168 protein-coding genes, 1 tRNA gene, 1 other RNA gene and 2 pseudogenes (1 of these 172 only partly in view) are annotated in these 189,726 nt (G+C 64.0%); 76 read left to right on the top strand and 96 right to left on the bottom strand.

All coding sequences use genetic code 11. From position 1 onward, the window contains the following. A partial coding sequence (locus FJ948_RS17780; RefSeq protein WP_140706573.1) for an ABC transporter substrate-binding protein occupies window positions 1–618 on the bottom strand: 618 nt, incomplete at its 3' end. 255 nt (window positions 619–873) lie between these two features. Next, entirely contained in the window at window positions 874–1,563 is a 690-nt protein-coding gene (locus FJ948_RS17775) for a PIG-L deacetylase family protein (protein WP_140706570.1), read from the bottom strand. 26 nt (window positions 1,564–1,589) lie between these two features. On the opposite strand from FJ948_RS17775, the gene FJ948_RS17770 reads away from it, so the two are divergent. The 5 genes from FJ948_RS17770 to nhaA all read left to right on the top strand — a co-directional run bounded on the left by FJ948_RS17770 (window position 1,590) and on the right by nhaA (window position 8,432). After that, complete coding sequence (locus tag FJ948_RS17770; protein WP_140706568.1) at window positions 1,590–2,480, top strand: DMT family transporter; 891 nt, start codon at window positions 1,590–1,592, stop codon at window positions 2,478–2,480. Window positions 2,481–2,527: 47 nt separating this feature from the next. Then, a complete protein-coding gene (hrpB, locus tag FJ948_RS17765) occupies window positions 2,528–4,990 on the top strand; it encodes an ATP-dependent helicase HrpB (protein ID WP_140706566.1) in 2,463 nt (820 codons plus the stop codon). A gap of 26 nt (window positions 4,991–5,016) precedes the next feature. Next, a complete protein-coding gene (locus tag FJ948_RS17760) occupies window positions 5,017–6,348 on the top strand; it encodes an ActS/PrrB/RegB family redox-sensitive histidine kinase (protein ID WP_140706564.1) in 1,332 nt (443 codons plus the stop codon). A gap of 65 nt (window positions 6,349–6,413) precedes the next feature. Next, entirely contained in the window at window positions 6,414–6,977 is a 564-nt protein-coding gene (locus FJ948_RS17755) for an ActR/PrrA/RegA family redox response regulator transcription factor (protein ID WP_140706562.1), read from the top strand. Between the two features lie 261 nt (window positions 6,978–7,238). Then, window positions 7,239–8,432 carry a Na+/H+ antiporter NhaA gene (gene nhaA / locus FJ948_RS17750; RefSeq protein ID WP_140706560.1) on the top strand — a complete coding sequence of 398 codons (1,194 nt, stop codon included), beginning with the start codon at window positions 7,239–7,241 and terminating at the stop codon, window positions 8,430–8,432. A gap of 248 nt (window positions 8,433–8,680) precedes the next feature. Here nhaA and FJ948_RS17745 read toward each other — a convergent pair whose 3' ends face one another. The 3 genes and pseudogenes from FJ948_RS17745 to cueR form a co-directional block, all read right to left on the bottom strand. Continuing rightward, complete coding sequence (locus FJ948_RS17745; protein ID WP_181173703.1) at window positions 8,681–9,181, bottom strand: MmcB family DNA repair protein; 501 nt, start codon at window positions 9,179–9,181, stop codon at window positions 8,681–8,683. Between the two features lie 264 nt (window positions 9,182–9,445). Next, window positions 9,446–9,841, bottom strand: a pseudogene (locus tag FJ948_RS17735) (OsmC family protein); the annotation flags it as partial. 23 nt (window positions 9,842–9,864) lie between these two features. Then, window positions 9,865–10,275, bottom strand: coding sequence for a Cu(I)-responsive transcriptional regulator (cueR, locus tag FJ948_RS17730; protein WP_140706556.1), 411 nt, complete (start codon window positions 10,273–10,275; stop codon window positions 9,865–9,867). A 227-nt stretch (window positions 10,276–10,502) separates the two neighbouring features. Between cueR and FJ948_RS17725 the strand changes: the two genes are divergently transcribed. Next, window positions 10,503–11,120, top strand: a complete 618-nt coding sequence (locus tag FJ948_RS17725) for a L,D-transpeptidase (protein WP_140706554.1) — start codon at window positions 10,503–10,505, stop codon at window positions 11,118–11,120. Between the two features lie 173 nt (window positions 11,121–11,293). Here FJ948_RS17725 and FJ948_RS17720 read toward each other — a convergent pair whose 3' ends face one another. From FJ948_RS17720 to trpS, 3 genes are all read right to left on the bottom strand, one after another. Next, window positions 11,294–11,863, bottom strand: a complete 570-nt coding sequence (locus tag FJ948_RS17720; RefSeq protein ID WP_027142904.1) for a NifU family protein — start codon at window positions 11,861–11,863, stop codon at window positions 11,294–11,296. A 146-nt stretch (window positions 11,864–12,009) separates the two neighbouring features. Beyond that, window positions 12,010–12,501, bottom strand: coding sequence for a universal stress protein (locus FJ948_RS17715; RefSeq protein WP_140706552.1), 492 nt, complete (start codon window positions 12,499–12,501; stop codon window positions 12,010–12,012). Between the two features lie 115 nt (window positions 12,502–12,616). Continuing rightward, complete coding sequence (trpS, locus tag FJ948_RS17710; RefSeq protein ID WP_140706550.1) at window positions 12,617–13,684, bottom strand: tryptophan--tRNA ligase; 1,068 nt, start codon at window positions 13,682–13,684, stop codon at window positions 12,617–12,619. A 437-nt stretch (window positions 13,685–14,121) separates the two neighbouring features. Between trpS and FJ948_RS30275 the strand changes: the two genes are divergently transcribed. Further along, window positions 14,122–14,289, top strand: a complete 168-nt coding sequence (locus tag FJ948_RS30275) for a hypothetical protein (RefSeq protein WP_181173706.1) — start codon at window positions 14,122–14,124, stop codon at window positions 14,287–14,289. A gap of 30 nt (window positions 14,290–14,319) precedes the next feature. Here the strand turns inward: FJ948_RS30275 and murJ are convergent, their stop codons facing one another. From murJ to FJ948_RS17695, 3 genes are all read right to left on the bottom strand, one after another. Continuing rightward, window positions 14,320–15,918, bottom strand: coding sequence for a murein biosynthesis integral membrane protein MurJ (murJ, locus tag FJ948_RS17705; RefSeq protein ID WP_140706548.1), 1,599 nt, complete (start codon window positions 15,916–15,918; stop codon window positions 14,320–14,322). A 46-nt stretch (window positions 15,919–15,964) separates the two neighbouring features. Further along, a complete protein-coding gene (locus FJ948_RS17700) occupies window positions 15,965–18,766 on the bottom strand; it encodes a [protein-PII] uridylyltransferase (RefSeq protein ID WP_140706546.1) in 2,802 nt (933 codons plus the stop codon). A gap of 88 nt (window positions 18,767–18,854) precedes the next feature. Continuing rightward, entirely contained in the window at window positions 18,855–19,658 is an 804-nt protein-coding gene (locus FJ948_RS17695) for a glycosyltransferase family 25 protein (protein WP_140706544.1), read from the bottom strand. Between the two features lie 204 nt (window positions 19,659–19,862). On the opposite strand from FJ948_RS17695, the gene FJ948_RS17690 reads away from it, so the two are divergent. From FJ948_RS17690 to FJ948_RS17680, 3 genes are all read left to right on the top strand, one after another. Further along, window positions 19,863–22,370, top strand: coding sequence for a heavy metal translocating P-type ATPase (locus tag FJ948_RS17690; RefSeq protein WP_140706542.1), 2,508 nt, complete (start codon window positions 19,863–19,865; stop codon window positions 22,368–22,370). Window positions 22,371–22,412: 42 nt separating this feature from the next. Next, window positions 22,413–22,805: a DUF305 domain-containing protein gene (locus tag FJ948_RS17685; RefSeq protein ID WP_140706540.1), complete on the top strand. Its 393-nt coding sequence runs from the start codon at window positions 22,413–22,415 to the stop codon at window positions 22,803–22,805. Window positions 22,806–22,902: 97 nt separating this feature from the next. Beyond that, window positions 22,903–23,748 carry an aldo/keto reductase gene (locus FJ948_RS17680; RefSeq protein WP_140706538.1) on the top strand — a complete coding sequence of 282 codons (846 nt, stop codon included), beginning with the start codon at window positions 22,903–22,905 and terminating at the stop codon, window positions 23,746–23,748. A gap of 1 nt (window position 23,749) precedes the next feature. Here FJ948_RS17680 and FJ948_RS17675 read toward each other — a convergent pair whose 3' ends face one another. From FJ948_RS17675 to mutS, 3 genes are all read right to left on the bottom strand, one after another. Beyond that, entirely contained in the window at window positions 23,750–24,304 is a 555-nt protein-coding gene (locus FJ948_RS17675) for a TetR/AcrR family transcriptional regulator (RefSeq protein ID WP_140706536.1), read from the bottom strand. Window positions 24,305–24,368: 64 nt separating this feature from the next. Beyond that, the gene (locus FJ948_RS17670) at window positions 24,369–24,833 is read right to left on the bottom strand and encodes a nuclear transport factor 2 family protein (protein ID WP_140706535.1); all 465 of its coding nucleotides are present in this window, start codon (window positions 24,831–24,833) and stop codon (window positions 24,369–24,371) included. Between the two features lie 81 nt (window positions 24,834–24,914). Then, window positions 24,915–27,647 (bottom strand): DNA mismatch repair protein MutS, encoded by a 2,733-nt coding sequence (gene mutS, locus FJ948_RS17665; protein WP_140706533.1) that lies wholly within the window; start codon window positions 27,645–27,647, stop codon window positions 24,915–24,917. Window positions 27,648–27,809: 162 nt separating this feature from the next. Here mutS and FJ948_RS17660 point away from each other — a divergent pair, with 162 nt between their 5' ends. Together FJ948_RS17660 and FJ948_RS17655 are read left to right on the top strand one after the other, a co-directional pair. Then, window positions 27,810–28,991 carry a glycosyltransferase gene (locus FJ948_RS17660; RefSeq protein WP_246677541.1) on the top strand — a complete coding sequence of 394 codons (1,182 nt, stop codon included), beginning with the start codon at window positions 27,810–27,812 and terminating at the stop codon, window positions 28,989–28,991. A gap of 133 nt (window positions 28,992–29,124) precedes the next feature. After that, window positions 29,125–31,404 carry an NADP-dependent malic enzyme gene (locus tag FJ948_RS17655; protein WP_140706531.1) on the top strand — a complete coding sequence of 760 codons (2,280 nt, stop codon included), beginning with the start codon at window positions 29,125–29,127 and terminating at the stop codon, window positions 31,402–31,404. A gap of 21 nt (window positions 31,405–31,425) precedes the next feature. Here the strand turns inward: FJ948_RS17655 and FJ948_RS17650 are convergent, their stop codons facing one another. Next, window positions 31,426–32,352 carry a LysR substrate-binding domain-containing protein gene (locus FJ948_RS17650; RefSeq protein WP_246677540.1) on the bottom strand — a complete coding sequence of 309 codons (927 nt, stop codon included), beginning with the start codon at window positions 32,350–32,352 and terminating at the stop codon, window positions 31,426–31,428. Window positions 32,353–32,452: 100 nt separating this feature from the next. Here FJ948_RS17650 and FJ948_RS17645 point away from each other — a divergent pair, with 100 nt between their 5' ends. Further along, window positions 32,453–33,556, top strand: coding sequence for a polyamine ABC transporter substrate-binding protein (locus FJ948_RS17645; protein WP_140706530.1), 1,104 nt, complete (start codon window positions 32,453–32,455; stop codon window positions 33,554–33,556). A 48-nt stretch (window positions 33,557–33,604) separates the two neighbouring features. After that, entirely contained in the window at window positions 33,605–34,564 is a 960-nt protein-coding gene (gene speB, locus FJ948_RS17640) for an agmatinase (RefSeq protein WP_140706528.1), read from the top strand. Window positions 34,565–34,577: 13 nt separating this feature from the next. On the opposite strand, the gene FJ948_RS17635 is transcribed toward speB, so the two are convergent. Continuing rightward, window positions 34,578–35,276 carry an antitoxin Xre/MbcA/ParS toxin-binding domain-containing protein gene (locus tag FJ948_RS17635; protein WP_140706526.1) on the bottom strand — a complete coding sequence of 233 codons (699 nt, stop codon included), beginning with the start codon at window positions 35,274–35,276 and terminating at the stop codon, window positions 34,578–34,580. A gap of 270 nt (window positions 35,277–35,546) precedes the next feature. Continuing rightward, window positions 35,547–36,539 carry an adenosine kinase gene (locus FJ948_RS17630; RefSeq protein ID WP_140706524.1) on the bottom strand — a complete coding sequence of 331 codons (993 nt, stop codon included), beginning with the start codon at window positions 36,537–36,539 and terminating at the stop codon, window positions 35,547–35,549. Window positions 36,540–36,795: 256 nt separating this feature from the next. On the opposite strand from FJ948_RS17630, the gene FJ948_RS17625 reads away from it, so the two are divergent. Next, a complete protein-coding gene (locus tag FJ948_RS17625; RefSeq protein WP_140706615.1) occupies window positions 36,796–37,698 on the top strand; it encodes an EamA family transporter in 903 nt (300 codons plus the stop codon). A 146-nt stretch (window positions 37,699–37,844) separates the two neighbouring features. After that, window positions 37,845–38,555 (top strand): sulfate transporter family protein, encoded by a 711-nt coding sequence (locus FJ948_RS17620; protein WP_140706522.1) that lies wholly within the window; start codon window positions 37,845–37,847, stop codon window positions 38,553–38,555. A gap of 6 nt (window positions 38,556–38,561) precedes the next feature. On the opposite strand, the gene FJ948_RS17615 is transcribed toward FJ948_RS17620, so the two are convergent. From FJ948_RS17615 to FJ948_RS17595, 5 genes are all read right to left on the bottom strand, one after another. After that, entirely contained in the window at window positions 38,562–39,560 is a 999-nt protein-coding gene (locus tag FJ948_RS17615; protein WP_140706520.1) for a proline racemase family protein, read from the bottom strand. Between the two features lie 15 nt (window positions 39,561–39,575). Further along, window positions 39,576–40,379, bottom strand: coding sequence for an oxaloacetate decarboxylase (locus tag FJ948_RS17610; RefSeq protein WP_140706518.1), 804 nt, complete (start codon window positions 40,377–40,379; stop codon window positions 39,576–39,578). 170 nt (window positions 40,380–40,549) lie between these two features. Continuing rightward, complete coding sequence (locus FJ948_RS17605) at window positions 40,550–41,209, bottom strand: HAD family phosphatase (RefSeq protein ID WP_181173702.1); 660 nt, start codon at window positions 41,207–41,209, stop codon at window positions 40,550–40,552. Further along, on the bottom strand, window positions 41,209–41,694 hold the full coding sequence (dut, locus tag FJ948_RS17600; RefSeq protein ID WP_140706514.1) for a dUTP diphosphatase: 486 nt from the start codon (window positions 41,692–41,694) through the stop codon (window positions 41,209–41,211). Before dut ends, FJ948_RS17605 begins: the two co-directional genes overlap by 1 nt. A gap of 96 nt (window positions 41,695–41,790) precedes the next feature. Further along, a complete protein-coding gene (locus FJ948_RS17595; protein ID WP_140706512.1) occupies window positions 41,791–42,258 on the bottom strand; it encodes an Lrp/AsnC family transcriptional regulator in 468 nt (155 codons plus the stop codon). Window positions 42,259–42,375: 117 nt separating this feature from the next. Between FJ948_RS17595 and FJ948_RS17590 the strand changes: the two genes are divergently transcribed. Together FJ948_RS17590 and FJ948_RS17585 are read left to right on the top strand one after the other, a co-directional pair. Then, window positions 42,376–42,624 carry a DUF6356 family protein gene (locus FJ948_RS17590; protein ID WP_140706510.1) on the top strand — a complete coding sequence of 83 codons (249 nt, stop codon included), beginning with the start codon at window positions 42,376–42,378 and terminating at the stop codon, window positions 42,622–42,624. A gap of 15 nt (window positions 42,625–42,639) precedes the next feature. Further along, window positions 42,640–43,440, top strand: coding sequence for a class II glutamine amidotransferase (locus FJ948_RS17585; protein ID WP_140706508.1), 801 nt, complete (start codon window positions 42,640–42,642; stop codon window positions 43,438–43,440). A 78-nt stretch (window positions 43,441–43,518) separates the two neighbouring features. On the opposite strand, the gene FJ948_RS17580 is transcribed toward FJ948_RS17585, so the two are convergent. Then, window positions 43,519–44,592: an FAD-binding oxidoreductase gene (locus FJ948_RS17580; RefSeq protein WP_140706506.1), complete on the bottom strand. Its 1,074-nt coding sequence runs from the start codon at window positions 44,590–44,592 to the stop codon at window positions 43,519–43,521. Between the two features lie 142 nt (window positions 44,593–44,734). On the opposite strand from FJ948_RS17580, the gene FJ948_RS17575 reads away from it, so the two are divergent. Continuing rightward, complete coding sequence (locus FJ948_RS17575; protein ID WP_140706504.1) at window positions 44,735–46,327, top strand: peptide chain release factor 3; 1,593 nt, start codon at window positions 44,735–44,737, stop codon at window positions 46,325–46,327. Window positions 46,328–46,404: 77 nt separating this feature from the next. Here FJ948_RS17575 and FJ948_RS17570 read toward each other — a convergent pair whose 3' ends face one another. Next, window positions 46,405–46,875 carry a VOC family protein gene (locus FJ948_RS17570; RefSeq protein ID WP_140706502.1) on the bottom strand — a complete coding sequence of 157 codons (471 nt, stop codon included), beginning with the start codon at window positions 46,873–46,875 and terminating at the stop codon, window positions 46,405–46,407. A 265-nt stretch (window positions 46,876–47,140) separates the two neighbouring features. Here FJ948_RS17570 and ilvD point away from each other — a divergent pair, with 265 nt between their 5' ends. Then, entirely contained in the window at window positions 47,141–48,985 is a 1,845-nt protein-coding gene (gene ilvD / locus FJ948_RS17565; RefSeq protein WP_140706500.1) for a dihydroxy-acid dehydratase, read from the top strand. A 163-nt stretch (window positions 48,986–49,148) separates the two neighbouring features. Here the strand turns inward: ilvD and FJ948_RS17560 are convergent, their stop codons facing one another. After that, complete coding sequence (locus FJ948_RS17560; protein WP_140706498.1) at window positions 49,149–50,903, bottom strand: ABC transporter ATP-binding protein; 1,755 nt, start codon at window positions 50,901–50,903, stop codon at window positions 49,149–49,151. Window positions 50,904–51,054: 151 nt separating this feature from the next. Here FJ948_RS17560 and FJ948_RS17555 point away from each other — a divergent pair, with 151 nt between their 5' ends. After that, on the top strand, window positions 51,055–52,335 hold the full coding sequence (locus tag FJ948_RS17555; protein ID WP_140706496.1) for an amidohydrolase family protein: 1,281 nt from the start codon (window positions 51,055–51,057) through the stop codon (window positions 52,333–52,335). A gap of 107 nt (window positions 52,336–52,442) precedes the next feature. Continuing rightward, complete coding sequence (locus FJ948_RS17550) at window positions 52,443–53,366, top strand: DMT family transporter (protein ID WP_140706494.1); 924 nt, start codon at window positions 52,443–52,445, stop codon at window positions 53,364–53,366. Between the two features lie 101 nt (window positions 53,367–53,467). Here FJ948_RS17550 and FJ948_RS17545 read toward each other — a convergent pair whose 3' ends face one another. Beyond that, window positions 53,468–54,370: a phosphotransferase family protein gene (locus tag FJ948_RS17545; protein ID WP_140706492.1), complete on the bottom strand. Its 903-nt coding sequence runs from the start codon at window positions 54,368–54,370 to the stop codon at window positions 53,468–53,470. A gap of 96 nt (window positions 54,371–54,466) precedes the next feature. Between FJ948_RS17545 and FJ948_RS17540 the strand changes: the two genes are divergently transcribed. After that, a complete protein-coding gene (locus tag FJ948_RS17540; protein WP_140706490.1) occupies window positions 54,467–55,099 on the top strand; it encodes a class I SAM-dependent methyltransferase in 633 nt (210 codons plus the stop codon). Between the two features lie 37 nt (window positions 55,100–55,136). Here FJ948_RS17540 and FJ948_RS17535 read toward each other — a convergent pair whose 3' ends face one another. From FJ948_RS17535 to FJ948_RS17525, 3 genes are all read right to left on the bottom strand, one after another. Continuing rightward, a complete protein-coding gene (locus FJ948_RS17535) occupies window positions 55,137–55,634 on the bottom strand; it encodes a hypothetical protein (protein ID WP_181173701.1) in 498 nt (165 codons plus the stop codon). A gap of 167 nt (window positions 55,635–55,801) precedes the next feature. Further along, window positions 55,802–58,243, bottom strand: coding sequence for an FAD-dependent oxidoreductase (locus tag FJ948_RS17530; RefSeq protein WP_140706486.1), 2,442 nt, complete (start codon window positions 58,241–58,243; stop codon window positions 55,802–55,804). After that, on the bottom strand, window positions 58,240–59,127 hold the full coding sequence (locus FJ948_RS17525) for a phosphotransferase family protein (protein ID WP_140706484.1): 888 nt from the start codon (window positions 59,125–59,127) through the stop codon (window positions 58,240–58,242). The genes FJ948_RS17530 and FJ948_RS17525 overlap by 4 nt, the downstream gene beginning before the upstream one ends. A gap of 420 nt (window positions 59,128–59,547) precedes the next feature. On the opposite strand from FJ948_RS17525, the gene FJ948_RS17520 reads away from it, so the two are divergent. Further along, window positions 59,548–60,324, top strand: a complete 777-nt coding sequence (locus FJ948_RS17520) for a DeoR/GlpR family DNA-binding transcription regulator (protein ID WP_140706482.1) — start codon at window positions 59,548–59,550, stop codon at window positions 60,322–60,324. Between the two features lie 12 nt (window positions 60,325–60,336). Here FJ948_RS17520 and FJ948_RS17515 read toward each other — a convergent pair whose 3' ends face one another. The 4 genes from FJ948_RS17515 to FJ948_RS17500 all read right to left on the bottom strand — a co-directional run bounded on the left by FJ948_RS17515 (window position 60,337) and on the right by FJ948_RS17500 (window position 63,787). Further along, window positions 60,337–61,236 carry an NAD(P)/FAD-dependent oxidoreductase gene (locus FJ948_RS17515; RefSeq protein ID WP_140706480.1) on the bottom strand — a complete coding sequence of 300 codons (900 nt, stop codon included), beginning with the start codon at window positions 61,234–61,236 and terminating at the stop codon, window positions 60,337–60,339. After that, window positions 61,226–61,675 carry an Rrf2 family transcriptional regulator gene (locus tag FJ948_RS17510; RefSeq protein WP_140706478.1) on the bottom strand — a complete coding sequence of 150 codons (450 nt, stop codon included), beginning with the start codon at window positions 61,673–61,675 and terminating at the stop codon, window positions 61,226–61,228. The genes FJ948_RS17515 and FJ948_RS17510 overlap by 11 nt, the downstream gene beginning before the upstream one ends. 65 nt (window positions 61,676–61,740) lie before the next feature. Further along, window positions 61,741–63,102, bottom strand: coding sequence for a HAMP domain-containing sensor histidine kinase (locus FJ948_RS17505; protein WP_140706476.1), 1,362 nt, complete (start codon window positions 63,100–63,102; stop codon window positions 61,741–61,743). A 10-nt stretch (window positions 63,103–63,112) separates the two neighbouring features. Continuing rightward, window positions 63,113–63,787, bottom strand: coding sequence for a response regulator transcription factor (locus FJ948_RS17500; RefSeq protein WP_140706474.1), 675 nt, complete (start codon window positions 63,785–63,787; stop codon window positions 63,113–63,115). A gap of 282 nt (window positions 63,788–64,069) precedes the next feature. On the opposite strand from FJ948_RS17500, the gene FJ948_RS17495 reads away from it, so the two are divergent. The 8 genes from FJ948_RS17495 (at window position 64,070) to FJ948_RS17455 (ending at window position 72,395) form a co-directional block, all read left to right on the top strand. Then, the gene (locus tag FJ948_RS17495) at window positions 64,070–64,672 is read left to right on the top strand and encodes an rRNA adenine N-6-methyltransferase family protein (RefSeq protein WP_140706472.1); all 603 of its coding nucleotides are present in this window, start codon (window positions 64,070–64,072) and stop codon (window positions 64,670–64,672) included. Next, window positions 64,669–65,286 carry a DedA family protein gene (locus tag FJ948_RS17490; protein WP_140706470.1) on the top strand — a complete coding sequence of 206 codons (618 nt, stop codon included), beginning with the start codon at window positions 64,669–64,671 and terminating at the stop codon, window positions 65,284–65,286. Before FJ948_RS17495 ends, FJ948_RS17490 begins: the two co-directional genes overlap by 4 nt. A gap of 80 nt (window positions 65,287–65,366) precedes the next feature. After that, the gene (locus FJ948_RS17485) at window positions 65,367–66,281 is read left to right on the top strand and encodes a LysR substrate-binding domain-containing protein (RefSeq protein WP_140706468.1); all 915 of its coding nucleotides are present in this window, start codon (window positions 65,367–65,369) and stop codon (window positions 66,279–66,281) included. A gap of 203 nt (window positions 66,282–66,484) precedes the next feature. Further along, complete coding sequence (locus FJ948_RS17480) at window positions 66,485–67,639, top strand: ABC transporter substrate-binding protein (RefSeq protein ID WP_140706613.1); 1,155 nt, start codon at window positions 66,485–66,487, stop codon at window positions 67,637–67,639. Between the two features lie 233 nt (window positions 67,640–67,872). Then, window positions 67,873–68,871 (top strand): ABC transporter ATP-binding protein, encoded by a 999-nt coding sequence (locus tag FJ948_RS17475; RefSeq protein ID WP_140706466.1) that lies wholly within the window; start codon window positions 67,873–67,875, stop codon window positions 68,869–68,871. Between the two features lie 223 nt (window positions 68,872–69,094). After that, window positions 69,095–70,054 (top strand): ABC transporter permease, encoded by a 960-nt coding sequence (locus FJ948_RS17465; protein WP_140706464.1) that lies wholly within the window; start codon window positions 69,095–69,097, stop codon window positions 70,052–70,054. Continuing rightward, window positions 70,044–70,859 carry an ABC transporter permease gene (locus tag FJ948_RS17460; protein WP_140706462.1) on the top strand — a complete coding sequence of 272 codons (816 nt, stop codon included), beginning with the start codon at window positions 70,044–70,046 and terminating at the stop codon, window positions 70,857–70,859. The genes FJ948_RS17465 and FJ948_RS17460 overlap by 11 nt, the downstream gene beginning before the upstream one ends. A gap of 108 nt (window positions 70,860–70,967) precedes the next feature. Then, window positions 70,968–72,395, top strand: a complete 1,428-nt coding sequence (locus FJ948_RS17455; protein WP_140706460.1) for a gamma-aminobutyraldehyde dehydrogenase — start codon at window positions 70,968–70,970, stop codon at window positions 72,393–72,395. 191 nt (window positions 72,396–72,586) lie between these two features. Here the strand turns inward: FJ948_RS17455 and FJ948_RS17450 are convergent, their stop codons facing one another. From FJ948_RS17450 to FJ948_RS17400, 11 genes are all read right to left on the bottom strand, one after another. Further along, window positions 72,587–72,901 (bottom strand): hypothetical protein, encoded by a 315-nt coding sequence (locus FJ948_RS17450; protein WP_140706458.1) that lies wholly within the window; start codon window positions 72,899–72,901, stop codon window positions 72,587–72,589. A gap of 39 nt (window positions 72,902–72,940) precedes the next feature. Beyond that, window positions 72,941–73,303: a nuclear transport factor 2 family protein gene (locus tag FJ948_RS17445; RefSeq protein WP_140706456.1), complete on the bottom strand. Its 363-nt coding sequence runs from the start codon at window positions 73,301–73,303 to the stop codon at window positions 72,941–72,943. Window positions 73,304–73,394: 91 nt separating this feature from the next. Then, window positions 73,395–73,874 (bottom strand): carboxymuconolactone decarboxylase family protein, encoded by a 480-nt coding sequence (locus FJ948_RS17440; RefSeq protein WP_140706611.1) that lies wholly within the window; start codon window positions 73,872–73,874, stop codon window positions 73,395–73,397. Window positions 73,875–73,982: 108 nt separating this feature from the next. Continuing rightward, window positions 73,983–75,536, bottom strand: coding sequence for an alpha/beta fold hydrolase (locus FJ948_RS17435; RefSeq protein ID WP_140706454.1), 1,554 nt, complete (start codon window positions 75,534–75,536; stop codon window positions 73,983–73,985). A gap of 112 nt (window positions 75,537–75,648) precedes the next feature. Further along, the gene (locus tag FJ948_RS17430; protein WP_140706452.1) at window positions 75,649–75,960 is read right to left on the bottom strand and encodes a formate dehydrogenase subunit delta; all 312 of its coding nucleotides are present in this window, start codon (window positions 75,958–75,960) and stop codon (window positions 75,649–75,651) included. Then, window positions 75,950–76,780, bottom strand: coding sequence for a formate dehydrogenase accessory sulfurtransferase FdhD (gene fdhD / locus FJ948_RS17425; protein ID WP_140706450.1), 831 nt, complete (start codon window positions 76,778–76,780; stop codon window positions 75,950–75,952). Before fdhD ends, FJ948_RS17430 begins: the two co-directional genes overlap by 11 nt. A 2-nt stretch (window positions 76,781–76,782) precedes the next feature. Beyond that, on the bottom strand, window positions 76,783–79,695 hold the full coding sequence (gene fdhF, locus FJ948_RS17420; RefSeq protein ID WP_140706448.1) for a formate dehydrogenase subunit alpha: 2,913 nt from the start codon (window positions 79,693–79,695) through the stop codon (window positions 76,783–76,785). A 10-nt stretch (window positions 79,696–79,705) separates the two neighbouring features. Beyond that, on the bottom strand, window positions 79,706–81,262 hold the full coding sequence (locus FJ948_RS17415; protein WP_140706446.1) for an NADH-quinone oxidoreductase subunit NuoF: 1,557 nt from the start codon (window positions 81,260–81,262) through the stop codon (window positions 79,706–79,708). Further along, a complete protein-coding gene (locus FJ948_RS17410) occupies window positions 81,259–81,738 on the bottom strand; it encodes a formate dehydrogenase subunit gamma (RefSeq protein WP_140706444.1) in 480 nt (159 codons plus the stop codon). The genes FJ948_RS17415 and FJ948_RS17410 overlap by 4 nt, the downstream gene beginning before the upstream one ends. 135 nt (window positions 81,739–81,873) lie before the next feature. Then, window positions 81,874–82,773, bottom strand: a complete 900-nt coding sequence (locus tag FJ948_RS17405; RefSeq protein ID WP_140706442.1) for a LysR family transcriptional regulator — start codon at window positions 82,771–82,773, stop codon at window positions 81,874–81,876. A gap of 91 nt (window positions 82,774–82,864) precedes the next feature. Beyond that, window positions 82,865–83,242: a VOC family protein gene (locus FJ948_RS17400; RefSeq protein ID WP_140706440.1), complete on the bottom strand. Its 378-nt coding sequence runs from the start codon at window positions 83,240–83,242 to the stop codon at window positions 82,865–82,867. Window positions 83,243–83,388: 146 nt separating this feature from the next. Between FJ948_RS17400 and FJ948_RS17395 the strand changes: the two genes are divergently transcribed. Beyond that, the gene (locus FJ948_RS17395; RefSeq protein ID WP_140706438.1) at window positions 83,389–84,558 is read left to right on the top strand and encodes an Mrp/NBP35 family ATP-binding protein; all 1,170 of its coding nucleotides are present in this window, start codon (window positions 83,389–83,391) and stop codon (window positions 84,556–84,558) included. Window positions 84,559–84,574: 16 nt separating this feature from the next. On the opposite strand, the gene FJ948_RS17390 is transcribed toward FJ948_RS17395, so the two are convergent. Further along, window positions 84,575–85,024 (bottom strand): carbon monoxide dehydrogenase subunit G, encoded by a 450-nt coding sequence (locus FJ948_RS17390; protein ID WP_140706437.1) that lies wholly within the window; start codon window positions 85,022–85,024, stop codon window positions 84,575–84,577. Window positions 85,025–85,175: 151 nt separating this feature from the next. Between FJ948_RS17390 and FJ948_RS17385 the strand changes: the two genes are divergently transcribed. From FJ948_RS17385 to FJ948_RS17370, 4 genes are all read left to right on the top strand, one after another. Beyond that, complete coding sequence (locus FJ948_RS17385; RefSeq protein ID WP_140706435.1) at window positions 85,176–86,981, top strand: IlvD/Edd family dehydratase; 1,806 nt, start codon at window positions 85,176–85,178, stop codon at window positions 86,979–86,981. A 233-nt stretch (window positions 86,982–87,214) separates the two neighbouring features. After that, a complete protein-coding gene (locus tag FJ948_RS17380) occupies window positions 87,215–88,033 on the top strand; it encodes a sulfurtransferase/chromate resistance protein (RefSeq protein WP_140706433.1) in 819 nt (272 codons plus the stop codon). Further along, on the top strand, window positions 88,030–89,418 hold the full coding sequence (gene chrA, locus FJ948_RS17375; RefSeq protein WP_140706431.1) for a chromate efflux transporter: 1,389 nt from the start codon (window positions 88,030–88,032) through the stop codon (window positions 89,416–89,418). The genes FJ948_RS17380 and chrA overlap by 4 nt, the downstream gene beginning before the upstream one ends. Before the next feature lie 68 nt (window positions 89,419–89,486). After that, window positions 89,487–89,885 (top strand): hypothetical protein, encoded by a 399-nt coding sequence (locus FJ948_RS17370; RefSeq protein WP_140706429.1) that lies wholly within the window; start codon window positions 89,487–89,489, stop codon window positions 89,883–89,885. Window positions 89,886–89,958: 73 nt separating this feature from the next. Here FJ948_RS17370 and FJ948_RS17365 read toward each other — a convergent pair whose 3' ends face one another. Then, complete coding sequence (locus FJ948_RS17365) at window positions 89,959–91,545, bottom strand: trimethylamine methyltransferase family protein (protein WP_140706427.1); 1,587 nt, start codon at window positions 91,543–91,545, stop codon at window positions 89,959–89,961. Between the two features lie 194 nt (window positions 91,546–91,739). Continuing rightward, on the bottom strand, window positions 91,740–93,233 hold the full coding sequence (locus FJ948_RS17360) for a PLP-dependent aminotransferase family protein (RefSeq protein ID WP_006202854.1): 1,494 nt from the start codon (window positions 93,231–93,233) through the stop codon (window positions 91,740–91,742). Between the two features lie 322 nt (window positions 93,234–93,555). Here FJ948_RS17360 and pgi point away from each other — a divergent pair, with 322 nt between their 5' ends. Continuing rightward, a complete protein-coding gene (pgi, locus tag FJ948_RS17355; RefSeq protein WP_140706425.1) occupies window positions 93,556–95,199 on the top strand; it encodes a glucose-6-phosphate isomerase in 1,644 nt (547 codons plus the stop codon). Between the two features lie 4 nt (window positions 95,200–95,203). Continuing rightward, window positions 95,204–95,926: an HAD family hydrolase gene (locus FJ948_RS17350; RefSeq protein WP_140706423.1), complete on the top strand. Its 723-nt coding sequence runs from the start codon at window positions 95,204–95,206 to the stop codon at window positions 95,924–95,926. 215 nt (window positions 95,927–96,141) lie between these two features. Here FJ948_RS17350 and FJ948_RS17345 read toward each other — a convergent pair whose 3' ends face one another. From FJ948_RS17345 to FJ948_RS17335, 3 genes are all read right to left on the bottom strand, one after another. Beyond that, entirely contained in the window at window positions 96,142–97,440 is a 1,299-nt protein-coding gene (locus FJ948_RS17345) for an SEL1-like repeat protein (RefSeq protein WP_140706421.1), read from the bottom strand. Between the two features lie 215 nt (window positions 97,441–97,655). Next, a complete protein-coding gene (locus tag FJ948_RS17340; protein WP_140706609.1) occupies window positions 97,656–98,333 on the bottom strand; it encodes a methyltransferase in 678 nt (225 codons plus the stop codon). A gap of 35 nt (window positions 98,334–98,368) precedes the next feature. Continuing rightward, window positions 98,369–100,354: a long-chain fatty acid--CoA ligase gene (locus FJ948_RS17335; RefSeq protein WP_140706419.1), complete on the bottom strand. Its 1,986-nt coding sequence runs from the start codon at window positions 100,352–100,354 to the stop codon at window positions 98,369–98,371. A 468-nt stretch (window positions 100,355–100,822) separates the two neighbouring features. Here FJ948_RS17335 and FJ948_RS17330 point away from each other — a divergent pair, with 468 nt between their 5' ends. The 5 genes from FJ948_RS17330 to FJ948_RS17310 all read left to right on the top strand — a co-directional run bounded on the left by FJ948_RS17330 (window position 100,823) and on the right by FJ948_RS17310 (window position 106,085). Then, on the top strand, window positions 100,823–102,415 hold the full coding sequence (locus FJ948_RS17330; RefSeq protein ID WP_140706417.1) for an ABC transporter substrate-binding protein: 1,593 nt from the start codon (window positions 100,823–100,825) through the stop codon (window positions 102,413–102,415). A gap of 50 nt (window positions 102,416–102,465) precedes the next feature. Then, window positions 102,466–103,473 (top strand): ABC transporter permease subunit, encoded by a 1,008-nt coding sequence (locus FJ948_RS17325; protein ID WP_015314101.1) that lies wholly within the window; start codon window positions 102,466–102,468, stop codon window positions 103,471–103,473. A gap of 70 nt (window positions 103,474–103,543) precedes the next feature. After that, window positions 103,544–104,398, top strand: a complete 855-nt coding sequence (locus FJ948_RS17320; protein ID WP_181173705.1) for an ABC transporter permease subunit — start codon at window positions 103,544–103,546, stop codon at window positions 104,396–104,398. A 2-nt stretch (window positions 104,399–104,400) separates the two neighbouring features. After that, window positions 104,401–105,258 carry an ABC transporter ATP-binding protein gene (locus FJ948_RS17315; protein WP_140706607.1) on the top strand — a complete coding sequence of 286 codons (858 nt, stop codon included), beginning with the start codon at window positions 104,401–104,403 and terminating at the stop codon, window positions 105,256–105,258. Beyond that, window positions 105,255–106,085: a dipeptide ABC transporter ATP-binding protein gene (locus FJ948_RS17310; protein ID WP_140706413.1), complete on the top strand. Its 831-nt coding sequence runs from the start codon at window positions 105,255–105,257 to the stop codon at window positions 106,083–106,085. Before FJ948_RS17315 ends, FJ948_RS17310 begins: the two co-directional genes overlap by 4 nt. A 27-nt stretch (window positions 106,086–106,112) precedes the next feature. Here FJ948_RS17310 and FJ948_RS17305 read toward each other — a convergent pair whose 3' ends face one another. From FJ948_RS17305 to FJ948_RS17290, 4 genes are all read right to left on the bottom strand, one after another. Further along, window positions 106,113–107,387, bottom strand: a complete 1,275-nt coding sequence (locus FJ948_RS17305) for a cysteine desulfurase-like protein (RefSeq protein WP_140706411.1) — start codon at window positions 107,385–107,387, stop codon at window positions 106,113–106,115. Window positions 107,388–107,435: 48 nt separating this feature from the next. After that, a complete protein-coding gene (locus FJ948_RS17300) occupies window positions 107,436–108,110 on the bottom strand; it encodes an amino acid ABC transporter permease (protein ID WP_056569735.1) in 675 nt (224 codons plus the stop codon). 163 nt (window positions 108,111–108,273) lie between these two features. Further along, complete coding sequence (locus FJ948_RS17295; RefSeq protein ID WP_140706409.1) at window positions 108,274–109,071, bottom strand: ABC transporter substrate-binding protein; 798 nt, start codon at window positions 109,069–109,071, stop codon at window positions 108,274–108,276. Window positions 109,072–109,491: 420 nt separating this feature from the next. Continuing rightward, window positions 109,492–110,268 carry an HpcH/HpaI aldolase/citrate lyase family protein gene (locus FJ948_RS17290; protein WP_140706407.1) on the bottom strand — a complete coding sequence of 259 codons (777 nt, stop codon included), beginning with the start codon at window positions 110,266–110,268 and terminating at the stop codon, window positions 109,492–109,494. 120 nt (window positions 110,269–110,388) lie between these two features. Here FJ948_RS17290 and FJ948_RS17285 point away from each other — a divergent pair, with 120 nt between their 5' ends. Beyond that, window positions 110,389–111,480 (top strand): LLM class flavin-dependent oxidoreductase, encoded by a 1,092-nt coding sequence (locus FJ948_RS17285; RefSeq protein ID WP_140706405.1) that lies wholly within the window; start codon window positions 110,389–110,391, stop codon window positions 111,478–111,480. Between the two features lie 24 nt (window positions 111,481–111,504). On the opposite strand, the gene FJ948_RS17280 is transcribed toward FJ948_RS17285, so the two are convergent. The 13 genes from FJ948_RS17280 to FJ948_RS17220 form a co-directional block, all read right to left on the bottom strand. Then, entirely contained in the window at window positions 111,505–111,900 is a 396-nt protein-coding gene (locus FJ948_RS17280; protein WP_140706403.1) for a RidA family protein, read from the bottom strand. A gap of 70 nt (window positions 111,901–111,970) precedes the next feature. Beyond that, window positions 111,971–113,119: an acyl-CoA dehydrogenase family protein gene (locus tag FJ948_RS17275; protein ID WP_140706401.1), complete on the bottom strand. Its 1,149-nt coding sequence runs from the start codon at window positions 113,117–113,119 to the stop codon at window positions 111,971–111,973. A 230-nt stretch (window positions 113,120–113,349) separates the two neighbouring features. Continuing rightward, window positions 113,350–114,162 carry an enoyl-CoA hydratase family protein gene (locus FJ948_RS17270; RefSeq protein ID WP_140706400.1) on the bottom strand — a complete coding sequence of 271 codons (813 nt, stop codon included), beginning with the start codon at window positions 114,160–114,162 and terminating at the stop codon, window positions 113,350–113,352. After that, window positions 114,159–114,629: a MarR family transcriptional regulator gene (locus FJ948_RS17265; protein ID WP_140706398.1), complete on the bottom strand. Its 471-nt coding sequence runs from the start codon at window positions 114,627–114,629 to the stop codon at window positions 114,159–114,161. Before FJ948_RS17265 ends, FJ948_RS17270 begins: the two co-directional genes overlap by 4 nt. Further along, on the bottom strand, window positions 114,623–115,396 hold the full coding sequence (locus FJ948_RS17260) for an SDR family NAD(P)-dependent oxidoreductase (protein WP_140706396.1): 774 nt from the start codon (window positions 115,394–115,396) through the stop codon (window positions 114,623–114,625). Before FJ948_RS17260 ends, FJ948_RS17265 begins: the two co-directional genes overlap by 7 nt. Beyond that, window positions 115,393–117,687 carry a bifunctional salicylyl-CoA 5-hydroxylase/oxidoreductase gene (locus FJ948_RS17255; RefSeq protein WP_140706394.1) on the bottom strand — a complete coding sequence of 765 codons (2,295 nt, stop codon included), beginning with the start codon at window positions 117,685–117,687 and terminating at the stop codon, window positions 115,393–115,395. The genes FJ948_RS17260 and FJ948_RS17255 overlap by 4 nt, the downstream gene beginning before the upstream one ends. Window positions 117,688–117,830: 143 nt before the next feature. Next, window positions 117,831–118,430 carry a VOC family protein gene (locus FJ948_RS17250; protein ID WP_140706392.1) on the bottom strand — a complete coding sequence of 200 codons (600 nt, stop codon included), beginning with the start codon at window positions 118,428–118,430 and terminating at the stop codon, window positions 117,831–117,833. Window positions 118,431–118,507: 77 nt separating this feature from the next. Continuing rightward, the gene (locus tag FJ948_RS17245) at window positions 118,508–119,338 is read right to left on the bottom strand and encodes an ATP-binding cassette domain-containing protein (protein WP_140706390.1); all 831 of its coding nucleotides are present in this window, start codon (window positions 119,336–119,338) and stop codon (window positions 118,508–118,510) included. Further along, window positions 119,331–120,209 (bottom strand): ABC transporter ATP-binding protein, encoded by an 879-nt coding sequence (locus FJ948_RS17240; protein WP_140706388.1) that lies wholly within the window; start codon window positions 120,207–120,209, stop codon window positions 119,331–119,333. Before FJ948_RS17240 ends, FJ948_RS17245 begins: the two co-directional genes overlap by 8 nt. Next, window positions 120,206–121,054: an ABC transporter permease gene (locus FJ948_RS17235; protein WP_140706386.1), complete on the bottom strand. Its 849-nt coding sequence runs from the start codon at window positions 121,052–121,054 to the stop codon at window positions 120,206–120,208. Before FJ948_RS17235 ends, FJ948_RS17240 begins: the two co-directional genes overlap by 4 nt. Continuing rightward, window positions 121,047–122,054 (bottom strand): ABC transporter permease, encoded by a 1,008-nt coding sequence (locus tag FJ948_RS17230; protein ID WP_140706384.1) that lies wholly within the window; start codon window positions 122,052–122,054, stop codon window positions 121,047–121,049. The genes FJ948_RS17235 and FJ948_RS17230 overlap by 8 nt, the downstream gene beginning before the upstream one ends. 88 nt (window positions 122,055–122,142) lie before the next feature. Beyond that, window positions 122,143–123,672: an ABC transporter substrate-binding protein gene (locus FJ948_RS17225; protein WP_140706382.1), complete on the bottom strand. Its 1,530-nt coding sequence runs from the start codon at window positions 123,670–123,672 to the stop codon at window positions 122,143–122,145. A gap of 109 nt (window positions 123,673–123,781) precedes the next feature. Next, window positions 123,782–125,356: an NAD(P)/FAD-dependent oxidoreductase gene (locus FJ948_RS17220; protein ID WP_140706380.1), complete on the bottom strand. Its 1,575-nt coding sequence runs from the start codon at window positions 125,354–125,356 to the stop codon at window positions 123,782–123,784. 119 nt (window positions 125,357–125,475) lie between these two features. On the opposite strand from FJ948_RS17220, the gene FJ948_RS17215 reads away from it, so the two are divergent. The 5 genes from FJ948_RS17215 to FJ948_RS17190 all read left to right on the top strand — a co-directional run bounded on the left by FJ948_RS17215 (window position 125,476) and on the right by FJ948_RS17190 (window position 132,413). Further along, a complete protein-coding gene (locus tag FJ948_RS17215; protein WP_140706378.1) occupies window positions 125,476–126,267 on the top strand; it encodes a cyclase family protein in 792 nt (263 codons plus the stop codon). A 302-nt stretch (window positions 126,268–126,569) separates the two neighbouring features. After that, the gene (locus FJ948_RS17205) at window positions 126,570–128,141 is read left to right on the top strand and encodes an NAD(P)/FAD-dependent oxidoreductase (RefSeq protein WP_140706376.1); all 1,572 of its coding nucleotides are present in this window, start codon (window positions 126,570–126,572) and stop codon (window positions 128,139–128,141) included. Beyond that, window positions 128,141–128,623, top strand: a complete 483-nt coding sequence (locus FJ948_RS17200; RefSeq protein WP_140706374.1) for a MarR family transcriptional regulator — start codon at window positions 128,141–128,143, stop codon at window positions 128,621–128,623. The genes FJ948_RS17205 and FJ948_RS17200 overlap by 1 nt, the downstream gene beginning before the upstream one ends. A gap of 60 nt (window positions 128,624–128,683) precedes the next feature. After that, a complete protein-coding gene (locus FJ948_RS17195) occupies window positions 128,684–130,837 on the top strand; it encodes an indolepyruvate ferredoxin oxidoreductase subunit alpha (protein WP_140706372.1) in 2,154 nt (717 codons plus the stop codon). Beyond that, window positions 130,830–132,413 carry an indolepyruvate oxidoreductase subunit beta family protein gene (locus FJ948_RS17190; RefSeq protein WP_140706371.1) on the top strand — a complete coding sequence of 528 codons (1,584 nt, stop codon included), beginning with the start codon at window positions 130,830–130,832 and terminating at the stop codon, window positions 132,411–132,413. The genes FJ948_RS17195 and FJ948_RS17190 overlap by 8 nt, the downstream gene beginning before the upstream one ends. Before the next feature lie 392 nt (window positions 132,414–132,805). Here the strand turns inward: FJ948_RS17190 and FJ948_RS31000 are convergent. After that, window positions 132,806–133,603: pseudogene (locus tag FJ948_RS31000) on the bottom strand (sulfatase-like hydrolase/transferase); the annotation flags it as partial. Between the two features lie 1,059 nt (window positions 133,604–134,662). Here FJ948_RS31000 and FJ948_RS17180 point away from each other — a divergent pair. Continuing rightward, the gene (locus FJ948_RS17180; RefSeq protein ID WP_140706369.1) at window positions 134,663–138,073 is read left to right on the top strand and encodes an acyl-[ACP]--phospholipid O-acyltransferase; all 3,411 of its coding nucleotides are present in this window, start codon (window positions 134,663–134,665) and stop codon (window positions 138,071–138,073) included. A 52-nt stretch (window positions 138,074–138,125) separates the two neighbouring features. On the opposite strand, the gene FJ948_RS17175 is transcribed toward FJ948_RS17180, so the two are convergent. The 10 genes from FJ948_RS17175 to FJ948_RS17130 all read right to left on the bottom strand — a co-directional run bounded on the left by FJ948_RS17175 (window position 138,126) and on the right by FJ948_RS17130 (window position 144,497). Continuing rightward, the gene (locus FJ948_RS17175; protein ID WP_140706367.1) at window positions 138,126–139,364 is read right to left on the bottom strand and encodes a DUF1501 domain-containing protein; all 1,239 of its coding nucleotides are present in this window, start codon (window positions 139,362–139,364) and stop codon (window positions 138,126–138,128) included. A 46-nt stretch (window positions 139,365–139,410) separates the two neighbouring features. Continuing rightward, window positions 139,411–140,943 carry a DUF1800 family protein gene (locus FJ948_RS17170; RefSeq protein ID WP_140706365.1) on the bottom strand — a complete coding sequence of 511 codons (1,533 nt, stop codon included), beginning with the start codon at window positions 140,941–140,943 and terminating at the stop codon, window positions 139,411–139,413. Between the two features lie 122 nt (window positions 140,944–141,065). Then, window positions 141,066–141,347 carry a hypothetical protein gene (locus FJ948_RS17165; RefSeq protein ID WP_140706363.1) on the bottom strand — a complete coding sequence of 94 codons (282 nt, stop codon included), beginning with the start codon at window positions 141,345–141,347 and terminating at the stop codon, window positions 141,066–141,068. Window positions 141,348–141,455: 108 nt separating this feature from the next. Next, on the bottom strand, window positions 141,456–141,911 hold the full coding sequence (locus FJ948_RS17160; RefSeq protein WP_140706361.1) for a periplasmic heavy metal sensor: 456 nt from the start codon (window positions 141,909–141,911) through the stop codon (window positions 141,456–141,458). Beyond that, the gene (locus FJ948_RS17155; RefSeq protein WP_140706359.1) at window positions 141,908–142,360 is read right to left on the bottom strand and encodes a hypothetical protein; all 453 of its coding nucleotides are present in this window, start codon (window positions 142,358–142,360) and stop codon (window positions 141,908–141,910) included. The genes FJ948_RS17160 and FJ948_RS17155 overlap by 4 nt, the downstream gene beginning before the upstream one ends. Before the next feature lie 103 nt (window positions 142,361–142,463). After that, window positions 142,464–143,000: an RNA polymerase sigma factor gene (locus tag FJ948_RS17150; protein ID WP_140706357.1), complete on the bottom strand. Its 537-nt coding sequence runs from the start codon at window positions 142,998–143,000 to the stop codon at window positions 142,464–142,466. A 45-nt stretch (window positions 143,001–143,045) separates the two neighbouring features. Continuing rightward, on the bottom strand, window positions 143,046–143,492 hold the full coding sequence (locus FJ948_RS17145) for an acid-shock protein (protein ID WP_140706355.1): 447 nt from the start codon (window positions 143,490–143,492) through the stop codon (window positions 143,046–143,048). 213 nt (window positions 143,493–143,705) lie between these two features. Continuing rightward, entirely contained in the window at window positions 143,706–143,894 is a 189-nt protein-coding gene (locus tag FJ948_RS17140; RefSeq protein ID WP_140706353.1) for a DUF2158 domain-containing protein, read from the bottom strand. Between the two features lie 138 nt (window positions 143,895–144,032). After that, window positions 144,033–144,245 carry a hypothetical protein gene (locus FJ948_RS17135; protein ID WP_140706352.1) on the bottom strand — a complete coding sequence of 71 codons (213 nt, stop codon included), beginning with the start codon at window positions 144,243–144,245 and terminating at the stop codon, window positions 144,033–144,035. 176 nt (window positions 144,246–144,421) lie between these two features. Next, a tRNA-Thr gene (locus FJ948_RS17130) sits at window positions 144,422–144,497 on the bottom strand. A gap of 287 nt (window positions 144,498–144,784) precedes the next feature. On the opposite strand from FJ948_RS17130, the gene FJ948_RS17125 reads away from it, so the two are divergent. Next, a complete protein-coding gene (locus tag FJ948_RS17125; protein ID WP_181173699.1) occupies window positions 144,785–145,948 on the top strand; it encodes a hypothetical protein in 1,164 nt (387 codons plus the stop codon). A gap of 31 nt (window positions 145,949–145,979) precedes the next feature. Here FJ948_RS17125 and FJ948_RS17120 read toward each other — a convergent pair whose 3' ends face one another. Together FJ948_RS17120 and FJ948_RS17110 are read right to left on the bottom strand one after the other, a co-directional pair. Next, a complete protein-coding gene (locus FJ948_RS17120; protein ID WP_140706349.1) occupies window positions 145,980–147,581 on the bottom strand; it encodes a cisplatin damage response ATP-dependent DNA ligase in 1,602 nt (533 codons plus the stop codon). A 241-nt stretch (window positions 147,582–147,822) separates the two neighbouring features. Then, entirely contained in the window at window positions 147,823–148,833 is a 1,011-nt protein-coding gene (locus FJ948_RS17110; protein WP_140706348.1) for a ligase-associated DNA damage response exonuclease, read from the bottom strand. Between the two features lie 148 nt (window positions 148,834–148,981). Between FJ948_RS17110 and FJ948_RS17105 the strand changes: the two genes are divergently transcribed. The 3 genes from FJ948_RS17105 (at window position 148,982) to FJ948_RS17095 (ending at window position 150,948) form a co-directional block, all read left to right on the top strand. Further along, window positions 148,982–149,899, top strand: a complete 918-nt coding sequence (locus FJ948_RS17105; protein ID WP_140706346.1) for a class I SAM-dependent methyltransferase — start codon at window positions 148,982–148,984, stop codon at window positions 149,897–149,899. A gap of 107 nt (window positions 149,900–150,006) precedes the next feature. Further along, a complete protein-coding gene (locus FJ948_RS17100; protein WP_140706344.1) occupies window positions 150,007–150,366 on the top strand; it encodes a hypothetical protein in 360 nt (119 codons plus the stop codon). Between the two features lie 54 nt (window positions 150,367–150,420). Beyond that, entirely contained in the window at window positions 150,421–150,948 is a 528-nt protein-coding gene (locus FJ948_RS17095; RefSeq protein ID WP_140706342.1) for an AAA family ATPase, read from the top strand. 138 nt (window positions 150,949–151,086) lie between these two features. On the opposite strand, the gene FJ948_RS17090 is transcribed toward FJ948_RS17095, so the two are convergent. The 7 genes from FJ948_RS17090 to FJ948_RS17055 form a co-directional block, all read right to left on the bottom strand. Further along, a complete protein-coding gene (locus FJ948_RS17090; RefSeq protein WP_140706340.1) occupies window positions 151,087–152,028 on the bottom strand; it encodes a glyoxylate/hydroxypyruvate reductase A in 942 nt (313 codons plus the stop codon). Between the two features lie 29 nt (window positions 152,029–152,057). After that, window positions 152,058–153,689, bottom strand: coding sequence for an ABC transporter ATP-binding protein (locus FJ948_RS17085; protein WP_140706338.1), 1,632 nt, complete (start codon window positions 153,687–153,689; stop codon window positions 152,058–152,060). After that, a complete protein-coding gene (locus FJ948_RS17080) occupies window positions 153,686–154,831 on the bottom strand; it encodes an ABC transporter permease (RefSeq protein ID WP_140706336.1) in 1,146 nt (381 codons plus the stop codon). The genes FJ948_RS17085 and FJ948_RS17080 overlap by 4 nt, the downstream gene beginning before the upstream one ends. Continuing rightward, a complete protein-coding gene (locus tag FJ948_RS17075; RefSeq protein WP_140706335.1) occupies window positions 154,831–155,925 on the bottom strand; it encodes a microcin C ABC transporter permease YejB in 1,095 nt (364 codons plus the stop codon). Before FJ948_RS17075 ends, FJ948_RS17080 begins: the two co-directional genes overlap by 1 nt. Window positions 155,926–156,204: 279 nt before the next feature. After that, complete coding sequence (locus FJ948_RS17065; protein WP_140706333.1) at window positions 156,205–158,073, bottom strand: extracellular solute-binding protein; 1,869 nt, start codon at window positions 158,071–158,073, stop codon at window positions 156,205–156,207. A 14-nt stretch (window positions 158,074–158,087) separates the two neighbouring features. Continuing rightward, window positions 158,088–159,965: an extracellular solute-binding protein gene (locus FJ948_RS17060; RefSeq protein ID WP_140706331.1), complete on the bottom strand. Its 1,878-nt coding sequence runs from the start codon at window positions 159,963–159,965 to the stop codon at window positions 158,088–158,090. A gap of 169 nt (window positions 159,966–160,134) precedes the next feature. Beyond that, window positions 160,135–160,827 (bottom strand): cytochrome c family protein, encoded by a 693-nt coding sequence (locus FJ948_RS17055; protein ID WP_140706329.1) that lies wholly within the window; start codon window positions 160,825–160,827, stop codon window positions 160,135–160,137. Window positions 160,828–161,021: 194 nt separating this feature from the next. On the opposite strand from FJ948_RS17055, the gene FJ948_RS17050 reads away from it, so the two are divergent. Together FJ948_RS17050 and FJ948_RS17045 are read left to right on the top strand one after the other, a co-directional pair. Further along, window positions 161,022–161,750 (top strand): 3-deoxy-manno-octulosonate cytidylyltransferase, encoded by a 729-nt coding sequence (locus FJ948_RS17050; RefSeq protein WP_140706327.1) that lies wholly within the window; start codon window positions 161,022–161,024, stop codon window positions 161,748–161,750. Window positions 161,751–161,759: 9 nt separating this feature from the next. Further along, window positions 161,760–162,623, top strand: coding sequence for a prephenate dehydratase (locus tag FJ948_RS17045; protein ID WP_140706325.1), 864 nt, complete (start codon window positions 161,760–161,762; stop codon window positions 162,621–162,623). Between the two features lies 1 nt (window position 162,624). Here the strand turns inward: FJ948_RS17045 and FJ948_RS17040 are convergent, their stop codons facing one another. The 3 genes from FJ948_RS17040 to FJ948_RS17030 form a co-directional block, all read right to left on the bottom strand. After that, window positions 162,625–162,924: a Dabb family protein gene (locus FJ948_RS17040; RefSeq protein WP_140706324.1), complete on the bottom strand. Its 300-nt coding sequence runs from the start codon at window positions 162,922–162,924 to the stop codon at window positions 162,625–162,627. Between the two features lie 31 nt (window positions 162,925–162,955). Next, a complete protein-coding gene (gene nudC / locus FJ948_RS17035) occupies window positions 162,956–163,897 on the bottom strand; it encodes an NAD(+) diphosphatase (protein ID WP_140706322.1) in 942 nt (313 codons plus the stop codon). Between the two features lie 68 nt (window positions 163,898–163,965). Next, entirely contained in the window at window positions 163,966–164,385 is a 420-nt protein-coding gene (locus tag FJ948_RS17030) for an HIT family protein (protein ID WP_027052531.1), read from the bottom strand. Between the two features lie 144 nt (window positions 164,386–164,529). Between FJ948_RS17030 and ffs the strand changes: the two genes are divergently transcribed. The 13 genes from ffs to FJ948_RS16965 all read left to right on the top strand — a co-directional run bounded on the left by ffs (window position 164,530) and on the right by FJ948_RS16965 (window position 176,572). Continuing rightward, an RNA gene (gene ffs / locus FJ948_RS17025) (signal recognition particle sRNA small type) lies at window positions 164,530–164,626 on the top strand. 103 nt (window positions 164,627–164,729) lie between these two features. Further along, window positions 164,730–166,574 (top strand): DNA polymerase III subunit gamma/tau, encoded by a 1,845-nt coding sequence (locus tag FJ948_RS17020; protein ID WP_140706320.1) that lies wholly within the window; start codon window positions 164,730–164,732, stop codon window positions 166,572–166,574. 31 nt (window positions 166,575–166,605) lie between these two features. Further along, the gene (locus tag FJ948_RS17015) at window positions 166,606–166,929 is read left to right on the top strand and encodes a YbaB/EbfC family nucleoid-associated protein (RefSeq protein ID WP_140706318.1); all 324 of its coding nucleotides are present in this window, start codon (window positions 166,606–166,608) and stop codon (window positions 166,927–166,929) included. Between the two features lie 16 nt (window positions 166,930–166,945). Further along, window positions 166,946–167,353, top strand: coding sequence for a hypothetical protein (locus FJ948_RS17010; RefSeq protein ID WP_140706316.1), 408 nt, complete (start codon window positions 166,946–166,948; stop codon window positions 167,351–167,353). A gap of 231 nt (window positions 167,354–167,584) precedes the next feature. Continuing rightward, window positions 167,585–168,592 carry a cell wall hydrolase gene (locus tag FJ948_RS17005; protein WP_140706314.1) on the top strand — a complete coding sequence of 336 codons (1,008 nt, stop codon included), beginning with the start codon at window positions 167,585–167,587 and terminating at the stop codon, window positions 168,590–168,592. A 90-nt stretch (window positions 168,593–168,682) separates the two neighbouring features. Continuing rightward, the gene (gene recR, locus FJ948_RS17000) at window positions 168,683–169,288 is read left to right on the top strand and encodes a recombination mediator RecR (RefSeq protein ID WP_140706313.1); all 606 of its coding nucleotides are present in this window, start codon (window positions 168,683–168,685) and stop codon (window positions 169,286–169,288) included. Window positions 169,289–169,313: 25 nt separating this feature from the next. After that, the gene (locus tag FJ948_RS16995; protein ID WP_246677538.1) at window positions 169,314–170,600 is read left to right on the top strand and encodes a lytic murein transglycosylase; all 1,287 of its coding nucleotides are present in this window, start codon (window positions 169,314–169,316) and stop codon (window positions 170,598–170,600) included. Between the two features lie 386 nt (window positions 170,601–170,986). Next, window positions 170,987–172,630 (top strand): ABC transporter substrate-binding protein, encoded by a 1,644-nt coding sequence (locus tag FJ948_RS16990; protein WP_140706311.1) that lies wholly within the window; start codon window positions 170,987–170,989, stop codon window positions 172,628–172,630. A gap of 18 nt (window positions 172,631–172,648) precedes the next feature. Continuing rightward, entirely contained in the window at window positions 172,649–173,710 is a 1,062-nt protein-coding gene (locus tag FJ948_RS16985; RefSeq protein WP_140706309.1) for an ABC transporter permease, read from the top strand. Continuing rightward, complete coding sequence (nikC, locus tag FJ948_RS16980) at window positions 173,707–174,627, top strand: nickel transporter permease (protein WP_140706308.1); 921 nt, start codon at window positions 173,707–173,709, stop codon at window positions 174,625–174,627. Before FJ948_RS16985 ends, nikC begins: the two co-directional genes overlap by 4 nt. Beyond that, on the top strand, window positions 174,624–175,469 hold the full coding sequence (locus tag FJ948_RS16975) for an ABC transporter ATP-binding protein (RefSeq protein WP_140706306.1): 846 nt from the start codon (window positions 174,624–174,626) through the stop codon (window positions 175,467–175,469). The genes nikC and FJ948_RS16975 overlap by 4 nt, the downstream gene beginning before the upstream one ends. Further along, on the top strand, window positions 175,466–176,215 hold the full coding sequence (locus FJ948_RS16970; protein WP_140706304.1) for an ABC transporter ATP-binding protein: 750 nt from the start codon (window positions 175,466–175,468) through the stop codon (window positions 176,213–176,215). The genes FJ948_RS16975 and FJ948_RS16970 overlap by 4 nt, the downstream gene beginning before the upstream one ends. 42 nt (window positions 176,216–176,257) lie before the next feature. Continuing rightward, the gene (locus FJ948_RS16965; RefSeq protein ID WP_140706302.1) at window positions 176,258–176,572 is read left to right on the top strand and encodes a hypothetical protein; all 315 of its coding nucleotides are present in this window, start codon (window positions 176,258–176,260) and stop codon (window positions 176,570–176,572) included. Window positions 176,573–176,583: 11 nt separating this feature from the next. Here FJ948_RS16965 and FJ948_RS16960 read toward each other — a convergent pair whose 3' ends face one another. Genes FJ948_RS16960 through FJ948_RS16950 form a run of 3 tightly spaced genes read right to left on the bottom strand, consistent with a single transcriptional unit; the run spans window position 176,584 to window position 181,894 of the window. Further along, window positions 176,584–179,682, bottom strand: a complete 3,099-nt coding sequence (locus FJ948_RS16960; RefSeq protein ID WP_140706300.1) for an efflux RND transporter permease subunit — start codon at window positions 179,680–179,682, stop codon at window positions 176,584–176,586. Next, window positions 179,679–180,758: an efflux RND transporter periplasmic adaptor subunit gene (locus FJ948_RS16955; RefSeq protein ID WP_140706298.1), complete on the bottom strand. Its 1,080-nt coding sequence runs from the start codon at window positions 180,756–180,758 to the stop codon at window positions 179,679–179,681. Before FJ948_RS16955 ends, FJ948_RS16960 begins: the two co-directional genes overlap by 4 nt. Next, entirely contained in the window at window positions 180,755–181,894 is a 1,140-nt protein-coding gene (locus FJ948_RS16950) for an efflux RND transporter periplasmic adaptor subunit (protein WP_140706296.1), read from the bottom strand. The genes FJ948_RS16955 and FJ948_RS16950 overlap by 4 nt, the downstream gene beginning before the upstream one ends. A 242-nt stretch (window positions 181,895–182,136) precedes the next feature. Between FJ948_RS16950 and FJ948_RS16945 the strand changes: the two genes are divergently transcribed. After that, window positions 182,137–183,414, top strand: coding sequence for a 4-aminobutyrate--2-oxoglutarate transaminase (locus FJ948_RS16945; RefSeq protein ID WP_140706599.1), 1,278 nt, complete (start codon window positions 182,137–182,139; stop codon window positions 183,412–183,414). A 23-nt stretch (window positions 183,415–183,437) separates the two neighbouring features. Here FJ948_RS16945 and FJ948_RS16940 read toward each other — a convergent pair whose 3' ends face one another. The 3 genes from FJ948_RS16940 to FJ948_RS16930 form a co-directional block, all read right to left on the bottom strand. Beyond that, window positions 183,438–183,749 (bottom strand): type II toxin-antitoxin system RelE/ParE family toxin, encoded by a 312-nt coding sequence (locus FJ948_RS16940; RefSeq protein ID WP_140706294.1) that lies wholly within the window; start codon window positions 183,747–183,749, stop codon window positions 183,438–183,440. Further along, window positions 183,749–184,006 (bottom strand): type II toxin-antitoxin system ParD family antitoxin, encoded by a 258-nt coding sequence (locus FJ948_RS16935; RefSeq protein ID WP_140706292.1) that lies wholly within the window; start codon window positions 184,004–184,006, stop codon window positions 183,749–183,751. The genes FJ948_RS16940 and FJ948_RS16935 overlap by 1 nt, the downstream gene beginning before the upstream one ends. 81 nt (window positions 184,007–184,087) lie before the next feature. Further along, window positions 184,088–185,341 (bottom strand): FAD-dependent oxidoreductase, encoded by a 1,254-nt coding sequence (locus tag FJ948_RS16930; protein WP_140706290.1) that lies wholly within the window; start codon window positions 185,339–185,341, stop codon window positions 184,088–184,090. Window positions 185,342–185,775: 434 nt separating this feature from the next. Between FJ948_RS16930 and FJ948_RS16925 the strand changes: the two genes are divergently transcribed. The 5 genes in view from FJ948_RS16925 to FJ948_RS16905 are tightly spaced (at most 54 nt apart) and all read left to right on the top strand, a layout consistent with a single transcriptional unit that may run on beyond the window. After that, entirely contained in the window at window positions 185,776–187,065 is a 1,290-nt protein-coding gene (locus FJ948_RS16925; RefSeq protein WP_140706597.1) for an imelysin family protein, read from the top strand. Window positions 187,066–187,119: 54 nt separating this feature from the next. Further along, window positions 187,120–187,431, top strand: a complete 312-nt coding sequence (locus FJ948_RS16920; protein WP_140706288.1) for a (2Fe-2S)-binding protein — start codon at window positions 187,120–187,122, stop codon at window positions 187,429–187,431. Beyond that, entirely contained in the window at window positions 187,397–187,882 is a 486-nt protein-coding gene (gene bfr, locus FJ948_RS16915; RefSeq protein ID WP_140706286.1) for a bacterioferritin, read from the top strand. The genes FJ948_RS16920 and bfr overlap by 35 nt, the downstream gene beginning before the upstream one ends. A 12-nt stretch (window positions 187,883–187,894) precedes the next feature. Then, window positions 187,895–189,496 (top strand): di-heme oxidoredictase family protein, encoded by a 1,602-nt coding sequence (locus FJ948_RS16910; protein WP_140706284.1) that lies wholly within the window; start codon window positions 187,895–187,897, stop codon window positions 189,494–189,496. Further along, window positions 189,496–189,726: the 5' portion of an imelysin family protein gene (locus FJ948_RS16905; RefSeq protein ID WP_140706283.1), read on the top strand. The gene runs 849 nt beyond the window's last position; 231 of the gene's 1,080 nt are visible here — the first part of the coding sequence; the start codon lies at window positions 189,496–189,498; the stop codon falls past the right edge of the window. The genes FJ948_RS16910 and FJ948_RS16905 overlap by 1 nt, the downstream gene beginning before the upstream one ends.

Below are 189,726 nucleotides of genomic sequence, written 5' to 3'. Positions count from 1 at the left end.
GGTGTAGATCGAGGCGCCGTAGACCGTCTTGCCGTCGATCTGCCGCTTCTGGAAGAATTCGGCGATCTGCTTCAACTGGTCGAAGGTGGCAGGCGGGCCGAGATCCCAGCCATACTTTTCCTTGAACTCCTTCTGCAGTTCGGGCTTGGAGAACCAGTCCTTGCGGTAGGTCCAGCCGACGACATCGCCCATCGCCGGCAGCGCCCAGTAGTTTGGCGTGTTCTTAGGCCATTCCGAATAGCCGACCACGGTCGCCGGCACGAAGTCGTCCATGCTGATCTTCTCCTTGTCGAAGAAGTCGTTCAGCTTGACGTAGTGGCCGTTCTCGGCCGCACCGCCGATCCACTGGCTGTCGCCGATGATCAGGTCGCAGAGCTTGCCGTGCGAGTTGAGCTCATTGAGGAAGCGGTCGGCATAATTGGTCCACGGCACGAACTCGAATTTCATGCCGATGCCGGTTTCCTTGGTGAAGTCCTTGGACAGTTCGACGAGCGCGTTGGCCGGGTCCCAGGCGGCCCAGCACAGCGTCAGGTCTTCAGCGTGCGCGGCGTTCGAGACGGCTGTCGACGCTGCGATGGCCGAGGTCAGTCCCAGGGCCAGTTTAAAACTCGATTTCATGCCTTCCTCCCATTTGTGAAACACGTCCGGATGACGGTCTCAAGAACCCTCAACCTCTCTCCTCAGAGGCCCAAACATGGCAGCATCGTCGCGCCGCAGATGTTTAGTAATTTGTTTAGTGATGCAATTTCTACTAAACAAGGCAAGCGAATTCGTTGCTGCGCCGCAGCATGTTTGCGCCGGTGTCTGAAAAAATTGGGAAAAGCGTCGGGCGCCGGTCGGATGATCGCGGAGTGTGGACGTGGCTCTGATTGGTCAGTCGACCCGCCTGGTGCTCACCATCACCGTCCTGATCGGCGGCGCTGGCGGCAGCAGCGCGCGGATGTCGCCGAAGGGAAACATCGGTTCGAAGCGAAAGGCTTCGGCCTGCGCCCCCGCTGCGCCATTGCATTGGCCCGCGCGAAAAAGGGTCTGCGTCAGCGCGATATCGACGAACCGATCCGGGTCCTGAGATTGGTGCATGCGGATCGCCCTGGCCTTGATCTCGGCATGGGCGGAAATATCGACATAGTGCGTCGGCGAGAATCCGGTGCCGCCCATCGTGTCGGCATGCAGCACGGGGACGCCGAACGACGCCGCGATGCGCACGCCGTCCGACAGCGCGCGGTGGTCGGCGTGGTAGTCGTTGGGTGCGTGGGTGATCACGAGATCGGGCTCGATATCGCGGATCAGCGTTTTCAGCGCATCGATCAGTGCGGCATCCGCCACCAGCCCGCCATCGGGAAAGTCGAGAAAGCGGGGTGCTGCCCCGAGCAGCGCGGCCGCGGCCGTCGCTTCCGCGCGGCGGACACGAGCCAGGATGGCGGCATCGCTCTTGCCGCCCCTGGCACCATCGGTGGCCACGGCAAAAGTGAGTTCTGCGCCTTGCGCGGCATAGGCGGCCATCGTACCGAACATGAAGATCTCGATGTCGTCCGGATGCGCACCGAGCGCCAGTATTTTCAAGCTTCTCTCCCCGGAAATGGAAAAACGTGCCGAACGGAATCCTGCTCGCCCTGATCGCCTATGCAAGCTATTCGTGCAGCGATGCCGTTATCAAGAGCCTGGGCGGCCAATTCACGGTGTTCGAGATCGGCTTCTTCTCGACATTGTTCGCCGGCTGCTTCCTGTTCTTCAGCCGGCCGGCCAGCGAGCGCTGGCGCGATTTCTGGCGCACCAAACGGCCCTGGGCGGTGCAGGCGCGGGCCTGGGCCGGCATCGCGTCGGGCGTGCTCAGCGTCTATGCTTTCACCACCATTCCGCTGGCCGAGACTTATGCGCTCATCTTTCTGGCGCCGCTCTGCGTCACCATTCTGTCCACCGTGATCCTCAAGGAGAAGGTCGGTCCCTGGCGCTGGCTGGCGGTGGTCGCCGGCTTTGCCGGCGTCATGCTGGTTGTCAGGCCGGGCTTTCGCGAGTTGCACCTCGGCCACCTTGCCGCTTTCATCATCGCTTTCCTCGCCGCCGCCAACGTCATCCTGATGCGTTCGCTGGCGCAGCAGGAAAAACGCACGACCATCCTCGGCGTGCTGATCGGTTATGGGCTGCTGTTCAACGGCATCGGTGCCGCCGCAACCTCCTTCACCGTCCCGGATGGAAAACAGCTGGTATGGCTGGTGATGGCGGGCGCCTTCACCGCCTGCGGACAATTGCTGCAATTGTTGGCCGCCAAATACGCCCCCGCCAACCGGATCGCGCCGACGCATTATTCGCAGATCGTCTGGGCGGTCATCCTCGGCGCCTTGTTTTTCCAGGAATACCCGGACTGGCTGTCGCTTGTCGGCCTCGCGGTCGTCGGCGGATCCGGCCTGCTGACCATGGTGCGCGAGGAAGTGCGGCTGGGCACGGTGCGCTGGAATCCGTTTTCGCGAGCCCGGCTTTAAGCCGGTGCCGGTTGCAGGGTGGCCGTGACCGCTGATATGCGGGCGCGATGACGACAAAACCCTTGCCGGAGCTCCCCGTATCAGCCGTGCTGCCCGCACTGAGCGAAGCGCTCGGCTCCGGCAACAGCGCCGTGCTGGTGGCGCCGCCCGGTGCCGGCAAGACGACGCTGGTGCCGTTGGCGCTGCTCGATGCGCCTTGGCTGGGCACGGGCAAGATCGTGTTGCTCGAACCGCGCCGGCTGGCCGCCCGCGCCGCCGCGCGCCGCATGGCCGAACTGCTCGGCGAAGAGCCCGGTGCCACCGTCGGCTATGCCATGCGCATGGAAAACCGCACCTCGGCACGGACGAAAATCCTGGTCGTCACCGAGGGCGTGCTGGCGCGCATGATTCTCGACGACCCTGAACTGCCCGGCGTTTCGGCGGTCATTTTCGACGAATTCCACGAGCGCTCGCTCGACGGCGATTTCGGTCTCGCTCTCGCCCTCGACGTGCAAGGCGCGCTGCGGCCGGATTTGCGGCTGCTGGTGATGTCGGCAACGCTCGACGGCGCGCGGGTCGCGAAACTCCTGTCGGGCGCGCAGGTGATCGAAAGCCAGGGCCGCGCCTTTCCGGTCGATGTCCGCTACGACGAGCGGCCGGCCGGGGTGCCGATCGAGGATGCCATGGCCAAGGCGATCCGCTCCGCCCTTTCCGACGAGAACGGCAGCGTGCTCGCCTTCCTGCCCGGCCAGCGCGAGATCGAGCGTACCGCCGAGCGGCTGGCCGGCAAGGTCGGCGCGGACACCGATATCGTCCCGCTCTACGGCCAGCTCGACGGCAAGGCGCAGGACGCGGCGATCAAGCCTGCACCGGTGGGTCGCCGCAAGGTGGTGCTGGCGACCTCCATTGCCGAGACCTCGATCACCATCGACGGTGTGCGCGTCGCCATCGATTCCGGCCTGTCGCGGCTGCCGCGCTATGAGCCGGCCAGCGGCCTGACACGGCTGGAGACAGTTCGCGTCAGCAAGGCTTCCGCCGACCAGCGCGCCGGCCGCGCCGGGCGCACGCAGGCCGGCGTCGCCATCCGGCTGTGGCGGGCCGAGCAGACGGCGGCACTTCCCGCCTTCACGCCGCCGGAAATCCTCGAGGCGGACCTGTCCGGCCTGCTGCTCGACTGCGCCGCCTTCGGCGTCGCCGATCCCGCGACGCTCGCTTTCCTCGATCCTCCGCCGGCCCCGGCGCTCAACGAGGCAAGGGGGCTGTTGCGGTCGCTCGATGCCGTCGACGAGGCCGGGCGCCTGACCGAAGCGGGTGCTTCGATGCGCAAGCTCGCTCTGCCGGTACGGCTGGCGCACATGGTGGCCGAGGCGGCCAGCAGCGGCCATGCTGGCGAGGCAGCCATGCTTGCGGTATTGCTCACCGAGCGTGGCCTTGGCGGCGACGGCGCCGATCTCGAACGGCGGCTGATGCGGTTTCGCCAGGAAAAATCGCCGCGTGCCACCGCCGCGCGGCAACTCGCCGACCGATTGGCGCGGCAGGTCGGTGGGGCGAAGGGCGGCGAAGCATCTTCGGCCGGTCCTTTGCTTGTTCATGCCTGGCCGGACCGCGTCGCCAAGGCGCGCGGCGAGCGTGGCCGTTTCGTGCTGGCCAATGGCTCCGGCGCCATGCTCGATGCCGCCGATCCGCTGGCGGGCGAACCCTTTCTGGTCGTCGCCGACCTGCAGGGCAAGGCGCAGAATGCCCGCATCACGGCGGCGGCGGCAATCAGCGAGGACGACATCCGGTCGGCCCTTGGCGGCAAGATCGAAACGCGCCGGCAGACGAGTTTCGACTGCGAGCGCCGCGCCGTGCGGGTGCGTGAAGCCGTGCGCCTTGGCGCCATCACACTCGCCGAACGGATGCTGCCGGCACCGGCCGGCGCTGATGCTGACCGTGCCATCCTCGAGGCGCTGCGCGAGCACGGGCTTTCCCTTTTGACCTGGAGCAAGGAGGCCCAGACGCTGCGCCAGCGGCTGTCCTGGCTGCACAAAGGCTTGGGCGCGCCCTGGCCCGACATGTCGGATGCTGCACTCATCGAACATCTGAACGACTGGCTGCTGCCATTCCTGGCCGGTGCTGCTGCCTTCGCGGCCATCGATCCCGGCTCCATTTCGGCCGGGCTGACCTCGCTTGTGCCGCATGACCTGCAGCGCAAGGTCGAGACGCTGGCGCCGACCCATTTCGACGTCCCGTCGGGCAGTCACGTGCCGATCCGTTATGACGGTGAATGGCCGGTTCTGGCGGTCCGCGTCCAGGAACTGTTCGGCCTCGACCTCCATCCCTCCATCGCCAACGGTAGCGTGCCGCTGACGCTCGAACTGTTGTCGCCGGCGCATCGGCCGATCCAGACCACGCGCGACCTGCCCGGCTTCTGGCGCGGCTCCTGGGCCGATGTGCGCGCCGACATGCGCGGCCGCTATCCCAAGCATGTCTGGCCGGAAAATCCCCTGCTAGCCGCTGCTACCGCCCGCGCCAAGCCGCGTGGGACCTAGCGCTGCCCATCCCGCGGCTGTAATCCATGGCCATGATCAACATCCTGAACACGCCAGATTTCCAGCTGAGCCAGCGGCTGCGCCTCAACACGCTGATCCGGTTGCGCTGGCTGGCCATTGTCGGCCAGAGCGTCACGGTGCTCGTCGTCGCCTATGGCCTGAAGTTCCCGCTGCCGGTCAGCCTGTGCTTCGCGCTGATCGCCTGCTCGGCCTGGATGAACCTGTTCCTCGCCTTCCGGTTTCCGGCCGCGCACCGGCTCACGCCGTTCGCCGCCTTCGGCATCCTGATCTTCGACAGCCTGCAGCTTGCCGGCCTGCTCTACATGACCGGCGGCCTGACCAATCCGTTCTCGCTGCTGATGACCGTGCCCGTCGTCATTTCGGCGACGTCGCTTCCCCTTCGCCTCACCGCCATCCTCGGCGGGCTGGTCATGGCGGCGGCGACCTTGCTGGTTTTCGTCCACCTGCCATTGCCCTGGCATGAAGGCGCGCCGCTGGTGATGCCCTTCATTTACGTCGCCGGCATGTGGATGGCGGTGCTGTCGTCCATCGCCTTCACTGCCATGTATGCCTTCCGGGTGGCCGCCGAAGCGCGGCTTCTGGCCAATGCGCTCGCCGCCACCGAACTGGTGCTGCAGCGCGAGCAGCACCTTTCGGCGCTCGACGGGCTGGCCGCCGCCGCCGCGCACGAGCTCGGCACGCCGCTCGCCACCATCACGCTTGTCGCCAAGGAGATGGAAAAAGCGCTCGGCAAGGATCCGAAATATGGCGAGGACGTCACGCTGCTGCGCTCGCAAAGCGAACGCTGTCGCGAAATCCTCAAGCGCCTGACCAGCCTGTCGTCCGAGGGCGAGGCGCATCTGTCCCGCCTGCCGCTGACCTCGCTGGTCGAGGAAGTTACCGCACCGCATCGCGACTTCGGCATTTCGATCAAGCTTCGCCCCGGCGACCGGACCGGACCCGAGCCGGTCGGACGCCGCAACCCCGGCGTCATCTACGGTCTCGGCAATCTGGTCGAGAATGCCGTCGATTTCGCCCGCAAGAGCGTCACCCTGCGCTGGAGCTGGGACGAGGCCACCGTCACCTTCTCCATCATCGATGACGGGCCTGGTTTCCCCGCCGAGATCATCGACCGCATCGGCGAGCCCTATATGTCGACGCGCCAGGGAACCGAGGCCGGCGGCGGCCTGGGGCTCGGCCTGTTCATCGCCAAGACGCTGCTCGAACGCTCGGGCGCCACACTCGATTTCCGCAATTCGAGTGGTCTGGGGGAAGGGGCCGTGGTGCAGATATCGTGGCCGCGAAGCGTCTTCCTGAACCCGGAATCGGCTTCGGCAACCATGTTTGACACTGCGTAAATTGGACAATGGCCCCGCAAAACTATATCTGCGTAAAAATAAGGCAGCAGGAATTTTTCAAGACGATGACAGGCGACGAAAATAGTGGCGCAATGGTTGAGGGCGAGGACACCTCGCTTCTGATCGTCGACGACGACAAGCCGTTCCTGACCCGTCTGGCCCGTGCCATGGAAACCAGGGGTTTCCTGGTCGACACGGCGGAGAGCGTCGAGGAGGCGGTGGGCAAGGCGCGCGCCAATCCGCCCGCCTACGCGGTGGTCGACATGCGGCTCGGCGACGGCAACGGCCTCGACGTCGTTGCCGCCATCCGTGAGAAGCGCCAGGATTCCCGCACCATCATCCTGACCGGCTACGGCAACATCGCCACCGCGGTGACCGCGGTGAAGCTCGGCGCCGTCGACTATCTGTCGAAGCCGGCCGATGCCGACGACATCTTCGCCGCGCTCACCCGCACCTCGGGCGAGCGCGCGGCCCCGCCGGAAAACCCGATGTCGGCCGACCGCGTGCGCTGGGAACACATCCAGCGCGTCTATGAAATGTGCGAGCGCAACGTCTCCGAGACAGCGCGCCGGCTTAACATGCATCGCCGCACGCTGCAGCGGATACTGGCCAAGCGCGCGCCGCGCTGAGGTGCGCCAACCACGCGGGGCATCAGACCTATACCAGTTTACAACGCGCGGCGGAGACCGCCTACTAGATAGGTCAGTGCCGCCCCTCATTGCCCTGCCGCAACGCGGCGCCATCTTGCGACGTTGGCGGTTGGCGAAATCGGCGATAACAGCGCCCCTCTCCCCGTCACTATACGGGGAGAGGATGCCGGCAGGCAGGTGAGGGGCAGCGCCGGCGCTTGGATGATGAATCCGCCGAGCAGGCGGCATGACGGAGGCGATATGCACGATCAGAAGCAGCGGCTGGTTTCCGTCTTCCGCGAATTCCTCGACAGTGAGGCCGCCGGCGGTATCATCCTGATGGCGGCGGCGGCCCTTGCGCTGATCGTCGCCAATTCGCCGCTTGCCGGGACCTATTTCGCCGTTCTCCACGCCTATCTCGGTCCGCTCAGCGTCTCGCACTGGGTCAATGACGGGCTGATGGCGGTGTTCTTCCTGCTCGTCGGGCTGGAGATCAAGCGCGAAATGCTCGACGGCCAGCTTTCGACCTGGCCCAGGCGGGTGCTGCCCGGCATCGCCGCCGCCGGCGGCATGGTGGTGCCGGCGCTGGTCTATGTCGCCATCAACAGCAACAATCCGGCCGCACTGTCCGGCTGGGCGATCCCGACCGCCACCGACATCGCCTTCGCGCTCGGCGTGCTGTCGCTGCTCGGCAGCCGCGTGCCGGCCTCTCTGAAAGTCTTCCTGACCGCGCTTGCCATTATCGACGACCTGGGCGCCGTCATCATCATCGCCATCTTTTACACCAGCGGCTTGTCGCTGGCCTATCTCGGCGCCGCCTTCGCCGTCATTGCCGTGCTCGTCGTGCTCAACCGCATGCGGGTGATGAGCCTCGTGCCCTACCTCGTGCTCGGTGCCATCCTGTGGGTGCTGGTGCTGAAGTCGGGCGTTCACGCCACGCTGGCTGGCGTCGCATTGGCGCTCACCATCCCGCTCGAACGCTCCGCCGGGATCGGCCACGACCTCGACCATTCGCCGCTGCACCGGCTGGAGCACGGTCTGCACAAGCTCGTGGCGTTCATCGTCATCCCGATCTTCGGCTTTGCCAATGCCGGTGTTTCGCTCGCCGGCCTGAGTTTTGGCGCCTTGATCGAGCCGTTGACGCTGGGTGTCGCGGCCGGCCTCGTCGTCGGCAAGCTGGTCGGCGTGTTTGGCTCCTCCGCCCTTGCCATCCGCTTCGGACTTGCCGACCTGCCGGCCCATGCCGGCTGGTCGCACATGATCGGCATTTCGCTGCTGTGCGGCATCGGCTTCACCATGAGCCTGTTCATCGGCCTGCTCGCCTTCGCCGGCGACGTGGCGCTGCAGGACGCCGTCAAGGTCGGCATTCTGGCCGGTTCGCTGGTCGCGGCGCTGCTTGGTGCCGCCGTGCTGCTCATGGCGCCGGCGACTGGTGGCGCGGAAGAGACGGAGTAATAGCGGTTTCGGGGCTGGAGCATCTACCGGCAACGCCGCGCCGCCCCTCATCTGCCTGCCGGCATCTTCTCCCCGTAAACGGGGCGAAGGGCGCTTTCATCGCGGATTTCGCCAATCGCCAACGCTGCGGAAAAGCGACGACGTCGCGGCCAGCTTCTTTCTCCCCGTTTACGGGGAGAAATGCCCGGCAGGGCAATGAGGGGCGGCGCAAGCGTTGGAAAACGATCAGTTTTTGATCATGCCGAAACCTACTCGCTCTCCCCCTCCTGCGCCGGCACCGCCACGCCCGCAAGCTCCGCCGCCAGCAGCCGCGAAGCACCCGCCCTTGCGATGCGCAGCATCAGCGCCTTGCGCGTTGCCGCCGCCATGCGGTGTTCGGGCGCGTCGCGCAGAATCTCGGCGCCATAGCCGTCGGAGAGGATGAAGCCGCATTCCTCGGGAAAGATGTCGGCCGGCACGGCGGGATGAGTGGCAAAGAAAAACCGGTCGGAATGCAGCCGGTAATCAGGCCATTTGCGGTCGACGCGAAAATCCTCGATCGAGGATTTGATCTCGATGATCCAGATGTCGCCCTGGCGAGTGAGTGCCACGAGGTCGGCGCGGCGGCCGGTGGCCAGCGACAGCTCCGGCAGCACATGCGCGCCCATCTGCATCAGCAACCGCTGCACGCCGCGCCGCACCAGCAAGGCGCGTTCGGACTGGCGGCCGTCGATGAGCGGATTGAGGAGAATCGGGGAAATTATCGGCATGTCAGGTACCATGCCAGATTTTGTTCACGGTTTGAACCCGTTTTTGTAAGGTGATTGCCCGCCCAGCGCTACTGGGCGGTGGAATGGGCTTCACGCCTTCGAGTATTTACCCGTCTTTATCAGCGGCCAGGCTTTAGCGTAGGGCATGAGACCCTCGTGCTTTGATTTCCAATGGGCATCGATGCCGTCCCAGCCATTTCCTTGGAACACATGCCGACACTCGGGACAGATTTTCGGCTCCCGATCGGCCATCCCACCCACCGTCTGAATCGTGACCGGCACACCTTGGCGCAACGAGTTGGTGACCGCTGAAATCTGGCCGGCGCGATCGATGACTTCCCGCGGATCGAAACCATCGAGCGTTTCACATGACACCGTCATTGCAGCCGATGTTGCCAGCAGCGGTGTGCCTTCAAGGGTGACCACCACGCTGACGGAGATCTTGCCAAGCTTCGTTCCCAATGCCTCGGCGACATAGCGAAGGTCGTTACAAAAGCAGCCGCCGATCGCCAACGCGAGCAACTGGCCGCCATTGAAGCCAAGGCCCAGGCCGCCAGCCTTGCCCTCGGGTCGGTCGACGACGATCGTATGCCCACCGGCCCAGCCCATCGCGGCTTCAGTGCCTTCTACATTGCGCAGTTCCACAGTCATCGAGACCATGAAGTCTCCCTCCATTCATAAGCCTACGGATGCAAGGCTTCAGCATCCACCGCACCCGCCATGTCATCCAGGATCGGGCAATCCGGCCGCTCGTCGCCGTGGCAGGCGTGGACCAGCTTCTGCAGCGTCGAGCGCATCGACTGCAGCTCGCGCACCTTCTCCTCGATGGCGCTGACATGGGCGGCGGCGATCGCGCGCACGTCGTGGCTGGCGCGGCTGCGATCCCTGTAGAGCGCCATCAACTGGCGGCAATCGTCTATGGAAAAGCCGAGATTGCGCGCGCGGCGCAGGAAGGCCAGCCGGTGGATGTCGTCGCCGGAATAATCGCGGTAGCCGTTGGCGGCGCGCGCGGGCGCGATCAGGCCGATCTCCTCATAGTAGCGGATGGTCTTGGCCGGCAGGCCCGAACGCGTGGCGGCGTCTCCGACATTCATGGCGAATTCCTCGATCTTGCGAACCTGCGGTCCGAGCCTCTTTGATTTTCCTTCACAATCCGGTGAGGGCTGTTGCCGAAATGTCATAGTGATACGCTTACCAGCACGTAAGTCCTGGCATATAGGCATCGTGCGCTTGGCAAGCAAAGCAAATGCCAGCATGAATGATGGCGAGAAAGCGGCCGACTCGTGCCGCTGACGTTTTGGGCGGGGCACCGGATCACCACATGCGCATGAAGTCGCTTGCAATAATTGCCGCCTTGGCGCTGTCCACCGCTATTGCCGGTTGCAGCACCATCGGCGGACAGATCTTCTCCAACGACTATGGCGCGGTGACAGATGCCGGTTACCAACTGCCGCGCATCCCGATCGAGAAGGTGCCGAGGCAGTATCACCGGCAGGAAGTGAACTACGACACCAAGGAAAAGCCGGGCACCATCATCGTCGATACGCAGAACAAGTTCCTCTACTTCGTCGAGGGCGACGGCCGGGCCATCCGCTACGGTATCGGCGTTGGCCGCGAGGGCTTCGAGTGGCACGGCACCGCCCATATCGCGCTGAAGCGAGAATGGCCGACCTGGACGCCGCCGCGCGAAATGATCAGGCGCCAGCCGGAGCTGACGAAGTTCGCCAATGGCATGGAGCCGGGCCTGAAGAACCCGCTCGGCGCGCGCGCCATGTACCTGTTCAACAAGGGCGGCGACATGGGCTACCGGCTGCATGGCAGCCCGGAATGGAACTCGATCGGCAAGGCGATGTCGTCGGGCTGCATCCGCCTGATGAACCAGGACATTATCGATCTCTATGACCGCGCCTCGGTCGGCGCCAAGGTAATCGTGATGTAAAGGCCCGTGCCCCGTGAGGGGCATGGCCGAACCAAGTTTCGTACGCGGACCGTCTAGGCAACAACGGACGTCCCAAACAGAAAACCGGGCAATTCGGCCCGGTTTTTTGTTGTTCGCGGATAGGATGTTTCAGCGCTTGCGCAGACCGGCAGGCGGCCAGCGGCGCGGAACGATCAGCTGACCTGCTCGACCTGCTGCACTTCCGGCACGAAATGGCGAAGCAGGTTCTGGATGCCGTGCTTCAGCGTCGCCGTCGACGACGGGCAACCGGCGCAGGCGCCCTTCATGTGCAGGAACACGGTGCCGTTCTCGAAGCCGCGGAAGGTGATGTCGCCGCCGTCCTGGGCCACCGCCGGGCGCACGCGCGTGTCGAGCAGTTCCTTGATGGTGATGACGAGTTCCTCGTCGGCCTTGTCGTAGAACTCGCCCGTCTGGCTGGTCTCGGCGGCCGGGCCGGCCTTGGCCATGACAGGCGCGCCGGACATGAAGTGCTCCATGATGGCGCCGAGGATCGCCGGCTTCAGGTGCTGCCAGTCCGGACCGTCCTTGGACACGGTGATGAAATCATAGCCGAAGAAGACGCCGGTGACGCCGGGGATTTCGAACAGCCGCCCAGCCAGCGGCGAGGCCGTCGCCGCGCTGTCGGCATCACGGAAATCGGCGGTGCCTTCGAGCAACACTTCCTTGCCAGGCAGGAACTTCAACGTCGCCGGATTGGGCGTCGACTCGGTCTGGATGAACATGGCCGTCTCCATGCCCGTTTTGGGCAACTAGTTTGGAATAGTTCTAAATAGGCTCTATCGGCGGGACATTCAAGCGAAACGCATCGCCCAGATGGCTGGCTGGCGGAATGTTTTTGCTGGCTGGGGAACTGAATCCCGGGCGGGCCTCAGGCGAGGCTGTCGATTTCCTCATCCGACAGATTCTGCGGCACAACGGTGACCGGAATGGGGAAGGCGGCACCCTTGCCGGCCACGGCGCCAACCAGCGGCCCCGGCCCTTCCTTGCCGGCGCCGGCCGCCAGCACCAGAATGGCGATATCCTGGTCTTCCTCGATCAGCCTGTGGATCTCTTCGGTCGGCTTGCCCTCGCGCACGACCATCTCCGGTTCGATGCCGAGCTTCTGGCGCACCTTGTTGGCGTAGCCGTCCAGCGCCGCGCGCGCCGTGGCGTTTGCCTCCTCGCGCATGATCTTCTCGACGCCCAGCCAGTGCTGGAAATCGTCCGGTACGATGACATAGAGCAGCACCAGCGTGCCGCTGGTGCTCTGCGCCCGCTTCGAGGCGTAGGCGACGGCGCGTTCGCATTCCGGCGTGTCATCGATGATCGTCAGGAATTTCCTGCGATGACCGGCTTCGCGGCTGAGACGTTTGGAGACCATGTCTATCTACTCGGTATCTTTTCGGCCGCAATCTGCCACCGCGGCGGACCGGCGGCAAGCCGCCGGTCTTGGGCCAGTACGTCCTTGCCCTATATGGTCCGATGCACCGATGGGCTCAGCCCTGCAGCAGGCCGATAATGTCGCGCACAGTCTTCATCGTTGTTTCGGCAAGCACGCCGGCACGTTCGCCACCGTCCCGGAGCACGGCGTCGACATAGGCGCGATCGCCCTGGATCCGGCGCATCTCGCTGGCGATCGGCGCCAGCCTCTCCACCGCGAGATCGGCGAGCGCCGGCTTGAACACGGAGAATTGCTGGCCGCCGAACTGCTGCAGCACATCGGCCTTCGACATTTCGGCGAGGCCTGCATAGATGCCGACCAGGTTCTCCGCCTCGGGACGGCTTTCCAGCCCGTCGACCTCGCTCGGCAATGCCTCCGGGTCGGTCTTGGCCTTGCGGATCTTCTTCGAGATGGTGTCGGCATCGTCGGTCAGGTTGATGCGCGACAGGTCCGATGGGTCCGACTTCGACATTTTCTTCGACCCGTCGCGCAGGCTCATGATGCGTGCCGCCGGCCCGCCAATGACCGGCTCGGTGATCGGGAAGAAACCGTTCACCGTCTCCTCGCCGACCTGCATCTCGACGCCGACGCCAAGGCTGGCGATGCGGTTGGAGAAATCGTTGTTGAATTTCTGGGCGATGTCGCGGGTCAGCTCCAGATGCTGCTTCTGGTCCTCGCCCACCGGCACGTGCGTCGCGCGGTAGAGCAGGATGTCGGCGGCCATGAGCGAGGGATAGGCGAGCAGGCCCAGCGAGGCATTCTCACGGTCCTTGCCGGCCTTGTCCTTGAACTGCGTCATCTTGTTCATCCAGCCGATGCGCGCGACGCAATTGAAGATCCAGGCGAGTTCGGCATGCTGCATCACCCGCGACTGGTTGAAGACGATGTGCTTCTTCGGGTCGATGCCGGAGGCCAGGAACGCCGCGGTGATCGAGCGCGTCTGGTCGGCGAGGTCGTCATGGACGAGCTGGGCTGTCAGCGAATGCAGGTCGACGACGCAGTAGATGCAGTCGGACGTATCCTGCAGGGCAACGAATTTCTTGATGGCGCCGAGATAGTTGCCGAGATGCAGATTGCCGGTCGGCTGGACACCGGAGAAGACGAGTGGCTTGAAGGCGGTCATGGGTTCCTCATGGCTTGTGGAGGGCCGTATAAGCATGATTCCGAAAAGTTGCAGACTTTTCGGAGCCAATCACGCGGCTGGAAACCGCGCGCGGCGAAAGTCTTTCGACGGCGCGCTTATGGACGAGAGTGGGGCGAGGATCAAGAGGTGCATGAGAGGCGGCAGAGCCATTGCTCCGGGCTGAATTGTTTGTTCGATGTTGTCCGGCGTCGTGTTTGTTGCGTCTGTCTAGGACTGCCAGGTGGACGGGGAGAAAGACGCCGTCATGGTCGGTTTCGCCAATCGCAGCATTGTAAGGGAGGCGTCATCGTCGCACTCAGCTTCTTTCTCCCCGTTCACGGGGAGAAATGCCCGGCAGGGCAATGAGGGGCAGCGCCGACGTCGATGTGTATGATATTCTGGGACGTGTATTTCGTACGATCCTGATGAGAGATAGGATGCCCGTGACCGTTGAGGAGGAGGAAGCGCCCAAGCGCAGACGCGACCGCGAGACGCCGCTGGAGACAGCGGCGCGGCTTCGGGCCGAATTCGGGATCGAACTTAGCAAACAGGCACAAGCGCCACTTCCGCGGCAAGTCTACGACGAATTGTCCGGCGAAGGCTGATGCTTGTCGGCGGCATCACCACCGTTAGGCTCACGGATCTGGAGACGGCTCCGTGACAGGCGGCGTCTCCTTGCGCGCGACGTTGCGCCGGATCATGCCGAAATCGGCGCCGCCGGTGGCGAACGCCGTGACGAAATAGAGTGTCGCCCCGCCGGCCACCAGCGCCAGCACGGTCGTTGCCTTGATCACCAGTGGCGAGCCCGGTCCAAGCCTGGCGGCGAAGTAATGCTCGGCGAAATAGAGGGCGACACCCATCACCACCGCCGACAGCACCAGGCGCGGAATACGCTTCAGGAGCGGCACGTCGCGGCCCCAATGGCCGCGCCGGATCAACACGGCAAGCAGCATCAGCGCGTTGACCCAGCCGGCGACGGCGGACGCCACCGCGATGCCAGGCGCGCCCATCCTCGGGAACAGCGTCAGCGCGGTGGCGACGTTCACCGCCACGGAGATTGCCGCGAAGATCATCGGCGTGCGCGTGTCCTCGCGGGCGAAATAGCCCGGGGTGAAGGCCTTGATCAGCACGAAGGCCGGCAGGCCGAGACCGAAGATCGCCAGGATCGCCGCCACGACAGGGGTCGAATGGTTGGCGGCGAAGGCGCCACGCTCATAGACCAGCCGCACGATCGGCTCCGACATCACCCACAGCGCCACCGCCGCCGGCAAGGTCATGAACAGCGTGAACTCGACCGAGCGGTTCTGCAGATTGGCCGCTTCGATCAGATTGCCTGACTTCAGCGCCCGCGACAGCTCGGGCAACAGCACGATCGCCACCGCGACGCCGACGACGCCGAGCGGCAATTGGTAGACGCGGTCGGCATAGGCGAGCGAGGAGACGGCACTGTCCTGCGCCGAGGCGATGGCCGTTCCGATCAGCTGGTTGATCTGGGTGATGCCGCCGGTGATCGCCGCCGGCAGCGCCAGGATGAGCAGCCGCTTCACGTTCGGCGTCATCTTGGGCCGGCGGAAGCCGATCGCGATGCCGGCATTGCGCACCGCCACCCAGACGATGGCGAGTTGCACGACGCCGGCCGCAAGCACGCCCCAGGACAGGGCGAAGCCGACGGCATGCGCATCCAGCCCATGGTACCAGGCGTAGCCAAGCACGCTGATCAGGATGATGTTGAGGAAAGCCGGCGCGATCGCCGCCGCGAAATAGCGGCGCAGCGAGTTCAGCATGCCCGCCATCATGGCGGCGAGCGACATGCAGATCAGATAGGGGAACATGATCGTCGCGAGTGTGACGGTCGTCTCGAACTTGCCCGGCGTGTCGGCAAAGCCTGGCGCCACCAGGTAACGCACGATCAGCGGCATCGCCAGTTCCATGGCGATGGTCAGCACCAGCAGCGCCGAGAACAGCACGCCGAACACTTCTTCGGAAAAACGCTTGGCGCCGTCGGTGCCATGCGTCTCGATCTCCTTGGCGAACAGCGGCACGAAGGCGGCGTTGAAGGCGCCCTCGGCGAACAGCCGGCGAAAGGTGTTGGGGAACTGGAAGGCGGCGTTGAAGGCGTCCGCGACCGGCCCGGTGCCCAGCGCGGCCGCCATCAGCATCTCGCGGCCGAAACCGAGCGCACGGCTCATCAATGTGCCGGACGCGACGGTGGCGAATTTCTTGACGAGACTCATGCGTTCGCAAACTGCCTGTGGGATAGGGACAAAGGGATGTTGGCCGTCACTCGGCGGCTGCCTTGGCCCTGCCGCCGCGTTCGGCCGCCGCGCCTTCGAGCGCCGCCATCAGCCGGTTGCGGATTGTGGCGATGCGGGCCGGGCTGTCGATCTTCTGGCCGGTGAGGTCGGTGACATAGAACGTGTCGATGACCTTCTCGCCGAAGGTGGTGATATGCGCCGATGCGATGTCGAGCGAGAGATCGGACAGCGTCCCGGTTATCTCCGACAGCAGGCCTGGGCGATCGAGCCCCTCGACCTCGATGACCGAAACCCGGTTCGACAGCGCGTTGCGGATTTCGGCGCGCGGCGGGATCTTGAACACTTTGGCGCCGCGCCTTGGCTTGGTGCGTTTCTCGATCATCTCCGGCAGCCAGCTCTTGCCCGACAGCACGTCCTCGATCAGCCTGCCGACGCGCTCGGCGCGCCGGCGCTCGTCCTCGTCGCGGTCGAATTCCCTCGATATCAGGATCGTGTCCAGCGCGCGGCCGTCCGACGTGGTGAAGATCTGCGCGTCGACGATGTTGCCGCCGGCGCCGGCGCATGCCCCGGCAATGACCGAGAGAAGACGGGGGTGGTCCTGCGCCAGCACGGTTATTTCGGTCACCGCCTCGAACTGGTGGGTCTTGACCATGGTGGCGAGCTTGTTGCCCGCCGCGTCCGCCTCACGGATGAATTCGGCGTGGCGAAGCTGGTCCGGCAGGTCCACGGTCAGGAGGTAGTTCTCATAATGCAGGCCGACATAGCGCTTGCGCGCCTTGTCGGGCCAGTCGGCGAGCGCCTCGGCCAGGCGTTCGCGCGCCGCCGCCGTGCGTTGGGCGCGCGAGACTTCCGAAAAGCCGCCGGTCAGCAGCAGTTCGGTCTCGTAGTAGAGCGTACGCAGCAACTGGCCCTTCCAGCCGTTCCAGACACCCGGCCCGACGCCCCTGATGTCGCAGACAGTCAGGATCAACAGCATCTTCAGCCGCTCGACCGACTGCACGATCGAGGCGAAATCCTCGATCGTCTTGCGGTCGTTGAGGTCGCGGGTCTGCGCCGTCATCGACATCACGAGGTGGTTCTCGACCAGCCAGGCGACGGTTTCCGTATCGGCCGGCGAAAGCCCCATATGCGGGCAGATCCGTCGTGCGATCCTGGCGCCGGCCTCGGAATGGTCTTCCGGCCTGCCCTTGGCGATGTCGTGCAGCAGCACCGCGACATAGAGCGCCTCGCGGCTCTTCTTCAGGCCCGGCATCAGCGAATGCGACAGCGGATGCACCTTCTCGCCGTCGCCGCGTTCGATTTCGGCCAGCACGCCTATGCAGCGGATCAGGTGCTCGTCCACCGTATAGTGGTGGTACATCGAGAACTGCATCATCGCGACGATCTTGCCGAAGTCCGGGATCAGCCGGCCGAGCAGCCCCGCCTCGTTCATGCGCCGCAAATTGAGCTCTGCATTGCGGTCCGAGGTCAATATGTCGAGGAACAGCCGGTTGGCCTCCTCGTCGCGCCTGAGCGACTTGTTGACCAGGCCGAGCGAACGGGTGAGCAGTTTCAGCGCATCGGGATGGAATTCCAGCCCGTGCTTGTCGGCGAACCAGAACAGCCTGAGAAGATTGACGGGGTCGCGCTCGAACACCTGGTCGTCGGCGATGTTGATGCGGTGGTTGTCGACGATGAAGTCCGACGTCCCGGCGAGCTTGCGCTTGCGGCGCTGGAAGGTGAGGAAGATGCGGTTGAAGCCAGGCACATGCTTGGCCTGCTCCTCCTCCAGCGCGGCGCAGAAGATGCGGGTCAGGTCGCCGACATCCTTGGCGACGAGGAAATAATGCTTCATGAAGCGTTCGACCGCCGACAGGCCGGGATGTGTCGTATAACCGAGCCGTTCGGCGATCTCGCGCTGGATGTCGAAATGCAGCCGTTCCTCGGCCTTCCCCGTGAGGAAATGCATGTGGCAGCGCACCGCCCACAGGAAATCCTCGGCCTTCTGGAATTCGCGGTACTCGGCCTGCGTGAAGACGCCCTTCTCGACCAGTTCCTCGCCGGTGCGCACGCGATAAAAATATTTGCCGATCCAGAACAGCGTCTGCAGGTCGCGCAGGCCGCCCTTGCCGTCCTTGACATTTGGCTCGACCAGATAGCGGCTCTCGCCGGCCTTGGCATGGCGCTCGTCGCGTTCGGCGAGCTTGGCCTGCACATATTCCGGGCCGGTGGTGCGCACCACCTCATGGTCGAAGCGCAGCATCAGCTCGTCATAGAGCTTGCGTTCGCCCCACAGGAACCGCGCTTCCAGGATCGAGGTGCGGATGGTGATGTCGGTGCGCGACAGCCTGAGGCACTCTTCGATGTTGCGGGTGGCATGGCCGACCTTCAGCCCCAGGTCCCACAGCATGTAGAGCATGTATTCGACCGTCTGTTCGCCCCACGGCGTCTGCTTGTAGGGCAGCAGGAACAGAAGGTCGATGTCGGATCCCGGCGCTAGCGTGCCGCGGCCATAGCCGCCGACGGCAACGACCGCCATGCGTTCGGACGAGGACCGGTTCTTCACCCGGTAGACATGCGTCGCGGCAAAATCGTAGAGCGCGCGGATCAGCTCGTCCATCAGGTGCGACAGCCGCTCGGCGCAGGCGTTGCCGCCGCCATCCTGCATCAGCATGGCCTCGGCTGTCTTGCGGCCCTCGGCGAGACGCCCCTTGAGAAGCTGAAGAACGGCGGCACGGATGGCCTGGCTGGAACCGTCGCCGGCGCTGGCCGCGGTCAGCGCGGTCATCTCACGACGCAAAGCGTCGCCGTCGATCAGTTCGTCGAGCTTCAGGGAGATTCTCGCCATGGATACCGTTGGCCTTGCCTTTTGGGCGGCGTCTATAGCGTGTTTTCACGGCGGTGGGTATGGGCCTACCGTCAATCCGGCAAATGCCCTAGTCGTTTGCCTCGACTGGAGCGAGCGGAACGACAATCCGCCGCCGCAGCCTGCAGAAATCCGCGATCTGCCGCGTTGCCCGCCGGGCCTCCCTGCGGATCCGTGCGATAGCAGGTATCCTGTGCCCATTGGCGAGCCCGCTTGCCACCCACTCGGCCTCCCGTCCCTGGTCGAGCAGGCTCGGCAAGCTGTTGCCCACGAACTGCTCCTGCGCACAGAGGGCCGGGACAAGCTGGTAGATCGTTTTGCCCGCCGACGTCGCGAGTGCAGGGTCGAAGATGAGATTGTCCACCGCCACGTCGACATCGCAGGTCGCCTCGAGAAGGGCGCGTGCCGCTTGCCTGGAGAGCAGATAGCCCCCGGTTCCGATATGGTTGTTTCGGAGCCTGAACACCGAAAAACCGTGGCCCACGGGTATTCTCTCTCGCTGGATCACGGTCGTGTGGAAGAATGTCTCGAGCTTGACGATATCGGTGTCGGCCGGAATCCAGTCCGTATCGGCGAGCAGTGCGCCGGCCCTTGCGGAAAACACCATGTCGTCCTCAAAGATGGCGCCAAAGGGGGCGTCGTCTTGCGCGATGATCCTCCAGCAGGCGCGATGGCTATGCAGGCAAGCGATCTCGCTGCCGGCGAGGCGCCGCACCGCATGCAGTGAATTTGGACGCTGCGGCACTAGGTCTGGATGATCCCTCGCATCGATTGCGGCAATCCGCTCGAATCCGAGGCCGATGCGCGCAAACTCCGCCGTCATATGGGCAAGCCGGTCCGGGGATCGATCGAGATTTATGACCAGGCGCTTCATTGTCGATCGGGATCTGGCGGGATGAACGTGACGCGGTGAGCAACATTAGAAAGCGCGATTTTAGCACGGCCGGTGCCTTTGTGCAGGGGGCATTCAACTGATTTCACGAGCCCGAAATGCGGAAAATCAAAACTGCCCTTGACCTTCCAGTTACTGGAAGCACTACCTCGGGTTCGAAGCAGTGACATCAAGGCATTTTTCAGAATGACGCATCCAGATCACGATCATCACACGCATGGCTCGCATGGCGGCTGTTGCACGCCGAAAGGCGCCGCCGCGAATGCGGTTTTGCGCGATCCGGTCTGCGGCATGACCGTGGATCCAGCCGCCGCCAAGCCGACATCCGGGCATGGCGGCCGCCTCTATCATTTCTGCAGCGAGCGCTGCCGTTCGAAGTTCCAGGCCGAGCCGGAAACCTACCTGACGGCCGCCGACCCTGTCTGCGGCATGAGCGTCGACCGTTCGACGGCGAAACATTTCGCCCGTCATGAAGGCCAAGGCTTCTATTTCTGTTCCGCCGGTTGCAAGGCGAAGTTCGAGGCTGCGCCGCACACCTATCTCGGCGACAGGCCGGCTCCGGCGCCGATGCCCAAGGGCACGCAATATACCTGCCCGATGCATCCGCAGATCATCCGCGACAAGCCCGGCTCCTGCCCGATCTGCGGTATGGCCCTCGAGCCGATGGGCGTGCCGACAGGCGATGAAGGGCCAAATCCCGAACTGGTCGATTTCACCAGGCGGCTCTGGGTGAGCGCGGTGCTGTCGGTCCCGCTGCTGATCGTCGCCATGGCGCCTATGGTCGGCCTGTCGCTCGAAGGCCTGGTCGAGGATCGCGCGAAGGTCTGGATCGAACTGGTGCTGGCGAGCCCCGTGGTGCTCTGGGCCGCCTTCCCATTCTTCCATCGCGGCTGGGACTCGATCCTCAACCGCAGCCCCAACATGTGGACGCTGATCTCGCTTGGCGTCGGCGCCGCCTATCTCTACAGCGTCGTCGCCACGCTCTTCCCGGACATGTTTCCGCATCAGTTCCGCGGCCATGGCGGCGCGGTGCCGGTCTATTTCGAGGCCGCCGCCGTCATCGTCGCGCTGGTCTTCCTCGGCCAGGTGCTGGAACTGCGCGCCCGCGAAAAGACCGGATCGGCGATACGCGCCTTGCTTGACCTCGCGCCGAAGACCGCGCGGCGGATCGCCGAGGACGGCTCCGAGAAGGATGTAGCGCTGGACGAGGTCAAGACCGGCGATCGCCTGCGCATCCGTCCCGGCGACGCTGTCCCGGTCGACGGCATGGTGCTCGAAGGCCGCTCCTCCATCGACGAATCGATGATCACCGGCGAACCCCTGCCGGTCGAGAAGGCCGAGGGCGATGCCTTGACCGGCGGCACGCTCAACAAGAACGGCTCGCTGATCATGCGCGCCGAGCGGATCGGCGCCGACACCACGCTGTCGCGCATCGTCGAACTCGTCGCCAAGGCACAGCGCTCGCGCGCGCCAATCCAGGGCCTGGCCGACCGCGTCTCGTTCTATTTTGTCCCCGCCGTCGTCCTGGTCGCGATCGCCGCGTTCATCGCCTGGGCGGTCTTCGGCCCCGAGCCCAGCCTGATCTTCGCCATCGTCTCGGCGGTTTCGGTGCTGATCATCGCCTGTCCCTGTGCGCTGGGACTCGCCACGCCGATGTCGATCATGACCGCCACCGGGCGCGGCGCGCATGCCGGCGTGCTGATCAAGGAGGCCGCCGCGCTCGAACGCTTCGCCTCCGTCGACACGCTGATCGTCGACAAGACCGGCACGCTGACCGAGGGCCGGCCGAAATTGACCGATGTCGTTGCCACGACGGGCTTTTCCGAGGACGAATTGCTGGGGCTGGCGGCGAGCCTGGAGAAGGGGTCCGAACACCCGCTGGCAGAGGCCATCGTCGAAGGCGCGGGCCAGCGCGGCGTGAAGATTGCGGAGGCCGGCAGCTTCGAGGCGGTTACCGGCAAGGGCGTTTCCGGCACGGTGTCGGGCAACAAGGTCGCGCTCGGCAATGCCGCGATGATGCACGACCTCAGCGTCGACATTTCCGCGGTCCTGCCCAGCGTGGAAACCTTGCAGGGCAATGGCAAGACGGCGATGTTCGTTGCTGTCGACGGCAGACTGGCCGGCATCGTCGCCGTCGCCGACCCCGTCAAGGCGACCACGGCCGAGGCGATCAAGGCGCTGCATGACAGTGGGTTGAGGATCATCATGGCGACCGGCGACAATGAGCGCACGGCCAGGGCGATCGCTGGAAGCCTCGGTATTGACGAAGTTAGGGCAGGTCTCTTGCCGGAACAGAAGGCAGCGCTCGTCGAGGAACTGCGCGGCAAGGGTGCCGGCGTCGCCATGGCCGGCGACGGCGTCAACGATGCGCCCGCGCTCGCCGCCGCCGATGTCGGCATCGCCATGGGAACCGGCGCCGACGTCGCGGTCGAAAGCGCCGGCATCACCTTGGTCAAGGGCGACCTGAACGGCATCGTCCGCGCCCGCACCCTGGCCCGGGCGACCATCGGCAACATCCGGCAGAACCTGTTCTTCGCCTTCCTCTACAACGTGCTTGGCGTGCCGGTCGCGGCCGGCGTGCTCTATCCGCTCACCGGCACGCTTCTGTCGCCGATGCTGGCGGCGGCGGCGATGAGCCTGTCCTCGGTCTCGGTCATCGCCAACGCATTGCGGCTGAGAACGTTGAAACTCTGAGTTTAACCCCCAGATACGAAATCCAACCCACAGGAGATCTGAATGACCTTGGCTAAAAAACTCGTGCTGCTGCTGATGGCGGCCGGAATGCTGCTTGCCGTCTTCCTCGAAAGCGTGCCGGCGCAGAGCGAGGAGATGAAGCACGACATGGGCGCCATGGCCATGGGAGCGGAAAGCCCTTCGACAGCGGGCTACAAGGCGGCGATGGACAAAATGCATACCGACATGATGGCCTCGCAATATACCGGCAATGCCGATGTCGATTTCGTCCGTGGCATGATCCCGCACCATCAGGGCGCCATCGACATGGCCAAGGTGGAGCTTGCCAATGGCAAGGATTCCGAGATCCGCAAACTGGCCGAAGGCGTCATCGCCGCGCAGGAAGCCGAAATCAAGCAGATGCAGGATTGGCTTGCCGCCCATCCGGTGAAGTAGGCATCTACGGCCGCAACGGGAGAATCCGGGCTCCATTCTGGATTTCTCCGTGCGCTTGTGATGCCATGCGCCTCGACTGCCTACCCCAGGAGCCCCCATGCCCACAACGATAAGAACCACCAAGCTGCCATCGGGAGAAGCCGTCCAGGTGCTCGGACAGGGCACCTGGAAAATGGGCGAGGACGCCCGCCGTCGAGCCGGGGAGGTCAATGCCTTGAAGCTTGGGCTGGACCTTGGCATGACGCTGATCGACACCGCCGAAATGTATGCCAGCGGCGGTGCCGAGGAGGTGGTGGCCGAAGCCATTGCCGGGCGCCGCGACGAACTCTTCCTCGTCTCCAAGGTGCTGCCGTCCAATGCCTCGCGAACCGGCGTGCCGGCGGCTTGCGAGAAAAGCATGAAGCGCCTGCGCACCGATCGCATCGATCTTTATCTGCTGCACTGGCCGGGCAGCGTGCCGTTGGCCGAGACGGTCGAGGCCTTCGAGGGGTTGAAGAAAGCCGGCAAGATCCGCCACTGGGGCGTCAGCAATTTCGACACCGACGAGATGGAGGAGCTGGCCGGCCTCGTCGCTGGCGGCAACGTCCAGACCAATCAAGTGCTCTACAATCTGTCGCGGCGCGGCCCCGAATTCGACCTTGCGCCATGGAGCCGGGAGCATGGCATTCCGCTGATGGCCTATTCGCCGGTCGAGCAGGGAGCGCTGGCGCGCAATGCGAGGCTGGAAGCCATTGCCGTCCGTCACAATGCCACGGCCGCACAGATCGCGCTTGCCTGGGTGATGGCGCAGCCTGGCGTCATCGCCATTCCGAAAGCCAGCAGCCAGGAGCATGTCCGCCAGAACGTCGCCGCGCTCGACATCAGACTGACGGCTGAAGACGTCGCCGAACTCGATCGCGCTTTTCCACCACCGACCCGCAAGCGCGGGCTTGAGATGATCTAGTCTAGACGAGCGCAGCCCGCGCGCGCCGCAGCGCGCGGGAAAAAACCGCCGTATCGTCGAAGGCACGCGCCAGCATCAGCGCCCCCTGGATGGCGCCGACCGTTTCCTCGGCGAGGTCTTGCGCCTGGGCAGGGCCGCGGCCGCCGCGGGTCAAGGCTTCGGCAAGATGCGCCACCCAGCGGCCGAAATAGCTTTTGATCGCCTTGGCGAAAAGGTCGCGGGATTCATCCAGGGCGAAAGCGCCGATGAGACACACCCGGCGCCCCGAACGGAAATAGGCGTCGGTTGCTTCGAACATGCGGTCGATGCCCGCGCGGGGGTCTTGATTGTCGCGCAGCGGCACGAAGACATTTTCCTCGAACCAGCCATCTATATGGGCAATGACCGCCGCCGCCATCTCTTCCTTGCCGCCGGGAAAGAAGTGATAGAGGCTGCCCTTGCCAAGCCCCGTCGCCGCACCGATCAGCGTCAGGCTGGCCCCCTCATAGCCATGCTCGCGGAAAATCTCGCCGATGCTGGCGAGCAGGTCGGCGCGATCGGGCGCGATCCTGCGCATGTTACTCTTTCCGCTTGAGCATGATCTTTGCCGAAAACCGCGACACACTTTTCGGGATCATGCTCTACAGGCCGAGTTCCGTCAGGCCAGGATGATCGTCGGGCCGACGGCCGAGCGGCCAGTGATATTTGCGTTCGCTCTCGATGATCGGCACGTCGTTGATGCTTGCGACGCGACGGCGCATCAGTCCGGCCCCGTCGAACTCCCAGTTCTCATTGCCGTAGGAGCGGAACCAATGACCGCTGTCGTCGTGCCATTCATAGGCGAAGCGCACGGCGATGCGATTTTCGTTCCAGGTCCAAACCTCCTTGATCAGGCGGTAGTCGAGCTCGCGTGCCCATTTGCGCTGGAGAAAGCCGACGATCTCGCTTCTGCCGGTGACGAATTCGGCGCGATTGCGCCAAACGCTGTCCTCGGTATAGGCGAGTGACACCCTTTCCGGATCGCGGCTATTCCAGGCGTCCTCGGCCAGCCGCGCCTTTTGCGCGGCTGTCTCGGCGGTGAACGGCGGCAATGGCGGACGGCTCATCCGAATCTCCCTGTCGGTCACAATCGACAGACATTGTACCGAACGGTACAATGAGTCAACAGCGAGTGGAAGCTTCAAAGCCTATGGCTTGGTCGCCAAACCCTTCAGCCGGTAGAGCGCTTCGAGCGCTTCCTTCGGCGTCATCTCGTCGGGATTGAGGTCGCCGAGCGCGGCGCCCACCGCATCGCTCTTCACCGGCTTCGGCGCCTCCCGCTTCACCGCCACCGAAAACAGCGGCAGGTCGTCGACCAGCCGGTTGGTCTTGCCGGAAACCTCGCCTTCCTCCAACTGGTGCAGCACCGCCTTGGCCCGGTCGACCACCGCTTCCGGCAGGCCGGCCAGCCGCGCCACCTGGACGCCGTAGGAGCGGTCGGCCGCCCCCTTGCCGACCTCGTGCAGGAAGACGACGTCGCCTTCCCATTCCTTGACCCGCATGGTGACGTTATGAAGCCGCGCCAATTTGCCGGCGAGTGACGTCATTTCGTGGAAATGGGTGGCGAAGATCGCCCGGCAGCGGTTCTTCTCGTGCAGATACTCGACCGCCGCCCAGGCGATTGACAGGCCGTCGAACGTAGCGGTGCCGCGACCGATCTCGTCGAGGATCACCAACGCCCGTTCGCCGGCCTGGTTCAAGATCGCCGCCGTCTCGACCATCTCGACCATGAAGGTCGAACGGCCGCGCGCCAGATCGTCCGAGGCGCCGACGCGTGAGAACAGCCGGTCGACGACGCCGATATGGGCGCTCCGCGCCGGCACGAAGGAGCCGGTCTGGGCCAGGATGGCGATCAGCGCGTTCTGCCGCAGGAACGTCGACTTACCACCCATGTTCGGCCCGGTCAGCAGCCAGATCGCGCCGTTCTTGGCACTGCCTTCCGGCGACAGGTCGCAATCATTGGCGACGAACGGGCCTTCGCCCGAACGGCGCAGCGCCTGTTCGACCACCGGATGCCGGCCCCCTGATATCTCGAAGGCAAGGCTGGAATCCACCACTGGCCGGCACCAGGCCTCGCTTTCCGACAAAAGCGCAAGTGCGGCCGACACGTCGAACACGGCGAGCGCGTCGGCGCCGGCGCGGATCGCCTCTGCCGCGCCGACCGCTTCCGCCGTCAGCGCGTCGAAGGCGGCAAGCTCGATGCCCAATGCCCGGTCGGCGGCATTGGCGATCTTGGTTTCGAGTTCGGCGAGTTCCGTCGTGGTGAAGCGCATGGCGTTGGCCATGGTCTGGCGGTGAATGAAACGCGCCTTGGCGCCATCGCTGCCGGTCATGATGGCATGATGGTTGGCGGTCACCTCGATGTAGTATCCCAGCACATTGTTGTGCCGGATCTTCAGCGAGCGAATGCCGGTCTCCTCGATCAGCGAGCGCTCCAGCCCGGCGATCACCTTTCGCGACTCGTCGCGCAGTGCCCGCATCTCGTCGAGTTCGGCATGGTAGCCGCCGCGAATGAAGCCGCCGTCGCGCTTGAGCAGCGGCAGTTCCTCGCCGAGCGCCTGGGTGAGATGCTGGGCAAGTGCCTTGGGCAGCGCCTGAATTGCGGCCATCGCATCAGCCAATTCCTGGGGCAGGGTGGTGGCGGCAAAGATCTCGGCGATGGCACCGGCCGCCTCGAAGCCGGCGCGCAGCGCGCCGAGGTCGCGCGGACCGCCGCGGTTGAGCGCCAGCCGGGACAGGGCGCGCGGCATGTCGGCGACGCTCTTCAGGCTCATCCGCACTGACTGGCAAAGCCGTACTTCTGAGCGGAAGAACGACACCGAATCCAGCCGCGCGACAATCGCCGCCGGATCGGTCAGCGGCGCCATCAGGCGGTCGGCGAGCAGCCTTGCGCCGCCACCCGTCACCGTGCGGTCTATGGCCTTGAACAGGGAACCTTCCCTGCTGCCGGACAATGTCCGCAGCAGCTCCAGATTGCCGCGTGTCGCCGGATCGATGAACAGGGTCGAGCCCTGCTCCTCGCGCTCGGGCCGCGACAGCGGCGGCCGCTCGGCCTTTTGCGTCTTCTCGACATAGGCGATGGCGCCCGATATCGCCGACAGTTCGGCACGCGAAAACGTGCCGAAACTGTCCGGTGTCGCGACATCGAAGAAGCGTGCGATACGCCCCGTGGCCGAGGCCGAATCGAACAGCGACGGCGGCTGCGGGTTGGCGACGCGGCCGAGCACGTCGAACACCGGTTTCAGTTCGGGATCGTGGAACACGGGCTCGGCGACGATCAGTTCGCGCGGATCGACGCGGAAGATGTCGGCCAGCAGCCGGTCGGCGGTGGTTTCGGCGACGCGGAAGGCGCCGGTCGAGATGTCGATCCAGGCAATCGCGAAGCTGTTCTCACTGCCCCCCTTCACCCGCCCCAGCGCCATCAGGAAGCTCGATTCCGACGGCGCCAGCAATTTGTCCTCGGTGATCGTGCCGGGCGTCACCAGCCGCACCACGTCGCGGCGCACCACCGATTTGGAACCGCGCTTCTTGGCCTCGGCCGGATCCTCGATCTGTTCGCAGACGGCGACGCGGAATCCCTGGCCGATCAGCTTCTGCAGATAGTCGTCGGCCGCGTGCACCGGCACGCCGCACATCGGAATGTCGTGGCCCTGATGCTTGCCGCGTTTGGTCAGCACGATGCCCAGCGCCCGGCTCGCCTTCTCGGCATCGTCGAAAAACAGCTCGTAGAAATCGCCCATGCGGTAGAACAGCAGCGAATCCGGGTTCGCCGCCTTGATCTCGATGAACTGCTCCATCATCGGGGTGACGGCGGCAGCGCCGGGCTGCGGCGGTGTCATCACCTCGGGGGCGTCGGTCTCGGCGGGCGTGTGCATGTTCATGCCGGCACGCTAGCAGATGTGGCCGGACGGTTTAATGCCGGCGGTTCGAAAAACGGGGGACGACGGGAGGTTGCGAGGGATTTGCACGATCACGCCGGGCGCGCTTGCGGCAAGCGGATGCCAGGCCTTATGGTCGTCTCGGGACGGATGGGCGGGATTGCGGTGGATAAGGACAGGCAGGAGACTTTCGACGAGATGGTCGGTCCTGTCGGATCGACGATCGAGCGTCTCTTGCTTTTGGCGACGCGGCGCGCTCATCGGACCGCCAACAAGCTGAGGGTTTCGGCGCGAAAGCGCTTTCCCTTTATCCTTCCGGCCAGCGGCCCCCTGTCCGATCTCGACGGCGGCATCGAGATGTCGGCCCACATATTCAGTCGCGATCCGTTGGTGCTCTATATGCCGGTTGGTGGGCCTCGTCCCCTCCATGCGCTGGCGGCCATAGGCCGGCGCCTGGCGGCGCGTCGCGCCACCTTCCTGCTGATGCCGATGTGGACCATGGAGAGGCCGGCGATCGTCGCCCAGATGGGCCGGGATCTCGCCTGGTACGCCGAGCGTTTCCCACGGCATGAGACGATATTCCTGTGCAATACCGAGGAGGAGCGCCGTCTGATTGCCGCGGTCGGCGGCAACGCCATATTTTCCAATCACAATCTGATGATATCGGAAGATGTCTTTCGTCCGCTGCCGGATGTGCCGGTCGAATTCGATGCCGTCTACAATGGCCGCATCTCGCCGATGAAGCGCCATTACCTTGCTTTCGAAATCGAGCGCCTGGTCCACATCACCTATTCGATCGGCGAATTGACGCCTGCCGGCGCCCGCGCCTTCACCAGGCGTCTCCAGGCACAATCGCCCCTCCACCGTATCGCCAATCCGCTCGTGGACGGTCTCGCCGGAAGATTGACGTCGGCCGAAGTCAACCGCGTCTACAACCAGGCCGCCGTCGGACTCTGCCTGTCGGCCGTCGAAGGGGCGATGTATTCCTCGATGGAATATCTGATGGCCGGCTTGCCGATCGTCAGCACGCCGAGCCTTGGCGGCCGCGACGTGTATTTCGATCCCGATTATTGCATCATCGCCGAACCGGAGCCTGCGGCCATTCGACATGCCGTCGAGACATTGCGCGACCGGGCCATACCGCGCGCGGAAATCCGCCGCCGGACGCTGGCGAAGGTTGACGCCCAGCGCCAGGAACTGATGGTCTTCCTGTCGGAGCTTCTGCGGCGCAAGGGCAGCAGCGCGCCGCCCATCGAGACATGGCCGTTCTCTGGTACCGAAGGCCTGATGCGGTGGGGAACGGTGCGGGAAATTGCCGCCTCGGTCCGCCAGCCGACATCGGACTGATCCCTGGATATTTCGCCCGCCTGCGTGAAGATCGCTTGTCGGTTTACAGCGGCGGCGTGTAGCCTTAATCCGGAACGTCAAAAACACGGCACCCGCCTCAAGGGCGCCACACCGGCGAGGAAATCAATACATCATGGCCAGGAAAACCGAGAACAACGGTCCGTCCGTCAGCGCGCAGGAGGCGCTGGAATTCCACGCCATGGGCCGGCCCGGCAAGCTGGAGATCGTCGCCACCAAGCCGATGACGACGCAGCGCGATCTCAGCCTTGCCTATTCGCCTGGAGTGGCCGTGCCGGTGCGCGCCATCGCCGAGGACCCATCCAGGGCCTTCGACTATACGACCCGCGGCAACATGGTCGCCGTCATCTCGAATGGCACCGCGATCCTGGGGCTGGGCAATCTCGGCGCGCTGGCCTCGAAGCCGGTGATGGAAGGCAAGGCGGTGCTGTTCAAGCGCTTCGCCGATGTCGATTCCATCGACCTCGAGGTCGACACCGAGGATGCCGACGAGTTCATCAACTGCGTGCGCTTCCTCGGTCCCTCCTTCGGCGGCATCAATCTGGAGGACATCAAGGCGCCGGAATGCTTCATCATCGAGCAGCGCCTGCGCGAACTGATGGACATACCGGTCTTCCACGACGACCAGCACGGAACCGCCATCATCTCGGCCGCCGGCCTGATCAACGCGCTGGAGATCACCGGCCGCGACATGAAGACCACGAAGCTGGTCTGCAATGGCGCGGGTGCGGCCGGCATCGCCTGCATCGAGCTGATGAAGGCGATGGGTTTTTCGCCCGAAAACATCACCTTGTGCGACACCAAGGGCGTGGTCTTCCAGGGCCGCACCGAGGGCATGAACCAGTGGAAGTCGGCGCATGCGGTCAAGACCGAGGCGCGTTCCCTGGCCGAAGCGCTCGACGGCGCCGATGTCTTCCTCGGCCTCTCCGCCAAGGGCGCGCTGACCACCGCCATGGTGCAGTCGATGGCCAAGAACCCGATCATCTTCGCCATGGCCAATCCGGATCCAGAGATCACCCCGGAGGAAGTGGCTGAGATCCGCACCGACGCCATCATGGCCACCGGGCGTTCGGACTATGCCAATCAGGTCAACAACGTGCTCGGCTTCCCCTACATCTTCCGCGGCGCGCTGGATGTCAGGGCCACCACCATCAATGACGACATGAAGATCGCCGCCGCCCGCGCGCTCGCCGAACTGGCGCGTCAGGATGTGCCCGACGACGTCGCCGCCGCCTATCAGGGCAACCGCCCGAAATTCGGTCCCAACTACATCATTCCGGTGCCGTTCGACCCACGCCTGATCTCGGCCATCCCGATTGCCGTGGCCAAGGCGGCCATGGATTCGGGCGTCGCCCGCAAGCCGATCCTCGACTTCGACCGCTACGCGCAGGAGCTTTCCGCCCGCCGCGACCCGATCGCCTCGACGCTTCAGCGCATCTACGACCGCGTGCGCCGCCAGCCCAAGCGCATCGTCTTCGCCGAGGGCGAGGAGGAGCAGGTGATGCGCGCCGCCGTCTCTTATGTGAACCAGCGGCTCGGCACCGCGATTCTGCTCGGCCGCGACGACGTCATCAAGGAGAACGCCAGGCACGCCGGTATCGACTTGAACAAGCAAGGCATCGAGATCATCAATGCGCGCCTGTCGCGCCGCAATTCGATCTACACCGACTATCTCTACGAACGCATGCAGCGCAAAGGCTTCCTGTTCCGCGACTGCCAGCGGCTGATCAACAACGACCGCAACCACTTTGCCGCCTGCATGGTGGCGCTGGGCGACGCCGACGGCATCGTCACCGGCGTCACCCGCAACTACTCAACCGCGCTCGACGATATCAGGCGCGTCATCGACGCCAAGCCCGGCCACCGCGTCATCGGCGTCTCGATCGTGCTCGCGCGCGGCAAGACGGTGCTCGTCGCCGACACGGCCGTGCACGACATGCCCAACGCCGAGCAGATCGCCGACATCGCCGAGGAAGCGGCCGGTTTCGCCCGCCGCATGGGCTATGAGCCGAGGCTCGCCATGCTCGCCTACTCCACCTTCGGCCATCCGCAGGGCGAGCGTTCCGAGCGCGTCCAGGAAGCCGTGCGCATCCTCGACAAGCGCCGCGTCGATTTCGAATATGACGGCGAGATGGCCGCCGACGTCGCGCTCAACGCCCGCGCCATGGCGCAATATCCGTTCATAAGGCTGACCGGCCCGGCCAACGTGCTGATCATGCCGGCTTTCCACTCCGCCTCGATTTCGACCAAGATGCTGCAGGAACTCGGCGGTTCCACCGTCATCGGCCCGCTGCTGGTCGGGTTGAACAAGCCGGTCCAGATCGTCTCGCTGAACGCCAAGGACAGCGATATCGTGAATATGGCGGCGATCGCCGCTTATACGGCGGGGGCCTGAGGGTTCCCCATGGCGGACGCCTCACTCCAGCCCCATCACCTGCTTGTGGCTGGCGATTTCCGACAAAAGCCAATCCCGGAACAGCCTGACGCTGGCTAAATTGCGGTTGCCCGGCTTCTGCCGCAGGCAGTAGCTCTGTGGAATTGCGTGGCGGATCGTGAAGGGCGCGACCAGCTGGCCGCTGGCCAACAGGTCCTCGACCATGATGTTGTCGGCCAGGGCCACGCCGCCGCCATTGACGGCCTCACGCACGGCGAGTGTCGGGTCGTGGAAGATCGGGCCGGGCTTCGCGTCCAGTCCGGCGAGCCCCTCCTTCTCGAACCATTCCTCCCACCACACCGTGGTGTTTTCGTGCAGCAGCCGGCAGCTTGCGAGATCGGCGGGTTTTCTCGGCGCATTCTTTTTATCGAGGAAGGCAGGCGAGCAGACCGGAAAGATGACCAGCGAGACAAGCGCAATGACCGAAGGGTCGCCGGTATCGACGGCAAACAGCACCCGCAGGTCAGCGCTCGGATTGCCGCCGCGGTTCTCGTCGTCGTGGATCGAGATGTCGAGTTCGCAGTCGGGATGTCGGTCGCGAAAGCGCGGCAAACGATCGGCGAGCCAGAGATTCATGAAGGTGGCGTTGATCGACAGCGAGGCGCGCCTGGCCTTGCGGCTTGTCGCCTGCTCGCCGGTTTCCTCGGTCGCATTCTCGATCTCACGAAAAGCCGCCGACAGCCGACGGGCGTAATGTGTCGCCTTCGGCGTCAGCGCCACTTGCCGGAAGCCACGTTCGAACAGGTCTATGCCCAGCGCCTGTTCCAGCAAGCGGATGTGGCGGCTCACCGCCGAAGGGGTGAGCCGGAGTTCGTCCGCCGCTTCCTTGAAGCTGCGCAGCCGGGCCGCCGCTTCGAAAGCCCTGATGGCATTTAGTGAGGGGAGCTTCATGGCTGGATGAGACAGCATCAGGTGAATTTTTGTCAACTGACTCGGGCCGAAAAGCCGTTTGTCCGGAAATGCCGCGTCCGTCAGCTTGTGGCCGTCGCCCTCTGCTGGAAAGCCGCCCATGCGCCCCCTTGCCCTGCTTGCCGCTTCGATGCTTTGCCTCTCCGCCTCCTCGCTTTGCGGCGTGGCCGCCGCCGAGGACAAGACCGTCAACATCTTCTTCTGGTACGACTACGTACCGGCCGACACGATCGCGGAATTCGAAAAACAGACCGGCATCAAGGTGGTCTACGACACCTTCGATTCCGTCGACATGCTGACGACCAAGGCGCTGACTGGAGGCTCGGGCTACGACATCATCATGCCGGGCGCGTCGTTGGTCGGGCAATATGCCAGGGCCGGCGCCATCCAGAAACTCGACAAGGCCAAAATTCCGAATGCCGGGGGCCTCAATCCTGACATCATGGCGTTCCTCGCCCGGCAGGATCCAGGCAATGTCTACGCGATGCCCTATGCCTATGGCACCACGGGGGTCATGTATAACCCGGCCAAGATCGCTGAACGTATGAAGGATGCGCCGGTCGACAGCCTCGACATGATCTTCAAGCCGGAGATCGCGGCCAGGTTCCAGGACTGCGGCATCGCCATGGTCGATTCGCCGGAAGGCGTGATGTCGGTCGCGCTGAACTATCTCGGTTTCGATCCGTTCTCCACCGACGAGGCCGAGCTACGCAAGGCGGGTGCATTGCTGGCCGCCATCAAGCCCTACATCAGGCATTTCAAGTCGGGCTCGATCATGAGCGAACTGGCAGCCGGCGACCTCTGCCTGGCGCTCGGCTGGAGCGGCGACGCAATCGGCGCCAATGCCAGGGCGGCGGAGACCAGGAACGGTGTCGAAGTGCGTTATTCCGTGCCCAGGGAAGGCACCGAGATATTCTTCGACGTGATGACGATCCCGGTCGATGCGCCGCATCCCGAAAATGCGCATGCCCTGATGAATTTCCTGATGTCGCCGCAAGCCGGCGCCCGTTTCACCAACGCCACGCTCTATCCCAATGCCGTGCAGGCGGCGACGCCCCTGGTCGATGAAACCGTCCGCGACAATCCGAACATCTATTTCTCGAAAGATATTCTGAAGCGGCTGTTCGCCGCCCAGCCGCGCGACCCGAAATCGCTGCGTCTGGTCACCCGCCTCTGGACGAGTTTCGTCACCGGCACGAACTGAGCCGTACCGGCCAAACCTCCTCATTCCCTGAAAATGGACCTCGACAAAATGCTGCAGCCTCTTCCACGCGCCCGCGAAACCGACGACGCCGTCTTCGGCAAGCATATCCATGGCGGCTCGCACGAGCCGGTCTACAGCGGTGTGCTCTCCTTCATGCGCCGCCGGCTGAGCCGCGATCTCTCAGGCGTCGACGTCGCCATCTGGGGCATCCCGTTTGACGCCGCCGTCTCCAACCGCCCGGGCGCCCGTTTCGGGCCGCAAGGCGTGCGGCGTGCCTCGGCCATCCTCGAGGGCGATCCGCAATATCCCTTCCGGACCGATCCGTTCGAAAGGCTGGCGGTCATCGACTATGGCGATTGCGGGCTCGACTTCGGCAGGCATGACGACACGCCGCGGCAGATCGAGGCGCAAGCGAGCGAGGTCGTCGATGCCGGCGTCACGCTGCTTTCCATCGGCGGCGACCATTATGTGACGTGGCCGCTGCTTCGGGCGCACGCGAAAAAATACGGTCCCATGGCGCTGGTCCAGTTCGATGCCCATCAGGACACCTGGTTCGACGAGGACAGGCGCATCGACCATGGTTCGTTTGTCGCCAGGGCTGTTCGCGAAGGCATCGTCAGGCCGGACCGCTCCATCCAGGTCGGCATTCGCACGCACGCGCCCGAAACCTGCGGTCTGGAGATCCTTTACGGGGAAGATGTCGCCGAGCTTGGCGTTGCTGGCGTCGTCGAGCGGATCAAGGCTCGCGTTGGCGACGCCAGGACCTATCTGACCTTCGACATCGACTGCCTCGATCCGGCCCATGCTCCCGGCACGGGCACTCCGGTCGCGGGCGGCCTGTCTTCCCGCGAGGCGCTGATGATCCTGCGCCGGCTCGGTTCGCTCGACATTGTCGGTGCCGACGTCGTCGAGGTGGCGCCGGCCTATGACCACGCCGACGTCACGTCGATTGCCGGAGCGGCGGTGCTGCAGCACTATCTCGGCCTGCTCGCCGAACGAAAGGGCTGACCGCGCGCCGGCTTCAGCCCGGCGCAAACCCCCGCGCGGCCTCGACCACTTCCTCCGCCCGGTCCTGCCGCAGCAGGTCGATCGGAGTGCGACCGTCGAGCTGCGCGGCGGGACGCGTCAGCCACAGCCATGCGAGCCTCGGATTGCCGATGAGCTCCAGCACGTCGCTTATCCCCGCCACCGGCCTGCCGTCGACGAACTGCGCCAGCGGGAAGACGTGCTTGCGGCCGCCCTTGCGCAGCGCGATGACGTCGCCGCGCCTTTGCCAGCGGTGCAGGGTCGAACGGGCGATGCGCAGGTTTTCTTCCAGATAGGTCGAGCCGGCGACGCGGCCGGCCCAGTCCTCGATCAGCATCGATTCGAGGTCGTCGGACTGGGGGAGCACGGGCAGTGGTTCGGCCTCCGCCGACAGCGTCGTCGTGCCGGTAGCGCCGGCTTCGCTGCGCCGCGCGGCTTCCGCCGCGAGCGCACGCACGAACTTGGAGGCAAGGCCGGGAAGGTCGGCATGAATGGCGTCGATGGCGCGCTGGTGCTTTGGCGACAGCAAGGTGACGGCGGACGCTATGCCGCCGGCAATCTTGCCGACCGAGACCTTGGTGGGACCGTTGATGGCCTCGTCATAGTGGGCAAGCGCGCGCTCGACCTTTTCCGCCACCATGTCGGCGAAATCGTCCTGCGTGATGCCGGTCGTCTTGGTCTGAAATCTGGTCATGCATCTGTCTTTTGGGCCGCGCGCTCTCCTCCCCCAGCCGCGGCCGGTTGTTGAACGGCTACGGCTGAAAGTGGAAAGCGCGGCGACGACAGATGCAGCGACCCGACAGGTTGCTGTCCTGCATTGCTACACACCCCGATAAGCGAGCCGAAATGTCAGTCACGGCACGCTCTCATTTTCGTGTAGGAGCGCTATGTGACAACTGCGCGACGGTGAGAAGCGGTCCGCGCTTGCCTTCTCCCACAACAAGGGGAGATCGGCAGCCTTACCCTACAACAACCCAGCCTGCTCGGCCTCCTTGCGCAGATTCTGCCGTGGCCTTGGACCGATCTGCTGGATCACCAATCCGGCCGCCAGCGAGCCAAGATCGCCGCAGGTCTGGAGGTCGCGTCCCTGCGTATAGCCATGCAGGAAGCCGGCTGCGTAGAGGTCGCCGGCGCCCGTCGTGTCGACCAGTTCCTTGATGGCGGTCGCCTTTATGACCACGGTTTCGTCGCCGCGCACGATGACCGAGCCCTTTTCGGAGCGGGTCACCGCCGCGATCTTGCAATCCTTGCGGATTTTCGCGAGCGCCTCGTCGAACGACGACGTCTGGTAGAGCGACTTGATCTCGTGGCTGTTGGCAAAGACGATGTCGACCGTGCCCGTGCGCATCAGCTCGAGGAACTCGTCGCGGTAGCGGTCGACGCAGAAGGAATCCGACAGCGTCATCGACACTTCTCGGCCGGCCGCGTGCGCCAACCTGGCCGTCTGCCGGATGGCTTCCTTGGCGCGCGGCGGGTCCCACAGATAGCCTTCGAAATAGGTGACCTTGGCGCCCGACGCCTTGTCGGCCTCGACATCCTCCGGCCCGAGTTCGACACAGGCGCCGAGATAGGTGTTCATCGAGCGTTCGCCATCGGGGGTGACGAAGATCATCGAGCGCGCCGTCGGCGGCTCGCCCTCGAGCGGCCTGGTGTCGAAGGCGACGCCTTGCGCATGGATATCGTGCGCGTAGATTTCGCCCAGCGCATCGTTGGAGACCTTGCCGAAGAAGGCGGCGCGTCCGCCGAAGGAGGCGACACCGGCCGCCGTGTTGCCGGCACTGCCGCCGGAGGCCTCGATTGCCGGGCCCATGCGGCTGTAGAGCAGTTCGGCGCGCTGCGTGTCGATGAGGTTCATCGCGCCCTTGATGATGCCGTTGGTCTCGAGGAATTCCTCCTCGCACTGGGCGATGATGTCGACAATCGCATTGCCGATGCAAAGCACATCATAATCCGGCATCAATGTCTCCACCAAAAACCCCGAGCAATTCCAGGAAAAGTGCTAGCGGTTTTCCCATAGGAATTGCGAATAAAGAGAGAGCCGGCTTCTTGCCATGCCCGCGCGGGTCTACAGCATGAGCCTGAAAACTGGCAACCGATTTTCTGTCCTTGCCGCGCCAGCCAGGCGCTACGACAATTCGACCGTGGCCGAAACATTTCGCCGCCATGTCGCCTACATCTGCGTCTGTTCGATCACGGTCCGAAGGCGCGAGCCCATGCCTGCCAGAAACGACACGACCACCGACCTGGCATTGCTCGGCGTGCTGGCCGTGCTTTGGGGCGCCTCCTATACTTTCATCAAGATCGGCGTCGAGACCATCCCGCCCATCACCTTCATCGCCGCCCGTACCCTGATGGCCGGCGCCATCCTGCTCGCCATCATCCGCTGGCGCGGGCTTGCCATGCCGCGCGATGCGGCCACGTGGCGTCGCTTTGCCTTCCAGGCCTGCCTCAACAGCGTGATACCGTTCACGCTGGTCGCGGCGGCCGAACGCTCGGTCGACGCTGGCCTTGCCACCATCCTCAATGCCACCTCGCCGATCTTCACCTTCCTGCTCACCGCGCTGATCACCCGCCACGAGCCGGTGACGGCGCGCAAACTGGTTGGCGTCGGCGCCGGCATCGCCGGCATCTGCCTGATCATCGGCACGCAGGCGCTGGGTGGTCTCGGTCACCAACTCTGGGCGCAGATCGCGATCGTTGTCGCAACGATCTGCTATGCATGTGCCGCGATCTTCGGCCGTGGCTTCAAGGGCCTCGACCCGATGCTGCCTGCCGCGGGTTCGATGCTGTGCGGCGCCATCATGCTGGTGCCGCTGAGCCTCGCGGTCGACCAGCCGTGGACGCTGGCGCCTTCCATGGCGTCGATCCTGGCCCTGCTCGGCCTGTCGGTGTTTTCGACCGCGCTGGCCTTCGTCATTTATTTCCGCCTGATCCACACGCTAGGCTCGGTCGGCACCACGTCGCAAGCCTATCTGCGGGTGCCGATCGGCGTCGGGATCGGCGCCGTCTTCCTCGGCGAAAGCCTGGGGCCGACGGCATGGCTCGGCATGGGCTTTGTCGTCGCCGGCGTCGCGGCCATGACCATACCGGTCCGCAAGCCGGCCTTTGCCCGATAGGCAGGTTTCGGGAGAGTGCAAAAGCGGTTTTCCTGCGCGATCGGGTGAAGGCCGGAAGCGCCCGCGCTTGTGCAGGCGGCCTGCACTGCCTATCTCGGAAGCTGCCCGCCTTCCGGCGGCATTCGCTACCTGGGGGTTGAAGCACCGTGATTTTCGACGCTGCCCGCACCGCGGCCCTGGAGCTGCTCTCGCCTCCGTTCCGGGCCGTGTTCCTCAAGACGCTCGGCCTGACCCTGCTGGCACTGGTCGCCCTGTGGCTCGGCCTGACCAGCCTTGTCGAATGGCTGGCCCTGCCATGGCTGCAGACATTGCTGCCCGGCATACCGTCCTGGGCCGGCTGGCTGGGCGGCATCATCGCGGCCATTGCGCTGGCCTTCGGCCTGGCGCTGCTCGTAGCCCCGGTCACCGCCGTCATCGCCGGCCTGTTCCTCGACGATGTCGCTGAAGTGGTCGAGCGCACCGACTATCCCGGCGACCCGGCCGGACGCCCCATGCCGGCATTGCGCTCGCTGGTGCTGGCGATAAAATTCTTCGGCGTCGTCATATCAGGCAACATCGTGGCGCTGATGCTTCTACTGGTCCCAGGCATCAACATCGCCGCCTTCTTCATCGTCAACGGCTATTTGCTCGGGCGCGAATTCTTCGAATTCGCCGCCATGCGCTTTCGCCCCGAGGAAGAAGCCAGGGCCTTGCGCAGGCACCATGCCGGCACGGTGTTTCTCGCCGGGCTGGTCATCGCGGCCTTCCTCGCCGTGCCGCTGCTCAACCTTTTGACGCCGCTCTTCGCCGCCGCGATGATGGTGCATCTGCACAAGGCGGTCTCGGCGCGGGAAGTCGCACGCGCCCCGCGGCGCTAAATCTCTTCAGCGCAGGAGAAATCCGCGTCCCAGGTCGTCGTCCGGCTCGACAATGAATTCGGCTCGTCCGCAATAATAGGCGCGGCCGCCGACGCGGGCGACGATCGCTTCATGCGGGCCAGCCTTCGCCGTCCGCACCACCGCCCCGGAAAAGCGCGAGCCCGCGATGCTCTCGAAAATGCGCGTCTGCCCAATGGCGATCTCGCCCTTGGCATGCATGGTCGCCAGCCGGGCAGTGACACCGGAACCGGTCGGCGAACGGTCGACCTCCGCCTCGGCGAAGACGCAGACGTTCTTCGTAATCTCGCCGGAGAACGCGTCGCTGCCGTCGGTCAGGATGGTGCCGTAGAGGAAAGCGAGATCGTCATGGTCGGGATGCGACAGCGGGAATTCGGCCTTGAGCTTGTCCGTCAGCGCGGTCGCCGCATCGACGAAGTCGCGCACCCGGTCGCGGCCGAATTCCAGCCCGAACTGATGGCAGTCGGCCAGCGCGTAGAACGCGCCGCCATAGGCGATATCGAACCCGATCCTGCCGTAGCCGGACAGTTCGATCTGTTGGTCGCGGGCGAACAGGAAGGCCGGCACGCTTTCGAACGATACCGCACCCGCTCTGCCGTCGCTGACCGCGACAGAGGCGACGACCAGGCCGCACGGCGCCTCGATGTTGACGGTGGTGAACGGCTCTTGCTTGGCCACCAGCCCTTCGTCGACGGCATAGCGGCCGAGCGCGACGATGGCGTGGCCGCACATGGTGGAGTAGCCCTCATTGTGCATGAACAGCACGGCGAGGTCGGCGCCCGGCAAATCGGGCTCGACCAGCAGCGCGCCATACATGTCGTAATGGCCGCGCGGCTCGAAGATCAGCAGCTTGCGAAAATGATCGAGATTGTCCCGCACATAGGCGCGCTTCTCCAGGATGGTACCCTTGGGGATAGCGGGATAACCGCCAGTAACGATCCGCAGCGGCTCGCCACCCGTATGCATGTCGACGACGGTAAGGATCATCCGGCCGGACCCATCCTAGCCCTGGGATTTGCCATAGAGCGCCTGCAGCTTGCCGAACGGCATGGCCGCACGAGTGAAGCCGAACGTGCCGTCCTGCTGGATCTCGCGCGCCGCCGTCTCCAGCATGCCGTAGGCGAAATTCGTCAGCCACGGCCCCAGCGAAATGCGCTTCACGCCGGCCATGGAGAGGTCGGCGATGGTGAAGCCGGGCCTCGCCATGATATTGACCGGCTTGGTCACCGCCGAGCAGAGCGTGCGCACCATCTCGACGTCGCCGATCCCAGGCGCGTAGAGCACGTCGGCGCCGGCCTTTTCGAAAGCCTGCAGCCGCTTGATGGTGTCGTCGAGATCGGACTTCCCCCACAGGAAATTCTCGGCCCGCGCCGTGAAGACGAAATCCCGCTTCAGCGCCCGCGCGGCTTCGGCCGCTGCCGCGACACGCTCGACCGCGTGCGAAAACTCATAGATGGGCTTCTCCGGATCGCCGGTGTGATCCTCTATCGAGCAGCCGGCAAGCCCGGCGGCTTCCGCCGCGAAAATGGTCTCGGCGGCCTGCTCTGCGCTGTCGCCCTTGCCCCTCTCGAGATCGGCCGAAACCGGCAGTTCGGTCGCTGCCGTCACGTCCCGGCAATGATGGATCATCTGGTCGAAGGTGACCGCACCATCCGGCAGGCCGCGCGAAAAGGCAAAGCCGGCGCTGGTCGTGGCCAGTGCCTTGAAGCCGAACGAGCCAAGCAGCTTCGTCGTGCCCGGATCCCAGGGATTGGGCATGACGAAGGTCGAGGCATGCAGGTCGCGAAAGATCTTGCCCTTGTCCATGAATGCTCCCCATGACGAGTGTCGGGCGGATGCTAGCGCGCCGTTTCCAGCCGGGCAAACGAATGCGGTTGGTTCAGAAGCGTTTCTCGTTCTCTGCTGACAATTCTCGAAAGCGTCGGAATCTGGCGCACGAAGGAAGCACAGCGCCTTGCTGCGTCCAGTGCGGCGGGTCAGTGGATCGGCACCAGCCCGGCGAGCTCGCGCATGTCATCGAACAGGATGCCGCCGGCCTGGATCAGGCCGTCACGGTCTGAATAGGGGTCGCCATGATAGGAAAACACCCGCATACCGGCGGCGATGCCGGCCTGCGTGCCCGCGACGCTGTCCTCGACGACGATGCAGTTGGCGGGCGCGAAGCCCATGGTCCTGGCCGCATGCAGGAACAGGTCGGGGAACGGCTTGCCGCGCGACACCATGGTGGCGGAAAACATCGCATGCTCGAACAGCGGCAACAGCCCGGTCTGGCCAAGCGTGATGTGCATCTTCGAGATCCTGGCCGAAGTGGCCACGCAATAAGCGATGCCGGCCGCACGGACTACCTCGATGAACTCCAGGACATAAGGGATCGCCTCGACGCCGTGGGCGAAGAGATCCGGCAGGCCGGCATTCCAGCGATCGACGAAATCGGCGCCGAGCCTGACCTCGGTCTTCTCTTCGATCTCCTTCTGCACCGAAACCATGCTGCGGCCGGAGAAATTCTTGCGGCAATATTCGAAGGTCGTTGGATACCCGGCGTCGGTCAGCCATTCGGCGAGGCGCCGGTTGGCCAGATTCTCAGTGTCGACGAGAATGCCGTCGCAGTCGAAGATGACCAGCTTTGGAATTTGCATCAGGCGGTGCCGGTCGATCCGAACCCGCCAGCGCCGCGCGCCGTGCCGCCGGCCAGCGACCGCTCTTCCACCGCCACCTGCGTCACGGCGGCGAAAACGATCTGGGCAATGCGCATGCCGCGCGTCACGGCAAAATCCTCGTCACCGAGATTGATCAGCAGCACTTTCACCTCGCCGCGATAGTCGCTGTCGACCGTACCGGGTGAATTGAGGACGGTAAGGCCATGTTTGAAGGCAAGACCCGAGCGTGGCCGCACCTGGCCTTCCATGCCTTCGGGCATTTCCAGGATCAGCCCCGTCGGCACCAGGGCGCGTTTGCCCGGCAGGATCAAAAGCGGCCGGTCGTCGGGCACCGCCGCGCGCAAATCCATACCGGCGGCGCCGGCGCTCTCATAAGCGGGAAGCGGAAGATCCTCACCGTGCGGCAACCTGACGAAGCCGACGGTCGGACCGATGACGGAGGGAGTTTGGAGGGCTGCGCGCATAAAATCGATCCTATCGGCGCGATTGGCGATTCGGTCAATTCGCCCGCAAGGCTATCAACGGCTTTCTTTCGGGCATCACTATGGCCCGAGGACGGCTCAACGCACTTCCATCGGAACGACCGTCGTCTCCTTGATCTCCTCCATGACGAAGGAGGCGGAAACATCGGACAGCGCCACCTTGGCGATGAGGCGCTGATAGAGGCGGTCATAGGCCTTCACGTCGGCGACGCGCGCGCGCAAGACATAATCGAGATCGCCTGACATGCGGTAGACGCCGGTGATCTCGGGCAAGGCGGCAACAGCAGCGCGGAATTTCTGCAGCCAGTTCGGATCGTGGTTGGAGGTACGGATCAGGATGAACACCGAAAGGCCAAGCCCGAGCTTTTCGGCATCGACCAGCGCCACCCGTCCCGTGATGACGCCATCTTCCTCGAGCCGCTTGATCCGGCGCCAGCAGGCATTGCGGGACAACGAGACCCGTTCCGACAGCTGGTCGACGGACAATGTGCCATCGCGTTGCAGCTCGGCCAGCAATCTTCGGTCGATTTCATCGATTTCGGCCATCTTGTGGGATATTTGTCCCAAAATTTAGCAGAATACAAGGACAGATTGAGACAAGTGAACCAACAGACCATGTCAGGATACTCATATCAGGAAGCTCCAGCGCTGAAGGGGACCAGCATGCCGCTCGCAAGCATTTTCACCTCGCATCCGGCCAAGGTCGGCGAGACCTATTTCGGCCATATGGCCTTCGCCGCCTGGTTCTCGTCGCGCCTATCGATGGCGGCGGGGGCGGCACTCGTTCACGCTTTCTTGCCATTTCTCTTCGAGACTACCGCCAGCCGAATCATCCGCGAGCTTTACGAGCGGACGCACAACAGAGGCACACACGCGACCAAGGAGCCCGCGGCTCTTCCGGATCGCGCCTAGGGGACGACGGAAGCGATGTGCCGGTGGGCAGCCTATCTCGGTGAAGCGGTCTTTCTCGAAGACATTCTCACGGCGCCCTGTCACTCGCTGATCGCCCAGAGCCACTGCGCCCAGGAAGCCAAGTCGCCGACCAATGGCGACGGTTTCGGCCTTGCCTGGTACGGCGAGAGACCCGAACCCGGCCTCTACCGCGACATCCTGCCGGCCTGGTCCGACCCTAATCTGAAGAGCCTGTGCCGGCAGATCAAATCCGGCCTGTTCCTTGCCCATGTCAGGGCTTCGACCGGTGGCGCCACCAGCCGCATGAACTGCCATCCGTTCATTTCCGGCCGCTGGTCGTTCATGCACAACGGCCAGATCGGCGGTTTCGAGAAGATCCGCCGCACGCTCGAAAATTCGCTGTCCGACGCCGTCTTCGACCAGCGCGAGGGCACCACTGATTCCGAACTCTTTTTTCTCCTGATGATCGACGCGGGCCTTTCGTCCGACCCGCAAGGCGCCGTCTCGCGTGCCACCAGCCGCGTGCTGGCAGCCTCGCGTCGTGCAGGTATCGAGCCGGCGCTGAAACTGACCGCCGCTTTCTCGGACGGGCAGTCCCTTCATGCCGTGCGCTATGCCAGCGACGCGCAGGCGCCGACGCTCTACACCTCCCTATTCCGCAAGGGGGCTGGCCGCTGCATCGTCTCCGAGCCCTTCGACCGCGAGGGCGGCGACTGGCAGGCGATCCCGCCTTCGAGCTTCGTCACGATGACCAGGGAAGGGATCGCCATCCGGCCATTTGCGCCGACGGCTGAGAAGCTCGCATTGGCCGGCTAGCCCTTCGGTCGGAAAATTGCGGCTACGTCGGGACGGATGGGGGCGCCGTAGAGTGCCACCCCTCCAAAGCAGCCCCCGCTATTGCGCAAACCGACTCAGCCCGTAAGGGGCCAGCAGTGCATCGCGCTCACCACCAAGGATTTCCCGCGTGGCGAACAGGCCGACGGCCGGCGCCAGGGTGATGCCGGAATGCATCACCGCGACATAGACGCCGTCCATGCCTTCGGCGCGGCCGATGATCGGAAAGCCGTCGATCGGCGTCGGCCGGTAGCCGACCGTGTGGAAATCGAGTTCCAGCCCCTCGCAGTCGCGCAACATGGCTTTTGTGGCCGCGAACAGGTCGCGGGCCGTGGCTTCGGCGTTCATCCCCGGATCGGCGCCGCCGAAATCCGAGCCGGCGATGATGCGGCCCTGCGCCGTCTGGCGCATGTGCAGCCGCTCGGCCAGCACCAGCCCGTTGAGCAGCTTCTTGTATGGCCGCGAATGGACGATCAGGCCGGGCGGCGTCTCGATCGGCAGGTTGATGCCGGCGGTCGCCGCAATATCGGGCGAGCCGACGCCTGCCGCGATCACCACCTCGTCGGCGGCGATCAGCCCGTGCGATGTGTCCACGCCGGTTATTCTGCCGTCGGTTTGGGCGAGTGCCGTCACCGTGCTGGCGATGACCCGCGCGCCATGCCGCTCGGCATCCGCCAACAGTGCTTTCGTGGCCGCGACCGGCTCGGCGACACCCTCCTCGGCCACATACAAGGCGACATCCGGCAGCGCGGCGAGATTAGGCTCGATGCGCGCCGCGCCGGCACGGTCGACGCGCTCGATGCCATAACCCCAGGCAGAATGCTCCGCTGCATAGGTTTCCATATCGGCCGCCGGCAGATCCCAGCACAGGCCGCCGCACCAATTGAGCGGCAGGCTGGGCAGATCCCGCGCCAGGCGCGCCCACTCAGCCATGGCGCGGGTGCGCAGCCGGAAATACGGCTCCGGGTTACCCCAGCTGGCATTGATCCAGGCAAACGAGTTAGGCGTGGCGACACCACCGACCTTGCTGTCGGCAATCACCGTCACCCGCGCCCCGGCTCTGGTCAGATGCCAGGCAATGGAGGCGCCGATAATGCCGGCGCCGATGACGATCACTTGCTTGGCGCTGCTCATGCGGGTCTCCATAAAAAACAGATCTTCTGATGCCATCGCGTCGATCCTATCTCAAGAGCCCGCGGGCCAATCCGGGCAAATCTGTTCGACAGGCAGGGAAAGCGCTGCTAGAAGCCCGCGCCACAGACAGGATTCCGAAAAATTGGCTGAAGACATCGAACAGGCGGTATCGCGCCGCCGCACCTTCGCGATCATTGCCCACCCGGACGCCGGCAAGACGACGCTGACCGAAAAGCTGCTTCTGTTCGGCGGCGCCATCCAGCTTGCCGGCGAGGTCAAGGCCAAGAAGGACCGCATCCAGACGCGGTCCGACTGGATGAAGATCGAGCGCGAGCGCGGCATTTCGGTCGTCACCTCGGTGATGACGTTCGAGTACGAGGACAATGTCTTCAACCTGCTCGATACGCCCGGCCACGAGGATTTCGCCGACGACACCTATCGCACGCTGTCGGCGGTCGACTCGGCCGTCATGGTCATCGACGCCGCCAAGGGCATCGAGCCGCGCACGCTGAAGCTGTTCGAGGTCTGCCGGCTGCGCGACATCCCGATCATCACCTTCGTCAACAAGATGGATCGCGAGAGCCGCGACCCGTTCGAGATTCTGGACGAGATCGAGCAGAAGCTGGCGCTCGACACCGCTCCCATCACCTGGCCGATCGGCCGTGGCAAGACCTTCTCCGGTACCTATCACCTGGCGCTGAACGCGGTGCGCAGGGGCGACGACGAAAAGGAACGCACGCCGGTCAACGGGCCCGATTCCAACCGCGTTGCCGGCCTGTTGCCGGACAATGAGCGCGAGGCCTTCATCGAGGAACTGGAGCTCGCACGCGAGGCCTGCCGGCCGCTCGACATCGAAGCCTTCCGCGAAGGCCATCTGACGCCGGTCTATTTCGGCTCGGCGCTGCGCAATTACGGCGTGCGCGACCTGATCGAGGCGCTTGGCGCCTTTGGCCCGCCGCCGCGCGCGCAGGAGGCCGACACCCGCACGATCGAGGCCACGGAGGAGAAGATGACCTCCTTCGTTTTCAAGATCCAGGCCAACATGGACCCCAACCACCGCGACCGCATCGCTTTCGTGCGCGTCTGCTCGGGCAAGCTCGAGCGCGGCATGAAGGCCAAGCTGGTGCGCACTGGCAAGCCGATGAGCCTGTCGGCGCCGCAGTTCTTCTTCGCCCGCACCCGCGTCACCGCCGACGAAGCCTTCGCCGGTGATGTCGTCGGCATCCCCAACCACGGCACGCTGCGCATCGGCGACACGCTGACCGAGGGCGAGGAGATCCTGTTCCGCGGCGTGCCGAATTTCGCCCCGGAAATCCTGCGCCGCGTCCGCCTCGGCGACGCCATGAAGGCCAAGAAGCTGAAGGAAGCGCTGCACCAGATGGCCGAGGAAGGCGTCGTGCAACTATTTTCGCCCGAAGATGGCTCACCGGCCATCGTCGGTGTCGTCGGCGCCCTGCAACTCGATGTTTTGAAAGAGCGGCTGAATTTCGAATACACGCTGCCCGTCGAATTCGAGATGTCGCGCTTTTCCGTCTGCCGCTGGATTTCGGCCGACGACAAGACCGAAGTGCACCGCTTCATCGAAGCGCATCGCGGCGACATCGCCAGGGATCTCGACAACGACCCAGTATTCCTCGCCCAGCATGCCTTCTCGCTGAATTACGAAGCCGAACGCTGGAAAGCGATCCGCTTCGCCACGATCAAGGACTATCAGGTGAGAGACAAAGCGGCGTGACCTCTTCTTCTCCCCGTTCTGCGGGGAGAAGTGCCCGGAGGGCGGATGACGGGCAGCGCGAAGGTTGAAAACTTCGCTCAGCCCTTCGCCGCTTCCTCGATCTTGGCGATGTCGATCTTGCTCATCTGCATCATCGCCGACATCACGCGACCGGCCTTGGCCCTGTCCGGATCCTGAAGCAGTCGCGGCAGCTGCTCCGGCACCACCTGCCAGGAGACGCCGAACTTGTCTTTCAGCCAGCTGCATTGCGACGGTTCGCCGCCACCTTCGATGAGCTTGTCCCAGAAATAGTCGACCTCTTCCTGCGTCTTGCAGTCGATCGACTGTGACATCGCCTCGTTGAACTTGAATTGCGGTCCGCCGTTGAGCGCTTGAAACTGCACACCGTCGAGTTCGAACGTGGTCACCAGCGCTTTGCCCGCATTGGCGTGACCCTCAGGCCAGCGCATCACGCTCAGCACCTTCGAATTCTTGAAGATGGAGACGTAGAAATTCATCGCTTCTTCGGCCTGGTCGTCGAACCACAGGCAGGTGGTGATCTTTTGCATGTCGTGCTCCTCGGTGCCTTTTGCTGCTACAGTGGACGGCTGATTGAGAAATGGTCCCATTCCTTGCCGTTGATCCAAGGACGGGCGTCCGGCCGGCGATCCGACAGGGGCCGCGATCTTTTTTTCGCAAACCCTGATTTTCCGGGAGAATCTGGCGCATTGCAAAAATGTGGCCAGACCATACTTGCCGGTCTATAAACCCTGCGATCAAAGTTCAGTGCAGCCGCGCCACTCTTCGGCTGCGGCCAGCCACCAAGGAAAAAATATGCCTGCCTATCGCTCCCGCACCACCACCCATGGCCGCAACATGGCCGGCGCCCGCGGCCTTTGGCGTGCCACAGGCATGAAAGACAGTGATTTCGGCAAGCCGATCATCGCCGTGGTCAACTCCTTCACCCAGTTCGTGCCCGGCCATGTCCATCTGAAGGATCTCGGCCAGCTCGTCGCGCGCGAGATCGAGAAGGCCGGCGGCGTCGCCAAGGAATTCAACACCATCGCTGTCGATGACGGCATCGCCATGGGCCATGACGGCATGCTCTATTCGCTGCCGTCGCGCGAACTGATCGCCGATTCCGTCGAATACATGGTCAATGCGCATTGCGCCGACGCCATGGTCTGCATCTCCAACTGCGACAAGATCACCCCCGGCATGCTGATGGCGTCGCTGCGTCTCAACATCCCGACAGTCTTCGTCTCCGGCGGGCCGATGGAGGCCGGCAAGGTGGTGCTGGCCGGCAAGACGCAGGCGCTCGACCTTGTCGACGCCATGGTCGCGGCCGCCGACGACAAGATCTCCGATGAGGACGTCAAGGTCATCGAGCGCTCGGCCTGCCCGACCTGCGGTTCGTGCTCCGGCATGTTCACCGCCAATTCGATGAATTGTTTGACCGAGGCGCTCGGCCTGTCGCTGCCGGGCAACGGCTCGACATTGGCAACCCATGCCGACCGCAAGCGGCTGTTCGTCGAGGCCGGCCATCTCGTCGTCGATCTCGCCCAGCGCTATTACGAACAGGATGACGAAAGCGCGTTGCCGCGCAGCATCGCCTCCAAGGGCGCCTTCGAGAACGCCATGACGCTCGACATCGCCATGGGCGGCTCGACCAATACGGTGCTGCACATCCTGGCCGCCGCGCATGAAGGCGAGGTCGACTTCACCATGGAGGACATCGACCGGCTGTCGCGGCGGGTGCCAGTGCTGTGCAAGGTGGCGCCAGCCAAGTCCGACGTGCACATGGAGGATGTCCACCGCGCCGGCGGCATCATGGCCATTCTCGGCCAGCTCGACAATGCTGGCCTGCTCAACCGCGATTTGCCGACGGTGCATACTGCCAGCCTCGGTGAAGCGCTCGACCATTGGGATATTTCGCGCACGACCAGCCAGAATGTGCGCGACTTCTTCCTCGCCGCTCCCGGCGGCGTGCCAACGCAGGTCGCCTTCAGCCAGGACCGCCGCTGGGACGAGCTCGACGTGGATCGCGAAAAGGGCGTCATCCGCTCGGCGAAGACGCCGTTCTCGAAAGACGGCGGTCTCGCCGTGCTGAAGGGCAATCTGGCGCTCGACGGCTGCATCGTGAAGACGGCCGGGGTCGACGAGTCGATCCTGAAATTCACCGGCCCTGCCCGTGTCTTCGAGAGCCAGGACGCCTCGGTCAAGGCGATCCTGGCCAATGAGATCAAGGCCGGCGACGTCGTCGTCATCCGCTACGAAGGCCCCCGCGGCGGCCCCGGCATGCAGGAAATGCTCTATCCGACCAGCTATCTGAAGTCGAAGGGCCTCGGCAAGGCCTGCGCGCTGGTCACCGACGGCCGCTTCTCCGGCGGCACATCAGGCCTGTCGATCGGCCATGCGTCGCCGGAAGCGGCGGAAGGCGGCACGATCGGGCTGGTGCAGGAGGGCGACACGATCGAGATCGATATCCCGAACCGCACCATCCGCCTGGCCGTCAGCGACGCCGAACTCGACGCGCGCCGCGCGGCCATGGAAGCCAAGGGCGCTTTGGCCTGGAAGCCGCAGGAAAAGCGCAAGCGCAAGGTGACCACCGCATTGCGCGCCTACGCCGCCTTCGCCACCAGCGCCGATAAGGGCGCGGTGAGGCACGTGCCGGAGTGAGGTTCGCGCCAAGCCCCCTCATCCGGTCGCTTCGCGGCCACCTTCTCCCCGGTGGGGAGAAGAGAGGCTGGTGCCGGCGTTGATAATCTCTTCTCTCCTCGGGGAGAAGGTGGCCCGAAGGGCCGGATGAGGGGGCTTGGCTCCGACATCCGGAAAACACCGCTCACGGCATCAACTGATATTCATAAAGCTTCTGGTAAAGCCCGCCCTGCCTGAGCAGGGCCTTGTGCGGGCCGCTTTCCACCACCTTGCCGGCTTCCAGCACCACGATCGTGTCCGCCTGGTGGACGGTCGACAGCCGGTGCGCGATGACGATGGTGGTGCGCCCTTCCGTCAGCTGTTGTAGCGCGTCGCGGAACAGCGCCTCCGACTCCGCGTCGAGGGCGCTGGTCGCTTCGTCCAGCAGCAGGATTTCGGCATTGCGCAGCATGGCGCGCGCGATCGAGATGCGCTGGCGCTGGCCGCCCGACAAAAGGCCGCCATTCTCGCCGACATCAGTCTCGTAGCCCTTAGCCTGTGCCATGATGAAGTCATGCGCGTTGGCGGCCCTGGCGGTGGCGATCACCTCGTCGTCGGTCGCGCCCTCGCGCCCAAGCCGGATGTTGTGCATGATGGTGCCGGCAAACAGGAACGTGTCCTGGCTGACATAGGCGATCTTTTCCCTGAGCGACGCCAGCGTCGCATGGGAGATGTCCTGGCCGTCGAGCAGCACCTTGCCGCTCCTGGGGTCATACATGCGCATGATCAGGTTGAGGATCGTCGACTTGCCGCCGCCCGAAGGCCCGACCAGCGCCGTCATCTTGCCGGGCGCCAGGGTCAGGTCGAAGCCGTCCAGCACCGGCGGGCCGTTCTGATAGGCGAAGCTGACGGCATCGAACCTTATCTCGCCCGGCCCGCCCAATAGCGGCCGCGCATCGGGCTTCTCCGCCAATGTCAGCGGCTCGTCTGCGAGCTGGAACATCATGCGCACGCCGACAATGCCGCTCTCCAGGGAGATACGGACGCGCGCGAGGCGCTTGGCCGGCTCATAGGCAAGCAGCAGCGCGGCGATGAAGGCCATGATGTTGCCAGGCATCTGGCCGCCCTGCAGGACCAGCAAGCCGCTGACCATGACGGCGCCGGCGATCGCCAGCCCGGCCAGCGTCTCCATCACCGGGCTGGTCACCGCCTCCAGCGCGGCGATGTTGTTGGCCCGATCCTCGACGTCCGCCACCGCCCTGTACATGCGTTTGCGCATCAGGCCTTCGAGGTTGAAGGATTTGACCACGCGCACGCCGATCGCGGTTTCCTGCATCACCTGCACGATCTGCCCGACCGAGCGGAACTCCATGGCCGCGAATTTGCGCACGCGCTTCAGGATGCGGTTGACGCCGTAGATGGCTATGGGTCCGACGACGAAGCAGATCAGCGACAGCGCCGGCTGCTGCCAGACCATGATCCCGATCAGGGCAGCCAGGGTCACCAGATCGCGCACATAGGAGGTGACGACGAGGTCCAGCACGTTGCGTGCCGCCTGGGCATTGTTGGTCATGCGGGTGATCAGGTCGGACGACGAGGTAGAATGGTAGAACTCGATGCCTTGCGCCAGGATGCGGTCATAGATCTTGCGCTGCCGTTCGGCGATGATGGCATTGCCGACCCGGCTCATGAAATAGGCCTGGACGAAGTTGGCGATGCCCTTGACGATGAAGATCCCGGCGACCGCCACGGCGATCATGTTGACGCGGTCGAGCCTTTTGTCGATCACGAATTCATTGGTGATTTCGCGCAGGATCCAGGCGCTGGCGGCCGTCATGCCGGCCACCACCAGCATCGACAGAATGGCGGCGCCGTAGCCAAACTTGTGCTGGTGAAAGGATTCCCTGAGCAGCCTTGCGACGAGGCGCTGGTTCTCCGTCGAGCGGAAGAAACGAAACAACGGCTGATCCTTGATGCCGGGATGACGAAGGCGGCTTATAGAGGGAGTTGCCACCGGAGGGAACCTTTCCCCGCCGTGGAAAGAAACCGCTGCGGCAAGCTGTCTTTTGAGACACGATGGAACAGTGATTCTTCAAGCGGGATGATGACAGATGGATTTCGACCTTATCGTGCGTAGCGGTACGCTGCCGGATGGCGGTATCGCCGACATCGGCATCAGCGGCGAGACGATCGCGGCGATCGAGCCGAAGCTCGACGGTTCCGCGCGGAGCGAGGTCGACGCCCGCGGCAACCTCGTGTCGCCGCCCTTCGTCGATCCGCATTTCCATATGGACGCCACGCTGTCCTACGGCATACCGCGCATCAACGCGTCGGGCACGCTGCTCGAAGGCATTGCCCTGTGGGGCGAATTGAAGCCGCTCTTGACGCACGAGGCGGTGCGCGACCGGGCGCTCGCCTATTGCGACTGGGCGGTGTCGATGGGGCTGCTCGCCATCCGCACCCATGTCGATGTCTGTGACGACAGGCTGCTGGCGGTCGCGGCGCTGCTCGAGGTCAAGAAGATCGTCGCACCCTATATCGATCTTCAACTCGTGGCCTTCCCGCAGGACGGCCTCTATCGCTCGCCGGCGGCGCGACAGAACACCATCCGCGCGCTGGACATGGGTGTCGATATCGTCGGCGGCATTCCGCATTTCGAGCGCACCATGGCCGACGGCACGCGCTCGGTGACCGAACTGTGTGAGATCGCGGCAAAACGCGGACTGATGGTCGACCTGCATTGCGACGAGACCGACGATCCCCTGTCGCGCCACATCGAGCAACTGGCTTATGAAACGCAGCGCCTCGGCCTGCAGGGCAGGGTGGCCGGTTCGCACCTCACCTCCATGCATTCGATGGACAATTACTATGTCTCGAAGCTTCTGCCGCTGATCGCTGAAGCCGGTGTTTCCGCGATCCCCAATCCCTTGATCAACATCATGCTACAGGGCCGCCATGACGCCTTCCCGAAGCGCCGCGGTCTGACCCGAGTCAAGGAGATGCTGGCGCTCGGCATCCGCGTCGGCTGGGGCCAGGATTGTGTGCTCGATCCCTGGTATTCGCTCGGCACCGCCGACATGCTCGACGTCGCCTTCATGGGCCTGCATGTCGCCCAGATGTCGAGCCCGGCCGACATGGCGCGCTGCTTCGACATGGTCACCAACGTCAACGCCGCGATCATGGGGCTCGATCACCTGGGTCTGGCAGTCGGCAAACGCGCCAGCCTTGTCGTTCTCGACGCGGGCAATCCGATCGAGGCCTTGCGCCTGCGCGCCGAACGCATCTGCGTCATTGCCAGGGGCAAGGTGGTGGCGGAACGGACGAGGCAGGATACCAGGCTTTCCATTCCCGGCAGGCCGGGTCATGTGAACCGCAGAAATATATCGACCTAGATACAACCGATTCCCGACGCTGGTCTTACCGATTTCCTAATTCTCCTCGTCAAAGTCACCGCTTCCGTCTACGACGCGGCTCAGGCGAGGGAGGAATCGGGGTCGGCATGACGCAACCCGTGGCGCACAATTCCCCAATCAGGAATGTTCTTCTGGCCGGCATCCTGCTGATGCTGGCCGGCGACTTCCTGTTTGCGCTGAACGACGCCATGGGCAAATGGCTGGTCGCCAGCTTTTCCGTCGGCCAGGTGGTGCTGATCCGCTCCATCGGCGCCTTTATCGTGCTCGGCCCGATGATCGCCAATCAGGGCGCTGGCAGACTGTTCCAGATGGAGCGGCCCGGGCTGCAGATCCTGCGCGTGGTGGCGACGACGCTGGACACCGCCTTGTTCTACGCCGCCGTCGTCTATCTGCCGCTTGCCGATGTGATGAGCTTCTACATGGCAGGGCCGATCTATGTAGCGGCGCTATCGCATTTCCTGCTTGGGGAAAAGGTCGGCTGGCGCCGCTGGGTGGCGATCCTGCTCGGCTTCTGCGGCGTGGTGATCATGCTGAAGCCGTCCTCTGCCGCGTTCTCGCTGTCGTCGAGTTTCGCCCTTGTCGGCAGCCTCGCCTTCGCCTTCGCCATCATCCTCAACCGGCGCCTGCGCGGCACCAGCGACACCAATCTGGTGACGTGGCAGACGATCGGCACGCTGGCGGTTGGCGGTGTGCTGACCATCGGCGCCTGGAAGACGCCGTCGGCGCTCGATCTCGGCGCCATGCTGCTGCTCGGCATCGTTTCCTGCGGCGCTCATCTGATGATCACGCGGGCGCTGAAACTGGCACCGGCCTCGACGCTGGCGCCGCTGCACTACACGCTGCTCCTGTGGGCCGTGGTGTTCGGGCTGGTGTTCTTCGGCGACGTCCCCAGCCCGCGCATCCTGATCGGCTCGGGCATCATCGTTCTCGCCGGCCTGTTCATTTTCCACCGCCAGAAGGTGGTAGACACCACGGTGCCCCCGGAGAACGTACTGAAGGGTGTGAATTAAAGGCCGGCGGATGGCAGCCTGGTTGCTTCACGTGGCATCGCGCTGATGGTGTTTGATCGCGTCGACCGCCGCCTGGATATCGCCGGCTAGAGTCCCGGGGCTTAGCCTTCTCTCACCGCAGCAAGGTGCCTGGAAAACTCTGGTGTCTCCATCAGCGCCTTGCAGCGCGCGAACCGCCCGTCGGCATAGGCGCGGAAATCGTCCACCGGATTGTTGTTGGCGAGCTGGATCAGCCCCCACAGCGTCCACAACAGGTCGCACATCGCCTTGTAGATGACGACGCGTCCCCGTTCCGCCGGCCTCGCCTCCCCGCCGAAATAGGCGCGCATCAACTCCTCGTCCTGGGCGGCGTCGAACTTGCCTTCCACGCTGAGATCGCCGAGGTCCCAGAGCGGGTCGTTCATCCCGGAATACTCCCAGTCGACAATCCACATCCGCTCGCCCGTATCGAGGAAATTCTCGCACAGCGGATCGCAATGGCAGGCGACGAGAGGCAAGGGGCGGACGGCCAAGGCCGAGCGCACGCTTTCTGCCTCGCGCACCACGTCGTGATAGCCGGCGGGCAGGGCGACATCCCTGGTCGATAGCACCTTGAGATAGTCGTCGATCATCGAAAACAGCTCGAAGCGGAAGGGAAACACCGCGCCGGACGCGTGCAGCTTGCGGAAGGCCTTGGCCGCCCGCGCCGGACTGCCCTGCCGGTCCCTGAATTTCTCTGGCGACATCGTCTCGGCACCGGCGATATAGCGCGTCACCATCACCCCGGTGGCAGCGTCGGCATGCAGCACCTCGGGGCTGACGTCGGCTCTTGCCGCCTCGCGCGCGGCAATCGCCTCGTTGACGCGGTTGATGTATTCCTCGGTGCCTTTGCCTGGAATGCGCAGGCAGTAATCGCCGGCCCTGAAGACGAGGTTGGTCAGGCCGCCGAGCCGGTCCAGTGGCCCGGTGTAGCCGGCCAGCACCGGAATAGCGGCAAGTTTTGCCCGCGGCTCGTCTGTCTCCATGCCTGCGTCCCCACGCCGTTATTTCTTCGCTGCAACGGTTCCACAATTTTCGCCGTTTGGCTATCATCCCGGCAAGACGAAGGAGTTGGCGGGCACGTGGCGGACAGCAAGCATCATGGCGCACTCGGCGAGGTCTACGCGGCCAAGCGCCCGGAAGAAGTGGCGGCACTCTACGACCGCTGGTCGCAGACCTACGACGCCGACATGTCGGCCGCCGGTTACCGCCACCCGACGATCTGCCTTGCACTGCTCGCCCGCCATCTGCCGCGCGGCTCAAGCCCGCTACTCGACGCTGGAGCGGGTACGGGGCTGATCGGCGAATGGCTCGATATAACAGGCTATCCCGAGGTCGAGGCGCTGGATATCTCGCAAGGCATGCTGGATCAGGCCGCGCGCAAGGGCGTCTATTCGGCGCTGCATTGCCTGGCGCTCGGCGGCGCCCTGCCTTTTGCCAGCGACGCCTATGCCGGCATCGTCTCGGCCGGCGTCTTCACCTCGGGCCATGTCGGCGCCGACGGGCTGGACGAACTGATCCGCATCTGCCGGCCGGGCGGGGTGATCGTGCTGACGGTCAAGAACACGCTGTGGGATCAGGGCTTTGCCGCGCGCATCGCCGAACTCGAAGCGCAAGGTCTGGTCGTCCGCGTCGAGGAAACGCGCCCCTACGTCTCTATGCCTGGCGAGGCCGACACCGTGCCCAGCCGTGGTCTCGCCCTGCGCGTGTGCTGATTCTCAATGCAGTTCGGTAAGGAGTAACCCGCGGCGATCACCAAGGGCACATTGATCGGATTGCCTCCTTTGCTTTATCAAAGTTGGTCATCTTGTATTTCGATACCCGCACCCATTTCTTATCGGTATCTTCATATCGGATTGAAAGGTCTCCCACTTCGGAAAGTGAATCCAGGAAGATTCCAGCTTCTTTGGTATCCCAAATACCGGGAAGCAGCTTGCTGACCACCCACCGCTCTTTCTTTTCGGGCTCGTCGTTTCGTCGGATGAAAATGTCGTGGTGCTGCCCATCGACGCCAATGTCGGATATGAGGGCGACCGACAAGCTTCCTTCGGTGCAACTAGCCAAAAGCATGGCGGAGACTGGGTGCGTGACAGTGCTGGGATCGTCAACCCAAGGGTTTAACATCGCGGTTATTCTGGAGGCCCCAGACTCGTCCTTGCCTCGTGCAACCGTCCAGACGCTCAATTTGCTGGGGTCATCTTTGGCGATTGCTGTGGAGACGCTTAGGTCAAGGACTGCATAGATAAACAAGCACAACGCCTTAGCCGGTCGAATAGTCTCTGTGCGTAGCGTCATCGAGGGCAGTTTGAGAGATTTTGTCATGGCAGTTACCCGCTACGGACCTTGAAATGACTTCCCTGTAATCGCAGATGGGGGCTCAACCGGTCAATACGTCGCGCCTTCCTGCCTAGAATGCCTTAAGCCCTGACTTTCTCGCCATCCGGGTCATACATCGGCTCGAGGTGGAGTTTAGCCGGCGTCCGCTGCATCGCGACCACCAGTTCATAATTGCCCGAGGCGAGGAAATCATCGCTCACCCCCTCGGCGTCGCGCACATAGCCGTAGCCAATATTCTTGCGCACCGTGTAGCCGTAGCCGCCGCTGGCCAGATAGCCGACCGGCGCGCCATTGCGCAGGATGGTTTCGCGGCCGACGAGCACGATCTCCGGATCGTCGACCGTGAAACCGGCAAAGCGCTTCTTCAAAGCCGCCCCGCCAACTTTCTCGAGCGCGCGCCGTCCGACGAAGTCGGTGTTCTTCCTGAGCTTGACCGCCCAGCCGAGCCCAGCCTCCAGCGGTGTGTCGTTGGGGGTGATGTCGGAGCCCCAGGCGCGATAGCCCTTTTCCAGCCGCAGCGATTCGAGCGCGCGGTAGCCGACCGGCCGGATGTCATGCCTCTTGCCGGCCGCCATCAGCGCGTCGAAGACTTCCCCGGTGGCCGCGATCGGCACATGCAGCTCCCAGCCCAGTTCGCCGACATAGGTGACGCGCAGCGCCCGCACCGTGTGACCGGCGATGACGATCTCCCTGACATGGCCGAACGGGAAGCTGGCATTCGACACATCGCTCCCGGTCACATCAGAAAGCACGTCGCGGGCACGCGGTCCCATCAGCGACAGCGTGCCGAAATCCTCGGTGACGTCGGTCAGCCTGGCATCGAGGCCCTCGCCAATATGGTCGCTGATCCACGAGGCGTCGTGAGTGCGGAAACCGGTGCCGGTGACGATGTAGAACTTCTCCTCGGCAAGCCGCGACACCGTCAGGTCGGCCTCGATGCCGCCGCGCGTGTTGAGGAGTTGCGTGTAGGTCAGCCGGCCGACCGGCTTGCTGACATCGTTGGCGCAGATCCAGTCGAGCGCCTTGGCCGCGTCAGGCCCGGTCAATTCGTATTTGGCGAACGACGACTGGTCGAAGATGCCGACATGCTCGCGTACATGCCGGTGCTCGTCGCCGACGGCGGCAAACCAGTTCTGCCGGCCCATCGAATAGATGTCGCGCGGCTCGACGCCCTCCGGCGCGAACCAGTTCGGCCGTTCCCAGCCGAGCTTGGATCCAAAGACGGCGCGATGGTTTTTCAGCCTGTCATAGAGCGGCGAGACGATGCGCGGCCGGCCGCTGGTGTATTCCTCATGCGGGAAGCCGATCGTATAATGCTTGCCATAGGCCTCCAGCGTGCGCTCGCACACCCATTGCCGGTCGCGGTGCAGGTTGGAAAAGCGCCTGATGTCGACCACCCACAGGTCGAGCGGCGCCTCGCCATCGACCACCCATTGCGCAAGCACCCAGCCGGCCCCGCCGCCGGAGGCGATGCCGAAGGCGTTGAAGCCGGCGCCGACAAACATGTTGGCGCATTCGGGCGCCACGCCGAGGATGAAATTGCCATCCGGCGTGAAGCTTTCCGGCCCGTTGATCATCTGCTTGACGCCAACGGTTTCCAGCGCCGGCACCCGCGCGATCGCCTGTGCCATGTGCTGCTCGAAATGATCGTAATCGTCGTCGAACAGCCGGAACTCCCAGTCATTGGGCACGTCCCCTGTTGTCCAGGCCTGCGGGTTCGGCTCGTAGCCGCCCATCACCAGGCCGCCGACCTCCTCCTTGAAATAGGTGCGCCGGTCGGGGTCGCGCAACGTCGGCGCGTCGGTCGCCAGCCCATCGATCTTTTCGGTGATGATGTACTGGTGCTTGACCGGCTGCAGCGGCACGTTGATGCCGGCCATGGCGCCGAGCTGCCGTGCCCATTGGCCGGCGCAATTCACCACCTTTTCGCAGGCAATGTCGCCTTGATTGGTCTTCACCGCCGTGATGCGGTCGCCCTTCATTTCGAAGCCGGTGACGCGCACGTCCTCATAGAGCCTGGCGCCATGCATGCGCGCGCCCTTGGCCAGCGACTGGGTGATGTCGGACGGGCTCGCCTGGCCGTCGGTCGGCAGCCAGGAGGCACCGACCAGATCGCCGGTTTCCATCAGCGGCCACATCGCCTTGACCTCCGCCGGAGACAGCAGATGCATGTCCATGCCGAAGCTCTTCGCCGTCGTCGCCAGCCTCTTGTACTCGGTCCAGCGGTCGGCATTGGTGGCGAGCCTGAGACACCCGGTCATCTTCCAGCCGGTGGCGAGCCCGGTCTCGGCCTCCAGCCCCTTGTAGAGGTCGACGGAATATTTCAGCACCCGCGTGATCGAGGCCGAAGAGCGCAATTGCCCGACAAGGCCGGCAGCGTGCCAGGTCGAGCCCGAAGTCAGCTTGCCCTGTTCGAGCAGCACCACGTCGGCCTTGTGGTCGCGCGCCAGATGATAGGCCGTCGAACAGCCGATGATGCCGCCGCCGATGACGACGACCGCGGCCTGGCTAGGCAAGGTCATGATTTCAGGATCCCGTATTTTGTCCGGTAATTGTCCAGCGCCGCGTCGAGCCGCACCAGGTTTTCCTCGGTGTAGGCGACGTAGTCGATGCCGGGCGCGTCGAGATAGAGCTCCGATACCATGCTCCACATCGCCTCGCGCAGCAGCGAGGCGCATTGCATGGCGGCGTGCGAGCGGCGGATCGCCTCGTCCGGTTCCTTCATGAAATAGGCAGTCAGGAAGGCGAAGGATTCCTCGTCGCTCATGCCGGCGTTCGAAGCGACGCCGGCAAGGTCGAACATCGCTGTGTTGAAGCCGGCATATTCGAAATCGATCAGCCACAACCTGCTGCCGTCGTCGAGAATATTGGCCGGCAACAGATCATTGTGTCCAAAGACGATCGGCAGCAATTTCTGCGCCCGTTCCAGTTCATCGGCCAGTGCCAGGAAGTGCTGCAGGTCACCGCGCTTGCGGCTGCCGCCCTCGTCGAGCGTGCGCGCATAGTCGCGAATGACGTGGAACACCCAGAACATGAAGCCGGCGCCGGAAATATGGTTGGGCATCTCCCGGTGAAAGCCGCGCATCAGCGCGGCGACGCGGCCGAGATTGGCGCGCACGTCCTCGGCCAGATAGGTCTTGGCGCCGAGAAACGCCGTCACCAGGATTCCCGGTTCGGCATAGTGGACCGCCGGCGCGAAGCCGGCCGCGTGCGCCGCGCGCGCGGTCATCACCTCGCGTTCGCGGAAGACATGGTGGAACGGATAATCCTGGCCGAAGCGCACGACATGTTTGCCGGCCGCGTCGGTCACAACATAATTGGCGTTGCTCAAGCCGCCGGGCAGCGGCGCGATCTCGATGGCCCCCGTCCAGCAGGGCAGGGCGTGGATGCGGTCTTCGGCAATCACGAAATCATCCCTGGTTTGCTGGTCTGGTTTGCTGGGCTTCGACAAGGCGCCACGGGCAGCGCAACGACGGCGGAGGGAAGTGCAAACAATCTCGTCGGTGCGGGACGCCAGGATTGGTATCCCGCACCGCACCGACGAGCCCCTTGGCCAGGTTTTTGAACCCGGCATCCGCCCCCGCGGATCTGAAAATCTTTCGCGCCAGGCACGTTGCAGCCTGCCTGGTCAGTGAGTTGCGGCCCTGCCAATTATCCTCCCGCTGCAGCTCCGAACCCCTGTTGAGGTTTGGATTTCACGTCAGGGTTGCCCTTCTGTCAATAAAAAGATGTGACTTTTTTTGGGTATTTTGCCCGAAAGCATGGGCAATTCCTTTAAAAGCGCTAGAAATGCCCTAGAATCGGGCAATTTCCGGGACGCGTACAGATGATCCACTCGAAACGGCATGGCGAGATCCTGCGGCTGCTGCAGGAAGAGGGAACCGTCACCATCGCCAGCCTGGCCGACCGGTTGGGCGTGTCGCTCGAAACCGTGCGCCGTGACGTCAAGCCGCTCACCAGCGACGGCTCGATCCTGAAGATGCATGGCGCCATCGGCTTGCCGTCGATGATCGGCGAAGCGCCGTTCGAACGGCGCATGCGCGAGCATGCCGACGCCAAGCGCAGCATTGCCCGCACGGTCGCGGCCACCATCCGCGACGGCGAATCGATCATGCTCGACACCGGGACGACGACCTCGTTCCTGGCCCGCGAACTGCTCGGCCACCGGCGCCTGACGGTCGTGACCAATTCGTCCGACATCGCCCGCACGCTGGCCACCATCAACGGCAACAAGGTCTATATGGCCGGCGGCGAGTTGCGCAGCGATTCAGGCGCTGCGTTCGGGACATCGGCCATCGAGTTCGTCAGCCGCTTCTCGGTCAGCCACGCCGTCATTTCCACCGGCGCCGTCGATGCGGTGACGGGCGTCATGGACTACGATCTGGAAGAGGCGGAATTCGCCCGCATGGTGCTGTCGCGCGGCCAGCGTTCCCTCGTCATCACCGATCACACGAAGTTCGGCCGCCAGGGACTGGTTCAGGTCTGCGGCTTCGGTGGCTTTTCCGAACTCGCCACCGACCGCGCGCCGCCGCACGATATAGCCGCCGCATTGGCGCAGGCCGGCGCACGGCTCAGCATCGCCGGCGGGGGTTCCGGGATTTAGCAGAACACAATTTTAGCCGAACACCAGGGATTGATGAGCGCACACGCCCGCGAAGGTGCCGCCCGACACCGCGAAGGCGATGTTGTGCATCGCCCGTGCCGCATCGCCGGCGGCGTAGACCCCGGGAACCGTCGTCTGCTGCCTGTCATCGACCGAGATCACCGGGCCGAGCAGGCCGTCCTTGAAGTCGCAACCGAGCTGTTCCGCCAGCGGGCTCGCCATCGTGTTGCGCGGCGCGGTGAAGATCGCCTTGACGCCGGCATTCCGGCCGCCATCGAGGTGGACAACCAATCCGCCGGAACCGTCTTCCTCGAGCGCTTGGACGGTCGCGGGCTCAAAGCGGATATTCTTGCCATCAAGGGCGGCGAGCTCCTCGGCGTCGGGCTCGAGCAGGCCGTTGCCGAACAACGTGACGTCGCCCCAGTCGGAAATCAGCTGCGCCTGATGCACGGACATCGGGCCGGTGGCGAGCACGCCAAGCGGCCCGCCGGAAACCTCGTAGCCATGGCAATAGGGGCAGTGCAGCACGGTCCTGCCCCATTGCCCGGCAAGCCCGGGAACCTCCGGCAGGATGTCGCGCACGCCGGTGGCCAGCACCAGACGTGCCGCGCCGAATGTCTCGCCGCCATCGGTTGCGATTTCGAAATCGCTGCCGCTGTTGGCAACCGCCCTGTCGGCGCGCGCGGTGACAAGCCTGGCTGTCGGATAGGCAAGGAATTGCCGCCTTGCATCGTCGAGGATCGCTCGGGGTGTACGGCCGTCCTGACCGAGAAAGCCGTGCGAATACGCGGCGAAGCGGTTGCGCGGCTGGCCGGCATCGATCACCAGCACCTTGCGCCGCGCCCGCGCCGCCTGGATTGCGGCGGACAGGCCGGCAAAGCTGCCGCCAAGGACGGCAAGATCATACTGCATGGCTGGAAACTCCAATGAGGTCATAACGGCGGCGGAAATCGGCTGTGAGGTCGGCCAGGGTGATGTGGCTGAGTTTCTCCTGCAGCAATCTTTCGGCCGCGATGCGAAAATCGTCGAGCACGGCGATCACAGCTTGCTCGACGAGGCAGCCGGGGCTTTCCGGCTCGGTGCTGAACGGCAACAGCGTCTCGCCAAGGGCGGCGCTGATTTCGGCCAGAGAGATGTCTTCGGGCGCGCGCCCGAGCAGCCAGCCGCCGCCATGGCCGCGTGAGGAGGTGACGATGCCGGCATCGCGCAGGCCCGCGATGGTCCGGCGCACCACCACCGGATTGGTGTGGATGAAGGTGGCAAGCTGCTCGGAGGTCAGCGCCTGCGCTGGCTTCTCGGCCATGTGGACGAGAATGTGCAAGGTAGAGGACAGTCGACTGTTGCGTTTCATGTAACTTAACTAGTTACGATAAATCGCGATGTCAAATACCGCGTGGTCGATTTGCAATGCCGGTGCTATGCCGGCAAGGCGCGAAAACTCATCCTGAAGCAGGCGCCGCTCGGCTTGCCGTCGAGGATATCGATGCGGCCGCCATGGAGATGCATGATTTCCTGCACGAGGTTGAGGCCGAGGCCGGCGCCGTGATCCTGCGGACGCAGCCGGTACAAGGGCTCGAAAATGCGCTCCCGCTCGCCCGGCGGCACGCCGTCGCCTTCGTCTCGGACCTCTATGGTGGCGAGCGCCGTGACGCTGACGGTGATCTTGCCGGCGCGGCCGCCATGCTCGATGGCGTTCTGGACGATGTTGGTCACCGCGCGTTCGATCGCGGTGCGGTCGCCGGTGGCGAGAACCGTGTCCAGTTCCGGCTCGAACGACATCTGGTAGCCGGCCGAGAATGCCATCGGTGCGAGGTCGACGATGACGCCGCGCGCGATCGCCACGAGGTCGACCTTTTCGAAGGCCGTTGTCTGCCGGTCGAGACGCTGCAGGTCGAGCAACTGGTCGGTCAGCGTCGAGAGCCGTGCCGCATCCTGCAGCAGCCGTGCCCGCTCCGGCGTCGCCGGCAGCGAGGCAAGCCGCGTGTTGAGGATGGCGACCGGCGTCCTGAGTTCATGGGCGGCGTCGGTCAGGAAACGCTTGTGACGTTCATAGCCCTTGTCGAGCCGCGCAAGGGCTGCGTTCACCGCCTTGACCAGCGGCGCCACTTCCTTTGGCACATCCTTCAGCGGCAACTGCACGCCGCGCTGGTCGATGTCGATGCGCTCGGCCTCGGCCGCCGCATGGCCAAGGCCCGACAGCGCGCCGCGCACCACCCATGGCGTCGCGAACAGCGTGGCCAGCGCCATCAGCCCGGCGAGCGGCAATATGCCTTGCAGGAAGAATTGCGGCGCCTGGCCGAGCAGACGCGGCAGCGAAAGCCCGCCCTTGGTGCCGGTAAAGACCTGGACATTGCCGGCCGCCGTATCGGTCCAGCGGATCTTTCCCTCCGGCGGCGCGGCCTGTCCGATTGCGTGGTCGATACGGGCGTCGCTGATAGTGTCCAGCAGTCCGACGAAGGGCTGGAAAATGGCCGGTACCGCGCCTTCCTGCAGTCGCTGCCCTTGCTTGTCGCGGATGATGAACCAGAGGTCCGGAACGTTCGAGCGCAGCTTTGCCATATCCGGCGTCTCGCTGATGACAAGCTTGCCGCCGGCATCGCGCGTCACCGCATCCGCCAGCACGTCCATTGTGCCGTCCTCGTAGTCGTGCGGGATAAGGCCGGTGGCCAGCATGGCGCCGAGAATGCCGACGATGATGAGGGTCAGCATCGCGCATTGCAGCAAGGCGATGCGCAGCACCAGGCTCCATTTCAGCGAACGCGGGCGCTTGAGGCTCATTGCCTGGCTCTCATGTCGTTTCGCGCAGGAGATAGCCGACGCCGCGAATGCCGTTGATCTCCACCCCGGCATCGGCATCGGCGAGTTTGCGGCGCAGGCGCGAGACATGGGTGTCGAGTGCGTTGGACTGGATCTCGTCGTCGAGGCCGAACACCGCCTCCATCAGCGCCTCGCGCTGCACCATGCGGCCGGTGCGCCGCATCAGCGCCTCCAGCACCAGGAGTTCGCGGCGTGGCAGGCTGAGCGGTTCGGCACGGATCGATGCTTCGCGATGCCCGACATCGAGCACCAGATGGCCGGCGCGGATGAACTGCGATTGCATCGGTGCCGGGCGCCTGAGCAGCGCGCGCAGGCGGGCAAGCAACTCCTCGAAGGCGAATGGTTTTGCCAGATAGTCGTCCGCGCCCATGTCCAGCCCGTCGACCTTCTCCGCTGTGTCGCCTTTCGCCGTCAGCACCAGAACGGGCGTGGTGTTCCTGGCCGAACGCAATCTCGGCACCAGCGACAGCCCGTCGCCATCCGGCAACTGACGGTCGAGCAGGATGGCGTCATAGCTGTCGACGGCAACGAAGCCTTCGGCTTCGATGAGCGAGCCGGCATGATCGACCACCATGTCGTGCCGCTTCAGCGCGGCACGCAAGGCAGAGACCATTTCGGGTTCGTCCTCGACCAGTAATATACGCATCCTCGTTCCCTTTGGCGGCCATCTATCCGGCGGCGCTACACCGCCAACATTGCGCAAGCATGGCAAACCCGATGGCCTGAACAGCGAACCTTTCTTTCACGTCGCCACATTGCGCAATGTCTATGCAATCCAGTCGCAGCAAACAGCGCCGGTCGGCACACCCCCTGTGCCGGCATCAGGCGTCGGGCCCGATTATGCAACAGGGTCAGGCCCGGCGCCCACGTGAAATCAAATGGCCACGCCAAACGGGCTGGCGTGATGTTGTCCGGGATTGAGGTTACAATGTCTGCAAACGATGCTCTGTCTTTTCTCATGGCGTGGACGGTGGCGCCCTTCAGGATCGGCTCCGTCACGCCGTCCAGTTCCAGCCTGGCGGCGTTGATGACGCGCGACATCGGTCCGGAGACAGGCCCTGTGCTGGAGCTTGGCCCGGGAACCGGCCCCTTCACCCGCGCGCTGTTGTCGCGCGGCGTGAGGGAGGAGGATTTGACGCTGATTGAATCCGATCCGGATTTCGCCGCGTTGCTGGAGCGGCGATTTCCGTTGGCGCGGATATTCGAGATGGATGCGGTCGGCCTGCGCCATCTGTCGTCGCTGTTCCCCGGCCTGCTGGCTGGCGCGGCGGTCAGCGGTTTGCCCTTCCGGCTGATCTCGCCGCGCAAGACACTTGCCATTCTTGAAGGCGTCTTCGCGAACCTTCGCCCGGGCGGGGTGCTCTATCAGTTCACGCTCGGCCGGCGCTGCCCGTTCGACCAGTCGTTGCTCGACAGGCTCGACCTGGAGGTCACGCGGGTCGGCCATACCTTTCGCAATTTTCCGCCGGCGACGGTCTATCGCGTCTCGATGATCAAGACCGTCAGTACCTACGATTGGCGCGTCGCATGAGCGGTCCGCTGTCGGCCATTCTTGGCCTCGGCCTGCTTGGCGTCTTCTGCATCGCCTTCACCGAGAAGATTCTGCCGGTCCCGCCGTCGCATGTGTTCTTGTTGTTCCTTGGCATGACGGCTGCGCCGGATGGCGCGTCGCTGGCAATTCTGCTGGGCGTGACCACGCTGGCCTCCGCCAGCGGCTGCCTTGTCTGGTACACTGTCGGCCGCCGCATCGGAATTGATCGCGCCGACAGGCTGGTCGAGCGGTTCGGCCGATATGTCTTCCTGCGTCCAGCGACCTACCACAGGCTCGGCCAGGCCTATCGCCGACATCATGTCAGGGTTTCCCTGGTGGCGCAGTTCATCCCGACGGTGCGCAATTACTTGCCTATCGCGGCCGGCGCGCTCTGCCTGCCAGCTTTGCCCTTTGTGGTCGCGACGCTGATTGGAGCCACGCTCTGGAATGCCGGTTTTCTGCTTACAGGCTATGCGCTGCATGGCAGCAGCCAGAGCCCGCTCACAGTAGGCTTCCGCATCATCGTCATCGTGCTGGCGCTGGAAATGGCATTCATGCTTGCCTTGCGCTATGGCCCGGCATGCTGGCGGCGCATCCGGCCGATGCTGGGCTGAGCCGCGGCTAGGCATCCAGCCATGGGATAAGCTTTGGCCATCGGCTTTCCTTCGCTCGGCCGCCGGTGTTTAGTCCGGCCATGGCCTTCACCATCCGCCAGTTGCAATTCTTCGTCGCGGTCGCCGAGCAAGGCACGGTGTCGCGCGCCGCGCAAAACCTCTCCATCTCGCAATCGTCGGTCACCGAAGCGATCAAGGAGCTTGAAAGCGATCTTGGCGTCGAACTGTTCGAGCGCCATTCGCGCGGCCTGAACATCACCCACAAGGGCCACCAGTTCCTGCGTCACGCGACAAAGATTCTCGCCGACGTGTCCGACGCCCGCCGCTCTTTTTCGGGTGAACAGGCGGTGGTGGGCGGCCGGCTGCAGCTCGGCGTCACCTCGCTTGTCGCCGGCTATGTGCTGTCGGATCTGCTTTCCCGCTACCGCCGCGCCTATCCCGGCGTCGAGGTCTCGGCCATAGAGGACAATGGCGACTACCTCGAACACTTACTGATCGGCGGCAAGCTCGACATTGCCGTCATGGTCACCTCCAATCTGCGCGACCGCACTGCCCTGCAATCGGAAATCCTCGAAGTCTCGGCCTATCGGCTGTGGCTGCCGCTCGGCCACCCCTTGGCTGGCGCCGACATCATCGGCATCGGCGATATCGCCTCCGAACCGCTGATCATGCTGACCGTCGACGAGATCGAGGAGAACACCGGCAAGCTGCTGACGGCGATCGGCGCCAGGCCGCACGTCGCCTTCCGCACCCGTTCGGTGGAAGCCGTGCGCAGCCTCGTCGCCACCGGCGCCGGCGTGGCGCTGCTGCCGGATCTCGTCTACCGGCCCTGGTCGCTGGAAGGCGACCGCATCGAATCGCGCGACATTTCGGGCTCCTTGCCGGTGGTGCAGGTCGGCATGGTCTGGCGGCGAGGCTCCGGCCTGCCGCCGGCTGCGCGCGACTTCATCGGCCTCGCCCAGTCGCAGCGAACGGTTCGCCAGCGTTTGTGGTAGAGATATCGGAAAAACCGATATCGGCCTTCTGATAAATGAATTTGCGAAACCGGAATTTTCAAAGCACCTTCCGGTACAGGGACCGAAGCTGCCATCAGAGTAGCGTCAAGTCCAACGGACGAGCTGACAAGTTTTTCAGTCCGCGCGTGATCTGGCGAAACCGGAGCGGTTTCAGGATCCCGCGCCAAAATGGGAGATCGATGATGAATTCATTCCTGAGGTCATGCACTGCGCTGACGGTCGCGCTGACCTTCTCCGGTCAGGCCGTTGCCCAGGTCAAGGAACTCGGCAAGGGCGAAGGCGAGGTCAACATCGTTGCCTGGCCGGGCTATATCGAGCGCGGCGAGACCGACAAGGGCTATGACTGGGTCACCGCCTTCGAGAAGGAGAGCGGCTGCAAGGTCAACGTCAAGACCGCCAACACGTCGGACGAGATGGTCTCGCTGATGAACGAGGGCGGCTTCGACCTTGTCACGGCTTCGGGCGATGCCTCGCTGCGCCTTGTCGCCGGCAAGCGCGTGCAGCCGATCAACACCGATCTCATCCCGAGCTGGAAGGCGGTGGACGATCGGCTGAAGGACGCGCCTTGGTTCACCGTCGACAAGGTGCACTATGGCGTTCCCTATCAGTGGGGTCCGAACATCCTGATGTACAACACCGAGGTGTTCAAGGAAGCGCCGAAGAGCTGGAACGTCGTCTTCGAGGAAATGAAGCTGCCGGACGGCAAGTCCAACAAGGGCCGGGTCCAGGCCTATGACGGACCGATCCACATCGCCGACGCCGCCAACTACCTGATGTTCCACAAGCCGGAACTCGGCATCAAGGATCCCTACGAACTGAACGAGGACCAGTACAAGGCCGCGCTCGAATTGCTGCGTGTCCAGCGCACGCTGGTTGGCCGCTACTGGCATGACGCCGCCATCCAGGTTGACGATTTCCAGAACGAAGGCGTGGTCGCGTCCGGTTCGTGGCCCTATCAGGTCAACACGCTGGTCGCCGCCAAGAAGCCGGTCGCCTCGACCGTGCCGGAAGAAGGCGTCACCGGCTGGGCCGATACAACCATGATGGAGGCCGACGCGGCGCACCCGAACTGCGCCTATATGTGGCTGGAGCATTCACTCTCGCCCAAAGTGCAGGGCGATGTCTCGGCCTGGTTCGGCTCGCTGCCGGTCGTGCCCGCCGCCTGCAAGGGCAACGAGTTGCTCGGCGAGGAAGGCTGCAAGACCAACGGCTACGACAATTTCGACAAGATCAAGTTCTGGAAGACGCCGGTCTCGAAATGCGCCACCCAGAATAACCAGTGCGTTCCCTACTATCGCTGGGTGTCGGATTATATCGGCGTCATCGGCGGACGATGATTTTCGCCACGCATTACTTGATAAGTTGACGCTGCCCCTCACCCTAACCCTCTCCCCGTGAAGAACGGGGAGAGGGGGTCGCCAGCGTTGGAGCGCTTCCCTTCTCCCCGTCACTATACGGGGAGAAGGTGCCGGTTCACCCTCCGTAGCTGCATCGCAGCGAAGGATGGCAGGCGGAGAAGGGGCAGCGCTGACGCCCGAGATTTGACGAGCCTGACAGATCAGGACACCCAATGACATCAGCCGTTTCCTTTCAAAAAGTATCGCGCCATTTCGGCAGCGTCCGCGCCGTCGACGCGGTCGATCTCGACATTGCGCCGGGCGAATTCTTCGCCATGCTTGGTCCTTCGGGTTCGGGCAAGACGACGTGCTTGCGGCTGATCGCCGGCTTCGAGCAGCCGACATCAGGGTCGATCTCGATCTTCGGCGAACGCGCCGAGGGCGTGCCGCCCTATCGCCGCAACGTCAACACAGTGTTCCAGGACTATGCGCTGTTCCCGCACCTCAACGTGCTCGACAATGTCGCCTACGGGCTGATGGTCAAGCGCGTCGGCAAGGCCGAGCGGCACAAGGCGGCGGAAGAAGCGCTGTCGCTGGTGCGGCTGCCCGGCTATGGCGCGCGCCGGCCGGGCCAGCTTTCCGGCGGCCAGCGCCAGCGTGTTGCGCTCGCCCGTGCGCTGGTCAACCAGCCCAAGGTGCTGTTGCTCGACGAACCGCTCGGCGCGCTCGACCTCAAGCTGCGCGAAAACATGCAGGAAGAACTGAAGTCGCTGCAGAAGGCGCTCGGCATAACCTTTGTCTTCGTCACCCATGACCAGGGCGAGGCGCTGTCGATGGCCGACCGTGTCGCCGTCTTCAATGACGGCAGGATCATGCAGATCGGCACGCCGGAGGATATCTATCAGCGCCCAAGCACGCGCTTCGTCGCCGATTTCGTCGGCTCCTCCAACGTGCTGCCGCCGGACTTCGTCCAACGTTATTCCGGCCAGCGGCGCTGGGGCAGCCTGCGGCCTGAATCCATTCGCGTCGGTCGCGCCGCAAGCGGCGAGGGCGTCGCAGCCCGCCTGGTCGGGACGAACTATCTCGGGGCGACGACGCGGCTGGCGCTCGACGCCGACGGCCTGCGGCTGCACGCCATCGTGCCGGCCGGCACAAAGCTGCCGGCGGAAGGCGAAGCGGTGGTGCTGACGTTTAATCGGGAGAGCCTGCATCTGATGGATGAGGCGGTTTGATGGAGGTTTGCGCGAAGCACCCCCCTCTGTCCTGCCGGACATCTCCCCCGCAAGGGGGGAGATTGGTTGCCCCTGCGGGCATCGCCAATCTCCAAAGTTGTATAGCTGGCGGGACAGACAAACAGCCAATCTCCCCCCTTGCGGGGGAGATGTCCGGCAGGACAGAGGGGGGTGTGAAGGATCTCTGCTTTGCCGCAATTGATCCAATCGCCACGGTCGCCCCATGACATCAGCCGCGCTCAACTCCACCCCCGCCATCCTGCCCGGCAGCGGCGGCATGCGCGGTGCGCTGTCCGACCTGTTCTGGCGCCGGCCGCAACTGCTTCTGCTCCTCATGCTGCTGCCGCCGGTCCTGTGGCTCGGCATCGTCTATATCGGCTCGCTCTTCGCGCTCTTGGCGCAGAGCTTTTTCTCCATCGACGAGTTCTCCGGCCTCATCAACCGACAGTTCACGCTGAAGACCTATGGCGACCTGTTGCAGGCCGCCAATCTCGACATCATCCTGCGCACGGTGACGATGGCGGCACTGGTCACGCTGGCTTCGGCCGTCGTCGCCTTCCCCATCGCCTACTACGCGGCGCGTTATGCGCGGGGGCGCTGGAAGGCGCTGTTCTATCTCGGCGTCATGCTGCCGCTATGGTCGAGCTACCTGGTCAAGATCTATGCCTGGAAGCTGATCCTGGCCAAGGAAGGTATTTTGACCTGGCTGCTCGCCAAGCTGCATTTGTTGTGGCTGCTCGACGCTTGGCTGTCGCTGCCGGTCGTCGGCGGCAACTCGCTGTCGGTGTCCTTTACCGGCACCTTCATCGTCTTCGTCTATGTCTGGCTGCCCTTCATGATTCTGCCGGTGCAGGCGGCGCTGGAGCGCGTGCCCGGAAATCTGGTCGAGGCCTCGTCCGATCTCGGCGCCTCGCCCGGCCAGACTTTCCGCAACGTGCTGTTTCCGCTGGCGCTGCCCGGCATTGTCGCCGGCTCGATCTTCACCTTCTCGCTGACGCTGGGCGACTACATCATCCCGCAGATCATCGGTACCTCGCGCCTGTTCATCGGCCAGGCCGTCTACTCGCAGCAAGGCACCGCCGGCAACATCCCGCTCGCCGCCGCCTTCACCGTGGTGCCGATCGTCATCATGAGCTTCTACCTCTGGGGCGCCAAGCGCATGGGAGCCTTCGATGCGCTCTGATGGCTCACAACCGGCTCCGCTCGGCCTGAAGATCGCAGCCGCTTGCGGGTTGCTGTTCCTGCATCTGCCGATCCTGCTGATCTTCGTCTACGCCTTCACCACCGAGGAGAAGAGCTTCGTCTGGCCGCCGCCCGGGTTGACCACGCAATGGTTCGCCGTCACCTGGAACCGGCCCGACGTCTGGGAAGCGCTGTCGCTGTCGGTGCGCGTCGCCGCCATCTCGACGGCGATCGCGCTGGTGCTGGGAACGCTCTGCGCCGCCGCCGTGTCGCGGACCAAATTCTTCGGCCGCGAGGCGATCTCGCTGCTGGTCATCCTGCCGATCGCGCTGCCCGGTATCATCACCGGCATCGCGCTGCGTTCGGCCTTTTCGCTGGCCGACATTCCGTTCTCGTTCTGGACGATCGTGCTCGGCCACGCCACCTTCTGCGTGGTCGTCGTCTACAACAATGCGGTCGCCCGTTTTCGCCGCACCTCGGGCTCGATGATCGAGGCCTCGATGGATCTCGGCGCCGACGGTTTCCAGACTTTTCGGCATGTCGTACTGCCCAATATTGCCACGGCGCTTCTTGCCGGCGGCATGCTTGCCTTCGCGCTGTCCTTCGACGAGGTCATCGTCACCACCTTCACCGCTGGCCAGCAGCAGACCGTGCCGATCTGGATGCTGGAGGAACTGATCCGCCCGCGCCAGCGCCCGGTCACCAATGTCGTGGCCATGGTCGTCGTGCTGGTGACGCTGCTACCGATCCTGTTTGCCTATTACCTGACCCGCGACGGCGACCAGATCGCCGGTTCGGGCAAATGAGAACAGTGAGTAGTGAGTAGGGATTGGCGAATAGGGAAACCCACGGACGAAGCCTGATCATCACTTACTACCAACTACTCACTATTCACTCTGTTCAAGGAGGACCCAATGGACACCCAGATGCTGATCGGCTCGAAATTCGAGAAGGGCACGGAGACCGAGGAGCCGATCCTCAATCCGAAAACCGGGGCGACCATTCTCAACCTGCCCGAGGCCAGCCAGGCGCAAATCGAGGCGGCTGTCGTTGCCGCCGAAAAAGCCTTCGTCTCGTGGTCGCGCACCACGCCGGCGCAACGCTCGGGCTATCTGCTGAAGATCGCCGACCGCATCGAGGCTGAGGCCCGCGAATTCGCGACGCTCGAGGCGCTGAACTGCGGCAAGCCGATTAATGCCGTGCTCAACGACGAAATCCCGGCCATCGTCGACTGCTATCGTTTCTTCGCCGGCGCGGTACGCTCCATGCCCGGCGTCGTCGCCGGCGAATACCTGCCCGGCCACACCTCGATGGTGCGGCGCGATCCGATCGGCATCGTCGCCTCGATCGCGCCCTGGAACTATCCGCTGATGATGATGGCCTGGAAGCTGGCGCCGGCGATCGCCGGTGGCAACACCGTCGTCTTCAAGCCGTCGGAGCAGACGCCGCTGACGGCGCTGAAGCTGGCCCGGATCCTGGCCGAAATCCTGCCGGAAGGCGTGGTCAATGTCGTGCTTGGCCGCGGCGACAGCGTCGGCAACACGCTGATCAACCATCCCAAGGTCAACATGATCTCGATCACCGGCGACGTCGCCACCGGCAAGAAGGTGCTGCAGGCCGCCGCCAAATCGGTCAAGCGCACGCATCTTGAGCTCGGCGGCAAGGCGCCGGTTATCGTCTTCGACGACGCTGACCTCGGCGCCGTCGTCAACGGCCTGCGCGCCTTCGGCTATTACAATGCCGGCCAGGACTGCACCGCCGCCTGCCGCATCTATGCCGGCAAGAAGATCTACGACAAACTCGTCGCCGACCTTTCCTCCGCCGTCTCGATGATCAAATACAACCAGCCGGACGATACCGAAAACGAGATCGGGCCGCTGATCTCGCGCCGTCAGCGCGACCGTGTGTCGAGCTTCGTCGAGCGCGCTTCGGAACTGAAGCACATCGAGATCACCACCGGCGGCAAGCCGGGCGAGGGCACCGGCTTCTACTACCAGCCGACGGTCGTCGCCGGCGCGCTGCAGGAGGACGAGATCGTACGCCGCGAAGTCTTCGGCCCGGTCGTCTCGGTCACCCGCTTCACGGAAGTCGACGAGGCGGTCAACTGGGCCAATGACAGCGACTACGGCCTGGCGTCATCGGTGTGGACCAAGGATGTTTCGCGCGCCATGGCCACCGCTGCCCGCCTGCAATATGGCTGCACCTGGATCAACACGCACTTCATGCTGACCAACGAGATGCCGCATGGCGGATTGAAGCAATCCGGCTATGGCAAGGACATGTCGCTCTACGCGCTGGAGGATTATACCGCCGTGCGCCATGTGATGGTGGCGCATGGGTAGAAAATCCCTTCTCCCCGTTTACGGGGAGAAGGTGCCCGAAGGGCGGACGAGGGGCGGCGCAAACCTCGGACGTTCAGGGTGGGTTACCCGTCCGAAATCACGTCAAAACAAACAGATAGCAGAGGTCAGCGCCGCCCCTCATCTGCCTGGCGGCATCTTCTCCCCGTATACGGGGAGAAGAACCAAAGCCACTACTCCACAACCCTGAAAATCTGCCACAGGCTGGTGCCCGATACGACATAGGGTTCGATCTCCTTGCCCCATTTGGCATGCGCGTCGATCTTGCCGATCTTGGCGAAGAACTCTTCCAACTGGGCCAGGCTCTCGACCTGGTGGTGGGTCTCGATCGTCGCTTCCCGCGCACCGATCGATCCGGTCATGATCTGGAAGTTGAGATCGGCGATACCGACCTGCGAGCCGATCTCGCGTTCCCATTTTCGCATCAGTTCGAGCACGGTCTGCTTGTGCCCGAACTTGGCGTCGATCTGCCATCTGGCGCTGAACATAATGATTTCCTCCCTCTTTTGCCTGCTGCCGTTGTCGATCTATTCGTCCCAGGCCTGCACGACGGTCTGCCGTGCGATCCGCCCGTTCTTCAGTTCCAGCATCGCGGCGCAGAACACCTTGGTGCCGTCCGGGTAGGCGCAGGCTTGCGTGAAGGCGAGGTTGTCGCCGTCGGCGATGGTGGTGTCGACCTTGTGGGTCATCGCCCGGCTGCAGATATCGTCCCAGAAGGTGCCGATGGCCGCGCGGCCGCGTATTTCGCGCGGCTTGCTCGGCGGATTGTTGCGGTCGATCACCCGCACCAGCGCATCGTCGGCATAGAAGCTTGACAGCATCTTGCCGTCACGGCCCTCGATCGCCTTCTTGATCGCCGGGCCGTCCACATTTTGTGTCTTGGTCAGCATTTCATCCTCCATTGGCCCGTTCGATGCCGGGCGTTCGACTGATCATGCGCTGCCCGACACCAGCGTCGGACAGCGATTGGTCACCGTGCATTCACTGCGACTTGGCCTTGACGGCCGCGAACACGTCGTCGGTCTGCTTCTTGAAAGTGGCGAAATCGACCTGGCTGCCATTGAGGATCGTCGACCAGTGGCGCACGATTCCGGCCATCGCGATGGTCTCCTTGATTTCCTCGTCCGATGCGCCGTTGAGCCTGGCCGCCTCGGTGTGGAAATAGATGCAGTACTGGCAGGGGATCTGCGCGGCGACCGCAAGCCCCATCAACTCCTTGGTCTTGCCGTCGAGTGCGGTCTTGGGGTTGAGCTGCACCCCTTTGATTTCCGCCCAGGCGCCGGCGATGGCCACGTCAGGCAATGCCTTGAACATGTCCGGCACCGAGCCGAGCGTCGCCTCGATGTCCTTGTAGGCGGCGGTGGCCGAGGCATCCTCTGCCTTGGCCGGAACGATGGCGAACAGTGCGCCGATGCCTGCGGCTACCAGCAGTGACTTCAGGATCCGGTTCGACTTCTCCATCTCATCCTCCATTCGCAGTGCCGTCACGGCGATATCGCCTGGCCTGCATGGGAAGAATTGGTAGCGCTTCTGGCGCTGGGGCCGCTTCGCTCGAAAGCGCCATGGCTCTCATGGCCCGTCCGGGCCAGCATGTCTGGCCGAAAAGGCCGCCGCCGCCGCCCGCGACGGCAAATCGAGCTTGAGCAGTATGTTGGCGACGTGGCGCTTGACCGTATGCTCGCTGAGCCTGAGCTCCGCCGCGATCGCCGCATTGCTCTTGCCGTCCGCGATCAGGCTCACCACCTCGCTTTCCCGCGCCGTCAAGGACGCCGGCTCCGACGGCTTGGATTTGGGGCGGCAGGCAGGCTCCAAATGCTGTTCCGACGTTGCCTGGACCACCGGCAGCGGTTCCCCCAGTTCGTCGAGGCTGATGCGGCCGGCATCGACGAAATGCAGGCCGGAGCCCGCCGCAAGGTCGGCGACCAGCCGCGAAGCAAGGATGTCGCCGCGCCCGGCATGGGTTGCGAGCTGCATCGTTACCCGCGCCGTCAGACCGACCGGGGCGCCGCGCAATTCGATCTCGCCGACATGCACGCCCTGCGCGCTCGCTATGCCGATCTGCTGCGCCGCGTCGCGCAACGCCGCCGCGCAGCGGATCGCGCGCGCCGGCCCCTCGAAGCGCGAGATCATCAGCTCGCCATGCGTGCCGGCAATGCGGCCGCCATGGCGGCCCACCAGCAGCCGCCATGTCTCCTGGAAGCGCTGGCTGCGCTCGCTCCACATGCGGTCGCCGAGCTTGGCGGTGTCGGAAGTGTGCGTCACCAACAGCGCGGCAAGCACGCGCTCCGGATCGGCAACCGCTGGCTGGCCAGTCAGAAACTCTTCGATCAGGTCGGCAACCCTGTCGACGTCCCCGGTCCAGATCGGATGATCGCGCCCGGGGATTTCGACCAGCCGGGCGCCATGGATCTTCCTGGCAAGAAAGCGGCTGGCCTCGGGGTCGACGCGCACATCGTTGCGGCGGTGGACAAGCAGCGTCGGCGCGCTGATCGCCGGCAATATGCCGCGCACATCGATCCCGGCATTCATCCGGGCAAGGACAGCCGCGGCGGTCGGGCTGGCCGACAGCCGCTCGAACCGTCCCCACCACTGGGCAAAATGCGCGTCATCGACCCTGCCCGGCGCGAAACTGGGCAAGGTGGCACCGGTGCCCCAGGCCGTCTCGGCGGTTGTGATGAAGGCTTCCAGACGCTCCGGCGGCATCACCCATTTGTGGAAATGCGCGTAGCCGCCATAGAGCGCCAGGGCCCGCGTCCTCTCCGGATAGGTGGCGGCGAACAGCATCGCCAGCGGCGCCCCTTCCGAGGCGCCGAGAATCGCCGCGCGGCCGCTGCCGGCCGCATCCATCACCGCGCGCACATCGTCCATGCGGGTCTCCAGGCTGGGCAGGTGACGGACATCGACGCGGTCGGAAAGACCGGTGCCGCGCTTGTCGAACAGGATCAGCCGCGAGAAGGCGCAGAGCCGCCGCAAGAGCCTGGTATAGCCCTCGTCTTCCCAATGCAGGTCGAGATTGGAAATGAAGCCGGGCACGAAGACGAGGTCGAACGAGCCCTGGCCGACCACCTGATAGGCGATCCGCACCTCGCCGCTAAGGGCGTATCGGGTCTCGATCGGCCTCACGAGGGTGCCCGCCCGGACTGACGACTTCTGGTCGCCAACCATAGCAGAGCTGCCTTGGTTACGGCAGCTTAAACTTTAGCAAACTGAAATATAAGCCGGCGCGGCTGCTGGCCTATCCCTGCGACGCGGCGACGTCACCGGGCGAAGCCTCGAGGCCGAGCTTGCGATCGGCCTCTGCCGGCGTGATCGGACGCTTGATCCTTGCCGAAGCGACCACGACCAGTTCGTCGAAGCCCTCGCCGCCGCTGTCCAGCATCTCGAAGAACTGGCGCCGCATCCTTGGCTCCCAGAACTTGTTGATGTGCTCGGCGACGCCGGCAACGCCTTCCTCGCGTGGCCTGGAGTGGAAGAAGGCCGCGATCTGGTTGGCCATGCGCACCAGCTTTTCCTTGGTGCTCATGATGTGCTCTTCGTCATGCGACATGCTGGGCAACTCCGGATGCCACCCGGTCAGGGTGGGTGAAAATGTCGAAATCATCGCCGCGCACCAGCGCCACCAGCGTCATGCCGGCCTCTTGAGCGGTGCGGATGGCAAGCGCGGTGGGAGCGGAGACGGCGATGATGAAGGCGGAACCGATCGCCGCCGTCTTCTGCACCATCTCCACCGAAACACGGCTGGTCACCACGACGGCGCCCGAAGCGCCATCGATATTGGCCTTGGCCAGCGCGCCCGCCAGCTTGTCGAGCGCGTTGTGGCGGCCGACATCCTCGCGCGCCATGACGACACCCTTGCCGGGCACGTAGAAACCGGCGGCGTGCACGGCCCCCGTCTCGGTATGCAGCGGCTGCACCTTCGACAACAGCTTGACCGAACGGGTGATGTCGTCGGCGTCAAGCGTAAGCTTTGACGCACTGACCGCATCGACCGAGCGCATCGCTTCCTCGATGGATTCGATGCCGCAGAGCCCGCAGCCGACCGGTCCGGCAAGCCGTCGCCGCCGCGCCTCGAAGCGCGTATTGGCCTGGTCCTTCAGCATGATCTGGATGTCGATGCCGGCACCATGATCTTCCACTTCGATGGCTTCGATCTCGTCAGGCTCGGCGATGATGCCCTCGGTCAGCGAAAAGCCGAGCGCGAAATCCTCGAAATCGGCCGGGCTCGCCATCATCACCGCATGCGTGGTGCCGGCAAAGGAGAACGCCACCGGCGTCTCCTCGGGCACCATGCGGTTGGCCGCGGCCGTGCCGCTGGCGCGATGCGCCAGCCGCGATATTTGCGTCGTCGCTTTACGGCGCGCGGCCAAGACTACTCCGCCGCCTGCAGCGGAGCGATGCGGCGGCTCTGCTTGGCCTGTTCGTCATAGTCGCGCTGCCATTCCGACGGGCCGTTGGAGGCGCCGACCTGCACCGCCGTCACCTTGTACTCCGGGCAGTTGGTTGCCCAGTCGGAGAAGTCGGTGGTGATGACGTTGGCCTGCGTGTCGGGATGGTGGAAGGTGGTGTAGACCACGCCCGGCGACACCCGGTCGGTGATCAGCGCGCGCAGCGTCGTCTCGCCCGAACGGCTGGTCAGCCGCACCCAGTCGCCGTCGCGCAGGCCGCGATTCTCCGCGTCGTGCGGGTGGATTTCGAGCCGATCCTCGGAGTGCCACATGACGTTTTCGGTACGCCGTGTCTGCGCGCCGACATTGTACTGGCTGAGGATACGGCCGGTGGTCAGGAGCAGCGGGAAGCGCGGTCCGGTTCTTTCGTCCGTCGCCACATATTCGGTACGGATGAACTTGCCCTTGCCGCGCACGAAGCCGTCGACATGCATGATCGGCGTGCCGAGCGGGGCCTTGTCGTTGCAGGGCCATTGCACGGAACCGACGCGGTCGAGCAGGTCGAAGGAGACATTGGCGAAGCTTGGCGTCGTCTTGGCGATCTCGTCCATGATCTCGGACGGATGCGTATAGTTCCAGTCGAGGCCGATGGCGCGGGCGAGTTCCTGCGTCGCCTCCCAGTCGGCATAGCGCGCCTTCGGCGCCAGCACCTTGCGCACCATGTTGATGCGGCGCTCGGCATTGGTGAAGGTGCCGTCCTTCTCGAGGAAGGTCGAGCCGGGCAGGAAGACATGCGCGTAGTTGGCCGTCTCGTTGAGGAAGAGGTCGTGCACAACCACGCATTCCATCGCGGCAAGGCCGGCGGCGACATGCTTGGTGTCGGGATCGGACTGCAGGATGTCCTCGCCCTGGATGTAGATGCCCTTGAACGAGCCGTCGACGGCGGCATCCAGCATGTTGGGGATGCGCAGGCCGGGTTCGTCGTCCAGCTTCACGCCCCACAGGCTCTCATAGATGTCGCGCACCGCGTCGCCCGAAATGTGCCGATAGCCCGGCAGTTCATGCGGGAACGAGCCCATGTCGCACGAGCCTTGCACATTGTTCTGGCCGCGCAACGGGTTCACGCCGACGCCCGGCCGGCCGATATTGCCGGTAGCCATTGCGAGGTTGGCAATGGCCATCACCGTGGTCGAGCCCTGGCTGTGCTCGGTCACGCCGAGGCCGTAGTAGATCGCGCCATTGCCGCCCTTGGCGTACATGCGCGCGGCACCACGGATCAGTTCGGGATCGACGCCGGACAGCTTGCCGACGGTTTCGGGGCTGTTTTCAGGCAGGGCGACGAAGGACGCCCAGTCCTGGAACTCGGCCCAGTCGCAGCGCTCGCGGATGAAGGCTTCGTCGAACAGGCCCTCGGTGACGATGACATGGGCCAGCGACGTCAGCACGGCGACATTGGTGCCTGGCTTCAGCGGCAGGTGGTAGTCGGCCTCGACATGCGCCGACTTGACCATCTCGGTGCGACGCGGATCGAGCACGATCAGCTTGGCGCCCTGGCGCAGCCGCTTCTTCAGCCGCGAGGCGAACACCGGGTGCGCTGACGCCGGATTGGCGCCGATGATGACGGCGACGTCGGTGAATTCGACCGAGTCGAAATCCTGCGTGCCGGCCGAGGTGCCGTAGGTCTGGCCGAGGCCGTAACCGGTCGGCGAATGGCAGACGCGGGCGCAGGTGTCGACATTGTTGTTGCGGAAGCCCTGGCGCACCAGCTTCTGGACGAGATAGGTCTCCTCATTCGTGCAGCGCGAGGACGTGATGCCGCCGATGGCGGTGCGGCCGTACTGGTACTGGATGCGGCGGAATTCCTTGGCCGTATGGGCGATCGCCTCTTCCCAGCTCACTTCGCGCCAGGGATCGCTGACCTTTTCGCGGATCATCGGCGACAGGATGCGGTCCTTGTGGGTGGCGTAGCCATAGGCGAAGCGGCCCTTCACGCAGGAATGGCCGTGGTTGGCCATGCCCTCCTTGTAGGGCATCATGCGGATGACCTCGTCGCCCTTCACTTCGGCCTTGAACGAGCAGCCGACGCCGCAATAGGCGCAGGTGGTGACGGCCGAATGCTCCGGCAGGCCCTTTTCGAGCACGGTCTTCTCGCGCAGCGCATCGGTCGGGCAGGCCTGCACGCAGGCGCCGCAGGACACGCATTCGGAAGCGATGAAGTCCTCGTGCATGCCGGCGACCATGCGCGATTCGAAGCCGCGACCCTCGATGGTCAGCGCGAAAGTGCCTTGCACCTCTTCGCAGGCGCGCACGCAGCGCGAACAGACGATGCATTGCGCCGGATCATAGGTGAAATAAGGGTTGGATTCGTCGCGGGCGATGTAGTCGACCGCCAGCGAGCCATGGCCCGGCGCGACGCCATTTTCTTCCTTGACGTGGTTACGGCCCTCGACGCCGTAGCGGTTTTCGGTCAGGCCGACGGACTTCGCCACCACATCGAACTCGCTGGCGCCGGTTCCGGCCTTCTCGTTCCAGCCGGTAGGATGGTCGGAGACATATAGCTCCATGACGCCGCGGCGGATGGCGTCGAGCCTGTCCGACTGCGTGCGCACCACCATGCCTTCGCCGACCGGCGTCGTGCAGGAAGCCGGCGTGCCGCCGCGTCCTTCGATCTCGACGAGGCAGACGCGGCAGGAACCGAAGGAGTCCAGCATGTCGGTGGCGCAGAGTTTCGGGATTTCGACCCCGCCTTCCATCGCCGCGCGCATGATCGACGTGCCTTCCGGCACGCTGATGCTGCGGCCATCGACGGTCAGCGTGACCTGCTTCTCGGCCTTCGATTGCGGCGTTCCGTAATCGAGTTCTTCGATGAGCGTCGGGAAGTCGGCCTTGATGTTCATCTGCCAGCTCCTATTCGGCAGCCACGCGCGCTGGCGCGGGCTTGAAATCCTCGGGGAAATGCGTGATCGAACTCATCACCGGGTAGGGCGTGAAGCCGCCCAGGGCGCAGAGCGAACCGAACTTCATCGTGTTGCAGAGGTCGGTGACCAGAGCGAGGTTCTTTTCCGGCTCGATGCCGGCGGCGAGCCTGTCGATGGTCTCCACCCCGCGCGTCGAGCCGATGCGGCAGGGCGTGCACTTGCCGCAGCTTTCGATGGCGCAGAATTCCATGGCGAAGCGTGCCTGTTTCAGCATGTCGGCGGTATCGTCGAAAACCGTGATGCCGGCGTGGCCGATCAGTCCATCGCGCTTGGCGAATTCTTCATAGTCGAACGGCGTGTCGAACAGCGCGCGCGGAAAGTAGGCGCCGAGCGGCCCGCCGACCTGCACCGCCTTGACCGGACGGCCTGTCGCCGTACCGGCGCCGATCTCGTCGACGATCTCGCCCAGCGTCAGGCCGAAAGCGGTTTCGAACAGGCCGCCTTGCTTGACGTTGCCGGCGATCTGGATCGGGATCGTGCCGCGCGAGCGGCCCATGCCGAAATCCTTGTAGAAGGCGGCACCCTTGTCCATGATGATGGGCACGGAAGCGAGCGAGATGACGTTGTTGATCACCGTCGGCTTGCCGAACAGGCCCTGGATCGCGGGCAGCGGCGGCTTGGCGCGCACCACGCCACGCTTGCCCTCCAAGCTGTTCAACAGCGAGGTTTCCTCGCCGCAGACATAGGCGCCGGCGCCGACGCGGATTTCCATGTCGAAGGCATTGGGCGAACCCAGCACGTTGACGCCGAGCACGCCCGCCTTGCGGGCGATCTCGACGGCCTTGTTCATGACCGCCACCGCATGCGGATATTCCGAGCGGATATAGACGAAGCCCTTGGTCGCGCCGGTGGCGATGCCGGCGATGGTCATGCCTTCGATGAGCACGAAGGGGTCGCCCTCCATGATCATGCGGTCGGCGAAGGTGGCGCTGTCGCCCTCATCGGCGTTGCAGACGATGTATTTGCGTTCCGATGTCGTATCGAGCACCGTCTTCCATTTGATGCCGGTCGGGAAGCCGGCGCCGCCACGGCCGCGCAGACCGGACTCCGTCACCTGTTTGACGATGTCGGCGGGCGCCATGGCCACCGCGTTCCGCAGGCCATTCAATCCGCCGAGCGATTTGTAGGCATCGAGCGACAGCGGGTCGTTGATGCCGCAGCGCGCGAAGGTCAGGCGTGTCTGCTTGGCGAGGAACGGGATCTTGTCGGGGGCGCCGAGCCAGCGCTTGTGATGCCCGCCCTTGAGGAAGCCGCTGTCGAACAGGCTTTTCACGTCCGACGGCTTCACCGGCCCGTAGGCGACACGGCCATTGGCTGTCGCCACTTCGACCATCGGTTCGAGGAAATAGGCGCCGCGCGAGCCGTTGCGCACGATCTTGGCTTCGATGCCGCGCTCGGCAAGCTCGTTTGCGATCGCTTTGGCGACCTTTTCCGCGCCCAGCGCCAGCGCTCCGGAATCGCCGGGAATGTAGATGCGGGGGGTCATGCGCGCACCTCGGCGACGATCTCGTCGATCTTTTCGTCATCGAGCCGCCCGATCACCTCGCCGTCCAGCATCGCCGACGGCGAACAGGCGCACAGCCCGAGGCAATAGACCGGCTCGAGCGTCACCGATCCGTCGCGCGTGGTCTCGTGGAAATCGATGCCGAGCAACTGCTTGATCCTGGCGGCGACGGCGTCCGAACCCATCGACTGGCAGGCTTCCGCCTGGCAGAGCTTCAGCACGTGCCGGCCAGCCGGGCGGGCACGGAAATCGTGATAGAAGGTGACGACGCCGTGCACTTCGGCCCTGGAGAGGTTCAGCCCATCGGCGATGACGGGAACTGCCGCCTGCGGCACATGGCCGAACTCCTCCTGGATGCCATGGAGGATCGGGAGCAGCGGACCTTCGAGGTCCTTCAGGTCTTGAACAATCGCCGCCGTGCGCGATGCGATCTCGGTACTTGCAGGCTGCATCGTCATGCAGCGCCCTCCCTGGTCGATAGCGTTCTAGCGCTAAGTCGTTACAAAAACAGAGGAAACCGGTGAAATCAATAGAGCTGATCCGTCGCTTGATAGAAATCTTCTATCGATCGCGCCCAGCCGCCATTATCTAACCTAGCGGTGCGCGCGGAAATCGTCTGCCAGCGCCATCGCCTCGTCCAACAGCGCCTGCACCAGGGGCGTGTGCGGTTCCCGTGGCGCGGCCACCAGACCGACCGTGTGGCTGGCGTCCGGTTCGACGATCGGGATGGCTCGGATCGGTTCGGAAAAACCGAATGTTTCCGCAAGGTTGAGCGGCATGATCGACGACCATTTGCCGGTCCGGATGTGCGAGAACAGCACGATCATCGAATTGGATTCGAGCGTCGGCCGCACCTGCACGCCGGCTTCCGCCAGATGCTGGTCGATGATGCGGCGGTTCTGCATGTCCGGCGTCAACAGGCAGAGCGGCAACTGGCTGATCTCCGCCCATGTCACTTTGTCGCGGTCGGAATAGGGGTTTCCGATGGCAGTGATCAATTGATAGCGCTCGTCATAGAGCGGCACGCTGGTCACCCGTCCGAGCGGCTCGTTGTCGAGATAGGTGATGCCGGCATCGACGTCGAAATTGCCGAGCAGCGACAGCACTTCGATCGAGGTGCGCGACAGGATCGAGAAGGTGACGCCCGGGTGCTTGTCGCGGAATGGCGTCGTCAGCCGCGCCACCATGGCGAGCGCGGTAGGAATGGCGGCAATGCGGATTCGGCCTGAAAGGCCGTGGCGGGCGGCGCGCATCTCCTCGCGCATGGTCCTGGAGTCGCCGACAATGCGGCGTGCCCAGACCAGCACCTGCTTGCCCTCCGGCGTCAGCCCCTGGAATCGTGACCCGCGATTGACCAGCATGACGCCAAGCTGGCCTTCGAGCTGCTTGATGCCGGCCGACAGCGTCGGCTGGGTGACGCCGCACACTTCCGCCGCCCGGCCGAAATGCTCTTCCCTGGCCAGCGCGATGAAGAATTCCAGTTTGTCGATCATTGGCGGAAGCTATCCGGCGCGCCGGCGCCGCGCCAGATGATGTTGTACTCGATCATCCGGATCTCGCGCCGCGCTGCCCGATGGCCGAGATTTACCGGTCCACGAGATTGAGGATATTGCCGTCGGGGTCCTTGAACCATGCGACTTTCATGCCGCCGCCGACATGGAGGTCCCCCTCCATCGTCAAGCCGGGCATCTCGTAATGCTCGAAGGCGACACCCTTCGACCTGAGGGCATTGACGACATCGGCGATTTTGTCGCCGACCATCCAGGTCACCGCAGTCGCCTTGTTGGTCCCGGCGAATTGGGAACGATAGACATTGATGGTGGTGTCGCCGCTTTTATACACGATCAGTTCGCCGCCCTCGTCGTGCACCTGTTCCAGGCCGAGTGTTCCCTCATAGAAAGCCTTGGCCTTCGCCAGGTCCTTCACGGCGAGGTTTGCTGTGGCATTGCTGTTTGCAAGCATGATCGTCTCCTTCCCTGGTTGTCATTCCTTCTGGTCATGGAAATAGGTCACCCAGGCCGCTTGACGACCGCCACCTTGCCTGGCGCTTGGAGCCGCCCGCGTTCTGCACTATGTGAGCTGCAGCCGAAAGCCAGGGAACAGCAACCATGTCCGTCACCAAGGAAATCGTCACCGAGCGTCTGAAGACGGTCAATGGACCTGACTTCACCGGCAACATCGTCGATCTCGGCATGGTCTCGGAGATTTTCATCGCCGATTCCAAAGTGTTCTTCTCGATCACGGTTCCCGCCGCGCGTGCCCAGGAAATGGAACCGCTGCGCGCCGCCGCCGAACGCGTCGTCAAGGCCATTCCCGGTGTCGCCGGCGCCGTGGTGGCGCTGACGGCCGAAAAGAAGGGCGGCGGCATGGAGGCGCCGGTTCCCGCACGTGCGGCACCGAGGCACGTACCTCCGGCGCCGCCGCAGCGCCCCGCGCCACAGGCTCCCGCCTCGAACGGTTCAGCCAAGCGCGGCGTGCCCGGCATCGAGGCGATCATCGCGGTTGCCTCCGGCAAGGGCGGCGTCGGCAAGTCGACCACCGCCGTCAACATCGCCCTCGGCCTTGCCGCCAATGGCTTGCGGGTCGGCGTGCTCGATGCCGACATCTACGGCCCATCGATGCCCAGGCTCCTCAACATCCACGGCCGGCCGCAGACGGTCGACGGCAAGATCCTGAAGCCGATGGAGAATTACGGCCTCAAGGTGATGTCGATGGGCTTCCTCGTCGACGAGGAGACGCCGATGATCTGGCGCGGGCCGATGGTGATGTCGGCGCTGACGCAGATGCTGCGCGAGGTCGAATGGGGGCGGCTCGACGTGCTCGTCGTCGACATGCCGCCCGGCACCGGCGACGCCCAGCTCACCATGGCCCAGCAGGTGCCGCTGGCCGGCGCCGTCATCGTCTCGACGCCACAGGACCTGGCGCTGATCGATGCCCGCAAGGGCCTCAACATGTTCAAGAAAGTCGACGTACCGCTGCTCGGCATCGTCGAGAACATGAGCTATTTCCTCGCCCCCGATACCGGCAAGCGCTACGATATTTTCGGCCATGGCGGCGCGCGCCGGGAGGCCGAACGGCTGGGCGTCACCTTCCTCGGCGAGGTACCGCTCGAAATGGGCATTCGCGAAAGCTCGGACGCCGGCACGCCGGTCGTCGTCTCCAAGCCCGACGGCGCCGAGGCGAAAATCTATCGCGATATCGCTTCCAAGGTGTGGGACAGGGTCAATGAGGAACGCGGCGCGGCGGAAGCGGCGGTGCCGAACATCGTGTTTGAGTGACCCTCAAGGGGAGGGCTCAGCCGCCGACCTTTTCGCCGAATGCCGAAAAGAACTGTCCGGCCAGTTTCTTCGAGGTCGATTCGATCAGCCGGCTGCCGAGTTGCGCGATCTTGCCGCCGACTTCCGCCTTGGCCGCATATTTGAGGACCGTCGCGTCCGGCCCGTCGGCGGTCAGCGTGACGTCGGCCCCGCCCTTGGCGAAGCCGGCAATGCCGCCCTTGCCTTCGCCCTGGATGGTGTAGGCATGCGGCGGCTTGAGGTTCTTCAACGTCACTTCGCCGTTGAAGGTCGCCTTGATCGGCCCGATCTTCAGCACCACCGTCGCCGCCATCTCGGTCGGCGATTTCATTTCCAGGCTCTGGCAGCCCGGAATGGTGTCCTTCAGGACGGCCGGGTCATTCAGCGCTTCCCACACTTTCTGCACGGGTGCGGCGATACGTTCCTCGCCTTCGATCACCAAAGCCATCAAAACCTCCCCGATCGCCGATGTCGGATTGGTCGTAGCGCGCGGCTCGAGAGCTGTCTATCGCACCAAAGTCCGGATTCAGATCACGCGTGCCCCTTGCCTGCATCCGCGCGTTGTCATATCGATTTGTCATACAAATACGGAGACCATGATGGCCGGCGCCCCCACGAAAAAGAAAAAATTCCGCTCGCAGGAGTGGTTCGACAATCCCGACAATCCGGGGATGACGGCACTTTATCTCGAGCGCTATTTGAATTACGGGCTGACGCGCGCCGAGCTGATGTCGGGCAAGCCGCTGATCGGCATCGCCCAGACGGGCTCCGATCTTTCGCCTTGCAACCGGCACCACATCGAGCTCGCCAAGCGCGTGCGCGAAGGCATCGTCTCGATGGGCGGCATTCCCTTCGAGTTCCCCTGCCACCCGATCCAGGAGACCGGCAAGCGCCCGACCGCCGCGCTCGACCGCAACCTCGCCTATCTCAGCCTTGTCGAAGTGCTCTATGGCTATCCGCTGGACGGCGTCGTGCTGACCATCGGCTGCGACAAGACCACGCCTGCCTTGCTGATGGCGGCGGCCACTGTCAACATCCCGGCCATCGCGCTGTCGGTCGGCCCGATGCTCAATGGCTGGCACAAGGGCAAGCGTACCGGCTCGGGCACCATCGTCTGGGAGTCGCGCCAGCGCCTGTCGGCCGGCGAGATCGACTATGACGAGTTCATGGACATCGTTGCCTCCTCGGCGCCGTCCACGGGCTACTGCAACACGATGGGCACCGCCACCACGATGAATTCGCTGGCCGAGGCGCTCGGCATGCAGTTGCCGGGTTCCGCCGCCATTCCGGCGCCGTACCGCGAGCGCGGCCAGATCGCCTACGAGACCGGAAAGCGCATCGTCGACATGGTGCATGAGGATCTCAAGCCGTCCGACATCATGACCCGAGCGGCCTTCGAAAACGCCATCGTCGTCAATTCCGCGATCGGCGGCTCCACCAACGCGCCGATCCATCTCAACGCCATCGCCCGCCATCTCGGCGTGCCGCTCGACAATGACGACTGGCAGAAGGTCGGCCTCAAGGTGCCGCTCATCGTCAACCTGCAGCCGTCGGGTGAATATCTTGGCGAAGACTATCACCATGCCGGTGGTGTGCCTGCCGTGGTGGCCGAGCTGATGAAGGCCGGAATGCTGCCGCATCCCGATGCCCTGACCGTCAACGGGAAGTCGATCGGCGACAACTGCAAGGGGGTCGCCAACGAGAACACCGACGTCATCCGCACCGTGGCCGAGCCGCTGAAGGCCAATGCCGGCTTCATCAACTTCAAGGGCAATCTGTTCGATTCGGCGATCATGAAGATGAGCGGCATCTCGCCAGAATTCCGCGAGCGCTATCTCTCGAACCCGAACGATCCGGAGGCCTTTGAGGGCAACGCCATGGTCTTTGATGGGCCGGAGGATTACCACGCCCGCATCGACGACCCGGCGCAAGGCATCGACGAGCACACCATCCTGTTCATGCGGGGCGCCGGCCCGGTCGGCTATCCCGGCGGCGCCGAGGTCGTCAACATGCAACCGCCGGCCTACCTCATCAAGAAGGGCATCCATGCGCTGGCCTGCATCGGCGACGGCCGCCAGTCCGGCACGTCGGGCTCGCCGTCGATCCTGAATGCCTCGCCGGAAGCCGCGGTCGGCGGCGGACTGGCGTTGCTCAAGTCCGGCGACCGCGTCCGCATCGACCTGAGGAAAGGCACCGCGAACATCCTCGTCAGCGATGACGAGATCACGCGGCGGCGTGCCGAGTTGCAGAAAGATGGCGGCTACCATTATCCCAAGCACCAGACGCCATGGCAGGAAATCCAGCGCGGCATGGTCGACCAGTTCTCGGCCGGCATGGTGCTGAAGCCGGCGGTGAAATACCAGGATGTCGCCCACACCATGGGCGTGCCTCGCGACAATCACTGATTATTCCCCGGAATAGTCATCGATTGTTCCTGGCTGGTCACGGATGATGGATGGACGAGGAGCGGCGGCCTGATCGATCAGGCCGCCATTCTGGCGGCGCAGCCGCGAATGCTCCGTCCTTGACAAGACTGCCCGACCAATCCACCATCATGGCAAGGGGTGCATCGCGACGACCCCGTGAGGCGTCAGCCCAATGTTCGCGTCCAGGCTTCTCTTTTCAGGAGGTGGACGCTATGCCGTCAACAACCGAGATTACCGTACAGCAACTATCCCGTCTGGTCGGTCTGCCGGGCGCGCCTGTGATCGTCGATGTCCGCATCGATGAGGATTTCGACGCCGATCCGCGCCTGCTGCCGGCCTCGCACCGGCGCGACTTCAAGACCGTCTCGGCCTGGGCAAACGACTTTGCCGGCGGCCAGGTGGCCGTGGTCTGCCAGAAGGGGCAAAAGCTCTCGCAAGGCGTGGCCGCCTGGCTGCGGCACCAGGGCGTTGCCGCCGAATCCCTCGAAGGCGGTTTCGAGGCCTGGCGCGATGCCAAGGGCCTCCTGGTCCATGCCGCCAAGATCCCGTCGCGCGATGAAAAGGGCCGCACCGTCTGGGTGACGCGGGCTCGCCCCAAGGTCGATCGCATCGCTTGCCCCTGGCTGATCCGGCGCTTCGTCGATCCGCATGCGGTCTTCCTCTTTGTCGAGGCGGCCGAAGTGCTGGCTGTCGCCGACCGCTTCCAGGCCGTGCCCTTCGACATCGACAATGTGTTCTGGAGCCATCGCGGCGAACGCTGCACCTTCGACACGATGATCGAGGAGTTCGGGCTGGAATCCCAGGCACTCGATCGCCTTGCCACGATCGTGCGCGCGGCCGACACCGCCAGGCTCGATCTCGTTCCCCAAGCCGCCGGATTCCTTGCCGCCTCGCTTGGCCTGTCACGCATGTTCCGCGACGATCTGGAGCAGCTGGACGCCGGCATGCTTCTCTATGACGCGTTCTTCCGCTGGTGCCGCGACGCCACCGAGGAGACGCACAACTGGCCGAGCGGGGCTAAGCCATCATGAGCAGCCTCATTTCGGGGAAAAATGCCGACATCGTCGACGCACCGGCGGTGAGCTTCGGCGAGGCCACGAAACTCTGGGCGAAGATCGGCTTGCTGAGCTTCGGCGGGCCGGCTGGCCAGATCGCGCTCATGCACAAGGAACTGGTCGAGGAGCGGCGCTGGATCGGCGAGCAGCGTTTCCTGCATGCCTTGAACTACTGCATGCTGCTGCCCGGTCCCGAGGCCCAGCAACTCGCCATCTATATCGGCTGGCTGCTGTACAGGACGATCGGCGGCCTTGTCGCCGGTATCCTGTTCGTGGTGCCCGGTGCGCTCGTCATGCTCACCTTGAGCATCCTCTATGCGCTCTACGGCGATGTGCCGCTGGTCGAGTCGCTGTTCTTCGGGGTGAAGGCCGCCGTGCTCGCGGTGGTGGTCGAGGCGGTGATCCGCATCGGCCGCCGCGCCTTGAAGAACCGGGCCATGGTGGCGATCGCGCTTTGCGCCTTTCTCGGCATCTATGTGCTCAGTGTCCCATTCCCGCTCATCGTCCTGGTTGCGGGTCTGGTGGGATGGGTGGGAAGCCGTGTCGCGCCGGCCCTGTTTTCCGGCGCGGCGCACGGCAAGAACGATGCTCCCGACATCACAGGAGCAGTCGACCTGATGTTCGAGCGCGGCGAACTGGCTCACACCAGGCCAACACGATGGCACGCGCCGCGCACCATCGCGATCTGGCTGCCGATCTGGCTCGGGCCGGTCCTGCTTATCTCCGCACTCACCGGGACGAGCAGCGTATGGACGCAGATCGGCGGCTTCTTCAGCCTGATGGCGGTCGTCACCTTCGGTGGCGCCTACGCGGTTCTTGCCTATGTCGCACAGGCCGCCGTCGAGTCCTTCGGCTGGCTGGCGCCCGGCGAGATGGTCGATGGCCTCGGGCTTGCCGAAACCACGCCGGGGCCGCTCATCCTGGTGTTGCAGTTTGTCGGCTTCCTCGCCGCGTTTCGCCACGCCGGCTCGCTGGATTCGTTGCTCGGCGGATCGCTTGGAGCGCTGCTGACCCTGTGGGTGACGTTCACGCCCTGCTTCTTCTGGATATTCCTCGGCGCGCCCTACATCGAGGCGCTGCGCGGCAACAAGGCGCTGTCGGCCGCGCTCGGCGCTATCACCGCCGCCGTCGTCGGCGTCATCCTGAACCTCGCTCTATGGTTTGCCTTGCACGTCATCTTTCACGACGTGCGCAGACTGGGCTTCGGCATGAATGTGCCGGTGCCGTCGTCGATCGACTGGCGCGCCGCGCTGCTGTCCTGTGCCGCCATGATCGCCATCCTCAAGCTGAGGATCGGCATGCTGCCGACACTTGCCGGGTCCGCCGTGGCCGGTGTCCTGCTGCTGGCGGTGGGTGGATAGACGCCGGTCACCGCCTTTGTATTCCGCCGGCCAATCACCTAATTGGTTGTAAACGGATTGGACCATCAATGGCGGGACGACGCTCTTCCCTTGGCTTTCTCGGCATGTTCGGCCGCTCGGGTGATCTGCGGCAGCTCGATGCCGCCTTGCGAGGCGCCGACCTGCACCCGGCCCTGGTCCCGGAGGGCGTAAAACTCACCATCGTCAATCTGATGAAGGACCACTGGCCGGATGAACCGCCGCCGCAGGCCTATCCTCGGGTGGCGACCCTGTTCGGCTACTGCATCGCCGGACCCGAAACCTTCGAGCGTGCGCAAGGTCCCCAACAGCGGCTCGACGCCGAGCGCCGGATCGAGGCGGCTCTCGAAACCGGGGACGGCCTCGATGCCCAGATCGTGCTGATGGCGCTGCACGCCAAGCTGATCAACACCGAGGTCGTCGAGCGCTACGGGCTGGCTGCGGAATAGAGCAACTCCAGGAAAAGTGTGAAGCGGTTTTCCGTTCGGAATTTCGTAAAAAGAGGGCTCTAGAAGCTGACGCTCAGCCGCCCATGTTGGCGCGCGGCAGCTTGATCATCTCGCCAAAGCGGGCGCGCAATTTGTCGTCGAGCAGCTTTGGCACATGGCGCGGAAAGCGCTCGGCGAGGATGCGTTTCTTTTCGATGATCGCGCGCTGCAATATGTCGGGCCGGCCCTTCTCGTTCCATTCCTTCGGCGAAAAACGGTCGCCCACGGCCGGGTAGAAATATTCCGTTTGCATCAGCCGCAGCGTCTGCTCGTTGCCGAGATAGTGCCCCGGGCCGTTCAGGCAGACCTCGGCGATGGTGTCGATCGACAGGGCTTCATCGGTCACCTCTATGCCGCGCACGCAGCGCAGGCAGTGTCCCAACATGTCGTTGTCGATGATCAGGCTTTCCAGGCAGAAGCCGAGCAGCGAGGCGTGCATTCCGGCCGATTCGTAGACGAGGTTGAGCCCGGCAAGGCCGGCCATCACGTCGGTGATGCCCTTTTCATAGCCGGACTGGATGTCGGGCAGTTTCGAATCCGTCATGCCTGCGGCTGAACCGCCCGGCAGGTCGTAATATTGCGCCATCTGCGCGCAGGCCGCTGTAAGTACGGCTTGCTCGGCCGAGCCACCGGACATGGCCCCTGTGCGCAGGTCGGACACGAACGGCCAGGTGCCGAAGATCGCCGGATGCCCCGGCTTGATGGCGTTGACATAGACGAGACCAGCCAGCACTTCGGCCACCGCTTGCACCACCGCGCCGGCGATCGCCGCGGGCGCCGTGGCGCCGGCCTGTCCGGCCGACAAGAGCAGGATCGGAATGCCCCCCTCGACGCAGGCTTCGAGCACGCCGCAGGCGTCCTCGGCGAATTTCATCGGCGGCACGACGAAGCAGTTCGAGTTCGACACGAATGGCCTGGCGCGGAAATTCTCCTCGCCGCCGGCAATCGCATAGAGCATTTCCAGCGCCGGCTGCACGTTCTCGCGCACCGTGAACGAGGTGCCGACATGCTTGGACGTGCCCATAACGCAGGCATAGAGCGTGTTGAAGTCCATTTCGAGCGGATCGGGAATGTCGCGCGGCACCATCGGCCGCTGGAAAAAATGAATGTTGTCGAGCCCTTCGACGATGCGGGCCGCGTCGTAGATGTCCTGCAGCAGCGACTCACGGTATTCGCGCTTCTCGACATCGACCAGATGCACGGCGGCGCCGGCCGTGCCGTAATGCACGCGCTTGCCCTGGATCACCATGTCGTGCCTGGGATCCTGGCCATGCAAGGTGAAATTCCGTGCCGCTCGTCTGATCGTGTCGAGCACCAGCGCGCGCGGGAAACGGATGCGGCCGTCGTCGCCATAGGTGGCGCCGGCCTTGGTCAGCGCCTCGATGCAGGAGGGGATGGCGTTGGCGAAGCCAACGGTCTCCAGCAGCGTCAGCACCGCCTCATGGATGCGCTCCTGATCATTGCCCTTGAGCGGTCCGTAGCTGCCGCCCTCGAGACCGGCGCGCACCGGCTTGATGTCGTCGGCGAGCGGTGCCGCCCGCATCGCGCGGCGCGCTTCGCGTCCGCCGGAGCGGCGTGAACGTTGGTCCGCCGCGTCCTGCTTTTCAAGAACCACTGACATGGAAAACACTCCACCTTTTCGAGAGGCAGAGCGCGGCGGTTGGTCCACCATCGGCCTGCTTCTTCCCCTTTGTGCCACGACTATGCCGCCGGCATTGGCACAGCCTATGAGCCAGCGGTTCTAGTCGAGTATGCCAGGGAAGGCGGAATGGGAGCCGCTTAAGGGCGGCTCCCATCAGAAAATCGGAGAATGGATCAAGCGGCCGCGGGCCGGCGGCCGGCGGCCGTGGCGAGTTCGCGGATACCCGGTTCGATATGCTGCAGCGCGATCGAGGAAATGCCCAACCGCATGAAACGCGAAGGCTTTTCGGTGCGGTCGAAGAAGCGGTCGCCAGGCTCGATGATGACGCTGCGCGAGGCCGCCGCCTCGGCCAAACCGCGGGAATCGGTACCGCGTGGTCCTTCCAGCCAAAGCGACGTGCCGCCGGCCGAATCGGTCGAACGCCATTCGGGCAGGAAAGCCGAAATCGCATGGACCAGACGCTTGCGCCGCTCGTCGAAGGCGCTCGACAGCCGCCGCACCAGCGCTTCGTGATGGCCAAGTGACAGGAAGAGCGCGACCGCGCGCTGGTTGTTGGCCGGCGGATGGCGCAGCATGAAGCGGCGAAGCGCCCGGAGCTCGGCGATTAGTCCAGCGGAAGCCACGATGTAGCCAAGCCGCAGGCCGGGAGCCAGCGTCTTCGACATCGAGCCGACATAGACGACGCGGCCGGAGCGATCGAGGCTCTTCAGCGCCTGCTGCGGCGCCTCGTCGAGAAGCTGGCTGTCATAGCCGTCCTCGATGATGATCTGGTTGTGCCGGTTGGCGCGCGCCAGAAGATCCTGCCGCCGCTCCGCAGACAGCGGCACCATGGTTGGGCAATGATGGCTGGGCGTGACGAATACGAAGCCGGAATCACTGGGAATTGAGGACGTTACGATGCCGGACTGGTCGACCGGCACCGGCTGGATGTCGGCGCCAGCGAGCCGGAAGATCGAGCGTGCGTCTGGGTAGCCCGGATCCTCCATCGCCACTTTCGAGCCCTTGGTCATCAAGAGCGAGGCGAGCATATAGAGCGCGTTCTGGGCGCCCAGCGTGACGATGATTTCGTCGGGATTGGCGAAAATACCGCGCCGGGGCAGCAGCCGAGCCTGGATCTGCTCGATCAGCAGCGGATCGTCGCGGTCGACCATGTCGGAGGCCCAGTTGCGGATCTCCAGCACGGCCAGCGCCATGCGGTTGCACTCGCGCCATTCGGCGGTCGGGAACAGCGCCGGGTCGAACTGGCCGTAGACGAAGGGGTAAGACGACTTGATCCAGTTGTCATGCTTCGCCGGCGGCGGCATGTCGCTCGCGGCGATCTGCCGGCGCGCCTTCCAGTCGATCTCGTTGGCCTGGTCGGGCGCCTTCTGGTGCGGCTTGGCGGGTGTCGCCAGCACGTCGGGATTGACGAAATGACCGCGCCGCTCGCGCGCCACCAGGAATCCCTGGTCGACGAGTTGCTGGAAGGCCAGCACCACCGTTCCGCGCGCCACGCCGAGTTTTTCGGCCAGGATCCGGCAGGAGGGGAGCGGCATCGAAGCGGCGATCTGGCGGTCGAGAATGGCGGCCACGATGGCTTGGCGGATCTGCGCCTGCAGGGTCTGGCCGGATTCGGCCGAAATCCGGAACAGGCCGGACCATATCGCCGTGTCGTTTCTCTGTGGCATGGAAGATGTTCCTCGATGGCCAGCTTTTTTTGCTTGGCTGGACCAGCCGAACGTAACCGTGGCACAAGGGGTTGCGCCAATCAATTTTTCTGATCTTTGGGATTTATGCCAGTGATCCTTCAGCTCGAAAAGTGATCCTTCAAGCTCGAACCAAGGCGCGGCCACCTCGCTGTCCGACACATTGTGTCATCGCATCGTGATGCGCTGCGTCATCGCCGCGTATTGACCGGATGGAATTCGGCTCAATAGTTGTGGCGCGACGACACGCGCCGGAAACATCCGGTCTGATATGGTGCGTCCAAAACGCCAGGAGTCCCCGCCAGTGGATCAGTCAGCCTTCCAGAAACAGCTTGCCGCCCTGCGCGATCATCGCGCCGCGGCCCCTGGCGACATGCGCCAGGCCTTCGCCGCCGATCCGCAGCGGTTCAAGACATTTTCCGTCACCGACGACGACATGCTGCTCGACTGGTCGAAATGCGCCGTCGACGCGGTGACCATGGATCTCCTGGAGAAGCTCGCCGCCGCCGCCGATCTCGAAGGCCGCCGCGCCGCCCTGTTCGCCGGCAAGAAGATCAACATCACCGAGGACCGTGCCGTTCTGCACACGGCGCTGCGCAACCTCAGCGGCAAGGGTGTCACGGTCGACGGCCAGGACGTCAAGGCGGATGTCATTGCCGTGCTCGATGCCATGGGCGCCTTCGCCGATGCCATCCGCTCGGGCAAGGCGACTGGCGCCACCGGCAAGAAGATCACCGACATCGTCAACATCGGCATTGGCGGTTCGGACCTTGGTCCGGCCATGGCGACGCTCGCGCTCGCTCCCTATCATGACGGTCCGCGCGCGCACTACGTCTCCAACATCGACGGCGCCCATATCCACGACACGCTGAAGGGGCTGTCGGCCGAGACCACGCTGTTCATCATCGCGTCCAAGACCTTCACCACGGTCGAGACGATGACCAATGCCCAGACGGCGCGCGACTGGGTACAGAAGGCGCTCGGTGTGGAAGCCGTGGGCAAGCATTTCGCCGCCGTCTCGACCGCGCTCGACCTGGTGGCGAAATTCGGCATCGAGCAGGACCGCGTCTTCGGCTTCTGGGACTGGGTCGGCGGCCGCTATTCGCTGTGGGGCGCGATCGGCCTGCCGGTCATGATCGCCATCGGCCCGCGCGATTTCCGCGCTTTCCTCGACGGCGCGCATGAGATGGACGAACATTTCCGCACCGCGCCGCTGGGCAAGAACCTGCCGGCGCTTCTGGGCCTGGTTGGCTGGTGGCACCGGGTGGTCCGCGGCTATCCGGCCCGCGCCGTCATCCCTTACGACCAGCGCCTGTCCAGGCTGCCGGCCTATCTGCAGCAGCTCGACATGGAATCGAACGGCAAGGGCGTCACCCTCGACGGCACGCCGGTGACGACGCCGACCGGGCCGCTGGTCTGGGGCGAGCCGGGCACCAACGGCCAGCACGCCTTCTTCCAGCTGCTGCACCAGGGCACCGATCTGATCCCGGTCGAGTTCCTTGTCGCCGCTGTCGGCCACGAGCCTGATCTCAAGCACCAGCATGACCTGCTGCTCGCCAACTGCCTGGCGCAGTCGGAAGCCTTGATGAAGGGCCGCACGCTGGAGGAGGCGCGCGCGCAGATGCTGGCCAAGGGCATGAAGCCGGCCGATGTCGACCGCATCGCGCCGCATCGTGTCTTCTCCGGCAATCGCCCGTCGATAACGATCCTCTACCGCAAGCTCGACCCGCGCACCTTCGGCCGGCTGATCGCGCTTTACGAGCACCGCGTCTTCGTCGAGGGCACGCTGTTCAACATCAATTCCTTCGACCAATGGGGCGTCGAACTCGGCAAGGAACTGGCTACCGGCCTGCTGCCTGTCGTGGAAGGCAAGGAAAGTGCCGCCAAGCGGGATGCATCGACCGCTGGCCTGGTGGGATACATCCACCAATTGCGTGGTTCGGAGTAAGCGCTTGGCAGACATCAAGGGAATATTGTTCGACAAGGACGGAACGCTTGTCGACTTCAACGCGACCTGGCTCGGCGTCGCCGACTTCATGGCCATGGACGCGGCAGATGGCGATCGCTGGAAGGCCGACAGGTTGCTGGCGGCCGCCGGCTTCGATTTCGCCAACAGGCGCTTCAAGCCCGACTCCATCTTTGCCTCCGGCACCAATCTCGACGTCGTCGAACTGTGGTTCCCGCGCCTCTCCAACGAGGACCAGATGCTGGCCGTCGCCCGCTTCAACGAGATCACCTCGGTGCAGGGCTCGGCGATGGCGGTGGCGCTGCCCGATATCGTCGACACGCTGGCCCTGCTGCACAAGCGATCCTACCGGCTTGGCGTCGCCACCAACGATTCGACCAGCGGCGCGGAGAAGACCTTGGCCACGCTCGGCGTCGCGCAACTGTTCGACGCCGCCTACGGCTACGACGCGGTGGCGAACCCCAAGCCCGCGCCCGACACCATCCAGGCCTTTTGCGACCTCACCGGCCTGAAGCCAAGCGAGATCGCGATGGTCGGCGACAACAGGCACGATCTCGAAATGGCCCGCGCCGGCGGCTGCGGCCTGGCGGTGGGGGTGCTGTCGGGTACGGGCACCCGTGAATCGCTGGCCGAAATCGCGGATGTGGTGCTGGATTCGGTTGCTGATCTGCCGGATTTTTTGGCTGCGAGGGTCAAGGAGACGGCTTGATTTCGGAGAGGGTGGGAAGGTGGTTTGACGTCAATGGCGGAGATAGGGCCGGATGCAGATGTCTGCTTTCGGGACTCCTGAACTAGGAAGCGGACAAAGCGGTTCCGTCGGTCGGTCCGGCCGACCGCGTCCTCTCGTGTCTATCCCTGAGAAACAACGTCTACGAGGAGGTTATATTCTTCGTGCAGATACTGCCGAATATAAATACCAATTCATCATAAAAGGCGCTTTAGAGCCTCTTTTGCTTTTATATTTCCGGATGTCGCGGCTTGCTTGTAGTACATAATGGCCGTTGATCGATCTATTTTTACGCCAATACCAAACTCAAATATGGTACCAAGCGCGCTTTGGGCGTCTGCGTCGCCATTTTTAGCGCTTTCTTCGAGCAATGTTATTGATTTTTCAGTATTCTTTTCAACGCCCACGCCATTGATATATATCATAGCCAGGTCATATTGCGCCCTGGAATTGTTTTGATCTGACGATTTTTCGAGCCAGTGACGCGCAAGGGCATAATCTTGCCCAACGCCTTTGCCGGTTAAATACGCCACACCGATATTATACTCCCCCTTAGCATCCCCGCTTTGAGCCGCGCTCGAAAACAATTCCGCAGCGCGTCGATAATCTTGCGGCACTCCTTTGCCTGCTGCGTAGAGGGCACCAAGGTTGGCACTGGCCGCGGATAATCCCTGCGCCGCGGCCTTTGCGTACCAAATGGCCGCCTGTGCGGGGTCGGGTGCGACGCCTTTACCGCTGTCATAAAGTCCGCCTAGATTGTTCTCCCCGATAGGGCTGCCTACCGCGGCAGCAGCCCGATACCAGCGCATGGCTGCGGCGAAGTCCTGTGGGACACCCCGGGCATATTCATACAAATAGGCAATTGCCGCCAGCGCCGTGGGATCGTTCTGGGCTGCCGCTTTCTGATACCACATCATTGCTTGCGCATAATCTCGCCCAACGCCTTCGCCGCTTTCATAGGCTGCGCCGAGCTGAAATTGAGCAGGAGCAAGCCCTTGGCCCGCCGCCTGGCGGAGGAGTTCGGCGGCCCGGACCGGGTCCTTTGGTGCTCCTTGGCCGATTTGATACATTGTGGCCAGGCTCAATTCCGATTGAGCAAATCCCTTGGCTGCCGCCTCGGTATACCAGGCAAAGGCGAGCGCGCTGTTTTGAGCCACGCCGATACCGCCCTTATCATAGAGATATCCCAGATTGTGGTCTGCTTGCGCGTCGCCCTTGTCGGCAGCCTGCTCAAAATACCCCTTTGCGCGCTGGGCGTCGGGCTTCACGCCGCAACCCAATACGTATAGAAAGCCGAGATTGTTTAGCGCCGCTGTCTTGCCTAAGGCAGCGTCATTTTCCCATTCCTGTCGCTCTGCATCCCCGAGCGTTCCGCATGTCAATTGCTGAGTGACAACAAGCTCACCTGCGATCGAGCGTGACGAGGAAATCAAAATCGATATTCCGGCGCAGGCCACAGTCAGTATTGTTGCTTTATAACCAGTCCGTTCGATCATTGTGACGATCTACGTGAGATTAAGATTTCTGAAGTCGCGGTAACGGTGCACTGGCCATCCCCATCTAGTAGCTACCGGTCAGGGATTAGCAGGCCGAATGGATCGTGCCCGGAAGTTAACAAAGGGCCCCGTTCAAGGCGATACTTACAACCAATGTGACGCACAAATATCCGTGAACGGACCGGACGACAGCTACCAACATGTTTCAGACGGAGCTACCGCCGTTCCGCTTCAAAAGAAAACACCCCACTCGGCTTGCCCGCAGCCCCCTTCGCCTCACCGAAATCTGGCACCTGATATTCGGCGAGCAACCGCAGTCGCGACAGCGGCAGGTCGCTGCGCCGGGGGTCGCCGACCAGCACTTCGAGGCCTGATGCCAAGCAGCGATCGAGGAACGGGATAACCCGCAGGGCGACTTCGCTGGAGTAGAACACGTCGCCCGCGAGCACGAGGTCGACGGGCGGTGGCGGGCCTGTGGTGATATCCTTTTCTACGACGGTGATCTCGACGCCGTTGGCTGCGGCATTGAGGCGGATCGCGGCAACGCCATTGCGGTCGATCTCGGCGGCGATCACTTCTGCGGCGCCGGCCTTAGCGGCGGCGATGCCGACAATGCCTGAACCCGCCCCGAGGTCCAGCACGCGCCGGCCCGCCACCTTCTTCGGATGGTCGAGGATGTAGCGTGCCAGCACGGTGCCGCCGGCCCACGCATAGGCCCAGTAGGGCGGCTGCGGTTCTGGGGTGTCGTCGACCGCGTCAGCATGGTCTTCAGGGTCGACGAGGCGCCTCAACCCGCTCCCCGGGTGCGCGGTGTAGAGCTGGATTTCGGGAAGCGCCGGCACCGGGACGAGGCGCATGTTGGCCTTGATGAATCCCACAGGGTCTGGACGCATGCGCCGGTCCGGCACATCGTCGTTGCCGAGATACACTATTCGCGCAACGCCCGGCGCAGGATCTTGCCGACCGGCGTCTTGGGCAATTCGGTCCTGAACTCGATGTATTTCGGCCGCTTGTAGCCGGTCAGGTTCTCCCGGCAAAAAGCGGTGATGGCCTCGGCGGTCAGGGCCGGGTCCTTCTTGACGATGAACAGTTTCGGCACTTCGCCCGAATGCTCGTCCGGCACGCCGATCGCCGCCACTTCGAGCACGCCGGGATGCGCCGCCACGACCTCCTCGAGTTCGGTCGGATAGACGTTGAAGCCGGAGACGAGGATCATGTCCTTCTTGCGGTCGACGATCTTGGTGTAGCCGCGATCGTCCATGAAGCCCATGTCGCCCGACTTGAAGAAGCCGTCCTTGGTCATCACCTTGGCGGTCTCGTCAGGCCGGTTCCAGTAGCCGGTCATCACCTGCGGTCCCCTGATGCAGATCTCGCCGACCTCGCCGAGTGGCACGTTGTTGCCGTCGTCGTCCCTGATGACGATCTCGGTCGAGGGCAGCGGCAGGCCGATCGTGCTGGTGAACTCGCCGGAGCTGAACTTGTTGGCCGTCGCCACCGGCGAGGTTTCCGAGAGGCCATAGCCTTCGCTGACAGGGCAGCCGGTCAGCGCCTTCCAGCGCTCGGCGACGCCCTTTTGCACCGCCATGCCGCCGCCCAGCGTCAGGAGCAGCGGCTTGAAGTCGAGCTTGCGAAAATCCTCATTGTTGAGCAGCGCGTTGAACAGCGTGTTGAGGCCCGGGAAGATATGGATCGGATATTTGCCCATTTCCTTGACGAAGCCGGGAATGTCGCGCGGATTGGGGATCAGTATGTTCTGGCCGCCCATCTGCATGCCCATCAGCGCGTTCACCGTCAGCGCGAAGATATGGTAGAGCGGCAGGGCGCAGATCAGGTTGAGATGCGCCGGCTTCGGCTTGACGGTGTAGGCATCCTGCAGCCACAGCGAATTCTGCGCGACATTGGCCAGCACATTGCTGTGCAACAGCGTCGCGCCTTTCGAGATGCCCGTGGTGCCGCCGGTATATTGCAGGAAGGCAACATCGTTGGCTGTCACCGTGGCCGGCTTGAAAGTCATGCCGCGGCCGGCCTTCAGGGCGGCGTTGAACTTGACATGGCCGGGCAATGACCAGGCCGGGACCATTTTCTTGACGCGCCGCACGACCAGATTGACGATCGTGCCTTTGAGGCCACCGAGCATGTCGCCCATCGCCGCGATGACGACATGCTTGACCGAGGTCCTGGCGACCACGGCCTGCAAGGTGTTGGCGAAGTTTTCCAGGATGACGATGGCCTGCGCGCCCGAATCCTTGAGCTGGTGCTCCAGTTCGCGCGGCGTGTAGAGCGGATTGATGTTGACCACGACGTAGCCGGCGCGCGCCACCGCCATCATCGCCACCGGGTACTGCAGCACATTCGGCATCATCAGGGCGACGCGCGCGCCTTTCTGCAATCCGCTGGACTGCAGGTAGGCGCCGAAGTCAGCCGAAAGCTGTTCGAGTTCAGCGTAGGTGATGGACTTGCCCATGCAAGTGAAGGCCGGCTGGCCGGCGAACTGCTTGCAGGCGCCAACGAGGAAGTCGCCGATGGAACTGTAGGGAAGGGCGCCTATCTCGGCCGGCATGTTCTTGGGATAGCTGTTGAGCCATGGCTTTTGCGGCAGGCCGGCGGCGAGTTCGGTGAGTGCCTTCGGCAGCCGCCGATCGGCGGCCGGTGCCTTCGCTGTCGATGCAGCCTTCGGCGCCCCGGCTTTTGCTGGGGAAGTCTTTGCCGCAGACGTCCTTGCCGGCGCGGCCTTCGCCGCCGGCTTGGCGATGGGCTTGGCTTTCGCCGTCGCTTTCGCCGCCGGCGCCTTCTTGGCGGCTTTTGCTTCAGTCCTGGCGGGCGCGGCTTTGGTGGCGGCTTTGCCCTGGCCGTCGGCCGATTTCGTGACTGCCCTTGCCGACGCTTTCACCGGCGCCTTCGATGCTTTTGCCACCCGTTCCTCCCTAGCAATTCTTGTTCGCCGTCTCTTGTCGGCCTGCGCCGCGCTCATCTCCGAATTGACAGAGACGTCCTCCGCTGCCGCCAGCATCCATCTATGTATTGCCTCTATCGGCGGCGGTGCAAGTGTTGCCCTAGCGGCAGGAGGCCGAAAGATTTGCCGCCGAAAATCTTTCCCGCCAGCGACAGCTGGAACCGGCATCTTTGCGCATCGATGGCCTGGGGAAGAGGAGGGGCGGCCCCCTTGCCGGCGGATGCAAGATCAATAAAAAAATGCGGTCGTTAATAATATTGTGAATAGAAAAAACTGCTAATTTTTTCTGCCATTTAGCAAAATCGCGGATTTTTTTCCTGCTTCCCGCGGGGTAAGCAAACGGGGTGTTCCAAACCCGGAAAAACGGTGCTTATATGCGCGCTTCGCGAGCCTGATAGAGGGGCTTGGAAGAACATCAGGGAGTGCTCAATGAAGAAGAAATTGACTTTTGCAGCCGCGTTGCTGGCTGCAAGCGTCCTGGGAGGCGTGGCAAACGCGAAAACTCTGGTCTATTGCGCGGAAGCGTCGCCTGAAGGTTTCGACCCGGCGCCATACACCGCGGGCCAGACATTCGACGCGTCCTCGCGTACCGTCTTCAACCGCCTTGTCGAATTCGATCACGGCAAGACGTCCGTCTCGCCCGGCCTGGCGGATAGCTGGACCATTTCCGACGACGGCAAGGAATATGTTTTCAAGCTTCGCAAGGGCGTCAAGTTCGCGCCCACCGACTACTTCACCCCGACGCGCGATCTGAACGCCGACGACGTGGTGTTCTCCTTCGAGCGCCAGGTCGACAAGAACGGGCCCTGGTTCCAGTACATACCGGGCATCGCCTACCAGTATTACAATGACCAGTTCGGCGACAACATCACCAAGGTCGAGAAGGTCGACGACCTGACCGTGAAGTTCACGCTGAAGGAGCCGGCGATCACCTTCATCCCGACGCTGGGCATGGATTTCGCCTCGATCGTTTCCAAGGAATATGCCGACAAGCTGCAGGCCGACAAGACGCCTGAACTGTTCAACCAGAAGCCGGTCGGCACCGGCCCGTTCATCTTCGTCGACTACCAGACCGACGCCGCCATCCGCTACAAGGCCAACCCGGACTATTGGGGCGGCAAGCAGAAGATCGACGATCTGGTCTTCGCCATCACCACCGATCCGGCGGTGCGCGCGCAGAAGCTCAAGGCCGGCGAATGCAACATCATGTCCTATCCGGCACCGGCCGACATCGCCGGCCTGCAGGCTGATGCGAACCTGACGGTCGCGGAGCAGGAAGGCCTCAACGTCGGCGCGCTGATGTACAACACCCAGCAGAAGCCGTTCGACGACGTGCGCGTGCGCAAGGCGCTCAACATGGCCATTAACAAGAAGGCCATCATCGACGCCGTGTTCCAGGGCGCCGGCCAGGTGGCGATCAATCCGATCCCGCCGACCATGTGGTCCTACAACAAAGAGGTCAAGGACGATCCGTACGATCCGGACGCGGCCAAGAAGCTGCTCGAAGAGGCCGGCGTCAAGGACCTCAAGATGAACGTCTGGGCCATGCCCGTCTCGCGCCCGTACATGCCGAACGCGCGCCGCACCGCCGAGCTGATCCAGGCCGACTTCGCCAAGGTCGGCGTCACCGTCAACATCGTCAGCTATGATTGGGGTGAATATCTCAAGCGCGCTTCAGCGGTCGATCACGACGGCGCCGTCATCGTCGGCTGGACCGGCGACAATGGCGATCCGGACAACTTCCTCGGCGTGCTCCTTAGCTGCGCGTCCGTCGGTTCGAACAACCGCGCGGAATGGTGCAACAAGGACTTCGATGCGCTCATCAACAAGGCCAAGACGGTTTCCGACCAGGCCGAGCGCACCAAGCTCTACGAACAGGCACAGGTCATCTTCAAGGAGCAGGCACCGTGGGCGACGCTCGCCCATTCCAAGGTGTTCATGCCGATGCAGAAGACAGTCTCCGGCTTTGCGATGGATCCGCTCGGGATTCACCGCTTTGACGGCGTCGATATCGCCGAATAAGGTTCGCGAAACGGGGCGGCGCCACAAGGTGCCGCCCCACCTCGCCCGCCATGCTGCGTTATATCCTCGGCAAGCTCGCCCTCATCATCCCGACCTTTATCGGGATAACCATCCTCGCCTTCGGCTTCGTGCGCATCCTGCCCGGTGATCCGGTGCTGGTGCTTGCGGGCGAACGTGGCCTGTCGCCCGAACGCCACACGGCACTGATGCATCAGTTCGGTTTCGACCTGCCGATCTGGCAACAGTATCTTACCTATCTGACCAACATCCTCGGTGGCGATTTCGGCACTTCGTTTTCCACCAAGACGCCGGTGCTCAAGGATTTCCTGGTGCGGTTCCCGGCAACGGTCGAACTCGCCATCTTCGCCATGATCTTCGCCGTCATCTTCGGTGTCGCCTTCGGCATCTTCGCCGCCATCCGCCGTGGCTCCTGGTTCGACCAGCTGACCATGGGCACCGCGCTCGCCGGCTATTCCATGCCCATCTTCTGGTGGGGGCTGCTGCTGATCATCGTCTTCTCCGGCACGCTGCACTGGACGCCGGTTTCCGGCCGCATCGACCTTCTCTATTTCTTCAAGCCGGTGACCGGCTTCATGACCATCGATTCCCTCATCTCGGGCCAGAAGGGCGCCTTCCGCTCGGCGGTGTCGCACCTCATTCTGCCCACCATCGTGCTCGGCACCATTCCGCTGGCGGTCATCGCCAGGCAGACGCGCTCGGCCATGCTCGAAGTGCTGGGCGAGGATTATGTGCGCACCGCACGCGCCAAGGGCCTGGCTCCACGCCGCGTCATCGGCCTGCATGCCTTCCGCAACGCGCTGATCCCGGTCGTCACCACCATCGGCCTTCAGGTCGGCACGTTGCTCACCGGCGCCATCCTGACCGAGAGCATCTTCTCGTGGCCCGGCATCGGCAAATGGATGATCGACGCCATTTCCAAGCGCGACTATTTCACTGTGCAGGGCGGGTTGCTTTTGATCGCGCTGATCGTCATGTCGGTGAACCTGATCGTCGACGTGCTCTACGCCGTCATCAACCCGCGCATCCGGGCGAATTGACATGACCAATGAAGGCCCAGCCACCATCGAAGCCGCCACCGTCGTCAAGCCGCAGGACGCGCGGCTGCAGATGTTCGCCGAGTTCTGGCATTATTTCTCGATCAACAAGGGCGCGGTGATCGGGCTCTTCGTCTTCGCCCTGCTGATCCTGGTCGCCATCTTCGCGCCGCTGCTCGCCCCGCATTCGCCCGACGATCAGTTCCGTGACTTCTTCCTGACGCCGCCGGCCTGGCAGGAAGGCGGTAACGCGCAATTCCTGCTCGGCACCGACGCCGTAGGCCGCGATATGCTGTCGCGCCTGATTTACGGCTCGCGCTTCTCGCTCGCCATCGGCTTCGTCGTCGTCACCACGGCGCTGATCTCGGGCGTCATCCTCGGCCTGCTCGCCGGCTACTGCCGCGGCTGGGTCGACACGCTGATCATGCGCATCATGGACATCATCCTGGCCTTCCCGTCGCTGCTCTTGGCGCTGGTGCTGGTCGCGGTGCTCGGCCCCGGCCTCGTCAACGCCATGATCGCCATCGCCTTCGTGCTGCAGCCGCATTTTGCCCGGCTCACCCGCGCCGCCGTGATGGCGGAGAAGACCCGTGAATATGTCGTCTCGGCCAAGGTCGCCGGCGCCAGTCATCTCAGGCTGATGCTGGTCACCATCCTGCCCAACTGCATCGCCCCGCTGATCGTGCAGGCGACTTTGTCCTTCTCCAACGCCATCCTCGAGGCCGCCGCCCTTGGCTTCCTCGGCATGGGCGCGCAGCCGCCGACGCCCGAATGGGGGACCATGCTTGCCGAAGCGCGCGAGTTCATCCTGCGCGCCTGGTGGGTGGTGACCTTCCCAGGCCTCGCCATCCTGATCACCGTCTTTGCCATCAACCTGATCGGCGACGGCCTGCGCGACGCCCTCGACCCCAAACTGAAGAGGTCGTGAGCATGCCGCTGCTCGAGATCAAGAACCTTACCGTTTCCTTCGACACCGCCGCCGGCCCGTTCATGGCCGTGCAAGGCATCGACCTTTCGATCGAGCCGCGCGAGGTGCTGGCGATCGTCGGCGAATCCGGTTCCGGCAAGTCGGTGTCGATGCTGGCGGTGATGGGGCTGTTGCCCAACACCGCCACCGTCAAGGCCGACCGCATGGCCTTCGACGGCGTCGACCTGTTGAAGCTCAGCCCGTCCGAGCGCCGCAAGATCGTCGGCAAGGATATCTCCATGATCTTCCAGGAGCCGATCGCCAGCCTCAACCCGTGCTTCACCGTCGGCTTTCAGATCGAGGAGGTGCTGCGCTTCCACATGGGCATGGACCGTGCCCAGCGCCGCGCGCGCGCCATCGAACTGATGAAGCTGGTCGGCATCGCCGATCCCGAGGATCGGCTGAGCTCGTTTCCGCATCAGATGTCGGGCGGCCAGTGCCAGCGCGTCATGATCGCCATCGCCATTGCCTGCAATCCGAAGCTCTTGATCGCCGACGAGCCGACGACGGCGCTCGACGTCACCATCCAGAAGCAGATCCTCGATCTGCTCGTCTCGCTGCAGGCCAAATACGGCATGGGCCTGATCATGATCACCCACAATATGGGCGTCGTGGCCGAGACCGCCGACCGCGTCATCGTCCAGTACAAGGGCCGCAAGATGGAAGAGGCCGACGTGCTGTCGCTGTTTGAGCAGCCCAAGAGCAATTACACGCGCGCGCTGCTCTCGGCCTTGCCGGAAAACGCCGTCGGCGACCGGCTGCCGACCGTTTCCGACATGCTGTTCGAGCCGGCGCCCTCTGTGGCGGGAGCCTCGGCATGAGCACCACGGTCCTCGAAGGCAAGAACATCGTTCGCGACTACCACATCGGCGGCGGACTGTTCACCGGGCCGCGCACGGTGCATGCGGTCAAGGGCGTCTCCTTCACCGTGGACAAGGGCAAGACGCTGGCCATCGTCGGCGAAAGCGGTTGCGGTAAGTCCACGCTCGCCCGCATCATCACCTTGATCGATCCCGCGACGTCGGGCGAGCTCTTCATCGACGGCAACAAGGTCGATATCGCCAAAGGCGGATTGACCAGGGAGATGCGCCGCAAGGTGCAGATCGTCTTCCAGAACCCCTACGGCTCGCTCAATCCGCGCCAGAAGATCGGCGACGTGCTGGGCGAGCCGCTGCTCATCAACACCGACAAGCCGGCGGCCGAGCGGCGCGACCTCGCCATGAAGATGCTGAAGAAGGTCGGCCTTGGCCATGAGCACTACAATCGCTATCCGCACATGTTCTCGGGCGGCCAGCGCCAACGCATCGCCATTGCCCGCGCGCTGATGCTGAACCCGAGCCTGCTGGTGCTCGACGAGCCGGTGTCCGCACTCGACCTGTCGGTGCAGGCGCAGGTGCTCAACCTGCTCGCCGACCTGCAGGACGAGTTCCAGCTGACCTATGTCTTCATCAGCCACGATCTGTCGGTCGTGCGCTACATTGCCGACGATGTGATGGTGATGTATTTCGGCGAGGCCGTCGAATACGGCTCCCGCGACGAGGTCTTTTCGGACCCCAAGCACAGCTACACCAGGACGCTGTTCGCCGCCACACCTCGCGCCGACGTGGCCTCGATCAAGGCAAGGCTGGCGAAGAAAAAGGCGGCCTGACCCGAAGGTCAGGCACGGCCCATCCGGTTACGACAGCTTGGCGATGATAGCGCGCAGCGCCTCGCCGAATTTGTGGATCTCCTCGACCGTGTTGTAATGCACCAGCGAGGCGCGGATGGCGCCGCTGTCCATGCTCAGGTTGAGGCGTTTCATCAGGCGGGGCGCGTACATATGGCCGTCGCGGATGCCGATCTGCAGCTCGGCCATTTCCTCGACGATCCGCTGCGGCGACAGCTTGCCGATGTTGAAGCAGAAGGTCGGTACGCGCTCATGGATACGAGCCTCGTCGGCGACGCCGTAGATGGTCGCGCCGCAGCCCTTCAGCACGCCCATCATCTCGCGCGCCAGCAGCAACTCATATTCGCGGATGGCGCCCATGCCGGCGACGATGTTCTCGCGCCGTGAACGGTTGTTGGACGGTGCCAGATTGCGGCCGATCAGTTCCAGATACTGCACGGCGGCATCCATGCCCGATACGTTCTCGTAGATGAAAGTGCCGGCCTCGACCTTGTAGGGCGGCTCGTCCGGAATGAAATCCTCCCGGAAGGTCGGCAGCCGCTTCAGCGTCTCGAAGCGGCCCCAGAGGAAGCCCATATGCGGCGAGAAGTTCTTGTAGCCGGAGCAGACGAGATAGTCGCAATCCCAAGCCTGCACGTCGATCAGCCCGTGCGGTCCGTAATGCACGCAGTCGAGAAAGACTTCGGCGCCTGCTGCATGCGCGATGTCAGCGACGGACGCGACATCGACGATCGAGCCGATCGAATGCGCCGTCACCGTGCAGGCGACCAGCCGGGTGCGGTCCGAAACCAGCGGCCTGAGATCGTCGACATGCAGATTGCCATCCTCGCGCATGCGCCACCACTTGAACTTGGCGCCGGCCGATTCCAGCGCCAGCCAGGTGGCGATGTTGGCGTCATGGTCCATGTCGGTGACGACGATCTCATCGCGTTCAGAGAGCATCTGGCCGATTCCGAGGCTGACCAGGCGGATGAAGGAGGTGGCGTTCATGCCGAAGCAGATTTCGGACGGGTTGTATGCGTTGATCAGCAAGGCGACGCTGGTCCGGGCGTCGGCGACCGACTGGTCGACGGTGACGCTGCGGCCATAGCGGCCGCCGCGCTGCACATTGTGCGAAACCAGATGGTTGGTCACCGCGTCGAGCACGCTCTGCGGGATCTGCGCCCCGGCGGCGTTGTCCATGAAGATGAAATCGCCGGCCCGCTGCAGAGCGGGAAACATGGCGCGAATGGTGTCGACGGGGAACGCTGAGGCGTTCGCTGTGTCGGTTTGATGCTTGTTCATGGGGCAGGCTCCTACAAAGGACTTGGCGGTTCGGATTGGTTTGCGAGGTCAGCGTGTCTTCTCGGTCTTGAAGCGGGCTTCAAGCAGGCTGACGAGGCGGACCATCGGCCAAAGGAAAATGAGATAGACCAGTGCGGCGCCGATCAGCGGCGAGGGATTGGCGTAGAGCGACTGGGCGTTGGTCGCTTCCTTCAAGAGTTCCGGCAGCGCCACGGTGGAGGCCAGCGACGTGTCCTTGAACATCGAGACGCAGTTGCTGGTCATCGGCGGGATGACCACGCGCACCGCCTGCGGCAGCACCACCTTGCGCAAGGTCAAAAGGAACGGCAGGCCGAGCGCCTGCGAGGCCTCGAACTGGCCGCGCGGAATGCTCTCTATGCCGGAGCGGAACACTTCGGCGGAATAGGCCGACATGATGATGGCGAATGCCGTCACGGCGGACGCCCAGGACGACAGGCGTATGCCGAGAAAAGGCAGCGCGTAATAGATCAGGATCAGCACCACCAGCACCGGCAGCGCGCGAAAAATGTCGGTGTAGCCGACCGCCAGCCAGCGCAGCGGCTTCGGCGCATAGAGCCGCAACAGGCTGATCACCAGGCCGATGGGAATGCCGATGCCGATGCTGAGCAGGCCGAGCAGCAGCGTGTTCAGGAAGCCGCGCAGCAGCGCCGGCAGGCTCGACGCGATGACGTCGGCGTTAAAGAAAGTGTCGATCAGCGACATCAGGGCATTCCCGAACGGTGTTGCGTCATCTGACGCCAGAGCCCGACCCGGAATACCAAGATCGGCTTTGCCGAACGGATGCCGGTCCCGGGAAGGTTATGCGTGAAAAACGGGACGTGCCGACCCCTTGGGGCCCGCACGCCTTCCGTCCGTTGGCCGCCGCTCAGGCCTTGGGCAGCGGCATTTCCTTGACGGTCGAGGAATCTGCTGGGGCGTCACTGCCGAACCACTTTTTATGGATCGCCGCCAACGTGCCGTCCTTCTTCATCGCCGTCAGCGCGTCGTTGAGTTTGCCGAGCAGCGGATGATCCTTGGTCAGCATCAGGCCGTACTGCTCGCCGGTCTTGATGCGCTGCTTGACCTTCAGGTCCTTCATCTTCGTAAAGGAATATTCCATGCCGGGAATGTCGCTGACAGCGGCATCGATACGGCCGGCGCTAAGGTCGAGCAAAAGGTTCTGCTGCGTGTCATAGCCCTTCACGTCGCTGAAGCCGTCGGCTTCCTGATGCGCCTTGACCCAGGTCTCGCCGGTCGAGCCCGAGAGCACGCCGACGATCTTGCCCTTGAGGTCGGCTTCGGCATTGATCGCGCTGTCGGACTTGGTGGCGATGCCCATGTCGGAATCATAATAGGGCTGGGTGAAGGATTGCGACTTCAACCGCTCCGGCGTGATGGTGATCGAGGAGATGGCGACGTCGATGCGCTTCGAGGTGGTCGCGGCGAACAGCGCCTGGAAGCCGAGATCGGCGATGTCGGTGGTCATGCCGATGCGCTTTGCCGCTTCGTTGACGATGTCGATCTCAAAACCCTCGAACGTGCCGCTCTCGTTCTTGTATTCGAAGGGTGGGTTGGTCGGGTAGGCGCCGACATTGAGCACATCGGCGGCAAAGGCGGTTGCCGGTCCGGCGGCGATGCCGATCGCCGCGGCGAAAAGGATGAGATTGCGACGGTTGAGCTTCATTGGTGGTCCCTCTGGGGTGTTCCCTCTGGTTGTTGATCGGGCGGGCTGCCCCGCACGGTTTGTTGCCGTCCCGCCTCCCAGCGGGGCGTCAATTCATGGTGGCGACCATGCGCACGGGCGCGGCCGCGATCTGGTCCTGGTCGCATGCGCATTCACGCTGAAATTGGCGATGGTATCGATATGCAGGTCGCGGATCTGGGCGCGTACGCCATCGAAAGCATAGCGCGCTGGACGATGACTGGGGCAGCACAAACGACAAAGGACTGAAACCCCTCCCACCCGGAGCACCGCGACGAACTGCCGGGAAACCCTCCAGCCCGACAGTCGGCATCGACTTTGAATGCTATCCAAAGCGCCGCGCTTTTCAAGGTAAAAGTTTTAAGCTTAAAAAAGTTTCTCGGCTGCCCGCTCGACCGGGCGCTAGCGGGGGCCTTCCTGCTCCAGTTCGGCGTGGGCGGCGCCATAATTGGCCGCGGCGCCCGCGCCGAGAAACATCGTGTCGCTGGCCAGGACGAAAAAGCTGGCGCCGAAGGCTGCCCACTGGCCGACGGTCTGCGGGCTGGCGCAGAATATGCCGGAGGTCTTGCCGTGCGCGATCGTCACGCCAATGATCCTGCTGATCGCATCCGTGAGCTTGTCTGCGCCCTTCGGTCCGATCGCATTGATCGATACGGAGAGATCGCCGGGCCCGACGAAGATCACGTCGACGCCGTCGACATCGGCGATCGCCTCGATGTTGGCCAACCCCTCGGCGGTCTCGACCTGGACAGCGACGACGATCCTGTCATTGGCGCCGGCCAGATATTGCGGAATGCGATAGCCATAGCCGGCCGCGCGGCCGGGTCCGACGCCGCGCTCGCCCAGCGGCGGATAGCGCGAAGCCGTCACCGCCATCTCAGCTTGGGCCGCGGTCGAGACGCGTGGCACCAGCACGCCCTGCGCGCCGCTGTCCAGCGCCGCGTGGATGGCTTCGGGCGCATGGCCGGGAACGCGCACCATCGCCGGCACGCGGTGGACATCGGCCGCCCGCACCATGGCCTCGATCATGTCGCGCGAGATCTGGGCATGCTCCCAGTCGATGCAGAGGAAGTCGAGACCGGACAGCGCCATCACCTCGACCGCGACGGGATGCGGGATGGCGGCGAAGGAGCCGACGAGCTTGGCCTTGCCGATACACTTCTGGCGAAACTCGCTCATGCCAATCCCTTTCTCATCCCGCCAAATTCATATCGGCAAACCAGTGCGAGGCGAAGCTGTTTCATGCTTGAAATATTTTCGCGGAGCCGTAGCGTGCGATCTTCGCCGGGAGGTCGCGACATGAACAAAGCACATCCGTTGCAAGGCACCAACAAACTCAAGCTTGGCGTCTTCTCGACCAACGCCGATGGCGGCCTTGCCATATCGGATGTGCCTGAACGCTGGACGGCAAGCTGGCAGGACAATCTGACGGCCGCCCAGATCGCCGACCGGGCCGGGCTGGAGTTCATGTTGCCGATCGCACGCTGGCGTGGCTTTGGCGGCCGCAACAAGGTCAGGGAAATGTCTTTCGAGACCTTCACCTGGGCGGCGGCGCTCAGCGTGGCCACCGACCGCATCGGTCTGTTCATGACCGTGCACGTGCCGCTTGTGCATCCGCTCTATGCCGCCAAGGCGCTGGCGACCGTCGACCACATCAGCCAGGGCCGTGCCGGGTTGAACATCGTCTGCGGCTGGAACCCGAAGGAATTCGGCATGTTCGGCACGCCGCTGGTCGAGAAGGGTTACGACCAAGCAGCCGAATGGATCGAGATCCTCGAGAAGCTCTACGCGTCGGCGGAGCCGCTTGACTATGACGGCACCTATTATCACCTCAAGGAGGCGGTCAGCCGGCCGGCCAGCCTGCAGCTTCCGCGCCCGGTGACCATGAACGCCGCTTTCGGCGGCCCGGGCCGCGATTTCGCCGCCGCCAGATGCGATTATCTGTTCACGACTTTTTCCGAGATGAGCGATGCCGGCAAGCATGTCGCCGACATCAGCGAGCGGGCCGACAAGGTTGGCCGGGAGGTCGGCGTCTACACCGTGGCGCATGTCGTCTGCCGCCCGACCATGGAAGAGGCGCAGGCATATTATAAAAGATATGCCGTCGATCTTGCCGATCACGAGGCGGTCGATGCGCATATGGCGGGAAAAAAGGAATTCTCGCAGTCGCACGACCCGCATGCCTATGACGCCTACCGCCAGCGTTTCGCCGGCGGCGCCGGCACCTATCCGCTGATTGGGACGCCGCAAACGATTGCCGCCGACATGGCCGCCATATCAAAGCACGGCTATCAGGGCATCGCCCTGTCCTTCGTCAACTACACGCAGGAGCTACCCTATTTCTGCGATCACGTGCTGCCGCTGCTGAGGCAGGCCGGGCTTCGCGAATAAGATATTCCGGGGAAAGCGAATTCTTTATTCCGGAATAACGGCAGTCGCCTGGATCTCCACCTTGGCGCGATCCTCGACCAGCGCCATCACCTGCATGGCGGCCATTGCTGGAAAATGCCTGCCGATCACGTCGCGATAAGCTTCGCCGATCCCCTTGAGGTTGCCGAGATATTCGGTCTTGTCGGTAAAATACCAGGTCATCGAGGTGATGTGCCGTGGTTCCGCGCCGGCCTCGGCCAGCACCGCGACGATGTTCTGGAGCGTCTGGCGCACCTGGCCGGCGAAGTCGTCAGTCTCGAACTGGCATTGCCCGTTCCAGCCGACCTGTCCGCCGACGAAGACGAGCCTGCCGCGCGCCGCCACGCCATTGGCGTAGCCGACCGGTTTTGCCCAGCCTTCCGGCTGCAGGATCTCGTGCATGTCGTCTCTCCGCCTGTCCAATATCGGGTCCGCAATATCCGTGTCGAAAAATTCCGTGGTCGCGACCTGTTCAGGCCGCGCCCATCACTTGCCGCGCGATCACCACCTTCTGCACGTCCGAAGCGCCCTCATAAATGCGCAGCGCGCGGATCTCGCGATACAGGCTCTCGATGATGTGGCCCTTGCGGACGCCGTCGCCGCCATGCAGTTGCACCGCGTTGTCGATCACCTCCTGCGCCTTGTCGGTGGCGAACAGCTTGGCCATCGCCGCCTCGCGCGTCACCCGCGCGGCGCCCATGTCCTTGGTCCAGGCGGCGCGGTAGACCAGCAGCGCCGCCGCATCGACGTCGAGCGCCATGTCGGCGATGTGGCCCTGCACCATCTGCAATTCGGCCATCGGCGCGCCGAACAGTTTGCGCTCGGCGACTCTGTTGATGCTTTCATCGAGCGCCCGGCGGGCAAAGCCGAGAGCCGCTGCGCCGACGGTCGAGCGGAACACGTCGAGCACCGACATGGCGATGCGGAACCCATCGCCCGGCCTGCCGATCAGTGCCGAGGCCGGCAGCCGGACCTGGTCGAAGGATAGCCTGGCCAGCGGGTGCGGCGCGATCACTTCCAGTCGCTCGGCAATGCCGAGGCCCTTGGCATCGCCCGGCACGATGAAGGCCGAGAGGCCCTTGGCGCCCGGCGCTTCGCCGGTGCGGGCAAAGACGACATAGAAATCGGCGATGCCACCATTCGAAATCCAGGTTTTTTCGCCGGACAAAACATAGCTGTCGCCATCGCGGGTCGCCGTCATCTCGGTATTGGCAACGTCAGACCCGGAGCGCGGCTCCGACAGGGCAAAGGCGGAGATCGCCTTGCCGGCGCGGGTCTTTGCCAGCCATTGCTGCTGGTCCGGCGTGCCGAACAGGCTGAGCGCGCCGGTGCCGAGCCCCTGCATGGCAAAAGCGAAGTCGGCGAGCCCATCATGGCGCGCCAGCGTCTCGCGGGTGATGCAGAGCGTGCGCACATCGAGTGGTCGCGGATTGCCGGTGTCGAGCGCCGTCGGCTTCAGCCAGCCGTCCCGGCCAAGCATGGCCACCAGCTCGCGGCACGCGGCATCGACGTCGTGATGATCGACGGGCAGGTTTTTCGCGCACCAGGTGTCGAGGTGTTCTGCGAGCTCGCGATGGCGGTCTTCGAAGAACGGCCAGTTGAGGAAAGAGCGGTCAGGCATGGATACCTCCGCAATTCTGCGAGGTCTGCACTCTACGGCGCCCCCCTCTGTCCTGCCGGACATCTCCCCCTCTAGGGGGGAGATTGGCAGCTTGCGCGCCGGACCCCGTCCTGCGGTGCTGGCGATTGGCGAAAGCGGCGATGACAGCCGATCTCCCCCCTAGAGGGGGAGATGTCCGGCAGGACAGAGGGGGGCGCTGTCCCGCCAGCGTCTCCAAAGAAGCGCTCATCTCAATTCCCCTCGAACACCGGCTTTTCCTTGGCCACGAATGCCCGATACGCCCGTTCGAAATCCCGCGTCTGCATGCAGATCGCCTGCGCCTGCGCTTCCGCCTCGATAGCCTGGTCGAGGCCCATCGACCATTCCTGGTTGATCTGCGTCTTGGTGATGCCGTGTGCGAAGGTCGGGCCGGAGACGATGCGGGCCGCCATGTCGAGCGCGTCGGCCTCGAGCGCCGCGGCGTCGACCAGCCTGTTGTAGAAGCCCCAGCGCTCGCCTTCCGTCGCCGTCATGGTTCGGCCGGTGTAGAGCAGTTCGGCGGCGCGGCCCTGGCCGATGATGCGCGGCAGGATCGCGCAGGCGCCCATGTCGCAGCCGGCAAGACCGACGCGGGTGAACAGGAAGGCGGTCTTGGCCTCCGGCGTGGCGATGCGGATGTCGGAACTCATGGCGATGATGGCGCCAGCGCCGACCGCCACCCCATCGACCGCGGCGATGATCGGCTTGCCGCAATTCAGCATCGCCTTGACGAAATCGCCGGTCATGCGGGTGAAGGCCAGGAGCTGCTTCATGTCCATCTTGACCAGCGGGCCGATGATGTCGTGGACGTCGCCGCCCGAGCAGAAATTGCCGCCATTGGACAGGAACACCACGGCGTCGACGTCGTCGGCATAGACGAGGTCGCGGAATGTGTCGCGCAGCTCGGCATAGCTGTCGAAGGTCAGCGGGTTCTTGCGCTCCGGCCGGTCAAGCCGGACCTTGGCAATCCTACCCTCGACCTCCCACAGGAAATGCTTCGGCTTGAGGCCGGCCATTGCAGTCATTCGCGTCCCTCCCAATTGCTGCGGAACGAGGTCAGCATGCCGGTCAGCCGGCGGGCATCCTCCTCGCTGACCTTGCCCAGCAATTCACCGATCCAGCCCTCATGCGCGGCGGCGATGGTGGCAAAGGACTTCGTGCCCTCCTCGGTCAACCTAACCATCGAGGTGCGGCGGTCGCCGTTGCGGCGTGCGCGCGCCACCAGTCCTTCCGAAACCAGCCGGTCGACGATGCCGGTGACATTGCCGTTGGAGACCAGCAGGAAGCGCGACAGGTCGCTCATCAGCATGCCCTCCGGCGCCCGGTAAAGTGCCGCCATCACGTCGAAGCGCGGCAGCGTCGTGTCGAATTCCTTCTTCAGGCGCTCGCGCAGTTCGGCCTCGATCGTGCGTGAGGCGCGCAGCAGCCTGATCCACAGGCGCAGCCGGTCCTTGCCGGGCCCCGATGGCATGGGCAGGGGGCCGGCTACCATGTTTCACCTCCCGAGATCGAAATCGCCTGTCCGGTGATCGATTGCGCCGCGTCGCCGCACAGCCAAAGCACGGCTTCGGCAATTTCCAGCGGCTGGATGAAACGGCCCTGCGGGTTGGTCGAGGCAAGGCTCGCTCTTGCCTGTTCTGCGGAGCGTCCGGTCTTTTCGACGATGCGCTGGATGGATTCCTCCAACATGTCGGTCTCGACGAAGCCCGGACACACCGCATTGACGGTGACCCCGGATTTCGCCGTCTCGGCGGCCAGCGCCCGCATCAACCCGATGACGCCATGCTTGGCCGCCACGTAGGGCGCGACATAGGCGTAGCCTTTCAGACCGGCGGTCGAGGCGATGAAGACGATCCGCCCCGATTTCCGCGCGGCCATGCCGGCCAGCGCCGGCTTCACCGTCAGGAAGGCTCCGGTCAAATTGACGTCGAGCGTCCGCTGCCAGTCGGCAAGCGTAGTCTTGTGCGCAGGCGTGCTGCCGGCCATGCCGGCATTGGCGACGACGATGTCGAACGGTCCGCGCGCGGCCTCCGCCTGGATGTAGAGCCCGGCCATCGCCGCCTCATTGGTGACGTCGGCGGCAATGCCATGGATGCGAGCGTTCTCGCCCGCCACCTTGGCGAGTTCAGCTTCGCGACGCCCACATATGGTCACATCGACACCAGCCTCGGCCAGTGTCAGCGCGATGGCCCGGCCGACGCCGGATCCACCGCCGGTGACCAGCGCGTGCTTGCCGGGGATCGTCGCTGCCACCGTCATACTTTCAGCCCCGCCGCCGCATCGCGCTCGGCTAGCCGGTAGATTTGGTCGCGTCCGGGCAAATAGGGATCCGGCCATTTGACGCCTCGGTCGCCGAGTGTCACCGCCGCATGCAGCGTCCAGTAGGGATCGGCGAGATGCGGCCGCGCCAGCGCGACCAGATCGGCGCGGCCGGCCATCAGGATCGAATTGACATGGTCGGGCTCGTAGATGTTGCCGACAGCCATCGTCGCCATGCCGACCTCGTTGCGGATGCGGTCGGAAAACGGCGTCTGGAACATGCGGCCGTAGACCGGCTTGGCGGCAACCGACGTTTGGCCGGCCGAGACGTCGCAGATATCGACGCCGGCCTCATGCAGCAGCTTTGCGATCTCGACGGCATCGGCGGGCGTGACGCCTTCGATGCCGACCCAGTCATTGGCCGAAATGCGCACCGAGATCGGTTTTCCCGCCGGCCAGGCGGCGCGCACCGCATGGAAGATTTCGAGGGGATAGCGCATGCGATTTTCCAGCGAACCGCCATAGGCGTCCGTGCGCCGGTTGGTTACCGGCGTGATGAAGGACGACAGGAGATAGCCGTGCGCGGCATGGATCTCCAGCATGTCGAAGCCGCAGCGATGAGCCATTTCGGCGGAGGCCACGAACTGGTCGCGCACCAAATCCATGTCGGCGCGGTCCATCGCCTTCGGCACCTGATTCTGCGGCGACCACGCGACGGCCGATGCCGCCATGACAGGCCAGTTGCCCGAGGCGAGCGGCACGTCGGTGCCTTCCCAGCCGACACGGGTCGAACCCTTGGCGCCGGAATGGCCGATCTGGGCGCAGATCCTGGCCTCGGTTTCGGTATGGACGAAATCGACCAGCCGCTTCCACGCCACCTCATGCTCGGGCGCGTAGAAGCCGGGGCAGCCCGGCGTGATCCGCCCTTCCGGGCTGACGCAGGTCATCTCGATATAGACGAGGCCCGCGCCGCCCTTGGCGCGCTCGGCATAGTGGGTGAAATGCCAGTCGGTCGGGCACCCGTCGACGGCCTTGTACTGCGCCATCGGCGAGACGACGACGCGGTTGTTGAGCCTGAGGTCGCGCAGCTTGAAGGGCGCGAACATCGGCGCCCGGCGCAGCCTGTTGCCGCCGGCACCGGCCTGGCGCTGAAACCACTCTTCCGCGCTTTCAAGCCATTCGGCATCGCGCAGCCGCAAATTCTCGTGGCTGATGCGTTGCGAACGGGTCAAGAGCGAATAGTTGAACTGCACCGGATCCAGGCCGAGATAGCGCTCGACCTCCTCGAACCATTCCAGCGAATTGCGTGCCGCCGATTGCAGCTTCAGCACCTCGGTGCGGCGCGCATCCTCATATTTGCGGAACGCGGCCTCGAGGTCCGGTTCGGTTTCGACATATTCGGCCAGCGCCACCGCGCTTTCCAAGGCGAGCTTGGTGCCGGAACCGATCGAGAAATGCGCCGAGGCCGCCGCGTCGCCCATCAGCGCCAGATTCTTGTAGGACCAGCGCTCGCACAGCACGCGCGGGAAATTGATCCAGGCCGAGCCCCTGATGTGGTTGGCATTGGTCATCAGCGCATGGCCGCCAAGATGTTTGGCGAAGATGCGCTCGCACACCGCGATGGACTCCTGCTGCGACATCGCGCCGAAGCCGAAGGCGGTCCAGGTCTGTTCGCTGCATTCGACGATGAAGGTCGCGGTCTCGCTGTCGAACTGGTAGGCGTGCGCCCACACCCAGCCATGCTCGGTCTTCTCGAATATGAAGGTGAAGGCATCGTCGAATTTCTGGTTGGTGCCGAGCCAGACGAACTTGCATTTGCGCGTGTCGATGTCGGGCTTGAAGATGTCGACGAAGCTGTTGCGCGCCCTGGAGTTCAGCCCATCGGCGGCGACGACGAGGTCATGCGTCTCCATATAGGGTTTTGGGTCGGCGATGTCGGTTTCGAACATCAGTTTGACGCCAAGTTCGCGCGCGCGCCGCTGCAAGAGGACCAGCAGCCGCTTGCGGCCAATGCCGCAGAAACCGTGGCCCGATGAGACCGTCCGCACGCCGTCATGGATGACGGCGATGTCGTCCCAATAGGCGAAATGCTTCTTGATCCAGACGGCGCTGACCGGATCATTCTCAGCGAGATTATCGAGCGTCTCGGCCGACAGCACCACGCCCCAGCCGAACGTGTCGTCGGCGCGATTGCGCTCGAACACCGTCACGTCGTGCGCGGCGTCCCTCAGTTTCATCGAAATGGCAAAGTAGAGGCCGGCTGGTCCGCCGCCGAGAACCGCAACCCTCATCCGTGCGATCTCCTCTTCGCTTGCTATGCCTCAGTATCGCGCCGGAGGTATGATATTTCAAGCTTAAAGTTTTATGTCGAAATGATTAGGCGGGGATTGCGTGGCGCGCTTGCGTGACATCCCTGCAAGCGCGCCACGGGAGATCATTTCTCCGGGTTCTTCGGGCTCCACAGCACCGTTTCGGCACCCTTCTCATAGGCCATGCCAGAGGGATAGCTGATCGCTTCCAGCTGCAATCCCCACGGCGCCTGGAAATAAAGGATGGTCTGGCCGGCGGCGGGCCCTTCCTTGACCGGCAGCGGCCCCAATCTCGTCTTGACGCCCTTGCCATCGAGATAGGCTTTGGCGGCGGCGACGTCATCGACGTAAAGGGCGATATGGAAGCCGCCAATGTCGCTGTTCTTCGGTGTCAGATCCTTCTGGTCGGGCGCGGTGTATTTGAACAGCTCGATGTTCGATCCATAGCCGCAGCGCACCATGGTGACCTGCTCTATGACAGCCTTCGGATCGACGCCGAGCAGGTCCTGCATGAAAGTGCCCTTGTCGTCGGCGAACGGGCCGAACGACATCGCCTTCTTGCAGCCGACCACTTCGGTGAAGAAATCGACCGCCTGCTTCATGTCGGGGACCGTGATGCCGGTATGGTCGTGGCCGCGCATGCCAGGGATCGAATCCGCCGAGGCCGCTCCCATCGAGCCCAACAGGATCGCGGCAATCATCGTGCCGCGGGTTGCGTAGTTCATGTTACCCTCCGTTCGCGGGCTGATTTCGCCCCCATGCACGTCCGAGGCCCGCTCTTCGGCGTGCGGGATGAACAGTCTTAGGCCGGCGCCTTCTCGGGCGGCCGCAGCCAGTCCGCGTCGATCTCGGGAAGCGGAATGGCGGCAAGCAGGTCTCGCGTGTAAGTCTCCCTGGGATTGTCGAACAGCGCATCGGTGTCGCTCGCTTCGACGATGCTGCCCTCGCGCATGACGATCACCTGTTGGCAAAGCCGCCGGATGACCGACAGATCGTGGCTGATGAAGGCGATCGTCAGGCCCATCTCCGCCGCGAGCTTCTCCAGCAAGGTGAGGATCTGCGCCTGCGTCGAGACGTCGAGCCCGGAGACGATCTCGTCGGCCAGCACGAATTTCGGCGACAGCGCCAGGGCGCGTGCAATGCCGACGCGCTGGCGCTGGCCGCCCGACAGTTGGTGGCGGTAGCGGCTGGCGAAGCTCTGCGGCAGGCCGACGCGTTGCAGTGCCTCGGCGACGCGCGCTTTCAGATTGTCGCCAAGTCCATTCTGCTTCAGCGGCGCGGCGATGATGCTGGCGATGGTGCGGCGCGGGTTGAGCGACGACATCGGATCCTGAAAAATCATCTGCAGGTCGCGGCGCAGAGGCCGCAACCCGGCCTCCGGCAGGTGGGTGATGTCACGGCCTTCGAAACGAATCTCGCCGGCGCTCGGCTCCAGCAGCCGCACCAGCGCACGGCCAAGCGTCGATTTGCCCGACCCGGATTCGCCAACGATTCCGGTCACCGAGCCCTTGGGCAGGTCGAAGTCCAGGCCTTTCAGGATTTCGGCCAGCGGCGCGCGCCCGATCAGCGGCTTGCGCGTCATGTCGGGCAGCGCGACCTTCAGCCCGCGCACGGAAAACAGCGGCTCAGCCATGCGGGCGCCTCCATGCCTGGTCGGCCGCCGCGATCTCGGCCGCAAGTCCGGCCAGCACCGTCTCGTCCACGGGTTTCAGCGACGCGAAGGGGGCGGTGTAGCGCGGCGTCGCGGCCATCAGCGAGCGCGTGTAGGGATGCCGAGGTGCGGCAAAGAGGTCAGCGGTCTCGGCCTCTTCCACCACCTTGCCGGCATAGAGCACCGACACTTTCTGGCTGATCTTGGCGACGACGCCGAGATCATGGGTGACGAACAGGATCGCGGTGCCGTGCTCGCGCTGCAACGCGGCGATCAGCCGAAGGATCTGCTTCTGCACGGTGACGTCGAGCGCCGTGGTTGGCTCGTCGGCAACGATCAGCCGTGGCTCGGCGGCGAAGGCTGCGGCAATCAGCACGCGCTGGCGCATGCCGCCGGACAGTTCGTGCGGATAGCTCTTCAGCACGCGGTCGGGATCGCGGATCTGCACTTCGTCCAGCAATTGCCGGACGCGCTTGTCCGCCTTGTCGCCACTCCAGCCCAGGATGCGCACCAGCCGGTCGGTCATCTGCGGGCCGATGCGGCGCGACGGGTTGAGCGCTGTCAGCGGGTCCTGCGGGATCAGCGCGGTGCGCGCGCCGATCAGCGTGCGCCGCGCTTTTGGCGGGAGTTTGCCGAGGTCTTCGCCCTCGAGCCTCATATCGCCTTCGACGATCCGTACGCTCGACGGCAAAACGCCAAGCACCGCCTTGCCGATCATCGTCTTGCCGGCGCCGCTCTCGCCGACCAGCGCGTGCACTTCGCCGGGTTGCACAGTGAGCGAGACAGAGCGCAGCACGCGCTGGCCGTTGGCCAGCACGGCGCTCAGATTGGCGATGTCGAGACAGGCGCTCATCGCAGCACCGGATCGAAACGCGTCTTCAGCGCCTCGCCGAACTGGCTGAACGACAGCACGGTCAGGATCAGCGTGATCAGCGGGAACACCAGCACCCACCAGGCCTGATGGATCGACAGCCGGCCCTCGGCGATGATGCCGCCCCAGGTCGGATCGTCGGTCGAGATCGACAGATTGACGAAGGATAGGATCGCCTCGACGATGACGGCGATGCCCATTTCCAGCGACAGCAGCGCCACGATCGACGGCACCACGTTGGGCAGCACTTCGCGCAGCATGATGCCGATGCGGCCGTAGCCGGCGATGCGCGCATTCTCGACATAGTCCATGCGTGACTGCCCCATCGCCTCGGCGCGGATCACGCGGCAGAAGCGCGTCCAGTCGATGATCGCGATGGCGAGGATGACCGAGCTCAGGCCCGTTCCGAGCACGGCGACCAGGAGGATGGCGAACAGCACCGGCGGAAACGCCATCCAGATGTCGACGATGCGCGAGATGATGCGATCGGCCCAGCCGCCGAAATAGCCCGCGATCAGTCCCAGCGTCGAACCGACGACGCACGCCGCGATGGCCGCTGCAAAGGCGACGATGAAGGCGATGCGGCCGCCGAAGATCAGCCGGGACAAGAGATCGCGACCGAGACTGTCGGTGCCAAGCCAATAGCCCGGCTCGGCGCCATCGAGCCAGAACGGCGGCAGGCGCTCCAGCATCAGATCCTGCGCCAGCGGATCCTGCGGCGCGACCAGCGGCGCGAAGATCGCGGCCAGCAGTGCCAGCAGCAGCCAGCCGCCGGCCAGCCACAGTCTCGGGCTCAATCGGCGCCTGATGATGCGTGCCTCATCCATGGCGCAGCCTCGGATTGAGCAGCGCATACATCATGTCGACGACGAGGTTGATCAGCACGAACAGCAGCGCGAAGACCAGCACGATGCCCTGGATCAACGGCAGGTCGCGGTTGATGACGGCGTCGATCGCCATGTTGCCGAGCCCCTCATAGGAGAACAGCCGCTCGACGATGACGGTGCCGCCGATGAGGAAAGTGAACTGCACGCCGATCAGGGTCAGTGTCGGCAGCGCGGCGTTCTTCAGCGCCTCGCGCAGGATGACCTGCGTTTCCGAAAACCCCTTGACCCGCGCCAGCACGACATAGTCGAGGTCGAGCACTTCCTTCAGCGACTGTTTGAGAAGCTGCGCGATGATCGCCGCCAGCGGCAGCGCCAATGCGACGGCCGGCATGAGCATGTGTTTCAGGAGGTCCCAGGTCAGGTCGAAGCGCAGCCGCAGCAAGCTCTCGAAGAAGTAGAACTGGGTGACGAAGGGCAGGTCGAGTTGCGGCGACACCCGGCCCGAAATGTCGAAGATCGGCACAAGCACGCCGAACAGCAGGATCAGCACCAGGCCCCAGAGGAAGTCGGGGATGGAAAGGGCGGCGCCGCTGGCGATATCGATGCCGGCTTCGACCGCCGTACCGCGCTCGCGGGCGCCAAGGATCGCCGTCGTGCCGCCGATCGCCACCGCCATGAGGAGCGCTACGATGGCGAGCTCCAGCGTTGCCGGCAGCCGGTTGAAGACCAGGCCAAGCACGTCTTGCCGCAGCGAAATCGAGGTGCCGAAATCGCCCCTGACGACGCCGGACAGCCATATGAAGAACTGCTCGACGATGGTCTTGTCGAGCCCGTAGAGCGCGCGCAGCCGGCCGATATCGGCATCCGTCGCGCCCGGCGGCAGCATCATGGCGATCGGATCGCCGGGCGCGATGCGGATCACGACAAAGACGACGACGGCCACGCCGAACAGCGTGATCAGCATCGTCAGCAGACGAATCAGGAATCGTTGCAGGAGCATCTAAATCTTTGCAGGAGCCCGTGGGCTCGTATGCCGATGGAAATGCGCGCCGTCATTGGCGACGGCGCGCGCCAATTCCAGGCCTATATCAGGCCGGCGTCATCAAGGCCGGCAGCAGCGCACCGGAAATATGCTGCACGACTTTGACGCCCTTGGCATGCACGATCGGCTGCGCGAACTGCACCACCGGCAGCACATAAGCCTGCTCGGCGATGTATTTGTCGACCGCCTTCCAGCCGGCGATGCGCTTGGCCTCGTCCTTTTCGCCCCACAGCGGACCGATCTTGGCATCGAGGTCGTCGGTCTTCCACGACGAGTGCGGCGACGGGCCGAACATGGCGAAACCGGTCGACGTCGTCGGATCGCCGATGGCGTTGCCCCAGTTGTAGAAGGCCGCCGGCGCCAGCTTGTGCGCGGCGCGCAGCTCATAGTGCTTGGCGATCTCATAGACTTCGATGGTTGCCTCGATGCCGACCTTGCGCCACATGCCGACGATCGCCTGCACCATCTCATAGTCCTTGGGCTTGAAGCCCTTGGTCGTCTGGATGGTGATCTTGGCCGGTTTTTCAGGCGAATAACCGGAGGCCTTGAGCAATTCCTTGGCCTTTTCCGGATTGTGCTCGACCTTGATCGACGGGTCGTAGGCGGCATATTCCGGCGTTTCCAGCGTATCGATCGGCTGGCCGTAGCCGCGCAGCAGCCGCTTGACCAGTAGCTCCTTGTCGACGGACATCACGGCCGCCTGGCGGACATTCTTGTCCAGCATGGCGTCCTTGTTGTTGAAGAAGATCATGCCGATGTCGGACACGTTCTTGATCGAGCCGGCAAGTCCGTCCTTGGCGATCAGTCGATCGTATTCCTCATAGGGAATTTCGAGCGTCACCTGCGAGGAGCCGGATTCGATCTCGGCGACGCGGCTTGCGGCGTCGGTGACGAACTTGATCGTCACATTGTCGAAGGCCGGCTTGCCGCCCCAATAGTCCGGGTTGGCCTTCAGCCGCAGGAAGGCGTTGCGCTCGAATTTTTCCACCATGTAGGGACCGGTGCCGATCGGCGCCTTTTCGAAGCCCTCCGCGCCGACCTTCTCGTAATAGGCCTTGGGCAGGATGTAGCCAGTCAGGAACGACATCCACTTGAAATAGACCGGGTCGAACTGCACCACGTCGCCAGTGATCTTGTTGCCGTCGATCTTGAAATTGTTGACGTTCTTCCAGACGAACTGGATCGGGTTGCCGGTCTTTTCGTCGCCCGCGCGCTGCAGCGACCAGACGACGTCTTCCGGTGTGAAGGGCGAGCCGTCATGCCATTTCACGCCTTCGCGCACCGTCATCATCACCTTGGTGTGGTCGTCGTTCCAGCCCCATTCGGTGAGCAGGCCCGGCGCGAAGGACAGGTCCGGCTTCTGCGGTATGAATTGGTCGAACACCGATTGGTAGAGGCCCTGGATGGTCGGGTTGACGGCCGACGGTCCGGTGGTCGGATCCCAGGACGGCAGGTTGACGTTGTAGGCGATGGTCAGCTCGCCGGCTGCGGCGTTGGCGATCTTTGGCAGGCCGACGGCCGCCACGCCAAGTGCCGCGGCACTGTATCCCAGCAATTCGCGTCTGTTGATTGTCATGGTCGTTCCCCTTGTTGTTTGTTGTCTTTGCGCAGCAATGTCAGGTCATTGATTCAGGCTTCGTGGGCAGCAGCGCTTGCCTCTCGTCGCCTCTGTGAAGTCGTCGGGCCTACCTCCCGCCAAGCTGTTGCGCGAGCATGAAGCCGGAGGCCGCACCCGTGCCGGCGCCGGGCCATGTCGCGGCGCCCGTCAGATGCAGGTTGAGGACCGGCGTGTTCCAGCCGGCATGGCCGCGCGCCGGGCGGAACAGGAAATTCTGCGCCAGATGATGGCTGCCGCAGATCTGGTCGCCACCGACCAGGTTCGGGTTCTCGTGCTCCAGGTCGATCGGCGAAAACACCGCGCGACCGGGGATTTTCGCACGCAGGCCGGGCGCGTAGGTTTCGATGATGTCGAGCACGCGCTCGGCATAGGCCTCCTTGACCTGATCCCAATGTGCCGGGGCGATCTTGCCCGCGGCGTCGCCCAGGATTTCGGCGGGCAGCATGCGCACCTGCACCCACAGTACATGCTTGCCCTCGGGCGCCCGCGACGGATCGACCGCGGTCGGCTGGCCGACGACCAGAACCGGCTCGTCCGGCAGCAGGCCTGCCATCGCCTGCTGATAGGTGCGCGACATCTGGTCGAGCGATGGCGCCAGATGGACATAGGCGAACTGACGCAGCTCTGCCCCGGCGCGCCAGTCAGGCAAACCGTCGAGCGCCAGATGGATCATCATCGTGCCCGGTGCATACCGGAATTTCCCCATCGCCGTGTCGAAGCCGGCGTCACCGGAACCGTTTGGCAGCAGCTTGCCGGTCAGCGCCTTGGGCGCGACGCCGGCGATGACCGCCCTGGTGGCGCTATGCGTTTCGCCGGATGCGAGCCGCACGCCCGTCGCCTTGCCGCTGGAGACCGTGATCTCGGCGACGTCGGCGCCGGTGACGATCTTGCCGCCGGCCGATGTCACCATGCCGGCCAGCGCCTTGATGATCGTGTTGGCGCCACCCTTGCCCAGCACCATGCCAAAGCTCTGATTGGCCATCGATTCCAGATAGGGGAACACCGCGCCGCCGGCGATGTCGGGCGCAAAGTCGAGATGCATGCCCCAGGTGGCGAGCGTTGCCCGAACATGCGGCGACTCGAAGTTCTCCTCAAGCCATGCGCGCGGCGACGACAACAGCAGGCGCCCGGTATCGAGTGCGCCGGCGATGCCCTTCTTGCGCCACAAGTTCCAGGCTGTGCTTGCAAGCGCGCGGGCGCTCATCGGCGATCCCAGCAGTCGGAACAGGTGCTCGGCCTCCACGGGAAAGGCGGCAACCAGCCTGCGCCATGTCGCGGCGTCGGCCGTTGAAAAGGCGGCCATGCGGCTGGCGGTCTTCTCCAGATCGTTGCTGACGCCGAACCAGCGCCCATCCGGAAAGGCGCTGGCGAAACAATCGGCGACCGGTGCGAACTCCAGTCCCTGCGCTTTCAATTCATTTGCATATTTCCGGTGAAAGGCGGAGCCGGCAAACAGGCTCAGATTCATCGCGCCGAAGTCGTGACGGAAGCCGGGAAGGGTGAATTCGCGGGTTTGCACCGCGCCGCCAATTGTTGCGTTGCGCTCGAAAACGCCGGTTTTCCAGCCTTTGAGCGCCAAATGCGCGGCGCATGCCAGACTGTTGTGGCCCGCCCCGACAAAGATGGCGTCGAACTCGCTCACGCCCCGTTCCCATTTCCTTTATGCTTAAAGATAATTGCAGATGCATATGTTTTCGTCTAGTAGGTATATTAAGGGCCGAGACGAGCCTTGATCATGTCAGACAAGAGGGAACAGAGACCATGGACACGCAAAAACTCCTTGGCGAAGTCGCCGGCCAATTGCTTTCGGGCGCCATCAGGGTGGTCGACCTGTCGGCGCCGCTCGGGCCCGATACGCCGCTGATCAAGCTGCCGCCGGAACTCGCCGTAGACACGCCGAAGGTCGAAATCCACAACATCTCCCGCTACGACAAGAACGGTCCATGGTGGGCCTGGAACTGGCTGAAGCTCGGCGAGCATTCGGGCACGCATTTCGATGCGCCGCAACATTGGATCAGCGGCAAGGATTATCCGGACGGCGCTACCGACACCATTCCGGCGCAGAATTTTGTCGGCCCGGTCAATGTCATCGACTGCTCCAAGGAGGCTGCCGCCGATCACGATTTCCTGCTCACCGTCGACCACATCAAGGCATGGGAAGCCAAGCATGGCGAGATCAACCCCCGCGAGTGGGTGGTGATGCGCACCGACTGGTACAAGCGCAACGGCTCGGAAGCCGAGTTCCTCAACGCCAACGAAACCGGCCCGCACACGCCCGGCCCGACGGCCGAAGCCATCCAGTTCCTGATCAGCAAGGACATCAAGGGCTGGGGCTCGGAGACGATCGGCACCGATGCCGGCAAGGCCGATGGCATGGAGCCGCCATTCCCGGCGCACACGCTGATGCACAAGGCTAACCGTTATGGCCTGGCCAGCCTCTGCAACCTCGACCAACTGCCGCCGAAAGGCGCCATCCTGATTGCGGCGCCGCTCAAGATCGAACACGGCACCGGCAGCCCGATCCGCGCGCTGGCACTTGTGGCGGGGAAATAAGGGAGCGGTCTTCGGGAGAAGATCATGGTCGCGGTCGATGTCAGATTGATGGGTGGGGAGCGGCAGCCTTGCAGCGCTGGCGCTCACCCCCCTCTGTCCTGCCGGACATCTCCCCCTCAAGGGGGGAGATTGGCAGCTTCGTCACTCCGCTCAATCCTGCGTCGTATACAAGTGGCGAAAGTCGCGATGACAGCCGATCTCCCCCCAAGAGGGGGAGATGTCCGGCAGGACAGAGGGGGGCGCCGTAGAGCGCCAGCCCACGCAATCGAACGCCATCTCCCAGAGACGGCGAGCACCCGCCAATGACCGCGCCCGACCACATCATCGTCGGCAGCGGCATCAACGCGTTGGTCTGCGCCGCGATGCTTGGTGGCAAAAGCGCCAGGGTGCTCGTCCTCGAACGCAACGACCGCATCGGCGGCTGCATGCGCACCGAGGAGATCACCGCGCCGGGCTTCCTCCATGACGTGATGGCGACGACCTTCGTGCTGTTCATCACCTCGCCGGCCTTTGCGGCACTGGGCGCCGACCTCGCGCGCCACGGGCTGGAATTCTGCCACACCGGTACCCCGACCGGCATGCTTCGCCCGGACGGCAGCCACGCGGTGCTCACCACCGATCGCGCCGTCAACGTCGCCGCGCTCAACGCGATCGCGGCGGGCGACGGTGACCGCCACGCGGAAGATGTCGGCGGCATCGAACGCAATGCCGGCCTGCTGTTCGGCCTGCTCGGCGGCAGTCTGTGGTCCTATCCGACGGCCAAGCTGTTGGCCGGCGATGCCTGGCGGCGTGGTCCGCGCGGGCTCGCCGCCTTTCTCGGCGACGCGCTGGTGCCGGCGCGGGGTTGGCTCGAAAGCAGCTACCGATCGGAGACGGTCCGCGCGCTCTGGGCGCCCTGGGTGCTGCATGCCGGACTTGGCCCGGAAGACGCCTTTTCCGGCCAGATCGCCAAGGTGATCGCCTTCGCGCTGGAGGCGGCCGGCGCGCCGATCGTCAAGGGCGGCGCGAGGAACCTGCTTGCCGCCTTCGAGGCCCTGATCCGGGAACGCGGCGGCGACATCCAGACCAGCGCCGACGTCGCCTCGATCGTCCAGACGGGCGGCCGCGCCTCTGGCGTGCGGCTGGTCTCTGGCGAGACCATCACGGCGAACAAGAGCGTCATCTGCTCGGTCACGCCGACGCAGCTCTACGGTCGCCTGCTCGGCAAGGACGCGCCGAAGGACGATGTCGAGGCGACGCGGAAATACCGCTACGGCAAGGGCAATTTCCAGATCCATTACGCTCTCGACAAGCCGCCGTCCTGGCGCGGCGAAGGCCTGGACAAGGTGGCGCTGCTGCATCTGACGCCGGGGCTCGATGGCGTCTCGAAAGCCTGCAACGAGGCGGCGCGCGGCATGCTGCCGGAAGTGCCGACCATCTGTGTCGGCCAGCCGCATGCGCTCGACCCGTCGCGCTGCCCGGAAGGCAAGGCGATCCTGTGGCTGCAACTGCCCGAGGCGCCTCGCCAGATCAAGGGCGACGCCGCCGGCAAGCTGCAGGCACCGGCTGATGGGCAATGGACCGACACGTTGCGCGAGGCCTATGCAGATCGCGCCGAAGCGATCCTCGCCAGCCATATCGACGGCTTCAAGGACAGCGTGATCGCGCGCCGCGCCTATTCGCCGGCCGATCTCGAGGCGATGAACATCAACCTGGTCGGCGGCGATCCCTATGGCGGCTCCTCGACCATCGACCAGGCCTTCCTGTGGCGGCCGTTCAAGACCAGCCGCAACCACCAGACAGGCATCAAGGGCCTCTATCATATCGGCGCCTCGACCCATCCCGGTGCCGGTCTCGGCGGCGGCTCCGGCTTTCTCTTGGCGGGGAAGCTCTAATGGAACAGAAGGTCGCCGAAAAACGCAAGCGCATTTCGACCCTCGGTCAGATCGGCCTGCAGCAATTCGCGCCCTATCTGATGAACCGCATCATGGGCCGCTACAACGCCACCTTGCGCGACGATTTCCGCAAGCAGGGCTTGACCATTTCGCAGGTCCGCACGCTGGCCGTGCTGTCGGTCACCGACGGCGTCACCGTCAACGACCTCTCGGTCTACACCGTGATCGAACAGTCGACCCTGAGCCGCACGCTCGACACGCTGGAGGGGCAAGGCTTCGTGCGGCGCGAGCAGGGCGTGAGCGACAGCCGCATCCGCCATGTGTTCCTGACCGACGAGGGCCGCGCAGAGTTCACCCGCGCCTGGCCGGCCATGCATGACGCATTCGAGGCGATGTTCGACGATATCGACGATGCGGAATATGCGGCACTGATCGCCACACTTTTGAAGATGCTCAAGAACATTCGCAAGCACGACATCTAGATGTACGCGCCGCCAATGCCGGGCGAATACGGGCCGGGCGGCAACGGAAGGAGGCCAAAAATGGCCGAACGGTCTTTTGCCAAGGAAGTCGAAAAACTGAGGCTCGGCGCCGGCGAGGAATTCGCCGGCGAGGGCATCCTCGCCATCACCAAGGCGCTGCTGCAATGCGGCGTCGGCTATGTCGGCGGCTACCAGGGCGCGCCGATCAGCCATCTGATGGACGTGCTGGCCGACGCGCAGGACATTCTGGGTGAGCTCGGCGTGCATTTCGAGGCGAGCGCCTCGGAAGCCACGGCCACCGCCATGCTGGCTGCCTCGGTGCACTATCCGATCCGCGGTGCCGCGACCTTCAAATCGACCGTCGGCACCAATGTCGCCTCCGACGCACTGGCCAATCTTGCTTCTGGTGGCGTCACCGGCGGCGCGCTGATCATCGTCGGCGAGGACTATGGCGAGGGCTCCTCGATCATGCAGGAGCGCAGTCATGCCTTCGCCATGAAAAGCCAGGTCTGGCTGCTCGACCCGCGTCCGAACCTGCCGTCGATCGTCAAGGCGGTGGAGGACGGCTTTGAGCTGTCCGAGATTTCCAACACGCCTGTCATGCTGCAGGTGCGCATCCGTTGCTGCCATGTGCATGGCCATTTCATCGCCAAAGACAACAAGCGCCCACCGATGACGGTCGCCGATGCACTGGACGCTCCACGTCGCGACACCGGCCGCATCGTGCTGCCGCCCGCCTCCTTCCTGCACGAGAAGGAGAAGGTGCAAAAACGCTGGCCGGCGGCGGTGGATTTCATCGCCAAGAACAAGATCAATGAGTTCTTCGGCTCGGACCACGGTTCGGTCGGCATCGTCATGCAGGGCGGCATGTACAATTCCGTCATCCGCGCGCTGCAGCGTCTTGGCCTTGCCGACACCTATGGCGAGACCGATGTGCCGCTCTACGTGCTCAACGCCGTTTATCCGCTGATCCATGACGAATTCCTCGCCTTCTGCGAGGGCAAGCAGTCCGTGCTGGTCGTCGAGGAGGGGCAGCCCAACTATATCGAGCAGGCCTTTGCCGCCATGCTGCACAAGGCCGGGCGTGGCACCCGTCTGGTCGGCAAGGAGCATCTGCCGATGGCCGGCGAATATACCGGCCAGGTCATGCTCGACGGCATCGGCGCCTTCCTGCGCGCCGAGGCACCGCATCTCTTGCCCGGTGAAGTGCGCGCACCGAACAAGGTCGGCAACGGCGTCGACACGGCCGATCTGATCAATGTCGTTCCAGGACGACCGCCCGGTTTCTGCATCGGCTGTCCGGAGCGGCCGATTTTCGCCGCGACGAAGCTGGTCGAACAGGAGCTCGGCAAGCACCACATCGCCTCCGACATCGGCTGCCATTTGTTCTCGATCATGCCGCCTTTCGAACTTGGCGCCACGACGATGGGCTACGGGCTCGGGCCGGCCTCGGCCTCGGCGTTCAATTCGCCCGACGCCAAGCGCCGCTCGATCTCCTTCGTCGGCGACGGCGGCTTCTGGCACAACGGCCTGACCTCCTCGATCGGCAACGCGGTGTTCAACAAGAATGACGGCGTCATCGTCATCGTCGATAATTTCTACTCGGCCGCCACGGGTGGGCAGGACATCCTGTCATCGCGCGCGGGCAACAAGACCAAGTCGACCAAGCACCCCATCACCGAAGCGGTGAAGGGCATGGGCGTCAAATGGCTGCGCCATGTCGACCGCACCTACGACGTCGGCAAGATGCAGGACACGTTGCGCGAGGCACTGACCACCGAAGAGAAGGGGCCGAAGGTCATCGTGGCTTCGTCGGAGTGCATGCTCAATCGCCAGCGCCGCGAAAAGCCGCTGGTCGACAAGGCGATCAAGGGCGGCGAGCGGGTGGTCAAGCCGAAGTTCGGCGTCGACGAGGACATCTGCACCGGCGACCATGCCTGCATGCGGCTGTCCGGCTGTCCATCGCTGTCGGTCAAGTCGCTCGACGATCCGCTGCGCGACGATCCGGTGGCGTCGATCGACCAGAACTGCGTCGGCTGCGGCAATTGCGGCGAGGTGGCGGACGCCGCGGTGCTTTGCCCCTCCTTCTACCGCGCCGATGTCGTGCACAATCCCGGCCGTTGGGATCGTTTCCTGCAAAGCGCGCGCCGCACTGTAATCAGCCTGATGCAGCGCCGCCGCGAGAGCCGCCGTCTGACGTTCGCCGATGCTTGACCAGAACTCGCCCCTGCGCCCGAAATCCGGTGCCGCTGACAATGAGTCGGTGATCAAGCTCGCCGTGCTGGCCGTCGGCGGCCAGGGCGGCGGCGTGTTGGCCGACTGGATCACCGATGTCGCCGAACGCAACGGCTATGTCGCGCAGTCGACCTCCGTCGCCGGCGTCGCCCAGCGCACCGGCGCCACCATTTATTATATCGAGATGGCCCGCGACACCGGCCGCCTGCCGATCTTCGCACTGTCACCCTCGCAGGGCGACGTTGATATCCTGATCGCGGCGGAACTGATGGAGGCCGGCCGCGCCATCATCCGTGGCTTTGTCACGCCCGATCGCACCACGCTGATCACCTCCTCGCACCGCATCGCCGCAGTGTCGGAAAAGATCGAACCGGGCGACGGCAGGGCGTCGTCATCGAAGGTGCATGCGACGGCCGAGGCCGCCTCCAAGCGCTTCATTGCCTTCGACATGGAAAAGATCGCCGCCGACAATGGCTCGATGATCTCGGCCAGCCTGCTTGGCGCGCTGGCTGGATCGGACGCGCTGCCGTTCACACGCGAAAGCTACGAACAGGCGGTCAGTGCCGGCGGCCGTGGCGTGAAGGCCAGCCTTGCCGCCTTCGGCGCAGCCTTCGACCGCGCACGCGGCGCGGCGGCAGCACCTTCGCCAAAGCCGGCCGAGCCGGCGATTGTCGAATCCGCATTGAGTGCCGGGCGTGTGAGCGGCCCGCAAAATCTGCTGCAGGGATGGCAGGCTCTCGCCGCCCGCATCGATCTGATGCCGATCGCGGTGCGCGACATGGCGCTTCGCGGCCTGAGAAAGGTCGTCGATTATCAGGACATCGCCTATGGGCGCGATTATCTCGACCGGCTGGACAAGGCCGTGGCCATGGACAGCGCCGGCCACGGCCACGCCCTGTCCATCGCCGCCGCCAAGCATCTGGCCAACGCCATGTGCTACGACGACATGATCCGCGTCGCCGATCTCAAGACGCGCTCGACCCGCGACAGGCGGGTGCGCAAGGAGGTTGGCGTCAAGGACGGCTCGGTCCTGCAGGTGACCGAGTACTTCCATCCGCGCATCGAGGAGTTCTGCGGCACGCTGCCGGCGGGGCTCGGCAGCTATATCGAGAACCGGCCCAAGCTCGCCGGCTTCCTCGACCGCCGCATCAACCGTGGCCGCCGCATCCGCACCGACAGTTTTGTCGGCTTTGCCGCTCTGTGGTTCATCGGCGGCCTGCGCCGCTGGCGCCGCCGCCTGCTGCGCCACGAGGTCGAAATGGCGCATATGGAACGCTGGTATTCCTTGGCGCTCAGCCACGTGCCGCAGGACTATGCGCTTGCCGTCGAGATCCTCAACTGCCGCCGGCTGATCAAGGGCTACAGCGACACGCATGCGCGCGCCCAGTCGAAATTCGACCGTGTGCTGTCGGCGCTGGATCTGCTCAAGGGCAGGCCCGACGCCGCCGACTGGATCCGGCGCCTGCGCGAGGCGGCGCTGAAGGACGAGAAGGGCGACATGCTCGACGGCGCGCTGAAGACCGTGGCGACGCTGGGATCATCTCCCGTCACCTGAGGTCCCGTCCTGGTTTTAGACAATTGGAGCCGTTCCGCATGGACATGAAGCGGCGCCGCCTGCGGGAACAGGTTCAGCAATCCCGAATCGAGGCGCTTGCGCAGATGCGCATCCACCGCGGCCCGGTCCGGGCAGCCATGGAACCGGCCGCTGCAATGATCGCGCAGCCGCACGAGATCAGCCATCATAGGCGAGATCGGTAGGCCCGCCGCATCGAGCAGGCTCGCGCTGAGGAAAGCGACATCGAGCGGCGCCGTGTCAGGTATTGGATGGCGAAGCGGGTAATTGATGGTCGAGAGCGTGTAGAAGGTGCGATAGGCAAGTGAATCCGGTCTTGCCAGCGCGTCCTCGCCGGCAATGGCATCGACGAGCGGCTTTGTCGCCGACGACTGATGATCGCCGAATTCGAGCACCACGGCGCCGCGTTTGCCGGCTTCCGCTTCCCGGCGTTCCAGGAATGCTTGTAAATCTCCGCGTGCGATCGCCATGCGGCGCAGATATTCGCCGGCCTGGAAATCGTCGGAGAAGGGTTCACCTTCCACCTTCAACTCCGGTTCCATCCGCCCCTCATAGGGGGAGTGCGGGAACATGGTCTCGATTTCGAGGAACAATGGCCGTGCGTCTTCCTGCCGGTGCTTTGCGATGAATGCCTCGGCCGCGTGATAGTAGAAGTCGTCGCGCAGATGGTAGAACGGCGCGGCGATATCCTTGATGTCCAGGATGGTCTCGAAGCCGATCGATTTCAGGAAGGGCCCTTCATTGACGAAGGTAAAATCCATCGGCGTCATCACAGCGGTACGGTAGCCGCATCGCGCCAGAATCTCCGGCAACGCGCCGGCGACCTTGTCCTGCAGCGTGATTGTCAGATAAGGACTTCGCCAGCCGAAATCGGTGGCAGAAAGGCCGGTCATCAGTGACAAATTGGTGATCCAGGTGCCGCCGCCGAAGGTTTCGACCTGCATCGGGTGCGCTTCGCCTGCTTTGGGGGCGAAGCGCTGTAGAAATCCCGCACCCCTGGCGATCTGGGGGAAGTTGGCGGGATCGGACTGGCTTTCGCTGAGCACGAAGAAGATGTCGGGAAGCGTGGCCCGGTCACCGCAGTCCACCGTATCGGCGAAGGGCGGCTGCGGCACGACGGCCTGCAGTCGCTGCTCGAAAGCCGGCTCGACGACCAGATTGCGCAGATCCATTAGCGAGACAAAGAAGGCCGACATGTGCCGGCCTTGCATATAGTAGAAATAACGGTCCTTCGACGCCTCGGCTGGAAAGGTCAGGGGCACCAGGGTGACCAGCACAGCCAGAACCACGGCGCGCACCGATACGGGCCAGCCAAGCTTCCGGTCGGCGCGAAAGATCAGGATCGCAGCGGCGATGCCAAGCGCCAGTGCCATGACAACCGGCAGGATGAGATGGAGATAGGAGCCGACGATGAAGCGATACACTTCCGGATCCCTGGAGACGAAGACGGTGTCGTAGAAGTGCAGCGAAAAGCCCTTCATGCGGAACTTGATCGCTGAAATCAGCGTCAGGACGCCGACGGTCATCCAGGCGAGATAGGCGGAAAAGGCGAGTCGCGACGTGGCCAGGAACAGGATGCCCGCGACGACCGCCACCAGCGCCAGCGAGAACGGCACCGACAGCCATTCATGCTCGACCCTGCCGGCAGCGAGAATGCCGGCAAGGCTGACTACAACCAGCATCAACGGATGGCATAGCAGCCGCAAAAGCTTCTGAAGCTGAGCTAAAGGTTTTCTCATGGATAGGACTCAGCATAATTTTGGGAAACTCTTCGATTAATTGCACCGCCAGAACAAACACATAGTGAATTTAACGTTAATTCCGCGATACTGGGCCGCCCTTGGGCTTGCCTCCGCAACCTTGTCGAACGACGGAAGGCGTCATCAGTCGGCCTCAATAGTGCTGCTTGGTCGGCGCGTCTTTCCAAACGGCCGCAAAGGGGTGGCAAGGGCGTATTCCCGGTTCGGAGGATCTCCTGAAAAGTTATGAACATCGTTCATTTTCAACTTGAACATTGTTCATTAAATGATATGCTGCAGAAATGAACACCGTTCATGCTGTGGTCAGCCTGTCATGGGACGACTGGAGGCTCCGCCGCCGCCATCACTGAAGACGACAAGACGCAGCAAGGAAGTTTAACCAGCTCACTGTTATCAACGGGATTGAAACAGTGCGCGCAACCGCGAGGCCAAAGGCATATTGCCGGTTGGGTTTCGCCAATGGAAATCGCCATGACCACGCATCTGATGCTGTCGCGACGTTTTGCACCCCTTTTCTGGACGCAGTTCCTGTCTGCTTTCAACGACAATTTCCTCAAGAACACGCTGGTGTTCCTGATCCTTTTCACGCTCGCCGCCGGTCAGGCGGCCTCGCTGGTCACCTTGGCCGGTGCCGTGTTCATGGCTCCTTTCCTGTTGCTGTCGGCGCTCGGCGGTGAAATCGCCGACCGCTTCGACAAGGCGCTCATCGCCCGCCGGCTGAAATTCGCCGAGATCGGCGCCGCTGCCGTCGCGGTCGTCGGCATCGCGCTGTCCTCCATTCCCGTGCTGATGACCGCGCTGTTGATGTTCGGCGTCATCTCGGCACTGTTCGGGCCGATCAAATACGGCATCCTGCCCGATCATCTCGAGCGCAAGGAATTGCCCCGCGCCAACGCCTGGATCGAATCGGCGACCTTCGCCGCCATCCTTGGCGGCACGATCGTGGGCGGTGTCGTCTCCGCTGACGGCATTGGTGTCGCCGTCTTCGGCCCGATGATGATGATCCTGGCGGTCGGCTGCTGGTTCGTCAGCCGCTATATCCCCTCGACCGGTTCGGCCGCGCCGAACCTTGTCATCGACTGGAATATCTTCCGCTCGACATGGCGCCAGGTCAGTGAATTGCGCACCGACACGCGCATCTGGCGCGCCGGATTGATGACCTCGTGGTTCTGGCTGATCGGCGCCATCGTTCTTTCGATCCTGCCCACGCTCATCAAGGATCAGCTTGGCGGCAACGAGATCGCGGTCACCGCCTATCTCGCGGTGTTCGCCGTTTCCATCGCCATCGGCTCGGCGATCGCCGCCTGGATGTCGCAGGGCCGCATAGTGCTCCTTCCCGCGCCGGTCGGCACGGCCCTGCTGGCGCTATTCGGCCTGCACCTTGCATGGACGATCTGGAGCATGCAGCCCTCGCCCAAGGCCGAAACCCTTGGCCTCTTCTTCGCCGGGCCAAACACGATCCGTGTTGCGATCGACCTTGCCGGCATGGCCATTTCCAGCGCCTTTCTGGTGGTGCCGACCTTCGCCGCCGTGCAGGCCTGGTCGCCCGAGGCGCGCCGCGCGCGCGTCGTCGCCGCGGTCAGCATCGTCAATGCCGGCTTCATGACATTGGGCGGCATCCTTGTCGCCGCCATCCAGGCGGCGGGCGTCTCCATCGCCACCGTGCTGTTCGGGCTTGCCGCCTTCAATGCCGTGGCCGCCTGGCTGATGCTGAAATATCTGCCGACCAACGCCTTCCGCGACTTCGTCTCCATCCTCTTCCGCGCCTTCCATCGGCTGGAAGTGGAAGGCCTGGACAACCTCAAGGCGGCTGGTCCGGCGCCCATCCTGGCGCTCAACCATGTCAGCTTTCTCGACGGTCCGCTGGCGCTGACGCTGACCGATGAAGAGCCGGTCTTCGCCATCGACTACACGATCGCCCAGGCGTGGTGGATGAAGCCGTTCCTGAAACTGACCCGCGCCCTGCCGCTCAATCCGGCCAAGCCGATGTCGACGCGCACGCTGATCAAGATCGTGCAGAACGGCGATCCACTGGTCATCTTTCCCGAGGGCCGCATCACCGTCACCGGCGGGCTGATGAAGGTCTATGACGGCGCCGCCATGGTGGCCGACAAGACCGGCTCGATGGTGGTGCCGATCCGCATCGAGGGGTTGGAAAAAAGCCCGTTCTCGCGGCTGACGGCGCAGCACGTGCGCCGCCGCCTGTTCCCGAAGGTCAAGGTGACCATACTGCCACCGGTCAGGCTCAAGGTCGCCGAGGAGCTGAAGGGGCGCAAGCGCAGGGCCGCCGCTGGTGCCGCGCTCTACCAGGTGATGTCCGATCTCGTCTTCCAGACCCAGCACATCGACAAGACCGTGCTCGAAAGGGTCATCGAGACGGCGACCGAGCGTGGCATGAAGCAACTCGCCGTGCAGGATCCGGTCTCCGGTTCGCTGAGCTACGGCAAGCTGCTCACGGGTGCCGCGGTGCTCGGCGAGAAATTCGAAACGCTCTATGCCGGACAGGACACGCTCGGCATCATGCTACCCAACGCCAATGGCGCCTGTGCAGCTCTGCTCGGCGTCATGTCCGCCGGCAAGGTCCCGGCGATGATCAATTTCACCGCCGGTGCCGCCAACATCCTGTCCGCCTGCAAGGCGGCGCGGGTAACCACCATTTTGACCTCGCGAGCCTTTGTCGAGCAGGCCAAGCTCGGCGCAATCGTCGAGGAGGTTGGCCGGTCGGTCAACATCGTCTGGCTGGACGATCTGCGCGCAACCATCGGCCTCAAGGACAAGCTGCTTGGCCTGTTGCGCAAGGCCACGCCCAGGGTTGCCCGCAAGGCCACCGACCCGGCCGTGATCCTGTTCACCTCGGGCTCCGAAGGCACGCCCAAGGGGGTCGTGCTCACCCACCGCAACATCCTGGCCAATGCGGCACAGGCCGCCTCGCGCATCGATTTCCATTCGGGCGACAAGGTGTTCAACGTGCTGCCGATCTTCCATTCGTTCGGCTTGACGGCGGGCACGGTGCTGCCGCTGGTTTCAGGCGTTCCCGTCTATTTCTACCCGTCGCCACTGCATTACCGCATCGTGCCGGAACTGGTTTATGCCTCGAACGCGACCATCATCTTCGGCACCGACACCTTCCTCAGCGGCTACGCGCGCACCGCGCATCCCTATGATTTCCGCTCGGTGCGCTACTGCTTTTCCGGCGCCGAGCCGGTCAAGGCCTCGACCCGCGAAACCTATATGGAGAAGTTCGGCCTGCGCATTCTCGAAGGCTACGGCGTTACCGAGACGGCGCCGGTCATCTCCATCAACACGCCGATGTACAACAAGTCGGGCACGGTCGGAAAAATCATGCCCGGCATGGAATACCGCCTGGAACCGGTGATCGGCGTCGAGGGTGGCGGGCGGCTGTTCGTGCGCGGCCCCAACGTCATGGCCGGCTATCTCAGGGCCGAAAAGCCTGGTGTGCTCGAACCGCTGCAGGACGGTTGGCACGACACCGGCGACATCGTTAGCATCGACGATGCCGGCTTCGTCAGCATTCGCGGCCGCGCCAAACGCTTTGCCAAGATCGGCGGCGAGATGATTTCGCTGGCTGCCGTGGAAGCGTTGGCGGGCGAATTGTGGAAAGGCTCGCTGTCGGCGGTCGCGACCGTGCCGGATCCGCGCAAGGGCGAAAAACTGGTGCTCATCACCGAAGCCGAAAAAGCGACGCGCGCCGAGTTTCTGGCCTTTGCCAAGGCAAACGGGGCGATGGACCTGATGGTGCCTGCCGAAGTGCGCGTCGTGGCGCATGTGCCGGTGCTCGGCTCGGGCAAGATCGACTTCGTCGGCGTGACCAGGCTGGTACGCGGCGAAGCCCTTGAAACCGCCAAGGTCGAGGCCGCCTGATCTCCGACAGCGGCGAGACGACGCCGCGATTCATCGCGGCGTCCTGCTTGGTTCAGACAACCAGGTTCATCATCGGCTTCACCGCTCCTGAATCCGGAAACACCTTGTCGCCGAGCACCGCGGCCGAAAGTCCGAACTGCTCGGCGAGCAGGCCTTTCAGAACCGCCCTGACATCGCTGGTCGGCGCCAGGTCGCGCTGCTGGTAGAGTTGCGCTGGCTTCAATCCCGGCCAGTCGGCGATGACGCGGCCGCCCTTGATCGCACCGCCGGCGAGCAGCACGACCGTGCCGGTGCCGTGATCGGTGCCGACCGTGCCATTGATCCGCGCCGTTCGGCCGAATTCCGTGATGGCGATGATCGCCGTATCCTTCCAGCGCTCGCCGAGACCTTTTTCGAATTCCTCGAACGCGCCGTCGAGGCCGCCGAGCAAGGTGGCGAGCCGGCCGGTCGCGCCGCCTTCGTTGACATGTGTGTCCCAGCCGTCGAAGGCCAGCGCCGCGACGCGCGGCCCGTCATCGGCGGCGATCAGCCTGGCCGCGCCCTGCGCGGCCTGCCGCATGCCGGCGGCGCTGTCGAGGCCGCTCCTCGGTTTCATTGCCTTGGCGCCCATCTGGTCGTCGAGCGCCATCCTGTCGGCGTCGAGGCCCTTTTGCAGCGCCACCGCCAGCACCGGGTCGCGATGCTGGTAAAGATCGAGAACGCGCGCCGGGAGGTCGCCGGACGGCGCCGGCAGCGATTGCGGCGCCCAGCCGAGCACAGGGGCCGCGCCACGGATCACCAGTGGCGTCGACGGGCCGACGGCCAGGCCGCCGAGCGTTGCCACGCGGTCGCCCGCCGGCAGGCTTTCGAGCGCCCGGTTGAGCCAGCCGGTGGCGACATGGCCGGGGCCGGCAAAGCCGCTTTCCAGAACATCCTGCCCGTCGAAATGCGAGCGCTCGCGATAGCCCGTCGCGGCAGCGTGCACGACCGCCGCCTGGTTGGCCTTGAACAGCCGGGCGAACGCCGGCATCGCCGGATTGACGGCAAAGAAACCATCGAGCGGCAGCGCTGCGTGCGGGCCGGAGAGCGAGAGCGCAATGTCGCCATGCAGGCCGGCATAGTCTGGATCGCCGACCGGGCCGACCGCCGACAGGCCGTCGAGCGCGCCGCGCAGCACGATGACGATCAGGCGCGGGTCGCGATTGTCGGTGGCCCGGGCGAAGCGCGGCAGATAGGCCCAGGCAAACAGCGCGCCGCCGGTCATCAGCACGGCGCGGCGGGAAGGGTGAGGGGTTTCACATAGCAGGCTCATGAGGTGGTCTCCACGGGAGTTGTCGGCGCCGGATCTGTCGCTCGAACTATCGTCGCTGGAATTCGGGCGCCATCAGCAGCAGCGCCAGGCCTTGCTGCTTGGACTCGGCGCGGCTGACCGCCTGACGCGTTTCCGGCGAGGCGGAAGGCCCGATGACCGCGTCGAGCATGTCGTTGGGGTTGCCGATATCCTTCACTTGCTGGGCAGCCTGCCAGGCGATGTCGAGGCGGATTTTCATGCCTTCCGCCGACGCCCAATTGTCCCCCTGGTCGGAAAAGCCGTTCGGTCCCGGCGGCTGCCAGAGCGGCTCGCCCAGCGCGTTCAGCCAGTTGAGCGACTGGCCGGGATCGTTCGGTCCCGGGCCGCCCGCCCGCCTGATGGCGGCGACATAATCGAAGGGCGAGCGCATCTTGGCCAGGGGCGTCGACCATGCCTCCGGCATGCCGATGAGCGCCGCCGCCAGCGCCCTCAGATTGCCGCTGTTCTTGAGGAACACCTTGGCGAGACGCGCGACCGCCGCCGCCGGCGGATCGTCCGAAATAAAATGGCGGGCGAGTTGCGTGGCGATGTGTTGCGCGGTCGCCGGATGAATGGCGATGTCGTTGAGCGCGGCCTCCGCCTGGCCCACGCCGCCGGCCGGATAGGTCTTGCCGAGCAGCACCGCGTCGCCCGGTTCATGGGCGTTGGCGTTGAAGACGGAACTGCCCGGTTCGCCCAGCCGTCCTTCCCGCCCGGCCATCGTCCAACCGGTCATGATACGCGCGAAGCTGGTGACGTCGGCCTGGGTGTAGCCGCTGCCGACGCCGAGCGTATGCAGTTCCAGGATTTCGCGGGCGAGGTTCTCGTTGAGGCCGCGCTGCCGGTTCTTCCCGGCGCGGGAGTCGGGGCCGACCGACTGCTGGTTGTCGAGATAGAACAGCATGGCCGGATGCCGCTCCACCGCCATCAGCATGTCGGCGAAGCGCCCGAGCACGAAGGGCCGGATGGCTTCGCGTTCGAAGGCGCCGGCGCTGGCGCGCACGATGTTGTCCTTGGCCACGGAGACGCAGAAATGGTTCGACCAGAAATAGACGAGACGCTCGACGAAGCCGACCTCCGCCCGCAAGGCCTTGTCGAAACGGGCCTGGGCTTCGGCCCGGTACAGGGTGGCTTCAACAGGTGGTGTCGCCGGGGTTGGCTTGGCGGGTACCGCCTGCGGCGAGCCGGCCGGCGCGCTCGCCTTCACGGCCGCGCTCGGCATGGCCGGAGCAGTCGATATGGGCGAGGCGGCACCCGTCGCTGCCGGGGCCTTCGCCTTCGCTGGCTGCGCGGCCGCCTTCGCCAGGCCTCTGTCGAGCTTGCGCTGGAAACCGGCCGCCATGCTGGCCTGGATCGCCGGCGTGCTGCCCAGGAGATCGGCATAGGCCGGATCGTCATAGGCGATCATGGCGATGTCGGGCTGCCGAAGTTCCGCCTTGAGATAGCCGCGCGGATCGCCGGCCATTCTGTCGCGGTCGCCCGGGCGGGCTCCAAGCCCGAAACGGTTGAAAATGACGAGGACGGGATCTGGCGGCACGGAGCCTTTAGCCGGGATGGCCATGTCGGCTCTCCATGGTTGGATCACACGCTCGATGCGCGACGCCCGATTGGGCTGTTTCCTGAACGCTCAAACCGGCGACGGGAACCGGGCAGGCGGGGTGCCCGCCCGGCTGTTCCGCACGCTTACCAGTGGTGCCAGCGGTGCCAGTGACGGTGCGGATGCCCGACATAGAATGCCGGGCCATGCCAGTAGTGGTAGCGCGGATACACCACGACACGGTTGGGAACGCAGCGTCCCCACGGGTTGGGGTGCCAGCCGGGTCCGCAACCCCAGGCCACATGCTCGATCAGCGCCGGGGCGGCCGGTTGCGCCATCATCGGCATGGCGGTGGAGGTCGCGACGGTTGCCGCGGTTCCGGTCAAGGCGAGGACGGCTGCTGCCGCATGCTGTGTCAGACGGTTCATGACGATACTCCGAATGTTCTCCGAGAATGAAAACCTGTCCGTGCCGATTGGTCCGGCAGGCTGCCCTTCTCCTGGTTAAACGGCCCCGCCGGCGTTTTCCGTCGCTCGTCACGGCGATTTTTTTGGCTCTGCCGCCGGCACAGGCCCGGCGCGCCTGGCCAGCCCGTCCGCCAGCACGGCGCGATCCCCTGCGGAACCCGACGCCGCGTACTCGACGATGCGCTGCTCAAGCCGCGTGCGCAGGGTGATGTCGGCATTGCGGGCCCGCTCCAGGGCCGCCGCCAGCGCCGCCGCGTCGAGGACGGGTTGCCGCAACAGATCCGCCGCCTCGCGCCTGGCCTTCTGGCCGTCGAGAATAATGTCGCGCGACTCGCGGCGCACCTCGCGCAGCGCCTTGCGGAACAGCATGCGCTGCTTGTCGGGAAGACGGCCGCCGGCCGCTTCCAGCGAATAGCCCTGGGCCGGCTTGCCGCTTCTTATCCAGACGGCGCCGCCGGCAAGCGCGCCGGCCAGGAAGACATTCAGCACCACCGACGCGATGGTGAGGTTGCGGCCTGTACTCATAAGTCCTCCTCGATCGTCTCGCCATCGGGCCCGGCGTCGCCGAACGCCGTCGCATTGGCATCGAGCACATAATGGTCGGACGGAACCTCTGGGGTAACGATGCTCACCATGGCCAATCCGGCCACCGCGCCGGCCAGGCCAATGCCGGCCAGCCCCAGACTCAGCCACCAGACCCGCCGGCGCCGGCGCTGGACGAGATGCCGGTCGGCGATCCGTAGGATGCCGCCGTGCAGCGCCGCGCCGGGCGCCGTGACCTCGTAGCTGTCGAGCAAGGCGTCGAGTTTCCCGGCGTGTCCCAATAAGGCCGCGCCTGTCTCGCTCGCGGCGAACATCGCCCCGGCCGCGCGGTCGGCCTGCGGCCACCGCCGCAAATCGCCGCCATAGGCCGCCGCCAGAGCCGCGAAGCGCTCGGCATCCATTGCCGGCTCGTTCCTGGACCCATCAGACATCACTTTGTCCTTTGCCGGTTGGCACGTATCCGGACGGATTCCCGGGACCTCGCCGGGCGCTCGCGAAATACGGTGAACGCTTCGCAATCATTGCCGCCCTTTCTCACTCATGGACACCCTCCCTGGCCAGGATCATCTGCAAGGCCCGCCGGCCGCGCGAAAGCAGGCTTTCCAGGGCATCGACACTGATCTCCAGGGTCGCGGCCGCCTCTATGTTGGACATCTCCTGATAGTAGACCAGGATGATCGCCTCGCGCTGGCGCGGCGCGATTGCCTGCAAGGCCTGCTCGACCCGGTGCGGCTCTTCGCGGGCATCGGGAAGCGGGGCGGGATCGACAATGTCGGGAACCTCGTCGGTCACCCATTCGCGGCGCCGACGTAGCCGGTCGTAGCACAGATTGAGCGTGACGCGGTGGATCCAGCTGTCGAAGCGTGCATTGCCGCGCCGCCAGCCGGATGCATGACGCCAGATGCGCACAAAGGTTTCTTGGGCGACATCCTCGGCCTCCGCCGCGTCGCCCAGCATGCGCGCGGCCAACGCCAGGATGCGCGGCAGCTTGCGCGCGACGAGCGTCCGCACCGCCTCCGGCTCGCCGGCACCGACCCGGCGAACCAACTCCTCGTCCGGGTCGGCGCTCATCGGCTGGCGCACTCCCGATGTCCATCACACGTCATAGCCTCTCGGTCATTGCTCCGGCTTGGGAGCGGATTTGTGGCCCGGCATCTCGTCGGCCGTCAGAATGCCGTCGCCGTTCTTGTCCAGCTTGGCGAAGCGCTTGGCGAAGAACGCGTCGAGCTCGGCCCGGTCGATGAAGCCGTCATGATTGGAATCGATGCGCGCGAAGGATTTGGCGGGATCGCCCTTGATGTTGCGCTTGGCCTGGAAGGCCTCCCACTCCACGAGGCTGATCTTGCCGTCGCCGTCCGTGTCGGCGGCCATGATCGCCTTCTCGCGCCGCTTCTGGAACTTGGCCAGGCTGATGTCGGACTTGCCAGTCGGCGATGGGGCAGTAGGGGCGGCGGGCGACGTAGAGGCAGGTGGCGTCGCGGCCGGTGGCTGTGTCGCCGTCTGGGCGAGGGCCGCCGTGGTCAGCAGGCCCAAGGCAGCGGCAAGGATCGAACGGCGTATCATGCTTCACGTCTCCGGTTGGCGCGTCCCGGACCCAATGCCGAGGTCACGCTTCAACCGTTAAACGTCGCGACCTGAGAAATCCGTCGGTCGGCCCTGCCGATCACGCCGATTGCCCGGATGCCGTGTCTCGTGCCCTGGGAGAGGGCGGCACGGCATCTTATCCGGCGGGGCTGAAATTCACGCCGGCCGGCAAACCCGTCGCGAAGGCGAGCCTTACGTCGATTGGTCGGCTTCCACCAGCTGATCCGATTTGAAGCCCGCGTGCTGCGGGGTCCACACATCGCCCTCTTTGTTGAACCAGTGGCACAGATACATGCCGGAAGCGGCGCCGTCGCTGACCGTCATCCTCGGGCCTCCCGACTTCAGCTTGACGACGTCTCCGGTCTTGAAAGTGTTGGGCATTTTCGGACCTCCCATGCTGAGGCCGGTATTTCATACCAAAACCGGGGTCCCGACAATGGCGGATGGGCCTTCCGGTCCATTGTCTTATGTGGCGATCCGAGGGCGTCGCAAACGAGGCGTCCGGAGCTGCTCCAGCGATCAATCCACCTCGATCACGCGCCGCGCCGGTCTGCCGGCCGGCTCTCGCCGTCGCGCCGGCTCGGGCTTGTCTTGTGCCAATGCCTCCTGCTGCAGTCTCTGCTCCCTCAGGCGGGTTGTCTTGGCAATTCTGGCGTGGCGCTCGGCATCCAGCACCAGCCTCGCCTCACGGTCCGCTCTTGCCAGTTTTTCCTTGTCGACACGCCTTTGCAATTCGAAACCTCCTGTCCGTGAAACCACGGCAGGAAATGTGCGACCCCAACTATCTGTTCCGAAAAAATTAAAACGCCATTTCCATCATTTGTTGTTGAGGTTCGAAAAATCCCGGACTGTCACGTGATTTGCGCGGCACGTTGCAAGCCGCACGATGACCTGACTTGTGGGAAAACTGGTGCCGCTTAGGTGACTCGAACACCTGACCCCATCATTACGAATGATGTGCTCTACCAACTGAGCTAAAGCGGCCCGGGAGGCCGAGGCCTCCAAGATGGGCTGGGTGATAGACTCAACCGGCGGCGAATTCAAGATGCGACTTGGCAATTCTGCAAGGGCGTCCGTCAGGATCTGAGGCAGGCCTCCTCGGTCCTTACGCACGATAATCGCTCGCAAAGCCCGATTTTCTTTGCCGGAACATCGCGAAGATGGACTTTGGACGGCCCGTGGAGGCAGAATGCGCTGCCCGCCCGTTGATTGATTGGTCGCCTGCGGCTAACCATCATGAAAGCTTGGGGCAATTTGCAGAGGGATCTCGCTTGGACGCGATCGAAAAAGCGATCCGGAACGCCTTGGAAAAGGGCAATGCCGAGGACCGGGCGTTCCGCGAGAGGGTCTATCGGTCGGCCTTCGCCGCGCTCGACCGCGCGCTCCAGGCCAATCCCGGCGTGACCGTGGAAGTCGCCATCAAGCGCCGCAAGGCTATTCAGGAAAAAATCACCGAAATCGAATCCGAGTTCCTGCCGGCCGTGCCTGGCGTCGCCCCCCGGATTGACGCGATTGACGCCCCGGCGGCCGAGACCGCGGCTGGCGCGGCACCCGCGGTCGAGGCCGGCCCCAAGGCCCCGTCGGTGCCATCGCCCGCCGTCACCGTCGACGGTCCCGTGCAGGCCGCCTCCGGCGCGCCGCGTTCGCGCGTGCTGCCGGTCGTTCCCGATATCATGCCGGACGCCACGCTTCCGGGCGCACCAGCCATCGACATGTCGGCTGCCGCCGCGCCGGGAGCCGCGACGGAAGTGGCGCCAGACCGCGATGAGCGCCGCATTCGCGGCCGGCGCCTGCCGCTGACCGCCATTTTCCTCACGGTCACGCTGCTCGCGGCGGTTGGCATCGGCCTGTTTTTTGCCGTGCAGACCGGTGTGTTCAAGTCGGCGGCCGAGCTTAATACCGCGCCGCCGGAAGCGCCGCCGACCGTCGAGGACGACGATTTCACCCCGGCAGACGGCGCCAACGCGCCCGCCAAGCCCGGCGCCGCGGACCAGTCGCGCGACTGGATCAACGTGTTCTCGCCGGCCGACCCGACCCATGTCGCCGCCCCGTCGGACGCCAAGGCCGAAGTGATGAAGGACGACGCCGGATCGTTCCTGCGCATCCAGTCCGGCGCCTCCGGCTCGGCGATCGCCTTTGACGTTGGCCAGGGCGTGCTGGAAAAGCTCGCCGGCAAGCACGCCGTGTTCGACATCATCGCGCGCGCCGAGGACGGCAAGGACACGCAGATCTCCGTCGACTGCAATTTTGGTGAACTCGGCGACTGCGGCCGCAAGCGCTACGCGGTCGGCCAGCAGAGAAACGAATATCTGTTTGACGTGAAGTTTCCCGACAAGCGTCCGGGCTCTGCCGGCACCATCGCCATCAATTCCGACTTCGACAAGCAGGGCAAGGCGGTCAACGTCTACGAGATCCGCGTTTCGATCGAGCCGTGAGCAATTCCAGGAAAACCGTTACACGCTTGCTCTAACGGTCGAGCAGCGCCTGCAGCGTCTCGATGCGGTCGGCCTCGTTGGCCGGCTTGTCCCAGCGCAGCCGTGAAATCCTGGGGAAACGCATGGCCACGCCCGATTTGTGCCGGGTCGAGCGGTTCAGCCCCTCGAAGGCGACTTCCAGCACCAGGCCATTGTCGCGATCGGCGCGCACCGAGCGCACCGGTCCGAAGCGCTCGACGGTGTTGTCCCTGACATATTTGTCGATCTGCTTCAGTTCCTCGTCGGTGAAGCCGAAATAGGCCTTGCCGACCGGCACCAGCTCCTCCGCGCCCTCGGGCCCGGACCAGACGCCGAACGTATAGTCGGAATAGAAGCTCGAACGCTTGCCATGGCCGCGCTGGGCGTACATCAGCACGGCGTCCACCGTGTGCGGATCGCGCTTCCATTTGAACCACGGACCCTTCGGCCGGCCGGCGACATAGGGCGAATCCCAGCGCTTCAGCATCACCCCTTCGATGATCGGATGCGGCGGCGCGCGGCGCAAATCCTCGAGCGCCTGCCAGTTGGCGAAGTCGACGAAGGGGGAGAGATCGAAGCGGCTGGGGTCAAGCGTTCCGATGAAGGCTTCGAGGCGGCCGCGCCGCTCGCGGAAGGACAGTCCGCGCAGATCTTCTTCGCCGATCTGCAGCAGGTCGTAACAGCGCATGAAGGCGGGGTATTGCTGCTGCATCTTCGGCGTCACCGTCTTGCGGTTCAGCCGCTGCTGCAGGTCCGAGAAGGTCCCTGTCGCCTCGCGCGGATCGCCGACAAGCAATTCGCCGTCGAGTGCGGCGGAAAAGTGCATGGCGTCGGCGAGATCCGGAAAGGCGCCGGAGACATCGTCGCCGGTGCGCGAATAGAGCCTGCGAATGCCGCCTTCGGCCACCGCCTGGACGCGGATCCCGTCCCATTTCCATTCCGCCGCATAGTCGGCGGGATCGAGCTTTTCGAGATCGCCGTCGCCGACCGGGTTCGACAGCATGACCGGGCGAAACAGCGCGAGCGCCGTGTTGCGCGGTTTTTCGGCCTTGCCTTCCAGCCAGGCGAACAGGGCCGTGTAGGGTGGCGACAGCCCATGCCAGAGTTCTTCGATCTCGGCGACGTCGACCTTGCCGAAATCCGCCAGCGCCTGTTTGGCGAGCCGCGCCGAGACGCCGATGCGCAGGCCGCCGGTGACCAGCTTGATGATGGCAAAGCGCGCCGAGATGCCGGCGCTGTCGAGCAGCCCCGTCAGCACCTTCGGCCCGTCGGAGCGGCTTGCCGCCTGCAGCTTGGCCACCACCTCGCCGAGCGTCGGCTCGCGGTTGGCGATCCTGCCCGGCGTTTGCGGCCAGACCAGCGACACCGTCTCGGCGAGGTCGCCGACATAGTCGTAGGAATAGCCGAACAGCACCGGGTCCATGCGCTCGGTGACCAGGGTGCGCAGCATGGCCGGCTTGACGGCGGCGATTTTGAGATCGCCGGTGATCGCGGCCAGCGCCAGGCCGCGGTCCGGGTCTTCCACAGTGCGAAAATAGTCGACCAGCAGCGTCAGCTTGCCGTTGCGCGACGGCGTCAGCACCAGGCAGTCGAGAAGCTCGGCGAAGCGGTTCATGGCTGGATGCACCACGCCAGCAGCGAAAGCCGGCGCGCGGCGCCCCCCTCTGCCCTGCCGGGCATCTCCCCCACGAGGGGGGAGATTGGATGTCGCGTCGGCTTTCGCCACTCTCCAAGGTCGAAAGAGATGCGCCGGCACTGAAATTGCCAATCTCCCCCCTCGTGGGGGAGATGTCCGGCAGGACAGAGGGGGGCGCCGTAGAGCGCGACTCCGGTGATTGACGGACCCATCGCCATGCTCAATCGCCCTCGTCCTCATAGCCCACCAGATGCAGCGGCCTGGCCGCTATCCCTTCCAGCTCGCACCAGCGCACCAGGGCTTCCTCGCGGCCGTGCGTGACCCAGATCTCCCCGGCGCCGGTCTCCTTGATGGTGGCGGTGAGTTCGTCCCAGTCGGCATGGTCCGAGATGATCAGCGGCAGCTCGACGCCGCCTTGCTTGGCGCGCTGGCGGATGCGCATCCAGCCCGACGCGAAGCACGAGATCGGATCGGGAAAGCGCCGTGCCCAGCGGTCGGCGAAAGCCGATGGCGGACCGACCACTATGGCGCCGGCGAAATCCTGCTTGCCGCCGCTCTCCACCGTCGCCGGCTCGAGTTCGCCAAGATCGATGCCCTGGCTCTGGTAATATTCGCTGAGCTTGGCCAGCGCGCCATGGATGTAGAGCGGCTTGTCGTAGCCGGCGTCGCGCAACAGCCGCATCACCCGCTGCGCCTTGCCGAGCGCATAGGCGCCGACCAGATGCGAGCGCTCGGGAAATTGCCCCGCCGATTTCAGCAGACGGGCGATCTCTTCCGTGTCGGGCGGATGGCGAAACACCGGCAGGCCGAAGGTTGCCTCGGTGATGAAGACGTCGCAGCGGATCGGCTCGAACGGCGCGCAGGTCGCATCCTTCTGCCGTTTGTAGTCGCCGGAGGCGACGACGCGCCTGCCCTGGTGTTCGACCGCGATCTGCGCCGACCCCAGCACATGGCCGGCCGGGTGGAAGCTGACGCTGACGCCGTCGAGCGAAATCGTCTCGCCGAGCATGGCTGCCTGCGTCGTCCCGGCAAAATCCTCGCCATAGCGCAGTGCCATGATGTCGAGCGTCTGCCGTGTCGCAAGCACCGAGCCGTGGCCGGAACGCGCATGGTCGGAATGGCCGTGCGTGATCAGCGCCCGGTTCACCGGCCGCACAGGGTCGATGAAGAAATCGCCCGGCGGGCAGTAGAGGCCCTCGGGCCGGGGATGAAGCAGGTCGCTGGCGCGCATGCCCTCAAGATAGGATATAATTCCGTCGCGGGAAGCCTGCTGCCCTAGACTGCTGACTCCCGGGCAAGCCTGCTCAATTCGGTTCAGCTTCGGCATGCTTTGCTCTACAGAGATTGCGGCCGGCTACCCTGCCGGTGGAACCATCATCATGAAACCGCTTCAGACCTCGTCGGGCGACCCGAACGCCGATCGCCGTGCGGACTATGCCGAAATGCTCTTTGCCTCCGGCGATCACACCGCCGCGGCCGAGTTGCTGCTCGGCGCGCTGGAACTGGCGCCGCAATGGGCAATGGGCTGGTTTCGGCTCGGCGAGATGCAGGAGGCATCGGGCAGGCTCGACCTGGCGGCGCAGGCCTGGACGACGTCGCTGAAACTCGATCCGGCCGATCGCCAGGGCGCGGCCCTCAAACTGCAGCTGATCGGCAAAGGTCCGGTCTCCACGGCGCCGCCCAGCGCCTTTGTCGAAACGCTGTTCGACCACTATGCCGAGACATTCGAGGAGATGCTGGTCGGCAAGCTCGACTATAGGCTGCCCGAGGTGCTCGACGCCGCTATCCGCAAGGCAAGGCCGGGCCGCTTCCGCCTGGCGCTCGACCTGGGTTGCGGCACTGGATTGATGGGCGAGAGGCTGAGGCCGATCGTCGACCGGCTGGAGGGGTTCGATATCTCGGCAAGGATGCTGAGGAAGGCGCGGGCAAAAGGCATCTACGACGTGCTGACAAAAGCGGATTTGCAGGATTTTGCCTATTCGGGCGAAAACCCCGATCTGGTCACCTCGGCCGACGTGCTGATCTATGTTGGCGGGCTCGAAGGTTTGGCGGCAACGGTTGCCGGCCTGCTCGCCGAGGGCGGCCTGTTTGCCTTTTCCGTCGAGAGCCTGGCGGAGGGCGGCGACTTCGCGCTGCAGCCGTCGCGGCGCTATGCCCATTCGGATGGCTATGTCATACGGACCCTCGAGGCCAACGGTCTCTCGATCGTCGCGCTGGAACCGACGACCATCCGCTGGGATCGCCGCGAGCCTGTCAAAGGCCTGGCCGTCGTGGCGCGGAAAGCTCATGTCGTGTGAGTTGCGAGGGCGCTTCTTTGCCCTGCTGCGAAAAAGTCCGATTTGCGTGCGCGACTGATATTTGCGATCTGGTCGCATCAGGGCGGGATACCAGGAGGAGCAGTTCGATGCGCTGGAACATGATGATCTTGGCGTCTTGCCTGGCAACCACCGGCTGCGTCGGCAATTCTGCGTCCGAGCGTCAGGATGCCAACATCGAGTCCTCGCTGCAGTATGACAGCGTGCGATGCGACCAGTTGCTGGCGCAGCGCAACGGATTGGCGCAGCAATACAATCTTCCGACGACCGCCAAGCCGACCTTCTCCAATCCCGCCATGGGCTTCGGTCCGTTCACGCCCGACATGCGCTCCAAGGCCCAGCGCGACAGCGACAAGGCGTCGGGCGATATCGACGCCATGAACCGGTCCATCGACCGCCGCGACTGCGGCAAGCCGGACAAGCAGAAGAAGTTTGCCCTGCCTGGCTGATGCATCTCGTCCGAAACCCCGGTTCCCATCGTTCATCTTGCAAGGCTCCATCCGGTGAACCTCTCGAACCTCGGCGACCGCATCTGTATCCTGGGGCCGTCCAACAGCGGCAAGTCGACGCTCGCCGACGCGATCGCGCGCAAGCGTGGCCTGACGCCCATCCATCTCGATCTGCTCTTTCACCTGCCCAACACGGATTGGGTGCAGCGTCCGAGGGACGAGTTCATCGCCTTGCATGACGCTGCGATCGCCGGCGAGCGGTGGGTGATGGACGGAAATTATTCGGTTTGCATGCCGCAGCGCTTCCAGCGCGCGACGGGACTGATCCTGCTCGACATCTCAACCTCCGCAAGTCTGCTGCGCTATTTCAGGCGAACCCTGTTCGAGAGGGAAAGGCGTGGTGGCTTGGAAGGCGGGCGCGACAGCGTCAAATGGGACATGATCCACCACATCGCCGTGGCGACGCCGAAAAACCGCGAGAGATACCGGACAATGTTCGAGCGGATCGATCTGCCGAAGCTGCAACTGTCGTCGGTCCGGGCAATCAAGGAATGCTTCCGGGAATGGGAGTTGGCCAGATGAGCGTGATGCCCGGCTTGAGCAATTCCAGGAAAAGTGCGTAGCGGTTTTCCCGGAGAAGCGCGTAGCGCTTCCCCTTGGGAATTACGTAAAAACAAAAAGTTAGAGCGGGTCAGAGATTCTATCAAACTCTGAACCGCTCTAGTATCCCGCCTTGCGGTCCACCAGATTATCGAGCTTTTCGCCGCGCTCGAAAGCATCCATCTGGCGCAGCATGGTCGGCGCCAGGTGCACGGGATCGGAGGTCGCCGCGGCATGCGGCGTCACGAATACTTTCGCATGCCCCCACAGCGGGCTGGTCTTCGGCAGCGGCTCGACCTCGAACACGTCGAGGCTCGCCTCCTTCAGCGTCCCGTCGTCCAATGCGCGCAAAATGTCGGCGTCCTTCTGCAGGCGCCCACGCCCGGCATTGATCAGCACCGAGCCGCCAAGGCCGTTGCGCTTGCGCAACTCCTTCAGCACGCTGTAGTTGATGATGCCTTGCGTGTCGGGTGTCAGCGGCAGAAGCACGACCATAATGTCGGTGGCATTGAGAAACGGGATCAGGCCAGCTTCGCCGGAATAGGTCGCCACGCCCTTCATCGGCCGCTCGCCGCGCGACCAGCCATTGACGGCGAAGCCGAGCGACAGAAGCACCGAGGCCGCGGCCCGGCCGAGACTGCCGAGACCCATGATGCCGACGGAAATGTCGCCGGCTGGCCGCTGCAGCGGCTCGTGCCAGGTCTTCTTCAACTGCTGCGACCGGTAAAGCAGGCCCTGGCGATGATGGTCGAGCACCCGCCAGACGACATACTCCGTCATGTACTGGGTGAGGTTGTCGGCGACGACCTTGACGATCGGCACGTCGGGCAGGCCGGGGTCGGCGAAGATATGGTCGACGCCGGCGCCGATCGAGAAGATGGCGCGCAGATTGGGCAGCGACGACATCAAATTGGGCTTGTGCTTCCACACCACCGCGTAGGTGATCGAGGGATCCTTGGCGCCGTCCGGCTCCAGCACCACCTCGCGCTCGGCCGACAAGAGGTCGCGCCAGCGTTGCGGATGAAAGCCGGTGACGGCAAGCAGGATACGGCCTTTTTCCATCGCGGTTCGTTCAGTCCTTCCTAGTGCGATCACTCGCTGACCACGCCTGTCGGCGCCGTCTCGATCTTGAAGGCGGCCGAGATCAGCGCCCGAGTATAGTCGGTTTGCGGATTTTCAAAAATCTGCTGGGAAGGGCCGGTTTCGACGATCTGGCCGTTGCGCATGACGATGACGTCGTTGGCCAGCGCCCGGATGACCTTGAGGTCATGGCTGATGAAGAGATAGGCGAGGTCGTGCTTGGCCTGCAAATTGCGCAGGAGATCGACGACCTGCGCCTGCACACTCATGTCGAGCGCCGATGTCGGCTCGTCCAGCATGACGAAGCGTGGGTTGAGCACCATGGCGCGTGCGATGGCGACACGCTGGCGCTGGCCGCCGGAAAACTCGTGCGGATAGCGGTTGCGGGTCGCCGGGTCGAGGCCGACTTCCTTCAGCACGGCGACGACCTTGTCGTCGCGCTCGTCCGGCGACAGCCTTGGCTCGTGAATCCTGAGGCCTTCCTCGATGATCTCGGCGATCGACATGCGCGGGCTGAGCGAACCGAACGGATCCTGGAAGACGATCTGCAATTCGCGTCTGAGCGGCCGCATGGCGTTGAAGGACAGCTGGTTGATGTCGCGACCATTGAACTGGATGGTCCCGGTCGACGAGATCATGCGCGCCAACGCCAGGCCGAGCGTCGTCTTGCCGGAGCCGGATTCGCCGACCACGCCGAGCGTCTGGCCGGCGCGCACCGTGACATCGATGCCGTCGACCGCTTTCACATGATCGACCGTGCGCCGGAAGAAGCCCTGCTTGATCGGGAACCAGACCTTGATGTCGTTGCCGGTCATGACCGGCCTGGCATCGGCATTGGCGGCCGGCGGCTTGCCTTTCGGCTCGGCGGCGAGAAGATGGCGCGTATAGGGGTGCTGCGGGTTGGCGAAAATGTCCTTGGTCGGCCCGGTCTCGACGATCTTGCCCTTGGTCATGACGCAGACCCGGTCGGCGATCTTGCGCACGATGCCGAGGTCATGGGTGATGAACAGCATCGACATGCCCTTGCGGCTTTTCAGGCCCGCGAGCAGTTCGAGGATCTGCGCCTGGACGGTGACGTCGAGCGCCGTCGTCGGCTCGTCGGCGATCAGCAGCTCCGGCTCGTTGGCGAGCGCCATGGCGATCATGACACGCTGGCGCTGGCCGCCCGAAAGCTGATGCGGATAGGCGTCGAGCCGCTTTTGCGGATCGCGAATGCCGACTTCGTTGAGCAGAGCCAGCGTGCGCGCCTTGGCCGGACGGTCGCCCATACCCTGATGCAGCTTCAGAATTTCGACGATCTGATGCTCGATCGTGTGCAACGGATTGAGCGAGGTCATCGGCTCCTGGAAGATCATGGTGATCTTGTTGCCGCGCACCTGGCGCAATTGCTTCTCGCTCATGGCGAGCAGGTCGGCGCCCTGGAACAGGATCTTGCCCGACGGATGGCTGGCGCTGGGGTAGGGCAGCAGCTTCAGCACCGATAGCGCCGAGACCGATTTGCCGGAACCGGATTCACCGACCAGCGCCACCGTCTCGCCCTTGGCGATGTCGAACGAGATATGGTCGACGGCAACGGACTGGCCGGCGCCCTGGTTGAAGGCGACGCTGAGGTCCTGCACGCTGAGCAAGGGGACTTCGCTCATTTGAACGTCTTGCGCGGATCGAAGGCGTCGCGCGTCGCCTCGCCGACGAAGACCAGCAGCGACAGCATCAGCGAGATGACGACGAAGCCCGATATGCCGAGCCATGGCGCGTTGAGGTTGCGCTGCGCCTGCTTGAGCAATTCGCCGAGCGAGGCCGAACCCGGCGGCAGGCCGAAGCCGAGATAATCGAGCGAGGTCAGGGTCGAGATCGAGCCCGAGAGCAGGAAGGGCAGGAAGGTCAATGTCGCCACCATGGCATTGGGCAACAGGTGCCGGAACATGATGGTGCGGTTGGGCACGCCGAGCGCGCGGGCCGCGTTGACATATTCGAAGTTGCGGGCGCGCAGGAACTCGGCCCGCACCACGCCGACCAGCGCCACCCAGGAAAACAACAGCATCAGGCCAAGCAGGATGAAGAAGCCAGGCGGCAGGATGGCGGCGACGATGAGCAGCAGGTAGAGCACGGGAATGGCCGACCAGATCTCGATGAAACGCTGGAACAGCAGATCGGTCCAACCGCCGAAATAGCCCTGCAAGGCACCAGCGGCGACGCCGATCAGCGCCGAGCCGATGGTCAGGATCAGGCCGAACAGCACCGAAATGCGGAAACCGTAGATGACGCGCGCCAGCACGTCGCGCGCCTGGTCGTCGGTGCCGAGCCAGTTCCAATTGCCGACATTGCAGGCCGGGTCATCGGCTCCCTGCGGATACTGGTTGCAGCGCGTCTTGGCGTCATATTCCCACGACGGCTTGGCCGGTGCCGCTTCGGGAATGGCATTGTTGACGGTCTGGTAGGAGTAGCGGATCGGCGGCCAGATCATCCAGCCATGGGCGTTGATCTCGTCCTGGATCACCGGGTCCCGGTAATCGGTGACGGCATAGAAACCGCCGAATTTTTCCTCGGGGTAGGCGACCAGCACCGGGAAAAGGATTTCGCCCTTGTAGGAAGCGATGATCGGCTTGTCGTTGGCGATGAATTCGGCAAACAGCGACAGCACGAACAGGACGAGGAAAATCCACAGCGACCAGTAGCCGCGCCGGTTGGCCTCGAAGTTCTGCAGGCGGCGCTTGTTGAGCGGCGACAGGAACGGCCGCGGGATCCGCACCGGCACCGCCCCGGCGGTAACGCTTGCCTCCGACATCAGATGTCTCTCCGCTCGAAATCGATGCGCGGATCGACCCAGGTGTAGATGAGGTCGGACAACAGTCCGACGAACAGGCCGAGGAGCGAGAAGATGTAGAGGTTGGCGAACACCACCGGGTAATCGCGCTCGACCACCGATCGGAAGCCGAGCAGGCCGAGGCCATCGAGCGAAAAGATGTTCTCGATCAGCAGCGATCCGGTGAAGAAGGCCGAGATGAAGGCGCCCGGGAAGCCGGCGATGACGATCAGCATGGCATTGCGGAAGACATGGCCGTAGAGCACCTGCCGTTCCGACAGGCCCTTGGCGCGCGCCGTCACCACATACTGCTTGCGGATTTCCTCCAGGAAGGAGTTCTTGGTCAAAAGCGTGGTCGTGGCGAAGGCCGACAGCACCAACGCCGTCAGCGGCAACGTCATATGCCAGAAATAATCGGCGATCTTGGCCGGCCACGACAGCTGGTCCCAATTGTCCGAGACGATGCCGCGCAACGGGAACCAATCCCAGAAAGAGCCACCGGCGAACAGCACCATCAGCATGATGCCGAAGAGGAAGCCCGGAACGGCATAGCCGACGATGACGACGCCGCTGGTCCAGATGTCGAAGGGGGTCCCGTCCTTCACCGCCTTGCGGATGCCGAGCGGGATCGAGATCAGATAGGACAACAGCGTGATCCAGAGCCCGATCGAAATCGAAACGGGCATTTTCTCAAGGATCAGGTCGAGCACCGAGATATCGCGGAAATAGCTGTTGCCGAAATCGAAGCGGGCATAGTTCCACAGCATCATGCCGAAGCGCTCGAGCGGCGGCTTGTCGAAACCGAACTGCTTCTCCAGCTTCTTGATGAATTCCGGATCGAGCCCCTGGGCGCCGCGATATTTAGAACCGACGTCGCCGGCGGCATCGAAATTGGAACCACCCGCATCGCCGCCGCCACCCCCGAGGCGGTCGCTGCCGCCCTGGTTGGTCAGCTTGGCGATGACCTGCTCGACCGGACCGCCGGGCGCGAACTGGATGACGGCGAAGGATATCGCCATGATGCCGAACAGGGTCGGGATCATCAAAAGGATACGGCGCAGTATATAGGCGCCCATCAGATGGTATCCTCCTTAGGGAGAGCCACCGTGTCTGGTGGCACCCCCAAGGCAGTCGCTTCAGGCCAATTGTCGCCGCCGCCGCCGCCCCTCATTGTCCTGCCGGACATTTCTCCCCGTATAGGGACGGGGAGAAAGGGGCTGGCCATAGTCTCGGCGCTCTTATCCCGACGCTTGTAGTTGGCGAAATCACTGATTAGAGCACCCCTCTCCCCGTCCCTATACGGGGAGAGGATGCCGGCAGGCAGGTGAGGGGCAGCGCCAACGCCCGCAAGAAATTCAGCCTTTGCCAATTTTTGCCGCCTTGCCCTTATCGAACCACCATAGCGCCTCGACCGGAAAGCCGAAATCGGGCTTTTGCTCAGGAAAGCCGAACATGTCCCAATAGGCGCTTCGGTGATTCGCCAGGAACCAACTTGGAATCCAATCGCACCGCGCGCGCAAGACCCGGTCGAGTGCCCGCATGGCGACAGTCAGGTTTTCACGGTCCTTTGCCGCGCCCACGGCGTTGATCAGCGCGTCGATGGCGGGATCGGAGATACCCGGCAAGTTACGGGAACCGGAGACGCCGGCGGTGCTCGAATGGAAGAAGACTTCCAGGTCGTCGCGCGTCGGCGTCGCGCTGAACGAGAAAGCGGCCGACAGCAGATCGAAATCGAACGTCGCCTGTCTTGCCTGGTATTGCGCCGAATCGACCAGCCGGATCGTGGCGTCGAGACCGATAGCCTTCATGTTGGCGACCCATGGCGAATAGACCTGAACGAAGGTATCGTCGTCGACCATGAACTCGGCCGAAAGCCTGCCGCCCTTGTCATTGACAACGAAGTCACCCGACCGTTTCCAGCCTGCTGCGGCCAGAAGCTTTGCCGCCTGGCCAAGCAGCTTGCGGTCGCGGCCGGAGCCATCGGACGCGGGCAGAGTGACAGCCGTGCCGAAGACTTCAGCCGGGAGCTGAGCGCGCAGCGGCTCCAACAAAGCCAGTTCTTGCGGCGAAGGCAGCCCGTCTGCGCGAAAATCCGATTTCTCGAAGCAGGATTGCGAGCGCTCGTAGGAACCGTAGAAGAAGTTGCGTCGCGTCCATTCGAAATCGAAGCACAGCGCAATCGCCTGCCGCACCCTGGGATCGCGAAACTGCTCGCGCCGCTGGTTGACGGCCGTGGCCTGCATGGACGGCCGCTTCTCGGCGGGGAATTCGTGCTTGATCACCTTGCCGGCGGCCAAGGCCGGAAAGTCATAGGCTGTCGCCCAGACTCGTGAGGTAAATTCCTCGCGGTAGGTGATCTCGCCTTTCTTGAAAGCCTCGAAGGCGGCCGTACGGTTTTGGTAGAACTCGATGCGAATAATATCGAAATTGTTCTGGCCGCGATTGACCGGGAGGTCGCGGCCCCAATAGTCGGCGACGCGGTCGTACTCGATCGATGTCCCGGCCGAGAAGCGCCCAACCCTGTACGCGCCGGACCCGAGAGGCGGGTTCAATTGCGAACTGTCGAAGGGATTGGCTGTGTAGAAGGCCTTCGACAGGATCGGGAACTGGACGACATTCAGCACGGTGCGGTCGGATTGTTTGCCGGAGAAAATGAGCCGCAAGGTGTGCACGTCGACGACGACCGCGTCGACAAGGAACTTCAGTGCCACCGAGAGTTTCGGATGGCCCTGGTCCCTGAACAGCTTGAAGGTGAAGGCCGCATCCTCGGCCGTCAGCGGTGTGCTATCATGGAAGCGGGCTTCGGGCCGAAGTGCAAACTCGAAACTGTTGCGGTCGTCCGAAATGGTCACGCTTTCGGCAAGCTGGCCGTAGACGGCGTCCGGCTCATCCAGCGCCGCCACCATCAACGCGTCGAAACACATCTCCATGCGAGGTGGCGCATCGCCCTTCAAGGTGAAGGCATTCAGCGTGTTGAAGGTCTCCGTGCTCTGGTTGTAATCCCAATTCGGCGGAGCGAAGTTGAAGATGCCTCCGGTCGGTGCATTGACGTCGACGTAGTCGAAATGCATGAAGTCCGGCCTGTATTTGAGGTCGCCAAAGGCCGAGAGACCGTGCAGTTTGGTGCCGGTCGGGTTGGCGGCGAAAGCCCTGCCTGGCAGCAAGGCGGCGGCAGCGGCAGCTGCGCCAAGAGCGAGAAAGTCGCGGCGGGGCAGGGCCGTCATCGATTGCCGCCCCATCAATTACCGCCCTTGTACTTGGCCGCCAGGGCCTTTTCCTTGTCGAGATCGATCCACCAGGAATCGATGTCGGCGCCGACATAGGCAGGCTGCTTGTCGGGGAACTTGAACTTGTTCCAATAGGCCAACCAGACGGCCGAGCGGTAATATTGCGGCACGACGTAGAAGTTCCACAGCAGGATGCGGTCGAGTGCGTGTGTGGCCGCGACCAGATCATCGCGATCGGTGGCGAAAATGATGCGATCGACCAGTGCGTCGACGATTGGATCCTTGATGCCCATCAGGTTGCGCGAACCGGGCACGTCGGCGGCCTTCGAACTCCAGAAATCGCGCTGCTCATTGCCAGGCGACTCCGACTGGCCGAACAGACCCGTCACGACATCGAAATCGAAATTGTTGACGCGGTTGATGTACTGCGTCTGATCGATGATGCGCAGGGTGGCGTCGACGCCGATCTTGCGCAGGTTGGCAACATAGGGACTGGCGATCACCTGGTCGGTCTCGTTCCAGCCGAGGATCTCGAACTTGAACGGCGCGCCTGTCTTGGCGTTGACCATCTTGCCGCCTTTGATGACCCATCCGGCCTTGGCGAACAGGTCGACGGCCTGCTTCAGATATTTTCGCTCCGCTTGCGGCGAGTCGTAGACGGGTAGCTTGAATTCCTGTGTGAACAGTTCCGGCGGCAGCTTGTCGCGGTATTTTTCTAGGATTTCCAGTTCCTTGCCTTGCGGCAATCCGCTGGACGCCAGTTCGGTACCCTGGAAATAGCTCGATGTGCGGGTGTTGAAGCCGAAGAACAGGGTGCGATTCATGCTTTCGAAATCGAACGGGATGGTCAGTGCCTGGCGGACCAGCCGGTCCTGGAACAGCGGCCGCCTCTGGTTGAGCACAAAGCCCTGCATCGGCTGTGGCGATTTGGTCTGGAAGTCCTTCTTGATGACGTCGCCGGCCTGGACGGCCGGGAAATTATAGGCTGTCGCCCATTTGCGAGAGCTGTATTCGCGGTTGACGTCTTCCAGCCCGCCCTTGGTGAAGGCAAGCCAAGCGGCATTGTCGTCGAGAATGTAGGTGTATCGGCGCGTGTCGAAATTCTCGCGACCGATCTTCACCGGCAGCTTGGCCGCCCAATAATCGGGCACGCGCTGCCATACGATTTCCGATCCCGGTTTGAAGCTGGCAATCTTGTAGGCGGCCGAGCCGAGCGGAATTTCCAGCGTCGGCCTGGTGACGTCGCGCTTCTTGCCGTTGGCGTCCGTGCCTTCCCACCAATGTTTCGGCAGCACGGCAAGATCGCCAAGGATCTTCGGCAGTTCCCGGTTGCCCTTCTGGTTGAAATGGAATTCGACCTCGCGGTCGGAGATCGCCACCGCATCGGTGACGTTCTCGAAATAGCGGCTGTATTGCGGGCTGTTCGCCTTCAGCACCTGGAACGACCAGATCACGTCGTCCACGGTGATCGGCTGGCCGTCATGCCATTTGGCGCGCGGGTCGAGCCGGTAAGTCGCCGAGGAATAATCGGCCGGGTATTTGTAGGCGTCGGCGATCAGAGGATGGCTGACGCTGCCCTCATCGGTCGCTTGCTCCATCAGCGTGTCGTAGAGCAGGCCGCCGCCGAAGCCGACCAGGCCCGCCGCTGGTGATCCCTGGACGACATAGGGATTGAAGCTGTCATAGGTGCCGAGCAGCACCGAATTGAAGGTGCCACCTTTGGGCGCATTCGGATTGACGTAGTCGTAATGTTGGAAATTGTCGCCGTATTTGGATTCGCCGATCAGCGATGAGGTGGTTCGCCATTCGTCGGCTTGGCTCGCCTGCAATCCCGCCGCCAGCAGGGCCGCCGCCAGCAACGATTTAAGAAGCGCTCGGCCAACCGTCATGCACTATCCTCTTCGCGATGCGCGCCAGAACATCCTGAAGGGCGATCCTAGATGATTTGGCGCTCATGAAAACCGCAATGCGCCGGCTTTGTCGCCGCATCAGGCATTTTCCCAACAAAAAAGCCGGGCTGAACCCGGCTTTTTCAAGATCGTCGAGATAACAGTCTGGTTATTGGGCAGGCGCCGGTGCGGGAGCTGGCGCTGCCGGAGCGGCTGGCGCCGCGGGCTTGGCAGGTGCCGCGCCGTCGGCCGGTTTCGCGGGAGCCGCGCCGTCGGCCGGCTTCGCGGGCGCGGAAGCATCCGCGGCGGCACCCGGTGCCGGCAGCGGCTTGGGATTGTCCGAAAGCGTGCGCAGATAGGCGATGACGTTGGCGCGGTCCTCGTCCTTGGGCAGGCCGGCAAAGCCCATGGCCGTTCCCTTCACGAATTTCTTCGGCGAGGTGATGAAGTGGTTGATGTTGTCGTAGGTCCACTTCTCGGTGCCGCCCTTTGAGAATTCCTTCATGCCGGCCGAATAGGCGAAGCCTTCATGTTCGGCGACGGGGCGGTCGACGAGGTCCCACAGATCCGGGCCGACCTTGTTGGGGCCGCCCTTTTCGCCGGAATGGCAGGCCTGGCACTTCTTGAACACGGCAGCACCGGCCTCGGCATTGGCGCTCTGGAGGAGATCGGCGATCGGCTTGGCCTCGGCCGCCGGCGCGGCGGCGCCGCCTTCGGCGGGTTCCGCGGCCTCAATGGCGAAGCCGGGCTTTTCCGGCGCGGGCGAGGCAAACAGCGCATCCGACACCAGTCCGACCGAGAAGACGACGAAAACGGTTCCGAGCAATCCGGCGAGCAGCTTGTTGACTTCGTTGGAATCCATACGCCCCTTGCTCCCTTTTCCGGCGGACTGATCCGTCCACTCCGTCCGTCGGTATCGAGACCTGCCCTCCAGAGCCGGTCAAATCGGGCGGAAACTAGGTCTTTTGCTCCAGCGTTGCAACACCTATAAGGGCGCTTCCAGTGAGACCTTTTGCCACTTTTCCTTGTCCTCTTTTCGAACTCCTTGCCAGACCGATGTCCACCTTGATCCTGATACCGGCCCGCATGGCCTCGACCCGCCTGCCGGGCAAGCCGCTGGCCGATCTCGCCGGCGCGCCGATGATCGTCCATGTCGCGCGCCGCGCCACCGAAGCCGGGCTGGGCCGGGTGGTGGTGGCGACCGACACGCAAAGCGTGGGCGACGCGGTGCGCGCGCATGGTTTCGAGGCCGTCATGACGCGTATCGACCATGAATCCGGTTCCGACCGCATCCACGAGGCGCTGTTGACACTCGACCCCCGGGGCGAGGTCGAAATGATCGTCAATGTGCAGGGCGACCTGCCGACCATCGATCCAGCCATCATCGCCGCCTCGCTCAGGCCGTTCGAGGACATCTCGGTGGATATCGCCACGCTCGGCGTCGAGATCGTGCGCGAGGCGGAAAAGACCAATCCCAACGTCGTAAAGATCGTCGGGTCGCCGCTCTCCGGCACACGGTTGCGGGCGCTTTACTTCACCCGCGCCACGGCACCCTGGGGCGAGGGGCCGCTTTATCACCATGTCGGCCTTTACGCCTATCGACGCGCGGCACTCGAGCGTTTTGTCGCGCTGAAGCCGTCGCCGCTGGAGCGCCGCGAACGGCTGGAGCAGTTGCGGGCGCTGGAAGCCGGCATGCGCATGGACGCCGAGATCGTCCAGTCGCTGCCGCTCGGCGTCGACACGCCTGAAGACCTGGACCGGGCCAGGCAAATCCTTTCAAACTGAGATATCAGCATGCCTGAAAAGACCAACAGAATATCCTTCCAGGGCGAGCCCGGCGCCAATTCCGACACAGCCAGCCGCAACGTCTATCCCTCGATGGAGCCGTTGCCGTGCCCGACCTTCGAAGACGCGTTCAATGCCGTCGAGACCGGCAAGGCCGATCTTGCCATGATCCCGATCGAGAACACCATCGCCGGGCGCGTCGCGGACATCCACCACCTTCTGCCGGAATCGAAACTGCACATCGTCGGCGAATATTTCCTGCCGATCCATTTCCAGCTGATGGTGCTGCCGGGCGTCAAGCGCGACGAGATCAAGACCGTGCACACCCACATCCACGCGCTTGGCCAGTGCCGCAAATACATCCGCAAGAACGGCTGGAAGGGAGTAGTCGCGGGGGACACGGCGGGCGCCGCCAAAATGGTCTCCGAGGTGAAGGACCGCACCATGGCGGCATTGTCGCCGGCGCTGGCAGCAGCGCTCTATGGGCTCGATATCATCGAGGAGAATGTCGAGGACACCGACAGCAACGTCACCCGCTTCGTCGTCCTGACCAAGAGCAAGCAATGGGCCGAGCGGCCGTCGCCCGACGTCAAGATGATGACGACTTTCATCTTTCGCGTCCGCAACGTGCCGGCCGCGCTCTACAAGGCGATGGGCGGCTTCGCCACCAACGGCATCAACATGACCAAGCTGGAAAGCTACCAGCTCGGCGCCTTCACGGCGACGCTGTTTTACGCCGATATCGAGGGCCATCCCGACGATCCGCTGGTCAAGCTGGCGCTGGACGAACTGCGGTTCTTCTCGCGCGAGGTACGGATTCTCGGCGTCTATCCGGCCAGCGAGTCGCGCGAGCAGTGGAAGGTTGCGGACTGAGCTACCAGCCCAGCGGCACGTAATCGATCTCGAGAAATTTCTCGACCTCCGGCACCCAGCGGTCGCGCACGAAGGCGACATGGTCGGGATGGTCGTTGTACCTGGTGTAGGCGGCCTGGTCGGCGAACTCCATCGAGAAGCCGAACTGATAGTCGTTCTTTGGGCTGATCTGCCGCAATTGCTCGAAATGCGTGACGCCCCGGATCGCGGTGAGAATCTTCCTGGCGTCGACGAGGAACCGCTTTTCCTCCAGCGAGTGCGGCGGATGCTTCAGCGTGAAGACGACGGTGTGACGGATCATTTGCCTCTCCTGCGATGTCTTTCGGTGTTCGCTATTCGCTGTCGATCCAGGCGCGGATGAGATGGTGCGCGATGGCGCCTTTCGGCGGCGTGACCAGGGTGTCGGGGTGCGTCCGGTCCAGCATCAGGCGCACCTCGTCGCGCAAGAACCAGCGGCAATCCTCCAATTCGGTGAGATCGGCCTGGATGTCCTCGTTGAGCGGTTCGCCGAAGCATCCGATCATCAGCGAATAGGGGAAGGGCCAGGGCTGGCTCGCATGGTAGACGACCCGGCCGAGCCGGATGCCGGCCTCTTCAAGCGTTTCGCGGCGCACCGCCGCCTCGATCGTCTCGCCCGGTTCGATGAAGCCGGCAAGTGCTGAATACATGCCGGGAGCGAAGTGCCGGCCACGCCCCAGCAGGCATTTCTCCCGCGTCGCCGTCAGCATGATCGCCACCGGGTCGGTGCGTGGAAAGTGCTCGGTGCCGCAATTCGGGCAATGGCGTTTGTAGCCGCCGGCCCGCATCTGTGACTCGCTGCCGCATTTGCTGCAGAAGCGGTGGCTGGCGTGCCAGGCGAGCAGGGCCGCGCCCTGCGCCATCGCGCCGGCGGCGGCCTCGTCGATCAGCCCTTGCATGTAGACCGAGCGGTAGTCGATCGCCTTGACGGTTTCGGGCAACCGTTCGGCGTCGATGCCGGCCAGCACCGCCAGCACCGGCCCCTGTTCGGAAAAGCCGAGCAGCACGCCCTGGTCGAAGGAAGGCTCGAAAGGCTGGCTCTCGGCGACGCGGTACCAGGGGTCGAAACCGCCATCCGAGAGTTTCAGATAGAGCCGCCCGCCATTCATCAAAAGCAGTCGCGTCGTCGGATCTGACAGCGTCTTGTCGACCGAATCGTCGGTGCGGTTCTCGGATTGCCGGTCGATCGTGTTGCCGGCAAAGCCGACGAACTGGCTCGGCTCGCGCAGGGGCGCGTCAAACAGGCGGAAGCTCATATGGACTCTGGTGCTTTGGGATGGACATGCTTGGGATGGACGTGTTTTTGAATGAACACAGGGGAGGCTTATAGCGCTGCCCTGATCGTTTCGGCAAACCGGCGCAGGTCGGAACGCTGATAGGGCTCGCGCAGGCCATGCCCCCATACCGGGCCGGGCCAGCCGGGATCGCCCTCGGACCGCGCGATGATATGGATATGCAGCTGGCGCACGATGTTGCCGAGCGCGCCGGTGTTGATCTTGGTGCAGCCGCTCACCTTCTTCAGCGCCTGCGCCACCATATTGGTCTCGAAGGTGAGCATCGCCTGGTCGAGCGGCGTCATGTCGTGAATTTCCTCCGCGCCCGGCCGCTGCGGCACCAGGAGCAGCCATGGCCAGCGGCGGTCGTTCATCACCCGCAATTCGCAGAGCCCCAGCCACATCAACTGCTCGCTGTCAGCCTCCAGCCGGGCATCCAGCGTGAATCCGGCCTTCAGGCCCGGCAGCATCGGCGTTTCCCCTGCTTTTCTTGGTTTCCTCAGACCATGGACGCTAGAGCGGCTGCACCGGGGCTGCAAGCGAATCTCTTGGGTTTCGCTGCCGATTTGCCTGCGCACTTGCATTTCGTCCCGCAATTGCCGATATGGACAGCGGGAGGTTGGTGGTGGACGATCCACTCGCCAACCGGGTCAGGTCCGGAAGGAAGCAGCCCTAACGAGCCCGGAACGGGTCATTGTTCCAGCCTCCCACCTCATCGGCCCTCCTCGCGACATTGACGACGCATTGCAGCGCGGGCGAGACTATGCGCAGGAATCGGCGCCTTTGGCGCGGCCTTTTGGAGCTTAACGGGCGAATGAGCGAAGCCGGAAATTCGGGACCGAAAAGCCTGGAGCATGGCAAGGCCGGCGCCTATCGGGTGCTGGCGCGCAAATACCGTCCGTCGAATTTCTCCGAGTTGGTCGGCCAGGAGCCGATGGTGCGCACCCTCACCAACGCCTTCGCCACCGGCCGTATTGCCCAAGCCTGGATGCTCACCGGCGTGCGCGGTGTCGGCAAGACCACAACCGCGCGCATCCTGGCGCGGGCCCTGAACTACAAGACCGCCGATACCGATCAGCCATCGGTCGATCTCGCCGTGCTCGGCGAGCATTGCCAGGCGATCATGGAAGGCCGCCATGTCGACGTCATCGAGATGGACGCCGCCTCGCACACCGGCATCGACGACATCAGGGACATTATCGAGCGCGTTCGCTATGCGCCGGTCTCTGCCCGCTACAAGGTTTACATCATCGACGAAGTGCACATGCTGTCGACGCAGGCCTTCAACGGCCTGCTGAAGACGCTGGAAGAGCCGCCGCCGCACGTCAAATTCATCTTCGCCACCACCGAAATCCGCAAGGTTCCGATCACCGTCCTGTCGCGCTGCCAGCGTTTCGACCTGAGGCGCATCGACGCCGGCGCGCTGGTCGCGCATCTCACCTCGATCGCCGGCAAGGAAGGCATTTCGGTCGACGACGACGCGCTGGCGATGATCGCGCGCGCGGCTGAAGGCTCCGCCCGCGACTCGCTCTCCATCCTTGACCAGGCGATCGCCCACGGCGCCGGCTCCGTCGGCGCCGAGGCCGTGCGGGCGATGCTCGGCCTTGCCGACCGTGCCCGCATCGTCGATCTGTTCGAATATGTGATGAAGGGCGATGTGGCGGCGGCGCTCGCCGAATTCCGCGCCCAATACGACACCGGCGCCGATCCGGCCGCCGTGCTCACCGATCTGGCCGAGTTCAACCATCTCGTCACCCGGCTGCGTTTCGTGCCGACCGCCATGGACGATGCCTCGCTGTCGCAGGACGAGCGCCAGCGTGGCGCCGATTTCGCCAGCGCGCTGTCGGTTCGCGTGCTGTCGCGGACCTGGCAGATGCTGCTCAAGGGCATTCCCGAGGTACAGTCCTCCAACCGGCCGGTCAGTGCCGCCGAAATGGTGCTGATCCGGCTGGCCCACGCCGCCGACCTGCCGACATTGGACGAGGCGCTAAGATCGCTGGAGAGTGGGGCCGCGGCAACCGGCGCCACGCCGCGCCCGAATGGTGCGCCCGTGAATCCCGGCCCCGTGAGCCCCGGCAATGGCGGTGCTGGCGGCAATGGCGCCAGCGCCATGGCGCAGGCGCGCATGCCTGGCGGCTCGGGCGGCGCGCAGACCATGCGGCTGGTCGAGGCCACGCCCGCGCCTGCCGCCTTCGTCGCGCCCCCGCAGCCGGCGCCGGAGACGCAAGCCGTACCGTTGAAATCGCTGGCCGACATCGTTGCCCTTGCCGACGCCAAGCGCGACATCGCCTTCAAGGTCCTGATCAAGAGCTGTATCCGCCTGGTGCGCATCGAGCCCGGCCGCATCGATGTCGGCCTGACCGATGACGCGCCCAAGATGCTGCTCAACGACCTGACCACCAAACTGCGCGCCTGGACCGGCCGCAGCTGGCTGGTGTCGCTGTCTAAGGAAGAGGGCGGCCAGACGCTGGCCGAAATGGAATCGACGAAGCGTGAAAACGCCTTTCTCGATGCCAGGAGCGACCCGACGGTCGCCGCCATCCTGGCGCGCTTTCCCGGCGCAAAGATCATCGATGTGCGCATACCCGAGACACCGGATGCCGACACGACCGAGGCCGAAATGCCGGTCGAGCCGCCATCCGATGACGACGAACCCTGATATCCAGCACTAATCCGCAAAGGATCGGACCATGAAAGATCTTCTCGGCCTGATGGGCAAGGCGAAGGAAATGCAGGCCAAGTTCCAGGCCATGCAGGATGAGATCGCCACGGTCGAAGCCTCAGGCCAAGCCGGCGGCGGCCTGGTCAATGTCACGCTGAGCGGAAAATTCGACATGAAGTCGCTGAAGATCGACCCGTCCCTGTTCAAGGAAGACGATGTCGAGATCCTCGAGGATTTGATCCTTGCCGCCCACAATGACGCCAAGGCCAAGGTCGAGCAGATCATGCAGGAAAAGACCAAGGCGCTGACATCGGGCCTGCCCATACCGCCGGGAATGAAACTGCCGTTCTAGCGTTCGGTGCGCGCCCATGGCCGACGAGCCCTCGGAAAGACTGATCGAGCAGCGCATCCGCAACAGGATCTACGAGATCCTGGAAATCCTCGCCGATTGCGATGCGGGGGTCGATCTCGTCGGCATCAAGGGCTACTTCAACCTGTTCGAGGATTTCGTGCACCGCCCGTCGATCGAGGCCGGCACGTCGGCGCTTTCGAAGGACGAGCGTGCGATCGTGCTGGAAATCGCCGAATTCCTGGAGGCGGCCTCCGAAACCAATCCTGACTTCACCAAGGCCGAGTTCATCGACAGCGACTGGCCAGGCAAGATCGCGCCGATGGCAAGGGAGGCGCGCGCATTGTTCCTTAGACGTGGCCTGTTTTCGGAAAAGGTTGAAGAGCTCGACCCTGGTCAGCCGGCACCAATCGCGGCTGGGCGGTAGGCCTGTTCCAAAAAAGGCGTCGTGCGGATTTCCGTAGGGGAATTGCGGCGAAACAAAGAGAGAGCGGTCATCAACTGTGTGAAACGGCCGGCCGAACTATCTGGAAAGCCTCAATTTTGTGGCAATTTGGCAACAGTACGTGGTTAATAACGTTTTGGCCATCATTTTGCCCGAAAGTGTCTCATTCTTGCCGCAGCCTGGGGGCGGGCATTGAAGTGAGAGGGTTACCTGTTGATTGCCATGCGATGGAAGACGCCGCTGTTGCTCGGCGTCGTCACGTCTCCCCTTTTCTTGGCCGCTTGCAGCCAGACCACCTCGCATGGCATGTCCGTCGCCAGCCTGACCGACGCCATCACGCCGAGTTTCCTGAGTTCGCGCGCCTATAGCCACACGCCGAAGGACAGGGAATGTCTGGAACGGGCGATGTTCTTCGAATCCAACCGGTCGAGCCGCGACGGCATGATCGCCGTCGGCACGGTGGTGATGAACCGGCTGCGCTCCGGCAATCATGGCAGCACCATCTGCGAAGTCGTGGGTGAGCCCGGGCAGTTCGCGCCAGGCGTCATGACCAGATCGATGAATTCGCGCGCGATGCCCGATGTCGAGGAGGCCGCCGACGCGGTGCTCAAGGGCGAGCGCAAGGCCAAGCTGAAGAACACGATGTATTTCCACACCGCGGGCCTCCGCTTCCCCTACAAGAACATGCACTACACCATGGTTGCCGGCGGCAACGCCTTCTACGAAAAGCGCGGCCGCAACTGGCAGCCGCTTCCCGATGAGCCGATGGTTGCCTCGGCCGAGCAGCCGGCTGCGTTGCCGGGAGTATCCGCGACGCGTGTCGCTTCCGCCGAGCCCGTATCCGTGGCCAAGACTTCCGCTCGCACCGCTCCAGCTCAGCAGGTCTACATGACCGCCGCGGCGGAGCCGGTACCTCCCGGCAAGGCCGCCCGCACCGCTCCGGCCGAGCAGACCTATGTGACGGCAGCCGCGGCGCCGACGGCAAAGTCGGCGCGGGTTTCGGCGAAGCCGGTGGAAGTTGCCATGCAGGAGCCGATGGAAGAACCGGATGCCGCCCGTTTCGGCGGAACCCTGAACAGCGGAACCTCGAACAAAAGGGTCATCTCCTCGGTTGAGGGCGCGCCGCAGGAAGCGGCGATGGGCTTCCAGTCGACGCCCGAGAACACCGACGCCATCGGCGCGATGATCGTCAGCCAGGGTCGTCCGCTCGAAACCAATTGATCCGCACATCGATAGCGGCCGTGTCAGTATGGCTTATCCGCACCGATGCGGGATGTTTCAAAGCGCTCTGAAAAATCCTAGATCAGAGCGATGTCCAAGCGAATCGCCGGTCCCGAGATCGAACGCCTGATCCAGCTCCTGGCCAAGGTGCCGGGACTTGGCCCCCGTTCGGCGCGCCGCGCCGCACTGCATCTGATCAAAAAGAAGGAACAGTTGCTGTCGCCGCTGGCCGCCGCCATGGGCGAGGCCGCCGACAAGGTGCGCATCTGTTCCACCTGCGGCAATGTCGACACCTCAGACCCGTGCATGATCTGCACCGACCCACGTCGCGATCCCGCCACCCTGATCATCGTCGAGGACGTCTCGGATCTCTGGGCGCTGGAGCGTGCGGCGGCAATGAATGTGCGCTACCACGTGCTTGGCGGCACGCTGTCGCCGCTCGATGGCATTGGCCCCGACCAGCTCAACATTCGCTCGCTGATCGACCGCATCGCCGGCGGTGAGGTGAAGGAGGTCATCCTTGCCGTCAACGCAACGGTCGAGGGCCAGACCACCGCGCATTACCTGACGGATCAGCTCTCCGGATTCGAGGTCAAGATAACGCGGCTGGCGCATGGCGTGCCGGTTGGCGGCGAACTCGACTATCTGGACGAAGGCACGCTGGCCGCGGCACTGCGCTCGCGGACGGCGTTTTGACACGATTGGTGGGCAGGAGATGCGAATGATTTTTGTCACGCATCCTTCGAAGCGGGTGGGGCAGGCCACGCGCGGCTTTCACAAGTTCAGCCTTGCATTCTTCCTTGCCGCGCTCTTTGCCCCGATCGCCTTGCCCGCCTCCGCCGCCAAGATCGACGACCAATTCCGCGCCTGGCTGCAAACCGACATTTGGCCCGAAGCCAAGGCGAAGGGCATCTCCAAGGCGACCTTCGACGCCGCGTTCAACGGCGTGAAGCCGAACCTCAAACTCCCCGACCTTGTCATGCCCGGCGAGAAGCCGAAGACACCGCGGAAGCAGCACCAGGCCGAGTTCGGTTCTCCCGGTGCCTATTTTGCCGAGAAGACGGTTCGCGCGGTGACATCGGGCGGACGCACCCGCGAAGCCGCCAATGCCCGCACGCTTGCCGCGATCGAAAAGCGCTATGGCGTGCCGGGCGAGATCCTGCTGGCGATCTGGGGCCGCGAGACCGGCTTCGGCGCGGCGAAGATGCCCTACGATGCCTTCGAAGTGCTGGGCACCAAGGCGTTCATGTCGACGAAAAAGGATTTCTTCCGCACCGAACTCCTGGCGGCGCTGGAAATCGTGCAGCGCGGGCTGGCCCCGGTCGGTGCGATGAAGTCGTCCTGGGCCGGTGCGCTCGGCCAGCCGCAATTCATGCCGACCTCCTTCCTCAAGAATGCCGTCGATTTCGACGGCGACGGCCGCGCCGACATCTGGACCTCGACGCCTGACGTGCTCGCCTCGATCGCCAACTACCTCGTCCACTATGGTTGGGTCAGGGGACGCGGCTGGGGTTTCGAGGTAACTGTGCCCGAGAGTGTGACCTGTTCGCTGGAGGGTCCGGACCAGGGCAAAAAGATTTCGCAATGGGCCGCCATGGGCATCGAACGCGTCGGCGGCAAGCCGTTTCCGGCCAGCGAGCTGAAGGCGGAAGGGTTCCTGCTGATGCCTGCCGGGCGCAGTGGGCCGGCTTTCATCGCCACCCCCAATTTCTACGTGCTGAAGGAATACAACACCAGCGACCTCTATGCGCTGTTTATCGGCCATGGTGCCGACCGCATCGCCCATGGCGATCAGACTTTTTCCGGCGGTTGGGGGCCTGTCGGGGATCTCCACCGCTCCGACATCGCCGCCCTGCAGCGGGCCCTGGAGGCCAAGGGCTACGATGTCGGCAGCGCCGACGGCCTGCCCGGCTTCAAGACCCGCCGCTCGATCGGCAAATGGCAGGAAAAGAATGGTCAGGCCGCAACCTGCTTCCCCGACGCCGGCCTCGTTGCGGCGCTGAAATAACTCCGAAATTTAGAGCAATTCCAGGAGAAGTGTGTAACGGTTTTCCCGGGAGAAGCGCGTAGCGCTTCCCCTTGGGAATTGCGTGGGAACAAAGAGTTAGAGCGGGTCGGCGATTCCATCAAACGCTGAACCGCTCTAGCAGATTTTTCCCGATCGATGCCCTCGATTGGCTGGCATATGCGTCGACACGCCGCCCGCCATTCTGGTCCAATGCACCGTCGCCTAAATGCTCGTTGCCCACCAACAGGCCACCGGATATGCTGTTGACCAATTGGACAAAAACCACGACGGTAAGAGGTCGAGGGCTGCCATAGGCTCCGAAAAGAACACCGCAATCCTGAGCCGGGAACTCAGGTCAACAAACAACAAAACAGGGAACAATCATCATGATGATGGAAAAGCTCGCTCTACGATCCCGCATCTTGCTTGCTGGCGCCGCCATGTCGGCGCTGCTTCTGGCCGGCGCCCCGGCTGGCGCGGTCACCCCCGCCGACACGCTGGTCGAAGGTTTTGCCATCGACGACATCATCTCGATGGATCCGGGCGAGGCGTTCGAGCTGTCGACCGCCGAGGTCACCGGCAATACCTACGACCTTCTTGTCCGCCTCGACCTCAGCGACACCTCCAAGGTCAAGGGCGATCTCGCCGACAGCTGGACTGTCTCGGACGACGGCCTGACCTATACGTTCAAGCTCAAGCCGGGCCTGAAATTCGCTTCCGGCAATCCGATCACGGCGGCGGACGTCGCCTGGTCCTTCGAGCGCGCGGTCAAGCTGGACAAGAGCCCGGCCTTCATCATCAGCCAGTTCGGCATCAGCGGCGACAACGTCACCGAGAAGGCCAAGGCGGTTGACGACACCACCTTCCAGTTCATCGTCGACAAGGCCTATGCGCCGAGCTTCGTGCTGAACTGCCTGTCGGCGACTGTCGCCTCGGTGGTCGACGCCAAGCTGGTCAAGGAACATGTCGCGGCGGTCACGCCGAGCGCCGACTACAAATGGGACAACGACTTCGGCAACGCCTGGCTGAAAACGGGCTATGCCGGCTCGGGCGCCTACAAGCTGCGCGAATGGCGGGCCAACGAAGCCGTCGTCATGGAGCGCAACGACAATTATTACGGCGAGAAGGCCAAGCTCGCCCGCGTCATCTACCGCAACATGAAGGAAAGCTCGGCGCAGCGCCTGGCACTCGAAGCCGGCGACATCGACGTTGCCCGCAACCTCGAACCGAACGACCTCGACGCCATCGCCAAGAACGCCGACCTCACCACCACCAGCGCGCCGAAAGGCACCGTCTACTATATCAGCCTCAACCAGAAGAACCCGAACCTCGCCAAACCCGAGGTCCGTCAGGCCTTCAAATACCTGGTCGACTACGATGCCTTGAGCACGACCATCCTCAAGGGCATCGGCGAAATCCACCAGACCTTCCTGCCCAAGGGCGTGCTGGGTGAACTGGACGAAAACCCGTTCAAACTCGACGTCGCCAAGGCCAAGGAATTGCTGGCCAAGGCCGGCCTGCCCGACGGCTTCAGCGTCACCATGGACGTGCGCACCGGCCAGCCGACCACCGGCATGGCGGAATCGATCCAGCAGACGCTCGGCCAGGCCGGCATCAAGCTGGAAATCATACCCGGTGACGGCAAGCAGACGCTGACCAAATACCGCGCCCGCAACCACGACATCTATATCGGCCAGTGGGGCCAGGATTATTTCGATCCGAACTCCAATGCCCAGACCTTTGCCTCCAACCCGGACAATTCGGATGCGGGCAAGACCAAGACCTTGGCATGGCGCAATGCCTGGGACATTCCGGACCTGACCAAGCAGACGGAAGCGGCGCTGCTGGAGAAGGATTCGGGCAAGCGCGCGGATATGTACAAGGATCTCGAGAAGAAGATTCTCGACACCAGCCCCTTCGTCGTCATCCACCAGCAGTTGGAAGTTGCCGGCCTGCGCAAGAACCTCAAGGGCTTCGCGCTTGGTCCGAGCTTCGACACCAACTTCGTCGGGCCGGTCTCGAAAGAGTAGCGTCCGCGGACGCGCCGCATGAGCGCTGTTGAAAACGAGGGCGGGCGCGGCAGCGCCCGCGCCGTCGCCATTGCGTCGGCGATTGGCCGCTTCCTGGTCATCGCCGTGACGACCTATCTCGGTCTTCTCGCCGTCACCTTTTTCATTGGGCGCGTCATCCCGATCGACCCGGTGCTGGCGGTGCTGGGCGACCGGGCGCCGGCCAATGTCGTCGAGCGCACGCGCCGCGAGATGGGTCTCGACCTGCCGTTGATCGAGCAGTTCTATATCTATGTGAAACATGCGCTGAGCGGCGATTTCGGCACTTCGGTGCTGACCACCAATCCGGTCATGACCGATATCAGGCGCGCCCTTCCGGCAACCACGGAACTGGCGACATTGGGGACGCTGATCGGCGCGCTGTTTGGCGTACCGCTCGGCGTTCTGGCCGCCGTCCGGCGCGGCAGCCTGATTGACCAGATCGTGCGCATCATCGGCCTGATCGGCTATTCCGTGCCGATCTTCTGGCTGGGTCTGCTGGCCCTGGTGCTGTTCTACGCCAAACTGCAATGGGTGGCTTTCCCGGCACGGCTCGACGTCGTCTACGAATACACCTTCACGCCGATCACCGGTTTTTATCTGCTGGACTCCGCGATGCAGGGGCAGTGGGACGTCTTTTACGACGCCTTCCGGCACATCATCCTGCCGGCCTCGCTACTCGGCTATTTCTCGCTCGCCTATATCAGCCGCATGACGCGCTCGTTCATGCTCAACGAATTGGCGCAGGAATACATCGTCGCCGCGCGCGCCAAAGGCCTGTCGGAAACCCGCATCATCTGGGGCCACGCGCTGCGCAATGCCGCCGTGCCGATGGTGACGGTGATCGCGCTCTCCTATGCCGGCTTGCTCGAAGGCTCGGTGCTGACCGAGACCGTGTTTTCGTGGCCGGGCATCGGCCTCTACATCACCAACTCGCTGCAGAATGCCGACATGAACGCGGTTCTCGGCGGCACCATCGTCATCGGCTCGGTGTTCATCGCCATCAACCTTCTGTCCGACCTGCTCTACCGTGTGCTCGATCCGAGGACGAAGACAGGATGAGCGCCGACGCCGTCCAGAGCCGTCGTGACTGGCTCCTCAGCGAGCGGCCGGCCTCGCGCATGCAGGCGAGGCTCGGTCGCGCTTATGTCGCGTGGCGGCGTTTTTCCGCCAATCGTCTGGCCTTTGTCGGCCTGCTGATCATCATCGCGCTGCTGCTCGTCGCCGCCCTTGCCCATGTGCTGGCGCCGTATTCGCCGACCTTTGGCGACCTGAAGAATGCGCGGCTGCTGGCGCCGAGCGCGCAGCACTGGTTCGGCACCGACGATCTCGGCCGGGACATCTATTCGCGCATCCTCTACGGCTCGCGCTGGACGCTTTATGTGGTTATCCTGGTCGCTGTCATCGCCGCCCCCATCGGCCTGCTGGTCGGCACTGTCGCCGGTTATGCCGGCGGCTGGACCGATGCCATCCTGATGCGCATCACGGACATCTTCCTTGCCTTCCCAAAGCTGGTGCTGGCGCTGGCCTTCGTCGCCGCCCTTGGCCCCGGCATCGAGAACGCGGTGCTCGCCATCGCCATCACCTCCTGGCCACCCTATGCGCGCATCGCTCGCGCCGAGACGCTCACGGTGCGCAACTCCGACTACATCAAGGCCGTACAGCTGATGGGCGCCTCGCCCTTCCGCATCGTGCTGCGCCACATCATGCCGCTCTGCATCTCCTCGCTGATCATCCGCGTGACGCTCGACATGGCCGGCATCATCCTCACCGCCGCCGGTCTCGGGTTCCTCGGCCTCGGCGCGCAGCCGCCGCTGCCCGAATGGGGCACCATGATCGCGTCGGGCCGCCGCTTCATCCTCGACCAGTGGTGGGTGGCCGGTGCGCCTGGCTTTGCCATCCTCATCGTCAGCCTCGGCTTCAACCTGCTCGGCGACGGCCTGCGCGACGCGCTCGATCCCCGGAGCGGCGACCAATGAGCGGCCAGGCGGGGACACTGCTTGAGGTGGACGATCTGCGCGTCACCTTCCCGACCCGCACCGGCATGATCGAGGCGGTGCGCGGCGTCTCCTTTTCGCTCGGCCGCGAGCGGCTGGGGATCGTCGGCGAGTCCGGCTCGGGCAAGTCGCAGACCGGCCGCGCCATCATGGGCCTGACGCCGCCGCAGGCCAGGATATCGGCACAAAAATTGGCCTTCGACGGCATCGACCTGCTCGGCATTTCGCCGCGTCAACGTCGGGCGTTGCGGGGCAACCGCATCGCCATGATCCTGCAGGATCCGAAATACTCGCTCGACCCGGTGATGAGCATCGGCCGTCAGATCGTCGAGACGCTGCGCACGCACGAAAAGGTCGGCAAGGCCGAGGCGCGAGAACGCGCGCTGGCCATGCTGGAGGCGGTGCAGATCCGCGATCCCGAACGCGTCTTCGACCTGCATCCGCACGAAGTGTCCGGCGGCATGGGCCAGCGCGCCATGATCGCCATGATGCTGATCGCCGGGCCGGAAATGATGATCGCCGACGAGCCGACCTCGGCGCTCGACGTCACCGTACAGCTCGACGTGCTCGGCATCCTCGACCGGCTGGTCAGTGAGCGCGGCATGGGACTGATCTTCATCTCGCACGACCTGCGCCTGGTTTCCTCCTTCTGCGACCGCGTCATCGTCATGTATGCCGGCAAGGTGGTCGAGCAGCTCAAGGCCTCGGAATTGGGTCAGGCCCAGCATCCCTACACGCGCGGCCTGCTCAACTGCATGCCCAAGATCGGCGCCGACCGTCACCCGCTGCCGGTGCTCGACCGCAAGCCGGAGTGGGCGGCATGACATCAGCGATCACCGTCGACAGGCTGGAGGTCATCTTCGACCGTTTTCGCGCGCTGAAGGGCGTCAGCCTCGATGTGCAGCCGGGCGAATCCTTTGGCCTGGTCGGTGAATCCGGTTCCGGCAAATCGACATTGCTGCGGGCCATCGCCGGCCTCGCGCCGGTCGCCTCCGGCAGCATCGCCGTCAACGGCAAGACGCTCGGCGCGCGCCGCGACAAGGCCTTTTACCGCGAAGTGCAGATGGTCTTCCAGGATCCTTACGGCTCGCTGCATCCGCGCCAGACCGTCGACCGCCTGCTGCAGGAGCCGCTTGCTATTCACGGTTTTGCCGATGGCGAGAGGCGGATCGAACGCGCGCTCGACGAGGTCGGCCTCGGCAACGGTTTTCGCTTCCGTTACGCGCACCAATTGTCGGGCGGTCAGCGCCAGCGCGTGGCGATCGCGCGCGCGCTGATCCTCGAACCCTCGATCCTGCTGCTCGACGAGCCGACCTCGGCGCTCGATGCCTCGGTGCAGGCGGAAGTGCTCAACCTGCTGGAAGAGATTCGCCGACGGCGCAAGCTGACCTTCCTGATGGTCAGCCACGACCTCGCCATCATCACCCATATGTGCGAGCGGCTGATGGTGATGCAAGGCGGCGAGGCAGTTGAAAATCTGGTGGCCAACGATCTGGTCGAGCGCCGTGTGACAAAGGATTATACGCGCAACCTGCTGCGGGCCAGCGATGGGTTTGTCAGAACCGCTTGAATTTTCCTGTACGCGAAACCAGCCGTTTATTGAGGAGCTCCCGTGGAGAAATGGACGTTTCCGGACCCTCCCAACGTCGCGGTGTTTCTAGATAGGGGCATAGTTACCCGCGGCGACTGGATCGCATATGTCTCGCATGACGATGATGATGGCGCTTGGCAATTCCACACCAGCGAAACTGGGCCTGTTGACGAAGGCGACGCAATGATCGTCAGCTTGCAAAGCGTTTTGCGGCGGGATGAAAGTCTTCTGGCCTTGGCGGATTTGCCGGAAGGCTGGCACGCCTGGCGCACCTCGAAATCATCGCCATGGCAGCGCGCCAAGTCGCGCCCGGCATCCTCCAACGACAATGAATGATCCGGCACGCCTCAGGTCTGAACTTGCACCGGTTCGCCGGTCTCCAGGACGGGTGGCTCGGCTTGGTCCTTCGGCTCCTTGATGCGGAACCAAGTCACATATAGCGCCGGCAGGAACAGCAGCGTGATCGCCGTGCCGGCGATGATGCCGCCCATCATGGCGTAGGCCATCGGCCCCCAGAACACTTCGCGCGCGATAGGGATCAGCGCGAGACTCGCGGCGGCCGCCGTCAGCGCGATCGGCCGCATGCGATGTTCGGTCGCTTCGATGACGGCAGCCCAGCGATCCCTGCCTTCGGCGGCAAGATCCTCGATCTGCACGATCAGGATGACCGAGTTGCGGATCAATATGCCGATCAGCGCCAGCACGCCGAGAATGGCGACGAAGCCGAGCGGCGCGCCGCTTGGCACCAGCGCCGCCACCACGCCGATCAGCCCGAGCGGCGCCACCGCCACCACGAGGAACAGGCGCTGGAAACTCTGCAACTGCACCATCAGGATGGTGGCCATGACGAACAGCATCAGCGGCACCACGGCGGCGATCGGCCCCTGGCTCTTGGCGCTTTCCTCGACCGAGCCGGCGGTCTCGACCGAATAGCCGGGCGGCAGCTTGGCGACGAAGGTGTCGACCGATGGTTTCAGCTCGTTGACGACGGTCGCCGGCAGCACGTCGCCAACCAGGCCGGCGCGCACGGTGATGGTCGGGATGCGGTCGCGCCGCCACACCGTCGGCTGTTCCAGATCGTAGCGGAAGTTGGCGACCGCCGCGAGCGGGATCGCCTCGCCGGTGCTGGTCGGCAGCTGCATGTTCTGCAATGTCTCGATCGAGCCGCGTTCGGCCTCGCGCGAGCGGGCCACCACATTGATCAGGTATGTCGCGTCGCGCACCTGTGTGATGGTCGCGCCGCCGACCGTGCTGTTCAGCGCGCTGGCGATGTCGGAGGAGGTGATGCCGAGCTGCCGCGCCTTGTCCTGCAGCACGTCGACCCTCAGCACGCGCTGCGGTTCGTTCCAGTCGAAGGTGGGGGCGGCAAGCTTGGGATTGGACGAGATGAGGCCAGCGAATTGCTGCGCCAGTTCCCGCACGGTCTGGATATCGGGGCCGCTGACGCGGTATTGCACCGGACGCCCGACCGGTGGCCCAAGCTCGAGCGGCTTGACGAAGGCGTCGGTGCCGACGAACTCCGCGCGCAGCAGCTTCTCCAGCGCCGGTTTCACCCGGTTGCGCGCCTCGATGCTCTTGGTGACGATCACCGTCTGGCCGAAATAGGGATTGGCCGGCTGCACGTCATAGGCCAGCACGAAGCGCACCGCGCCCTGGCCGATATAGGAGGAAAAGTGGTCGATGTCGGGATTGCCGACCAGCGCGCGTTGTTCGAAGCGCTCCATCTGGTCGCGCGTCTCGGTGATCGACGAGTTCTGCGGCAGGTTCCAGTCGATGATCAGCTCCGGCCGGTCGGAAGGCGGGAAGAATTGCTGCTGCACCAGGCCGAAGCCGGCGATCGAGCCAGCGAACAGGAGCACGGTCACGATGATCGTCAGCCAGTGATGGCGCACCGAGCCGACAAGCACGCGCCGAAACAGCGACGTGAAGCGGCCCGGCTGGTCGTGATGCTTGGTCTTCATCGTCGCCGGCAGGATGGTCACGCCAAGCAGCGGCGCGAACAGCACCGCCACGATCCATGACACCAGCAGCGACACCGCGATGACGACGAACAGGGTGAATGTGTATTCGCCGGCAGCGCTCGAGTTTAGCCCGATCGGGATGAAGCCCGCGACCGTCACCAGCGTTCCGGTCAGCATCGGAAAGGCGGTCGAGGTGTAGACATAGGTCGCCGCCTTGCGCAGGCTGTCGCCAACCTCCAGACGCGCCACCATCATCTCGACGGCGATCATCGCGTCATCGACCAACAGCCCGAGCGCGATGATCAGCGCGCCGAGCGAGATGCGCTGCAGCGATATGCCGAGATATTCCATGACCGTGAAGGTGATGGCCAGCACCAGCGGGATCGACAGGGCGACGACGAAGCCGGCGCGCATGCCGAGGCTGATGAAGGAGACGGCAAGCACGATCGTAACCGCCTCGAACAGCGCGCGCGTAAAGCCTGAGACGGCCTCCTCGACGATGACAGGCTGGTCGGCGACCAGATGCACGCCGACGCCGACCGGCAGATCGGCCAGCACCTTGTTCATCTCCTCATGCAGCGCTTCGCCGAATTTGAGCAGATTGGCGTTGGGCTTCATGCCGATGGCAAGCCCGATCGCGTCTTGGCCGTTGAAGCGGAACAGCGCCGTCGGCGGGTCGGCATAACCGCGCGTGATCGTCGCCACGTCGCTCAAGCGGAAGAACCGATCGTTGACGCGCAGATTGATGGCCCGCAGGCTCTCCTCGGAGGTGAACTGGCCGCCGACGCGCACGCTGATGCGCTCCGGCCCCGACTGGATGACGCCGGACGGCGTGATCGCGTTTTGCGCCTGCAGGCTGGCCACGATCGCCTGCTGGTTCAGGCCAAGCGCCGCGATCTGGCGGGTCGAGAATTCGAGATAGATCGCCTCGTCCTGCGCGCCGACCAGATCGACCTTGCCGGCATTGGGCACGGTCAGGATCTTGGTTCTGACATCCTCGACATAGTCGCGCAATTGGCGTGGCGTCAGCCCATCCGATGTGAAGGCATAGATGTTGCCGTAGACATCGCCGAAGCGGTCGTTGAAGAACGGTCCCTGCACGCCTTGCGGAAACTGCGCCTTGATGTCGTTGACCATGTTGCGCACCTGAAGCCAGTTCGGCACGACATCGCGCGCCTTGGTGGTGTCCTTCAGGTTGACGAAAATGACCGTCTGGCCGGCGGTTGTAACCGACTTGGTGTAGTCGAGGCTGTCGAGTTCCTCGAGCTTCTTCTCGATGCGGTCGGTGACCTGCTGCACCGTCTCCTTGACCGAGGCGCCCGGCCAGTTGGCCTGGATGATCATCGTCTTGATGGTGAAGTTGGGGTCTTCCTCGCGGCCGAGATTGAGATAGGAGAAGATGCCAGCCACCACGAAGACCAGCATGAAATACCAGACCAGCGAACGGTGGTTGAGCGCCCAGTCCGAGAGGTTGAAGCCCTTCATGAGGCCCCTCCTTCGGGCACTTTGACCTTCTGGCCTTCGACGAGGCTGTGGACGCCGGCGGTGACGACGCGCGTGCCGGCCTCGAGCCCTTCAGCCACGGTGAAGGTGCCGCCGTTTTTCGACGCGACCTTGATCTCTTTCGCGCTCACGCTCGATGTCCGCGGGTCGACGATCCACACCTTGTCGGCGCCGTCCTTTTCGAGCAGCGCCGACATCGGCAGTTCGATCGTCGGCGTCACCTTGGTCATCCGGGTCGCCGTCACCGTCGAGCCGAGCCTGAACGCCTGCGGCGGGTCGGTGAGCGTCAGCTTGACGCGCCGCGTGCGGGTCGAACCCTCGGACTGGGGCGCGATCTCGCGCAGCTTGGCCTCGGTCTGGATCGTCGGCAGCGACTGCAGGATGACCTGGAACGGCGTGCCGGCCGAGAGATCGCCGGTCAACTGGTCGGGAATGTCGACCACCGCCTCGCGCAAGTCCGAGCGCGCCACGGTCACGACCGTCTGCCCGGGCGAGACCGTCTGGCCGACCTCGGCGCCGACGGCGGTAACGACGCCGTCGAAATCGGAGAATAGTCTGGCATAGCCGAGCTGTTCCTGCGATTTGGCCAGCGAGGCCTTGGCCCGCTCGACACTGGCTTCGGCGGCTTTGCGTGCCTGCTGCGCGGCGTCGAAGACCGACTGCGACGTATTGGCCGAGGCCAGCAACTGGCGCTGACGCTCCTCGCTTCCGGCGGCATTGGCGAATTGCGCCTGCGCATTGGAGAGTTCCGCCTTGGCCGCCTGGACGGCCAGCTCCAGAGCGGTCGGATCGAGTGCCGCGATGGTCGTGCCCTTGCTGACGATGTCGCCGACCTTGACGTCGCGCGAGACGACGCGGCCGAGCAGGCGGAAGGCAAGATCGGCACTGACCTGCGGCTCGACCGAGCCGGCAAAGCCGAAAGTCTGCGTGGTGCGCGGCTCGATCACCACCGACAGCACCGGCCGGATGATCTCCGGCGGCTTCTCGTCCGGTTTCGAACAGGCTGCGAGCAGGCCAAGCGCGGCAAGGCCAAGCAGGATGGCTGGCAATCGCTTCATTGCGCCGCCCCCGATATCTCGATGGTCTGTCCGGGGCTGAGCAACTGTCCGCCCGATGTAACGACGCTCTGGCCCTCGTCCAATCCCTTGGCGATCGCCACCGTGCCCGAATCGAACGCCAGCACCTCGACCGGGGCCATCGTCACCGCCTTGGTCGATGGGTCGACGATCCACACCGCGGGTTTGCCGGCGCTGGAGGTCAGTGCCTGCCATGGCAACAGGATCGCCTTCGCCGGCTTGGCGCTGACCGAGCCGATGACGGCCGCTCCCAGAGGCATGCCAGCGGGCGTGTCGGGAATGGCGACCTTCACCCTGATCGAGCCCGAAGCCGGGTCGACCGCCGGCGAGATCTCGCGCACCTTGCCCGTTGCCTTGACCTGCGGGTCGGACAACAGCGTGATCGTCACCGCGGGAGAAGCCGGCGTTTTGGCAACCAGCGTCTCCTGCACATTGAACACCGCGTCGCGGTCGCCGTCCTCGGCGACGGTGAAGACGGTCTGCGCCGCCTGCACCACCTGGCCGGCTTCGACCTGGCGGGCGGTGATGACCCCCGCGGCGCCGGCCTTGAGCTCGGTGAAGGACAGGTTCTGCTGGGCATTGGCGAGCGCGCTCCGCGCGGCATCGACGCTGCCTTGCGCGACCTTCAGCGCCTGGTCGGCGGTGTCATAATCGCGCCTGGTGGTGAAGCCCTGGGCAAGCAGCGTCTTTTGTCGCTCGAAAGTGGCCGCGGCCTGGGTCAATTGCGCCTGCGCGGCATCGAGATCGGCCTGTGCGGAGCGCAAATCGGACTCCTGCTCCTGCGGATCGATGCGGGCAAGTACCGTCCCTTGATCGATATGCTGGCCGACATCGACAAGCCGCTCCGCGACGCGGCCACCGACCCGGAACGACAGATTGTTCAGCGTACGCGCCGCGATCACTCCGGTCAGCGAGGTTCTCGGCGCATAATCCGACATCGTCGCCGTCTCGGTGCGCACCATGATCGGCAGCTTTTTCTCTTCCGCCTGTTGTTGTTTCTGGCAACCGGACAGCAGCATCAGGACTGTACAGGCGACGACGGAAACGGCTGGAAAAGACAAAAGACCGACGGTTTCGACGGATGGCGGCGAGACGGACGATGTCGCGTTCCTGCTCATGGTTCCCCTCGGCCGCGTGAAGGTCGCTGAGCGCGATCCCTCGCGGATATCAGAAGGATAGTCGATCCCGAAAAAAAGGAAACCGGTCTCGTACGCGTATCGCCAGGCTGGTTAAGTCAGGCCCAATCGACCCGGTGATGGTGCCGGCTTGAGGAAAATCTGAAATAAGGCCAGAAGGGAACTCAACGGCATCAAACAGAACGGGCCCCATCTCGATGAGGGATGGCCCGGTGAGGGACATGATGAAGAACTCCGCCATTTCCGAACGCAAGAACCAGTCGATCTCGCGCGGCGTCGGCATGACCACGCAGATATATGCCGATCGGGCCGAGAATTCGGAGATCTGGGACGTCGAGGGCCGCCGCTACATCGATTTCTCCTCCGGCATCGCCGTCGTCAACACCGGCCACCGCCATCCCCGGGTGATCGAGGCAGTCAAGGCGCAGCTCGACCGTTTCACCCATACCTGCCACCAGGTCGTGCCCTATGAAAGCTATGTCAGGTTGGCCGAACGGCTGAACGCCATGCTGCCCGGCAAGTTCGAGAAGAAGACCATCTTCGTCACCACCGGCGCTGAAGCCGTCGAGAACGCCATCAAGATCGCCCGCAACGCCACCGGCCGTCCGGCTGTCATCGCCTTTGCCGGCGGCTTCCATGGCCGCACCTTCATGGGCATGGCGCTGACCGGCAAGGTCGTGCCCTACAAGGTCGGCTTCGGCGCCATGCCGGGCGACGTCTACCACGCGCCGTTCCCGGTGCCGCTGCATGGCGTGTCGGTGGCCGATTCACTGGCCGCGCTCGACCGGCTGTTCAAGGCCGATGTCGATCCGGCCCGCGTCGCCGCCATCATCGTCGAGCCGGTGCAGGGCGAGGGCGGTTTCTACGAGGCGCCGCGCGAATTCCTGACCGCGCTACGCAAGCTCTGCGACCAGCATGGCATGCTGCTGATCGCCGATGAGGTGCAGACCGGCTTTGCCCGCACCGGCAAGATGTTCGCCATGGACCACCACGAGGTGGCTGCCGACATCACCACCATGGCCAAGAGCCTGGCCGGCGGCTTCCCGTTGTCGGCGGTCACCGGCCGCGCCGAGATCATGGATGCGCCTGGCCCTGGTGGCCTCGGCGGCACCTATGGCGGCAGCCCGATCGGCGTGGCCGCGGCGCACGCCGTGCTCGACGTCATCGAGGACGAGAAGCTCTGTGATCGCGCCAACACACTGGGCGCGCGGCTGAAGCAGCGCCTGCAGTCGATCCGCGACGACGTGCCCGAGATCGTCGACATCAGGGGCCTCGGCTTCATGAACGCGGTCGAGTTCAACGACGTCAAGAAGGGGCTGCCCTCGGCCGAGATCGCCAACGCCATCCGGCTGAAGGCGCTCGACAAGGGCCTGATCCTGCTGACCTGCGGCGTCCACGGCAACGTCATCCGTTTCCTGGCCCCGATCACCATTCAGGACGAAGTGATGAACGAAGCGCTCGACATACTGGAAAGCTCGATCCGAGAGGTGTGCGCGGCCTGAGCCACGAGGACGGGCGTTCCGCGTCACATGTCTTTGGGCATCTTGCCTTCGTCGAAAATGCCCGCGATATCGCGGGCACCGTGCAAGATGCGCTCGACACGCACGTCGTTGCCTTGAGCGATGTAGAAGATCACATATTTCTGGAACGCGACGGAGCGCAGACCAGGCCAAAGCGCGGAACGAGGTGCGCCCCCACGTGGCGCATTCGCTATGCGGCCACATCGTTCCCGAAGCGCGGATATTAGACGGTAAGCGGCGGCCGGATTTTCAGCATGGATGTAATCGCCGATCTCCTCAATGTCTTGCACTGCGGCAGGGGCAAAACTGAGAGCCATTATTTGCGGGTTCCACCGCTGTATTTTTTCTCCAAGCGATCAAAGACGCTGTCGGCCGGAATGCTTGGTCCGCTTTCGACGCCTATGCGGATGTCCTCACGCAGCGCGGCAAGTTTCGCTTGGCGCTGCTCCTCGCGTTCCTCCAATAAGCGCAGGCTATCGCGCACGACTTCGCTGGCGCTGGCATAGCGGCCGCTTTCGACCAGTTCGCGCACGAATGTTTCGTAGCGGGGGCCGATGCTATAGCTCGCAGGCATGAGAGCAACCTTTCATCTTATCAAATATTATCAATTTATGATAAGATCGCCAAGGCGTTTTGCCAAGGTTCCCGGCTTCTTTTAGCTCGCGGCGCGGGCAGGATCGTCCTGCTGAAACGCAGCCAATGCTGCTTTTAGCTCTTCCGGGCCCCCGGCCACCATCCGCGGCGTTGGCGAGAAGCCGGCGCCGAGCATCTTGCGGCCAAGCATGTGGTCGCCGGGGCGGTTGACGGATTCGATGCCGAGCAGCCGGTCACCGGCATAGTGATAGATCGAGAATTTGTTGTCGGGCAGGTCGCCGAGCACGACATGGCTGTCGCCTCCTGATGTCAGGCCGACCATCTGCAGCTTCATGTCGCCAATGTCGGACCAGAACCACGGCACCGCCGAATAGGCGTCGGTGTGACCGGTAATTGTCCGGGCGGCGAGTCGCGCCTGGTCCGTGGCGTTCTGCACCGATTCCAGCCTGACATCACCGCCGGTGAACCAGTGCCGATAGGAGGCGACGTCGCCGATGGCCAGGATTTGCGGCACCGAACTGCGCATCTGCTGATCGACGCGAATGCCATTGGCGATCATGAGCCCAGCTTCCTGCGCCAGTTCGACGTTCGGCACGGCGCCGATGCCGACAATGACCATGCGCGCCGGCAGAATTTCGCCTGACGAGATGACGACGGCGCTGACGTGGCCGTTTTCACCTTGGAGGCTTGCAACGGTGGTGCCGGTCAGGATGCGCACGCCGGTCGCTTCCAGCCGCTGCCGGACATGGCTCGCCACGACAGGCGCCACGGCGCGGCCAAGCAGCCGGTCGACGGCCTCGACAACCGTTACGGTGCGGCCTGCCGCCCGCAGCGTCGCGGCGATTTCCAGCCCGATGAAGCCGCCGCCGAGGATGACGACATCTTCGCTGTGCGCGCTCAACGCCCGGATCAGCCGCGCGTCGGCCAGCGAGCGCAGCGATAGCACGCCGGCAAGATCGGAGCCTGGCAGCGGCAGGATACGTGGCTGCGAGCCGGTCGCCAGGATCAGGTGGTCGAACGCAAGCTCGCCACCGCCTTCAATTTCGAGCTTTCGGCCTGCCGTATCGATACGATCGATCCTGATGCCCGGCCGGTAGTCGATGGTGTTGCCGGTATAAAAAGCCTCGCCGCGCAAGGGTTGCGGCTTTGCCTCGGCGTCCTTGATGAAGGTCTTCGATAGCGGCGGCTTGTGGTAGGGCAGTTCGCTCTCGTCGCCGACGAGGATCACCGGCCCTTCATAGCCGTCCTCGCGCAGGCTTGCCGCCGCTTGCACGCCCGCATGACCCGCACCGACAATGACAACGCCGTTCTTCATCGCAACCCGAATTCCTGTTTCAAATCTAGGACGTGACGCCACCTGGCGATTGTCCACCGCCGCCGCGAGAGCCCTTGTCCGGGTCGCATCCGGAACGGCTCCTGTCAATCTCGTCCTCCTCAGCGATAGGTGCGGGCGATGTGATTTAAAGTTGATAATCCTAGTTTAGAATAATTCTAAACTGTTGTTTCAATTGATTTTTTTGTGGTTGGCCAGTTGACTTCCGGCGCCGCCGTCGCTTTATGGAGGCTCGCGCGTCAGCGCATCCCTTTGATGTTTGGGCCTTGAACCCGTTCGATTGGAGGCATTTAATGTCTTTCTTCCCTGAGCCGCGCAATGGCGCGGCATCCCTAGTGCCGCATGGCGTGCCTGTGTCCCGGCACCGTTTGGCGCGCGCGCCTTTTACCGAATTCCCTTTGACCTGGAGAGTGATGATGACAGCACGATATGGCGGCAGGCTGGCTGCGATCGGTGCCACGGCAATGTTGACGGCGGCGGTTTTCGTGCTGCCGGCCAAGGCGGAGACCGATACGAAGGCCGTGATCATGACCTATGCCGACATCGGGCTTGCCAAATACGAGGATTCGCTGACCACGGCGCAGGCGCTCGACAAGGCGGTCGACGCACTGCTTGCCAGCCCGTCGGCGGAAACGCTCAATGCCGCCCGCGACGCCTGGAAGGCGGCGCGCGTGCCCTACCAGCAGACCGAGGTCTATCGCTTCGGCAACAAGATCGTCGATGACTGGGAAGGCAAGGTGAATTCCTGGCCGCTGGACGAAGGCCTGATCGACTATGTCGCCAAGAGCTACGGCACCGAATCGGACGCGAATTCGCTCTACACGGCCAATGTGATCGCCAACAAGGAGATCGAGATCAACGGCAAGAAGGTCGACGCCTCGAAGCTGTCGCCGGAATTCCTCTCCGGCACGCTGCAGGAGGCCGGCGGCGTCGAGGCCAATGTCGCCACCGGCTATCACGCCATCGAATTTCTGCTCTGGGGCCAGGACCTGCATGGCACCGGCCCGGGCGCCGGCGAGCGCCCCTACACCGATTACGACCTCAAGAACTGCACCGGCGGCAATTGCGACCGCCGGGCCGAATATCTGAAATCCGCCAGCACCCTTCTGGTTTCCGACCTGCAGGAGATGGTCGGCAACTGGAAGGAAGACGGCGCCGCGCGCAAGAACCTGGTCGATGGCGAGCCGAACACGGCCATTTCGGTGATCTTCACCGGCATGGGCTCGCTCTCCTACGGCGAACTGGCCGGCGAGCGGATGAAGCTCGGCCTCTTGCTGCATGATCCCGAAGAGGAGCATGACTGCTTCTCCGACAACACCTACAATTCTCATCTCTATGATGCCGTCGGTATCCGCGCCGCCTATCTCGCCAGCTACACCAGGCTGGACGGCACCGTCGTTTCGGGTCCCTCGGTGCACGACATGGTCAAGGCTGCCGATCCGGCGATCGACCAGGAACTGACCGGCAAGCTCGACATCTCGGTCGCCAAGATGGACGCGATCAAGGCGCGGGCGCTGGCCGGCGAGGCCTACGACCAGCAGATCGCCGAAGGCAATACCGCAGGCAACGCCACGGTGCAGGCGGCGATCGACGCATTGATCGACCAGACCAAGTCGATCGAACGTGCCGTCGGCGCCTTGAAGCTGAACAACATCGCCTTCGAGGGGTCCGACAGCCTCGACGCACCCGACAAGGTGTTCAAGTAAGCCCTACCACCCAGCCAAACGGCGCATAGGAGCGCCGTCAGCCAGAGCGACGAAATGCTGATCTGCCATTGCAACATCATCACCGAGAAGGAGATCGAGCAGACGATCATCGGCTTGCTGGATCAGGATCCCTGGCAGCTCATCGTGCCGGCAAAGGTCTATCACGCCATGCACAAGCGAGGTCGCTGTTGCGGCTGCTTCCCAAATGTGGTGGAAACGATCATTCGGGTCACCGAGAACTACCACGCCCGCTCGCAGGCGAGCGGCGTGGACATCGTTTCACACCTGGATCGCGTCAGAGGCCTGCGCGTCCAATACGGGAGCAGAACCCATGAAAGGCGAACCGCAGATCATCGAGCGGCTTAACGAGGCTCTGTTCCTGGAGCTTGGAGCCGTCAATCAATATTGGGTGCATTTCCGTCTGCTCGAGGACTGGGGATACGCCAAGCTGGCCAAGAAGGAACGCGCCGAATCGATCGAGGAGATGCACCACGCCGACAAGCTCGTCGCTCGCATCATCTTCCTTGAAGGCCATCCCAACCTGCAGTCCGTGGCGCCGCTGCGCATCGGCCAGAACGTCAAGGAAGTGCTCGAATCCGATCTCGCCGGCGAATATGACGCACGCACCGCCTACAAGCGGTCGCGCGAAATCTGCGAGGAAGCGGGCGACTACGTGACGATGAAACTGTTCGAGGAACTGCTCACCGACGAGGAAAGCCATATCGACTTCCTCGAGACGCAACTCGACCTGCTTGCCTCGATAGGCGAGGAGAAATACGGCCTCCTCAACGCCGCATCGGCGGACGAGGCGGAGTAAGGACATGCGGGAATGCGGCGCCCTTTAGACGTCCTGCGCCGCTTGCGGCGGGCCCAGGGCCCGCTGCCCCCCCGGAAAACGCCAGCCAGATTGGCTGGTCGGCGCGGCGTTATTTTGCTGTTGGCGCTGACATCCTCCGCGATCGCCGGCGATCTTCAACCCGCCGGCCTCGCGGCCAGCCGCACCGATCTCAATGCCAAGGATCAGTCGCGCGTCACCGCCGTCACCAGGCCGACAACGGATTTCTCCAAGCCCGAACCCTTCGAGTTGATGCAAGGTGGCGCCGGCACCTCGCGGAAGGAGGTCAGCCGTGATTCCTTCTCGCAATCCTCGGCCAACATCACCTTCGAGGAAGAAGGCACCTTCAAGCTCGGCAACGCGCTGTTTCGCAAGAACTGGGTGTCGTCGCCATCCTCGACGCAGGCGTCGGACGGGCTCGGGCCCCTGTTCAACGAACGTGCCTGCCAGAACTGCCATCTCAAGGATGGCCGTGGGCGGCCGCCGCAGGGCGACGTCGGTACCACCTCGATGTTCCTGCGGCTGGCGCGCGATGCCAGCAACGCGGAAGAGAGAGCGGCGCTCGCAGACCACAGGCTGCTCAATCTCCCTGACCCGGTCTACGGCACGCAGCTGCAGGAGCTGGCCGTCCCTGGCCTCGAGGGTGAAGGCAGGATGCGCGTCCAATATCAGGAACGTAAGGTGGAGCTGACGGATGGCGCGGTGGTTTTCCTGCGCAAACCCAGCTATTCCGTCACCGACCTTGCCTACGGGCCGCTCGATCCGCGTACCACGCTGTCGCCGCGCCTGACGCCGCCGATGATCGGCCTTGGCCTGATCGAGCAGATCGCGCCGGCGGACATTCTGGCTCATGCCGACCCGGATGACAGGGATGGCGATGGTGTGTCCGGCAAGCCGAACATCGTGCGCGATGGCCCGGGCGGCGAGCTGACGATTGGCCGTTTCGGCTGGAAGGCGCAGACGGCATCGATCCGCCAGCAGGCGGCGGATGCCTTTGCCGGCGATATCGGCATCTCGACGCCGGAAGAGCCGAAACACTGGGGTGACTGCACCGCCGCGCAGATAAAATGCCTCGCCATGCCTAACGGCGTGCAGGCGCGCCTCGGTCCCGTCGAGGCACCGGCGCCGGTGATGGACCTCGTCACCTTCTATTCGCGAAACCTGGCAGTGCCGGCGCGGCGCGACCTCGCTTCGCCCGATGTGCTCGCCGGCAAGAAGGTGTTTTACGAAATCGGCTGCGTTGCCTGCCACACGCCGAAATTCGTTACCCGCCGCGACGCGCCAGACAAGGCGCAGGCGTTCCAGCTGATCTGGCCGTATTCCGATTTCCTGCTGCACGACATGGGGCCCGACCTTGCCGATGGCCAAGCCGTGGGCGAGGCGACCGGCAATGAATGGCGCACCCCGCCGCTATGGGGCATAGGCCTTACCGAAACGGTCAACGGCAATTCCTTCTATCTGCACGATGGCCGTGCGCGCTCTTTGGTCGAGGCTATCCTGTGGCATGGTGGCGAGGCGCGAAAGGCGCGCGACCGCTTTGCCGCCGCCAGCGCCACCGAGCGCGATGCATTGGTCAAATTCCTGGAGTCACTTTGATGCCGAAGCGTTTCGCGCTGGTTCTCGTTCTTCCGCTTGTGGTGCTGGGCGCCTTGCCCGCATCGGCCGCGGTCAAAGCCTCTGACGTCATCCAGCGCGCGATCGACGGCTTTGTCCGCCCGGCCTATGCAGATCTGCACCAGCATGCGGAAGCCCTCGCCAAGGCAATGCACAAGCTCTGCGAGGCACCCTCGCAAGGGGAGCTTGATGCGGCGCGGGCAGAGTTCTCG

This window comes from Mesorhizobium sp. B2-3-12, from assembly GCF_006442205.1.
Taxonomy (GTDB): domain Bacteria; phylum Pseudomonadota; class Alphaproteobacteria; order Rhizobiales; family Rhizobiaceae; genus Mesorhizobium.
This window is presented reverse-complemented; position numbering and strand designations above follow the sequence as displayed.

Excerpts from the sequence above, each read along its gene's own strand:
- hrpB (WP_140706566.1), top strand. The coding sequence starts at position 2,528 with ATGACGACAAAACCCTTGCCGGAGCTCCCCGTATCAGCCGTGCTGCCC.
- FJ948_RS17760 (WP_140706564.1), top strand. The coding sequence starts at position 5,017 with ATGGCCATGATCAACATCCTGAACACGCCAGATTTCCAGCTGAGCCAG.
- FJ948_RS17755 (WP_140706562.1), top strand. The coding sequence starts at position 6,414 with ATGACAGGCGACGAAAATAGTGGCGCAATGGTTGAGGGCGAGGACACC.
- nhaA (WP_140706560.1), top strand. The coding sequence starts at position 7,239 with ATGCACGATCAGAAGCAGCGGCTGGTTTCCGTCTTCCGCGAATTCCTC.
- FJ948_RS17745 (WP_181173703.1), bottom strand. The coding sequence starts at position 9,181 with ATGCCGATAATTTCCCCGATTCTCCTCAATCCGCTCATCGACGGCCGC.
- cueR (WP_140706556.1), bottom strand. The coding sequence starts at position 10,275 with ATGAATGTCGGAGACGCCGCCACGCGTTCGGGCCTGCCGGCCAAGACC.
- FJ948_RS17725 (WP_140706554.1), top strand. The coding sequence starts at position 10,503 with ATGCGCATGAAGTCGCTTGCAATAATTGCCGCCTTGGCGCTGTCCACC.
- FJ948_RS17720 (WP_027142904.1), bottom strand. The coding sequence starts at position 11,863 with ATGTTCATCCAGACCGAGTCGACGCCCAATCCGGCGACGTTGAAGTTC.
- FJ948_RS17715 (WP_140706552.1), bottom strand. The coding sequence starts at position 12,501 with ATGGTCTCCAAACGTCTCAGCCGCGAAGCCGGTCATCGCAGGAAATTC.
- trpS (WP_140706550.1), bottom strand. The coding sequence starts at position 13,684 with ATGACCGCCTTCAAGCCACTCGTCTTCTCCGGTGTCCAGCCGACCGGC.
- FJ948_RS30275 (WP_181173706.1), top strand. The coding sequence starts at position 14,122 with ATGCCCGTGACCGTTGAGGAGGAGGAAGCGCCCAAGCGCAGACGCGAC.
- murJ (WP_140706548.1), bottom strand. The coding sequence starts at position 15,918 with ATGAGTCTCGTCAAGAAATTCGCCACCGTCGCGTCCGGCACATTGATG.
- FJ948_RS17700 (WP_140706546.1), bottom strand. The coding sequence starts at position 18,766 with ATGGCGAGAATCTCCCTGAAGCTCGACGAACTGATCGACGGCGACGCT.
- FJ948_RS17695 (WP_140706544.1), bottom strand. The coding sequence starts at position 19,658 with ATGAAGCGCCTGGTCATAAATCTCGATCGATCCCCGGACCGGCTTGCC.
- FJ948_RS17690 (WP_140706542.1), top strand. The coding sequence starts at position 19,863 with ATGACGCATCCAGATCACGATCATCACACGCATGGCTCGCATGGCGGC.
- FJ948_RS17685 (WP_140706540.1), top strand. The coding sequence starts at position 22,413 with ATGACCTTGGCTAAAAAACTCGTGCTGCTGCTGATGGCGGCCGGAATG.
- FJ948_RS17680 (WP_140706538.1), top strand. The coding sequence starts at position 22,903 with ATGCCCACAACGATAAGAACCACCAAGCTGCCATCGGGAGAAGCCGTC.
- FJ948_RS17675 (WP_140706536.1), bottom strand. The coding sequence starts at position 24,304 with ATGCGCAGGATCGCGCCCGATCGCGCCGACCTGCTCGCCAGCATCGGC.
- FJ948_RS17670 (WP_140706535.1), bottom strand. The coding sequence starts at position 24,833 with ATGAGCCGTCCGCCATTGCCGCCGTTCACCGCCGAGACAGCCGCGCAA.
- mutS (WP_140706533.1), bottom strand. The coding sequence starts at position 27,647 with ATGAACATGCACACGCCCGCCGAGACCGACGCCCCCGAGGTGATGACA.
- FJ948_RS17655 (WP_140706531.1), top strand. The coding sequence starts at position 29,125 with ATGGCCAGGAAAACCGAGAACAACGGTCCGTCCGTCAGCGCGCAGGAG.
- FJ948_RS17650 (WP_246677540.1), bottom strand. The coding sequence starts at position 32,352 with ATGCTGTCTCATCCAGCCATGAAGCTCCCCTCACTAAATGCCATCAGG.
- FJ948_RS17645 (WP_140706530.1), top strand. The coding sequence starts at position 32,453 with ATGCGCCCCCTTGCCCTGCTTGCCGCTTCGATGCTTTGCCTCTCCGCC.
- speB (WP_140706528.1), top strand. The coding sequence starts at position 33,605 with ATGCTGCAGCCTCTTCCACGCGCCCGCGAAACCGACGACGCCGTCTTC.
- FJ948_RS17635 (WP_140706526.1), bottom strand. The coding sequence starts at position 35,276 with ATGACCAGATTTCAGACCAAGACGACCGGCATCACGCAGGACGATTTC.
- FJ948_RS17630 (WP_140706524.1), bottom strand. The coding sequence starts at position 36,539 with ATGCCGGATTATGATGTGCTTTGCATCGGCAATGCGATTGTCGACATC.
- FJ948_RS17625 (WP_140706615.1), top strand. The coding sequence starts at position 36,796 with ATGCCTGCCAGAAACGACACGACCACCGACCTGGCATTGCTCGGCGTG.
- FJ948_RS17615 (WP_140706520.1), bottom strand. The coding sequence starts at position 39,560 with ATGATCCTTACCGTCGTCGACATGCATACGGGTGGCGAGCCGCTGCGG.
- FJ948_RS17610 (WP_140706518.1), bottom strand. The coding sequence starts at position 40,379 with ATGGACAAGGGCAAGATCTTTCGCGACCTGCATGCCTCGACCTTCGTC.
- FJ948_RS17605 (WP_181173702.1), bottom strand. The coding sequence starts at position 41,209 with ATGCAAATTCCAAAGCTGGTCATCTTCGACTGCGACGGCATTCTCGTC.
- dut (WP_140706514.1), bottom strand. The coding sequence starts at position 41,694 with ATGCGCGCAGCCCTCCAAACTCCCTCCGTCATCGGTCCGACCGTCGGC.
- FJ948_RS17595 (WP_140706512.1), bottom strand. The coding sequence starts at position 42,258 with ATGGCCGAAATCGATGAAATCGACCGAAGATTGCTGGCCGAGCTGCAA.
- FJ948_RS17590 (WP_140706510.1), top strand. The coding sequence starts at position 42,376 with ATGCCGCTCGCAAGCATTTTCACCTCGCATCCGGCCAAGGTCGGCGAG.
- FJ948_RS17585 (WP_140706508.1), top strand. The coding sequence starts at position 42,640 with ATGTGCCGGTGGGCAGCCTATCTCGGTGAAGCGGTCTTTCTCGAAGAC.
- FJ948_RS17580 (WP_140706506.1), bottom strand. The coding sequence starts at position 44,592 with ATGAGCAGCGCCAAGCAAGTGATCGTCATCGGCGCCGGCATTATCGGC.
- FJ948_RS17570 (WP_140706502.1), bottom strand. The coding sequence starts at position 46,875 with ATGCAAAAGATCACCACCTGCCTGTGGTTCGACGACCAGGCCGAAGAA.
- ilvD (WP_140706500.1), top strand. The coding sequence starts at position 47,141 with ATGCCTGCCTATCGCTCCCGCACCACCACCCATGGCCGCAACATGGCC.
- FJ948_RS17555 (WP_140706496.1), top strand. The coding sequence starts at position 51,055 with ATGGATTTCGACCTTATCGTGCGTAGCGGTACGCTGCCGGATGGCGGT.
- FJ948_RS17550 (WP_140706494.1), top strand. The coding sequence starts at position 52,443 with ATGACGCAACCCGTGGCGCACAATTCCCCAATCAGGAATGTTCTTCTG.
- FJ948_RS17545 (WP_140706492.1), bottom strand. The coding sequence starts at position 54,370 with ATGGAGACAGACGAGCCGCGGGCAAAACTTGCCGCTATTCCGGTGCTG.
- FJ948_RS17530 (WP_140706486.1), bottom strand. The coding sequence starts at position 58,243 with ATGACCTTGCCTAGCCAGGCCGCGGTCGTCGTCATCGGCGGCGGCATC.
- FJ948_RS17520 (WP_140706482.1), top strand. The coding sequence starts at position 59,548 with ATGATCCACTCGAAACGGCATGGCGAGATCCTGCGGCTGCTGCAGGAA.
- FJ948_RS17515 (WP_140706480.1), bottom strand. The coding sequence starts at position 61,236 with ATGCAGTATGATCTTGCCGTCCTTGGCGGCAGCTTTGCCGGCCTGTCC.
- FJ948_RS17510 (WP_140706478.1), bottom strand. The coding sequence starts at position 61,675 with ATGAAACGCAACAGTCGACTGTCCTCTACCTTGCACATTCTCGTCCAC.
- FJ948_RS17505 (WP_140706476.1), bottom strand. The coding sequence starts at position 63,102 with ATGAGCCTCAAGCGCCCGCGTTCGCTGAAATGGAGCCTGGTGCTGCGC.
- FJ948_RS17500 (WP_140706474.1), bottom strand. The coding sequence starts at position 63,787 with ATGCGTATATTACTGGTCGAGGACGAACCCGAAATGGTCTCTGCCTTG.
- FJ948_RS17495 (WP_140706472.1), top strand. The coding sequence starts at position 64,070 with ATGTCTGCAAACGATGCTCTGTCTTTTCTCATGGCGTGGACGGTGGCG.
- FJ948_RS17490 (WP_140706470.1), top strand. The coding sequence starts at position 64,669 with ATGAGCGGTCCGCTGTCGGCCATTCTTGGCCTCGGCCTGCTTGGCGTC.
- FJ948_RS17485 (WP_140706468.1), top strand. The coding sequence starts at position 65,367 with ATGGCCTTCACCATCCGCCAGTTGCAATTCTTCGTCGCGGTCGCCGAG.
- FJ948_RS17480 (WP_140706613.1), top strand. The coding sequence starts at position 66,485 with ATGAATTCATTCCTGAGGTCATGCACTGCGCTGACGGTCGCGCTGACC.
- FJ948_RS17475 (WP_140706466.1), top strand. The coding sequence starts at position 67,873 with ATGACATCAGCCGTTTCCTTTCAAAAAGTATCGCGCCATTTCGGCAGC.
- FJ948_RS17465 (WP_140706464.1), top strand. The coding sequence starts at position 69,095 with ATGACATCAGCCGCGCTCAACTCCACCCCCGCCATCCTGCCCGGCAGC.
- FJ948_RS17460 (WP_140706462.1), top strand. The coding sequence starts at position 70,044 with ATGCGCTCTGATGGCTCACAACCGGCTCCGCTCGGCCTGAAGATCGCA.
- FJ948_RS17455 (WP_140706460.1), top strand. The coding sequence starts at position 70,968 with ATGGACACCCAGATGCTGATCGGCTCGAAATTCGAGAAGGGCACGGAG.
- FJ948_RS17450 (WP_140706458.1), bottom strand. The coding sequence starts at position 72,901 with ATGTTCAGCGCCAGATGGCAGATCGACGCCAAGTTCGGGCACAAGCAG.
- FJ948_RS17445 (WP_140706456.1), bottom strand. The coding sequence starts at position 73,303 with ATGCTGACCAAGACACAAAATGTGGACGGCCCGGCGATCAAGAAGGCG.
- FJ948_RS17440 (WP_140706611.1), bottom strand. The coding sequence starts at position 73,874 with ATGGAGAAGTCGAACCGGATCCTGAAGTCACTGCTGGTAGCCGCAGGC.
- FJ948_RS17430 (WP_140706452.1), bottom strand. The coding sequence starts at position 75,960 with ATGTCGCATGACGAAGAGCACATCATGAGCACCAAGGAAAAGCTGGTG.
- fdhF (WP_140706448.1), bottom strand. The coding sequence starts at position 79,695 with ATGAACATCAAGGCCGACTTCCCGACGCTCATCGAAGAACTCGATTAC.
- FJ948_RS17415 (WP_140706446.1), bottom strand. The coding sequence starts at position 81,262 with ATGACCCCCCGCATCTACATTCCCGGCGATTCCGGAGCGCTGGCGCTG.
- FJ948_RS17410 (WP_140706444.1), bottom strand. The coding sequence starts at position 81,738 with ATGACGATGCAGCCTGCAAGTACCGAGATCGCATCGCGCACGGCGGCG.
- FJ948_RS17405 (WP_140706442.1), bottom strand. The coding sequence starts at position 82,773 with ATGATCGACAAACTGGAATTCTTCATCGCGCTGGCCAGGGAAGAGCAT.
- FJ948_RS17400 (WP_140706440.1), bottom strand. The coding sequence starts at position 83,242 with ATGCTTGCAAACAGCAATGCCACAGCAAACCTCGCCGTGAAGGACCTG.
- FJ948_RS17395 (WP_140706438.1), top strand. The coding sequence starts at position 83,389 with ATGTCCGTCACCAAGGAAATCGTCACCGAGCGTCTGAAGACGGTCAAT.
- FJ948_RS17390 (WP_140706437.1), bottom strand. The coding sequence starts at position 85,024 with ATGGCTTTGGTGATCGAAGGCGAGGAACGTATCGCCGCACCCGTGCAG.
- FJ948_RS17385 (WP_140706435.1), top strand. The coding sequence starts at position 85,176 with ATGGCCGGCGCCCCCACGAAAAAGAAAAAATTCCGCTCGCAGGAGTGG.
- FJ948_RS17380 (WP_140706433.1), top strand. The coding sequence starts at position 87,215 with ATGCCGTCAACAACCGAGATTACCGTACAGCAACTATCCCGTCTGGTC.
- chrA (WP_140706431.1), top strand. The coding sequence starts at position 88,030 with ATGAGCAGCCTCATTTCGGGGAAAAATGCCGACATCGTCGACGCACCG.
- FJ948_RS17370 (WP_140706429.1), top strand. The coding sequence starts at position 89,487 with ATGGCGGGACGACGCTCTTCCCTTGGCTTTCTCGGCATGTTCGGCCGC.
- FJ948_RS17365 (WP_140706427.1), bottom strand. The coding sequence starts at position 91,545 with ATGTCAGTGGTTCTTGAAAAGCAGGACGCGGCGGACCAACGTTCACGC.
- FJ948_RS17360 (WP_006202854.1), bottom strand. The coding sequence starts at position 93,233 with ATGCCACAGAGAAACGACACGGCGATATGGTCCGGCCTGTTCCGGATT.
- FJ948_RS17345 (WP_140706421.1), bottom strand. The coding sequence starts at position 97,440 with ATGATCGAACGGACTGGTTATAAAGCAACAATACTGACTGTGGCCTGC.
- FJ948_RS17340 (WP_140706609.1), bottom strand. The coding sequence starts at position 98,333 with ATGCGTCCAGACCCTGTGGGATTCATCAAGGCCAACATGCGCCTCGTC.
- FJ948_RS17330 (WP_140706417.1), top strand. The coding sequence starts at position 100,823 with ATGAAGAAGAAATTGACTTTTGCAGCCGCGTTGCTGGCTGCAAGCGTC.
- FJ948_RS17325 (WP_015314101.1), top strand. The coding sequence starts at position 102,466 with ATGCTGCGTTATATCCTCGGCAAGCTCGCCCTCATCATCCCGACCTTT.
- FJ948_RS17320 (WP_181173705.1), top strand. The coding sequence starts at position 103,544 with ATGTTCGCCGAGTTCTGGCATTATTTCTCGATCAACAAGGGCGCGGTG.
- FJ948_RS17315 (WP_140706607.1), top strand. The coding sequence starts at position 104,401 with ATGCCGCTGCTCGAGATCAAGAACCTTACCGTTTCCTTCGACACCGCC.
- FJ948_RS17310 (WP_140706413.1), top strand. The coding sequence starts at position 105,255 with ATGAGCACCACGGTCCTCGAAGGCAAGAACATCGTTCGCGACTACCAC.
- FJ948_RS17305 (WP_140706411.1), bottom strand. The coding sequence starts at position 107,387 with ATGAACAAGCATCAAACCGACACAGCGAACGCCTCAGCGTTCCCCGTC.
- FJ948_RS17300 (WP_056569735.1), bottom strand. The coding sequence starts at position 108,110 with ATGTCGCTGATCGACACTTTCTTTAACGCCGACGTCATCGCGTCGAGC.
- FJ948_RS17295 (WP_140706409.1), bottom strand. The coding sequence starts at position 109,071 with ATGAAGCTCAACCGTCGCAATCTCATCCTTTTCGCCGCGGCGATCGGC.
- FJ948_RS17290 (WP_140706407.1), bottom strand. The coding sequence starts at position 110,268 with ATGAGCGAGTTTCGCCAGAAGTGTATCGGCAAGGCCAAGCTCGTCGGC.
- FJ948_RS17285 (WP_140706405.1), top strand. The coding sequence starts at position 110,389 with ATGAACAAAGCACATCCGTTGCAAGGCACCAACAAACTCAAGCTTGGC.
- FJ948_RS17280 (WP_140706403.1), bottom strand. The coding sequence starts at position 111,900 with ATGCACGAGATCCTGCAGCCGGAAGGCTGGGCAAAACCGGTCGGCTAC.
- FJ948_RS17275 (WP_140706401.1), bottom strand. The coding sequence starts at position 113,119 with ATGCCTGACCGCTCTTTCCTCAACTGGCCGTTCTTCGAAGACCGCCAT.
- FJ948_RS17270 (WP_140706400.1), bottom strand. The coding sequence starts at position 114,162 with ATGACTGCAATGGCCGGCCTCAAGCCGAAGCATTTCCTGTGGGAGGTC.
- FJ948_RS17265 (WP_140706398.1), bottom strand. The coding sequence starts at position 114,629 with ATGGTAGCCGGCCCCCTGCCCATGCCATCGGGGCCCGGCAAGGACCGG.
- FJ948_RS17260 (WP_140706396.1), bottom strand. The coding sequence starts at position 115,396 with ATGACGGTGGCAGCGACGATCCCCGGCAAGCACGCGCTGGTCACCGGC.
- FJ948_RS17255 (WP_140706394.1), bottom strand. The coding sequence starts at position 117,687 with ATGAGGGTTGCGGTTCTCGGCGGCGGACCAGCCGGCCTCTACTTTGCC.
- FJ948_RS17250 (WP_140706392.1), bottom strand. The coding sequence starts at position 118,430 with ATGAACTACGCAACCCGCGGCACGATGATTGCCGCGATCCTGTTGGGC.
- FJ948_RS17245 (WP_140706390.1), bottom strand. The coding sequence starts at position 119,338 with ATGGCTGAGCCGCTGTTTTCCGTGCGCGGGCTGAAGGTCGCGCTGCCC.
- FJ948_RS17240 (WP_140706388.1), bottom strand. The coding sequence starts at position 120,209 with ATGAGCGCCTGTCTCGACATCGCCAATCTGAGCGCCGTGCTGGCCAAC.
- FJ948_RS17235 (WP_140706386.1), bottom strand. The coding sequence starts at position 121,054 with ATGGATGAGGCACGCATCATCAGGCGCCGATTGAGCCCGAGACTGTGG.
- FJ948_RS17230 (WP_140706384.1), bottom strand. The coding sequence starts at position 122,054 with ATGCTCCTGCAACGATTCCTGATTCGTCTGCTGACGATGCTGATCACG.
- FJ948_RS17225 (WP_140706382.1), bottom strand. The coding sequence starts at position 123,672 with ATGACAATCAACAGACGCGAATTGCTGGGATACAGTGCCGCGGCACTT.
- FJ948_RS17215 (WP_140706378.1), top strand. The coding sequence starts at position 125,476 with ATGGACACGCAAAAACTCCTTGGCGAAGTCGCCGGCCAATTGCTTTCG.
- FJ948_RS17205 (WP_140706376.1), top strand. The coding sequence starts at position 126,570 with ATGACCGCGCCCGACCACATCATCGTCGGCAGCGGCATCAACGCGTTG.
- FJ948_RS17200 (WP_140706374.1), top strand. The coding sequence starts at position 128,141 with ATGGAACAGAAGGTCGCCGAAAAACGCAAGCGCATTTCGACCCTCGGT.
- FJ948_RS17195 (WP_140706372.1), top strand. The coding sequence starts at position 128,684 with ATGGCCGAACGGTCTTTTGCCAAGGAAGTCGAAAAACTGAGGCTCGGC.
- FJ948_RS17190 (WP_140706371.1), top strand. The coding sequence starts at position 130,830 with ATGCTTGACCAGAACTCGCCCCTGCGCCCGAAATCCGGTGCCGCTGAC.
- FJ948_RS17180 (WP_140706369.1), top strand. The coding sequence starts at position 134,663 with ATGACCACGCATCTGATGCTGTCGCGACGTTTTGCACCCCTTTTCTGG.
- FJ948_RS17175 (WP_140706367.1), bottom strand. The coding sequence starts at position 139,364 with ATGAGCCTGCTATGTGAAACCCCTCACCCTTCCCGCCGCGCCGTGCTG.
- FJ948_RS17170 (WP_140706365.1), bottom strand. The coding sequence starts at position 140,943 with ATGGCCATCCCGGCTAAAGGCTCCGTGCCGCCAGATCCCGTCCTCGTC.
- FJ948_RS17165 (WP_140706363.1), bottom strand. The coding sequence starts at position 141,347 with ATGAACCGTCTGACACAGCATGCGGCAGCAGCCGTCCTCGCCTTGACC.
- FJ948_RS17160 (WP_140706361.1), bottom strand. The coding sequence starts at position 141,911 with ATGAGTACAGGCCGCAACCTCACCATCGCGTCGGTGGTGCTGAATGTC.
- FJ948_RS17155 (WP_140706359.1), bottom strand. The coding sequence starts at position 142,360 with ATGTCTGATGGGTCCAGGAACGAGCCGGCAATGGATGCCGAGCGCTTC.
- FJ948_RS17150 (WP_140706357.1), bottom strand. The coding sequence starts at position 143,000 with ATGAGCGCCGACCCGGACGAGGAGTTGGTTCGCCGGGTCGGTGCCGGC.
- FJ948_RS17145 (WP_140706355.1), bottom strand. The coding sequence starts at position 143,492 with ATGATACGCCGTTCGATCCTTGCCGCTGCCTTGGGCCTGCTGACCACG.
- FJ948_RS17140 (WP_140706353.1), bottom strand. The coding sequence starts at position 143,894 with ATGCCCAACACTTTCAAGACCGGAGACGTCGTCAAGCTGAAGTCGGGA.
- FJ948_RS17120 (WP_140706349.1), bottom strand. The coding sequence starts at position 147,581 with ATGAACCGCTTCGCCGAGCTTCTCGACTGCCTGGTGCTGACGCCGTCG.
- FJ948_RS17110 (WP_140706348.1), bottom strand. The coding sequence starts at position 148,833 with ATGCGCGCCAGCGACCTGCTTCATCCCCGGCCCGAGGGCCTCTACTGC.
- FJ948_RS17105 (WP_140706346.1), top strand. The coding sequence starts at position 148,982 with ATGAAACCGCTTCAGACCTCGTCGGGCGACCCGAACGCCGATCGCCGT.
- FJ948_RS17100 (WP_140706344.1), top strand. The coding sequence starts at position 150,007 with ATGCGCTGGAACATGATGATCTTGGCGTCTTGCCTGGCAACCACCGGC.
- FJ948_RS17090 (WP_140706340.1), bottom strand. The coding sequence starts at position 152,028 with ATGGAAAAAGGCCGTATCCTGCTTGCCGTCACCGGCTTTCATCCGCAA.
- FJ948_RS17085 (WP_140706338.1), bottom strand. The coding sequence starts at position 153,689 with ATGAGCGAAGTCCCCTTGCTCAGCGTGCAGGACCTCAGCGTCGCCTTC.
- FJ948_RS17080 (WP_140706336.1), bottom strand. The coding sequence starts at position 154,831 with ATGTCGGAGGCAAGCGTTACCGCCGGGGCGGTGCCGGTGCGGATCCCG.
- FJ948_RS17075 (WP_140706335.1), bottom strand. The coding sequence starts at position 155,925 with ATGGGCGCCTATATACTGCGCCGTATCCTTTTGATGATCCCGACCCTG.
- FJ948_RS17065 (WP_140706333.1), bottom strand. The coding sequence starts at position 158,073 with ATGACGGCCCTGCCCCGCCGCGACTTTCTCGCTCTTGGCGCAGCTGCC.
- FJ948_RS17060 (WP_140706331.1), bottom strand. The coding sequence starts at position 159,965 with ATGACGGTTGGCCGAGCGCTTCTTAAATCGTTGCTGGCGGCGGCCCTG.
- FJ948_RS17055 (WP_140706329.1), bottom strand. The coding sequence starts at position 160,827 with ATGGATTCCAACGAAGTCAACAAGCTGCTCGCCGGATTGCTCGGAACC.
- FJ948_RS17050 (WP_140706327.1), top strand. The coding sequence starts at position 161,022 with ATGTCCACCTTGATCCTGATACCGGCCCGCATGGCCTCGACCCGCCTG.
- FJ948_RS17045 (WP_140706325.1), top strand. The coding sequence starts at position 161,760 with ATGCCTGAAAAGACCAACAGAATATCCTTCCAGGGCGAGCCCGGCGCC.
- FJ948_RS17040 (WP_140706324.1), bottom strand. The coding sequence starts at position 162,924 with ATGATCCGTCACACCGTCGTCTTCACGCTGAAGCATCCGCCGCACTCG.
- nudC (WP_140706322.1), bottom strand. The coding sequence starts at position 163,897 with ATGAGCTTCCGCCTGTTTGACGCGCCCCTGCGCGAGCCGAGCCAGTTC.
- FJ948_RS17030 (WP_027052531.1), bottom strand. The coding sequence starts at position 164,385 with ATGCTGCCGGGCCTGAAGGCCGGATTCACGCTGGATGCCCGGCTGGAG.
- FJ948_RS17020 (WP_140706320.1), top strand. The coding sequence starts at position 164,730 with ATGAGCGAAGCCGGAAATTCGGGACCGAAAAGCCTGGAGCATGGCAAG.
- FJ948_RS17015 (WP_140706318.1), top strand. The coding sequence starts at position 166,606 with ATGAAAGATCTTCTCGGCCTGATGGGCAAGGCGAAGGAAATGCAGGCC.
- FJ948_RS17010 (WP_140706316.1), top strand. The coding sequence starts at position 166,946 with ATGGCCGACGAGCCCTCGGAAAGACTGATCGAGCAGCGCATCCGCAAC.
- recR (WP_140706313.1), top strand. The coding sequence starts at position 168,683 with ATGTCCAAGCGAATCGCCGGTCCCGAGATCGAACGCCTGATCCAGCTC.
- FJ948_RS16995 (WP_246677538.1), top strand. The coding sequence starts at position 169,314 with ATGATTTTTGTCACGCATCCTTCGAAGCGGGTGGGGCAGGCCACGCGC.
- FJ948_RS16990 (WP_140706311.1), top strand. The coding sequence starts at position 170,987 with ATGATGATGGAAAAGCTCGCTCTACGATCCCGCATCTTGCTTGCTGGC.
- FJ948_RS16985 (WP_140706309.1), top strand. The coding sequence starts at position 172,649 with ATGAGCGCTGTTGAAAACGAGGGCGGGCGCGGCAGCGCCCGCGCCGTC.
- nikC (WP_140706308.1), top strand. The coding sequence starts at position 173,707 with ATGAGCGCCGACGCCGTCCAGAGCCGTCGTGACTGGCTCCTCAGCGAG.
- FJ948_RS16975 (WP_140706306.1), top strand. The coding sequence starts at position 174,624 with ATGAGCGGCCAGGCGGGGACACTGCTTGAGGTGGACGATCTGCGCGTC.
- FJ948_RS16970 (WP_140706304.1), top strand. The coding sequence starts at position 175,466 with ATGACATCAGCGATCACCGTCGACAGGCTGGAGGTCATCTTCGACCGT.
- FJ948_RS16960 (WP_140706300.1), bottom strand. The coding sequence starts at position 179,682 with ATGAAGGGCTTCAACCTCTCGGACTGGGCGCTCAACCACCGTTCGCTG.
- FJ948_RS16955 (WP_140706298.1), bottom strand. The coding sequence starts at position 180,758 with ATGAAGCGATTGCCAGCCATCCTGCTTGGCCTTGCCGCGCTTGGCCTG.
- FJ948_RS16950 (WP_140706296.1), bottom strand. The coding sequence starts at position 181,894 with ATGAGCAGGAACGCGACATCGTCCGTCTCGCCGCCATCCGTCGAAACC.
- FJ948_RS16945 (WP_140706599.1), top strand. The coding sequence starts at position 182,137 with ATGAAGAACTCCGCCATTTCCGAACGCAAGAACCAGTCGATCTCGCGC.
- FJ948_RS16940 (WP_140706294.1), bottom strand. The coding sequence starts at position 183,749 with ATGGCTCTCAGTTTTGCCCCTGCCGCAGTGCAAGACATTGAGGAGATC.
- FJ948_RS16935 (WP_140706292.1), bottom strand. The coding sequence starts at position 184,006 with ATGCCTGCGAGCTATAGCATCGGCCCCCGCTACGAAACATTCGTGCGC.
- FJ948_RS16930 (WP_140706290.1), bottom strand. The coding sequence starts at position 185,341 with ATGAAGAACGGCGTTGTCATTGTCGGTGCGGGTCATGCGGGCGTGCAA.
- FJ948_RS16925 (WP_140706597.1), top strand. The coding sequence starts at position 185,776 with ATGACAGCACGATATGGCGGCAGGCTGGCTGCGATCGGTGCCACGGCA.
- FJ948_RS16920 (WP_140706288.1), top strand. The coding sequence starts at position 187,120 with ATGCTGATCTGCCATTGCAACATCATCACCGAGAAGGAGATCGAGCAG.
- bfr (WP_140706286.1), top strand. The coding sequence starts at position 187,397 with ATGAAAGGCGAACCGCAGATCATCGAGCGGCTTAACGAGGCTCTGTTC.
- FJ948_RS16910 (WP_140706284.1), top strand. The coding sequence starts at position 187,895 with ATGCGGCGCCCTTTAGACGTCCTGCGCCGCTTGCGGCGGGCCCAGGGC.